The following is a 220,727-nucleotide window of genomic DNA, read 5'->3' as shown; positions in this document are numbered from 1 at the left end:
CCTGAAGTGACGCACTCACCGCCTCCCACGCCGACCAGTCCGGCGCCGATCGAAATGCCGATGGTGTCTGGCCAAGCCGCGCGCGGAACGCCCGCGCAAATGCCTCGGGCGCCTCGTATCCGGCATCCAGCGCCGCGTCGATCACCCGGGTGCCGGGGCGGAATGCAAGTTGCATCGCGGCCCGGTGCAACCGGGAAAGCTGCACGAAACGCTGAAGCGGCATCCCGCACAGGGCCCGGAACTGGCGATGGAAGTGAAACGGCGAGAACCCCGCCCAAGCTGCGATCGTTTCGAGGTCGGCCGCGGCATCCGGCTCGGCCTCGATCCGCTCCACCACGCGCGCCATCCGCTCGAGATAGCGGCGCCTGGAATGCTCAGGTCTTTTCGAGGTTTGCGTCATGGTCACCACATTGCCCGCAATGACCCCGGCCATCCTGACCGATCTTGCGAAAATTGCCCCGGAGCACCTGTCCTACCACGCCGAATTCTGCCATCGCGGTGTCATGACCGATCGCCTGTTCTTCGTTGAAAGCGCGCAAATCCGCCCGTTCGGCAGCCAGCGCGCTTTCACTTCAGAACCGTGTCAACCGTGTCAACCGACCTGTCACCTTGTAGCCCGGACGAACCGCCCGAAATGACCAAGAACCTCACCCACATCGATTCGGACGGCACCGCCCGCATGGTGGACGTCGGCGCCAAGGCCGAAACCCAGCGCCTCGCGGTCGCCTCGGGCCGTATCACCATGACAGCCACGGCGCTGGAGGCGATCCGCGCCGGCAATGCCCCAAAGGGTGACGTACTGGGCACCGCCCGTATCGCCGGGATCATGGCAGGCAAGAAGACATCCGACCTGATCCCGATGTGCCACCCGCTGATGCTCGATGCCGTCAATGTCGATTTCAACTTCGAGGACAACGCCATCCGGGCCACGGCGACCGCTTCACTCACCGGCAAGACCGGAGTCGAAATGGAAGCAATTACAGCAACATCAATGGCACTCCTGACAATCTATGACATGGCCAAGGCGCTCGACAAGGGCATGGTCGTTGGCGAGATCCGCCTGATCGAGAAGCGGGGCGGAAAGTCCGGCCACTGGATCGCGGAGGACCTTGCCTGATGACCCCAGGTCGAATGCTGACGCTCGAGCAGGCACAGGAAAGGCTGCTGAAACTGGTCACCCCGCTGTCGATCGAGCGGGTCGACATGGAAGGCGCACTCGGGCGCTATCTCGCCGAGCCGCTGTTCGCGCGGCGCACCCAACCTGCCGCCGATGTCTCGGCCATGGACGGTTATGCCGTCGCCTCCAGCGATCTGGCCGGTCCGTGGCACGTCATCGGCGAAAGCGCAGCCGGCCATCCTTATGCCGAGACGGTCGCCCCGGGGCAGGCCGTGCGCATTTCCACCGGCGCACTCCTTCCTGCAGGCGCCGATGCGGTGATCGTACAGGAAGACCTTGCCCGCGATGATCATCATATCACGCTGACCGGCGACGGCCCCTCTCCTGCCGGCAAGCACATCCGCTGCCGAGGCATGGACTTTCCGGAGGGCCGCGAAATCCTGCCGGCGGGCATCCGGATTGGCCCCGCGCAGGCGGCCCTGGCAATTGCCGCCGGTCACAAGCACCTCCCCGTCTGCCGCATGCCGCGCATCGCGGTGATCGACAGCGGCGACGAACTCGCGCCCGATCCGGAAACCTGCGAAACACATCAGGTCCCCGCCAGCAATGGCGTGATGCTCGCGGCCCTCGCACGGACCCTTCCGGTGGAAATCACGCGGATCGGACCGGTCGCCGACCATCTCGACGCCCTGCTTGCCGCCTTCGAATCCGCCAAAAACGTGGACCTTGTCATCACCAGCGGCGGGGCATCCGTCGGCGATCATGACCTGATCCGTCCCGCCCTCGAAGCGTGGGGCGCCCGGATCGACTTCTGGCGCGTGGCCATCAAGCCGGGCAAGCCGCTGCTGGTTGCCGTCAAGACTGCAAGCGCGCGCCAACAGATCGTGCTCGGCCTGCCCGGCAATCCCGTGTCCAGTCTGGTCACCGCCTATCATTTCCTGCTGCCGGTATTACGCGCGATGCTGGGCGCGCGCAGCCCGCTCCCGCTGTCATTCGAGGCACGCCTTGCCGCACCGCTTCCCGCCAGTTCGGATCGCCGGGTATTCCTGCGGGGGCTCTGGGACGGCGCGACGGTCACCTCTCATGTGCTCCAGGATAGCGGCGCACTGGGCGCCCTGGCGGCCAGCAATGTGCTCATCGATCGACCGGCAGGCATGCCAGCCGCCGAAGCCGGAGATCCGGTACGGGTCTACTTGCTCCAGAATGGCGGTATCGCTTGACGATGCACATTTCGTTGCTTAGTTGTTCTCGCATTGTTCGCGAACAGAACTCGAAGTGTTCTACGCGAGAGGAACAAGGCCGCATCGCGCGGCCCATCAGGCGAGGCAGGCCACATGTTGACGCGCAAGCAGCACGAATTGCTCCGGTTCATCCAGCTCAGGCTTGAGGACAGCGGCGTCTCGCCCAGCTTCGAAGAGATGAAGGACGCGCTGGACCTCAAGTCGAAGTCCGGGGTGCACCGCCTGATTTCCGCGCTCGAGGAACGCGGCTTCATCCGGCGCCTGCCGAACCGCGCGCGCGCTCTGGAAGTGCTCCGCCAGCCCGAAGACATCACCAGCAAACCGATTGCCACGCCAAAGGCTCTCGAAGTGCCGCAATCCGCGCCTGTCGCGGCAAGCAGCGCTCCGGCAAACGACGTGATCGAAATTCCGCTCCACGGGCGCATTGCCGCGGGCGTTCCGATCGAGGCACTCGAAGGCCAGTCTACATTGCCTGTGCCGGCCGCCCTGCTTGGAGCGGGAGAACACTACGCTCTTGAAGTATCCGGCGACTCGATGATCGAAGCCGGCATTCTCGATGGCGATCTCGCCTTGGTGAAGCGCACCGACATCGCCCGTGACGGCGAGATCGTAGTGGCGCTCGTGCGCGGCGAGGAAGCGACGCTCAAGTACTTGCGCCGCGAGGGCGGCAAGGTTCGCCTCGATCCGGCGAATGCCGCGTACGAACCACAGATCTACGGCGCCGATGAAGTTCAGGTGCAAGGCAAGCTGACCGGCATTCTTCGCCAGTATCACTGACGAGAGGTAGCCGCCTGCCGGAACCCCGGACTTCGGCTGCCCCAGCCACTGCGCTTGCTGCACGAAGATGCATGGTTTTTCCCTTCGCCAACCACGTATGGAACAGGCGCAAATCGCCAGGCATAGGCGGCGCAAAACGGTATCCGGGCGACATGAACCCGCCGTTTTTCAGCCGCCTTGTGCCGTACGCCACCAACCGTGCTGGCCCTGTTCCTGAGCAACGCTCTGAAAAGTCGCATTCCCAAGGTCAACCGTTACACCGCCGGTCCGCGCAAGCGCCTGTCGATCGAATTTCAGCCATCTCGGGCTGCACGCTGGTGGCAGGTAACGATCGGCGATGACGATGTCGCTGGCAGCACAGGCCCGAGCGAGTGAAGCCAGAGGCACATGCGCACGGTTGCGCGAAAGCAGGATCCGCCAGATCCGTCCGGTTTTCTCGACCGTCACCAGGCAAAACTCAGCGTTGCAACGCGCGCCCGACCAATCCTGCAAGGCCACCGTTCCCGACCGGAGCCCCGCAGTCTCGACGAGACTGTCTCTTGCATAGTCCCCCACACCGTCGCGCAGCACGGCCAACTTCGAGCCGTTGTCGACCACCAGAGCGACATGGCGGCCATCGCCGGAAACCATGATGTCCGGCGGTTGCACCATCAGCAGCCCGCCTAGCCCCAGGACAGCGGGAACAACACCCCAGAAACGGACCCGGTGGCTCCACAGCGCGAACCACAGCCCGCCGATGACAAAAAGGAGGAAATGGCCGCCGCCCATCCTGGGCATGGCGCTGACCGCACCCGGGAAATGCGCGACGTTCCTGGCAAGCGCAAGGAGCATCGAGATCGCCTCCCCGGACAGCCACCAGACCGGCTCACCGACACCCGCAAGGTCGAGCAGCAGGCTGAATGCAACCAGCGGCATGATGACAAATGTCGTAAGCGGTATGGCTACCAGATTGGCAAGTGCGCCGTACACCCCGGCGCGGTGGAAGTGATAAAGCCCGATCGGCATCAGGACACATTCGATCGCCACGCCCGTCACCAGCATCAGCGTCAGCGCGCGCGCCAGCTTCATCGGCCAAGCATCGTCGCGCGGACTCAGCATTCGCTGAATCGGCCCCGCATTGCCAACAACGATCAGGGCAAGAACTGCCGCAAAACTCATCTGGAAGCTCGGCCCGACAATGCTCTCCGGCCAGAACAGCATCACCGCGAACGCAGCTGCCGCAAGCAGGCGGACCGACAGGGCCTCTCGCCCCAGCGCCAGCGCAGTCAGTACCAGCAGGGCCCCTGCACAGGAGCGGACCGTGGGTACCTGAGAACCTGTAAGCACCGTGTAGCCTATTCCGGCGAGCGCCCCGACGGCCGCAGCCGCTACAGGTAGCCGGACCCGCAGCGCAACGGCGGGGAAAAGCGCCAGGAGCCGCAGGATGACGACATATACCGCCCCGATCACGGCGCTGACATGCAGGCCACTGATCGAAAGCAGATGCGCCAGCCCGGAATCGCGCATCGCCTGGGCATCGCTTTCGCCGATGCTGCCCATATCGCCAGTCACAAGCGCAACCGCGATTCCGGCTTCCGCGGGAGCGAGCCGTGACCGGACATGGCCGGCAAGTTCGGAACGCCATCGTGCCAACCGATCTCCACTCTCGCTCGCGCCCGGCGCAAGCACCACGATCGGCGCGGTGACGCTTCCCGTCGCGGACAGGCCGGAGAACCACGCCGCCCGGGCGAAATCGTAGCCTCCCGGAAACATCGGCGGTGCAGGCGCAATCAGCCTGCCATGGAATCGGATCAATGCGCCCGGCGCAATCAAGAGCCCCTGTGAGTTGCGTGCAAAGCGTGTCGAAACGTTGACCCTGACCTTGATCGCACGCCCGGTGCCCGGTTCCCGCATTGCCAGCACCAGCCTGTCACGCGAGAATGCCGGTTGCTCCTCCACCGACAGCACCCGCCCCACCAGACTGCCCGAAATCGGACGCGAAATCGCGGCCGTGCCGACCAGCGCGGACTTCCCCCAGATCACCAGAAAACCCGCAAGAATCAGCACCGCCAGCGACCAGGCGGCACGGCGCAGGAACGGATAACGGGACCTTCCCTCCCGCCACGCCGCGCCCCCTGCTCCAATGACGACACAAATGGCGCTGAATGCGATCCAGTACGCCGGCCCCGGCAAGGTAAACCAGCACAGGATTCCGGTTCCGAAAGCTGCAACTAACCATGGCCCTCTATCGAAACCGCAGTTCGAAAGAAAACACTCGACTTCGTCCAATCTGCTCGACATGTGGCTCTGGCTGATCCATGGGCGATGCTGCAATGCAGCGCCTCCGACGCACGTCGGAAGCTCGGGATCATCGGTCGTGGCGGCTTGGCTGGCCATGGCCGACATTAGGACGGAAGGTAATAACAATGGCAAGCGGCAGTGCATCGAGCGGACAGACGGAAAAGAAAGCCGTCGTCACTCGTTTTGCCCCCTCGCCCACGGGTTTCCTGCATATCGGCGGGGCCCGTACCGCGCTTTTCAACTGGCTTTACGCCCGTCACCACGGTGGCAAATATCTGCTCCGCATCGAGGACACCGACCGCGCCCGCTCGACGGAGCCCGCAATCGAGGCCATTTTCGACGGACTGACCTGGCTCGGCCTTGAAGGCGATGAGCCCGCCGTGTTCCAGTTCGCCCGCTCGGACCGTCATGCCGAAGTCGCGGCCGAACTCATGGCGCGCGGCCACGCCTATCGTTGCTACCTGACGCCAGAAGAACTGGCAGAGCGTCGCCAGAAAGCACAGGAAGAACGTCGCCCGTTCCGAATCGACAGCGAATGGCGCGATGCCGATCCGTCGACCTGGCCGGCCGACAAGTCCTACGTCGTGCGTATCAAGGCACCGCGCGAAGGCGAGACCACGATCGCCGACCTCGTGCAGGGCGAAGTCACCGTCAAGAACGAGGAAATCGACGACTTCGTCATCCTGCGTTCGGACGGCACGCCCACCTACATGCTCGCGGTCGTGGTCGACGACAACGATATGGGCGTCACCCATGTCCTGCGCGGCGACGATCATCTCAACAACGCGTTCCGCCAGCTGGTCATCATTCACGGCATGGACTGGGACGTGCCCGTCTATGGCCACGTGCCGCTGATCCATGGTTCGGACGGCGCCAAGCTTTCCAAGCGCCACGGCGCGCTGGGCGTCGATGCCTACCGCGACGAGATGGGCGTGCTGCCCGAAGCCCTCTTCAATTACCTGCTGCGCCTCGGCTGGGGTCACGGCGATGAAGAATTCATCGGCCGCGACCAGGCCGTGGAATGGTTCGACATGGCGGACGTGGGCAAGTCGCCCTCGCGCTTCGACTTTGCCAAGCTGCAGAATCTCAACGGCCATTACCTGCGCGAGGCGGACGACACCCGCCTTGCCGATCTGGTCGCACCGCGCCTCGCCAGGGCCGGTTACGAAAATCCCGACATGGCCCTGCTCGCGCAGGCCATGCCCGTGCTGAAGGTCCGGGCCAAGGACCTCAACGAACTTGCAGAAGGCGCGGCCTTCCTGTTCGCCAAGCGCCCCCTCGCATTCAGCGAGAAGGCGCAGGCGCTCCTGACCGACGAGGCGCGCTCGCGTCTTGCCGACATTCACGGGCGTCTTTCCGGGGTTTCCGATTGGAACCTCGAGGCATTGGAAGCCTGCCTGAAGGCAATGGCCGAGGAGCTGGGATTAGGCCTCGGCAAACTCGCGCAGCCGCTGCGCGCTGCCCTGACGGGTCAGACGACCTCTCCGGGCATTTTCGACGTACTGGTACTGCTCGGCCGGGACGAAAGCCTTGCTCGCATTGGCGAGCAGGCAGACGCCACGACCGGGTCGCACATATAAGGAGTAATAACTGGTGGGTGATCAGGTCAAACTGAATGCTGGTGGCACGGAATTCGATTATCCCGTGCTCAAGGGCAGCGTCGGTCCGGACGTAATCGATATCCGGAAGCTCTACGCCCAGACGGGCAAGTTCACGTACGACCCCGGCTTCACGTCGACGGCCAGCTGCGAGAGCGCGCTCACCTATATCGACGGTGACGAGGGCGTCCTTCTGCACCGCGGCTATCCGATCGGCCAGCTGGCCGAGAATTCGTCGTTCATGGAAACCAGCTACCTGCTGCTCAACGGCGAACTGCCGAACGCAGACGAACTGGCGACTTTCAAGAACACCATCACCCGCCACACCATGCTCCACGAGCAGCTGGCGAACTTCTACCGCGGTTTCCGCCGTGACGCCCACCCGATGGCGATCATGTGCGGCGTGGTCGGCGCCCTTTCGGCGTTCTACCACGACTCGACCGACATTTCGGATCCCGAGCACCGCAAGATCAGCTCGCACCGTCTCATCGCCAAGATGCCGACGATCGCCGCTGCCGCTTACAAGTACTCGGTCGGCCAGCCCTTCGTCTATCCCGACAACAAGCTGAGCTACACCGGCAACTTCCTGCGCATGACCTTCGGCGTGCCGGCGGAAGAATATGAAGTGATCCCCGCCGTCGAAAAGGCGATGGACCGCATCTTCATCCTCCACGCCGACCACGAGCAGAACGCCTCGACCTCGACCGTGCGCCTCGCCGGTTCGTCGGGCGCCAATCCCTTTGCCTGCATCGCTGCCGGTATCGCCTGCCTCTGGGGCCCTGCCCACGGCGGCGCGAACGAAGCCGCGCTCAACATGCTGAAGGAAATCGGCACTCCCGACCGCATCCAGCACTACATCGACCGCGCCAAGGACAAGAACGATCCGTTCCGCCTGATGGGCTTCGGTCACCGCGTCTACAAGAACTACGACCCGCGCGCCACGGTCATGCAGAAGACCGTCCGCGAAGTGTTCGAAGCGCTCAAGGTCACCGATCCGCTGTTCGAAACCGCCCTTCGCCTCGAAGAAATCGCCCTCAGCGATCCGTACTTCGCAGAAAAGAAGCTGTTCCCGAACGTCGACTTCTACTCGGGCATCATCCTCTCGGCCATCGGCTTCCCGACCACGATGTTCACCGCGCTCTTCGCCCTTGCCCGCACCGTGGGCTGGGTCGCGCAGTGGAACGAAATGATCTCGGATCCAGGCCAGAAGATCGGCCGTCCGCGTCAGCTCTACACCGGCCCGACGCAGCGCGACTACGTGCCGATCGCCCAGCGCTGATCGCACGATACCGCGAGCAATCCCGGTACCCGATCAAGGCCCTCGCGCAAGCGGGGGCCTTTTTCGTTGCGCATCAACCACTCCGATTTGCAGTGGCCACAAATTTGCCGCAACATTGTCGCAAAGCACCGTCGAACCACTGCGAGTCGCGACTATGCTGTTTCTCAAGATCCTTGCTTACGCTTTCGGCGCGCTGGCCGTGGCATGCGGTTTGCTGTGGGTATGCCAGGGCACCGGGCTGCTGCTCTGGCCGGCCAACAGCTTCATGCTCGACGATCGCGGATGGGCCATTCGCGGCGCCGTCATGGTCAGCGTGGGCCTGATCCTGGTCTGGCTGGCCTATCGCGCCGACGGGCGCAGCAGGAACGGACTGTGACAGCCCATCCTTTTCGGGTTCGTTCAAGAATTTCAACTGGCCCGGCGGGCACCTGCCGCCCGTAGCGGCGCCGACCAGCAAGTACTCAGCCGGCCGGACGGTCCAGCGGCAACTCCAGGGTAAAGCGGGCCCCCTGCCCTGGCGCACTCTCGACCGAGAGATCACCGCCCATCGCCCGTGCCAGTCGCTGTGAAATATACAGGCCCAGCCCCGATCCACCGTCGCCGTTACGGCCAAGCCGTTCAAACTTCTCAAAGACGCGGCTCTGGTCTTCAGCCGCCAGCCCCGGCCCCTGGTCCGCCACCGTCACCCGGGCGCGGCCGCCTTCGGATGCCAGGCGGATCCAGATCTGCGAACGCTCGGGAGAGTAGCGGATGGCGTTGCCGATCAGGTTCAGGAGGATCTGCAAGACCCGACGGAACTCGGCAATCGTGGGCAGCTCTTCCGCGGGGTGCGGCGCCTCGACACAAATGCCCTTTTCCTGCGCCCGCACGTTGAGGATCCCGGCAGCCTGCCGCGCGACCTCGGACAAGTCGATCCGGTCCGGCGCCGTCGAGAAACTATCCGCCTCGACGGCTTCAAGATCGGCAAGGTCTTCCAGCAGCCCGAGCAGCAACTTGCCGGCCCCGGCGATCTCGCCTGCATATTCCGCATAAGCGTCGGGCAAGGGCCCGGCGAGGCGCGTGCGGATCGTCTCCGCATTGGCGATGATCCGGGCGATCGGCTGACGCAGGACCGGCGCCAGATCCTGCCCGACCAGGCTGCGGCGGGAAAAATGCTCCGCCACCGGGACGGCGCCGACGGCTTCGGATGCCGGAACATCGGAAACCAGCAGCAATTCGAAACCGCCCGGCTCGAACCCTGGTTGCAACTGCGGCACCAGGCTCACTCGCCAGGGACGCTCCGACCCGGCAACGACGACACGGGTGCCATCCAGCAGGCGCCAATGCAGCGGCTGCTTGTGGGTGACACTTTCAGGAGGGAGAAACTCCGTCCATGGGCGCCCCAGTCCTGCCGCCATCGCCTGCGCGGCGGCAGACAGTTCGGCGCTTTCACAATCGACTGCCAGAACACGCTGGGCACTGTCGAGCCTTGCCGTCAATTCAGCCAGATGCCGGTCGATGGCCATGCGCCGCAGGTCTGCCACCGAAGCATCTTCGGTGACCAGCGGGATCGCCTGCCAGTGACGAACAAGGATCTCGCACTGGCCGTTTTCCTGCGGCTCGACCTCGACCCAGGCGGTCACCGCCTCGACACCGTCCTGCGCGGCGATCGCACGGGCCAGACGGAAACCGTAGCTGCGGGCCTTGCGCACAAGTTCGAGCAATTCGGGTATGGCGATGACGCCGGGAATATCGCCGCCGCAACGCTGCTGCAGCCCGGCCAGCGGCTCGTCCACGCGCATCAGGACATCCTGCGCGTCGCATTCGGCTCGTGCCAAGATGCTTCCCGGTGCCAACATCAGCCGCCGTATCGCCCCGTCGCCAGGATGGCGCCGGCCAGATCGGAGCCGATCTGTGCTAATCCGCCGGGCAGAACGATGCCGGGCTGAAGTGTCAGCATCTGACGCGAGACGTCATCCGCGGTCAGGCCTGCCGCCCGCAAGGCCAGCACGAAACGGGCGATCTGCGGCTCATGCGTGGAAAGCGCGAGCACGTCGCGCGGCTGCCCCGAAGCCAACGAAAGCGCTGTCAGAAACAGCCCGAGTCCAGCCCTGTCGAGCGCCAGGGCCACGCCGGCATCCCGGCCAAGGCCCATGATCAGCCTTGCTCCAAGGCCAAGGCGGCTGCTTCCCTCGTCATAACGCGCGCGGATGGCGGCCTCCGCCGCGTTAGCGCGCTGCGCACTTCCCGCCAGCACCGAGCGCAAGGCAAGGCGGGCACCATGCAGGAGTTCGCCGGGAAGTTCGGTAAACGGCAAGCCCATGCGCCGCTGCGCCTGGCTCCACCGCGCCTGCGCTGCCAGCCATGTCATCGCCAAGGCTTGCGCAGCCTCGTCATCGCCCGAGACAAGGGACTGGACAAGCGGCGACACCACCGGGTCCAGCGCCGCGCGTGCCTGCAGCCGATCAGTCAGGAGCCACTCGATGGCCAGGGCGTGAACGTGCAAAAGCAGCTCCCGCCTGTCCATCAGGGCCCGCACCAGCAGTTCATGCTCTGTCACGCCAGGATCCCGGACGCCCGCGCCCGGCGACGCCTCATCCGCGGCCGTCAGAAGATTGCGTGCGAGATCGGCAAACATGCCGCGCACCCGCGCCAGCACCTCATCGCTGAACAAGGGGGCATCGTGCGCCGACAGCAGATGGCGCAGGACCGGCTGAACATTGCCCGCCAAGGCATCCCCGCGTGCGAGCTCGGCTCGCATCACGGCCTCGGCGTCTTCGACGCCGGCGGGATGGACAGCATTGTCTAACATCCGTCCCGTCTACCTTGCCCCTGGTTAAGCTCCGGTTATCCTTGCCGACGCAGCGGCAGCGCCATTCCGACAATGACCAGGGCAACCGCCATGATTTCAACAACCGGTTCAACCTGCCCGAAAGCAGCGGCAAACGCCAGTACCAGCGCGATCAGCACACGATCTCCCGCAAGCCGCACCGGACCACCCGCCACCACACGAGGAACCAGGGTCATAAGCAGGATCAGCATCACCGGTGGAAACAGCCACGACAACAGGGTTTCCCCGAACAGCCGCGGCACGCTCGCCAGCATGAGGCCGCCCAAGGCCACGTCGACAAGCCACCCCAAGGCATCGGCACGCGGAATGGCCGGCGGCATTTGTCCAAGGGACTGGCGTTCCGCCGCGCGCAGCAACCGGCTGCTTTCCACCAGCACCCCCGCCAGCGCTACCAGCAGGAACCCGAAGAGACTGGCCCCGAACCACGCGAGCCCGCCGGAAATCGACAATGCGACCAGAACGGCAGCGCTCAGCACATTGCTCGCGTTGCCGGCATGAAGCAACGAGGAACCGAACGTCAGCACCCCGTGCCGTGCGATGGCCGCGCCGGTTCCTCCGCCCTGCACTTGCGAGAAGCGCGCCCTCAGCCATTCGATCTCGACACCATGCGCTTCGGTATCGTCGTGAACCATGCGCCAATTCGCCGCGGTCCTGGCGGGCGCGGGAATTTCGCGCATCGCCACGCCCGATTGCAGGGCAATCCGCATCAAGCCCGAGGGCACATCGCAGTCGGAGGGCAATTCGTGCAGATTTTCCACCAGCCTGCCCGGGATCTGCATGATGCCGGCACCCGCGCGGTTGAGGTCGATCCGCTCAAACCCTTCGGCAAGCGCACCTTCCACAGGCTGCACCAGAACCGCAGGCGTAGTGCCGTCGAAACAGGGAACCACGCTGGCCGGATCGACAAACAGCCCCTCGCTGACGACAACAAGCTCGTCCTGCGCGGTCACCAGACCCGAAAGCGAGCGCGAACCGGTGGATATGTAGAACTGGAGCCCGGCGTTCTCCGCCGCATGCTGAAGCGCGATCAGTTCGGGCGAAGTACCGCGTGCAACGCAGATCACCCGCTGGCAATCGAGCGCAAGCGCCAGGCCAAGCTGATGCTGCGCAAGCGTCGCGCCGCCGACACGCAGGAACGCGCGCGGGCGCGGTTGCCCGGCAAGTGCAGGCTCCGTGATGGCGAGCAAGGCGATACGCAGCTTGAAAAACCTCCAGCAACCCGACAACGTTCAAGCGCCCCCATGTAAGCACAGGGGACGTGGGTGCCAAGCGCGCCGACGATCAGCCGGCGGAAAACTCTTCCAGATAAGTCCGCAACTGCCGGATCACGACCGGCTCGCCGGGAGCCGCATCCAGAGCCTGTTCGGCAAGCTCCAGCAAGGCATTGGAATGGAAACTGGCGGCCAGCCCCTTCAGCCGCATCGCCGCGACATGCCAGTTGCCGTCGCACCGCGCCCGGGCGAGCAGATCGATCTGCCGCGCCACGCTCTCGGCATAGGAGGCGCGCAATTCCGCGAAAAGTTCGGGATCTCCGCCCGCCGCCGCCGCGATTGTCGCTTCCAGAGCTCCAGGTTCATAGGCCATTTCCCCAGTATAATGAGCAAGGGGTTAATCCGGGGTAAACTGGACATTAACTTAACTCCTTGTTTTACAACACTTCCCCAAAAGGTTTTCCAACCCGTTTTCCTGTACTCGTACTGTTCTCTAGCTTGAGAATGGCCGCTTGCCCGAGGCGCCGACGGTTCACTCGAGCCGCATATTTCTCCACGATCTGGAAGGTCTGCCCAGTGATTGCCGACACCTCAGCGATCGTGCAGCCTGCCTCCAGAAGCGCGATGACGGCATTCTTGCGCAAGCCATGTGGCACGCACTCTTGCCCCTGACCCTTGGTGAAAGCCTTAAGTTCGTCACGAATCACATCGGTGGAGACCGGCCCACCAAGGTCATTCGCCAGGATCGTCATGCCGCGCTTCGGCGTGCGTGCCAGTTCGGCTGCAAGCGCGCTGTGGATCGGGGGGGAGACTTCCTTCTTCGTCTTCTTCTGGGTCACGAAGACCTCACCATCGCAGATGTCCGACCACCGCATTTTCACGACGTCGCTGATCCTCTGCCCTGTGAAGTAGAGCAAATGGACCGCGAGCCGGGTCCGGTCGTGTTTGGCATTAAGGCCGGCGTGCAGGATCGGCTCAGGCCAAGGCTCATGCTCGCCTCCTTTCCGCTTCTTCATGTCCTTCGTAGGTTCGAGAGCTGTCTTCTTGTTGAGCCTTCCCCAAGTGTAGAGGATGCCAACAAGTGAGAGGAATATGTTATAAGCACCTGTTCCAGATAGCTTATTGTCCAACACAAACTGCACGTCGTCGCGCTGCAGATCGTTGACGGGAAAATCGCCGAGGAATTTCACGACCTGGCGGTTGGTCTTGCGGTACAGGTCCTTGCTGCTGTCTGCCAAGTCGGTCCGCTTCTCCATGGCCACCTCATATTCGCGCACGAGATCCGCGATCGTGTAACCGGTCGCTTGGCGCTTCGTACGACCACCCAAGAGCGACGCATAACTGTCGTAAAATCCAACAGAACTCGGATGCGGAAGCCTGGCATAGATAGGCTTGTCATCGCCCGTTCTCTTGCCGGTGTTGAAGTAGGCGTAGAGCTTGCCCTTGGCCTTCACATACTTGACGTGATCGAGCTTAGGCAGCTTTGCCATATTCCCCTCTCAGCTTCCGGCGGTAGTCCGGAACGATTTCGCCGGACAGTCGGGCGAACGCCGCATCAAGCGCCTCCTTGCTCCAATGCTCACGTCCTCCGAATGTGATCCCGGCGGGCAGGCGCCCGGCGATGATCTCCCGCTCGAAGGCAGCCTCCGACATGTCGCAGTATTCAGCCGCGGTCTTGCGCTTCATCATGGCGGGCCAGCGAGCGATCGTCATGCCAATGCCCTCCCCACGGACGTCTCCCGCGCGCGCCGCGCCTCGCGTGCCTCGCGCACCTGATCGGGATGGACGATCTGCCCATTGTTTCCGTGCCAGGTCAGCCGGCCGCCATCAATCCACTCGCTCGGAAGCTCGCTCACGCCACCGTTCAGGAACGGCTCGATGTGCTCCGGCTTGAGGGCGAGATAGGAGATGATCGCCCCGGCCGTCTCCCGGCCGCCGACGCCCGCCTGCCGCGCCATGTCCTCGGACACCTTGGCGATGAACTCGATGAGGGCGGCCGGGGTCCAGTCCGCCAAGCGTTCTTCCATGCTCATGCTACATCCTCCAAGCCGAGCAAGCCGAAGAGCGTAGGCACGGCCGCCTGCGCTTCCGCCTCCTGCAGGTATCGGATGCTGTGGGCGTAGTAGTCCGGGTTGAGCTCGCTGCCCGCCCCGCGCCGGCCCTTCAGAAGCGCCCGCATGGGTACGGTGCCCAGACCGCAGAAGGGATCGTAGACGAGATCGCCTTCCATGCTGAACCGATCGATCAGCCGGTCGACGATGTCGAACTGCAGTGGGCAGACGTGCTTCTCCCGGCCCTTCGCCACCTGTTCGGCATTTAGCGTGCGCATCCTCACGACATCGTCCCAGGTGTCAGGATCGTGCGCACCGGGCGCCAGGCTCATGAAGGTGCGCGGAAGGTGACCGCGGGTGTCGTTCTTCTCGCGCGCCTCGATGTGCTCCCCGATCGCAACGTGCGCGTCGAAGTCATAGATCATCCCGCGCGTGCCCTGCATGAACGCCTTGACCAGCGGTCCCACGCCCATCTCGCCGAAGTGCTCGGCAGCTTCCGCGAGCTCGGGCGGCATTGCCAGGCGTTCGCCGCTCGATCGCCAGAAGGCATGCGCGTCGATCTGCCACTTGGCGAGGCTGTAATCCTCCGCCGACTTGCGCACCGGACGGTCAGCATAGCCCCGGCTGCGGTCGCTCTGCGGTTTACGCATCAGCAGGACATACTCCGGGGAGCCGACGCCCATCTTCGTGCCGTCCTTCAGCATCTCGCTGTAGGACAGGCGATAGGTCTGGTTGTTCTCCCGGACCACGTCGGTGTTGACGTGGATCATGCCCATGTACTGGAAGCCGTGCCGCCGGTAATGCATGATGCAATCGGCGTGGAACGGGTTCACCGTCGGCACGCCCTCGCCGGTCACGTTCCCGAACAGGATCCGGTCCTTCACGTGGACGCAGGCGAGACGGCCGGGTGCAAGTGCGCGCAGCAGTTCCGGCGTCAGGAAGTCCATCTGCGCGAAAAAGTGCGCATCGTCGTCAGTGTGGCCGAAGTCGTTGTAGCTGGGCGTATACTCGTAGTGGTTGCTGAATGGGATCGACGTGACGATCAGGTCCAGCGATCCCTCTTCGAGCAACCGCGCCTCTTCGACGCAGTCGTTATGCGCCAGCGTCCAGCCGGCGCCGGTGGTTTCCGTCCGTTCCACTCCGATGCTCCTTTTCATGGCGTCTGCGGCAGCGGCGTGGTTGAGGCCATACTTGCGGATGATCTCCGACATGCGGGCCTTCATCTCTTCGTCGCGCTGCCACTTGGCGAGCAGTTCACGTCGGACCGCGTCTTCGGTTTCGGCATAGATGATGTCGATCACGACCTGCCCCGATTGCAGGAACCGGTAGATGCGGTGGATCGCCTGGATGAAGTCGTTGAACTTGAAGCCAACGCCCGCGAAGATGGCGCGGTGGCAATGGCGCTGCAGGTTCGCGCCGCTGCCCAGCATCACAGGCTTTGCAGCAAGGCGCGAAAGCTCGCCGTCGGCGAACCGGCGCACAATCTCCTCGCGATCATCGAGGTCCTGCGCTCCATAGACCGCCTCTACGCCGTCCAGCTTCTCCAGCGCGCGGCGCTCATCCTCGAGGTCGTGCCACAGCAGGTAATGGTCTGCAGGATCCTCGGCCATGATCTCGCCAACCTTGGCGATACGTGCATCGAGGGTGCGCCGCTTCTCGCGGCTGGCGCCCACAACGCCGACAGCCTTGTCGCGGAAGAGCGCCGCTTGGCCGAAGTTGTCGGTCTCCCCGCCGCCGGAGATGTCCGTCTTCACCTCGTGCCACCGCACGATCATCTCGGGCAGGTCGTAGCCGTCATCGCTGAAACCGAGGTCGCTTGGGCGCTGCAGGAAAACAGACCAGCTGTTCACCCACAGCCAGAACTCGTCTTCCTTATGCGGGTACAGGTTGAGGTCGTTCGCTTTCTCACTGTTGCGCTGGAAGAAGCGGGTCAGGGCCTGCCCGGTATCCATGATGCCGAGGAAGCCGGCATAGTGGATCAGTTCCTTGTAGCGGTTCGGGCTTGGGGTGGCCGTCGCTACGAAGCGGTACGGGACCGCTTCGAACAGCGGCAGGAACTCTTGGAAGGTCTTCGAGCCATAGGAGCGCAGCACGCTTGCCTCATCCAGGCTGACGGCCGTGAACCGGGATACGTCGATCTTGCCGTCGCGCACGCTCTCGTAGTTGGTCAGGTAAAGGCCGCAGCTGTCCCCGATCTCGTCGATCTCAGCGTCAGACTTCACGAAGTGCAACGGAATGCCGAGCTTCTTGGCGTCGGCGATGAACTCGCGGCGCACGCCGAGCGGGGCGACGATAAGGCCCATGATCGGCACGGCAGGGCCATCAGCCCCGCGCCGCGCGGCCTCGAGCTTGTCGAGGACGATGTCGAGGATCAGCAGCTGCTGGATCGACTTACCCAGGCCGAACGCCTCGAAAAGCGCGCGACGCCCGCCCTCGACCGCCCAGCGGATGATAGCGCGCTGGTGCGGCCTAATCTTCTCGCCCGTCTTCAGGTGCGTGGGGACATCATCCAGAGCGCACGGCAGCCCGGCCGGCTGAGCCAATGGCGCCTTCGCTTCGAGAAAGGCCCGATAGTCCTGCTGCATCATGCCATGGCGCTCCGCACAGCATCTCGAGCCCTGATGTTCTCGCAGATGTGATTGTACTTCTCTCGGGAGATGAGGCCGGAGTGCTCAGCGCCAGCACCCCACTTCACGCCGAGGCGCACCGTGGCGAGATCGGCAGCATAGCAATTGTCGCAGCCGGGTCCGACCTTGGTGCAGCCGATCCACGGGTTGAAGGTGTGGTGGGTCCACTCGATTGCGCTGTTCTCGGCCATGGTCAGTAATCGCCGACCGAGGTTACGACGTCGTCCTCGTCGAGGATGATCTTCGTCCCGCAGGCCACATAGGCGCGCAGCTTCTGCTCAAGTCCGTGAGCACGGCCAATCCAGCCCTTGCTGACATCGCGATCTGCGGTGCGCGCTGACGAAATCACGCCGTCTCTGCCGACCAAAATGCTGTGCTTGCACTTGTACTTGTCGCGGCGCTCGTGATGAGCTTCCTCGTCAAGGTACAGCCAGGCCGAGCCGTATTCGTTGTGTTCAACGATTACGGTGATGACAGGACCGTACCCTTCGCCCTCATGATGCTCTCGCATCAGGTCGGCGATCTCGGATAGCTTCACTTCCTTCGGCGCTAACCCCAGCAGTTCATCCATGTCCGCTGCAAGTCGGCCGGCAACCAGCGTCGCCACCCGCGCCTCGATTTGAGTTTTCAGCATCTGAGTGACGATCGCGCCGTATGAGGGCAGGTCCAGATGATCGACGCGCAGGGCGTCTTCGACAGCCTTTTCGATGAGCTTGCCGGTGTCGCTGTAGCTGCGCAGAGCGCGGTCGACGCTCTCCACGATCAGCTTTTCGACGCGGCTGTTCACCTCCTTCTCGATGAAGTCGGGCGTCATCTTGGCAGTGACGGCTGCGCTGATGAGGTTGGTCAGGGTGTCGATCACGCAGCTTTCCTTTCGATGGGATCAGTGAACTCGATGCCGTGCTCGGCAGCGAAGCAGTGGATTGCCTCGATCAGATCCGAGAACTCGGCCTTGTTGAGGCGGCTCGACTTGAAGCCGAGAGGGATCACGCCGCGCCCATCGAGCGTGGGCTCGAAGGTGCAGGTGAACCCGGCGGCATTCATGAAGAGCGATTTCCAAACTTCAGTGCTGAGCACACGACCCTGCGGCTTGGCGCGGGCAATGTCGGACAGCATTGCCCACATCTTCGCGTTGGCCTGGCTGCTGCGCGCCTCTGCCTTGATCGTGACGGTTGCCCGGTCGGGAGCTAAGTCGATCAGGCGGTGGGCGCGAGCGCGGGCCACCGGGTGCGCCAGAATGATGGTTTGTCCGCTCACAGCGTCATCCCCTTTGCTGTTCTGCCGTGCTTGAAATTCGGGTTTTTGGCGCCGAAGCGATTGGGGTTCCGGCCCTTCGCCACCATGTCCTGCATGTTGTCAGCGTTGGTGCCGGCAAAGAGATGGTCGGCCCGGACGCACACCGGGTTGTCGCAGTGATGGCACGCCATCATGTCGCCTGGGTCACGGCCATCGAGTTGCATGGCGGCCCGGTGCGCGCGATAAGTCTTACCGGCGTACGAGAAGATGCCGTAACCATCGCGATCGATGGCGCCGGTCCATTCCCAGCAGCCATCGCCCTGCAAAAACCAGCGCAGAAAATCCTGCTCGAAAGGCAGTCGGGTCTCGACCTTGCGACGAGCATCGAATGCGCCGAAGCACTCGCGCGAGCAGAACCTCGCCTTTTGCCAGTAGGCACGGGTGTTTCGCTTATCGCGATAGAATGGGTTGCCGCAGTTCTCGCACCGCTTCGAACACGACATGTCCTTGAATGCCATCGACACAGGCTTAGCCATTGCGGTGCTCCCTGATTTGCTGGCGGCGCGGCGATGCATTGCAGAGGCTCTCGATCAGCTGCTCTACGGACTGGCCGGATGCCGCCTGGTAGGCGCGCCAGAACGACTGCTCGCCGATCTGGTGCTGCTGCTGGTGGTGACCGATGAAGTCGAGGTCGCGGCCGCAAAGCGGCACCGCGCGCCAATCGTCCGGCTTCTGCGACATGCCTGCCCCGCTGCCGATGCGAACGTGCGCCGCTTCCACGGGTGCGCGCTGGCAACCCGGCCAAGCACAATGGAACGACCGGACGAACGACAGGTGAGCCTGCGACTTCCAGCGACCAGAGCGGCGCTCCTTCTTGGGCGCGGGATCTTTGAACTTGCGGGGTGGGAGTGCCATCGCGCGCCTCCTCAGAACTCGATGTCGTCGTCGAGGTCATTGCCCCAAGCGCCACCACCACGATCATCGGCCCATCCGCTACGGCCATTGTAGACGTTCTTGTCACCCGTGCTTCCGTCAGCCCAACGGCCGGTGCTGCGTTCTCCGCCGCGTCCGTCTCCGTCACGCTGGCCGTTGCCGCGATGCTGCTGGCGACCGCCCTGCCCGTCTCCATCCGGCTTGCTATCCAGCATGGTCAGGGTGCCGCCAAACGAGGTCAGCACGATCTCGGTCGAATACCTGTCGCTGCCATCCTGCGATTGCCATTTACGGGTGCGCTGCTCGCCGCTGATGGCGATGCGGCTGCCCTTGCGAAGGAAGCGCTCGGCCACGCCGATCAGGCCGTCGTTCTGGATGACGACAGATACCCATTCGGTACGTTCACGGCGTTCGCCCGATTCCCGGTCTTTCCACTGAGAACCGACGGCCATCCGCATGGTGCAGATGCGGCCTCCTGACTGGAAGCTCTTGACTTCCGGGTCAGCACCGAGGCGTCCGGTGAAGGTGCAGATGTTGATGTCGGACATGGATTAAACGACCTTCTCTTCGCGAATTTTGAAGCCAGGAATGCCGCGAACGCGGGTCGCCTCGACGCGGGCGTCACGGGTCGCCCACCGCTGGATCAGCCCATGGAATTCGGCCATGAACTCAGGGTTCTGCTTGTAGTGGCCGTAGGCGAGCGCGTAGCTATTCGGGGCATCGATCAGCTCGGCGTGGTAGATGGTGCGCAACGTCATCGCGCGCTGACCTTCGCCAGCTTCGACGCGGACCTTTTCCTTCGAGACCACCTCGGCCTCGCGCAGCAGGGCCTTGGCACCTGCAAGTGCGTCCTCCGCGCGGTCCATGACAGCCAGGTCGGTGGTTTCCTTCGCCTCGGTGCGAAGAGCCATAGCCTCTTGCGCGGCCGCGAATGCGGCATCTGCGGCGGCCTTCTCTCGCTGCTTCCGCTCATCGTCGAGCTTCTGGAGCCACGCAGCCGAGAGCCTGCCGGTTGCCGCAATGGCCTTGGTGAGCGAACCCGCAGGGATCGTCTTCATGCCAGCCTTGGCGGTGTAGCCGTTCTGCCACTTGGCGATCTCGTTGACCGCATCGTTCAGGGGGCGCTTTTCATCGTCGGCCTGCTTGTTGACCAGACCAGCGACTTCCTGAAGCGAGCGGTGCAGTGTGCCGACCTTGGCCGCCTGCCCTTCGTTCTCGATCGCGACACCGTCAGCCCAGTTCGCAGCCTCGGTCAGCAGATCGTCGGCGTGAGCTTCAATGGCCGCGCGGCCCTCAAGCTTCGGCGCCGGGGTTTCTTCGGGAGGGTTGTTCCCACCGATAACGGCGCGAGGGTTCGCGTCGTCGTTGCCTGCCAGCGCCTTCGCTTCGGCCTCGGCGGAAAGCTTATCGACATGCGCCTGCAGGGCGTCGATCTCCGCGATGCGGCCAGGCTCGGTGCGGATCAGCTTGTTCACCGCGTTTTTCGCATACGAGAGCGGCATATCGGCGATCAACTTTTCGCCGCTGCTCGACTTGTAGATGGTGGTGGTCATCAGGCGGCTTCCTTCTGGAACAGGGCCTTGAAGCGTTCGCCGTAGTGGCCGAAAGCTGCGCTCAGGACGGTGGCGAGCGGGAGTTCGTTGGCCTCCGGATCAAGGCCAGCCTCAGCCATGCCGTGGCGGGTTCCCTCTTCGCAGGCGCCGGTGATAAGGCGGAATTCCTCGATCATGACGGTGCCGCGAGCCTTGATCTCATCGACGAGTTCGCCCTCGTCGAAGTCGTGCTCCATCACCTTGAAGCGGAGATCGCGCATCGCCTGCTCGACGGTCGAACCGTGGGCGAAATGCTCGCCCTGGTGCGCGACGTAGCAGGCCTTGAGGTCGGCCAGTTCGCCACCGCCGAAGTATGCGGCGCTGTAGAGCGCGACCTCGCCGACCATCCGCTCGGAGCGGACCAGCATGGTGAAGCCGTCAACGCGCTTCAGACGGATACGCTGGCCGCGATACGTCTGGTATTCGTCGGTCAGGCTGCCCAGGTCGACGTTGCCGCCGTTCGAGAACGTGGTGCCCTCGGGAAGCGTGGTCAGGCTGCCCAGGTCGACGTTGCCGCCGTTCGAGAACGTGGTGCCCTCGGGAAGCGTGGTCAGGCTGCTCAGGTCGACGTTGCCGCCGTTCGAGAACGTGGTGCCCTCGGGAAGCGTGGTCAGGCTGCCCAGGTAGACGTTGCCGCCGTTCGAGAACGTGGTGCCCTCGGGAAGCGTGGTCAGGCTGCCCAGGTAGACGTTGCCGCCGTTCGAGAACGTGGTGCCCTCGGGAAGCGTGGTCAGGCTGCTCAGGTCGACGTTGCCGCCGTTCGAGAACGTGGTGCCCTCGGGAAGCGTGGTCAGGCTGCCCAGGTCGACGTAGCCGCCGTTCGAGAACGTGGTGCCCTCGGGAAGCGTGGTCAGGCTGCCCAGGTCGACGTAGCCGCCGTTCGAGAACGTGGTGCCCTCGGGAAGCGTGGTCAGGCTGCTCAGGTCGACGTAGCCGCCGTTCGAGAACGTGGTGCCCTCGGGAAGCGTGGTCAGGCTGCTCAGGTCGACGTAGCCGCCGTTCGAGAACGTGGTGCCCTCGGGAAGCGTGGTCAGGCTGCTCAGGTAGACGTTATGAAAGCTCTTCACCTCCACACCGGTTTCGGTGACTTCGTAGACGTAGCCCTTGCGATCCAGCAGGGTGCAGAATTCGTCGCGGTTCATCGCAAGTCCTCTCAGTAAGGAATTTGGTCGTCGGTGAGGTCGCCGGACTGAGCGCCGGAGCGGTTGCTCTGCTGCTTCGCGGCGTTGGCCATCCGCTGTTCGAGGTCGTCGACCGCCTCACGGAACTTGGCTTCGGGGAGCTGGTGAAGCAGCGCGCCGCTTGGGGCGCCGAACGCGCGCAGCCACTCGACCTCAGTCAGCTTGAGCGCATCGAGCATGATCTTGAGCTTGGAGAGCTGCGCGGTGTTTACCGGCCGCACCTCCTGCTGCTGGCGAGGTGCCAGATCGTGCGTCGTCGCGTCCGCGTCGTTGTCGCCCTCGGTCGGGATCATGAAGACCTGCAGCGCAGCGTACTTCATGGCCGCCGACTGAGCCTTGTTGCTGCTCTTGTCGGCGCTATCCATGGCCTCGCCGACCATGCGGACGGTGTCCTTGGAGCCGTCCAGCGCCGAGACCAGTTTGAAGTCGACAGTCAGGATCGTGTAGTTGAGGACGCCGCCCTTCGCGGACTGGCGCTCTTCCCGCTTCTGATCGACAACGAAGGGCAGCATCAGCAGCCGGTTGGACGCCAGCACGCCGCAGAGCGCGTTGTACACGTCATCGATGCCGCGGAAGTTGTAGCCCTGCTGGGTGTTGCGACGATCCTTGCCGATGCCCTCCTTGGCCATCTGCTCCATGACGTTGGAAATCGCCATGTAGACAGCGGGGACATCAGCGCCGGTCGTAGCTTCAATGGGGGTCACAGCGTTCATTGCTGGAATCCTTGCCCGAGGCAGCGACGATGCCTGGGGACTGTTGCCGCTTCCGGTGGGGGCACCGTCGGCGCAGCGGTTGGGAGGTCAGAAGCCGAGCAAGGCCCAAGCAGCGCCAAGCACGAAACCAGCGGCGAGCATGGAGGCGATGCGGCACAGATCGCCGAGGGTCAGGGTGGAGCTGGAAGTCACTTTTCGTGATCCTCCAGCTCCGGGCGACCCGACGGGCGGGGAAACAGGATGAGGGCCAGCCCACCGAACGTGACCATGGAAAGCGCCAAGCCACCAAGGATGGTGACGGCAGTTCCAAAGGCGTCCGACATTGCGAACTCGCGCGCGGCGGGATGGTGATCGATGTAGCCAGCGGACCAGCTATCGAAGCCAAAGAGCGCGGCGGCGCCGAGAACCAGGGCGATGGAGGCAACGCGGATCATGCCGCGATGCTCCGCACCTGCTCACCCGCGGTATCGGCAAGAACCAATTCAGCCTTGGCGAGCATGAAGTTGATGTAGGCCGTGCGGGTCGGGTTGGTTTCTGGCTCACGCATGGCGCCGACAAGGCATTCCAGCGTGGCGCGCACCTTGGCGTTACGTTCGATCTCGGGATCGATGCGGACGGGCATCTTGATCATGCCGCCACCTGCGCGGTGCCGATCGAGGCAAGCGTGGTACGAACACGCTCGATGCGCTCGAAGATGAAGCCCTTGGCGTCGACCGTGTAAGCATCGGTCAGCGCCTCAATGCGGGTGCCGAAAATCGGACCGTCGCTGGTAGGCGAGCCGTTGCGCAGGTTCCGCGAGATGACGCGAAAGCCGAAGCACTCACCGGCCTCAAGATAGCCACGGCGGCGCGCAGAGCGTTCGAACTCCGCATCGTCCGACGCCATGATGGAAAGCGCATTGTCGGAAAATCCCAGCGGGTTTGCGCTGGTCAGCTCCGGTGCTGCGGGAATACGGGTGAAGACGTTCATCATGCCGCCTCGCCAACGAAATCGTTGATGCTCTCAGCCTTGTCGCCACGGCAAAGGCCGTCGTCACCGAGCAGCCAGACAGTGAACTGCGTCTGCTTCGGATCGGCATGCTTGGGGTGCACGAAGAGCCCGTTGTGCAGGTTCTTGTAAGTGCTGACGCGGTGCCGGCCAGTGATCTGGCAGCGACCATGGTAGCGACCAATCTGACCGCCGCGCATCGCGACAAGGCCGTTTGGCGTAATTTCCGAGATGGTGGACACGGATTGACCTCCAACTAGCTCCCGGCGGGTCCGTCTCGGTGGAGGCGGTTGCTGGGCTTGTTGGAATTCTTAAATCACAATTTGTGATGTTCGGTCAAGCGCTGATTTTCACAGTTTGTGATTTTTCTTTTCGAGCACGCGAATCAGTCGCCCCAGCATGACAGGCGCCAGCAATGTAGGAAAACGGCAAGCGTCGTCCGCGCAGGCAACAAAAAAGCCCCGGTGGTCGCCGGGGCTGGGATGCGATTAGTGAATGTCGGACAGCGCCGATCTAGGGCTTACTGGAAGGCTTCGAATTTTCAACCAGCACATCAAGCTTGACGTCAATAGCATCCATCTTCCGCTCCACAGCGGTTAGGCGATCAGACACCTTTTCGAACTTCTCGTTGAAGTAGATGTAGAGGCCGCCGATCATCAGCGCGAGTGCGACCACAGCAGCCACGCCACGGTTAAGGAGCGCCCGCACATCACTGTGCAGCTGTCCCAACTGGCGATCTACGCTCTCTCTCCAGTCGTCACTCATACCGCCAGATATGCCATCCCCGCCGCCACCTTTCAATAGTTGGCGCGCAGCATCCAATTCCACTTGGCTCTTCTCGTATTGGATTTGCAGATGTCTCAACGAAAGCACAGAATCATCAGAGGTACTCATCCGCCGCTTTCCCCATGTTCTGCGCATAGACTTCCCAAATCTCGTTGGTTAGCGCGTCTATTTTTTCAATCTGATCCAGTACTGCGTATTTATCGCCAGCAGCCAAATGAGCCAATGCGGTATTGATTGATTTCAGCGCCAGCGCAGTTTTGATAGATACTTTTGCGACATCAAGACGCATCTCAATTAAATGCGGCGCGTTGGCGGGGTTTTCGTCGTCATCCATGATTTTCTATCTTTCAAGTATAATCAGGTAACCCGCCGCCGTGGACGAACAGTTGGGCGACTATCATCGGTGAGTGCTTAGCCCTCGGTGCCGGTGCGGGTGGTCTCACTCAAAACCCAGTTCATCCATAAGCCCAATCCACGATTGCCAACGGCATCCACACTGATCAGGATGGTCGCACTGTTTCGGCGGGAGTGGTTCAGCCGCCTTGATGGGGACGCACTTGCCGTCCATTTCGGATGAAAACGAGCAATGGCCGGCAGCCATGTGACCGAACCGGAACTTCATTGTTTCGATCCCGGCCTGCTTGGCTCGCTTGATTGCATCACGCGAAGATTTCCGCGCCGCAGGTACGTCAACCATCAGTACCAGTGCGGACGATCGCTTGCGCAAGGTTCACCAGTTGGCGGCGCTCGGTCTCGCTCGCGTTTATCCAGATTTCCACGATGTCGGTCGGAAGATCGAATGGATTATGCTCCAGGATGAAGCCGGGCTGCGTCCTTAGCGCCGGGGCTAGGCGGCGCAGCCACTTCGCAGAAAGCCCGCGTTCACCAGCCTCAAGGTAGCCAATCATATTCTGATTGGTGCCAACGGCGGCGGCCAGCTCAGCCTGCGTCATTTTGCGGAACTCCCGCCATGCCTGCAGGTAGTTCGGTCCACCATTTTTGTCAGCGTCTTCGGTCATCCTGTGATTATCGCAGAATGTGAAGTCAGACGCGCCGCACAGATTGTGATCTTTTGCTCTTGCATTAGAAATCACAATCTGTGATGTTTGCCGCATGGACAAACCATCGCCCCGAGAGCTGCGTGAAGCTACTGGCATCAGTCAGTCCTACGCCAGCATGATCGCAAGCGGCGTGCGGCCACCGTCGCGCCCACTCGCCATCCACATCTTCCGCCGCACTGGATGGAAGCCCGAGATCATTTCCGATCTGACGGATGAGCAGATCGCAATGCTCGAACAGGTCGAGCCGTGGACGCCCCGGCAGGACGCTGCAGCATGAGCTGGTTCTACCGTCATATCGCGCCCTCGTTCTGCGAGCCGATCACTTGGGGTGATCTCGTGGTGCTCGTGATCGTCATCAAGGCGATAGAGGCATTCGCATGAGCGCGCCTACTGCAACGACGCTGACTCAGCTCGCAAACGGCGGGCGATTTCGCATAAGCCCCGACCAATTTCATCGGCTTGATCCGCAGTCAGTGCGAAGTTCACTGCAAGCGGATTGCCGCCATCTGTCTCCGGCTCCGCGCCTATCCGAAGAAGGCACGACCGAAGCACAGCAGCCATCTGCCAGCCTTGAACCTGATGCGCTCGGATGTTGCCATCCTCGCTCGGTCCCCACGACTGCGCGTCGCCAGGCCGTTGTGATCTTTCCGTCATCCGCTTTCCTTTCAACCGCAGGATTCACGCTGGCGAGCGGAGAGTCCAGCCACTCCACCGGAGAAGCTGCATGAGCGCGTGGCCAATTTCCGTCATCGACGCGATCTCGCGTGAAGAGCGTGGCACTCGTGTTGTCAGCGTTCCACGCACTTCGCGCCCGCTCTGCGCAGTCTGTCATCAAGAGCACTGCAGCCACTCCGACCTCGAATATGCCGGGATCGTCCCGGTTCGGGAGCGGGTCGCATGAGCGCGCCCGTTAACCCGCGCTACGCTGCCTTCGTGTCGTCGTTCGGCCGCGATCCATCGCTTTCCGGAGTGCAGGCATGGCAGCGCGAGCAAGGCAATGTTCCGTTCATGACATGGATCGGGAAATGCCGCCGCACCGCGTCGGCGCCTGCAGTTGTCAATGGCAACGTTGCGGATCACGACGCCTTCACGGCCCATTGCTGGCAGGTCGCTCGCGATGACGCGATGGCGAGGTTCGCCGCATGATCGGCCTCACCACACAACAGAGCCGCCTGCTCTCCTACCTTAAGAGCTATCTTGCGAGCACGGGCGGAGTAGCCCCCAGCGTCCGTGAGATTGTGCAGGCCCTCGGGCTCGGGTCCAAGAGCGCCGCCCACCGCCTTCTGACCAAGTTGGAAGAGCGCGGTCATTTGCGCCGCATCCCGTACCGAGCGCGCGCGATCGAGGTCGTAGACATTGGCTCCCTGCACGGCGTGGCCACTACCGATCTCGTCGCCGAACTGGCGCGCCGGGGCATCGCCGTCCTCCAGTCCGATCAGGAAGTCTCGCAGGCTCTCCTCGTTGACGGGCGGCCATAACCCATGGTCCGCGCTGTCCTGATCCGCTGCGTCTGGCGCACCGCCGCTCTGGCCCACTGGCGCCACCACTGCGTGCGCTTCTCGGCACCGGCTAACGATTTCCATCATTTCCAACATGGGAGCGTGTAATGACGCACCGCAGCAATCATGTCCGTCCCGTCCGCGTCAACGACAAGTCGGATGTGTCCAAAGCAATTTCAGCCGGATGGGCCCGCATTCTGCGGTCTGTCGGCAAGGGGACCTTCGCCGATTCCATCGACATCGGCACGAAGACCATCGACCGCGCCCTGACTGGCGAAAGCGTTCCGGAGCTTCACACCGCGCTGAACAGCTTGTCGGTAGACATCACTGCGCTGGACGAGGTCTTCGCCCTCTACGGCCTGCGCGTGAAGCCGATGCGCAGCGAGCCCGCCAACGACCTCGCAACGATCTCGCGCCTGTCGAACCTCGCAGGCCAGTTCGCCGAGGCTCTGGCTGACGGACACCGCGACCACCGCGAAACCTGCCAGCTCGCCGACACCATCCGCCCGCTCATGGCCGCGCTGACGGCCATCTGCCTCGAAGCGGACCAGATCAAAGGCGCGGCTTGATGCTGAAACCCAGCGAGAAAACCCCCGTAGAGCGGGCTGCCGACATGCTCGAGCAAGGCCTGGGGTTCCAGACCATCAGCCTTTGTCTTGGCGTGAGCGAGACGCACGGTCGCCGACTGGTGGCCCTGGCAAAACGCGAGATCAAGTCCCGGCAGAAGAGCCGCTCCGCTTACTATCAGCGCTACCACTTGCCCCATCAGCTTGAAGCAGCGCGCGCAAAGGTCGCAGTGCTGGAGCGAAAGGCGATTCGCCTTGGCATGTCCGAGTTGGTCGAAGGGCGCCCCACATGAACGCGGGTTCGCTCGATCGCATCCGCGCCGGCATGGTTGCCGCCCCCGCCAGCCTCGACCGCTGCGAGCTTGCGGTGACCGGCGCGGAAAAGCGCCTCCGCCGTGCACGGGAGAAAGCCGACGCCGCGGAGGCTGAACTGGACGCCGCCGTTCAGTGGCTGGAGCGGATGAAGGCTGAGCGGCAGGACTTCATCGACCGGCAGGGGATGCTGCTGTGAAGCCCCGCAACAAGTTCGGCGCCCGCAAGACGCCCTGCCAACTCGGCCACAAGCACGCCAGCGCCAAGGAAGCGCGGCGCTGCAACGACCTCCACTTGCTCCAGCGCGCCGGGCAGATTGTCGGCTTGGAAGTCGAGCCTACCTTCACCTTCGCCATTGAAGGCAAACCGGTGGTCCACCTGAACGGCCGCCGCGCCGTCTACACCCCCGATTTCTCATACATCGAGAACGGCCAGAAGGTCTGTGAAGACGTGAAGGGCGGATCCGCGACCAACACGGAAGCCTCCACCCTGCGCCTCGCCTTCGCGCGCGCCATGTGGCCCTCGATCGACTGGAGGACCGTTTGAGCGTCCCCGCCCCCTTCGAGGTTGTGCCGGTTGCCGGTGGCTTCTCGTGGCGCCTGATCGCTGCCTGTGGCCGCCCTCTGGTCTACCCTCAGGAAACCTACCCCAGTGACTTCGCTGCTGCTGACGCGGCCAAGGCAGCCCGTGCTGACCTGCACGCGCGCGCCCAGCTGATCGACGGGGAGGCTGCACACCCGTGAACCTTGAGACGATGCGCCTTCTGGTCGCGAAGGGCCTTTCTGCCGAGGACATCCTTGAGATTGCCGAGACGATGTCGAGCGCCCCGGAAAAGCGTTCGTCCGGTGCTGAGCGGCAGGCCCGTTATCGCGCCCGCAAAGCTCAGGCGAATGACGCCTGTGACGTAACGAGTGACGTAACGCGTGACGGTGACAGTGACGCAACGGAAGTGACGGAACCCTCTCTTTCCCTCCTCCCCAATGAAAATAATTCTAACCCCTCCACCCATACTCACCCGGATAGGGATACCCCGCCCGCACGTGAGGACGGCGAGCCTGCTGAGCCTGCCACTGGCAAGGCTCCGAAAGGCAAGCCTGTCGTCCCCGACTGGATCCCTGCCAAGCCCTGGAACGGATACCTCGAGATGCGGAGGCGCATCGGGAAGCCTCCGACCGACCGCGCCATCGAACTGATGATCGGCAAGCTCGAGCGCTGGCGCGCCGAGGGCCACGACCCAGGCGCCATCCTCGACGACGCAACCGAACGCAACTGGACTGGCCTCTACCCGCCAAAGGAACCCCGCAATGGAACATACCGAGCCCAAGACCTTCCGAGCGGCAATGGACGCGGCTCTGACCGCCGCACAGCCTTCGACCGAGCAATCGACGAAGGATTCGCGCGCCTCGGAGGGTGAGCGCAAGCGGCACTTCCTGACGATCATGAAGCGCTGGGGCTCGGTCTTCAAGCGCGCCGACAGCGCCGACATCGAGAAGGAAATGTGGCTGATTGCCGAGTACTTCAAAGCGCTCGGCCACCTGTCTCCGGCCGGACTGGAGGCGCTGACCGAGCAACTGCTGCGCAAGTGCACGTTCTTCCCCTCGATCCGCGAGTGCCTCGAGATCGTGAACGTGCCGCAGCTTTCCGGCCAATGGGGCAACCCGTTCATCAACCGCCCGGCCGCCCTCTACCACGATCAGCGCGCAGCGCTCGCCGCACCGCGCCCGGTCGGGATGATCGGCGATTACCGGAGTGGCGCCGATGTATAACTTCCCCGGCTACTCCGACCCGCAGGCTTGGTGCGACTGGCGGAACGCCGAACTTGCCGCCCAGACCAACTATCGCGGCCAGTTCTGGAAGGTTGGGCAAGGCGGCGTCCCGTTCCTCACCGAGGACGAAGGCTGGTCGCATCGGCAGCGCGAGAAGGAAGCCGCCGCTCGTGAGGAGGAACGCAAGCGCTTCAACTGGCGCCAGCAGCACCCCGTCACCGAGGAGCGCGCGGCATGATCCGGGTCACCTTTCACGCGATCAGCCGCGCCATGGAGCGGATCCCCGGCTGCCTCACTGAGGACCAAGCCCGTGCGCTGCTCTCCACGAGGGCAATCGCTGCTGCCGCCAAGTTCGGCGCGAAGTACGTCCGCCTCGGCACCGGGCACCGTGTCGTGATCGAGGTAGGCAGCGTCATCACGGTTCTGCCTGCTGACACCCAGGTTTGGAAGATGGGCCAGACCGGCGACCGCATCCGCCAGCACGCCCGAGGCTGGGCAATCTTCGAACAGCAGGGGGTACACTGAGCATGAACGCGATCGCCACGATCATTCCGACGGGCGCCCCGGCCACCTCTCAGGACGAGTGGATCGCGCGCGGGCGCACCCTCGCCGACCAGCGCCGCGAAGTGGACTGGCAGCTCGCTGACTGGATGGTTGAAGGCCGTGATGCCGGATACCTGAGCCAGTCTGGTTTCGAGTTCCTGAGCGAGAACCTCGGCCTGGCCCCGAAGCGCCTGAAGGACGCGCTCAAGGCCGCGACCACCTTCCCGCCCGCGCTTCGCGACCGCACCCTATCGGTGGACCACTACGCCGCGGTCGCCTCGCTGCCGCAGGATGAGGCCCTGCCCCTGCTCAAGCGCGCAAGCACCGACCACCTGCCGGTCAACGCCCTTCGCGAGCACGTGACCCAGCGCCGGTACGAGACCGGCCAGAACTTCGCGGACGAGGACACGGACAGCACCCTCTGCACGCTGATCGTCCGCGCCTGGAACCGCGCCACCCCTGAGGCCCGCGAAGGCGCATTCGAGCACTTCAAACTCGCCGCCACTCAGGGGTTCGCAATCGTAGATGAAGACGAGGCCACCGATGTCGAAGAGTAAGCTCCTGCCCACCTCCGCACCGAAGCCCATCCCCCCCGAGTTCATGGAGAAGTTCAAGAAGCACGGATGGCGCCGGGTCGAACAGATCTGGGGCAAGTCCACTGTGCTCGCCTGGCGCAAGGCGCTGGGTGCCAAGCACATGGCAGCCGAGCGACGGCGGTACCTGAAGGAGGAGGCAAGCCGATGAGCCGTCCCTACCCGCCCCACGACCTCGCCACCCTCTCTGATCTGGAGATGCTGGACCGGTTCGTCCCCGCGCCGGACCTGCTGGAGTGGATCCGCGCCACGTTCCTGGAAGAGGCGAGCCCGCTCTTCAACATCGAGCACGCCCACCTCCGCGATGCCGCCCTCGGCGTGCTCTGGACCAACTGCGACAACAGCAAGCAGATGCGCGCCGTGATCGGCCAGGCCGAGCTGATGCCACCGATGGCGATGGGCAAGTGGCAGCGCGCCCGTGCGATCCAGCAAATCGAAGAGTGGTTCGATGGGATGCCCGACTTCCTGCTGACGTTCAGCGCGCCGGCTGCTGCCGGGATGGACGATCCCTCGTTCTGCGCCCTGGTAGAACACGAACTCTACCACTGCGCCCAGAAGCTCGACGAGTTCGGGATGCCCAAGTTCAAGCAGGACGGGACGCCATCGTTCGCTCTCAGAGGCCACGACGTCGAAGAGTTCGTTGGTGTCGTCGCTCGGTACGGCGCGGAGGCCGCTGGCGTCTCCGCCATGGTCGATGCGGCGAAGGCTGGCCCAACAATCGGACGTGCATCGATCGCCGGCATCTGTGGCACCTGCTCATTGAAGGTTGCTTGAAAATGGCCGCCCGAAACAAACAGATGACCGACGAAGTGAAGGCCTACGTAATTCAGGCGCTGGCGTCGTTCGACACGCCGTCCCAGGTAGCTACCGCGCTCAAGGACGAATTCGGCATCGAGCTGACCCCGCAGGCGATCCAGACCTACGACCCTACCAAGCACGCCGGACGCAACCTGTCCCAGAAATGGCGGGTGATGTTCGATGCGGCTCGCAAGGCGTTCACCGAGGACTCTTCGCACATCCCGATCGCGCATCGGTCCACCCGGTTGCGGGCGCTTCAGCGCATGGCCACCGCCGCCGAGCGTAAGGGCAACTTCCCCCTGGCCGCCCAGCTCCACAAGCAGGCCGCCGAAGAGATGGGCAACGCCTACACCAACAAGCGCGAGATCACCGGCAAGGACGGCAAGGACCTGCCCGCTGCGGCGCCGGCCGTCGCGATCTTCGCTCTCCCCGATAATGGAAGGGACAACCCAGCATGAACGAGATTGTCCTCACGCAAGAAGAGTTCTGCCGCCGCTTCAAGGCCCACATGCTTGATCGCGCTGGCCCGGTATTCGACGATGGCGAAAGCATCGCTGATTACGCGGACGAGACGGCCCCCTTGTATTTCGAGTGCGATTGGCAGCGCGCCGACGGTCCTGAGGCCTGCGCTGATGCCGACATGAGCTATTGGGGCGAAGACTGATGCAGATCGTCCCACACGAAGGCCCCAGGATCGAAACGGGCGTCGTCCAGATCGGTGACGACTGGCCGGGAGTCTTCATCCGCGGCGATAACGCGTTCGCCTATGCCATGGCACTTCAGTCCGTTCTCGACGGGCGGAAGGATGTCTTTGCCGAGGCGTCGGTGCGTGGCCTGCTGAACTTGCTCCAATCAAGCGATGCTCGCTCCCTCTCTCGCAGCGGGGGTGAGTGATGGCCGACCTGCTCGCGTTCGCCGCGCCGGAAGATGAAGAATGGCGCGGCACCAAGCGACAGCGGGATGCCCTGCGCGCCAAGTTCGACGGTAAGTGTGCCTATTGCGGTTGTGACCTGGGCAAGACGATGCATGCGGACCACATAGAGCCGGTGATCCGGATCACAACCGACGCTTGGGGCAAGCCACTACCCGCCGATGAGAAGCGGATGATCAAGCCGGAGCGCAACCGGGTGGGCAACATGATGCCCGCCTGCGCGCCCTGCAACATCCACAAGGGCGGGTACCCGTTGGAGGCATGGCGCGCCTACATCCAGCGCTCGGCCGAGATCGTGCGCAAGCAGACTTCAACCTTTCGGACTGGCGAGCGGTTCGGGATCATTACCGTTAGCGCTGAGCCGGTGATATTCTACTTCGAGCGTGTTGCAGCGAGGTTGACCGCCGCCGCATGAGCCCCGCAGTCGGAATCCTCTCAGAGCCTAACGATCATCCGGTAGCGGGCATCGGCCACAACGGCGGGCCGCAAATCACCGCCGAGACGATCAAGCCACAACCCGGCCCGCAGACCGCGTTCCTTTCTAGCGCGGCCGACATCGCCATTTACGGCGGCGGCGCCGGCGGCGGCAAGACGTGGGGCCTACTCATGGAGCCGCTGCGGCACATCGCCAATCCCGGCTTTGGCGCGGTGTTCTTCCGCCGCTCCACCGTCCAGATCCGCAACGAAGGCGGCCTGTGGGACGAAAGCGCCGTCCTTTACCCGCAAGTCGGCGGCGATCCGAAGGAACACACGCTTTCCTGGTCGTTCCCCACCGGCGCCAGCGTCAGCTTCGCCCACCTCGAACACGACAAGACCCGCTTCAACTGGCAGGGCTCGCAGATCCCGCTGATCTGCTTCGACGAGCTGACGCACTTCACCGCGGTCCAGTTCTGGTACATGGTCAGCCGCAACCGCTCGATGTGCGGCGTCCGGCCCTACATCCGCGCCACGTGCAATCCTGACGCGGATAGCTGGGTTGCCGACCTCATCGCATGGTGGATCGACCGGGACACCGGCCTTCCTATCCCCGAGCGCGCAGGCAAGCTGCGGTGGTTCGTCCGTGTAGGCGAAGACCTGAAGTGGGCAGACAGTCCCGAAGACCTCGCCTGCTACACCATGATCAACGACGCGGGCGAGCAGGTCCCGATCCCCGCGAAGTCGCTAACGTTCATTCCGGCCAAGCTGACCGACAACAAGGCGCTGATGGCCGCCGATCCGGGTTACATGGCGTCACTGCTGGCGCTGCCGCTGGTCGAGCGCGAGCGCTTGCTGGGCGGCAACTGGAAAATCCGGCCCGCCGCCGGCCTTTACTTCCAGCGCGCCTGGTGCCGGGTTGTCGATGCGATCCCGGCCGGGACCGTCTTCGCTCGCGGCTATGACCTCGCTGCCACGCCGCGCACAGCCGAGAACCCCGACCCGGACGCGACGGCGTCGACCAAGATCGGCCGCACGCCCGATGGCCGGTTCATCGTGGTCGACAGCGGAGCCGACTGCCTCAGCCCGAACGGCGTCGAGAACCTGATCATCAACACAGCTTCGCAGGACGGCAAGGCGTGCCTGATCTACCTGCCGCAGGACCCCGGCCAAGCCGGCAAGGCCCAGGTGCAGAACCTCAAGCTCAAGCTGGCGGGATACAACGTGCGATCGTCACCGGAATCGGGCGACAAGGTCACGCGCTTCGGGCCGTTCTCGGCACAGGCGGAAGCGGGCAATGTCGATGTGCTGCGCGGCCCTTGGAACGAGGCATGGTTCTCGGCCAACGAGAACTTCCCCAGCGCCAAGCACGATGACACACCAGACAGCACCTCTCGGGCGTTCGGGGCCATCGCGCTTGGCGCGCGCTACAACATCAGGAACGCCTAAGGCTTTTGCTTATCCCTTGCAGCAATCCCAGCGAGTTTTCCGGCAGGCAGGGACTGATAGATGGCATCAATTTCCTTTGGCTCGGTGATGGCCTTTTGCACAATGAAATTAATCAACATGAAAAGCGAGTGAACAGTTATAGAATCATCTTTCAAATCAAGTTCGCCAGGATGAACTGCTTCGTTTCCAATAACCCGGACTGAATCCAACGCTTGCTGCAAAGCGCCTGTAATAACACCTTTTTCTACAAGCTCGCCAATTGCCCCGTTAATATCCTTCTTTTCGGAACCGAGAATTGGGCAGAGCTTTTGGACAACCAAACGCAACAACGCTGCCGCCCCGCGTGGGGATTGCATATGAATTTTCCGAGCTTCTTCGAAATCTGCCATAAGATCTTGGGGCAGATCCGACGAAGGTGCAGGGGCAGTAATATCAGCCGGCAAAGCCAGCTTCCCGTTAGCAAAAACTGTTTCCTGGCTACACGCAGAGCATGCAGCTAAATGCATCATCGGCTCGCTGACAGGACGAAATTTCTGCCCCCACATCACGACGCCTTGGACGATCCCCCAAGTATGTAGCGCATATGTTCCGCAATGCGCACAAATGTGCGACGTATCTGAAGGATACGGAATACCCTCACCTACATTGAGAGTAGCAAAGGCCTCCGCCGCATTCATGTGGTGCTTCATTAACGCCCTCGAATCGCACAGCAATCTCAAGCCGCTTTAATAGCGGTAACCTTGAGCAATTTCAGAACATATTTCGGTCAATATGTCAGGTGGCCGCATCCGATCCATTCGCTTCAAGGACGGATTCACCGTCGATAGCCTGACCAACGCGGTCTCGGGCTTTGGCACTCATGCCGACCCGCGCACCTACAACCGCTACCTGCCGCGCAACCTCGATCAGTTCCACATCGCCGCTGCCTACGACGGCTCCGGCATGATGGCGAAGGTCATCGACATTCCCGCGCTCGACATGGTGCGGGAGTGGCGAAACTGGCAGGCTGACGCGAAACAGATCAAGGCGCTTGAGGCCGAGGAACGCCGGCTTGGTCTGCGCGAGAAGGTCCGCATGGCGGAGACCTATCGCGGACTTGGCGGCGGCGCCCTCGTCATCATCACCGCCGGCGACCACGCCTCCGAGCTGAAGCCGGAGCAGATCGCCAAGGGCGGTATCGTCGCGATCAACGTCGTGACCCGCTGGCAGATCACCGGCGTCGACTACATCGACGAGATCGCCGACCCGAATTACGGCAAGCCCACATACTGGCGCATGGGCAACAGCCAGGCGAACATTCACCCTTCCCGGGTGATCTGCTTCCGTGGCGACCCTGTGCCGCCGATCCTGCCGGTATCGGCGGATGAACGCTTCTGGGGCCGGGCCCGCGTTCAGCGCGTGCTCGATGCGGTCCAGAACGTCGACACCGCCCAGGGCTCGTTCGCTTCGCTGATCACCAAGGTTCGGAACGTCATCATTGGCATTCCGGGCCTGATGGATCTCGTCTCGGATGCTGACGGCGAGGCAGCGCTGCGCCGCCGGCTGTCGGCCATGATCCTCGGCGAGAGCATGTACAATGCCATGCTCCGCGACGCGGGCGATGGCACGCCGGGCGCGGGCGAGACGATCGATCACCGCCAGGTGAACTGGGCGGGCATTCCCGATGTCATGATGGCCTTCGCCACGTTCCTGTCGGCGGTCTCGGATATTCCGGCTACGCGCCTCATGGGAAAGTCGCCCGACGGCCAGAACGCCACAGGAGACAGCGACACCGCGAACTGGAACCGCATGGTGAAGGCCAAGCAGACGCTTGAGCTTCAGCCCTGCATGGACCAGCTCGACCCGCTGCTGATGGCTTCCGCTGGCGTGATGGCAACTGATGATGCCGAAGTCTGGGCAGACTGGGCACCACTCGACACGCCCAGCGAGAAGGAAGAGGCCGACACCTTCAATGTCACCATGGACGCCGTGGCAAAATTGCAGGCCACCGGGGCAATCCCGGATGAGGCATTTGCCAAAGGCTTGCAGAACCTCATGACCGAACGCGGGTGGATACCAGGCCTCGAAGGCGCCCTCGCCGAGATCCCCGAAAACGAGAGGTTCGGGTTGAACCCGGACGACGACGGGACTGACCCGTCTGCCATTCAGGCCGAAGGAGGTGATCCTAATCTAGCCGGCGGCGGGAGTTCCGCGCCCGCCCGCCGTGCCGCCGTCAACGATGCGGCAGCTTTCTTCGTCGATGCCGCACCTCGCCCGCTCTACGTCCAGCGCAAGCTGCTCAACGGCGCTGCGCTGATTGCCTGGGCAAAGGCGAACGGCTTCAAGTCCACGCTGGCCGCCGACGACCTCCACGTGACGGTGCTGTACTCGAAGACCGCCGTCGATCCCATGAAAATGGGCGAAAGCTGGTCGGGCGACGAGAACGGCAACATCCGCGTCAAGCCGGGCGGTCCGCGCGCGATCGAGCGCTTTGGCGAAAACGCCGTGGTGCTGCTATTTGCCTCGTGGGAACTGGAGAGTCGGCACCGGTCCATGGTCGATGCGGGCGGCAGCCACGATTTCGACGAGTACCACCCACACGTCACGATCTCGTTTGACGTTCCGGACGCCTTCGACCTGGCCGCGCTCAAGCCTTACGCGGGCGCGCTGGAGTTCGGGCCGGAGCTTTTCGAGCCCCTGAACCTCGACTGGAAGCGGAAGGTCACCGAAGAATGACGCCGGTCATGATACTCATCGCTCTGCTGGCCGCCCACGCGCTGGCCGACTACCCGCTTCAGGGCGACTTCCTATCGAAGGCGAAGAACCGGACTGCGCCTATCCCCGGTGTCCCATGGCAGCAGGCCCTTGGTGCGCACGTCGTCATCCATGGCGCGGCTGTCGCGCTGATTACCGGCCTGTGGTGGCTGTTCTTCGCCGAAGCGGCCATTCACTGGCTCACCGACGATGCCAAGTGCCGTGGCAAGATCGATTTCAACGCTGATCAATCGATCCACATCGTCTGCAAGATCGTCTGGTGGTGCCTCGCCGTAACGCTGGCCTGACATGCCCCGCTACGACCTCGCAGCGATGACACGTCGGGCCAAGCCGGGCATGCGCAAGCGCTCCATCGTCCTGCGCGACATCGATCCTCCGGGAACGCTTGCGACGAACCTGTTCCGGGCTGTGTATAACCCTGTGGTTCAAGCGTGGGCATCCAGCGCAGAACACATCATCGCCGCCTATTCCGCCACCGTCTCCGAGATGACGACGGACGCCCCCGCCGACGTGCGAGCAGAGATCGACGGCGCTGCCGAGCAGATCAACCGGCTTGTGCTGCTGCTGACGCCTGATCTCAGGAGGTGGGCGCTTTCGGTTGAGGGCTACGTGCGCGGGCGCTGGCGCGGTGCGGTACTCAGCGCGACCGGCGTCGACCTATCTACCGTCATCGGGCCGGAAGATGCCCGGCAGACCCTCGCCAACTATGTCGAGTGGAATGCGAACCTTGTCGCCGATGTCAGCGCTCAGGCGAAGCAGCGGATCGGCAATGCGGTGTTCTCGGGCCTTAGCCAGCGCAAGCCCGCGCGTGAGGTGGCGAAAGAGATCCGCGAGGCCGTCAGCATGTCGCGCGCCCGGTCGGTCAGGATCGCCAGCCACCAGCTTTCTAGCCTGTCGGGGGAATCGGCCCGTGAACGCCGCCGTGAGGCCGGGCTGGAGGTTTTTGCCTGGCATCATTCAAGGAAACTTCACCCGAGGCACGATCACGTCATCAGGGACGGAAATCTCTATTCCGAGAACCCGGCTGTCGTCGGCAAGAAGGTGGATGGCGTCACGGTTCGCGCTGCTCCGGCTGCCGACGACCGGGCGGGCGTAAAACCCGGATGCGGCTGCCGCGAACGCGGAATTCTCGTGTTCGAATTCGATGGCGAGGACTAGCCACGACTCGGCGGAAATGGTAAGAATTTCGGGCTGAAACGGGAGGTCTAGGCCCGCTCCAGCCCTGAGCAAAACGGTCATTGGAGGACCATCATGCCTGCACGCGGAATATCGCGAGTTGCGCCCATCGGAAAGCGATTTGGGCGCGTCACCGTAATTTCACTTTCTCGCCCCGCCCCAAGCAATGGGTCTCAGCTCGTTGACTGCCGGTGTGACTGTGGTGATGAACGCCCCTACTACATATCGAATTTGCGGGCCCAATCAGAACCGATGTGTCCGCCTTGCCGCGAGAAATCACGGCCAGCCAAGGGCGCATCCGGTAAGCACCCGCTATTCAACATCTGGAAAGCGATGATCCAGCGATGCGAGAATCCTAAGCATACCTGGTACAGCCGGTATGGCGGACGGGGTATACGCATCTGTGAGCGCTGGCGTGCCGACTTCGAAGCATTCGCAGCAGATGTCGGAGAGCGGCCATCACCCACCCACACCTTGGACCGAAAGAACGGCGACGGCGACTATGAGCCGGGCAATGTTCGGTGGGCCACCCCTACGGTCCAGCAGCGCAATCGATCCGACACGCTACGAGTGGAGTGGCAAGGTCGAACCATGTCTGGCAAAGAGGCGGCCGATATTGCAGGGCTGGAAATCGCTACGTTCTATCACCGCCTAAAGGCGGGTTGGGATATCGAGCGCATAATGACAACCCCATCGACTATGTCGGCGAACAAGGGGCATGCGAAACAGCGGCGCGGCATCACATTTGAAGGAGAGCACCGTTCTATCGTGGAATGGGCGAAATTGCGCGGGCTAACGCCTGCCGCTATTCAAGCCCGGTTGAATAGGGGCTGGGGCATTGAGCGGGCATTGACGACCCCTCTGCGCACCTAGCCAACGGCGGTAAAACCATGCCTCGCGCGCGAATACCGTGCGGGGCATGCAATTTCGGGACAGCCTCACCCTTGACGCCCCCCGCCGCATCGAAGGCGGCGCCATGGCCGTTCGCGCACGCGCGGCCCGCACCGGCGTCTATCAGTACGGCGGCTCCGAGGTAGATCCCGACAACAAGCACGGCCTGCGCGATACGGCGCTGGTCAATGTGCTCCGCGACGACGGCACCGTCTTTGACGAGAAGTCCGTCCGCAGCTTCATCGGCAAGCCGGTCACCGACGACCATCCCGCCGATCCCGTCACCACGGCCAACTGGCGCGACCACGCGCGCGGCACGATCATGGGCGCGATGCGCGACGGCGATTACCTCGCCTTCGACCTGCTGCTGACCGATGCCGAGGCCATCGCCAAGGTGGAAGCCGGCAAGCGCGAGCTGAGCAACGGCTACAGGAGCGACCTCGAATTCGGCGACTTCACCGCCGCCGATGGCACCAAGTGTCAGGCCCGGCAGAAATCCATCACCGGCAACCATGTAGCGCTCGTCGATCGCGGCCGCGCAGGTTCCGAGTGCGCCATCAAGGACGGGTTCGCCGTCTGCGACGCCCTTCCCTCCAACCTTCTCGATTCACTCACTCAGGAGAGCCCTGTGCCGAAGATCGTTCTCATCGACGGGCTTTCCGTCGACGTGTCGAACGCGGACATCGCCGCGACGACCATCACCACCCTCATGACTGCCCGTGACGCCGCCAATAACAAGGTCGCAGGCCTCGAAACCCAGGTCGCCACCCTCACCGCCGAAAGCCAGACCAAGGACGCGAAGATCACCACGCTTGAGCAGCAGGTGAAGGACGCCAAGCCGACCCCGGCCCAGCTGCGCGACGCGGGCAAGGCGCTGATCATCGTTGCCGACAAGGCCAAGACCCTCGGAATCACCGTCACCGACGAGATGGACGAGGCCGCCATCATGAAGGCCACCGTCGCCAAGCAGATGGGCGACGCGGCCAAGGATTGGACCGCCGACCAGATCGCCGCCTCCTTTGCCGTGCTGACCAAGGACGCCAAGCCGCAGGGCAACGGCGTGCAGCCCCTCGGCGCACCGAAGGTGATCAGCGACAACGCTGCCGCCACCCAGACTGCACGGGCCGCCTGGCTCGCCGACAAGCAGACCGCCTATCGCGGTCAGGCCGCCTAAGGAGCGACGCCCATGTCCGCACTTCAGAGCACCTTCAACGAGGACATTCCCTACGGCTATCCGGGTATGGAAGCCGATGGTGAGCTGTCCAACATCGTCTCGCGCATTCTTGAAGGTTCGACCGCCTGCCCCTTCGGCCGGTTCGTCTTCAAGGGTACCGCCGACCGTGGCGCAAGCCTGACCCCATCGGCCAACGTGATTGGCGTCGCCATCGCCCACAAGGGCAACGTGGTGACTTCGAGCCGCGCAGCCGACACCTACGCTCCCGGCGATGTCTTCCCGGTCAAGGAGCGTGGGAAGATCTGGGTCGCCTCGACCACCGCCGCCGCCAAGGACGACCAGGTCTACGTGACCGCCGCCGGCGCCATCACCAATGTCGCCACGAGCAACACGGCCGCCACTGGCTGGAAGTTCGACGACACCATCACCGCCGCGGGCAATGTCCGCGTCGTGCGTCGCTAACGGGGGACCCCATGACCAAGCCCATCTTCTTCGACAGCGTCGCTTCTGCGGTCGCTCACCTTGCTGCTCAGGACACCTCGGTCGCGGCCTTCATCGATGCCATCCGCGGCATCGACCTGAACGACGCTCAGCAGGTCAATGCCTTCTTGGTCCCGCAACTGCTCCGCGTCGAGCAGGGCGTGTACATGATCAAGTACCCGGCAGCCGACTATGCCGAGTTCATGCCGGTCGATACCCAGGGTACGATCTGGTCGGCGGGCTCGCTTTACTACTCGGGCGACATCGCCGGTAAGCCGGAATGGTTCGACGTGGCTGCGGACGACATGCCCTATGCCGACGCAAGCCGTACCCAGTTCCTGCAGGAGAACTGGATGGCCGCCATCGGCTACAAGTGGAACCGGCTCGATCTCGAGCGCGGCCAGCAGCTGGGCATTAACATCCTTGCCGACAAGGCAGACGCTGCCAGCAAGTCGGCCGAGCGCTTCATCCACAAGACCGCCCTTCGCGGTGACGGGGTGAAGTTCGCGACCGGCTTTGTGAACAACCCTCTGGCGACCACCGTCACCGGCGCCGCGGCCATCACTGCCGCCTCCGACGCCGACGACGATCTCGCGATCATCGAAGACGCCATCAGCTCGGTCGAGCAGAACACGGGCGAGACCTATCAGGCCGACACCATCGCCCTGCCCTCGACCACGTTCAACATCCTGCGCAAGAAGCGCCTGGCCGGCACGACCATGAGCGCGCTGCAGTACCTGCGGGAAAGCACCGACCGTGGCCCTCTGACCATCAAGAAGACGCGGCACCTCGAAACGGCGGGCGCCGGCGGTACCAAGCGCATCGCGGCCTACGCCAATACGCCGGAAGTCCACCGCTTCCACCTGCCCGGCGGTGGCCACCAGCTGTTCAACAGCCAGCCCTACCAGAAGGGGCCCTTCTCGTGGGAAGTCCCCGGCCTCATGGCCATCGGCGGCTACGAGAACCGCATCCCGAAGGCCATCACCTTCGTTGACGGAGTCTGATCGATGAAGACCTACACCAACCATGCGCCTGGCGCGCGCGGCATCCGCACCAAGGACGGCGTTGTCTTCCTCGACCCGGGCCAGAGCGTCGACCTCGATCCCAAATCGATCGTCGGTGAACTGCCGGACCTGGGCAAGAAGCCCGACGCCGAAAGCGGCGACACTTCGGAAATCGACGATCTGAAGTCGTGGGTAGCCGACCTCACCAAGCAGGTCGAAACCCTGACGTCCGAGCGTGATGGCCTCGCGAAGGACAAGGCCGACCTCACCAAGCAGGTCGAAACCCTGACGTCCGAGCGTGATGGCCTCGCGAAGGACAAGGCCGACCTCACCAAGCAGGTCGAAACCCTGACGTCCGAGCGTGATGGCCTCGCGAAGGACAAGGCCGACCTCACCAAGCAGGTCGAAACCCTGACGAAGCCCACCAAGTAAATCGCCGCGTCAGCGACACACAGGGGCCGCCTCGCATCGTCGCGGCGGCCCTTTTCGTGAGGACGATATGCCCTACACCCGCCTTCCCCTTGCCACCTTCAAGGCCAAGTACACCGCATTCTCGACCCTCACCGAGGAATCGTATGCCATCTGGGCTGCTGAAGCCGAGGGCCGCGTCGGTGAGAACTATGGCGAGCAGCAGCAGAGCGCGACCGAGCTGCTCACCGCGCACCTGCTCGCCTTGAACGGCGTGGGCTTGGCCGCAGGCGTCGGCACGCTCGCGGCGACCGGCGCGACCAGCTTCAAGAGTGGAACCTTCAGCGCAACCCTTTCGGATAGCGTCGTCGCCCAGCGCGCGAAGGGCGGGTATCAGTCCACCGTCTGGGGTCAGCAGTTCGCCGAGATCCAGCGCCGCCTGTTCAGCGGCCCGCGCCTCGTGGGCTTCACTGGGACGCCCTGCTGATGGACCTGCCTGCGGCTTTCGCCGAGATCGGCCTTGGCTTCTCGTCGATCTTTGGTGGGCCGTACTGGCCTGCCCGCGTGATCGAGCAGATCGCCCCGGTCTACGATGACGGCGGCTCGATCGTCACGCCCGGCGGTGTCGCCTATCGCCCGTGCGAAGCGCAGATCGACACGGCCACCCAGCGCATGCGCGAGGCCGAGGGCTACGTGGACACCGATATCGCCTTCATCGTCCTGGCCGACACGCTGGAAGGCACCTTGGACACCCAGGCGCGCATCCAGATCACCGACGGCCCGCATGCAGGCGTCTGGTCTGTCGAGCTGATCGAGCGCGACACTGCCGCCGCCGGATGGGTCGGGCGTGGTCGCCGTGCCTAAGTCTAGGCTCATAGGGGCCAAGGCTCATGCGAACCGCCTCAAGAAGCTGTCCGGCGAGAAGATGGTCCGCGAGGTCGGCAAGGCCTTGTTCGCTGCAGGCGAAATGATCCAGGTCGAGGCGCAGATCAGCATCACGGCCGGTGCTGTCAGCGGCAAGAAGCATGTCGTCTCCGCGCCAGGCCAGCCACCTAACAACGACACCGGGACCTTGGCTGGGAATATCGAGACAAACCAAACAGCCCCGCTTGTCGTCGAGGTCAGCAGCAACGCCCCCTACGCGGGCGCGCTGGAGTTCGGCACATCGAAAATGGCCGCCCGCCCGTACATGGCACCGGCTCGCGACGCTAAAAGGAAAGTGGCCGAACAGCTCGTGCGCCGTGCTGTCGACAAGGTTGTGCGCGAGAGCAAATCAGGAGATTCGTAATGCAGACGGTGACCTTCGCCCGCGAGTTCCGATACCCGCTGGGGGACAACCGCGAGGCCCGCTATCCGCCCAACGTCGAGATCGAGGTGACAGATGCCGTTGCCACCGCCGCCAAGAAGGCCGGCGCACTGAAGAAGGAGGCGAAACTGCGTGCCAAGCGACCTGCTGCGACCGACTGAGCGCGCCGCCGTCATCAGCCTCAAGGCGAATGCCGCGCTACTGGACATCGTGGCGAAATCCTCGATCGATCCCGTCACCGAGGCGCCAGACTGGCCCTTCATCCGCATTGACGGAACCCAGTCCATCCCGGGCGGGCGCGGCTGCACTGCCCGCGCCGAGGTCAGCTTCCTGCTGCACAGCTTCGCAAAGCCGCGGTATGTCGATGACGATCCGGCCGGGGCCATGGAAGAGACGGCCAAGGATCACGCTGGCCGCCTGAACAGCGCAGTGGTGGAGGCGATCCATAATCACGCCTTCACCGTGGAGGGGCGGCGCTATCGCTTTGTTGTCCGCTCGTCTCGGCTGATGCGCGACGGCGCGGAGGCAGACGCATGGCACGGCATCGCATCTGTGGTGGCGCGCGCCTTCCAAGGCTGATACGCTGGCCGGAATGGACCAGCCACTTGCCGAGCGCATGCTGCGCGCCTTCCTCACTCAGATGATCCGCAGCGAGGCTGTCGACCCTGACGACATCATTGAGGCGGCCGATCGTCTGTCACGAGACGGCGACGAGGAAGCGGCCCACGCGCTCAAGGCGTTGATCGTCGAAGCAGCCACGCCGGAACTGTCGGACTGGAACGCAGACCGTGCCCGCGCCCGGTTCCACGCCATAGAGGGCGGTAAGGCCGAAGACTGATCCGCGCCATGCTCCAGCAAACCACGCTGGAGATTTGCCGTGTCCGAGCCGAATAGCGCCGACTTCGCCCTCATCAAGATTCAGACCGATGCCGGGCCGCCGGCTGTCTTCACGCTGCTCTGCGGTATCGAAGGCGTCAACATCAACCGGACTGCCCAAACCAGCGAGCGCTATCGCCGCGACTGCGCAAAGCCGAACCGCCCCGGCACCCGCAAGCTGCGTGTCACCGGCTCCTCGTGGCAAATCACCGGCTCCGGCAACGACAATGTCGACCTCGAAACCGAATGGACCGACGCTTTCGGCGTGCGGAAGATCTACAACGTCGAGCTCTACAAGGACGATGGCACCGACGCGGGCGAGCTGATGGGGTCCTACGCGGGCACCGCGATCCTGACGACCCGCAACCAGGCCTATACGCAGGACGGCGACAGCGGCACGACCGAGGTCACGCTTGAAGGCGAAGGCCTGCTCGTCTGGACCGTCGCTCCGTAATGCCGGACACACGGGTCGAACTCGACTTCGCCGACGGTCGCTATTCGTTCTGGCTCGCCCTGCCCCATGTGGTCGAACTGGAGCGCAAGTGTGGCGGCAAGTCGGTGTTCGCCATGTACGATGCGATGGGCGCCGGGCTCGGCACGGTCGGCGATGATCCTGTCTACATGGGCGGCGGTACCGCGATGGTCACCGAGATCCGCGAGACGATCCGCCTCGGACTGATTGGCGGCAATTCGGGCCTCGTCGATGGGGTGGAGATCGAGGTGGGCCCCAACGGCGCCCGCAACCTCGTCGATACCTACACCTTCCCGGCGCGCCCGCTGGTCGAAGGCCTCCACATCGCCTGGACTATCCTCCATGCGGCGATCGTCGGCATTGACCTAAAAAAAGAGGGCGGCGCGGGGGAGGAGCCGCTGGCCCCCAACCTCTCCGAAAAGGACAACTGATCGCCAACTGCGGCGGGATGCACCTCAATTGGGAGCGACTGTCCCTCTCAGGATACTTCGAGGCGCTGGAGGCTCATAACGAGGCGCATGCGGCGCCGGGAGCAGAAGGCCGCGCAGTTGCTGATCCCGAAAGGCTGCGGCGGTTCGTGGATGCCCACCGGGCTGCATAGGATCGTGGTCCAGCGTGATTTCGATCACGGCGAATAAAGCGTTTCCACGTAACCGTCGATTTGGGCGAATCATCCGAAACGGGGGTAATATGAACCGAGCCACGCGCATCGTTGCGCCGCTGGTCGCATTGGCGATCAGTACGCAGGCAATTGCTGCACCGAAGATTGTTATTCAGCCGATCCAGCAGGCTGACGAACACATCCGATATGACCACGGCTCCGCAACCGTCGACATCTTCTCAGAATCCGGCTCAGTGCAGGTCAGGCCCGCGCCAATGGATCACGGTAGCCTAGCGTTCAATGTGGCGGTCTATAACGACGCGAGCCAGAGCGCCAATGTGGATGTCAGCAGTTTCTCGCTCACATCCGAAAGCGTAACCGTCGCCGCGCTGTCCGTTGACGAATTGGAGCGCAAAGCAAAGAATCGCGCGACCTGGGCAACCGTTGGTCTCGCGCTTGCTGGCGGTCTTACCGCCGCCGCGGCGGCGTCACAACGCGACCACTATCGAAGCACCCTTTACACACCACACGGAGCCTATCGCTACACTTATAGCGCCCCGAGTACAGCCGGTCAGATACAGGCAGCGGCAATTGCAGGTGGAACCGCCTACGGAATCGTATCGATCCAGCGGCAGTTAGACCAAACTTTGGATGACCTGGGCGACCAGATCATCCAAATGAGCACCGTGAACCCTCATGAAAGCTACGCGGGGAAGATCGTCTTCAACAAGGTGAAGTTGCCCAAGCTGCCGGCGCAGGTCACCATGATCGTGGACTGGAACGGCCAGAAGTACCCGTTCACCTTCCAGATTGCCAAGGCAGGCACCCCGGCGCCCCCGTTCAGGCCATCGACGATTGAGCCTGAGCCGAAGCCGCCTATCATCATTCAGGTACCTCAGCCTGTTGAAGCTAAGCCATCCCCACTGGCTGCAACCGAAAAGCCTGCGGACTGATCACACATCACGCTCTTCCAGGCGGCCATTCGTGGTCGCCAGCATCAAAAATAACTCAGCATGCCAGCGCGCCGATTATTTAACGCAATCAGCTGCGGCTTCCGGTGTTTTTGCGAGTTCGATGCACTGCTGCGTAACTGATGCACTCAACTCATCCGTGCTTGGCATAGCCGGAGATTGCCCAAGAAAGCTCGCACCTTGCGCCGCCAGCCATAGAGCGAAACCAATAGCTCCCATCCATGCCAAAAGGCATGCCGCGACAGCGTATCCTTTAAGTACTCCGCTATCGTCACGATAGGCCGGGTTGGCGGCCATCTCCAGGGCCTTGACAATCAAGTAAAGGCACCCGAGCCAGCCAATAATTTGCAGCATTCCATTCTCCCAGGGCGGTAATTCCCAATAGGTGAGCCCGATAGCCTGCCGCAATGGCCGAAATCGACCCCGTAATTCTCCAACTTCGCGCCGATGTCGCGAAATACCGTGTCGACGTCGAGAACGTAACCCGAAGGGTCAACAACCAGCTCGACAGCCAGGGCAAGTCAGTCGTCCGACTGGAGAACCAGATCAGGCAATCGACTGGCGCCATTTCCACATCGTTTAAGTCGATGGCAGCAGGCCTCGCGGCAGGGTTCTCCGCACGTGAAGTCGCCAGCATGGCCGACAGCTACACGCGCTTCACCAACCAACTGAAGGTCGCGGGTCTTGAGGGTGGCAATCTTGCCAGCACGCAGGAACGGCTATTTCAGGTCGCGCAGCGCAATGGCGTCGAGCTTGAGGCCGTGGGCACGCTCTACAGCCGCGCCGCGCAGAACCAAAAGGAACTCGGCGCCAGTACCAGCGATCTCGTCGACCTGACGCGGGCAGTATCCGCATCGCTGCGCATCAGCGGCACCAGCACCAATGAGGCTTCCGGCGCGCTGCTCCAACTCGGCCAGGCGCTCGGCAGCCCGCGCGTCCAGGCAGAAGAGTTCAACAGCCTTCTCGACACGATGCAGCCCCTCCTGCGCCAGGCGTCGCAGTACATCGATGGCACCGGTGGCTCGCTTGCTGGCCTGACGCAGAAAATCAAGGACACCAAGGGGCCGGGCGTTTCCAACGTCGAGCTATTCCGCGCGATCATCCGCGCGATGTCCGATCTGGAAAAGCAGGCGGCCAGCACCACCCTCACCATCAGTGGCGCGTTCACCAATCTCACCAACGCGATCACGAAGTTCGTAGGCGAGGCAGACAGCGCCAATGGCGCAACAACCGCGATCACTGGAGCGCTCAATCTGCTGGCAGAAAATCTCGATACCGTCACCGAGGCCATCGCTGTCCTCAGCGCGATCATGCTGGGGCGCTTTGTGGCGGGAATAGTGGGAGGGGCTGCCGCCACCGGCGTTGCCTCTGCGGCCATCTTTGCGCTTCAAGCCCGTGCCGCAGGTGCTGCCACCACAATGGAGGCGCTCTCGTTTGCTGGTGCAGCCGCAGGCCGATCGCTCCTTGCAGCGTTTGGCGGTCCCGTTGGTCTTGCCGTCACCGCATTGACGCTGGGCATCGGCTACCTAGCCAATTCCAGCGCCGACGCGGAAGCTGCTAGTGCAAAACTAGCATCCGCTGTCGAGCAACAATCGGCTCAGTTTGCTGGCCTCCGAGCCAATCAGGCGCAAGCCGCTGCCGAAACCAACAATCTGACCGATAAGCAGCGTGCCGCTTTGACCGCTACTGCAAACCTAACGGGTGAAGCTCACCTGCTCGCTGATGCATGGGCAAGGGTTGCTGCGCAAGCCAAGGCGGCAAACGTCGAGCAGGCCCGCGCCACGCTCGATCAGGCCCGTAGACTGACCAATCAAACCAGAGCGGCGTATCAGCAGCGAAAGCAGGATGCACTGGACAATCCAGCCAACCGGCCGTTCGCAGAGCGCGGTCTCAGCAAGGGTGTTCTGAACGATCCTGCCCAAGCCCTTGCCAATGCAGAAAAGGCCGCTGCGGGCGAACGCAAGGTTTACGAAGACCAGGTCCGCAATGTGCAAGACGCGCGTCGCGAATATGATCGGATTGTTGGCACGCCTCTGGCGGCCTTCAAAGTCACCCCTACGGCAACAGCATCGGCTGCCGGTGGTAGCAAGAAAGATCGCCCGAAAGGTCGTACCGGTCCTGATCCCGACGAGCTCGCGCGCCGCTTTGCCGATGACCTCGCCCAGGGCGAGCAAGCCATCAAACAGGCCCAGGCCGATGCTCTCGGCACCGCCGAGGCCCGCCGCGCGCTTCAAGCCGACCAGATCGAGTACGAACGCCAGCGCAACGCCCGGCAGATCGCTGCCGACAAAGACCTGACCGAAGCCCAGCGCGAACAGCTTCTCCAGCAGAACGAGCGCATTGCAGAGGCGCAGAGGCAGGCCGTCGGCGCAGAAGCATTACGGGAAGCGCAGGAGCGCCAAAAGCAGGCCGCCGAGAACCAGGCGCAATACGCCGAGGACGCCCTGCGCGCCGACGCCAGCCTTGCGACCACGCGACAGGCCAGCCTCGACGCGAACCTTCGCATTCTCGATAGCCTTGAAGCGCAGGAAAAATCCCACCTCGAGGCGCAGATCCTGGCGGGCGAAATCGTCGATGCGGAAAAGGCCAGGGCTGACCTCGCCAGGTCGCAAGCCGCGCGCCGCACCACGACCCAACAGGACCACGAAAGCCCTCTCGCCCGCCTTCGCCGTCAGACCTCCGAAACCGCAGAAAACATGGGCGATGCGATCGAGAATGTGCAGGTCAATGCGATTGACCGCCTCACCGACGGACTTGGTAGGGCATCCGCCGAATACGTGAAGCTTGGAGGAATCGCAGGTGATGTGATCAACGGCATCATCAGCGATCTCGTGAGGCTGGCAGCGAAGCAGGCGATTATGAGCCTCATCCCCGGCGGGAACGGCGGTGCCGGTAGCGGCGGCAGCCTCCTCACGAGCATAGGCAACTTCCTCGGCATTTCCGGAGCCCGGGCGAATGGCGGACCTGTATCCGGCGGCCGAACATACTTGGTCGGCGAGCGCGGACCCGAACTGTTCACGGCCCCATCGTCCGGCAAGATCGTCCCGAACAACATGCTCAACGCCCGCGCGGCGGCTTCCATGTCCGGCGTTACTGCCGCAGGCGTCGCCGGGCGCGCCGTGCAGCAGCCGGTGATCGTGAAGGTCGAGGCCAGCGAATACTTTGACGCGCGCGTTGACGGGCGCGCGGCCAAGGTCGCCACGCCGATCGCGAGCAGGCATTCCAAAAACGCGGCCGGCGCATCTTACGCTGCCGGCCAGCAGTCCGCGCCCGGCACCATCAACAAGTTCAATCAGCTGAAGAACTGACATGCAGCTTCGCGAGAGTTTCGCCCTGCGCATTGAAACGGATGATCCGTTCCGCATGTGGAGCGGGCACGGCGACTTGGACGTTCCGGCCGACATCGTGGAGGCCGAGCCTGCACGCTACATCGGCGCAGGCGAACTCCTGAATGCCCCCGACTTCGATCAGGGGATCAACTACACCGCCGAGCGGATAGAGATCCAACTCTCAGGCGCGTCCACGCCGATGATCCAAATGGCGCTCGAAGAAGCCGCCAGCGTCACGAACGCCCGCGTCCACTTCGTCACGATTCGCTTCGATACAGACTGGCAACTCGTGGAGGTCGAATACGAGGCCGTCTTCCGCGCCGACAAGATCACGGTTGCAAGCCAGGACGGCGACGACGGCCGAACCCGCACGATCACACTTTCGATCGGGACCGAGGACACGAACCGCAACCGCGCGCCGATGGCCTATTTCACCGATCAGGACCAGCGACGCCGGTCACCTGACGATGCGATCTTCAGCAATGTTTCCGGCATCAACCAGGGCACGTCCCGCACCTTCGGACCCCGCTAATGCTCGGCGACTTCCTTCGTTCCGCTCAACCCGCATGGGACTACCGCCAGCACGACTGCAGCCGGTGGCTGGACCGCTACCTCTGCATGCTTGGCTACGCCTCGCCTATGGAGGCGACCGGCATCCAATATGATGGCGAGCGCGAGGCCAAAGTTGTCATCGGGCGCGGCGGCGGGCTGCTGGCCCTCTGGGCCGCCGGGCTGGAAGCGATCGGGCTGGAGGAGGTCGAAACGCCGGCTTTTGGCGACATCGCCATCCTGTCCGTCCCCACCGACGACGGCGAGGACCAAACCTGCGGCATCTGGACTGGAAAGCGCTGGGCTTCGGTCCATCGCACTGGAACCACGTTCGGGATCGGCGAACCTCTCAAGGTCTGGAGGGTCTGATGGGCGCAGTTGCTCGCGCGATCGTCTCCCCGCTCAGTATCATAGACCGGAACCTGGGCCGCATGGTGCTGCAGGTCGTGGCGGTCGTGGCCGCGTTCATTCCCGGCGGCCAGCCCGTCGCCGCCGCCGCGGCGCTGGCGCTTGCCACCCTGTTCAAGCCCAAGGGCCCGAAGCCAGAACAGCAAGAGCGGGCAATTAAGACCGCCCTGCCCCCGCGCGTGTCCGCCTACGGCACCGTTCGGCTCTATGGGGCGTACATCCTCTACGACACCAACGAGGACGGCTATGCCTGCGACGCCTGGGCATTCCATGACGGCCGGGTCAATGCGATCCTGCGGCGTTACCTCCGCGACGTGCGGGTCACGCTCAACGGCAGCGGCTACGTCCAGAAGAAGAACGGCGAGTTCGGCGATGGCGACACCATCAGGATCGGAACCCGCCTCGGCTTGGCTACGGAAACGGCATTCTCCGAGCTGATCGCCCGCATCCCCGAGGTTTGGTCAACCAACCACCGCGGCGACGGCGTTGTCACCGGCTGCATGATCTCGAAGCCGGTGAAGTCGAAGCACTTCAACGACGTCTACCCGTCAGGCGGGCCGGATTCCAACGTGCTCTCGCTTGTGGTTGAGGCCCAACGGGTTTTCGATTGGCGCGATCCGGCGCAGGACCCTGACGATCCCAGCACCTGGGCGTTCAGCGATAACGCTGCCCTCTGCACTGCCCACTACTACATGACCCGGGCCTACAAGGACTGGTCCACGCACTTCCTGCCGACGGTCGATTCGTGGACCGCTGCGGCCGATGACTGCGACGCCGCCATGCCGCTTTTCTACGGCTCGTCGATCACGATGGCCGATGCCGATGACGGCGATCACACAGTCACGCTGGAGAACGTGCGCGGCCTGGCCGCTGGCAAGGTGGTCACGATCTCAACCTCGGAAACCAACACGGTCCAATCGATCTCCGGTAACTCGGTGACCTTCGTCAACGGGTTCGCCGACGACTATCCCGAGGGCACGTACATGCAGTGGGAAGGCGGCGGCACCGAGGCTCGCTATCGCGTCGCCCTCGCCCACAAGCACACCGACGCCCACAAGGTGACGATCGGCAACCTGCTGGCATGCTGGGATGGCTTCGTCGCCCCTCGCGCTGACGGTGCTCTGGTGGCCTGGTCGGGCCGATACGTCGCCCCCGATCCTGACGACCTGATTGGTCCCGATGAGATCGTGTCCTACTCTTGGGACTATGGCGTCGTCGATGAGGACCAGTTCAACGAGGTCGCGATCTCTTACCTTTCGGCGAACCACGGCTACACCACCGTCGACGCTTCCGCCTGGCAGGATCTCGATGCGATCAGCGCGGCCGGCGAAACCAAGAGCACGACGCTGGAAAACTCGGTGCCCAGCCATGCGCAGGCGCGCCGGCTCGCAAAGCGCCTGATGGCGAAGACGATGGCTGCCAACCGGGGCTCGATCACAACGAACTCGCGCGGCCGCAAGATTCGGGGCAAGCGCTTCATCCCACTGCACATCGAAGAGGCCGGCGCAGTCTTCTTCTCGGGCACCGCTGAAATCGTCCGCCTGCGCCGCAACCTCTCCACAGGCGGCGTAACGTTCGACTGGATCAAGGCCGACCCGAACGTCGACGAATGGAACCCCGCAACCGAAGAAGGCGAGCCCGCCCCCGTGGGAAATCGCGTCGCTCCCCAATCCCTCGGAACGCCTGTCATCACCTCGGCCACTGCCGAACTTGACGCATCCGGCACCGGCGCCCGCGTGCGCATCATCGCCGAAGGCTACGACCGCGACGATATCACCTGGTTTACCCGCTGGCGCTCCACCACCGATGCCTCCTGGAACGAGCAGGAGTACACCGATATTGAACCCGGAACAGAAGCGCTACTGGTGACCAGCGTTGTGCCTGTCGACATCGCCGTGGACGTCGCGGTGGCTTATTCGATCGGTGACGGCCGCGTGTCGACCTGGTCCGCTTCGTCCACCGTGAGCACCAGCACTGCAAATCTCGCACCGGCGCCGAACACGGCGTTTACCGCCACCGGTGACGTCGGCCACGCGACCGGCGGGTGGTCGAACAGCACGTCATCGAACTTCGGCCACTCCGAGCTCTGGATCGGGACATCGCCAGCCTTCGGCGGCGCATCACAGATCGGGGCCGACTACACCGGCGGTGCAGGCGTCGCAGAGACGTTCGACGAGGCGCTCTCCGCAGGAACATATTACCTCTGGTCGATCGCCTTCAACGCCAGCGATACGGCATCCGCACGCACCGGCCCGATAGAGGTGACCGTGACCTAACGGCGGTAAGCCGGACGCCGCACGTGATCCATGCTCGCGCCCATGAAGGTTTTCCCCACCTGTTTGTTCGCGCCCAATGGCACCGAAGCTTACATCGAGCGTCGGACCATCAGTGGCGGCACCGCCCTGAGCGGCAACGAGACGCTCATCGGGACGGACGGCGGCGGCAGGATCGCGGCAGAGTTCGAAGACTTCGACCTGGATGATCCCGAGATCGCCATCGCATGGGATGCGATTGACGCGTTCATGGACGGCGGCCTTCGCGCGATGATCATTCCGCTCTGCGACGCGGTTCACCAGCCTGCTTTCAGCTACGCCGGAACCCCGCACAGCGACGGCACACCCTTCTCCGACGAAACGCTTTACCAGACGCCCGGCACCGACGTGACCCTAGCGGCTGACGCGGCGCTGCGGGCGACCGTGATCCAGATCGACATCGTGGCCCTAAATGGCAACCCACTGGGCTGGTTCAGCATTGACCACGAGAACTGGCGCCACCGCTGCTACAAGGTTGCAGAGATCCTTGCCCAGACCGAAACGACGGCAACGATCTCCATCCGCCCGCCCCTGCGCGAGGCGACGGTCGCTGGCACCCCTCTCGATTTTGCCTCTCCTCGCTGTGTCATGCGGATCGACGGGGAAATGCGCGCGCCTCGCAACATGGGTTTCGCTGAAGGCCAGCCCATCCGCTTCGTCGAAGACATGACCGGGAGCTATACCTGATGGGTACGATCGGCGACGCCTTCAAAGCCGCCTGGCGAGACTTCGTCACCGACGGCATCCCCGCAACTGGTGAGAACGACCCCGACAAGGCGGAGATCCGCCCCATTGGCAACCTGATCGATCAGCTTGTCAACGGCATTGCTGCGGGCATCCAGATCGTCGCTACCACCGCTGCGCGCGACGCCTTCTACGCGACTGCCGAGAACCAGTCCAAGCTGGTCTACGTCAACAACAACAACGGATCAGATACCGACCCGGCAAACGGGGTGTACGAGTACGTCAGCGGCGCGGCGCGACTGGCGCAGGGCTTCTATGCCGGGGTTGCTTCGGTCGTGCAGCCACTGGTTGATGAAGCTGAGGGGTATAAAGAGCAGACTGAAGCGATAGCCGCTCAATTCACCGGCACGAACGGCGCGGCTGCGGTCACCTATGGCTCGATCAACGTCAAGCAGATGCTCGACCTGAGCGTCATGACGTTCGATGCGACATACAGCGAGGCCTTGCGTGACTTCACCAACGTCCTGGGCGGAGGCGTGAACGCGCTCTATCTCCCGCGCACGCTGTATTTCAAACGGTCGAACGGCACGCAGTACAACATCACGGTTGCCAATTCGGCAGCGACCGAGATCTCCGGCGGCGCATACTGCAAGATCCAGCTGCCCTCGGCGAACGTGGCCTATGTCTACTTCGATACGGTCGATCAGACCTACAAGATTGAAAGCTACGCATCCGCCCTCGACCTGCATCCGGAACGAAATGGCGAGATCATCAAGCTTTTCGATGTGCGCGGGAAGGCACTCTCTGGCCGCATGCCCTTCCGAGAAATCGACGATATGCCCGGCCGGTCAGACATCGTGTTCACGGAAGACCTGATCCTTGAAGCCGGTGGCAAGCTGCTGGTGCCGTCTTTCTATGTCCGGGGTAGTGGCGCCGCAAGCTGGACGCTGCGCAACCCGGCGGCAAACGGCGAGCGCTATTTCGAGATCGACGGTGCCGACTCTGGCCACGTTGCCCATATCTTCAATGATGGGTTCGCATCGACCGGATTCGTGAAGCGCGCCTATGACGGCGCTGCCGGAAGCCAGTCCGGGTTTAACCGGTCCACCATAGCGACGATCTCCAACCGCAAGGTGAGTTCACCGCATTCGATGGCTGGTAATGTCCCTGGCGGGGCCGTGGCCAATCAGTGCCCGTTCGGCAAAGCCTCGATCGACGCGATGCCGCGCAATTTCGCACCGACCAACATTGCTGCCACGACGATCACCGATGCCAACCTCACTGCCCTTGGCTTTACGCGCGGTTTCACGCGGCTGACGGGGGCGGGCGATATCTTCGTGGGCATGGATCTTCCGGACGCCAGGCGTGGCGGTTCGATCTTTATCCGCGAATATATCTACACCGATGTCGCCGGCTCCTTCGGCATCCCCCGCGCCTATCTCTGGTCAGCAACCGCAACCAGTCCGATCACGACGTTCAATCTGACGCTGGAGAAGAAGATCAGCGATAACGTCGCGGTCTACTCAGGCATCTTTGACTTCCCGGACGTCGAGGGCGCGCTTTACCTCTACATGGGCACCACGGTAACGGCTGGCACGACGCCGATCGTCACCGGGTTCCAGTTCCACCATTCTGGCGCCCGGGCGCGCTGGATCATGCGCGACGACTACCCAAGTGCCCTCGTCGATGCGGACCTCCTGCCGATCATCGGCAAGGATCTGTTCGTGGTGTCCGACCGCAATACGATAATCTATCCGCGCCAGATGCTCGGTGATCGTACCGACAACGTCGCTGACTGGTTCCTTGAGAGCAGGCAGGGCGCGCCTATACAGCCATTGCAGATCGGGCCCTCGCAGGGTCAACCTATGGTGATTGACCATGCGCGCGTAGGCAGCGCCGCATACCTGCGGATGTACCCCCGAAACCGCCGCGACCGCATGTTCCAGAAGGTCTTGACGGTCAACAAGAAGACGGTCCCGGTTTCAGGCTCTCCCGCTCCTAAAATCCTGATGATTGGCGACAGTCTGACCAATCGGCAGATGGCGTATTTCATCAACCTCTACCTGACCGCGATGGGCTTTGCTCCTGTGTTTGTCGGGACGATGAATGGCAACGGTGCGGGTAATGCGGCCGGGACTGGCCCTCTTGGTGAAGGGCGAGAAGGCTGGGCGCTTACCGATTTCTTCCTGACCCGACAGGATGCCGACGTGACCAGCGTCGTCGCTGCGGGAGGCGAGGCCGCATATCTCGCGCTTTCCAATGCGGCCAAGCTGGCTGCCAATCCATTCATGCAGATCGCGGCATCCAGCAGCAGCGCCGCCCCGACGATCACCTATGGCGGGACCGACTACAAGTTCGATCTCGCTTACTATCTCTCGCGCTTTTCGCTGGCCACGCCTGATATCGTTGTCCTCAACCTGTCCAAGAACGATCAGCTTGAACAGAACGCCGCAACAGCCCTGAGCGATGTCACTACCCTCTATCCGGCTATGCTGGCGGAAATCCGGCGTGCGATGCCCAGCGCGAAAATCCTGTGCTGGGGCACGACCATGCCCGACAGCTATGCCAGCAACGCTGAGTGGATTGCCAAGGGTGCGCCGATCCTGCGGGCCATCAGGGACGCCATCGAGGCAAAGCGCGTGGCAGGGGACAACAATATCAAGTTCGTCCCGACGCACGCGATGCACAGCATCAGCGACTTCAACACACCGACCACGACTGACACTGCATCAGGGACGCAGATCGGCACCGTGGGCGCCACCAATACCGACATCATCCATTCTCCTGTTCCGACCACGATCACGTCTGGCGTTGGCCGCGAGCAGATCGCCGAGGCGCTGGCCGTCGCCATCGCGTGCGAGGCCTGAACATGTCTGAAGCCGACAACTCAATGGCGCTGATGCTGGGCGAAATCCGGGGGGAAGTACGTCAAGTCGTGGATCATGTTGCAACGCTCGCGGGCAAGATCGACGCACTGACTGCCTCCCTCCATCAGATGGCCCACCTGCCGGCCGAACTGCAGGCCCTGAAGGATCGCGTCGCTACGCTCGAGGCCGCCGAGCAGCAGCGTCGCGGCGCGATGGGGCTCGGCTCCATCATCATCAAGGCATTGCCGTGGCTCCCGCCTGCGATCGTCGCCGGCGGCGCGGCTGCCGTTGCCATGAAAGGACTTGGCCAGTGACCAAGATCATCGCAGCTATCCGCTCCCGGCTGATCGCCGACTGGCGCCTGTTCTTCCGCTTCTGGTCGGTACGCCTCAATGGCCTTGGCCTGCTCCTGCTGACCGGCTGCCAGGTCGCGACCGACGCCTGGAACTCCATGCCGGCCGACCTGCGCCACGCCATTCCCTACGCCCAGGGCATCTCGATCGCGCTGCTCGTCGGTGGGCTGGTCGCGCGGCTCTTTGTCCAGCCCAAGCTTGAGGAGAAGCGCAGTGGCAGCCAGTGACAAGAATTCCGCCCGCAAGCCCCTCGCTGCGCTGATCGGCACCGGCGCCGCGGCGGCGCTGGTCGCGCTGGTCGGTGCGTGGGAGGGCAAGAGCAACGACCCGTACCGCGACATCGTGGGCGTCTGGACGGTCTGCTACGGCGAGACGCAGGCGCCCATGCGACGCTATACCGACAAGGAATGCTCGGACATGCTCGCCACCCGGCTGGCTGACTATGCCGGGCCGGTCCTGCAGCGAAACCCCGAACTGGCCGGCCATGACAACCAGGTCATCGCCGCCAGTTCGCTCGCCTACAACATCGGCGCGGCCAACTATGCGAAGTCCACGGTCGCCCGGCGCTTCTCCGCGCGCGACTGGCGCGGCGCCTGCGACGCCTTCCTGATGTGGAACCGTGCCGGCGGGCGGGTGGTCAAGGGCCTCGACAATCGCCGCCGCGCCGAGCGCGCGGTCTGCCTCAAGGGGCTGTGAGATGAACCCGATCCCGATCGGCTGGTGCCTCACCGGTGCCGGCGCCGCGGCGCTGCTCGGCGCGTGGGGCGGTTGGACCGTCAACGACTGGCGCCACGACAGCAAGGCGCTGGCCGCCGTGGAGACGGCCGCCAAGCAGCTGGACGCGGCCCGCGCCACGGTCGACCGCGCCGCTACCGCCTACGAACAGGAGAAGCCCATTGCAGCCGCTCAATCCTCCGTGCGCGAAAGCACGCTCCGCGAGATCTACAAGGATCGCCCTGTGCCTGCTGACTGCGCCGTGCCTGATGCTGCTCGCAGCGTGCTCGACAACGCAGTCGACGCCGCCAACGCCCGAGCTGCAGGCCAACCTGCGGCAGGCGTGCCCGCCGCTTCCGAAGCCGCCGGCGCCGCTCACTGATCCCGAGCGCGCAGCCTGGGAAAACACGATGATCGCGATGTATGGGGATTGCGCGGCACGGCACCTGCGGAGCGTGGAGGCGCGCGAAGCTTCCGGAAATTGAGATATGGGCTTGCCTAGGCAACTATTTTCCAAATTGGTAGTTTCGTGGGCAACTGCCACAGAAGCAGGCGATCCTATGGCCTCGGTCCCCCCCCGACCGAGGATCACCTTTTCAGGCCGCCCCTCGTGGGCGGCCTTTGCATTTGCCGTAAGTATCCCACGATAGATCGCTCTTTGGCGGTTTTCGCGCGCGAATCGTGTTATCTCTGTAACCGGCTGACGTCTCCGAATGGGTTTTAGCCAGAGGGCGCTGTTGTCACCTGACGGCAGCGCCCTTTTCAATTTGCGGCCTAAATTGCGACCCAATCGAGTTCGGCCTCGTCCAACGCGGCGAACATGTCGCCGTCAGCACCGCACTCGCGCAGCCGCGCCCGCACTGCCTCGGGGGCGCCCTCAAGCGGGAACTGCGGATCCGCTTTGGCCGCTTTGACCAGGCGGCCGAGTAGGCCGGTGCCCGGCTGGCGCACAAGCCATCGACCGAACGGGCCCCGCTCGGCCGGGCTCTCAACCCTTCCCATATCCCGCAGCCGGGTGTCCTGCGGCGCGGCCGCATAGGCCCGGTAGTCCTTGAACTGGGTCATGTCCTGCCAATCGCCCTTGCCGTCGCAGATCCGGCCGCACTCGCGGCGCAGATCGGCCAGCACCCGGGCCTTGTCGCTATCCATCGTCGTCTCCATCATCTCACTCGCCTGACTGCCGCCTTCCACGTCCACTCATCGGGCCATGGCAGCTCGAAGTCGCCCTCCGCCCATGGCACCGGCTCCAACTTCACCGGCCTCACCTTCACGCCCTTCGGAGAACGGCACACCCGGCACCAGAAGCGCTCGCGCGCCGGGCCGAACTGATCGCTCCAGCGCCGCCGCTCAAAGTGCCACCAGAGGCAGTGCGCTTCGAACCGCGAACTGTGCCCGCACCGGCAGACCACCAGCACCGACTTGTGCAGCGTGGCGGCTTCGAAGATGCACGTCGGCGCCATCAGGCCATCGTTTGACCATCGCATCGCCACACCGAATCATCATCCCATGATTAGAACATATAGCGAACAATCGTTGAGATCGAGTCTGATTGACTCCGTCCGCCGCAGAGCCATCATGCCGGCATGTGCAACCTCTACCGGATGACGGCGCCGGCCGACGCGGTCGCCAAGCTGCTCTCGGCGGTGCCCTCGGCTGGCGCGAACTTCGCCGCCAAGGTCTACCCCAAATACACCGGGCTCGTTGTTGCCCAGGGCGCCGTGCGCACGATGACATGGGGCTTCCCCCGGCACGCGGTCAGCAAGAGGACCGGCAAGCCCCTGAAGCCCACTGCGACGAACAACGCCAGGGACGACAAGCTGCGCGGCAATCCGATGTGGCGGGACAGCTTCCGCGATCGCCGCTGCCTGATCCCCGTCACCGCCTGGGCCGAGGCCGAGGGGCCGGACAGGCACATGACCCGCACCTGGTACTCACTACCGGGACGGGAGCTGTTCGCTGTCGCCGGCATCTGGCGGCCGTCGGGTGAGTGGGGCGAGGTCTACTCGATGGTGATGGTGCCGGGCAGCGAGCAAATGTCGGACGTCCACGACCGCATGCCGACCATCCTCAGCGCGGACAATTGGACGTGCTGGACCGATGGGGCACCCGATGAGGCGTTCTCGCTGCTGCGGACATGGGACGGACCGCTGGCGGTCGATCGCACTCCGGAACCGTGGTTCAAGCGCTCAAATCCGGCCTGACCACAGATAATGCCGCCCGCCCAATCAAGCTCGGCAGTTACGCATCCCAGAACTTTCGCCATTTCGACGGGGCTTCCCGCCTGATCGGAGCACCGCACCTCTTGCAAGATCCATGGAAATGCGTGCCATTCCACTCCGCCTTACGGCGCGCCGGAAGATGGCGATTCAGCATGCATCGGATCGTTTGAGGAAGAATAGCCATAACATCACCTCCATAGGTTAATATCATCGACCGGCTATTCTGCACCGCACCCATATCGCATGCGAAACCGGGAAGAATCAATAAATAACAATGCCCGTTATGATATTGCAATACGAAAGAATCTGACTTTTACGAATCATACAAACGTAGTAAAAGCACATACAATCAATACACCCTCGACGGTCGCGCGGTCGGATCTGAAAGTCATCCGATCGTTCCGCAAGAAACGGTGAAAGCGCAAGCATTCACCGTCACGGTAGGCCGGCGAATGAGCTCCCCTTAACGCAAACGCGCCGGCCTATCGTCCATTACAATGGAGCTGTTGATGCCGATGACTGTTGATGATTTGATCAAGATGAGGCGCATGGCGTTACATCGCCTTCACTTGCTTGAATCTGGAGATATGGCCTTTCGCTTCCCCAAAACAGCAAAACTGGATAACGCCTGCGCGATAGCCGCGACACGCAGCCAGATCGCCGACATTGACGCTGCCCTCGCAGAGCGCGGACACAGGCATGCGAGTAGGAGTCATGCCGCGCTGCGATCAGCTTCCGCCTGAATTTCGGCATTCTGGCCGAGTTCAGCCGTAGGGCGGCGTGTCGCATTATCCACACTCACAAACGCCAAACGCCTCGAGTTCCAGGAGCATGCATGGACAAGGATGAGCCGGAAGCACTGCGCATTGCGCGAGCGGTTGCCATCTACTTGGACGATGAACTCGACCGCAATCTAGAGAATTTCATTCCGGTGCATCGCGAGATCGCAGTATGTGCGCTTGGCATCGTCAAGGCCGCCATCGGCAGCCTGGAGGATGAGCTTAAAATCCGTCACTGATGCGGTGCACGGCAGCCGAAGCTCTGCGCATTTCCTGGGCAAATGAACGAATTATAACCCGCGCCTTGCCCGTCACCATTCCCTGTCCTCCTGGCACTGCTCGCAGGGGTGGTTAGGCTGGTCACAGCCTTCGTTGTCATAGGGGCAGGCGTTGAGCCAAGCCCACAGGCGGCGGAAGAGGTTGAGGAGGCGATCAAGCATGGTCAGCAATCCTCGCATGTGCCGGCGCGGGGCAAGGTGTCCTCGCCGCAATAGAAGCACCAATGGTCAAAGGGGCAGTGGCGCCCGGTCGCGGCAGGCTCGTTGTCACGAAGCTGCGGGCAGTCGGCGGCGTTGCATTCACCGTCCATGCTGCCCCGGCAGCCCTTCTCGCGCTCGCCTTCGCGGAAGACATAGCCGGTCATGGCGCGATACTCCGGCCCCAGTCGCGTGCATTGCGAGCCTCGCGGTGGGTGTTTCGGATGGCGATCACATGCGGCGGCAGTTCCTCGCGCGGCATGTCGTCGAAAAGTTGGCCGTAGCAGGGAGCGCAGTCCCAGCTGGTGAGCTGCTGCATGTTCCAGTCCCGAACCTGAACGCACTCGATGCAGGTGCGGACCTGGCCCCACTGATGATCCCAGACGGCACGGATATGCTGGTAGCGGGTTCCTGCCGGGATAACGCCGCTGCATTCCTCGCAGCGATGCGGCTTTCGGGCGCGCTTCCATTCCTCGACATGGACCGAGGCGACTTCGCAATCACACATGCGCCGCCTCCGAAACATCGATCGCGAACACGTCGACCGGATCGGAGCCGAAGTGCTCATGCTGGATGGCGCGCAGGTCGTAGCCGCGCCACACCCGCGTCAGCCGGGTCACGCCCTCCACGCCGCCGCCCTTGGGGTAGCCGCGCAGCATCACGACATGGCGATAGGTCCTGCCCGCAAGCTTCTTGGCCCAGCTCGGCTTGCGCTCGCGGAACTCGTGCAACTTCGTGCCGTCGCGAATCTCGTCGAAATAGATGCCCTTCACCGGGATGAAGAGGTCTCGTTCAATGGTGCACGCCTCACCCACGAGCGCCTCCCATCCGCCTCTTTTCGGTTTTCCACCGATTGGCTAAGCCATTGAAGGTGTTTGAGCGGGTTTTCCCGGCAGGTGGTCGGAATACCGTGGAAACCTGCTGGCCTGCATTAATCCGGGGTTTATTGCCGCATCGCACATGCTATCCTGCGCCCATGGCTGGGGAAAACAGGATCATCGCGTTCGACGCGAACCACGGCGAAGACGGTCGCATGGAAAACGAAAGCTCCGAAGGCGCGGACACGCCGCCCTCGGATCCCGCTCCGGCCTCCTCCCCCACCAGGGAAGACCGGCATTCGGCGCGGGAAAGCAGGGCCATCGTCCCCTACCGGCAGCGCAAGGACTGGCTCGCCCCGGTGCTCGCAGGGCTCGCTTCGGCGGCATGGACCGGCGTCTATATCTGGTCCCAGTGGCCTGCCTTCGGTTTCCTGCCGTTCTCCGCCTTGCCATCCGCCCTTACCACTTGGGCGGTTCCGCTGCTTCTGATCGGCCTCGTCTGGCTGCTGGTCATGCGCCACAGCGCCCGCGAAAGCCGCCGTTTCGCCGATGTCGCGGCAACGCTCTCGCGCGAATCCGCCGACCTCGAACGGCGCCTCACGGCGGTGAACCGCGAGCTCAGCCTGGCCCGCGAATTCGTGGCGGCACAGTCCCGCGACCTCGAAGCCCTGGGGCGCATCGCCGCCGACCGGCTCTCCAAGAATGCCGGTCAGCTGCAGGACCTGATCCGCGATAACGGGAGCCGCATCGAAACGATCAGCGACGTCAGCGTCTCGGCTCTCGACAACATGGAGAAGCTGCGCAGCCAGTTGCCGGTGATCGCCAGCTCCGCCAAGGACGTCACCAACAACATCGGCAACGCGGGCCGCGCCGCCCATGTCCAGCTTGAGGACATGATCAACGGCTTCAACCGCCTCAACGAGTTCGGTTCCGCCAGCGAACGACAGGTCTCGCGCCTGCGGGAGGCGATCGCCACCGCCATCGACGAATTCACCACGCAATCGGAACGCATGGGTACGCTCGCGGACGAGCGCTTCGGCACCCTGGCCGAGCGTGGCCTCGCCTTCCGCACGGAACTCGAGCGCCACGAGGTCGAAGCACTTGCCGGCATCCGCACGCGCGCCGATGCGCTTGAGGCCGAGATTTCCGACACCCGCGCCCAGCTTGACCGCCACGAGGAAGAAAGCCTGACTTCGCTCCGCGCGCGCCTCGTCGCCCTGCGCGAGGAAAGCGATGTCGTATCGCGCGCGCTGCGTGACGGCGAAGGCCGTGCCGCCGAAGCCTGGCGCAAGGCGCTCGAAGAACTCGAGGACGAACAACGCGAAGTCGCACGCGGCATCGGCCAGACCCAGGAAGCCACCATCGGCGCCCTGCGCAGCGCGCTCGAAGCCGTATCGAAGGAGAGCGAAAAGCTTGACGCATCGCTTGCGGCGCGCAGCGAGCGGCTCAGCGCAGAATCCGCGCAGCGCCTCGACCGGCAAGTCGAGCAGGAACGCGCCGCCATCAGCCGCCTTGAAGCCATGCTGGGCGAACTGGACGGCGAGATTTCCCAACGGCTCGAGCGCCACCGCCTGCAATCGGCCACCGTCTCGGAACGCGCCAACGCGATCACCGCGGAACTGGACCGCTACACCGAGCGCCTCGCCGGCGTGGCGACGAGCAGCGAAGCCATCGAAGGCCGCCTGGCGGCAAGTCTTTCCGCTCTGACAGAGCGTCTGACGGCCGCCCGTGCCACGCTGAGCGCAACCGATGGCGACGTCGACAAGCTCACCGAATCCAGCGTTCGCCTGCTCGAACTGATCCAGGGCAGCGCCCGCTATGCCCACAACGACCTGCCCGAAGCACTGGCCGTGTCGGAGGATCGCCTGAACCGCCTGCAAACGGGGGTCGCCTCGGTGCTCGAAGGCCTGCAGGCATCCACGGCCAACGGCAGCGCCCTGGCGCAAGACATCGAGGGTGCTGGCAAGCACCTGACCGCACTCGCAGCCGAACTGTCCCTGGCACAGAACGACCTTGGCCGCAGCGGCAAGGCCCACGGTGTCCTGCTGGACGAATTGCGGCAGGCTATCGCCGCGCTGGAAATCGCCACCGGCGAGGCCGCAGGCAAGGCCGATGGCGAACTGCGCCGTTCGATCACGGCCTTGGAAACGGCAATCACCGATGCCATCGGCACGATCGAAACCGACAGTGCGGAACGGATCGCCAGGGTCGCGAACGATCTTGGTGAGCAAAGCGCTCTCGCCATCGACAAGGCGATGCGTCAACGCGTCGCGGAAGTGACCGGGCAACTCGATCAGGCCGTCGCCCACGCCTCCGGCGCCACGCGCGAGGCAACGATCCAACTGCGCGATCAGCTAGCCAAGGTCGACGAACTGGTCGGCAACCTGGAAAACCGGGTGACGCACGCACGCGAGCGGGCAGCGGAACAAGTCGATAACGACTTTGCGCGCCGGGTGGCTCTCATCACCGAATCGCTCAATTCCAATTCGATCGACATCGCCGCATCGCTGTCTTCCGACGTCGCCGACACCGCCTGGGCCGCGTATTTGCGCGGTGACCGCGGCATCTTCACCCGCCGCGCCGTCACCCTGCTCGATGCCGGCGAAGTCAAATCGATCCAGCAACTGTTCGAACGCGACGAAGCCTTCCGCGAACATGTCAGCCGCTACATCCACGATTTCGAGGCGATCCTGCGCCAAGTGCTCTCCACCCGCGACGGCAATGCACTGGGCGTCACCCTGCTCTCCTCCGACATGGGCAAGCTCTACGTGGCGCTGGCACAGGGCATCGAACGCCTGCGCAGCTGACACTTTCACGAAAAAGGGCCCCGTTTCCGGGGCCCTTTTTTCTTTCATTCAGTATCCCAGATCCTCGACTGGCGGCCGTCCCAGCAGATTGAGCTGGTCCACCGTGATCCACTGCTCGGCATAATTGGCGTAATAGAGCCCGAAGAGGACCACCGCCAGAACCGTCGCGCGCTTGGCGATGCGTTTCGGACGGAAATTGACCGGGGCGCTGGTAGCATGGCCTTTCGCAACCCGGTAACCGTCCACTTCGTCAGGCGTACGAAGGCCAAATGGCATGACGAGGAACGCACTGAGAACCCAGAACAGGCCGTAGATCGCCACCATCGAAGTCCATTGCATGGCCATCGCTCAATCCTCCAGCAGCAGGACCTGCACTTGCGGCTTCTTGCCCGACCAACGGGTCGCCGCCCGCCGCGCTGCGAGGCGCGCGGCTTCCACACGCACGTCGCGGTCCGATTTCCTCGCGCGCGACAGCGCCTCCGCCACATCCCGCTGTGCTTCCTCGACAAACTTGGGATAATCCTCGTCGAGAGGAAGCCCGATGGCGGCCACTTGCACATGGCCCTTACGATCCGCCGCGACGGAAACCACGCCGTTGAAGGAGATCCGGCGGCGCATCACCATCGCATCGCCATCGGCGGGCGCGATGATGTCACCATCGAGCACCAGACGGCCGGAACGCACTTCCCCGAACTTGCCGGGATGGCTCGGCGCCAGGCGAACAAGGTCACCGTTCTTCTGGAAGATCGCCTTGGGAATTCCGCTGGCAAGGCCCAGACGGGCCTGTTCGCGCATATGGCGCACCTCGCCGTGAACGGGCACGAGGATGTCCGGCCGCAGCCAACCATAAAGCGCTTCGAGTTCCGGCCGCCCCGGATGTCCGGAAACGTGGATCATGCTCTGACGGTCGGTGACGATGACGATGCCCGCGTCCGACAGGCGGTTCTGGATCCGGCCGATCGGGATCTCGTTGCCCGGGATCTGGCGGCTGGAGAACAGCACGACATCGCCCGCTTCCAGCTTGATCGGATGGTTGCCCTCGGAGATCCGCGCCAAGGCCGCGCGCGGTTCGCCCTGCCCGCCCGTCGCCACGATCAGCACCTCACCGCGCGGCAAGTCCATCGCCGTGTCGAGATCGACCAGTTCGGGCAACTTTGCGAGATAACCGCTGGCCTTGGCCGTTTCGATGATACGGTCGAGCGAGCGCCCGGCCACACATAGCTTGCGGTTGGTCTTGCGGGCAACGTCGCCCAGCGTCTGCAGCCGCGCGACGTTAGAGGCAAAGGTCGTGACCAGCACACGCCTGCCGCGATGCTTCTTCACTTCCTCCAGCAGGCCGCGATAAACTTCGCCTTCAGAGCCCGACGCCTTGGAATTGAACACGTTGGTCGAATCGCAGACCAGTGCCAGCACGCCCTCGTCACCGATGGCCCTCAGTTCCTGCGAGGTCGCCGGCGTGCCGACTTGCGGCTCGTCGTCGAGCTTCCAGTCACCGGTGTGGAAAATCTTGCCGTAAGGCGTGTCGATGAGCAGCGCGTTGCCTTCGGCAATCGAATGCGCCAGCGGAACATAGCGGATACCGAAGGGACCCAGTTCGAACCGTTCGAGGTCTTCGACCACGATCAGCTCGACCTCGCCCAGAATGCCCGCTTCTTCCAGCTTCGCCGCGACAAGGCGCGCGGTGAAGGGCGTCGCATAGATCGGCACGCCCAGTTCCTCGGCGAAATAGGGCACTGCGCCGATGTGGTCTTCATGGGCATGGGTGAGCACGATGCCGAGCAGGTTCTCCCGCTCGTCCTCGATGAATTCGAGGTCGGCAAACACCAGATCGACACCCGGGTATTCGTTCATGCCGAAGGTCATGCCTAGATCGACCATCAGCCACTTGCCCTGGCAGCCATAGAGATTGACGTTCATGCCAATCTCGCCGGACCCACCCAGCGCACAAAACAGCAGTTCGTTACCCGGAATCACTTCTTCGCAGCCCTTTCGGCGAGAATAACAAGGCCTTCCAACGTCAGATCGGCGTCGACGGCGTCAAAAATATCGGTCGCCTTGTCGAACAGCACGGCAAGGCCGCCCGTTGCAATGACTTTGGCGGGGCGGCCGATTTCGGCCCGCATGCGCGCGATCAGCCCTTCCATCATCGCCACGTAGCCCCAGAATACCCCGATCAGCATCTGGTCTTCGGTATTGCGGCCGATCACCGACTTGCCTTCCGGCACGGCAATCGCGATGCGCGGCAGCTTGGCGGTATTGCCCACCAGTGCGTCGAGCGAAAGGTTGATGCCGGGCGCGATGATACCGCCCTTGTAGGCGCCGTGATAGTCCACCACGTCGAATGTCGTTGCCGTGCCGAAATCGACCACGATCAGGTCACCGCCATGGCGCTCATGCGCGGCGATGGCGTTGACGGCGCGGTCGGCGCCCAGCGAACTGGGCTGATCGACATCGATGTCGATACCGTATTCCGCCTTGCCGCGCCCCGCGATCAGCGGTTCGACGTCAAAGTAATGGCGGCAGAGAATCTCGAGATTGTGCAGCGCGCGCGGCACCACGGTCGAGATGATGATCGTCTCGACGCCCTTGGGGTCTACCCCACGGATCGAGAGGAGTTGCATCAGCCAGACCGCATATTCGTCGCCCGTCCGGCGCGGATCGGTGGCGATACGCCAGCGGCCGCGCAGCGTGCGCCCTTCGAACAGCGCGAAAACGACATTGGTATTGCCGGCATCGATCGCGAGCAGCATGGAAATTCCTTCAGACCAGCGAGACGTCGCCCGCATGGATGACACGTAGGCTCGCATCCGCGAGACGCAAGCGCAGAGCACCGTCCGGGTCAAGCCCCGCAAAGGTGCCGGTCACCTCCCCTTCCCCGTCCAGCATGACTTTCAGCGCCGTTCCCTGCGGATAGGCCCCCTGCTGCCAGGCATTGAGCGTGGCAGATAGCCCTTCGCTGCGCCACTGCACAAGACGCTCGGCAAACGCATCTGCCAGGATTTCCAGCACGCCGTGAGCGTCTGCAGCGCGCCCTTGGGCAGCCTGAATGGAAGTGGTCGCGCGGTCCGCCAGTTCGGGGGCGGAGACGACATTGATGCCGATCCCGACGATCACATCATCGCTGCGGCGTTCGAGCAGGATGCCGCTGATCTTGGCGCCTTCGACAAGAACGTCGTTCGGCCATTTGAGCTGGATCGTTGTCCCGGCAGGTAAAAGCGAGACGATGAGATCACGAACGGCGATCGCCGCGACAAAGGCCAGCGTGTGGACGGGCGGATCACCGGCGCGGAGCGCGACTACGGTGCTGGCGTATAGATTGCCCTCGGGGGAGGACCATGCCTTGCCCCGGCGGCCGCGCCCGGCGCTCTGTCGCACCGCGCGCAGCCAGAAACCTTCGTCAATGCTCTCGCCGGCGCCGAGGCGCCGGACGAGATCCGCATTGGTCGAAGCCGTCTCTTCAACGACCTCGATCAAAGGGCGGTGAAGAGGGCCGCAGCGGCCGTGTCGGCCAGATGGCCCAGCCACTTGGTGAGGAAGAAGCCGAGCGGCGAGATGACCAGGCACGAGCCGAACAGGATCAGCTTGTGCCAGATATCGCTCTCGCCCTTCACGACGTCAGCGGGTTCGTCGAAGTACATGACCTTGACGACCTTGAGGTAGTAGAACGCACCGATCACCGAGGCCGCGAAGCCCAGCGCCGCGAGCGCGATCATGCCGCCGTCGACGGCTGCCTTGAAGACCAGGAACTTGCCCCAGAAGCCGAACATCGGCGGGATACCGGCAAGGCTGAACATGATCATGGCAAGGCCCAGCGCCAGACCCGGACGGGTGCGCGACAGACCGGCCATCTTGCTCAGGTCCTCGACCTGGTTGCCGTTCTCGTCGGTGAGCATCAGGATCATCGCGAAGCCGCCGACCGACATCGCGACGTAGATCGCGAGGTAGAACAGCATGGCCGAGATACCCTGAGGCGTGGCGACGGCAAGGCCGACCAGCATGAAGCCGACGTTGTTGATCGAGGAGTACGCCATCAGTCGCTTGATGTTCGACTGGCGGATGGCACCAAGAGCACCGACAATGATCGAGGCCAGTGCCGCGAAGACGATGATCTGCTGCCAGGCGTGGGCCTGGTCGCCGAACGCCTCGATGGCGACACGCATGGTGAGTGCCATCGCCGCGACCTTGGGGGCCGTGGCGAAGAGCGTGGTCACCGGGGTCGGTGCGCCTTCGTAGACGTCGGGGGTCCACATGTGGAACGGCACGGCACTGATCTTGAAGGCAAGACCGGCAAAGACGAAGACCAGGCCGAACAGCGCGCCATTCGAAAGGCCGTGCGCCATCGAGGCGCTGATACCGTCGAACGAAGTGGTGCCGGCAAAGCCGTACGTCAGGCTCATGCCGTAAAGCAGGATGCCCGAGGCCAGCGCGCCGAGCACGAAGTACTTGAGGCCCGCTTCGGCCGAACGGCCATCGGTACGCAGGAAGGCTGCCAGCACATAGGCGGCGAGCGAGTTCATTTCGAGGCCGATGTAGAGCGTGATGAGGTTCGTTGCCGAAACCATCATGCTCATGCCGATCGTCGCCAGCAGAACGAGCACCGGATATTCGGCGCGCATCGCGTTGAAGCGATCAAAGAACTTCGGCGCGACCACCAGTGAAACGGCGGCCGAAATGTAGATCAGGACCTTGGCGAAGGACGCAAAGGCGTCAGCCTTGAACTGACCGTAGAAGGCGAAAGTCTCGGTACCCATGGCACCACCGCACAGGGCGGGGGCGACCAGGACACCGGCGGCGACAAGCGCCGCCACGGCGAGAACGGAGATCAGCTTGGAGGCCTTGTCACCGCCCCAGGCGGCGACAAGGAGCAAGACCAGGCTTGCGATGCTAAGCGTTTCTTCCGGCGCGATCAGGCGCAGCGACTGTGACCAGTCCATCAGTGTGCCCCCTCATGCGCAGCTGCTTCTTCGTGCGCAGGCTTTTGCTTGCCCATGGCCAACTTGGCGTCTCCTTCCGGCTTTGCGCGAGCGAGCCGGGCGTCGAGCGCGGCGATGTCCGCGCGCATCGGAGCAATGAAGCTCTCAGGATAAACGCCCATCCACAGCACCGCGAGACCGAGCGCACCGACCATGATCAGTTCGCGGGCGTCGAGGTCCACCATGGCGGCGGCATCGGCATTCTTCTGGTCGCCAAAGACGACACGGCGATAGAGGTAGAGCATGTAGGCAGCGCCCAGGATGATACCGGTGGTGCAGATCAGCGCCGTCCAGCTCGATGCCTGGTAGATACCGCCAAGGCTCAGGAATTCGCCGACGAAACCGCTGGTGCCCGGAAGGCCGATCGAGGCCATCGTGAAGAGCAGAAAGAACAGCGCGTAACGCGGCATGTTGATGGCGAGGCCGCCGTAACGGGCGATCTCACGGGTGTGCAGGCGGTCGTAGATGATGCCGACGCAGAGGAACAGCGCGCCCGAAACGAGACCGTGGCTGAGCATGACCAGCATCGAGCCTTCGAGGCCCTGCGGATTGAAGGCGAAGAGACCGATGGTCACGATCGCCATATGGGCGACCGACGAATAGGCGATCAGCTTCTTCATGTCGTCCTGCACCAGCGCGATGAGCGAGGTGATGACGACAGCGGCCATCGACAGGCCCCACACCAGCGGCGCGAAATAGGCCGAGGCTTCGGGGAACATCGGCAGCGAGAAGCGGATGAAGCCGTAGCCACCCATCTTCAGCAGCACGCCGGCGAGGATCACCGAGCCTGCGGTCGGCGCCTGAACGTGCGCCGCCGGAAGCCAGGTGTGGACCGGCCACATCGGCATCTTCACCGCGAAGCTGGCGAAGAAGGCGAGCCAGAGCCAGGTCTGGACCTTCGGATCGAAGTCGTAGTTCATCAGTTCGGGGACCGAGGTCGTGCCGGCGGTGTGGACCATCCACAGCATCGCCACGAGCATCAGCACCGAGCCGAGCAGCGTATAGAGGAAGAACTTGTACGAGGCGTAGATACGGTCCACGCCGCCCCAGATGCCGATGATCAGGTACATCGGGATCAGGCCTGCTTCGAAGAACATGTAGAACAGGAAGATGTCCTGAGCCACGAACACGCCGATCATCAGCGTTTCAACGAGCAGGAAGGCAGCCATATATTCGCCGACGCGCTTCTCGACCGAATTCCAGCTCGCGCCGATGCAGATCGGCATGAGGAACACGGAAAGCATGATCAGAAGCAAGGCGATACCGTCGATACCGAGGGCGTAGGAGAAGCCCGAGAACAGCTCATGCCGCTCCTGGAACTGCCACTGCGCGCCGCCGATATCGAAGTTCATCCAGAGGACGATGCCAAGTGCAAGGTCCACGAGCGTGGCGACAAGCGCCACGACACGGGCCGATTTGGCATCAAGGTAGAGGCAAGCCAGTGCCGCCGCGAGCGGCACTAACAGCATCAGACTGAGGATCGGAAAACCACTCATCATCTTATCCCGCGATCACCCAGCTGATGGCGGCTACGACGCCGATCAGCATGACAAGAGCGTAGCTGTACAGATAGCCCGACTGGACCTTCTGCGCGTAAGTCGAACCCTTCGCGACCACCCAGGCCGCACCGTCGGGACCGAACTTGTCGATCACGCCGATATCCAGGACCTTCCAGAACACGTTGCCGAACCAGAAGGCGGGACGGACAAAGATCGTGTTGTAGAGTTCGTCGAACATCCACTTGCGGTACACGAAGGTGTAGACCGGCCCGAGCTGTGCGGCGACTGCCTTGGGGAACGAAAGGTTCTTCATGTAGCCGTACCATGCGGTCAGCAGGCCCAGCGCCATCACCGTGAACGGCGCCCACTTCACCCAGGTCGGGACGCCGTGCATGGCGTGGATCAGGTGTTCGTGGAAGACCAGTGCGCCCTTCCAGAACTCGCCCTCACCTTCCGAGACGAAGGCGTGCTGGAACACGTAACCGGCAAAGATCGCACCCATCGAGAGAATGATCAGCGGCAGCAGCATCACCAGCGGGCTTTCGTGCGGGTGGTAGCCACCCGTACCGTCGCCGTGCTGCGAATAGTCCGGACCGCGCGAACCGAGTTCGGGAGCGGCATGGGCATGCGCATCGTCTGCATGGTCGTCGTGCGCATGGGCATCATGGGCATGATCGTCGTGACCGTGTGCGTCATGAACGGCGTGCTGAATGTGCTCCGACTGGATCCAGCGCGGCTTGCCGAAGAAGGTCAGGAAGACCAGGCGCCACGAATAGAAGCTCGTCATGAGCGCGGCAGCGATGCCCATCCAGAAGGCGAAACCGCCAACCTGCGAGCCCGAACCGAAGGCCGCTTCGAGGATTGCGTCCTTCGAGTGGAAGCCTGCGAAACCGGCGAAACCAGCAACACCGACGCCGGTGATGGCCAGCGTACCCGCCGTCATCGCCCAGAAGGTGATCGGGATGTGCTTACGCAGACCGCCGTAGAAACGCATGTCCTGTTCGTGGTGCATCGAGTGGATGACCGAACCGGCACCGAGGAACAGCAGCGCCTTGAAGAAAGCGTGCGTGAACAGGTGGAACATGGCCGCGCCATAAGCGCCGACGCCAGCGGCGAAGAACATGTAGCCGAGCTGCGAGCAGGTCGAATACGCGATCACGCGCTTGATGTCCCACTGGGTGCAACCCACGGTGGCAGCAAAGAAGCAGGTGCAGGCGCCGACGAAAGCGACGATGTGCATCGCGGTTTCGCTGGTTTCGAACATCGGCGAGAGACGGCAGACCATGAAGACGCCGGCGGTGACCATGGTGGCCGCGTGGATCAGCGCCGACACCGGGGTCGGGCCTTCCATCGCGTCCGGAAGCCAGGTGTGCAGACCGAGCTGCGCCGACTTACCCATCGCGCCGATGAACAGCAGGATGCAGATCACCGTCATGGTGTCGAAACGGGCACCGAGGAAGCCGATGGTCGAACCGGCCATGCCGGGCGCGGCATGCAGGATCTCGGGGATCGAGACCGTGCCGAACACCAGATACGTACCGAAGATGCCGAGCATGAAGCCAAGGTCACCGACGCGGTTGACCACAAAGGCCTTGATCGCGGCAGCGCCGGCCGAAGGCTTGCGGAACCAGAAGCCGATCAGAAGGTACGAGGCCAGGCCCACGCCTTCCCAACCGAAGAACATCTGCACCAGGTTGTCCGCGGTCACCAGCATGAGCATGGCGAACGTGAACAGCGACAGGTACGCGAAGAAGCGCGGCTGATCCGGCTCCTCGCTCATGTAGCCCCACGAATAGAGATGCACGAGCGCGGAAACCGAGGTGATGACCACCAGCATGACGGCGGTCAGCGTGTCGACACGCAGTGCCCAGTCGAAGGTCATGGCGCCGGACTGGACCCACTTGAGGACCGGAACGACGCTGGCTTCGGCGTGACCGCCGAGGAACTGGAGGAAGATCGGCCACGACAGGGCGCACGACACGAAGAGTGCGCCCGTCGTGAGAGACTTCGCGGCGACGTTGCCGAGCTGCTTGTTACCCAGCCCGGCGATGATCGCTGCCAATAATGGCAGGAAGACGATGATCAGGATCGACTGCAAGGCCTTATCCCTTCATCCGGTTGACGTCGTCGACGGCAATGGTGCCGCGGCCACGGAAGTAGATCACGAGGATTGCAAGCCCCACTGCGGCCTCGCCGGCGGCAACCGTAAGCACGAACATCGCGAAGATCTGACCCGTGAGGTCGTGCAGGGCGGCGCTGAACGCGACGAGGTTAAGGTTGACCGCAAGCAGGATCAGTTCGATCGCCATGAGCAGAACGATGACGTTCTTGCGGTTGAGGAAGATGCCGAGGACGCCGAGCACGAAGAGGATCGAGCTCACGACCACGTAATGTTCGACGCCGATCACAGCTGAACCCCCTTGCCCACTTCGGGCTTGACGTTGACGGTCGCTTCGTCGGGACGACGGGCGATCTGCTTGCTGATCTTCTGGCCGCGCGTGTCCCCACGCTGACGATGGGTCAGCACGATGGCGCCGATCATCGCGACGAGCAGGATCAGGCCGGCGGCTTCGAACAGGAACAGGTAGCGGCTGTACATCAGCGCACCGATGGCTTCGATGTTCGTGGTGCCGGCAGGCGCGGCGCTGGTGCCGTCAGGCGTGCCGAGGATAAGGCTACCGGACTTGTAAGCACCGATACCCAGCACCATCTCGGCGAGAAGGACAACCGCGACCAGCAGGCCGAGCGGGAAGTTCTTGACGAACCCGGCCCGCAGTTCGGCGAAGTCGATGTCGAGCATCATGACGACGAAGAGGAACAGGACCGCAACGGCACCGACATAGACGATGACGAGCAGCATGGCGATGAACTCGGCGCCGGTGAGCACCATCAGCCCGGCCGCGTTGAAGAACGCCAGGATCAGGAACAGCACGGCGTGAACCGGGTTGCGCGAGAGGATCGTCGCGGCGGCCGACGCGATGGTCAGCACAGCGAACAGATAGAAGGCGATGGTCTGGATCATGTCCGCGGGCCCCTATCGATACGGCGCATCGGCTTCAAGGTTCGCGGCGATCGCACGCTCCCACTTGTCCCCGTTCGCCAGTAGCTTGGCCTTGTCATAGAGCAGTTCCTCACGCGTTTCGGTCGCGTATTCGAAGTTCGGCCCCTCGACGATGGCGTCCACCGGGCAGGCTTCCTGGCAGAAGCCGCAGTAGATGCACTTCGTCATGTCGATGTCGTAGCGCGTGGTGCGGCGCGAACCGTCTTCACGCGGTGCGGCTTCGATCGTGATCGCCTGCGCCGGGCAGATCGCCTCGCACAGCTTGCAGGCGATGCAGCGTTCCTCGCCGTTGGGATAACGGCGCAGGGCATGCTCACCACGGAAGCGCGGCGAAAGCGGGTTCTTCTCGAAGGGGTAGTTGATCGTCGCCTTGGGCTTGAAGAAGTACTTCAAGGTCAGCCAGTGCGCCTTCACGAACTCCCAGAGCGTGAAGCTCTTTATGAGTTGTCCGACGGTCATTGGAAGTGTCCGGTAGCCATGAGGTAGCCGCTGACGAGAACAACGAACAGCAGCGATACGGGCAGGAAGACCTTCCAGCCCAGGCGCATCAACTGGTCATAGCGGTACCGGGGAACGGTGGCCTTGATCCAGCTGAACACGAAGAAGAAGCCGAAAACCTTGATCAGGAACCAGATGAAGCCCGGAACGAGGTACAGCACGGGGATGTCGAGCGGCGGCAGCCAGCCACCCCAGAACAGCGTCGCGTTGAGCGCGCACATCAGGAGCACGTTGGCATATTCGCCCAGCCAGTAGGCGGCGAAGGCCATCGACGAGTATTCGGTCTGATAACCGGCGACGAGTTCCGATTCCGCTTCGGCAAGGTCGAAGGGAGCACGCTGCGTTTCCGCAAGGCTAGAAATCAGGAACATCACCCACATCGGGAACAGCAGCGGGTTCGCGGCGAAACCGTTGATGATGCCCAGCACGTGGCCCTTCTGCGCCCAGACGATGTCGTTCATGTTGAACGTACCCGCCCAGAGCACGACGGTGATCAGGATGAAGCCGATCGAGACTTCATACGAGATCATCTGCGCCGATGCGCGCATCGCGGAGAAGAACGGGTACTTCGAGTTCGAAGCCCAGCCCGCCATGATCGTGCCGTATACACCCAGCGAGCTGATCGCGAGGATGTAGAGCAGACCGATGTTGATGTTGGAAACGAAGGCGCCCGAATTGAACGGGATCACCGCCCAGGACAGCAGCGCCAGCGTGAAGGTCACCACCGGGGCGATCAGGAACAGGCCCTTGTTCGCCGCCGAAGGAATGATGGTTTCCTGAAGGAAGACCTTCAGACCGTCCGCGAAGGACTGGAGCAGACCGAACGGGCCGACCACGTTGGGACCACGGCGCAGCGCCATGGCGGCCCAGATCTTGCGGTCGACATAGATGATCATGGCCACGGCCAGCATCAGCGGCAGCGCGATGAGCAGGATGCCGCAGACGGTGGCGACAAACCACGCCCACTCGTAGCTCATCCCGAGAGTTTGGAAGAAAGCGGTCATTCCGCGGCCTCCGCCAGTTCTTCCCCGTGGAGGATTTCGGCCGAGCAGCGCTGCATGACGGCGCTCGCACGGGCGATCGGGTTGGTCATGTAGAAGTCCTTGATCGGATAGGCGATCTGACCGGCAGCGGAACCGCCGCCGAGGGGCAGAACGCTGCCGTAGTCGGCCAGACCTTCGCTGCCAAGTGCAGGAACTTCCGCGATCATTGCGTTTCGCAGTTGATCGAAGGTGTCGAAGCCGACGGTCACGCCGAAAGCATCGGCGAGCGCACGCAGGATCGTCCAGTCCTCACGGGCATCGCCCGGCGCGAACACGGCCTTGTCGGACCACTGCACGCGGCCTTCGGTGTTGACGTAAGTGCCTGCCTTTTCGGTGTAGGCCGAAGCCGGCAGGATCACGTCCGCCGCATGGGCGCCCTTGTCGCCGTGGTGACCGATGTAGACGATCATCGAACCGGCGAACTGGGTGAAGTCCACTTCATCGGCGCCGAGCGCGAGCAGGACCTTGGGCTTGGCGGCGACGAGGTCGGCAATGCCGCCCTTCTGCGCGTAGCCCAGCATCAGGCCGCCCATGCGGCTTGCCGCCATGTGGAGGACGTTGAAGCCGTTCCACTGGGTGCCGTCTTCAAGATCGCGAACGAGGTTGAAGCGGGCCGCGAGCGCGAGGCCCGCTTCCAGACCGCCACGGCCGAGCGCCGCGCCGCCGAGGATCACCGCCGGACGCTTCGCGTTCGACAGCGCGTCGGCGACGTGCTGCGGCAGATTGCCAAGGACCGACAGGTCTTCGCCAAGGAACTCGCCCCCGAAAGTGGTTTCCCACTCAGGGCCGACGAGGAACACCTTGGCGCCGCGCTTCACCGCCTTGCGCAGGCGGACGTTGAGCAGCGGGGCTTCCCAGCGCACGTGGCTGCCCGCGATCAGGATCGCGTCAGCGGTCTCGATGCCCGAGAACGTGGTGTTGAAGTTGACCGCGGCCAGGCTGCCCGTCGCATAGTCCATCCCGGTCTGACGACCTTCGATGAGCGTCGAACCGAGCGCGCCGACCAGCTTCTTGGCCGCGAACATCGTTTCGCAATCGACCATGTCGCCAGCGACGGCGGCGATCGAGTTGCCCGGGTTCAGCGTGGCGATGGCGGCAAAGGCCTCGTTCCAGCTGACCGCGACGAGCTTGCCGTCACGGCGCAGGTACGGCTTGTCGAGACGGCGCTTGGTAAGCCCGTCGACCATGTAGCGCGCCTTGTCGCTGATCCATTCCTCGTTCACGTCATCGTTGTTACGAGGAAGCACGCGCAGCACTTCGCGGCCGCGCGCATCGATGCGGATGTTGGCGCCGGTGGCGTCCGACACGTCGATGCCCAGCGTCTTCTTGAGTTCCCAGGGACGGGCCTCGAAGGCGTAGGGACGCGAGGTGAGCGCGCCGACCGGGCACAAGTCGATCACGTTGGCCGACATCTCGTGCTTGGCAGCGTGTTCGAGATAGGTCGTGATCTGCATGTTCTCGCCGCGATAGAGCGCGCCGATCTCGTCCACGCCGGCGATCTCTTCCGAGAAACGCACGCAGCGGGTGCAGTGGATGCAGCGCGTCATCGTCGTCTTGATGAGCGGGCCCATGTACTTTTCAGTGACCGCGCGCTTGTTCTCGTCGTAGCGCGAAGCGCCGCGACCGTAAGCGACCGACTGGTCCTGAAGGTCGCACTCGCCGCCCTGATCGCAGATCGGGCAGTCGAGCGGGTGGTTGATGAGGAGAAACTCCATCACCCCTTCCCGCGCCTTCTTGACCATTTCGGAATCCGTGCGGATTTCCTGGCCTTCGGCAGCCGGAAGCGCGCACGAAGCCTGGGGCTTGGGCGGTCCGGGCTTCACTTCGACCAGGCACATGCGGCAGTTGCCGGCGATGCTCAGGCGTTCATGGTAGCAAAAGCGCGGGATTTCCTTGCCGGCAAGCTCACAGGCCTGCAGCACGGTTGCGCCGGTGGGGACGTCGATCTCGACGCCGTCGACTTTGACCTTGGGCATTACTCGGCAGCCTCGCGGACGTTTTCGGCGATCCGGCGCTCAAGCTCCGGACGGAAATGACGGATCAGGCCCTGGATCGGCCACGCCGCAGCGTCGCCCAGAGCGCAGATGGTGTGGCCTTCGACCTGCTTGGTCACCTGCTGCAGCATGTCGATTTCCTCGACTTGCGCATCACCGGTGCGCAGGCGCTCCATCACGCGCCACATCCAGCCCGTGCCCTCGCGGCAGGGGGTGCACTGACCGCAGGACTCGTGCTTGTAGAAGTACGAGATGCGGCTGATGGCGCGGACGATGTCGGTGGACTTGTCCATGACGATGACGGCCGCGGTACCGAGGCCCGAACCGACAGCGCGCAGGCCGTCGAAGTCCATCGGCGCGTCCCAGATCTCGGCAGCCGGCACCAACGGAACCGAGGAACCGCCGGGGATGACCGCCAGCAGGTTGTCCTTGCCGCCGCGAATGCCGCCGCAGTGCCGCTCGATCAACTCGCTGAACGGGATCGACATCTCTTCCTCGACCACGCAGGGACGGTTCACGTGCCCGCTGATCTGGAAGAGCTTGGTGCCCTTGTTGTTCTCGCGGCCGAAGCTGGAGAACCATGCGGCGCCGCGACGCAGGATCGTCGGCGCGACGGCGATCGATTCCACGTTGTTGACCGTCGTCGGGCAGCCGTAGAGGCCCGCGCCGGCCGGGAACGGCGGCTTCAGGCGGGGCTGGCCCTTCTTGCCTTCGAGGCTTTCGATCATCGCGGTTTCTTCGCCGCAGATGTAGGCACCGGCGCCGCGGTGGACAAAGACGTCGAAATCGTAACCCGAACCGCAGGCGTTCTTGCCCAGCAGGCCGGCTGCGTAAGCCTCTTCACGCGCCGCGAACAGCGTCTCTGCCTCGCGGATGTATTCGCCGCGAATGTAGATGTAGGCCGCGCGCGCACCCATTGCGAAGCCCGCGACCAGCGCGCCTTCGAACAGCAGGTGCGGGTCGTGGCGCATGATCTCGCGATCCTTGCACGAACCCGGTTCGGATTCGTCCGCGTTGATCACGAGGAAGCTGGGCTTGGGATTGCCGTTCTGGTCGAGCGGCGGCTGCTTGGGCATGAAGGACCACTTCATGCCGGTCGGGAAGCCCGCACCGCCGCGGCCACGCAGACCCGAAGCCTTCATCTCGTCGATGATGGCCTCGCGGCCGCGCTCGATCAGCGCCTTGGTGTTGTCCCAGGCGCCGCGCGCCTGCGCTTCCTTCAGGTTCCACGGCTGATAGCCGTAGAGGTTGGTGAAGATGCGATCCTTATCGAGGAGAGCCATTACCACTCACTCCGATAGTCATGGTTTTCGGTGATCATGGCCGCAAGGCTGGTCGGCTCGCCCACCGGTTCGACGGTGTGACGGGCAGGATCCTGCGTGCCGGCCTTGGGCGTTTCACCACGCGCCAGCGCGTCGAGCACCGCGTTGAGGCGCTCCGACGTGAGGTCTTCGTAGTTGTCGTCGTTAATCTGGACCATCGGCGCCGAGGCGCAGTTGCCCATGCACTCGACCTCGGTGAACGACCACAAGCCGTCCTCCGAGATGTGGCCCTTCTTCATGCCGCGCGACTTGCAGGTCGCCAGCAGATCGTCGGACCCGCGCAGCATGCACGGCGTGGTGCCGCAGACCTGCACGTGAAAGCGGCCGATCGGCGCGATGTTGTACATCGTGTAGAAGGTCGCGACCTCGACAACGCGGATGATCGGCATGTCGAGATAGGCGGCGATGTATTCCATCACCGGGATCGGCAGCCAGCCCTGCGTGTTCTCTTCCGCGCCAACCTGACGCTGGGCGAGATCGAGCAGCGGCATCACGGCCGAGCGCTGGCGCCCTTCCGGATAACGCGCGACGACTTCCTTCGCCTTCTCGGCGTTTTCGGAAGTCCAGGCGAAATTGCCCCAACGGGCCCGAAGTTCGGGCGTGTCGGGTTCGATATAGCGGTCAGCCATGCTTACCCCTGCGCTTCAGCCACTGGTCCTGGCCGAAAAGAAACAATTCGAAACCGCCGATCGCGGTCACCAGCATCGGCAGGGCGCCGGTGGGCTGGAGATCGAGATAGACGGCGGCAAAATACCACACCGCAAGGGCCACACCGGTGACGGCGGCCCAGATGCGGATCAGTTCGAGCGTGTTGAATTTCATCGGATGAACTCAACCCGCGAGCACTTGTCGCCCTCGAAGCTGTACACCGACATGACTTCGAAGGGCTCCGCGCTCGCCGAACGGAACACACGCTCGTGCAGGACGACATATTCGCCCAGTTCGTAGGACGAGAGGATGTCCGCGCGGTTCTCGGGGAACTCGGCGAACATCTTCTTCAGCCCCTCGCGGGTGCCTTCCTTGCCTTCGCGAACGACCGCGCCGCGATAGCCCGCCTCGCATGCGTCGTCGGTCATGAGAGCGACGTAAGCATCGGCGTCCTGCGCGTTATAGTGCGCGATCATCAGCTCGGCGGTAGCGAGGCGGCTCAACGGTCGCACTCCCCGAACACCACGTCGATGGCGCCCAGAATGGCGGTCGCGTCGGAGAGCATGTGCCCCTTCGACATGAAGTCCATCGCCTGGAGGTGCGAGAAGGCGGTCGGGCGGATCTTGCAGCGGTACGGCTTGTTCGAGCCGTCCGACACCAGATAGACGCCGAATTCGCCCTTCGGGCTTTCCGTGGCGACGTAGACTTCACCGGCCGGGACGTGGAAGCCTTCGGTGTAGAGCTTGAAGTGATGGATCAGCGATTCCATCGACTGCTTCATCTCGCCGCGCTTGGGGGGAACCACCTTGCGGTCGGACGAAGCCACCGGGCCCTCGGGCATCTGCGCCAGGCACTGCTTCATGATCCTGGCCGACTGGCGCACTTCCTCGACGCGGACCATGAAGCGGTCGTAGCAGTCCGAGTTGGTGCCGACGGGGATCTCGAAGTCCATGCGGTCATAGACGTCGTAGGGCTGCGACTTGCGGATATCCCAGGGGATGCCCGCGCCGCGGATCATCGGGCCCGAGAAGCCCCAGGCCAGCGCATCTTCCTTGCTGACCAGCGCGATGTCGACATTGCGCTGCTTGAAGATGCGGTTGTCGACCACGAGGCTCATCGCGTCCTCGAACAGCTCCGGCAGGCGGGTGTCGAGCCAGTCGGCGATGTCGGTCAGCAGCTTGAGCGGCACGTCCTGGTGGACACCGCCGGGGCGGAACCAGGCCGAGTGCATGCGCGCGCCCGAAGCGCGTTCGAAGAAGTTGAGGCAGTCCTCGCGGATTTCGAACAGCCACAGGTTCGGGGTCATCGCGCCCACGTCCATGACGTGCGAGCCGATGTTGAGCATGTGGTTGCAGATGCGGGTCAACTCGGCGAACAGCACGCGCAGGTACTGCGCGCGGATCGGAACCTCGAGGTTGAGCAGCTTCTCGACCGCCAGGACGTAGGAATGCTCCATGCCCAGCGGCGAACAGTAGTCCAGACGGTCGAAATAGGGCAGCGCCTGGAGGTACGTCTTGTGCTCGATCAGCTTCTCGGTGCCGCGATGCAGCAGGCCGACGTGCGGGTCGATGCGCTCGATGATCTCGCCATCGAGTTCCATGACCATGCGCAGAACGCCGTGAGCCGCAGGGTGCTGCGGTCCGAAGTTGATCGTGTAGTTGGTGATGACTTCGTCGCCGGTGGTGGGCGACTGCTCAAGCAACATGCTCACTTCGCCTCTCCTTCGGCCTTTTCATCGCCCGGGAGCACGTATTCGGCGCCTTCCCATGGGCTCATGAAGTCGAACTGGCGCAGATCCTGCGCAAGCTTGACCGGCTCGTAGACCACGCGCTGTTCCTCTTCCGAGTAACGCAGCTCGACATGGCCGGTGAGCGGGAAGTCCTTGCGGAACGGGTGCCCTTCGAAGCCATAGTCGGTCAGGATGCGGCGCAGGTCCGGGTTGCCGGCGAAGATCACGCCGTACATGTCGAACACTTCGCGCTCCAGCCAGCCCGCGTTGGGCCAAAGCGTGGTCACGGTCGGCACCGGGGTGTTCTCGGCGGCGTTCACCTTCACCATCAGGCGATGGTTCTTCGTCACCGAAAGCAGCATGTAGACGACTTCGAAACGCTCCGGACGCGACGGGAAGTCGACACCGGCCATTTCCATCATCTGCTGGTATTCGTGATGGTCACGCAGCAGGCGAAGGGTGTTTTCGATCTGGTCGCGCACAACGGTGAGCACGACTTCGCCGTGTTCTTCCTTGGCCGCGACGACCATGTCGCCAAGTGCGGCCGAGAGCGTCTCGATCACACCTTCATTCGAAGCGAACTTCGGGGCGGAATGCAGAACGGTCATCGTCGTCCTTACCTATCGAGCGCGCCGACGCGGCGGATCTTGCGCTGCAACTGCATCACGCCATAGAGCAGCGCTTCTGCGGTCGGCGGGCAGCCCGGCACATAGATGTCGACCGGGACGATCCGGTCGCAACCGCGCACGACGCTGTAGCTGTAGTGATAGTAACCGCCGCCGTTGGCGCACGAGCCCATCGAGATGACGTACTTCGGGTCCGACATCTGGTCGTAGACCTTGCGGAGCGCCGGAGCCATCTTGTTGCACAGCGTGCCGGCCACGATCATCACGTCCGACTGGCGCGGGGACGCGCGCGGCGCGGCGCCGAAGCGCTCCATGTCGTAACGCGGCATGTTCACGTGGATCATCTCGACCGCGCAGCAGGCGAGGCCGAAGGTCATCCACCACAGCGAGCCGGTACGGGCCCACTGGAACAGCTCCTCGGTCGAGGTGACAAGGAAGCCCTTGTCGGACACTTCCTGATTGAGGTCCTTGAAGAAGGACTGATCGGGCGGCGTGATCGCACCGCCCTGGCTTGCGGCCGGCGCCAGGGGCTGGCCGGCAGAGTTCACGAGAGTGCTCATTCCCAGTCCAGAGCTCCCTTCTTCCATGCATAGGCGAGGCCGATGGCCAGTTCACCGAGGAACACCATCATCGTCAGCCAGCCGGCCCAGCCGGTCAGCTTGAGCGACACGGCCCAGGGGAACAGGAATGCGGCTTCAAGGTCGAAGACGATGAAAAGGATCGCCACGAGATAGAAGCGCACGTCGAACTGGCTGCGCGGGTCTTCGAATGCGGGGAAGCCGCATTCATACTCGCTGTTCTTGTCGGCACTCGGGTTGTGGGTGCCGGTCAGGCGCGAGACGGCCAGCGGCAGGAGCACGATCACCGACGAGAGCGCGAGCGCGATCACGAGGAAGATCAGAATCGGCAGGTATTGTGACAGATCAGTCAATGGTTCTGGCCTCATACCGGATTACGGCAGCCGGACTCATGCCAATGGCAACGCCCGGTCGTTGCGGGCGTCCTTAGGACAGCCCTCCCCCTATCGCAAGGTGTCCGAGCGGAATAATCGGCCCAAGTTCGTTGCATTGCAACGCATTCGCAACAAGCCACTCTCCAGACATCTATCGCCATGATCCGGCATCATCCGGAAACCCAAGGAGCGCCGCGGGATAGGCCCCTGCTTCACCCGGCAAGCCCTATCGCCTTACAGATGCAAGATTTCGCAGCCAGATTGCATAAAAAGGTGCCCGGAACAGTGGCCCAACGCCGTGGGGATGGAGCATCCTCGCCACCGTTAACGCCAGAGTCGCCAATTGCAATTGATGCAGCGCAACACTAGTTCACTTGCCAAGGATACCTGTTTCCCAGCGTGAAAGGCATAATAATGGCCCAAATCTCGGCTTCGGACCCAATTGTCATTCTCTCTTACGCGCGCACCCCGATGGGCGGCCTGCAAGGCTCGCTCGCGGAGGTCTCGGCAACCGATCTTGGTGCAACCGCGGTAAAGGCCGCGGTCGAGCGCGCCGGCGTTGCCGGTGACGACATCGAACGCATCTACATGGGCTGCGTGCTGCCGGCAGGTCTCGGCCAGGCCCCTGCCCGCCAGGCTGCGCTGAAGGCCGGCCTGCCGAAGTCGGTCCAGGCCACCACCGTCAACAAGGTCTGCGGCTCGGGCATGCAGACGGTGATCATGGGGGCCGAGGCGCTCGCCTCCGGCTCGCTCGACGTGATCATCGCCGGCGGCATGGAATCGATGACCAATGCGCCGTACCTGTCGAAGAAGCACCGCTCGGGCGCCCGCGCCGGCCACGACACCCTTTACGATCACATGTTCCTCGACGGCCTCGAAGACGCCTACGAAGGCGGCTCGATGGGGTCGTTCGCCCAGGTGACCGCCGACGAGTACCAGCTGACCCGCGAAAACCAGGACGACTACTCGATCGAATCCCTGCGCCGCGCGCAGGAAGCCATCGCCAACGGTTCGTTCAACGGCGAAGTCGTCCCCGTCACCGTCAAGACCCGCAAGGGCGACCTGGTGATCGACACCGACGAGCAGCCGCCCAAGGGCAACCCGGACAAGATCCGTACGCTGCGCGCCGCCTTCGCCAAGGACGGCACGATCACCGCCGCCACCTCCAGCTCGATCTCGGACGGCGCCGCCGCCGTGGTCATGACCCGCAAGAGCGTGGCCGAGGCCAAGGGCCTTGCCCCGGTCGCCACCGTCGTCGGTGTCGCCGCCCACGCGCAGGAACCGGCAAAGTTCACCACCGCCCCGGTCGGCGCCATCACCAAGCTGATGGACAAGGTGGGCTGGCAGCTTTCGGACGTCGACCTGTTCGAAGTCAACGAGGCCTTCGCCTGCGTCGCCATGTTCGCGATGCACGACCTCGGCATTCCGCACGACAAGGTGAACGTCCACGGCGGCGCCACCGCGCTCGGCCACCCGATCGGCGCCTCGGGGACCCGCATCATCGTCACCCTCATCAATGCCCTGAAGGAAAAGGGCCTGAAGAAGGGTGTCGCCTCGCTGTGCATCGGCGGCGGCGAAGCCACGGCGATCGCGGTCGAACTGGCCTGATCGCCAACGACCCGATCCCAAAAAAGAAAACCTCGCCGGAAACGGCGAGGTTATCTTTTTCAGGCCATGCGGTTCCGCCGGAACGCTCAGGGTGCGCCGGTGCCCCAGAGCTGCTCCTGTTCGACAAACCCCTTGTGCCCGGCAACATCGAACGGACACCAGCCGTTCTTGCAATCCCCCAGCACGCCGACGACCCCGGACTCGATGCGCCAGAGCATCGGCGATGTGCGACTGGGCTCGGCATGCATCTCCACCGGTGCCTTGGAGCGCACCATCGCCGCGCGCTGACGCGACAGCAGCAGGTCGCGCATCCAGCCCTGCGTTCCGTCCGGATCCTCGACAAAACGCCATGGCCCTTCGCGGCGGATCACTTTCACCGGCAGATGCGGCCGCCGGTAGACCCAGTCGATCCGGTACGATTCGCCCGGCCCCACCCGCAAGTTGGCAAGGTCGGCATCGATCGAGGCCCAGTACGGCACCTTGTCATCCTCCGCCCCGGCCGGTGCGGCCGCGAATGCGGCAAGCGCGCCCGCAAGAACTGCCACGGTAAAGGCGCGTGCGCCCTTGCGGGCACGGAAAGCGGTTGGGATAGTCATGGCGCTTTCATACCTTGCTCCCCCGCGCCGCTTCAAGGCCGCTTGACCGGGAGCCTGTGGAAGGCATAGCCCGTCAGGGCGATGACTCTGGTGACCGAAACCGATCTTGCCCACCGCCATGGCGACCGCCCCCGCGTGATCCTGACGCGGCGCCTTCTGCCCGAGGTGGAAGCGCGCATGGCCGAACTGTTCGAACTCGTCGCCAATCCGGGCGATCTCGCGATGTCACGCGAGCAACTCGCAGCCGCGATGAGCGACTGCGACGTGCTGGTTCCCACGGTAACCGATCGCATCGACGCCGAACTGATCGCCGCAGCCGGAACGCGACTCGGGCTGATCGCCAACTTCGGCGCCGGCACCGAACATATCGACATAGACGCTGCGCGGGCGCGCGGGATCGTCGTCACCAACACTCCCAGCGTCTTCACCGACGACACCGCCGACCTGACGATGGCGCTGATCCTCTTCGTAATGCGGCGTTTCGGCGAAAATGCACAGGTCCTGCGGCGCGGCGCGTGGTCGGGCTGGGGGCCCTCGGCGATGCTGGGAAGCGCGCTGTCCGGCAAACGGCTCGGCATCGTCGGCATGGGGCGGATCGGCCAGGCCGTCGCCCACCGCGCCCGTGCTTTCGGGCTGGAGGTGACCTATCACAACCGCCGCCGCCTGCCGACCGCACTCGAAACGATGTTCGGCGCCCGTTACGAAGCCGACCTCGACCGCCTGATCGCCGAAAGCGACATCCTCACCCTGCATTGCCCGGCCCTGCCCGGCGGCGCGGCGCTGATGGATGCCCGCCGCCTCGCCGCGATGAAGCCCACCGCATGCCTGATCAACACCGGGCGCGGGCAACTGGTCGACGAACCGGCGCTGATCGACGCGCTTGCAAACGGCCGCATCGCCGGCGCGGGTCTCGACGTGTTTGCCAACGAGCCGCGGGTCGATCCGCGGCTGCTCGCACTGCCCAACCTCGTCGCCCTGCCCCATCTCGGCAGCGCCACCCACGAGGGGCGCGGCGCCGCTGGCGAAAGGATCATCGCCAACATCCGCTTCTGGGTCGACGGCCACCGCCCGCCGGACCAGGTCCTCCCGCAACTGTCCTGATCGGGCTTTTACCTAACCTGCTTGCGCCCTGCATGCGCTTGTCTATGCACGACTTCCTGCACTAGACTGGCCCCTGGGGGCCGGTTCGTGGGACCGGTGCGTTTCAGGGGAATGTTGATGATCAAGCGCAGCACCTTGGCCCTTGCGGCCATGCTCGGCGCGCTGCCCGTGCCGGCCTGGGCTCAGGCCGGTTTGCCTGACCGCGCGGACAGCGGCGACACGGCCGCCCTGCTCGCGGCGGCCGCGCTGGTGCTGCTGGCGGGCCTGTCCGGGATCGCACTCCAGCATTGCGGCCGGCTGCGGCCGGGCAACCGGATGTCCGTCCTCCTGCAATCGCTCTCGATCACCGCCGTGGTGACGCTTGTCTGGACCGTTGCCGGCTACACCATCGCCTTCGGGGACGTTTCCGGCGGCTGGATCGGCGCAGGCAATGCCTGGATGCTGATCCACCTTTCCGACCTTCGCCCCGGTACGGCGGTTCCCGAGAGTGCCTTCGTGCTGTTCCAGCTTGCCGTGGCGACCATCGCCCCGGTGCTGATGACCGGCGCCTGGGCCGAGCGGGCCCGCTTCGGCTGGGTCATGCTGTTCTCGGCGCTCTGGACCGCAATGGTCGCCGCGCCTCTCGCCCATTGGATCTGGGGTGGCGGCTGGCTGGCCCGATCGCTCGGCGCGCTCGACTGGGCCGGCGGGCTGGGGCTGTTCCTGCCTGCGGGCATATCGGCGCTGGTCGTGGCGCTCATGATGGGCCGACGCCTTGACCCCTGCCCCGCCAGCCTCGCTGACCCCGCCGTGCAGGCAAATGCCCTGTCGCTGACCGGCAGCGGCCTTGTCTGGATCGGCGGAATTGCGCTCTGCGCGGGATGGGCCTTCTCGGCGGGCGACGCCGCGGCAGCCGCTGCCATCAACGGCCACATTGCCATGGCGGCCAGCGTGGTGAGCTGGATCGGCCTTGCCCGCCTGTCGGCAAGCAAGGACGGCAAGGCCGGGCTGGCCGAACCGGGACCGGCGGTACTGGCAGGCCTTGCCGCCGTCGCCACCGGCGCGGGCTTTGTCTCTCCGGGCGGCGCCATGCTGACCGGTGTGGTCGGAGCGCTGGCGGCCTGGTACGGCAAACGCCTGCTCGCCCGCCTCGCCATCGACGATACCAATGCGGTCTTTGCCACCGCCGGCCTGGCCGCCATCGCCGGAAGCCTGCTCTGCGCGCTGTTCCAGAGCGTGGATTTCGGCGGGACCGGCTATGCTGGCGGCCAGACCATGATCCGACAGATCGCCGCGCAGGCCATCGCCATCGGCGTCATCACCATTTGGTCGGCAGTGGTCAGCGCGATCGCCGCGCTCATGGCCTCGATCCTGTTCCCGATGCGCGTGTCGGAGCCCGCCGAGCGCGCCGGGCTTGACGCCAGCAGCCACGGAATTGCCCGTAGCGTATGAAAGACAAGATCCGATCCTGGCTGCACCTGGCCCTGCAGACGCTGCAGGGCACGTTCAGCCTGCAAGGCCGCTCGGCACGCAGTGAAGTCATCGGCTGGTTTGTGCTGGCAACGCTGCTCAACGCGGTTCTGCTGGCCATTTCCTCGCTGCTGCTGTCAGGCGCGGCGCTGGCATGGACACAGTTCGCAATTCCCGCGGCGACCACGCTTCCGGCTTTGGCCCTGTTCGTGCGGCGCATGCACGACATAGGCCTGCGCGGCTGGTGGAGCCTTCCACTGGTCATCGTCGGCTTCAAGAATCTTGCCCTCGATGCGATTTCGCATACCGCGGGCTGGGGCCTGCGCGGCAACATCGAGGCCGTCACCCGCTATCTCGACTGGGCGCTGCTGCCGGCCTTCGCCTTTGCCTACCTTCTGGTCCTGGTCGCACCGGGGACATCTGGCGGCAACCGGTTCGGCCCCAATCCGCGGCTCGCAAGCACGGACGCAGCACCTCCGACCAGCCCCCCGACCAGCCCTCCGACCAGCCCTCCCTCCGCCGTCCCCGGCACGTGATCGCGCTCAGCCCGGCTTCCTGGGCAGCGCGATCTCGGCCAGGCCGGCGCACATCAGCGTGCCCTTCTGGTTCGTCATCTTGTGCTTCACCTGCACCAGATGACGGCCTTCATCGTCCACCAGCTTGTCGACCACCTCGGCAGTCTGGATCGTGACGTCGCCCGAAAGCGCCGGCCCGCGATAATTGGCGGTCGAGTGGACAACCATGCCCCATTCCCCGGCCCAACCGGACAGGTAGTCCGTCACCCACGCCCCCATCGACGCGCCGTAACCATACGCGCGCGGCATGCCGATCTTGCGGGCGTATTTCGGGAACAGATGCCCGCGCGAAGGCCCGAAATAGGCGCCATCCGTCAGCTCCGGATTGATCCGTTCCATATGGGGATCGTTTTCGTGACCGGCCATTTCCGGCGTGAAGCCCAGTGCGGCAAGATCCAGTTCGCGGCGATCCAGCGTGCCCCAGGTGGTGAACAGATAGGCGCGCCACTCGGTGGTGAAGCTGGCCACGGTATGCGGACCGAACACCCGCTCCGGCAGCTGGTCGCCGATGGTCACGTCATCCCACCAGCGTTCCTTGTGCCCCAGTTCATGGAGCATCCGGATCCAGGCAAACTTGCGCTCTTCCAGCGTCTCCAGCTCCTCGTCGGTCCATTCCGGCTCCTCGAACTCGGCGGTGTTGACGGTGTCCCCACCGGCATGGGCGAGGTAGCGGATCGCGGTGGAGCGCTGCTTGGCGATCAGTTCGCCGTGCTGGTTACGATAGAAATTGTCACCGCGCTGGAAGCAGGTCGGGCCGAAACCGGTGTTCTTGACGACGTAGTCGAAGGGAATACGCTCGTTGGTGACGGTATCGCCGCCAAACACGCGCGGGCCATAGTGCCAGAACTCGTCGCCGCCGAACAGCAGGTGCGAATTGGGAATGCAGCCCACGCAGGACGGCGCGGTGCCGTGGCCGTCGTCCATGACGATCGGGAAGCTCTGCGGCGCCACCAGCTTGCCGTAACGGCTGGCAGCCGCATAGGCGGGGTCGAAGTGCAGCAGGTTGGGATAATGCATCGCCTGGACCCAGCGGCGAATGTCGTTGTTGCCCAGCACTTCGCGGATCGGCGCGGAATCGATGACCTTGCCGAGATACTGGTCGATATCCGAACAATCGAACGTGGCGGTTGCAGCCTCTGACATCGCGTAGTCCTCTCCTTGCCGGGCCATGGACAGGCCTCGTGCGTGATCCGGCGCCCTGCTCGGCCCCTCATGATCGACAATGCTGTTCATTACAGAAGCAGGACGCCACGTCACGCCCGCACCGCTCCGCCACGAACAGTAACGCCGTGGCGCTACGCCGCTCTCGACAGGCGCGCGCGCGCCAATTATGCCGGAAGTTAATCGATCAATTAAACGGAGTGGACATGCCTCTTCCTGTGCCTTTCGATACTTTGCGCCTTCCCGTCATCGCGGCGCCGATGTTCATCGTCTCGAACCCGGAACTGGTCATTGCCCAGGTCCGCTCGGGGATCGTCGGCAGCTTCCCTGCGCTGAACGCCCGTCCGGCCAGCCAGCTCGACGAATGGCTTTGCAAGATCGAAGAGGAAACGGAAGGTTGCGCCGCGCCCTTCGCCGTCAACCTGATCGTCCACAAGAGCAACAACCGCCTCCAGGACGACCTTGCCGTGCTCGAGAAGCACAAGGTGCCGCTGGTCATCACCTCGCTTGGCGCCATCCCCGAGGTAAACGCGGCCGTGCACGGCTGGGGCGGATCGGTGTTCCATGACGTGATCGACAACCGCTTTGCCCGCAAGGCCGTCGAAAAGGGTGCGGACGGCCTGATCGCGGTCGCCGCCGGTGCCGGCGGTCATGCCGGCACGCAGTCCCCCTTCGCACTGGTCCAGGAAATCCGCAGCTGGTTCGACGGGCCGCTGGCGCTCTCCGGCGCGATTTCCTGCGGCCGTTCGATCCTCGCTGCCCAGGCGATGGGCGCCGACTTCGCCTATATCGGCAGCTCCTGGATCGCCACCAGCGAAGCCAATGCTGCCGACGGCTACAAGCAGGCGATCGTCGACAGCCATGCCTCCGACATCGTCTATTCCAGCCTGTTCACCGGGGTCCACGGCAATTACCTGCGCTCATCGATCCTCGCATCGGGCCTCGATCCCGACAACCTGCCGGAGGGGGACAAGAGCGCGATGGACTTCGGTTCGGGCGGCAATACCGCAGCCAAGGCGTGGAAGGACATCTGGGGCGCCGGTCAGGGCGTAGGCGCGGTGGAGCGGATCGAATCCGTGGCCGACCGCGTCGCCGCGCTCGAAGCTGAATATCGGTCGGCCGTCGCCAGCCTGCGTGGCCGCACGGGCATCGATTGAGGGAACGGCGGCAGGAACGCTGCGCCCGGCGGCATGACTGTCGCCGGCGCTGCCGAAACCGCGCCGTCCGTCCCCTGCCACAGCAGTTCAGCCATCGCGTCGAGTTCGGCAAAGTCGATGCCCTGCCCGAGCGGATCGCGACGGTTGAGCAGGGGGCGACGGGCGCTCGGTGTCAGCAGCAGGCGCCGCAAGGCCTTGCGCAGCAGATCCAGGCGCATCTGCGCGGCCATGGCCGCGCCCCGCGGATCGCGCCGGTCCGCCGTGCACCAATCCGCCTCGATCTGGCCGACCCGCTCCACCACCAGCTGCGTATAGCCGTGGTGCGGGCCGCGGTGGAGCGGCAGGCCCATGCGCAGCGCCGCCTCCTCGCGGCATGGCAGCAGCAGGCCATTATCGCGAAAATCCTCGAAACGACGCCGCTCCGGCCCGATGGCGGCGAACATGCGGACGAACGACTTGCGCACGAGCACGGCGCGCGGCAGCAAGTGGTGGCGCTGAAGCCCCGGATCAAAATCGGGCTGACCCCTGCGGTTGACCGCTCGGAAAGACAGGAACTGCCGCAGAGGTAGATCGGCTCCCTCAACCCTGGCGCCAGATCCACACGAGGTTGCCGACTTGCGAAGGTTCGGCAAACAGCCCGTTCCCGCCCTCGATCGGTTCGGGCCGGGTCATCGCGCCGTGCCGCACCAGAAAATCGGCCACGCGGATGGCAAGCTTGATGGTCTCGGCCCGCGCCTCGCCCTGGGCAGCTTCGAGCTGGAATTCCTGTCCGGTGAACGCGGCAAGCCCCTGGCTGGCCACGCTGCCGTCCGGCGCAGGCACCAATGCGGCAAGACCGAGCGCGGGGAATGCCCCGCCGCCCAGCCAGTTCATCACGATTCGCGCGAAATAGGCAGGAGCCATCGCCGTTCCCGCGCTGTGCCAGACCACCGCTACCACCGGTGCCTGCAGTGCAAGCCCGGCCGCCAGCCCCGCCAGCGTACGCACCACCGGCAGCATCGCCCGTCCTGCCGCGATATGTCTCCCCGGCGCGATCTCCACCGCCTCCAGAGCCTGGAAGCGGGGCATCGACTGCTCGAACCCATAGACATGCTGCGGTGCCGGCACCGGCGAACCTGCGCCCGGCTTCAGGCCGGACATGTCGAACGTCAGGCCGCTCGACAGCAGTTCCAGCCAACCCTCATCCTGCCGGGGACGGTGACTGATCCGTGCGGTCGTCCCGCCGCCATCGAACAACCGGGCCATGTCATCCGCCGAGGGACGACAGCCCGCTTCGAACAGCAGCGAAACACCGCCCTCCGAATGGCGCACGGGCCCTTCGCAAGTCAGAACATCAAGGCTCACCGGCTCATCCGTTTCCACCGTCACAATTGGCATCAATTCGCCTCTGGCGTCGAGTCCGTTCTGCCCTTCGTACCAAGCATGAACGCACCCCCGAGGGTGGCGTTAAAATATTGAAATGCCGGGCTGCAAGCGGCGTCAGAAAATACCCAGCGCCAGCCCCTCGGCAAAGGCCATGCCGAGTTCGCAGCAGGCCCCCAGATCCTCGCGCGAAACGGTCTTTTCGGCGAGGATCTCGCGCGGCGTCTGCGCGTCGAGATGCACGACCAGCGGCTGTGCGACACGGCGCAGACGCCATCCGGTGACGATGCGGTCGATCTGCGCCTGTGCCCCGCTGCCATCGCTTCCGGCGGCAATGGCGGTGGCATAAGGCCGCCCCTCGATCCGGCCGAGCAGCGGGTAATAGCACCGGTCGAACATCTCCTTCATCATGCCCGACATGGTGCCGAGGTTTTCCGGGCAGACAAAGACATAACCCTGCGCGCCCAGCAGGATCGCGGGCATCGCCTCCGCCGCCGGAAGCAGATAGGCCGCTTCTCCGGCCCCGTCGGAAATGGCGATGGACATGGCGCGCGCGGCGCCGGTTCGGCTGTGCCAGACCACTGCGATCATCGATCGCCTCCTCTTCCATCCATGCACACGGCTTTTCGCCGCGATCATACGCCCATTATCGCCCCGCCCATAGGCATGATTGCGCCGTTCCGCCCCCTCCATTTCGCGATCATCGCGCCAACCGTATCGCTGCGCACTGGCCGTTCGCCGCCGGGTGGTATAACCGACCGCCATGGCATCCCGACCCGCAGCCGTTTTCGGCATCGACCGCTCGCTCTCCGGCAAATCCTGGCGCTGGCGCGGCGGCAACATGGACCTTTCAGAGCCCGACGGCATCTTCGGCGGCGGCATGACCGACGATATCGTCACGCAGCTCCTGCTCTCGCGCGGGGTTCCGCGTGAAGACCTCGACCGGCACCGCAATCCCTCGCTGCGCGCGTTCCTGCCCGACCCTTCGGAATTCCGCGACATGGACGCCGCGGCGGAGCGACTGGCGCAGGCCGTGCTCACCAACGAGACGGTCACGATCTACGGCGACTACGACGTCGACGGCGCCACCAGCGCCGCCCTGCTGATCCTGCTGCTGCGCGAACTCGGCCACGAGGCCCGCTACTACATCCCCGATCGCCTGCTCGAAGGCTACGGCCCGAGCGGCGAGGCGCTGGTGCGAATCGCCGGAGAAGGATCAAGCCTGATCGTCACCGTCGATTGCGGCGCCATGGCCTACGAAGCGCTGGAAATGGCAAGCAACGCCGGCGTCGACGTGGTCGTGGTCGACCACCACAAGTGCGCCGCCGTGCTGCCGCGCGCGATGGCGCTGGTCAATCCCAACCGCCTCGACGAGAACGAGCTTGCCGCCTCTCATGGCCATCTGGCCGCCGTCGGCGTCGCCTTTCTGCTGGCGGTGGCGACGGTGCGTGTCCTGCGCCGCCGCGGCTTCTTCGCGAACCGGCGCGAGCCCGATCTCTTTGCCCTGCTCGATCTTGTCGCCCTGGGTACGGTGGCGGACGTCGCCGCGCTCCACGGCCTCAACCGGGCCCTCGTGGCGCAAGGCCTCCGGATCATGGCCCGGCGCGACAACATCGGCATGTCCGCCCTCATCGATGCGAGCCGCCTCAGCCGCGCCCCGACGTGCTCCGACCTCGGTTTCGCGCTCGGCCCGCGCATCAACGCAGGCGGCCGTGTCGGCGAATCGACGCTCGGGGTCCGGCTTCTCACCACCACCGACGCCGACGAAGCCCGCGACATCGCCGCCCAGCTCTCGCGTCTCAACGACGAGCGCCGCGCCATCGAGCAGGCCGTGCAGGAAGCGGCAGAGGCACAGCTCCACGCCCAGCACAACCGCGCGGTCATCGTTGTCGCGGGGGCTGGCTGGCATCCGGGCGTGATCGGCATCGTCGCGGGCCGGATCAAGGAAAAGACCGGCAAGCCCACCCTCGTCATCGCCCTGGACGCCGACGAGAACGGCAACGGCAAGGGGTCCGGCCGCTCGATCTCCGGCGTCGACCTCGGCGCCGCGATCATTGCCGCGCGCGAGGCCGGCCTGCTGGTCGCGGGCGGCGGCCACGCCATGGCAGCGGGCCTCACCATCGCTCCCGACAAGCTGGAGGCGCTGTCCGAATGGCTCGATTCCCGCCTCGCCAACGACGTTGCCCATGCCAGCGCCCACCAGTCGATGCTGCTGGACCTTGCGCTCGCCCCCGGAGGCCTGACGCCTGACCTCGTGGAAACCCTCGAGAGTGCCGGCCCATACGGCATGGGCTGGCCCGGCCCTCGCGTCGCGGTGGGCCCGGTGCGCATCCTCAAGGCGGACACGGTGGGCGCCGATCACGTGCGCCTGATCGTTGGGGGCAACGACGGCGGCCGCTTCAAGGCGATGGCATTCCGCGCCGCCGAAAGCGACCTCGGGCAGGCCCTGCTCCACGCCTCGCAGGGACGCCGCCTGTGGCTCGCCGGACGGGCCAAGATCGACGATTGGGGCAGCCGTCCGCAGGCCGAACTCCACGTCGACGATGCCGCGTTCCTCGACTGAACAAAAAATCCGGGGCACCCAATGCCCGGTAAATCGGGCCGAAATCGAGTTTTCAACAACTGCCTGCGGCAAACCGACACAGAGAGTTCATTTAATTCGCAATGTGGGGGTTGACCCCCCGGGGGACCACCGCTAGAGGGCCGGTCCTGCCTCCGGCGCAACTCGGATGGCCCCTTCGTCTAGCGGTTAGGACGCGGCCCTTTCACGGCTGAAACACGGGTTCGATTCCCGTAGGGGTCACCATTCCGGTGCTTTGAGTGTAGAGCAAAATGCCTTTGCTGGCCCCTTCGTCTAGCGGTTAGGACGCGGCCCTTTCACGGCTGAAACACGGGTTCGATTCCCGTAGGGGTCACCATTCCGGTGCTTTGATCGGCAGACCAAAATGCCCTTGTTGGCCCCTTCGTCTAGCGGTCAGGACGCGGCCCTCTCACGGCTGAAACACGGGTTCGATTCCCGTAGGGGTCACCAGTCTCGCTGACGAGACCATCCTCCTCCCATATAGACACCTCCCGCAAGAACCTTGCGAAGAACTGCTGCATGGACAGCGGCCTACAGCAACATTTGCGCACAACACGCTCCCCCAATCCCTGACGCCTCCAAGCCTCTCTGCGGGCCCGCCTGGAAGCGCCTGGAAGGCGCCCAGCGCGCTCAGAAGGCAAATGAGAGCTGATCGGGATGCGCCATGCGCGGCCGCGAGCCTCGCTCGCGCACGTTGTCCTTGTCGACCGTTCCGAAAATCACCTTGATCATCGTCAGCGCCCGGGAATTGACCGCGCTCGACGCCTCGAGACGGCGCACCGCACGCGCGGGATCGCGATAGCCGATCGCCTTGCCCAGTTCTGCTTCGGTCAACCCGCGATTCTTGCGGGCGAGAGCCAGTTCGGCCCCGGTCATGAGGATCTCCATCGATAGGGTTTCGGGCAGCACCAGCTTGATCGAAATGGCTTTTCGATTGCGGTGCAGGCCCCCTCCTAGTCGCGGCGAATCCTCCGTTCCAGCACGGACTTTGCTTTTCCACATGCTTCCCACAGCCTGTTTACAGCTTGCCCACAGAACTGTCCCGGCAACCGATTCGACCTCTTGGACTCGCGGAATCGCCCTTCGTCGCCTCCCGATTCCACGCCGGGATTCGCACCGGATCAGGGCGCTGCAGCGCCCGCGATGCGATCAGCGGCACACGCTCCACGACGCCGGGCGGCGCATCTGGTCGAGATGAAGATGGTCGGCGTGAGCGGCGTTGTAGTCCGGCGACAGCACGGTCGAAAAAGCCCCGCAGGCATGGTCGCGCACGGCATGCAGGAATGCGGCATCACGGCCGCCACCCTTCCAGTCGCGGCGCACCTCGATGCGGCGGCCATTGGCCAGCACAAAAGCGGCAATGTCGATGCCGTTGCCGGTGGCGTGCTCGCTCCAGGCCCCCGTGTCGCCGCCTCCAATGCGGCGGCAGTTCACCGTTCCGAGATGCTCCAGTTCCACGACCGGGCTGCCATAGATCGCCTCTGCGCGTGACTGGACACCGTGCCGCAGCCACCAGGCCAGCCCCGCCTCGACCGCGCAGGTCGCCTCGGCCCGCTGCGGCGAAAGCTGCGCTTCGGCGAGCAGCACCGTCCGACGATCCTCGCGGCGACAGGCTCCGTCCCCCTGCGGCGGCAAGGGATTGTCGGCAAGGCCGCTGTGCTGGAGAAAGGCCCTACATGTCCCCGCATCCGCGCGCAGGGCGTCCAGCTTGCGCGCGGTGGCCCAGCCGGGCCGTTCGGCCAGCACCAGCGGCGCCCAGGGATTGGAACCGGGATGGTCGTGCAGCCAGTTCAGCACCGCGAGGCCCAGGCATGCCAGCAGCAGCGCGGCCAGCGCTGCCCGATCGAACAGGGACGTCATACCGGATGAACGTCCTTCTCGGCGATCCGCTCCCCCGGCAGCGCCAGGGACTTATTCGAGCAGGGAGAAGATGGCCCATGCCAGGCCGGTCGCTCCGAGGAACAGGGGCCAGGACCAGTAGAGTTCATGCCCCTGGTAATAGGTATGGGTGATGACCAGCATGCCTCCGCGCGACCCTTGCGAGCCGATCACGAGCGAAACGACCCAGGTAAGCAGAAATCCCGGGACCAGTGCCTTGATGACAGCCATTTCATTAACCTGGTTAGGTGAGCCTGCCCTGCACCGTGGCAGGAATTGGTAAATTTGATCTTACCAAAACGCCCGGGAACCACCTTTGCCAGGCTGTGGATAATTCCGGCAAATGCAGTGAGCATCCGGTGCACGAGCGTGCGCACGGCCACGTGCCAGCTAACAAAAAAGGGGAGCCGAAGCTCCCCTTTCCCGAACCAGTTTGCGAACGCAACGCTCAGACCGGCGGAACCGGCTGCGGCGGCGCGTCGGCATCCGCTTCGTGCACTTCGACCAGACCGCGGCCGATGTGGCTCTTGCGGTAGCCGTAGGCAAAATAGACGATGAGGCCGAGGCCGCCCCAGACGGGGAGCACCAGCATCGCCTCGACCGGCAGGTTGAAGTAAAGCACGAGGCAGCCGACGATCGCGATCGGCGCGACCACCCAGACCAGCGGCGTGCGGAACGGGCGATGGCGCTGGGGATCGCGCACGCGCAGGATCAGCACCGCGATCGACACCATCAGGAACGCGAACAGCGTGCCCGAGTTCGAGATGTCGGCCAGCTGGCCCACCGGCAGCAGCGCGGCAGCAACGGCCACGAACACGCCGGTGATCATCGTCACGATGTGCGGCGTCTTCCACTTGGGGTGGACGGTCGCCAGCTTCTCGGGAAGCAGACCGTCACGCGCCATCACGAAGAAGATGCGGGTCTGGCCATAGAGCATCATCAGGATGACCGACGGCAGCGCGAGGTTCGCGGCCAGGCCGATGAGGTCACCGGCAACCGAGAAGTTGACCGCGCGCAGGACGTGGGCGAGCGCCTCGTTCGAGCAGACCAGCGGAACCTGGCCCTGCTTGGCGAGCGCGGCGCACTGCATGGCGAACTCGGTCGAACCGGGCTGAACACCCGTTGCCGTCGGCTGGGCGCCAACAGCGCCGATGGCACCGGCAGCGACGAGCAGGTAGAACACGGTGCACAGCGCCAGGCTGCCGATCAGGCCGATCGGCACGTTGCGCTGCGGGTTCTTGGTTTCCTCGGCCGCGGTCGAAACCGCGTCGAAGCCGACGTAGGCAAAAAAGATCGACGCCGCCGCACCAACGATGCCGAGGCCGCTGCTACCCGCCGGACCGAACCAGCCATTGGGCGCGAACGGCATGAAATGCTCGCCCTTCATCAGCGGCAGGGTGAAGACGATGAACATCGTCAGCGCCGCAACCTTGATGGCGACGAGGATCGCGTTGAAGGTCGCGCTTTCCTTGGTGCCGATCACCAGCAGCGAGGTCACCGCCAGCGCCACGAAGATGGCGGGAACGTTGATGATGCCGTGGCTGAAATCGACGCCCGAAAGCGACCATGCCGGCCCCGAGGAGAGTAATTCGGGTAACTCGAACCCCGTCAAACTCTTGAGAAGCCCCATGAAATAGCCCGACCAGCCGACCGAAACGGCCGAGGCAGCCACCGCATATTCGAGGATCAGCGCCCAGCCGACCATCCAGGCCAGCAGTTCGCCGACAACGGCATAGCTATAGGTGTAGGCGGAGCCGGAAACCGGCACCATCGAGGCCAGTTCCGAGTAGCACAGGGCCGCCACCGCGCAGATCGCGCCGGCGATGACAAAGCTCCACATCATGCCGGGGCCAGCCTTCTGGGCCGCAGCGGCGGTAAGAACAAAAATGCCGGTACCGATGATGGCGCCGACGCCCAGCAGCGTCAGCTGGACAGGTCCAAGCGACCGGTGAAGAGATTTCTTTTCCGCTGTCGCCAAAATGGCGTCGAGCGGTTTTACGCGTCCGAACATTAGGACCCCCGAGTTCTTGTATGGGCGCGACGCTAGCGTGATGCGTGCTCAGCGCAAGCGGTTTACGCATCGGTAACCCCACGTTTGCTGCATCTCGATGACAAAATTGGGCAAACACGCCGCCAAGGGCATACCTCAAGTACTTTCAGGGCACTCTCCGGGCCGCTCAAGGACATGTTCGCATGCGTCTTTGCGGGTTTGCCGCGAGGGGACGAGGCGCTAGAAGCACGCCCATGTCCACGACCTTCCAGCTCGACACCGCGACCAGCCGCGCCAATCCCACCCCGGCTCCGATGAAGCGCCTGACGGTACCGGCCATCCAGCGCCGCAAGGCCGGCGGCATCACGGCCGAGCCGCTGGTCATGCTCACCGCCTATACCGCGCGCCAGGCGCAGCTTCTCGATGAGCATTGCGACATCCTGCTGGTGGGAGATTCGCTGGCCCAGGTGATCTATGGCCTGCCCTCCACCCTGCCCGTCACGCTCGACATGATGATCGCGCACGGCGCCGCGGTGGTGCGCGGCAGCTATCATTCGCTGGTCGTCGTCGACATGCCGTTCGGCTCCTATGAAGAGAGCCCGCAACAGGCCTTTGCCTCCGCCGCGCGGATCATGGCCGAGACCGGCTGCGCCGCCGTGAAGCTCGAAGGCGGCACCGCCATGGCCGAAACCATCGCTTTCCTGACCCGCCGCGGCATCCCGGTGATGGCCCATATCGGCCTGACCCCGCAGGCGGTGAACGCGCTGGGCGGCTACGGTGCGCGCGGCCGCAGCCAGGAAGAGCATGCCAAGATCATCTCCGACGGCAAGGCCGTGGCCGAGGCCGGTGCTTTCTCGGTCGTGGTCGAGGGGGTGATCGAGCCCATCGCCATCGCGCTGACGCAAAGCCTCGAAATCCCGGTGATCGGCATCGGTGCCTCGGCCCAGTGCGACGGCCAGGTGCTGGTGGCCGAAGACATGCTCGGCATGTTCGAGCGGGTTCCGCGTTTCGTGAAGCGCTATGCCGACATGGCCGCACTCGTCTCCGAAGCCGCCGCGACATATGCCCGGGAAGTCCGTTCGCGCGCCTTCCCCGGTGCCGAACAGACCTACCAGCCCAAGTAATCGGGCGTGACGGCGCCGGACATCAGGGTCGACGATCCGGCGGCGGCGCATGTCGCACCGCTGCTGGAGCACCACTTGCGCGAACTCGCCGCGGTCATGGGTGAACACGCCTTCGCGCTCGATGCGAGCGGGCTTTCGGCTCCCGGCGTGACCTTCTGGACCGCCTGGCGCGGCGGTGCGCTGGCCGGGTTCGCGGCACTGAAGGAACTGGACAAACACGCCGCTGAAGTGAAGTCGATGCGTGCAGCGCCCGATGCGCGCGGCACCGGCGTCGGGCGCGCCCTGCTCGATCATGTCGTTGCCGAGGCGCGGGCGCGTGGCCATGCCCGGCTCTACCTCGAAACCGGCACCGCCCCATTGCACCAGCCCGCGATCGGCCTCTATCGCAGCCGGGGCTTCACCTCATGCCCGCCCTTTGCCGACTATGAGGCGAGCCCGCACAACCAGTTCATGATGCTGGCGCTCAGCCCTGCAGGTCGTACTGCTTGAGCAGATCGTAAAGCGTCGGGCGGCTGATGCCCAGCATCTTGGCCGTGCTGGAAATGTTGCCCTCGCTACGCGCCAGCGCATGACGGATGACCTTGCGGTCCGCCTGCTCGCGCGCGGTCTTGAGATTGAGGGCATTGGCGATCTGCTGGTCGGGTTCGGCCAGATCGAGGTCGACGGCACCGACCAGCTTCTCGTCCGCCATGATGACCGCGCGTTTCACCCGGTTTTCCAGTTCGCGCACATTGCCCGGCCAGTGCCAGGCATCGATCGCCGCCAGCGCATCGGCCGAGAAGCCGCGCACCCGCGGGTTCATTTCCTTGGCATAGCGATTGAGGAACACTTTCGCGAGCAGCGTGGCATCCCCCGGCCGCTCGGCAAGGCTCGGGATCTTCACGACGATCTCGGCGAGACGGTAGAACAGGTCTTCGCGGAAACGCCCGTCGGCGATCATCGCCTCGAGATCCTGATGGGTCGCGCAGACGATGCGGGTGTCGACCGGGATCGACTCGCGCGAGCCTACCCGCTCGATCACGCGTTCCTGCAGGAAGCGCAGCAGCTTGACCTGCAGCTGGAGCGGGATGTCGCCCACTTCGTCGAGGAACAGGGTGCCGCCGCCGGCCTGCTCGATCTTGCCCGGCGTGGTCTTGACGGCGCCGGTGAAGGCCCCCTTCTCGTGGCCGAACAGCTCGCTTTCAAGGAGGTTCTCGGGGATCGCGGCGCAGTTGATCGCAACGAACTCGCCCTTGGCACGCCCGCTCGCCTCGTGCAGCCCGCGCGCCAGCAGTTCCTTGCCGGTCCCCGAAGCGCCCAGCAGCATGACCGAGACATTGGTATTGGCCACACGCTCGATCGTGCGGGCGACCCGCACCATTTCCGGTGCCGCCGTGATCATCCGGCCAAGCACCTTGTCGTCCTTGTCGACCTTGGAAGCCAGACGGCGGTTCTCGTCCTCGAGGCGGTGCAACTGGTATGCGCGGCGCACGATGAGGCCCAGCGCATCGATGTCCACCGGCTTCTGGTAGAAGTCGTAAGCCCCGCGCGCGATCGCCTGAAGCGCGGATTCGCGCGCGCCGTGCCCGGAGGCAACGATGACCTTGGTATCGGGCTTGAGCGCCATGATCTCGTCCAGCACCGCGAATCCCTCGGTCACGCCATCGGGATCGGGCGGCAGTCCGAGATCGAGCGTGACCACGTCGGGCATTTCCGAACGCAGCAGGGCCATCGCCTGAGGCCGGTCACCGGCGATCAGGACCTCGAAATCCTCGTAAGCCCACTTGAGCTGCGCCTGAAGCCCGGCATCGTCCTCGACGATCAGCAATTTGGGAAGAGCCTTCGCAGGCGCCTTTGCGGCAGTCTCGGTCATCTCAGGCTACCTTCTGATCCTTGGCGGCAAGCGTCTGGTAGAAATCGGTGGCGGCAGCCAGCGGCACCCGCACCACAAAGCGCGAACCCAGCCCTTCGCGCGATTCGACGTCGAGGCGGCCCCGCATCGCCCGCACCAGTTCCCGCGCCTCGAATGCGCCGATGCCGAAACCACCGCTCTTGGTGGAAACGAACGGCTTGAACAGGCGATTGCGCACGAATTCGGCGGACATGCCGCAACCGGAATCGAGCACCTCGAAACGGGCATTCAGCCCATCGCTGAGCAGCGAGAGGAACACCGGGCTGTCAGGCTGGCTGGCGTCCAGCGCATTTTGCAGCAGATGCAGCAACACCTGTTCAAGCGAATGGCGGTTGGCCGTCACCATCACCTCGATGGTTTCCGCCAGAACCACTTGCGGATTGCCCCGGAACCGCTCGATCACCGTGCGGGCGACCTCTCCGGCGGGCACCGGCTCCAGCTTATCGACCGCGCCGTTGCCGTAGCGCGACAGGCGCGCCAGCAAGGCATTGAGCTTGTCCGAGGAATTGCGCAGCGTCACCAGCATGTCGGCCCGGAACTCGGGCTTGTCGGCATGGAGTTCGGCATTGCGCGCCAGCAGGCTGAACTGGCTCGCGAGGTTCTTGATGTCGTGCATCACGAAGGCGATGCGGCGGTGGAAGTCCTCGAACCGGCTCGATTCCGCCAGCGCTTCCTGGCTCGCGTTCTCGGCCAGATAGCTGGCGAGCTGCTGTCCGATGACACGCAGGAGGTCAAAGTCCTCCCAGTCGAACTTGCGGGCCAGTTGCGGCCGGACGAGCACGACCATGCCGACCAGCCTTTCGTAATGAACCAGCGGCACCAGCGCCCAGGCGCGCGGCTCGGCCAGCAGCCATGCCGGTACTTCCACCTCATAACCGGTCGCCGTGAAGCCGGTGCGCTGATCGTCGAGATCGGCGATGAACGCGTTCTGCTCGAAGGGAGCCAGCGCCCGGGCGGGATAGGCAACCGCCGGGACCTCGATATCGCGCCAGTTCCAGCGCGCGGCGAGCGTGAGATCACCCTGATCGCCCGGGGTGAGCAGCAGCCCGGCAGGACTTGCAGTGACGTCCGCCACCGCCTGAACGACCCGCTCGGCCAGCGGCAGGGCCTGTTCGCCGCCGCTGCCGATCGTGCGGGTGAAGCGCAGCCATTCCTCGCGGTAATCGTAGCGGTGCTGGAAGAAGTGCTTGGCCGTCGTCACCTTGAGCCAGCCGCGCACCCGCCGCGAGGGCAGCACCACAAGCGCAAAGGCACTCGCCAGGGTGAGGAACGCCAGCTCGATGATACGCGCGAAGTCGCCGCCGACATAGGCAAGCCACTGGGCCACCGCGACCATGGCGACAAGATAGCCCCCGATCACCAGCAGCGAGAAGGTCTGGAACGTCACCGCCCGCGAAGGGCGCAGGCGCAGTTCGTCGCTGTTGCGGGCACCGCCAATGGCAAGGCAGGCCGCGAGAACCAGCGTGGCGATGCCGCGCAGCGCGCCCAGTTCCACCGGCCATTTGCTGCCGAGGTAGGCTACCGTGTAAAGATTGAGGTCGAAGGCCCAGAGCACCGCCAGTCCGGTAGCAGGCCAGCGCAGCGCCGCCCGGCCATCGCGCGGCGCCCCGGCATAGAGATTGTGGACCAACACCAGTCCGCCTACCGCGACCAGCAGGCGGAACATCACGGTAAAGTCGAACGCGACTTCCAGCACCCGCGAATCGAACGCCAGCCGGGACAGGCCGATGTCGGTGCCCAGGTGCATCAGTTCCACAAAGACCAGGGCGTAGATCACCGGCCGGATCGGCCCCAGGCTGTCATGGCGCCCGTCACTGGCAAACAGCGCATAGACCGCCGCCAGCCACGCGAGGTTGCGCGCGGTCTCGGCAAAGGAACGCACCAGCACATCGCCGCTGGCGACCGAGGCCACCCCCCAGATCGCCGTCACGAACAGCGCACAGACCACCGGCACGCCGGCACGGGCAAACCGGCTGCGGCGCGGCCAGAGCCAGAAGGCAAGGCTCGCCACCGCGATCGTGCCGGCCAGATGCAGCACGCTGCCCAGACCGGACCAGATCAGGGCTGCCGGAGCATCGATCATCGCGCTCCCTCGCTCCACAGCACCACCCGCAAGGTCTGCAGGATGATCAGGAAATCGAGGAACGGCGTGTAATTCTTGGCGTAGTAGAGATCGTATTCGAGCTTGTGCCGGGAATCCTCGATCGAGGCGCCATAGGGGTAGTTGATCTGCGCCCAGCCGGTGATGCCCGGCTTCACCATGTGCCGTTCGGCATAATAGCGCAGCTGCCCTTCGAGATCGGCAACGAACTGGGGCCGTTCGGGCCGCGGGCCGACAAAGCTCATCTCGCCCTTGAGCACGCTCCAGGCCTGCGGCAGTTCATCGATCCGCACCTTGCGGATGAAGCGGCCCACCCGGGTGACGCGGGGATCGTCCTTCTCGGCCCACTGGGCGCCGTTCGCCTCGGCATCGGTGCGCATCGAGCGCAGCTTGATGACGTCGAACGGCTCGCCGAACAGGCCGACCCGCGGCTGGCGGTAGAATGCCGGGCCGCGGCTGTCGATCTTCACGATCAGTGCGAACAGCAGGATTACAGGGCCCGTCAGAGCCAGCAGGAGCGCCGAGGCACAGACGTCGAAGACACGCTTGGCGGCGCTCGAAAACATGCGGCCGGATGAGAACCCGTCGGAAAAGATCAGCCAGCTGGGATTGACGGTATCGAGATCGACCCGCCCGGTCTCACGCTCCAGGAAGCTGGAGAATTCGTTGACGTGGACGCCGGTGGTCTTGATCCGCAGCAGATCCTTGAGCGGCAGCGCGTTGCGCCGTTCTTCCAGCGCCAGCACCACTTCGCTGACGCCGAGGTTGCCGACAAAACGGGTGAGATCGTGGATCGCGCTGCGGGCGATCGCTTCCTCCACGACCGGCGGCGCCTCGCTCATGGCAATGTAGCCGACGATGGCAAAGCCGCTCTCCGGCCGTTCGGCAAGCTGATAGAGGCGCTGCGCGCGGTCCCCGGCGCCCAGCACCAGGACCCGGCGGCGGAACGCCGAAGTGCCGAGCAGGCCGCTCAGCAGCAGGCGGTTGGCGATCAGCAGGAAGATCGCGAAGGCCATCGAATAGGCCAGCGTCGAGCGCCAGAAATGCTGCCCGGCGAACAGGAAATCGACAAACGAAAGCGCGATGATGCCCAGCGATACCGCCACCAGCAGCCGCGCCGCGGCAAACCGCATCGATCGCAGCGCATCCGCGCCGTAGACGCCGACCGCCACCATCGCCATGACAATCACCCCGGCAAAGGCAGCGTGAACCCCGAAACGCTGCACGACATCGCCCGGATCCATGCCGATCTGCTCGGCCCGCAGCCGCCAGGACACTTCGTTGGCAAGCATCAGCAGAATGAGGTCGACGAAGCACAGCAGCACGACGGCGTGAGGGATATAGTGTTTGAAAAGACGAATCATCGTCGCGCGTTTCGCCAGTCAACGGGCCGGTCGCGGCCCTTCCCTACAGCTACCGATAATGGGTAAACTGTCGGTAAATCTGACAGGGCGCAACCGTTAAACGCGCGATATTTCCCGCCAGAAACGGTATTTAGCGAAAAAGCGTCGGCCCGATTTACAGCAAGCCCCGACGAAAAAGGGGGACGATGCCCCCTTCCCCGCACTCATCGGCGCGGCATCAGCCGCAGCGCCGTGAGCGTGATCGCCTCGCTGCCCGAGGCGATGACCTTGTCCGCCACCGGTGCCCAGAACGGGCTGTGCAGCGATGGCAAGGGCGCGCCGCCCGACTTCGCCGCCGCCAGCTTGGCGGGGTCGACCCCGCCGACCCAGAAGATGACCGACTGGATGTGGTCCTCGTCCGCGCGGCGGAACTCGCCGAAGTCCTCGCCGCCCATGACGGACGGGGTGACGACGACATTGGCCTCGCCCATCTGCGCCTTGAGATCGGCAACGACGGTCTGCGTGAATTCCGGCGAATTCCAGGTCGCCCGGGTATGCGGCTCCTTGACGGTGACGACCGGCATCAGCGGATCCGGCAGGCCCGAGGCGATCGCCTCGCCGCGCGCGATGCGGCGGATGCCGTCGAGCAGGCGGTTGCGCGTCTCGTCGGAGTAGCTGCGCACCGTCAGCTGCAGCTTGGCATCGTCGGAAATCACGTTGTGCTTGGCACCCGCATGGAACGAGCCGACCGTGACCACCACCGGATCGAGCGGGTTGGTCTCGCGGCTGGCGAGCGTCTGCAACTTCATGACGATCGCACTGGCCAGGACGATGGGATCCTTGGTCGCCTGCGGATAGGCACCGTGGCCGCCGATGCCCTTCACGTCGATGTCGACACTGTCCACGTTGGCCAGCGCCCAGCCCACCGCAGCCCCCACCTGCCCGGCCGGAAGATCCGCCGAATCGTGAAACGCCAGCGTGTAGTCCGGCTTGGGGAAACGGCTGTAGAGCCCGTCCTTGAGCATCGCCAAGGCACCCTCCCCGGTTTCCTCGGCCGGTTGCCCGACCATGACCAGGGTGCCCGACCACTGCGACTTGCGCGCGGCCATCAGCCGCGCCGTCTCGATCCACGCGGTCATGTGGGTGTCGTGCCCGCAAGCGTGCATGATGCCGCTTTCGACACCCGCGGTCGACGTTCCGCGCTGGACCGAGGCAAACGGCACCCCCGTCTGCTCGATCACCGGCAGCCCATCCATGTCCGCCCGGATCAGGACGGTCGGCCCCTCTCCGTTCCTGAGCACCGCGACGACGCCCGTGCCGCCCACTTTCTCTGTAACCGTGAAACCGGCCTCGCGCGCCGCCTTGGCGAGGACGGCCGCGCTGCGCACTTCCTGATTGCTCAATTCAGGGTGCGAATGAAGGTCGCGGTAGGTCGTCATCAACCCGGGCAGATCCCGCGCGATCGCCGTCGCCACGTCCGGCGCCGTCGAGGCAGCCTGCGCTGAAGCGGGGAACAGGGCGCAGACGGACAGCGCAGCGGCGGAATGGAGCAGGGTTTTCATGCCCGCAGCCTATGGCTCCTGCTCGCTCCCTGCAAGCGCCTACCGCCATGCCATTATCGCATGCAATCAACCGGATCGGACAGGATGCTCAGCCTCCCAAGAGGCCCTGCGCCTCAAGCGGTCCGCTGATGAATTCGGGCATGTGCATTTCCCGGATCAACTCGCGCCGGTCCCGTGCGACCTTGGGAAAATCCTTAGCCGCCTGCACCAGCACCGATTCCGCCTGCTTCGGCTGCTGGTTGAGCGCCAGCGCCGAGGCCAGCAGGTAGCGCGGGATAAGCCCGTAATCGTCCGCGCCGAGCCGCGCGTAACGCACCGCCTTCTGTCCATCGCGGCGATAGAGCGCATCGATCGTCAGCCCCGACCAATACCATGCCGGGTGACCGGGATTGAGGCTTATGGCCTTCTCGGCCAGGGCCGGCGCATTGTCATGCTCGCCCAGCACGCCGAGAAGCCGGCTCGCCTCGGCAAGGATTTCGGCGTTGTTCGGGCTGATCGCCAGAGCCTTGCCGATAGCCTCGCGCGCGGCGACAAAATCACCGTTATGGAACCGCGCTATCGCCAGATACTGATAGGCCTGCGCATTGGTGGCGTTGGCAGCCACCGCCCTTTCCGCCGCATCGAGCGCCTCGCGCGATGCCCCGGCGCCGCTGCTGACCGCCTGGTGCGTATGGATCCATGATAACAGCGCCCAGGCATTCGAATAGTTCGGCTGGCGCGCCACGGCCCGGATCAGGCACTCCTTGACCGGCGGCAAGGTTTCCGGGCGCTTTTCGCGCATGAACTGGAACGCTTCCAGTTCGCAGAAATAGTCGTCCATCGACAGGCTGCGGTGATTTTCGAGGTCATGCCGCATGGTCTCATGGATCACCCCGTAGGGCTGGCCGAGACGGGAGGCGACACCGAGCGCTATGTCCGCCTGCATCTGCAGGATACGACTGGGCTCGACCGTCATGAGGTCACTGCTTTCCGACCAGACGACCACACCGCCGGGAACCCGCACCAGGCTGGAGTTGACGCGGAACTTGTCGCCGGAAATCAGGATCGCGCCCTGAAGCACAAAAGTGCTGCCACGCGGCGCGGTCCGCGCCCGGCGCTCCATGGTCGGAGAAAGTCCGCGCGGATCGAGCCCGATCACCGCGAGATTGGGCAGCTGGGACAGATAGTTCACCAGATCGTACTGGAACCCGTCTCGCACATGAACGGCCTGCGCGGTTCCCCCCGTCAGCGAATAGGGCGCAACATAGACGGTCGGCCCGCGCGGCATCTCGCCGGCGCGGGATACCACCGTATCGCGCAGTTCGCCGGGCCAATAGATGATCACCAGCGCCGACACCAAGGCGAGCACCGCCAGCAGTATCCATGCCCTGCGCTTGCCCGGGGACGCTGTGGATGGAAGGAGAGCCTCAGTGCCGCCGGCCGAGGGCGATGGCTCGGGCGACGCATCCTCCACGTCACCGGCTTCGAGGGCGGCGCTACCGGTGCGTTCCGCCGCCTCGAGCGGCAATTGCGCCCCTGCGGCGACTTCCGGCTCGGCCGCAGCGGCATCGTCACCATCGCTCGCCGGCTGCTGGAGAGCCGCTGCCAGTTCGAGCGACGGCACATAGGAACCGCGCGAGAGAACGATCCGCGCCGGGTCGCGCCCCCCCTCCCCCCCATAATACTCGGCAAGGGCCTTGCGCAGGCGCGCTATCTGCACGCGCACGATCGAATCGGAGGATGCGTCAAAACCCTCGTCCCGCCCGAAGACATCAAGGGCGATCGCATACCCCTTCAGACGATCGGCGTGACCGGCGAGGGTCTGTTCGACAAGATGGACAAGAAGTTCGGAAAGACGCGGCGACGAGCGGAAGGTTGATGACCCGATGACGCGCAATAAGGCGTCGTGAAAATCGGCGGCGCTAGGTTCCATATCGTCCCCTTCACCGACAAAATACTAGAGAGTGAAGGACTTGGCAAACACACTGATCGCCCGCGACTTGGCTTTCAGCGCAGTTTTTGAAGGGAAAGGAGCGTTTCGCGCCAATTGTGTGGCCACCGCACGCGGCAATGCGCGCCGGCCCGCTCCCCCCGGAACGGACCGGCGCGACGGGGCGAAGCTGTGCTTCTGCCCGCTTTGCGACCCGAAGCGACCTCGACCGCCTATGGGGACGGCAAGGCGAACTTGCGGGAAGTGCCGGAACCCCTTGCGCGGCAGTAGGGGCAACCGCGCAATGCTATCCTGTCCAGACTCGGCACTCACTGGACGGATCGGTTTCCGGCAATCCTCGATACGGACGTCCATCGCGATCATGAGGAACACGGCCAGGGCCGGCAGAACCGCAATTGGCAGACATCGACGCATCAAGTGCGAAACCGCCAATGACCGATTCTTGCGCGGCTGGGCAGTGATTCACCGTTAAATGCGACAAGTCGTTGAAACGACTGGCCAGGCAGACGCAGAAGGAGCCCGAAATCCGGGCCGGAAACGATTTCGGCGCGAAACCGGAGTTTCGCGCCGAAGATCGATTGCATGGTGCCCCTGGCCCGACTCGAACGGGCACGCCTTGCGACAAACGATTTTGAGTCGTTCGCGTCTACCATTCCGCCACAGGGGCACGCTTGCCGCGTGCAGGCCGCCCGCCCTGGAAAACCGAGGGCAAGCGGCGCCGGCGCTGCACGCTTAGCGGCGCCGGCGCTCGCACTCAAGTCACTTGAGTGCAGTTACCAGCAACTTGTGCAGACGGGAGTGGAGAACATCGTTGCCGGCAAGGATTTCGGTATCGCAGATCACCTGCGAACGGCCCTTCCAGTCCGACACGAAACCACCTGCCTCACGCACGAGGAGGCAGCCCGCGGCCGTATCCCAGGGCTTGAGGTCGGCTTCCCAGAAACCTTCGTAACGACCGGCCGCAACCCACGCGAGGTCAAGCGCCGCCGAACCGAACCGGCGGATGCCCGCAACCTGCGGCGCCAGCGCGTGGTAGATCTTGGTCCACTTGCCCGCGTCGCCATGACCGGCGAAGGGAATGCCGGTGGCGATCACGCTCTCGTCCATGTGACGACGCGAGGAAACGCGCAGGCGCTTGTCGTGCAGCCAGGCGCCGCGCGACTTTTCGGCCCAGTACGATTCGTCGGTGACCGGGTTGTAGATGAGGCCGGCGGTGACTTCGCCCCAGCCCTTGCCGTCGAGACGCGGCTCCTGCACCGCGATCGAGATCGCGAAGTGCGGAATGCCGTGCAGGAAGTTGGTCGTGCCGTCGAGCGGGTCGACGATGAAACGCGGCTTGTCGGGATCGCCCTCGATCTCGCCGGCTTCCTCGAACAGGAAGCCCCAATCGGGACGCGCGGCGCGCAGTTCGTCCCAGATCGTGCGTTCGGAAGCCTGGTCGGCCTTCGAGACGAAGTCCGCCGGTCCCTTGCGCGAGACCTGCAGGTGCTCGATTTCGCCGAAGTCGCGGCGGAGGCGGTTGCCCGCCTTGCGAGCCGCCTTTTCCATCACGCGCATGAGACCGGAGATGGCCATAATACCTTTAGTCCTTCGAGGGCCGGATGAACCGGCCGGTTATGCTTGGAGGGCAAGTCCGTGAAAAGCGGAACCGCCGTGAATATCGATGCGATTATCGGCCCTTGGCGGGCTGGGACGCACCGCCTTGGGCCGGATGATTGCAGATCGCGACCATGGCGGTCAGAACTTCGTTGGGCTTGTCGCGATGAACCTTTGCAGGGTTCTCCGCGATCACCTTGTCCATCGCCGTGCTGATGCGCGACAGCGAATTGTTGTACAGACAGCCCACCAGCACGCCCTTCACGGGCTGCTCGACCTGGTCCGACTGCAGGCCGGAAATCAGCACCTTGAGGTAGAACATCGCATGTTCGACCTCGGGCGGCGGTGCGGTGTGTGCGCCCGCGGCAGGGGCCGCCGGCCTGGCGGCGGGGGCAGTCGCCTTCGCGACAGGCCTGGCAGCCGCCAGCACCGGCGAAGCGCCAAACGCCAGCGACGCGCCGGCCAGCGCGAAAAGGACCGCCCGGCGCATCAGTCGGCCTTCTTCACGTAGGTCTTCTCGTACACGTCGACGATGATGCGCGTGCCGCTTTCGATGTGCGGCGGCACCATCACGCGCACGCCGTTGTCGAGCACGGCAGGCTTGTAGCTGGACGAGGCGGTCTGGCCCTTCACCACGGCATCGGCTTCGACGATGGTGGCTTCGACCTGTTCGGGCAGCTGCACCGAGATCGGGCGCTCTTCCCACATTTCGAGCAGAACCTGCATGCCGTCCTGAAGGAAGGCCGCGGCATCGCCCAGAAGGTCGGCCGGGAGCATGATCTGTTCGTAGGTCTCGATGTCCATGAACACCAGGTCTTCGCCCTCGGCGTAGAGGAACTGGAAGTCCTTGGTGTCGAGACGGACGCGCTCGACGGTGTCGGCGCTGCGGAAGCGCACGTTGGTCTTGCGGCCGTCGATGAGGTTCTTCATCTCGACCTGCATGAAGGCGCCACCCTTGCCAGGCTGGGTGTGCTGCGTCTTGGCGACTTTCCAGATACCCTTTTCGTATTCGAGAATATTGCCGGGACGAATGTCGACGCCGCTGATCTTCATGAGTGAGCCTTCGATGGGAAAGAGCCGCTGAGCGGCGAAGCAGCCGCCCTTAGCGGAGGACGCGGACTGTGGCAATTCCTTCGCGTCAATGCTAGCGCAGCAGTCATGAATCGCGCACCGTTCATCCCCCCCATCGCCCGCGCCCCCGCTTTTCTGGCCTGCGGCCTGGCGCTTGCCGCAGTGTCGGCAGGGCTCGCCCCGGCAATGGCGAAGCCGGCTCCGCCGCCGGTGCCGGGCGGAACCATCAGCACCCTGCCGCTCGGCCACTATACCTGCGAGAAGGACGGCGATGCCGGCGGCGCGGTCGGCAATCCGGTGCCGGCGCTCGACTTCCAGGTGGTCAACTTCTCCAGCTACAAGGGCACGGACGGGGTTCGCGGCAGCTACCTGATGACCGGCGACAGCGTGACCATGACCGGCGGCAAGCTCAAGGGTGAAAAACTCCATCGCACCGCCCCGGCCTTCCTGCGCGTGGTCGGCGCCGACGGCCAGGACAGCGAAATCCGCTGCGTGCTCACCTCGCGCAAGCGCCAGTCGGATGGCGGCTTCAACGAAAACAGCCCGGCCGACAGCGGCGGCGACTATTCGCAGGGCTGATCGCGCCTTGAGCCGCTGATCGCAGGGGCGGTTTGCCCCGCCTGCCGATCCATCCCATCCTCGCTTCGACAATGACCCGGCCTGTCCGGGCAGGAGGAGCGCGGAATGGACCTGGGCCTTGCCGGGAAACTGGCAATCGTGACCGGCGCGACGGCAAACATCGGCCGCGCCATCGCCCTTGAACTGGCCCGGGAAGGCGCAACAACCGTTCTGGTCGGGCGGGATCACGAGGCGGGCGAACGCCTGGCCGATCACTGCGTTCAGCAAGGCGCTCCTCAAGCGCGTTTTGTCGCTGCCGACCTTGCCGACGTCACCGCGCCCGGGCGCATCCTTGCCGCCGCCGAGGCGCTTGGCCCCGTCGATGTGCTGGTCAACAACGTCGGCGGCAACGTCGCGCAAGGCTTTTTCGCCGATTCCGATCCGGCAACCTGGATGGCCGACATCGACCTCAATTTCGGCACCGTGCTGCGCATGACCCACGCCGTGTTGCCGGGCATGATCGCCCGCAAGGGCGGCGCCCTGGTCAATGTCGGCTCGACCGCGGCCCTGGTGGGAGACTATCAGCTTCCCGTCTATTCCGCCGCCAAAGGCGCTGTGCACAGCTTCACCGCGGTTCTGGCGAAGGAACTCGGCCAGCACGGCATCCGCGTCAACGCGGTCGCCCCTTATGCAACGATCGCGCAAGATCCCGCCGCCTTCAGCACCGGCAGTCGCTTTCACCCGGATTCCGGCCTGTTCAGTCACGGCGCCGCCAGCGTGGCGGAAGAAGACCGGGCCATCCGCCAGCGCCGCACGTACGTCGGCCGCCCTTTCGCGAACCCCGACGAGATGGCGGGCATGGTTGCCTTCCTCGCCGGCGACCGGGCCAGCTTCATCACCGGGCAGATCTACCCGATCGACGGCGGCGCATTGCTATGAGGGAGGGACCATGAACACCGCCGACCCGGCGCTGGCCGCGCTGCTCGACAAGGAAGCCATCCGCGAGCTTGTCCTGCTCTACGCCCGCGCGATCGACCGCCAGGACATCGCCCTGCTGCGCGACCTCTACACCGACGATGCGACCGATACTCACGGCGACAGTTTCGATGGACCGGCCGAGGACTACTGCCAGTTCATCGCCGCCTCGTTCCCCTACATGCCCTATTCCGGGCACCACCTGTGCAAACACCTGATCGCGCTGGACGGCGACGCGGCAAGCGGCGAAGTCTACGCCCTGGCCTGGTACCTGATCCCCAGCCCCGAGGGAGGACAGGCGGGAGGACAGGAGGAAGACTTCATGGCCGTGCGCTACATCGACAACTATCGGCGCTGCGGCGACGGCAAGTGGCGCTTCTCGAAACGAGTGGTCACCTACGATTTCAAACTGCGCCGCCCGTTCGGCGGCGGCGGCCTGCTCGGGCAGGGTGCGCTGGACCCGAGCTATACGCTCTGCCCGCAAGCCCTGTTCGCACGAGGCGCGAGGGCCTGACGGCCCTCGCTCTCCCGCTCGTCACATCGCCAATCGTGACGTTACATCGAGGGCGCATAGCCCCCGTTGAGCGGGTAAGTCTGGCCGGTGATCCATTCGGCCGCATCCGAGCACAGGAACGTCACCAGCGCCGCCACGTCGGTCGACTTGCCGCAGCGGCGGATGGAATAGCGGCCCATCAAGCCCTTCATGTGATCGCCCTGCATGATCTCGGCCCGCTGTTCGTCCGGCATGTCAGGAAGCAGCGCCGAGAGCGACACGCAATTGGCCGTCACGTTGTAACGCCCCAGTTCCTTGGCGATCGAGCGCATGAACCCCTGCGCCCCCGCCTTGGACGAGGCATAGACCGCCATCCTGGCCTCGCCCACCCGGCCCGAATCCGACACGATGGTGACGATCCGCCCGCGCTTTGCCGCGACCATGTCGGGAATGAACGCAAAGCAGCAGTTGTAGACGCCGTAGAGGTTGGTGCCGAGGTAGCGCTGCCAGTTCGCCGGATCTTCCTCCCAGAAATTTTGCGCCGGCCGGATCGAAGCGCCGGGCCCTGCCATGCCCGCGTTGTTCACCAGCACCGTGGCGGGCCCGAGTTCGGCCGTGATCGCGGCTCTGGCCGCCTGCGCCGCGGCAAGGTCGGTCACGTCGAACGGCACCGCCAGGGCAGGCACGCCCATGGCGCGAATTTCGCCGGCCACCGCCTCGGCCCGCTCCGGTACGAAATCGTTGACGGCAATGCCGCCCGCATTGTGGCGCGCCAGTTCCAGCGCCGTGGCCCGCCCCGCGTTCTGGCCCGCACCGGTGACCAGAGCCACCTGCCCGCCCAGATCGATCAGATCGCTTCCTTGCATCCTTGCCCTCTTGTCTTCTTGCCCTCTTGTCTTCTTGTCCGTGACGGCAAGTCTTGCATGCCCCGTCCTGCCCGGCGACAGGACCGCACCCGATATCGCGCGCGCTGCGGCTATCGCGGCGATGCCGCATGAAAACGGCCTACCCCCAGAGCGCCTCCGCCGCGGCCAGCCCCTGCCCGCCGCGTCCGCCCAGTTCCGCCGTCAGCAGTTTGAGCCGATAGGTCCACAAGTGCAGGGGATGCTCCAGCGTCACGCCCATGCCGCCAAGGAACTGGTGGTAGTCGTAGCAGACCCGCCTCGCTGCCTCCTGCGCATGGAGCAGCGCCAGCGCGGCGTCCGCCTGTGTCCCGCTCGCCGCCGCCCGCATGGCGAGCCAGTAGGCGGTGTTGGTCACCACCTGGGCCTCGGCCAGCCGGTGGCGCATTGCCTGGAACGTCGCGAGTGGACGCCCGAACTGCCTGCGCTCGGATACATAAGTCACCACGCTCGCCAGCGCCGCGCCGAGCAGGCCCGCCGCTTCAGCCGCCATCGCCACGCGCCAGGCCCGGGTGACTTCGGCCGGATCGACATCGTGCATCGTCACCGCGCCGGGCACGCCGGTGAGGAACGCGACCGGATAGGCATAGAGCGTATCCTCCTGCGCCGGGGCAATCATGTCCTCGCTCGCGGCAAAGCTGCTGACGCCGCCCGGACCGACAACAACCACCGTCGCGCCGGGCCGCAGGAAACGCAGCGGCGCCGCAAGACGGCCTTCCTCGACCAGGCAGAGCGGGCGCGGCAAATCCGGATCGATCAGCGGGCGCACCAGCGCCGAGGCCGCCGCTTCCACCGCAAACGGCAGCCGTGCGAGCTTCTCCACCACCAATGCGGCGGTGACCGGCCCCAGTTCCTCGACCGCCATGACATCGAGGAAGCCGTTCTCCACCAGCGCCGCGTCGAGTTCCCCGCTTTCCAGCGCCAGTCCGGCATCGTGGAGCGGAGCGGAAGCAAAAGGCCGCGCCAGCGCGTCGACAAAATCGAGGACCTGGGTCTGGTCGTCATTGAGGGCAAGCTGCATCAGCGCGGCTCCCGGGGCAGTTCCAGCACGTCGCTGGCGATGATGTTGAGCTGGATCTCGGCCGAACCGGCGGCGACCCCGGCGACGATGCCGCGCTGGTGGTGCATCTTGAGATAGGGCGAGGCCCCCGCGAGCGCTTCGGGCAGGAACTCCACCACGAATTCGCACACGGCCCGCTCGGCCATCACGGTGGCGTAGCGGGCGGAACTGGACTCCGCACCGATCGCCAGCCCGTCGACCCGTTTCTGCACGACGGCATAGTTGGCCGTCCCCGCCCCCTCACACAGCGCCGCGCAGCGCGCGGCCTCGATGCGCACATGCTCGCGAACGAAGTCGCCGCGCGCCTTCAGCATCGCCACCGCCCGGTCGAGCGCGGCGCGGGCCAGCGTGAAACGCGGGATACCCAGCCGCTCGTTGCGCAGCGAATAGGCGACGATCTCCCAGGCCTGCCCCTCCTCACCAAAACGCGCGGTTTCGGGCACGGTCACATCGTCGAAGAAGACCTCGTGAATGTCGCCCTCACCGATCAGCGAGGGGATCTGGCGCACGGTGATGCCCGGCGTGTCCATCGGCACGAGGACGATGGTGATGCCCTTCTTGCGATCGTCGCTGGTGCGGGTCAGCAGGAAGCAGGTGTCGGCAAGGCCTGCATAGGAGGTCCAGATTTTCTGGCCATTGATGACGTAGTGACCGTCCTTCAGCACTGCACGGGTGCGCAGGCTGGCAAGGTCCGATCCGGCGTCAGGTTCGGAAAAACCCTGGCACCACAGCGATTCCCCGCGCGTGATCGGTTCCAGATAGCGCGCCTTCTGTTCAGGCGTGCCGTACTTCTCGAGCGTCGGGCCGATCCAGTTGACGTTCATATACTGGCCGCCGCGCGGCTCGCCGGCGATCCACATCTCTTCCGAGAGGATCTGCTGCTCCCACGGCCCCAGCCCCTCCCCGCCCATGTCCTTCGGCCAGTGGGGGAACAGCAGGCCGGCTTCGGCAAGCTTGACGCAGAAGCCGCGGGCAAATGCCGTCAGCGCGGGCGAGGCGGGGCCGTGTTCGGAGAACGTTTCCCAGTCATCCGGCAGGTTGGCGTGCAGGAAGTCCCGGATCTTGTGGCGGAACGCGTCCTGGTCCTCGGTCCATTCGAACTGCATGGCATCCTTCGTCTCTGCTTTCCTCCGGCGTTACCCAGCGGGCCACGCCCTCACAAGCAAAGGGCCAACGCCCCGGCGAAAACCGCCGAGGGCGTTGCCGGACAGCCTTACTGCCGCACCGCTGCGATCGCCGCCGGCGAGACGTAGCGCGTGGTCGAGATACCGCCGTCCACCGCGATGGTCTGTCCGTTGACGAACCCCGCCTCGTCCGAAGCGAGAAAGGCCACCATGTTGCCGATGTCCGCCGCGGTGCAATCGCGCTGGAGCGGCGTCAGTTCGTGGTTGGTGCGGCGGAAGAAATCCAGTTCCCAGAACGCCGTGGTCATCTCGGTGCGCACCACGGTCGGCGCGATATAGTTGGAGCGGATGCCGCGCGGGCCATATTCGGCGGCCATCGTCTGCATCAGGCCGATCTGCCCGGCCTTCACGGCGGAATAGGCCCCGCCGCCCGGCGTGCCGTAAAGCCCCCAGGTCGAGCCGATGAACAGGATCGAACTCCCCTCCCCCATCACCCGCAAAGCCTCACGGCAGAGCCGGAACGGTGCGCGCAGGGATATGCCCAGCACTTCGTCCAGCATGGCGTCGGTGGTCTGGTCCACCGGGCCGAAGTTGAACGATCCGGCATTGTTCACCAGCACGTCCAGCCGCCCGAACGTCTCCACCGCGACATCGACGATGGCGCGCGGGGCTTCATCGGCCGTGGCGTCAATGGCGATAAAGTCGAACTCTACCGCACCCGCCAGCGCGTCCTTGAGCGCCTGAAGCTTCTCCGCATTGCGCCCGGTGCCGAGGACCTTGACGCCCTTCGCCCCCAGCGCACGCACGATGGCCTCCCCGATACCGCCTGCCGCTCCGGTGACGACTGCTACCTTGCCTTGCATCTGTCCTGCTCCGCTTATGCCGCCACCGCTTGAAGAAGAAGCGGGATCCCCGCCTTCGCGGGGCTGACGGGAGTACCTTGTCGGCACATCTGATTTTCAGCTCGCTTGTCGAAGTTTCGCCAAATCCAAACTACTTCGTCATCCCGGCGAAGGCGGGGATCCCGCTTTGTTCAAGCCCCGAACCCACCCGCGCGTTTCCGGCTCGTTCGGCAATGTCATTGGCGGCGACAAACCCGAAGGTCATGGCCGGTCCGATCGTCGCCCCCGCCCCCGGGTAGGTGTCGCCAAACGGGGTCCCCGAATTGTTACCCGCGGCATAGAGCCCGGCAATCGGCCTGCCCTCCCCATCGAGCACCCGCGCCCGTGCGTCGCAGCGCAGGCCGCCCTTGGTGCCGAGATCGCCGTTGTTGATCGGCACCGCATAGAACGGCGCCTTGTCGATCGGACCGATGTTCGGATTGGGCCTGGAAGAGGGATCGCCAAACATTTGGTCATAGGGGTTCATGCCCCGTCCGAACTCGGGATCGACGCCGGTCTTCGCATAGGCGTTCATGTTGGCGATGGTCTGACGCACGGCGTCTGCCGGCAGGTGCGTCTTGGCGCAGAGTTCCTCGATGGTACTGGCCCGGAACACGTAGTGATCCCACCAGTCATCCGGCACTTTATGCTCGGGCGTATGGACCGTGGGCATCAGGCCGCCGGCGCTGAATTTCCGGCGGAACTTGGCATCGAAGATCAGCCAGCAGGGACAGTTCGCGCCGGTTTCCAGCTGGTCGCGCACCATGGCCTGCCCGAACTGGTCGTACCCGCAGGCCTCATCCACAAAGCGCACACCCTTGCGGTTGACCACCACGCTCCACGGACGCCCCACGTCGAACGCGGCCTGATGGATCTCATGGAAGTTCGACGCCCCCTTCATCGGTAGCGTCATCGTCGGGATCCACCAGCCCTGCTCGGTGTGTTCGGTCGAGGCTCCGACCGCTTCCGCCGCGACCAGCGCCTCGCCCCGGTTGCCGTCCTCGGGCGTGGAGGAATGCCGTGTCAGCCCGGGCACCGGATAGAAGCGGTCCCGCAGCGCCTGGTTCCACTCGAACCCGCCCGCCGCCAGCACCACCCCGTGCCGCGCCGCCACGCTGTATCTGCGCCCGAAGCGGGACACCTCGACCCCGGTGACACGGCCTCCCTCGTCCACCGCCAGCCCTTCCAGCGCCGTCTCCAGCCGAAGCTCGACCCCGCGCGCAAACACCTGCTCATACGTCGCCCCCATCAGCGCGGCGCCCTGGGTGAAGCGCTTGTCACGGTGCGAGACCTTGCGTGCCGGACGGTCCAGCCAGTAGCGCCCGATCATCCGGCCCGCGACCATCCGCCAGCCCTTCGACTGCATCATCAGGGCAAAGGTCTCGGTAAGGTCCATCGCGTAGCGGCCGAACAGCTTGAAGCGGTTGTACTGCTCGCGCATCAGGGCATAGCGCCCATCACCAAGCCGCCGCCCGTCGAACGTCGGCACGATCACGGAGCGATCCGCCCGCGCGCCCACCCGGTCGGGAAAGTAGTCCGGCCAGGCCGCCGCCGCGACCTGCACGCCGGTGGATTTCAGAAAGCGCAGCATCTTCGGCGCTTCATCGACGAAGGCTTCCAGCCGCTCCCGGTTCACCGCCACGCCGATAGTGGCATCGAGATAGGCAAGGGCCGCCTCGCGGCTGTCACCCTGGTCCCCGTCCAGGCGGTGGTTGGGGATCCACATGACCCCGCCCGAAGTGGCCGAAGTGCCGCCGAACTTGTGCGCCTTCTCGACGATCAGCACTTTCAGGCCAAGATCGGCACTGCGCAGCGCCGCCATTGCCCCCGCCGAGCCCGATCCCACCACCACGACATCGAAGCTCTCGCCATTTTCGCAATTTCCGAGCGCGGACACCTGAACTCTCCCGAAACATATTTTCGGATCACGTTATCGCGTCGGCGGCTTGCCCACGAAATGACCGCCACGGTACAGCGGCTTGCTTGGTCCTGCTTGTGCCCGCCTCATGCTTGCGCGGAGGCTGCGACACCGGACAGTCCCAGAGCCAAGATTCGCGAGAAGCCGGGAAGATGATGACCGAGAAAACCTTCGTTGCCGCCGCCAGACTGGAAGATGTGCCGCCGGGCGCCAAGCTTGTCGTGGAGGTGAACGGGATCGGCATGATCCTGTGCAACACCAGGGACCGCATCTTCGCGGTGCGCAACTTGTGCAGCCACGCCTTCGAGACGCTGGAATGCGGCCGCATGCGCAGCGGCTGGATTTCCTGCCCCGTGCACGGCGCCCGCTTCGACCTGGAAACCGGCGCACCGCTCAACCCGCCGGCAACGATGCCGATCGAGACCTATGCGGTGCGGGTTGAAGACGGCATGATCGAAGTGGAAGTGTAAAAGCCCTGCCGCGGTCGTGCCCCGATATCGCCGCAGCGACCTGCCGCCATCTGGACGCCCCGGCACCCCATCGGCACAGACAAGGGCATGACCCACGATCTAGAAGCCCTGCGGCGCGATGTCCGCAGCTTCCTCAAGGCGCAGGCACCTGCCGACTGGCGCGCTTCCAGCCGCACCCAGGACGACTTTGTCCGCACCCAGCGAGACTGGTTCGGCAAGCTCGTGCACGCCGGCTATGCCATCCCGCACTGGCCTGCGGAGTATCCCGGCGGCGGCCGCAGCCTGGCCGAGCAGAAGGTGATCTACGAGGAACTGGCGCGCGCCGATTGCCCGCGCCTGCTGCTCTCGTTCGTCTCCACCTACCACGCCTTCGCCACGCTCCACGAATGCGGCAATGCCGCGCAGAAGGCCCGCTATCTCCCCAGGATCCTCGAAGGTGAGACCTGGTGCCAGGGCTTTTCCGAGCCCGGTGCCGGATCGGACCTTGCCGCCATCAAGACGCGGGCGGAACGGAAAGGCGATGTCTACGTCATCAATGGCCAGAAAGTCTGGTCGACGATGGCCCAGTTCGCGGACAAGTGCCTGCTGCTGGCGCGCACCGCGTCGGACGGTCCCAAGCAGGCGGGCATCACCTACCTGCTGATGGACATGAAGGCTCCCGGCGTCGCCGTGCGCCCGATCCACCAGATCCAGGGGGACGAGGAATTCGCCGAAATCTTCCTCGACAACGTGGAGATCCCGGTCTGCGAGCGGGTGGGCGAAGAAGGCATGGGCTGGGCCGTGGCACAGGCGACGCTGGCCTCCGAACGCGGGCTGACGCTGATGGAACTGTCCTACCGCATGCGCGGCGCGCTCGGCCGCGTCGCCGGACTGATCCGCAAGCACGGGCATGAAGACGACCGCGGCGTCTTGCGCGATTTCGGCGTGCTGGTCACCCAAGTCGACGCCGTCTGCGCGCTTGCCGACCAGTTCCTCGACAACCGCATCAACGGGATCGAGCGCATCGGTGACGCCTCCATCGTCAAGAATGCCTACAGCCGCGCGCTGAGGGCCTATTCGGCGCTCGGCCTGCGGCTGGGCGGCATGGACGAACAATACGTCGCGCCGATCACGTTCGGCGATCTCAATACCGGCAACTGGATGGCCGATTTCATGAACTCCTACGCCTGGACCATCGCCGGCGGCAGCGAGGAAGTGCAGCGCAATATCATCGCCGAGCGCATGCTGGAGATGCCGCGCGAGCCGAAGGGGTGGGTGCTGTGATCGAACTGAACGAACTCACCGACGCCGCGCAGAAGGCATTTCCGGCGGGCTCGCTCTCGCCCGCGCGCGACGAAAGCTGGCGGCTTGCCGCCGAGATGGGCTGGCTGATGGTACGCCTACCCGAAGCGGACGGCGGCCTTGGCTTCACGCGGGAAGCCTCGACCGCGCTGCACCTCGAAATGGGCCGCATCCTTTCCGCCATGCCCCTGATCCCGGCCCAGCTGGGCCTTCAGGCCATGGCCGCGAGCCACGACTTTGCCGAACGCGCGGAGTGGCTGGAAAGACTGGCCGCAGGGGAATATGCGCCGCTGCCGATGCTCGGCGCCGCACTGACGCCAAGCCCGGACGGCACCGTTTCCGGGACGATTTCCGGCGTGTTCGAGGCGGACATGGCCGCCGCCATCATTGCCCAGCTGCCAAACGGCTATGCGCTGGTGCCGCTGGATGCGCCCGGCGTCTCGATCGTCGAGCGCGCGATCTGGGACCCCAGCCGCCGCCTGTTCGACGTGATACTGGACGGATACACGCCCACGCTGATGCTTACCGACGCGGCCGGCGCCAAGGCCTTGCACGACCAGCTGTCGGGCGAGGCGCAACTAGCGCTTGCGGCAGACTGTATCGGCGCGGCGGGTGCCGCGCTCGACATGACGATCGAGTACATGAAGGTCCGCCGCCAGTTCGACCGTCCGATCGCGCTGTTCCAGGCCCTCAAGCACCGCGCCGCCGACATGAAGACAAAGATCACCGTCGCCGAAGCCCTGTTGTGGAAGCGCGTGCGGGATGAAAGCGCCAGCCTCACCGATCTCGCCGCCACCAAAGTGCTGGCCGCCGAGGCCTTCCGCTTCGTGACCGAGGAAATGGTGCAACTCCATGGCGGCATCGGCCTCACCGACGAGCATCCCTGCCACCTGTTCCTCAAGCGTGCCCTGCTGAACCTCCAGCTTTGCGGCAATGCCGACCTGTGGAACGAGCGCGTCGGCCGCGAGGCTCTTTCGGCAACGGGCTAGGCGTTTAAGGCACTTGCGAAAACGGACCGGGCCGGTGACAGTCGCAGGCTGAATTTCAGTCTCTACCGAGGAACCCGGCCCGCCGATGGACCAGCCCGACAGCGTCGCCGCGCACTTCAAGGCCAATATCGTCCTCTACGGCGCGCTGGCGGCCAACCTCGGCATTGCCGTGGCCAAGTTCGTGGCCGCCGCGATCAGCGGTTCCTCCTCGATGCTGACCGAGGGCGTCCACTCGCTGGTGGACAGCGGCAACCAGATCCTCCTGCTCTACGGCCAGAAGCGCGCGGGTCGCAAGCCGGACCCGACCCACCCCTTCGGTTATGGCCGCGAACTCTATTTCTGGGCCTTTGTGGTCGCCATCCTGATCTTTGCGGTGGGCGCGGGCGTGTCGATCTACGAGGGCATCGTCCATATCGCCGACCCGCACCCGATCGCCGACCCGACACTCAACTACATCGTGCTCGCCATCGCGTTCGTCATGGAAGGCGCATCCTGGTCGCTCGCCGTGCGCGAGTTCAACACCGGGCGCGGCGAGCAGACCTGGTGGCAGGCGATCCACCGCAGCAAGGACCCGCCCGGCTTCATCGTCCTGTTCGAGGACAGCGCCGCGCTGATCGGCCTCGTCATCGCCGCCCTCGGCGTCTGGGCCTCGATCCACTTCGCCGACCCGCGCATCGACGGCGTCGCCTCGGTGCTGATCGGCGGCGTGCTGGCCGGCGTCGCGATATTGCTCGCCCGCGAATCCAAGGAATTGCTGATCGGCGAGGCGGCCGATCCGGTACTGATCGCCAAGATCCGCGACGTGCTCGACGGCCACCCGCGCATCGACGCGGTCAACCACATCCGCACTATCCACACGAGCCCGCAGGCGATCTTTGTCGCCATCAGCGCCGACTTCGCCGACGACCTCAGGATGGGCGATGCCGAAACGCTGATCGAGGAACTGGAGCGCCGGATGAAGGCGCTCTCGCCGTGGATCACCTCGATCTACATCCGCCCGGAAAAACGCAGCGATGCGATGGTGTGGTGAGCTATTTCAACGTCATCAGATAATCGATCACGTCCTTGCGCTTGGCAGGATCCGGGATACCGGCGAAGGGCATTTTCGTGCCCGGCACTTTCTTCTGCGGCGAGGTCAGCCAGGCGTCGAGCGTGGTGCGGTCCCAGGTGAGACCCGATGCCTTGAGCGCGGGGCTATAGGCATAGGCGGGAAGGCTCGCTGCCTTGCGCCCCGCTACGCCGCGCAGGTTGGGGCCGTAGGACGTCTTGCCCGCCTCTGTGGCGTGGCAGGCAGCGCAAGTGGCAAAGATGGCGGGGCGCGGGGCAGCGTTTTGCGCAGAGCCGGTGGAGGCCAATGCAATGGCCAGAACCGCGACCGGGGCGGCGGCGAGGAAACAGGTCTTCACAAGAAAGCAATCCGATGAATGGGGGGTGTGAGGTGGGTTGGCGCCTCTAACGCCCGATGCCGATCCAAACCACCCCGTCATCCCCGCGAAGGCGGGGATCCCGCCTTCTTCTCGACCGCCGCGAAGAAGCGGGGCCCCCGTCTTCACGGGGGCGACGAAGAGTTTTTGGAGAAGGTGGCGGCGACACTGGCAATCCAGCGCCGCCGTCCAACATCAGAAACCGGACATCAGAACCGGTCGAGGTTCATGACCTTGCCCCAGGCCGCCACGAAGTCGGTCACGAACATCTGCTTTGCATCGTCGGAAGCATAGGCTTCCGAAACCGCGCGCAGTTCCGAGTTCGAACCGAACACGAGGTCGACCGGGCTCGCCGTCCACCTGAGCTTGCCGCTGACGCGGTCGTAGCCCTCGTAGACGCCGGGCGCCTTGTCCGACTTCTGCCACTTGGTCCCCATGTCGAGCAGGTTGACGAAGAAGTCGTTCGACAGCGTGCCCGGATTGGCGGTGAGGACACCCTGCGCGGAATGGCCGGTATTGGCATCGAGCGCGCGCATGCCACCCACCAGCACCGCCATCTGCGGCACCGTCAGTTCCAGCTGGTTGGCCTTGTCCACCAGCATCTCGGCGGGCGAATGGTCGCTGTCCGCGCCGTAGTAGTTGCGGAAACCATCGGCGCGCGGGCGCAGGTAGTCGTAGGACTTGGGGTCGGTCTCGGCCTGGGCGGCATCGACACGGCCCGGAGTGAACGGCACGGAGACGGTGTAGCCCGCCTTCGCCGCCGCCTGTTCCACCGCCGCGTTGCCGCCCAGCACGATCAGGTCCGCCAGCGAGACCTGCTTGCCGGCGGGAGCCGAGGCGTTGAAGGCCTTGCGCACGCCGTCCAGCTTCGCCAGCACCTTGGCCAGTTCGGCAGGATCGTTGATCGCCCAGCCCTTGGCCGGATCGAGCCGCAGCCGCGCGCCGTTGACGCCGCCGCGCATGTCGGTGCCCCGGAAGGTGGCCGCCGCCGCCCACGCCGTCTTCACCAGTTCACGCGGCGCAATGCCGGTGGCGAGGATCTTCGCCTTCAGCGCGGCCGCGTCGGCCTGATCGATCGCGGCGTAGGTGGCCTTGGGCAGCGGGTCCTGCCAGACGAAGCTGACCTTGGGCACATCCGCGCCGAGGTAGCGCGCCGACGGCCCCATGTCGCGGTGGGTGAGCTTGAACCACGCCCGCGCAAAGGCCTGCGCAAAGAGTTCGGGATTCTCGCGCCACCGGGTGGTGATCGCCCGGAAGCCGGGGTCTTCCTTCATCGCGATGTCGGTGGTGAACATGATCGGCGCGTGACGGACGTCGGGACGGTGCGCGTCGGGAACGAGCTGCCCGGCGGCCGGGTCCTTGGGAATCCACTGCGTGGCGCCGGCCGGGCTCTTGGTCTTCACCCAGTCGAAACCGTAGAGGTTGTCGAGATACTGCGTGGTGAAGTGGATCGGGTCCGCCGACCATGCGCCTTCAAGGCCGCTGGTGATCGTGTCCTCGGCATTGCCCTTGCCGCACTTGTTGGCCCAGCCAAGACCCTGCTGCTCGACCGGCGCGGCCGAGGGATCGCCGCCAAGGCACTCTTCCGGCTTGTGGGCGCCATGCGCCTTGCCGAACGTGTGGCCACCCGCGATCAGCGCAGCGGTTTCCTCGTCGTCCATCGCCATGCGGCCGAAGGCGAGGCGGATGTCGGCAGCGGCTGCCAGCGGGTCGGGATTGCCGTTGGGGCCTTCGGGGTTGACGTAGATGAGGCCCATCTGCGTGGCGGCCAGCGGGCCCTTCAGGCCGGTCTTGGGATCGCGGCGCTCATCGCCCAGCCACTTCTTCTCAGGCCCCCAGAATACCGTGTCCGGCTCCCAGCTGTCGATGCGGCCGCCCGCAAAGCCCAGAGTCTTGAAGCCCATGTCCTCCAGCGCGACGTTGCCCGTCAGCACCATCAGGTCGCCCCACGAGATCTTGCGGCCGTACTTCTGCTTGATCGGCCAGACGAGGCGGCGCGCCTTGTCCAAACTGACGTTGTCCGGCCAGGAGTTGAGCGGATCGAAGCGCTGCTCGCCGCCCGCACCGCCGCCGCGGCCGTCGACCACGCGGTAGGTGCCTGCCGAGTGCCAGGCCATGCGGATGAAGAACGGGCCGTAATGGCCATAGTCCGCCGGCCACCAGGGCTGCGAGGTCGTCAGCACCTTGCGGATATCCGCCTTCACCGCCGCGAGGTCGAGCGAGGCGAACTCCTTGGCGTAATCGAAGTCCGCACCATAGGGGTTGGACGCGGGATCGTTCTGGCGCAGCGGCGAAAGGTCGAGCCGGTCCGGCCACCAGTCCTTGTTCGTATTGGCGGTCTCGGCCGCGGGCGCCGCCTCGGCATGAGCGGGCGTGGCGGCGAGCGGCAGCAGCACGGCAGCCATCAGCGCGCAAAGCGAAGTCGATGTTCTGGACATTGGGTCCTCCTCCTGTTGGAACGAACGCTTGTTGGAGGTCCCGGATAGCGGGGCAGGGAATTTCTAAAAAACTGATCGATTTAATGATTGTGATCGCCTGTCACGATTACACAACATTTTGCCACATTCGCGCGGACGTCGGAAAACGCATTTCCCCCCGTCCTTGCGCCAGAACGCCGCCACCCACACGGCAGTTCGCCATGCAAAAGGCCCCCGCATCGCTGCGGAGGCCCTGCCCTTACAGTCAATCCGGCTTGCCGCTTCAGCCCATCGCGACGAGGCGCTGCGCCTCGGCAATGATCTCGGGTGGCTGCACCAGGAAAGCATCTTCCAGCTTCTTGGCAAACGGAACCGAGCAGTAGGGCGCGCCAAGGCGGCCGACCGGAGCCTTCAGCTTGCCGAACAGGGCTTCCTGCACGGTCGCGGCGATTTCCGCGCCAGGGCCGAAATTGCGGCCGGCTTCGTGGACCACCAGCAGGCGACCGGTCTTCCCGGCCGAGGCCAGCACGGTTTCCTTGTCCCACGGCGAAATCGTGCGCAGGTCCACCACTTCGACCGAGACGCCCGCCTTGGTCAGTTCCTCATAGGCCTGCATGACGGTGAACATCATCTGGCCATAGGAAACGATGGTGATATCGCTGCCCGGCGCGACCACGTTGGCCTTGCCCAGCGGGATCGGGCCCTGACCCACCGGCACGTCCATCGGCACGAACAGCGTCTTGCCGCTTTCGACGATGATGACCGGATCCGGATCCTGAATGGCCGAGAGGTAAAGGCCCTTGAAGTCCGCCGGGGTCCAGGGGATCACCACCTTGATGCCGGCGGTGTGGCAGAACCATGCCTCGTAGAAGTCGGCGTGCTGGCCGGCGGTCTGGTTGCCCGCGCCGGTCAGGGTGCGGATCACCATCGGCACCTGGCTCTGGCCGCCAGACATGAAGCGCAGCTTGGCCGCGTGGTTCACGATCATGTCCATGGCGACAGTCGTGAAGTTCATCAGCATGATTTCAGCCACGGGCTTGTAACCGCCCATGGCTGCGCCGATAGCCGCACCGATGATCGCCTGCTCCGAGATCGGCGTCGAGCGCACGCGCATCGTGCCGAACTTGGTGGAAAGGCCGCGGGTCACGCCAACGACGCCGCCGCCTTCGTTGTCCGCAATGTCCTCGCCCAGCACGAGGACCTTGGGATCGGCCTCCATCGCCTCCATCAGCGCGGCGTTGATCGCCTGAAGGCCGTTCATCTTCACGGTTTCGACGACCGGAGCGTCAAGGGTATCGGTGCTCATGCCGGAATCTCCTCGGCAAAGACGTCGCGGCGCAGTTCGTCGTCGGACGGATATTCGCAGGCCATCGCGAATTCGATGGCGTCGTTCACTTCGGCCTCGATCTTCGCGGTCAGCGCATCGAGTTCCTCGGCCGTGGCGATGCCATCGTCGATCAGCTTCTGGCGGTAGATCGGCAACGGATCCTTCGCCATCGCCTCGGCCTTTTCTTCCTTGGTCATATAGCCATCGGCATCGCCGAAGACATGGCCCATGAAGCGGAAGGTCTTGCATTCCAGCAGCGTCGGCCCCTCGCCCGCACGGGCACGCGCGATGGCGGCGTGGGCGTGGGCATAGACGTCGACCGGATCGTTGCCGTCGACCGTGTAGCCCGGCATGCCGTAGCCGATCGCGCGCTTGGAGATCTGGTCCACCGAAGTGCCGTTCTCGTAACGGGTGTGTTCGGCAAAACCGTTGTTCTGGCACACGAAGATCACCGGCAGCTTCCACACGGAGGCCAGGTTCAGCGCTTCGTGAAAGGCGCCGATGTTGCTGGCGCCGTCACCAAAATAGGCCACGGTGACCTGCTTGGTGCCGTCCAGCAGCGCCGCCCAGCCGAAGCCGTTGGCGATCGGCATGGACGAACCGACGATGCCCGTCGTCACCATCACGCCGGTTTCCGGGTGGGTGAGGTGCATCGGCCCGCCCTTGCCCTTGCAAGTGCCGTCGACGCGGCCGCAGATCTCTGCCCAGAGCGGGCGCAGCGGCATGTCCTTGGCGACCATGTCGTGGATGCCGCGATAGATCGTGCAGATCTTGTCATCGTTATTCAGCAGCACCGAGATGGCCGAGGGAATGCATTCCTGCCCGCGCGCCGAGTAGTACGGCGCGGTGATGCGGCCGCGACGGATCTGGGTGCGGGTGGCGTCGTCGTTGCGCTCGATCCGGATCATCCGGCGATAGATGTCGAGCTGGGTCTTGGCGTCCGGGGTGGCCCGGTTCTCCAGTATTTCGCTCATAGGTCCTCTCTCGATCAGCCCGGTTGTTCGGGGCTGGCTGAACCCCAGTTCAGTACGCCAAGGGGAACCTCACGCAATACCGGGCCGAACCGCCTCGGCGTTATCCGCTTCCAGCCGCGCCCGGGCGAGCTTGCGAACTTCGCTTGACTTCACCTTTTCGCTTCCGGTGAAGGCAAAATCCTCGTCGCGAAAGAACAGCACGCGCCGCGGCACCTTGAAGCTGGCGATGTGGTCCTTGCAGGCGGCGATCACCGCCGCCTCATCCAGTTCCGCCCCATGCGACGGGACAATGCAGGCGACCACCATTTCGCCCAGAAGATCGTCCGCCACCCCCACCGTCTGGCTGCGTTTCACCCCCGGAATCCGGGCGATCACCTCGTCGACCTCGATCGGCGCGACATTGGCGCCGCCGGTCTTGATCATCTCCGTCATGCGCCCTTCCCAGAAGAAGCGTCCTGCCTCGTCGACCCGCCCGGCATCCCCGGTGCGGAAAAAACCTTCCGCATCGAAGCACTCCTCCGGCGCTTTCCCGAGGTAGCCGGACATCAGCGTCGGCCCCTTGATGCACATCTCTCCCACCGTACCCACGGGCACGAGACGGCCCGATATCGGCTCTACGATCTTTAGGATGTTCCCCGGCAATGGCGCCCCGAACGAGCCTTCCACCCGGCCTTCAGCATCGTCGGCGACGAAGGAGGTGCAGATCGTCATCGTCTCCGTGCAGCCGAACGACATCGGCACTTCCCACTGGGTGGAGACGGTCGGGTGCTGCCAGATCCGTTCGCCGCGCGGCACGTATTTCACGCTGGACAGATCCGCCCCTGCCCACTTCGGCGAAGCCTCCAGCCGGGCCCACTGGTGCGGACGGCCGTTGAGGAACGTCACCCGCTCGCGCTCGGCAAGTTCCAGCGCCTCGTCGGCCTCGAACGTGCGCTGGAGCACGACCGTCCCGCCCGTCGACAGCGCGGTGCCGACCACCATCGAGACATTGCCCGACCAGAAAAAGCCGTTGCCGGTCCAGCTGCGCACCGGCTCGTGCATCGCGAAGATCCTCGGCCAGCGCCACCACTGCACCGTGAAGGCCCGCTGCGAATGGACGACGCCCTTGGGCTGGCTGGTCGTGCCCGAAGAAAAGAACACGCCGCCCGCGTCCGCCGGGTGCACCGCGTCGGCCCGCGCCAGCACGAGTTCGTCCGGCACCTCCCCGCCGTGCGCCAGAAACTCGTCCCAGGTCTCCACCGCGCCGCCCGCCTCGACCGCGAACGGTTCGGCCTCTCCCGGCGCCCCCCCGAGGGCAACCAGCCGCCGAAGGTAGTGAAAGCAGAGCGAGGACAAGGCCCCGCGCCGGGCAGACGCGATCCCCGGCTCGAGTTCACGCAGCATCGCGCCGAAGTCCTTCTTCAGCACCCGCGCCTCGTAGAGCAGCAGCGAGATTTGCGAGGCTCGCAACAAGTGTGCCAGTTCCTGCGGCGTCGAGAACGTGCTGAGCGCCACCGGCACCGCCCCGGCCAGCGCCGCCCCGAACAGGCTTGAAAGAAACTCCGGCCGGTTGGTCATCAGGATGCCGATCGGCTCGCCCTTGCCGATGCCGCAGGCAACCAGAGCCCGCGCCACTTCCATCGAGCGGGCCAGCAAATCCTCGTAAGTCCACGCGGTCCGCTGCTCGCCCTTGCGCAGCACCACCGCCTCGCGCGGTCCGTAACGCCCTGCAACCTCGCGCAAGTAGCCGCCGATGGTGTGCACCCCCTGTCCCGGTTCCTGTGCAAGCGGCGGCCCTTCCACCCACGACAGCCCAGCCTGCTCCATGCGTCACATCCTCCCGATCCGCCCGCCGGGGCGCTTGTCCGCAGGCGTAGCAGCGGCATGGGGCAAGGTGAAAGCGATCAGTCACCGCAAGGTCGCGGCAGTCACTTCGCTGCGCCTGTGGAGGCAATCCGGCGCGGCGATCGGAACACCGAAACGCAAATTCGGCAACCAAATCAACTGCCGTCCGTTCAGCCGAGGTGATGCACGACCGGCCAGAAACGCATTGTTCCCCAATTCCGGCTCGGCTTGGAGCATCTCGGGGCGTTCGACAACATAAGTATACAGGAGCTGAAACGATGTCGCCTTACCTCACCAAACTTGCCCCCCTCGCCGTGGTCCTGGTCGGATCGGTCGGTCTCGGCGGCTGTGCGACCAAGGGCTTCGTCCGCGATCAGATCGCCACCGTGAACCAGCGTATCGACGGGCTGGATTCCCGCCTGCAGCAGACCGACGCCACCGCCAAGCAAGCGCTTGCCGAAGGCCAGGCCGCTTCGGGCCAGGCCCAGCAGAACGCACAGCGCATCGACCAGCTCAACGGCCGTGTCGACAGTGTGGAACAGCAGCAGGCCGCCGCCCAGCGCAAGCGCGCCCGCAACTGACGATTTCCCGGCGTTCGTCGCCAGGACAAGGGGTCGGCGTCGTCACGGGCGCCGGCCATTTCCCGCGAGTAACTTCCGACGATGACCAGCGTTCCCCTGGCCCTTGCCGCGATGGCCCTGGCAAGCGCCGCGCCCGCCAAAGGGCCGCACGTACCGGCGCACGGCGCCCAGCCGAAACCTGCAGCCGAGGCCGCCGCCGCCCCATCCACCCGTCAACGCTCAGCCGGTGCCGAACGGGTCGCCGCCTGGATCGCCTCCTCGGCCGACAACCGCAACCTGCCCTACATCATCGTCGACAAGCCCGCCGCCCGGGCCTACCTCTTTGACGCCAAGGGCAAGCCGCTGGCCGACGCGCCGGTGCTGCTGGGCAAGATGCGCGGCGACGAAGCCACGCCCGGGATCGGCGCCAAGTCGCTCTCCGAGATCGGCCCCGCCGAAAAGACCACGCCCGCAGGCCGGTTCCTGGCAAGGTTCGGCATCGCCGCCGGCAACCAGAAGGTGCTCTGGGTCGACTACGCGACGTCGGTCGCGCTCCACACGATCCCGGTGGGGAACAAGGAAAACCGCAAGGCCCGCATGCTGTCGCCCTCCATCGAGGACAACCGGATCACCTTCGGCTGCATCAACGTGCCCAAGGCCTTCTACGGCAAGGGCGTGGCACCGCTGTTCCGGAAGAAGGGCGGCTACGTCTACGTGCTGCCCGACGTCAAACCGCTCGAAGAGGTGTTCCCGCGCCTTCGCGTGCAAGCCGCATCGCAATAGCGGGCGGCGAGCCGGCGCCCTTGGTGCGTTTTCCAATCCGGTGGAAACACCTCATGATTCGGAATCGGCTCTAGGCCGTAAACTCATAAACGACACCATCGAGGCGCCCAAATGGCGAACAGCTCGGGCCGAAGTTGCCGCCGGGCGGGCTGGTTGCCCGTCCAAGGCAGCTTCGGTTCGAGATGGAAGCCATTTGGGCCTCCCTGCGGGATTTGACCAAAATGGCCCAGCGCTGCGTCGGGAAGTCTTGAAATATCGACATATTCCAGCGCCTTCCCTCCTGCCGCTGAGCCATTTTGCCTCAAACCTCGATGGTGCCGTTTATGAGTTTACGGCCTAGCCTCCCGAGCTTGCGGCGGCGGCTGAAGCATCCTCGTGCCCGTCCCACTTCGGATCGGCCTCGATATGCGCGATCAGGCCGCGCGCCTTCTCGCTGAGCGCGCCGCCATGCGGATCGTTCGCGACCAGCGTCAGCGCATCGCGCGCCTCCTCCGATCGCCCCAGTCGCAAAAAGGCATACCCAAGGTCCATGCGCAGCCCCTGGTCGAACGGCGCCAGTTCGACGGCCCGGATCAGGCCCTGCACCGCCAGAGCCGGCGGTTTCATCCCCTGCTCGAGAAAGCTGCGGTAATAGTAGACAAGCGGCAGCGGGTGATCGTTTTCGAGGTGATTGAGCGCCACGAACGGCACCCTTGCGGCCTTGAAGGCCGCCGGCCTGTCCTGTGCGCCCTGTACGCCCTGTGCGATGCGGAACAGCGCATAGCCTTTCTGGACGTAAGCGTTGACCTGCCTGGGATCGAGGGCGATCGCCGCGTCGGCCGCCGCGATCGCCGCCTTGTCGTCTCCGGCATCATACGCGGCTTCGGCGAGCGCCGACAGCACCGCCGGGTCACCGGGGAACCGCGCCGCGATCGCCTTGGCGTCGGTCAGCAGGGCCGGTGCATCCTCGGTGCCGACCCCGCGCTTCGAGCGGATCTGCACCGGCAGGATGGCGGCTTCACCCGCGCCCAGCGCCCGCACCGTTATCGTCCCGACGTGCAAGGAATCCGCAGGGAACTGCAATGCGGTCATCCGGCCTTTCTTGAGATAGAGATCCATGTCCCGGTCCAGCTTTTGCAGGCCGCCGAAGGCCTCCTCGGCGGCTTCGCGCTGTCCCGCTCCAGCCCGCAACAGGTCTAGGTAGCGAGAGAGCTGTCCCCGGCGGGCGGGATCGAACGAAAGGTAATGGTAAAGCAGCCAGCTCCTGCCGTAAAAGGCATCATAGCCACCATGCTTTCTCCTCTCGTATTGCTCCGGGTCGAGAAGATCGCTGGCGGTGACATCCGCGGCGAAGAACAGTTCTCCGGCGCGATGCTGCGCCGCCCTGCCGAGCCATAGCGACCCGTCCTTGTCGAACCGGCTTGTCGCGAAGAATTCGGCAGCCCCTTCGCTCAGCCACCGCGGCATCGCGGTCGAACTGGTGGAGATGAGGAAATGGTGGGCATATTCGTGCAGGAGCGGGATCATCGTGATCGTCGCGTCGCCGGTCGAACTGTGCACCGGCGGGATGATCGCCAGCGAACCACCAGCCCGTGGCACATAAAAACCGCCGACGTAGCGGCTACCTTCGCCGTAGATGGTCCGCACCTCGCGCTCGCTGTTCACAACATAGATCGTGACCCGGTTCGAGGGACTGGGCACCGGCAACTGCGATCCCAATGCCCGCGCCATGCCGGAATGGTAGCGTTCCAGCTGTTCGGCAAACTGCGTGATGTCCTTCTCGCTATCGTCCGCATAAATGACGAAGTGTTCGCTGGACGCCTCGAACCATGCCGCCTGTGCGGCACCCGGCCAGAACGAGGCCGCCACGATGGCGACCCAGACTTTCCACTGCATGCTTGCCCCCACACCGCGTGCGCCGACGGACCGCTTCCGCACAGTACACAACTAGGTCGTAAACTCGCGGACACAGACGCGATTGGCAAGTAATTTCCGATTGTTAATAGGAAAATCACGATCTCTGCAAAGTTTGTGCAGGAACCGGCGCCATGCAGCATTCGTCAGGCCGGGACTTTTTCGTCCCACCGCAAGGTCAGTACTTCCACCCCGGTCTTGGTGACCGCCACGGTATGTTCGAACTGGGCCGAGAGCTTGCCGTCGTCGGTCACCACCGTCCAGCCGTCGTCCTCGGTCGAGACCTTGCGGCTGCCCTGGTTGACCATCGGCTCGATCGTGAAGACCATGCCCTCGCGCAGCTTCAGCCCCTTGCCGCGCCGGCCGAAGTTGAGCACCTGCGGCTCCTCGTGCATCTCGCGGCCGATGCCGTGGCCGCAATATTCCCGCACGACCGAATAGCCGTTGCGCATGGCATGTTGCTCGATGGCGAAACCGACGTCTCCCAGCGTTGCGCCGGGGCGGACCTGGCGAATGCCCTGCCACATCGCTTCCTGCGCCACTTTCACCAGCTTCTGTGTCGCGGGCGGCACCGTGCCGACAATGTAGGTCTTGCTGGAATCGGCAATGAAACCGTTCTTTTCCAGCGTGATGTCGAGATTGATGATGTCGCCGCCGCGAATGATCTCGTCATCGCTGGGCACGCCGTGGCAGACCACGTGATTGATCGAGCAGTTGAGCACGTACTTGAACCCGTACTGCCCCTTGCTGGCCGGGCGCGAGGCAAGGTCGACGGTGATGAAGCGCTCGACCATGTCGTTGACCGCCATCGTCGAAAGCCCGGCCAGGTCCTGCCCGTCAAGCATCTCGAACACGCGGGCCAGCAACTGGCCGGAAATGCGCATCAGCGCGAGTTCGTCCGGGGTCTTGACCATGTCAGGCCGCCGCCGCCTCGGTGTCGGCGTCGTAGCCGCCAACGGGCAGATGGACCTGCGCGGCGGCAAGTTCGCGCTGGACGATCTCGGTGAAGGAGAGCGTGGGATTGGCTTCGGCCAGCATGCCGACCTTCATCCAGAATTCGGCCTGTGCGTTGATCGAACGGCACATCACGGCGCTGGCACGGCGGACTTCCTCGTGAAGGTCGTCGGCAATTTTGACGATGCCCATTATCGGGCCTCAAGCATAAAGAACATACGCTTCGTATATGAACCGTATACAGACAGGTCAAGCAGCGGTTGCGGTCACCCGGCCGGCAGGTTCACGCGCGAAGCGTTTTCCTACCGGGCGCAACCCGTTGTAACTTGCAGGAATGGCCCAGTTCCAAGCTCACCCCGCATTTCGCGCAAGTTTACACCTTCACCGCCAAGGTGACAGTGTGCGCCCCAAGGTGACGGTTTTTGTTCTGGACCGTGTCAACAGTGTCAACCGGCCTGTCACCTTGCGGGAGAGATCAGAGCTGATTGCCCAGCCCGGCGGCATGCCTGGCGGCAATCCAGCCGAACGTCATCGACGGCCCCACGCTCGCGCCCGCCCCCGGATAGACACGCCCCATCGGCGAGGCGGTGGACACCCCGCAGGCATAGAGCCCCTCGATCGGCGTGCCATCGGCCCTGAGCACACGGGAATCGCAGTCACACACCACGCCGCCGTAGGTGCCGACATCGCCCGGAACGATCGGAATGGCGTAGAACGGCCCCTTCTCGATCGTGCCCATGCAGGCGTTGGGCCCCTCCTTGAAGTAAGGATCGCCGAGCCAGTTGTCATAGGCCCGTTCGCCGCGATGAAAGTCCTCGTCCCGGCCGCCGCGCACGAAGCCGTTCCATCGCTCCACCGTGGCCTTGAGGGCAACGGACGGTACGCCGATCTGCTGGCCCAGCGCCTCGATCGTGTCGGCCTGCCGCATCCAGCCGGACGCCAGCCAGCTCGCCATGTTCTTCTTCGCCATGCCTTTGCCCGCCACGGCATATTCGTCCATGTATTGCTGGTCCATGATCGCCCAGCTCGGGATCGCGGGAACGGTGCGGTTGCGAACCAGCATGTTCTCGCAGAATTCCTCGTAGGACCCGCCTTCGTTGAGATAACGGACGCCGGTCTGGTCGACCTGGATGGCATGCGGCTTGCCGGTCGTGCTCTGGGTGCCGGGCTTGACATAGTCACTGTCCCAGCCGGGCGCCTCGCTCATCTGGAAGCCAACCATCTGGTCCATCTGCGCAAGGACCGCCCCCTTGCGCTCCAGTTCGGCATGCATATCCCCGGTGTCGCTCTCGATCCCGTTGGACCATGCCGCGCGGGTTCCCGGCATGTAGCGGTCCCGCATCGGCTGGTTCTGCGAGAAGCCGCCCGCATTGATCAGCACGCCCAGCCGGGCGCCGATGCGCCAGGGCTTGCCGTCCTTGACGGTGACCACGCCGAGCGCCTTGCCTGCTTCCATGAGCACTTCGGAAACCGGCGCCTCCAGACGGATGTCCGCAGCCTCTTTTCCCAGCACCGCCTTGAGCATGCGCCCCTGCAAGGCGGCCCCCGCAGTGACCCAGTGCTTGCCGGTAAGCTTGCCGGCGATGATCTTGAGGCCGATGCGCACGAGCAGCATCCTGATCGCCCAGGAATGCCTGGCGAACGGCAGCTTCATGCCGTCATCCAGCTTCACAGGAACCTCGGCAAACCCCTGACGCAGCCGAGCCGCCCACAGCTTGCCCAGTTCGTTCTTGTCGAACGGCACGGCGGTGACGGTGCGGCTCGTCTTCACCCCGCCGGGAAGTTCATCGTAATAGTCTGGCCAGAACGACGACCCACGCTCCATCGCGACGCCCTGCGAGACGATGAAGTCCAGCATCTTCGGCGCTTCGCGCGCATACGTGCGGCGGCGTTCCGGGCTGGTTCCGGGGCTGTCCTCGCCGTCCGGCACCACGGCATCGAGATATTCGCAGGCCCGCTCGAAGCTGTCCTCGCCGGGAGCCATGAAGCGATTGTTGGGAATCCACATCACGCCGCCCGACTTGGCGGTGGTGCCTCCGACCCAGGGCGCCTTCTCGAGGATGACGACCGACTTGCCCGCCTGCTTCATCAGCAGTGCCGAGGCCATCGAGCCCGCGCCGCTGCCCACGACCACCCAGTCGAACGTCTCGTCGAATTCGGCCATCTTGTTCTCTCACCCTCGCCCTTCGCTCCAATGGCGCGGGCTTTGGCCGAGGTAGAACGGACTTGCCCGGCCTTGGCAAGCGAAGCAGGCGGCCAAGCCGCTGGCGGCACGAAGGTTTCGCCGGGGCGAAGCCTTTGCCTCACGAGCGATTGCAGGGTAGCCGAATGAACCGCTGCGCTTATGAGCGAAAGAAACGAGGGAGAGATCGCGATGAGCCAGAACGCGCTGCCGGAATTCGGAACCATCCTGCTCGCGCGCGAAGGACGCCTGCTGCGCCTGACGCTGAGCCGCCCGGAGGCGATGAACGCGGTCAACCTCCAGCTTCACGACGAACTGGCCGAAGCCCTGTGGTTTGCCCAGGGCGATCCCGGCTCCGATGTGATCGTCATCACCGGGGCCGGCCGCGCCTTTTCCGCGGGGGGCGACCTCGACCACATCGAAAATTCCGCCCGCAATCCGCACCTGTTCGATCATGAGGCCCGGATTGCCAAGCGGATCGTGCTGACCCTGCTGGATATCGACAAGCCCGTGATCTGCCGCCTCAACGGCCATGCAATCGGCCTCGGTGCAACGCTGGCGCTGCTCTGCGACGTCATCTTCGCGGCGGAAGGGGCCAAGATCGGTGATCCCCATGTCGGCATCGGCCTTGTCGCGGGAGACGGTGGCGCGGTGATCTGGGCCCAGCGCATCGGCCTCACCCGCGCCAAGGAATACCTCCTGACCGGAGAACTGATCACCGCCGGCAAGGCCGCCGAAATCGGCCTCGTCAATCACTGCCTGCCCGCCGCTGAACTGGACTCAGCCGTCGATGCCTTCTGCGCACGACTGCTTGGCGGCGCGATGATGGCGATCCGCGCGACCAAGGTCCTCACCAACCTCGAACTCAAGCGCCTCGCCGCAGCAGTGATGGACGCAGGCATCGCCTACGAAAGCGTCAGCGTGCGCAGCGCCGATCATCTGGAAGCGGTCCTCGCGCTCAAGGAAAAGCGCGCGCCGAAGTTCGTCGGGCGATAGCGCCGAAGGCCCCTCACGCTTCGGCATGAGGGGCCTTCGAGGTCAGGCGGGAACCACGCGCTCGCCCAGTTCGGAAAACAGCGCAGTGTAGCAGGTTGCCATGTCGGAGGCGTCACTCTGAGTCAGTTCGCCGGCTGCCGTCGCCTTGCCGATCGCACCTAGCAGCACCATCGGATCGTCGCACTCGATATCGTAGATGGCGAGGTACGGGTTGGTGTCGTTGCCGATCAGCTTGGCGACCAGTTCGTAGCGCTGCGCGCCGTGCATGCCGAACTTGTTGACCAGTTCCGGCAAGTGCCTCGTATTGTACCACTCGTGATAGTCGCCCTCGCGGCCGGGCAGCGGCGTGGTCAGCGCGACAAGTTTGTATCGGGGCATCTGCATCCTCCTCTTATACGGGTTGATGCCGAGCATCACCCTGCGCCTCACCGGCTTGCAAGCGCGGCAACCGGGTAGCGTCAGGCATCGCCCGGGCGACGCCGACACTACTGGAGCAAGCCGGAGCCTACTGCAAAATCACCGAAGGCATCGGCAATCATGGGAAGTCCGGCCAGGCCCTCGCCGCGATACTCGCGAGGATTGGCCCCGAACACGCGCTTGAACATGCGGCTGAAATGCGCAGGGCTCTTGAAGCCGACACCATAGGCGATCTCGCTGATCGAGATATCGCGCGGATCCGAACTGGAGAGCCAGTCGCGCGCCTTGGCGAGCCGCTGCTCCCAGACGAGCTCGGAAAATGAGGTCTCACGCAGCCGCAGCAGGAACGAGAGGTAGCGCGGGGAAATCCTGCAGCCTTTCGCGACCATCGCCGTCGACAGCTGCGGATCCGACAAGTGCACCTCGATGAAGCGCAGCACTTCCTCCAGCCGGCGCTCCGCGATCGACCGTCGTGCCGGGCGCGGCTCCTCCAGCAACCGGACGGCCTGCCCGATCAGGCCGAATGCCGTGTCGACCAGTAACCGTGCCGAACGGTCGCAGAGACGACCATCATCGGCAAAGACATCTCCCAGCAGCTTTTCCGCGATGGCCAGTTCAGGAACTCCGCGTGCCCGCAGGTCGGAAACGACGAGCGCTCCGCTGCAATCCTGCGTGACGTGACCGCGCAGCACGTGCGTGGGCACCGTGACGTGCAGCACTTCACTGAACCCGGCCGGGCCTGTCCGGCACTCGATCAGGAACGGCTCCGTCGAGCGGGTGATGACAAAGTCCCCCTCTCCCACGATCTTTGCGCCGCACTGGTTGGAAAACGCGAATTCACCGCGCCGCACGAACCAGAGGATCGAGAGATCGGTCGCATCCTCGCGGATATGCTGGCGCGAACGGCGGAAGAACAGGTTGCTGGAGGACCGCTGCCGGATGATCGACACCGCACCGACCGCGCGTCGTTCCGAACGCACCTCCACCGTCGGCGCATCCTCGACCCAGAAGTCTCCTCGATAATACTCTTGCGCGCGCTCCCCGCGGAACACGTTCTGGCCTTCGTGTACGTTGCGCCTGTCGAGCGCGAACAAGGTTTCCGCCATGACCCTCTCCCCGGGTGCTGAAGGCCTTGCGATTGTCCGCAAGGCCCGTATTGGCGAGGCTGTGGCCGACTGACGACAATCTCACAGGCTCACCAGCGAGAATACCAGCCGGCGCCTCCCCCACTCTACATATGATGCATCTTGATCTGCACTGGACGCAGATTTCATCCGAAGCTGCAGATGGGCTGCGGTTTCAGCCCTGCCGCCCCTTCATCGAAAGGCGCCATTCGGGCGGATAATTAAGGTCATGGTTCTTCACGACCGTTCCAATCCCCTGCTGGAAGGTGCCGCCTTTCCCGAGATTGACGTCATCGGTGCCGTCGTCCTTCATCAGCGGCAGCATACCTTCGAGCCAGCCGGTCAGCAGGCTGCCCATGTATTCGCCGCGGTACTGTTTGTAGGCCTCGATAAAGGTCTTCTGAGCCACCACCACATCGGTCGGCCGGGTGATCGAGCAAGCATGTGCATACTTGGCGGTTTCCGCCTCCAGGCTGTCCCGCGGCACGACCGAATTCACGAAATTGCAGTTGGCCATCTCATCCGCTGTGAAGGGGCGGCCGGTAAACAGCATTTCGGAGAACCGGCGCAGCCCGACCATCTCCAGCCACTGCCACATGCGCGGCCCCCAACCGGCGTAGCGAAACGACGGATGTCCGAACAATGCGTCGTCAGACGAGACGATGATGTCGGCATCGGCACACTGGTAGAAGTGCCAGCCATAGCAATAGCCCTTGGCCTCGATGATCGCGATCTTCTTGAATTCCTGCAGTGGGCGGTTCCCGGAGCGCGCCTTGGCGTAATAGTCGGTCAGACCGTGCAAATAGCGGAAGGATCCTGGAGGCGGATATTTCACGTCGGGATCGTCGATTTCCATGTCGACCAGGAAGCCGTCGCCGGGCTTGGGATTGAGATAGAGATCGCCATGTTCGTCGAGGTCGCCGCCACTGCCGAGGTGATCACCCATGCCGCGGATGACCAGCACCTTTACGTCGTCGTCGATATTAGCCTTGAACACGAGTTCAGCGAAACGCGCGCGCATGCCGATGGTCGCGGTATTGTGCTTGTCCAGCCGGTTGAAGGTGATCGTGGCGATCTTTGTAGCCAGGTCCTTTTCGTAGAGGACGTGGCTTTCGGCGACCTGCTTGTGGTCGGCTATTGTCTTCATCGCGCTCTCCCGTGCCCTTGTCGGAGTCTTGACCGCCGGTCCTGCCCCTAGGGCTTGTCAGAGTGCTGCCACAGGCAAGCCAAGGGGGATTGGCATTAGACGCGGCACTGTCGATATTGGGCGCGCAGTACGAGAGGCGACCGATCGCCCGCATCATGGTGAAAGAGGACAACTATGGTTCACGGCAACAGCTTCTTCAGCCTCGACGGCCCGCTCGACGTCGCACCGAGCGGCGGCCAGGTACGTGCTGCCAATTTCGCCGGACTTGCCAGGCTGGCGCGCAGTCAAGGTCGGGACGCCCGCGGCATCGTCGAGCGACACGGGATGGAAGCGCGCGTATTGATCGACCCGGAAAGCCTGGTCGCCCCGCAGCAGGTGGCGGATACGCTGGAATATTGCAGCACCCTGTTCGACGATCCGTTGTTCGGCCTTCACTTCGCCTCGACGCAGGACCCCGAAGTGTTCGGCTGCGTCACCGCACTGTGCCGGTCGGCCCCTACCGTGCGCGCCGGCATCCGCTGCCTGATCGAGTTCCTGCCGGTCGTCCACGCGCCGGACTGCGAGGTCGTGCTGATCGAAGGACGCGAAACCGCAGAACTCACCTGGCTGGTGAACACCGACATCGGGGTCAACGATCAGGCCAATTATCAGGCGGCAATGCTCAACCTCAAACTGCTGCAATCGATCGGCGGCCCTGCCTTCAGGCCAAGCTGGGTGAGCCTGTCCGCCGACCCTCGAAACAGCGACCTGCCGGAAATCGAAAAGCTGCTGGGCTGCAAGGTACGCGGGCAATCCCAGCGCAATTCGGTGGCCTTTCCAGTTTCCGCACTTGAACAACCCGTGCCGAGTGCCAACCGGTTGCTCTACAAGCTGCTGGGTTCCTATCTCCAGCAGGTGAAGTCGGCGCACAGCCCCTCGATCGTCGACAAGGTGGAAAGCTATATTCGCGGCTCGCTCGCCTATGGACGTTGCTCCATCGAACGCTGTGCCGAGAAAACAGGCATATCGGTGCGCACGCTGCAATCGCGGCTTGCCGAGCAGGATGTGCGCTTCTCGGAACTGGTCGAGAAGCAGCGCGAGACGCTGGCCCGCGCACACCTTGCCGACGGACGGCTATCACTTGACGAAATCGCCGACCGTCTCGGCTATGGAGAGCAGACCAGCTTCGGGCGTGCCTTCAAGCGGTGGACCGGAATGACCCCGCAGCAGTACCGGGCAGGCTGCTGAACCCGCCCGGATCGTCTGGCGTCACTTCCTCTCGATTTCCGCCAGCATGGTCTTTGCCAGCAGCAGGAAATTATCGGTGTCCTGCTGCGCCGAAGGGATGGCCTTCCTGAACGTGGCAAAGCCATGGACCAGCCCCTTGCCCTCGTAATAGGCAGTCGGCACACCGCTTTCGATGAGCTTTGCCGCATAGGCACGCCCCTGGTCGCGCAGCGGATCAAGCCCTGCCGTTACCAGAACGGTCGGCGGCAGCCCCTTGAGGTTGCCCCACAAGGGGGAGGTGCGCAGACTTTTCGGATCGGCCGCGTAGTGCTTCTGGAACAACGCAGTGGCGCTGTCATCCAGCCCATAGCCTTTGCCGAACGCCTGTTGCGACGGATAGCGGCCGACAAAATCGGTCGCAGGATAGATGGGGATCTGCAGGATCACCGGCACGGCCGCCGGCATTTCGCGCAGCGCGGCGGCCACGACCAGTGTCAGGTTGCCGCCCGCACTGTCCCCGCCGAGCACCAATCCGGTAGCCTGCCGGCCCAGCGCCTTGGCGTTTGCGGCCACCCAGCGCGCTGCGGCTTCACCATCATCCGGCGCGGCCGGCCAGGGATGCTCCGGCGCCAGACGATATTCGACCGAGACCACCGGAAGGTCGAGCGTTCTGGCAATCTCCGCCGCAAGTGCAGCGTGGGTATCGATGCTGCCCAGCACGTAACCGCCGCCATGGTAGAACACCAGTACCGGTCCCGGTCCGCGCTCGGCACGTGCGTCATACAGGCGCAGCGCGATCGGACCACCAGGGCCCGGCATCGTCAGATCCTTCGCCACAGCGATCTCGCCCACCGGCAAATCGCGGGACGGCATGGCGCCGGGTGGCAATTTGCGGATCTGTGCCAGCACGTCCGCGGTTAGCGGCGGGATCGGATGCGCGGCGTCTGCCTTGAGATAGGCCGCGACGTCCGGCCGAACATAGGGCACCTCGGCAGCATCGCCGCCGCGCGCTGCCGGAGCATCGGCCAGAAGCGGCGGCGCCAACGCCCCCACCGCGAGAACGGCCAGCACGCCTGCCAAAGCGCTGGAACGTCGGGCCCGATAAAAACTCGTCATAGGTAACCTCTCCCCCTTGTTATGGGGAGAGGTTACGTCGTCCCGCCGGCTCTGGCGAGAGGCCGCAACACGGTCAGTAGACCCCGCCTTGCTCCTCGACGAAGTTGGTCATGTCCCCGGTGTCCTGCGCAGCGGCGGCCGAGCGTGCCTCGCGGGCACGGCGAATTTCGGAAACCAATGCATCGCGCCGCCGAGTGAATTCATCCTCGGCCGTGTACTGGCGCGGCTCGGTATCCGGCTTGAACGCCTCCCAGATCACCGCAGCCTTGGGATCGTCGCTGGGCTCCACGCCCATGACCTGCTTTCCAGTCACGCGGTCGATCCGGACCATGCGAATACCGGCAGGGGCGATGAACGGCTGCATGGACCAACGCGGCCGCGTGGACTCGACGACCTGCTTGAAGATCGGCGCCGCGATCCGACCGCCCTGTGCATAGCCGCCCAGCGAGCGGGGATTGTCGTATCCGATATAGACGCCGCCGACATAGTCCTGCGTACCGCCGACAAACCAAACGTCGGTCGGACCGTTGGTGGTGCCGGTCTTACCGAACATCGGCATGTTCAGTTCACGCAGGCGCACCGCGGTGCCGCGCGTCACGACGCCTTCCAGCATGTGGACGACCTGATAAGCCGTCGGCGCATCGAGCACCTGCTTGCCCCGGCGATCGACGCGCGGCATCGGCTTGCCGTCCCATTCGGGCATGTTGCAGCTATCACAGCGCCGGTTGTCGGACTTCCAGATGACCTTGCCGCTGCGGTCCTGGATATAGTCGATCGGCGAGGACTGGAACTGCACGCCGTTGTTGGCGAGCGCGGAATAGGCGTTGACCATCCGCGCCACGGTCGTCTCGCCAGCACCCAGCGCGAACGAGAGGTAGGCCTTGTAATCGCCGATGCCGACGTTGTGGAACGTCTTGATGACGCGCGGCATGCCGGTGTCGTTGGCAATGCGGACCGTCATCAGGTTGCGCGACTGCTCAAGACCCCAGCGCATGGTGTGGCTGCCCGCCCCACCCTCGCCGCCGAAGTTGCGGAAGCATTTGTCGCCCAGAGCCGCGCCTTGATAGACGCAGAAGGTACCGTCGAGCACCTGGGTTGCCGGGGTCATGCCGTACTGCAGCGCGGTGGCATAGACGAACGGCTTGATCGTCGAACCGGGCTGACGCTCGGCCTGCACGGCACGGTTGAAGGAATCGAGTCCCGCATCGAAGCCGCCCTGCATGGCGACGATCCGCCCGCTGCCCGGCTGCTCCATCATCATGCCGCCCGAGACATCGGGGATCGTGCGCACCGCATAAGTGCCCGCAGAAACCGGCGCTGCGGCGATGAGATCGCCGGCCTTGGCGGCATCGGGCACATTGGTGAGCGCGGACACGTTGCCATCGGCAAAACCGATCCGTCCGGTGCCGCCCGAACGGTCGAGAATGACGCCGACACGCCAGTCCTTGTAATCGATCGTCTTGTTGGCGACGATCAACTCGGTCTGCCAGTTCTCGAGATCGTTGATGTGCGCGATCGGATGCGCCCAGGCACGGCCGCCCTGATAGTTCAGCAGTCCGGCGCGCAGTGCATCGCGCACGGCCTTCTGCATCTCGGTATCAAGCGAAGTGCGCACCCAAAGGCCGCCCGCGTATACGCTGTTGGGGCCGTCCTCGGCCTTTTCGCCATACTGGTCGATCAACCGGCGGCGGACTTCCTCGATGAAATAGGCATTGCTCGTGTCGTAAGTCTCGACACGGCGGGGAATGAGGCCGAGCGGCTTGGCCTTGGCAGCCTCCGCCTCGGCGCGGGTCGCCCAACCGTTGCTGACCATCTGGTCAAGCACCCAGTTGCGACGGGTGATCGCCATTTCCTCGTATTGCTTGCGCCCGTAACGCTCCGGCGCCTTGGGAAGGATCGCGAGGAACGCGGCCTCGTGCAGATCGAGTTGGTCGACATCCTTGCCAAAATAGGCACGCGCCGCCGCCTGCACCCCGAAACTCTGGCGCCCGAGCGGGATCTCGTTGAGGTAGAGTTCGAGGATCTGCTGCTTGTTGAGCACGCCCTCGATCCGGCGAGCGACGATCATCTCCTTGAGCTTGCGCGTCACGGAGTATTCGTCGCCGATCAGGATGTTCTTGGCGACCTGCTGGGTTATCGTCGAGCCGCCCCTGGCGCGACCTCCGGTACCGAACTTGGCCGCGTAATCGACCACGGCGCCGGCCAGGCCGCCAAAATCGACGCCGCCATGCGTCCAGAAGGTCTTGTCTTCGGCCGAGAGAAAAGCGTCGATCAGCTTGGGCGGAAAGTCGACGAACCGCAATTGCACGCGGCGCTCTCGCGCATAGCTGTAGACGATGGCGCCATCGCCGCCGCGCACCATGGTTGGCAGCGGCGGTTGATACTCGAGCAGCTTGTTCGCATCAGGCAAATCATGGGCGACAACTACGTAGAGCCCGCCGAACGCGATCAGCCCCGCACCCGTGACATAACCGAAGCGGCGCAGCCACTTACGCTCACGCCACGCTTTGCGCAGGCCTGCAAAGCGACCGGAAATGGCGGCACGGGCGCCGCGACGCAGGCGGAAGTGGGCATCCTCGGGGGTCTGCTCGGCGCCGTTTTCGCTGATATCGTCAGTCATTACGACCGCCCTCTAGCATGGGGATTTTGCGCTAGGCCAGACTGGAGACGACCCGCCGCGCGCTTTTCACGTTCGACGATGCCCATCCGTCACGCCTTTATCACGCCCCGACGCGCCGCGCGAACCAGGCGCGAACGGCATTGGCAGCCACCTGGGCCAGTTGATCCTGCCCCTGTTTCGACGTCAGGAAACGGGCATCGTCAGCGTTGTTGATATAACCGGTCTCGAACAGCACCGAGGGAATATCGGGCGCCTTGAGCACGGCGAGCGCCGCCGTCTCGATCTGGTCGCGGTGCAACCCGACACCGGCGTCGCGCATCTCGCGCAGCAACAGGTTCGCGAACTGGCTAGAACCGGCTTGAGAACCGCGCTGCGAAAGGTCGAGCAGGATCGCACCGACATCCTCACTGGTTTTTGCCAAGACCACGCCGTTGACCTTGCCTGCCTGATTCTCGCGCGCAGCAAAACGCTCCGCCGCCTCGCTGGACCCTCTTTCCGACAGGACGTAGACACTGGCCCCGCGCGCAGTATCACCCTCAGCGCTATCGGCATGGATCGACAGGAACAGGTCCGCGTTCAAGCGCCTGGCAATGTCGGGACGGTCACCCAAGGCGATGAAGCGATCAGCATCGCGCGTCAGGGCGACGCGCACACCGCCGCCCGCCAGCAGTTTCCGGCGGATCGCCTGCGCGATCTGAAGCGCCACCGTCTTTTCCCGAACGCCGCCATTTTCCGCCCCTGCCCCCGGATCGAAACCACCGTGCCCGGCATCGATGACCACCAGCGGGCGGCTCGCATCGGCAGGACCGTCGACGCGCGGCAGATCGACCGGCGCATCGACGGCAGGCAAGTCGAAACGAACGACGTAATCGAGATCGCGCGCCGAGATCACCAGCCGCGGATAAAACACCGGCAACGCCGCCAGCAGCGCCATCGGCGCTGAAAGGAGCATGATCCACTGCATACGGCGCGACATGGAACAAATGACTAAGTGCGACGCAACCGCCGGGCAATCCTGCATGCATATGCTTTTCCCCGGATATTGCCCCCGCAGGGCGAGGAATGAAAGCATCGCCGATCAACCAAGCTGGGCCAAGCTCGTCCTCCGGCGCTCGGCCGCCTATCCAAGACCCCGGCAGCCGCCGGCGGGACTCGGCAGGGAGCCTAGCCGCAAGCGCAAGGAAAGCACGGCAACACGCTTGCCGTGCAAGGTCATGAATGCTAGGCCCTTCAGTTCCGGGGCAATAACGCTTCCGGTTCTCGTAATCCCGTCGATGCATGCCTACATGCCGCCGGCACAGGACCGGAAAAGCCACAAGCCCGGGCGCCAGAACCGGAAGAATTTCGTCCGGCACGAACAGGTTGACGCGAGAGATGAGAAGCCAATTGCCGCCCTGCCAGCCGACGCCCGAACGGGCGCGCATGGCGTGGCCGCAATTTTCCGCGTGTCTCATATCGCCACGCGAACTCGCTCTCGCAGACACGCTCACGTCCCGAGGGACGACAGACAAGAGAGTCGCAATCGGAGCGGCACTCCGCTCCGACTTCATCTTTATCCCGCTCCGCAACGAGGCGAGCCCTGCCGCATCCGGCAGTTTCGCATCCGGCAGGCATCACGCCATCCTTGCGGACACCACTGAACAGGATCGCGCCGTCACCGCCCCAGAGGCCGGGACCGAGCGCGCATGGAGAATACACAATGGCAACGCGCATGCTCATCGATGCGCGCCACCCGGAAGAAACGCGGGTGGCGGTACTCAAGGGAAATCGCATTGAAGAGTTCGATTTCGAATCGGCCGACAAGAAGCAGATAAAGGGCAACATCTACCTGGCGAAGGTCACTCGCGTGGAACCTTCGCTCCAGGCGGCGTTCGTTGACTTCGGCGGCAACCGCCACGGCTTCCTGGCCTTCAGCGAAATCCACCCCGACTACTACCAGATCCCCAAGGAGGACCGCGAGGCCCTGCTGGCGGAAGAAGCCGCCCACGCCGAGGAAGAAGCCGCGCTGCGTGCATCGGAAGGTGATGACGAAGACGAGGACGGCGGCGAAGGCTACGACAGCGAAGGCTATTCCGACGGCGGCCTGACCGAAGTCGACACTTCCGAAAAGGATCACGTTGCCACCATCGAGGACGGCAACGTCGAGAACGGCTTCGAAGCCGCCGAAGAAGAAGCCGCCGAGGAAGACAGCTCGGGCCGCGGTCGCCGCGGTCGTGGACGCCGTCAGGGTGGCCGCAGTGGTGGCCGTTCGAAGGAAGCGGACGAACTGCGCGCCAAGCGCATGGCCCTGCGCCGCCGTTACAAGATCCAGGACGTGATCCACCGCCGCCAGGTGCTGCTGGTCCAGGTCGTCAAGGAAGAGCGCGGCAACAAGGGCGCCGCCCTCACCACCTACCTCAGCCTGGCGGGCCGCTACTGCGTGCTCATGCCGAATTCGAGCCATGGCGGCGGCATCAGCCGCAAGATCAGCTCGGCTTCGGACCGCAAGCGCCTGAAGTCGATCATCGCCGAGCTGGAACTCCCGCGCTCGATGGGCTGCATCGTGCGCACCGCCGGCCTCCAGCGCACCAAGACCGAGATCAAGCGCGACTTCGACTATCTCGCCCGCCTCTGGGACGAACTGCGCGAACAGACGATGCGCTCCGCCGCACCGGCGCTGATCCATTCGGACAGCGACCTGATCAAGCGTGCCATCCGCGACATCTACAACCGCGACATCGAGGAAGTGATCGTCGAGGGCGAGGAAGGCTACCGCGCGGCCAAGGACTTCATGAAGCTCCTGATGCCGAGCCACGGACGCAAGGTGAAGCCTTACGCCGATCCGGTTCCGCTGTTCCAGCGCTTCGGCGCTGAAGACCAGCTGACGGCGATGTATGACCCTGTCGTGCAGCTGCGTTCGGGCGGCTACATCGTCATCAATCCGACCGAGGCGCTCGTCTCGATCGACATCAACTCGGGCCGCGCCACCAAGGAGCACGGCATCGAGCAGACCGCCGTCGCCACCAACCTCGAAGCCGCGCAGGAAATCGCCCGCCAGCTTCGCCTGCGCGACATGGCCGGCCTTGTCGTCATCGACTTCATCGACATGGAGTACGGCTCCAACGTCCGCAAGGTCGAGAAGGCGATGAAGGAAGCGCTCAAGAACGACCGCGCACGCATCCAGGTCGGCCGTATTTCCAGCTTCGGCCTGATGGAAATGAGCCGCCAGCGCCTGCGCACCGGCGTTCTGGAAGCAACCACCCGCTCCTGCCCGCATTGCGATGGCACCGGCCTCGTCCGCACCGCCAGCTCGGCCGGCCTTTCCGCGCTTCGCCTCATCGAAGACGAAGCAGCCAAGGGCAAGGGCATCGTGGTGTCGCTCTTCGCCTCGACCGAAGCGGCGATCTACCTGCTCAACGCCAAGCGCACAGACCTTGCCGACATCGAGGAACGCTACGGCGTTGCGGTGGAAGTGATCCCCGAAGGCGAGAACGAAGGCGCAAAGATGCGTGTCGTCTCTTCAGGTCCGCGCAACGAGTTCGTGCCCCGCTTCGAGCCGATCGCCGAAGACGTCGAGGATGATTTCATCGACGACGAGGAAGAGATCGAGGAAGAAGAGCGCGAGGAAGCGCGCAGCCGCGACGAGGACGGTGATGGCGGTTCGCGCCGCAAGCGCCGCAAGCGCCGCCGTGGCCGCAACCGCCGCGACGAGCAGACCTCGGAAGACACTGAAATCGAAGCCGAAGGCGACGAGGAAGCAAGCGAAGCCGAAGACGAGGTCGAATCCGACGACGACGCGGGCCCTGCCAGCGAAGGCAACGGTGACGACGACGAATCCGAAGCGCCGCGCAAGCGCCGCCGCCGTGGTGGTCGCCGCCGTCGCAATCGCCGCAATGGTGAGAACGGCGAAGGCGAAAACGCCGGCGATTCGGCCGAAGGTGACGATGGTGACGAAGCACCGGAGGTTGAAGCTGCACCTGCGGCAAACGCCCCGGCTGTCGAAGCCTCCGTTGCAGAAGCCGCAGTGGAAACCGTTGCGGAAGTCGTGGCCGAAGTGACAGCACCCGAAGCGGAAGAAGCCCCGAAGCCGAAGAAGCGCGCTCCACGCCGCAAGAAGGCAGAGACTGCAGAAGTCGAAGCACCTGCCGTGACCGAAGCGGTTGCGGAAGAAGCACCGGCTCCGGTCGCCGAAAAGCCGAAGCGCACGCGTCGCAAGAAGGCCGAGCCCGCCGAAGCGGTTGCCGAAGTCGCAGCCGAAGAAGCTCCGGTTGCCGAAAAGCCAAAGCGCACGCGTCGCAAGAAGGCCGAGCCCGCCGAAGCGATTGCCGAAGTCGCAGCCGAAGAAGCTCCGGTTGCCGAAAAGCCGAAGCGCACGCGTCGCAAGAAGGCTGACCCGGTTGAGCCCGTTGCCGAAGCCGTGGCGGAACCCGCCGCCGAACCGGCTACAGTGGAAGTTGCAGAAACCGCCGACGAACCCGCCGCACCGCGTCGTGGTTGGTGGCAGCGCACCTTCGGCGAATAATGCCGTTGGATCTGCTACCGGCAGATCCAACACCTGAACAAAGCCCCGCATGGCAACATGCGGGGCTTTTTCATTATGCTATGGGCCTTTGATCCGCCCCCGTCAGGCCAGTGAACAACGCTCCGTGGTCGGGTCGATCACGCTTGCGACCTCGGTGATGCGTGTCGCCGGGAAGCCGGACAGTTCGGCATGCCTGCGAATCTGCCCCTCGTTCTCGGCCAGATAGATGCAGAATGTCTTGTCGGCAGCGACGTAGGAGTGTTCCCACTGCCCACCCGCCACCTTCGCGAGCGCTTCATTCGAAGTCCGGGCCGCGCCGCCCAGTTCCGACTCGCTCATGCCGCCAACCCCCGGGAGATCACGTTCAATTACAAATCGCTTCATCATGGCCTGAACCTCTCCCATGCCAAACCCCGCCCTTTCCTGTGGGCGGAGCCATCACCCCACTGGCATTCTACCCTCAAACAACAGCGTTTCCGTGCAAGAATTTGGTCAAGTCCGTGACATTTGCGCCCGCCCGGGCGCTTGCAATTGTCGTCACGGCACTTGCAATCCGCCATGGCGTGCACACTTGCCCTTGCTACGCGCCGCACAATCGCTAGAGGGAGGTCAACTGTCGCGGCTCATGCCGCAGTGCAAGATCACGGGGATTCTTTCATGGCGACCTTCACCCTCCCGGCCAACAGCAAGATCAAGAAGCAGGGCAACGTCCACAAGGCCGAAGGTGCGACGCACGCCAAGAAGTTCACCGTCTACCGCTACGACCCGGATTCGGGCGAGAATCCGCGCTACGACACGTTCGAGATCGATCTCGACAAGTGCGGCCCGATGGTTCTCGACGCGCTCATCAAGATGAAGAGCGAACAGGATCCCTCACTGACCTTCCGCCGCTCGTGCCGTGAAGGCATCTGCGGCTCCTGCGCAATGAACATCAACGGCAAGAACGGCCTCGCCTGCACCACCGCGATCGAGGACCTCAAGGGTGACATCCGCATCACCCCGCTGCCGCACATGGAAGTGATCAAGGACCTCGTTCCCGATTTCACGCACTTCTACGCGCAGTACGCCTCGATCCGTCCCTGGCTGCAAACCGTCTCGACCACGCCTTCGGGCAAGGAACGTCTTCAGAGCCCCGAACAGCGCGAAAAGCTCGACGGCCTCTACGAGTGCATCCTGTGCGCCTGCTGCTCCACTTCGTGCCCGAGCTACTGGTGGAACTCCGACAAGTTCCTCGGCCCGGCCATCCTTCTCCAGGCCTACCGCTGGCTGGCCGACAGCCGCGATGAAATGACCGGCGAACGTCTCGACGAGCTGGAAGATCCCTTCCGTCTCTACCGCTGCCACACCATCATGAACTGCGCCAACGTGTGCCCCAAGGGTCTTTCGCCCGCACGCGCCATCGCCGAAATCAAGAAGATGCAGGCCGAACGTCAGGTCTGATCGACCTGACTGCCGGCCCCGGATCTCTCGTGATTCGCATTGACCCAGCGCGACGCCGGCCCGATTTTCTGGTGGGCGAGCGCCGCGTCGTCGCCGTCGCGACTATCCGCAAGCACGCCCTGCCATGACTGCCATGCTTGAACGCTACGAAACGCTGGTTGCGACCGGCGAGCTTCGCTCCGACCCGGAGCAGGCTGCTGCCGCGCAGCGTCTGGATCGCCTCCAGCGCGAGCTCTACAAGGCCAACGCGGCCTCCGGGCTATTCGGCAAGCTTCTGGGCAAGAAGGCAGCCCCGCCCCGCGGCCTCTACATGTGGGGCGGCGTCGGACGCGGCAAGTCGATGTTGATGGACCTGTTCCACAACACGCTCGACATGCCTGAAAAGCGCCGCATCCATTTCCACGCCTTCATGCTCGAAGTTCACGCGCGTCTGCGTGAAGAACGCAAGAAGGAAACCGGCGACCCCATCCCACCGGTTGCCGCCGCGATCGCACGCGATGTGCGTTGCCTCGCGTTCGACGAGATGGTCGTCAACAACTCTGCCGACGCCATGATCATGAGCCGGTTGTTCACGCACATGATCGTAAACGAGGGCGTGACCATCGTCACCACCTCGAACCGAGCACCGAAGGACCTCTACAAGAACGGCCTCAATCGCGAGCATTTCCTGCCCTTCATCGATCTGATCGAGAAGGAACTGGACGTGCTGACGCTCAACGGCCCGACAGACTATCGCCTGCACCGCCTCGGCGGCATGGCCACCTGGCATTGCCCGCTTGGTGAGGAAGCCACGAACCAGACCCGCGAAGCCTTCTACCGCCTGACCGACTATCCTCCAGAGGATAGCGAGCACGTGCCGTCGGCCGAGTTGGATGTCGGCGGCGGCCGCTTGCTACACGTCCCCAAGAGCCTCAAGGGCGTAGGCGTTTTCAGCTTCAAGCGCCTTTGCGGCGAGGCCCGGGGTGCGGCCGACTATCTGGCGGTTGCCCGCGCCTACCACACGGTGATCGTCGTCGGCATCCCCAAGATGGGGCCCGATCGCCGCAACGAAGCCGCGCGCTTCGTGACGCTGATCGACGCTCTGTACGAGCACAAGGTCAAGTTGATCGCTGCAGCCGACGCCGTTCCTGAGGATCTCTATGCCGCAGGCGACGGACGCTTCGAGTTCGAGCGCACTGTCAGCCGCCTCAACGAGATGCAGAGCGCGGAATATCTCGCCAAGGGGCACGGGGAAGACTGACCGCCGGCGGGACGACAGTCCATGCGTCCTGCAATCCACCACCGATCGCCGAGCCGGATTGAGGGCATTGTGCTGGCGTAGTGCCAGCAAGGTAGCAGCACCTCGATGATGCTGCGTTACGCCCACCCAGAACACATATAGGCAAGATAGTCGGACAGGCGGTTAACCACGCTTTCCAGTTTGCGCCAGAAGCGTAATCGCCCCGCATGCCGAGAGGCAATGGCGTGATTTTCCGTCAGACTGCGGAAGTCTCTCTCGGGCCAAGAACAGGTCTAATCCTACACGCAATCGGTGCGCGGCCTTTGAGGCTAGCAGTTCGGCAACCATCCTGACGGCGTCATTGGCCCTTGCCCGCAATATCGCAGCCTGGTGTTTCCTGCGACAATCGCCAGTTTCATGTCGCGTAAACACGCTACCGATTGGCCGCCGAGAGGCATCGCGCCAATCAGCGCATTCCTCTCAACCGATTCGTTAAAATATTGAAACGCCCCTCCCGATCCGGCCTTTGGGAAGCGTCTCCGCGCTTCAATGGGGTTAACGCTGCCCCCCCGGTTAACGATTCTCCGCCCCCAGACCAATTACGCGCAAGTCGGGAAAACGCTTGTCGGACGCATTCATCACCTCAGGCCCAAGCAAAATTAAAGCGCCCAATCCGTTTAGGAGGGCGCTGCCTGAAGGTGGTATTCATGAGATAGGATGGAGGACAACGCCTCGAAATTTCCCAGAATTCCGTCAATTTTTATTGATTTAGTTACGGCGTTCCACGGTTATTACCGTGAAACGCCGCAAAGTACTTAAAGGATTAACGGCCGCCGAGGCCGCCCCAGTACCAGCTGTAAAGACCCTTGGTCATTGTAGTTACCCCATGTGAACCACCGCTGTTTCGCGGCTGACACAATGGATAACAATAGGTTAAAGGGTCATCAAGACTTTTTTAACCAGTTCGCCTCGCTTCCCGCTCCTTGATTTCAGCCAGCAAATCCCGGAATGGGACGGGACGACAGACGTAGTATCCCTGAATGGTGTCGCAGTTCATGCCCTTGAGAATCTCGAGAGCGGCAAGGGTTTCCACGCCTTCAGCGACAACAGTGCGGTCCTGCGAGTGCGCCATCTCGACGATCGACTGCACCAGCAGGAGATCCTCCTTGTTCGCCTCCATCGCCTGGACGAAGACCTTGTCGATCTTGACTTCCGTGGCCGGCAGATAGCGCAGGTAGTCAATCGTCGCGTTGCCGGTTCCGAAATCGTCGATCGAGAGCCGCAGCCCTGCCTGGACAAGCTTCTGCAACATCTGAAAAGTCCGCGAGCTGCGATCGAGACGATCAGTCTCCGTGATCTCCAGCGTAAGCTTCTCCGGCTCAAGCCCATGGACGGCAAGAATCTCGAGAATCGTGCCCGGCAAGCCCGGATTGCGCAGCAGCTGCGCCGAAATATTAACCGACATCGAGAGTTCAAGGCCCTGACGACGAAGCTCGACAGCGGCACGAACGGCATCGTTGACAACAAAGCGCGTGATACGCTCGATCCGGTGGAATTCCTCGGCGATGCGAATGAACTTGTCCGGGCTGATCGGCCCGCGTTCGGGATGCGTCCAGCGCACCAGTGCCTCGGCACCGGTCACGCGATTGGACGCGACGTCCAGCTTGGGCTGATACGCGACCCATACCTCGCCATTGTCGATGGCGCGGTCGAGTTGGGTCAACAACGAAATTTCCCAACGGGCCTCATGCTTGTGGCTGTCGTACTTGTAGACGAGTTCATCGTTGCGAACCGCCTCCTCGGCCGACTGCATGGCACTGGCGACACGGCTCGACACCGGGCGGTCGAATTCGGAATCAATGCCGCAGTTGAACGACAGGTCGATGTCGAGCCCGCCGACCTGAATGCCGTTCTGAACGATGCGGTGGAGGCCCTCGAGATTCTCGAACAGGTCGAAGGTACTGCGGATGGTCGACAGCCAGAGGAACATTCCGCCTTCGTGATAGACCACCACCTGGCTGTCGCTGATGCGGATGCGCCGGACGATTTCGTGCGCGATCTGGGCCTCGACCTCGCCTGCGAAACTCCCAATAATCGCCGAATAGTTGCGAATCTTGAGCGCCACCAGGATGCGGCTCGAAACGGCGTCATACTTGCGCAGTACCTGCACGCTCGGCAGGCCGGACCCTGCATTGGTTTCTCCCGCGACTTCCACCTTGTCGAGATGCCGCATCCGGAAGACCGCCACTGCCGCCATCGCGATGGCAGGAACGATGTCGATCTGAATGCGTAGCCCGTCGAGCGCCAGCGGCGCGGCCACAAGAATGGCCACAAGCCCGGTAAAGCGATAGATATCCAGCGAACGCCCGCGGCCGACGCCGGTAATGATCACGACCAGCACTAGCAGAAACGCAGGAAGCCATCCCAATTCCAGCGGGACACCTTGCTTCAGCGTCTCCGCCGCAATCGCATGGAAAAAAGCCCCCGGCGTATAGCCCTGCGTGGGCAGCGGATGAATGTCATGATAGACGTCCGCGCTTGGCGCGATAATGATATCCTTGCCGCGCACGATCCGCGGATCGGCACGCCCCTTCATGACATCGACGTAGCTTACCGTGGGTATCGTCGTATGATCGATCGAATAGTCGGGGCGGAACACGCGATCGATCGAACCGGACACACCGGCAATCCTGGCCGCCAATCCCGGGATCTTGCCGATCGGGCTGTCCGACGCGAAGGGAAGGCTCATGCTGAGATTGAACGGGTGGTTGAGCGCCAGCAGGGACACGACGTCGACGTTCGCCCGGAAAGCCGCTGCCGGGACCATGCCGGCATAATTGCCATGGGCACCATCACTGCTGGGCAAGGCACCCAGAAAGATCCTGCCCTGATTGGCCTTGAGAGTGTCGATAAAGGCGTTCGTGCCCTTATCCTCATTGATGTAGGCCAGCGTCCGATCGAAAAACACGCGCTTGGCACCGCTCGCAAAGAGGTTGCGTACGGTCGCCGCATCCTGTCCGCGGGTGATGTCGTAAGTGCCCAGTTCCTGGAGCGTCCTCTCGTCCTGCAGGACGATCACGATCTGGCCATCGGATGGATGCCTGCGCAACATCGTTCGTCCGTTGACGGCGACGTCCTCCAACGGCAACCCGACTTCTGTGACGCCAAACAGCACTCCGGTGAACGCCGCCCAGAAAACGATCCTGAACCGAGGGCTTTTCCAGATCTTGGCTAGGCGCGCGAGCAAGTCAGCCATCGGTGTTCTCACCCATGGCAGCATCGCGCACGGTTTCGCGAGGCGCGAGATATACGCGCTGTTGCGTCCGACATTGGCGACCTACTGTCTTCATGCACGTCCCGTGATGAGGCCTGGACACTCGACCTAAGCCGAAGATCCTAAGAATAGGTTAGGTTAATCCACGTTCACGATGATTGGTGACGATGCATGATCGCGCCCACCACGCAACTGCCCGCAGGGTGAACATCCCCATGGAACTGCTCGGCAGGCGCATGTTCTAGGCGATTCCCAGACCTGCAAGGGACTTATCCAGCATCAGAAGTTGCCACAGGAGTCTCGAATGGTCCGAAACTCCACCGATATGCGCTTCGGCAAGTTCAGAAATACGCCGCGAATCGAACCACCCTGTGCGGGTGAGTGTCGCACTGGCGGCAATATCGCGGGCCGCTCCCGCCAAAGGTCCGCGCAGCCATTGCGCGATCGGCGTTACGAACCCCTGTTTGGGACGATAAAGAATAGGATCGGGAAGCACGCGGCGCATCGTCCGCTTCATCAGCCACTTGCCCTGCCCCCCTTGCACGCGCATCGCTTCGGGCAGGCTCGCGGCAAATTCGATGAGACGGTGGTCCAGCAACGGCTCGCGCGCTTCCAGTCCGACTGCCATGCTCGTGCGGTCGACCTTGGTCAGGATATCGCCGGGCAGCCAGTGCTTGAGATCCGCATACTGCGCGCGGTCCAGCCCGGACCGCGCAGGTGCATCTCGCATGAGCTGCGTCACCCCGTCCTCGGCACGATAGTCGCCCCGCAAGCGCTGAAACGTCTCGGAATAGAGCGATTCTCGCAGTTCCGGCGACATGACACCGATCGAGCGCGCGTATCCGGTAGCGCTGTCCGCTGCGAGCGAGAGCAGCGTCGCCTTGGCCCGCAACGGCCGCGGCGCCCAATCCGCCTTCGGCCAAGCCCGTCCGAGCGCGCCGAACACGGGACCGCGCAGTCCCTGCGGAAGCAGCGCCCGCACCCGATCCTCGCCATGCTGGAACACGTGCCGACGGTAGCCGGCAAAAGCCTCGTCCGCCCCATCTCCCGAGAGGGCAACGGTCACCGATTCGCGCGCAAGCTGGCAGACCCGCCAGGTCGGCAAGGCCGATGCGTCGGCGAAAGGCTCGTCGAACATCGCGGCAAGGCGGTCGATCGCCGTGAAGTCATCCGGCGAGACCCGCCGCGACACATGATCGGTGGCGAACCTGCGGGCCACTTCGTCGGCATAGGAACTCTCGTCCAGCGCCGCGACATCAAAACCGATCGAGCAGGTTTTCACCGGACGGGCACTGACTTCCGCCATCAGCGCCACCACGCTGGAACTGTCCACCCCGCCCGAAAGGAATGCGCCCAGCGGTACATCCGCCACCATGCGCGATGTGACGGCCTCGCGCATCAGGTAGAGCAATTCGGCCTCCAGGTCTGCGACCTTGCCCTTGCGGCGCTCGGCAAACGAAACGTCCCACCACTGCACGGGCTTCGGCACCGGGCCGCCATGGCGCAGCAGCAGCGAGTGCCCGGCCGGCAACTTCGAGACGCCCTTGAGGATCGCGCGCGTGTCGGGCACGTGGCCCCAGGCAAGGTAGTCCTCGACCGCCAGCGGATCGACCTCGCGCCGCAGCAGCGGATGCGCCAACAGGGCCTTCAGCTCCGAACCGAAGACCAGGCTCCCATCGCTCAGCGATGCGTAGTGGAGCGGCTTCACGCCCAGCCGGTCGCGCGCCAGGAACAGCGTGCGAGCGTCCAGATCGTAAATGGCGAAGGCGAACATGCCGTGGAGGCGTGTCACGCACTCGGGGCCCCAGCGCTGCCACGCCGCAAGAATGACCTCGCTGTCCCCTTCGGTACGGAAGTGCACCCCATGGCCTGCCAATTCGCGGCGCAATTCCCGGAAATTGTAGATCTCGCCGTTGAACACCAGCATCGCCCGGCCGTCGAGCGAGGCCATCGGCTGGGGAGATCCTTCAAGGTCGATGATCGACAGCCGGCGATGGCCAAGCGCCACGCCGGGTGCGGTCCATATCCCCTGCCCGTCCGGCCCGCGATGGGCTATCGCGTCGCACATGGCCTCGACCCGCGCCGGATCAACCGGCTTGGGCGTTTCGAGATGGTAGATACCGGCTATCCCGCACATAGGCGCCGTGCCTAGCGGAGCTTGGCGGTGCGGTCCATCCAGGGACCGGGGGAACCCGTCGCCGCAAGGAACCGGCCAATCGCGTCCGCAGCACGAGGACCATGATGGCCTTCTTCGGCGGAAACGATGAGCATGGCAGTCGGACGCGCCCGCAGCAGGAGATGGTCGGCGATTACCGCCAGCTTGAGGCGCGAGTTGCTTCCGGTCGTCACCGGGCCGGAGCGATACCACGTCACCGCCAATCGCTCGACCTCGCCATGTCCCAGCAGGCGCTCGCTGCGCGCATCCGCGAAGTCCGGCCCTTTGCCCTGCCAGGCCCAGGGACTGGATGGCATGAGCGCCCCTTCCCCGAAACCGCCAGCCTCCCGCCCCTCGCCCTGCCCGGCATAGAGTGCATAGAAGACGTCCACGGCATGCCCCCTGTCATCGGCATAACGTCCCAACAGGCGGTGGCCTGCGCCGCCCGCACGCGGCTCCCACCAGATCGTCGGGGCATAATCGACGCGGTGCCATCCCGGAACTTCGGGCAAGTCTATGGCCGCAGGCAGCGGCGCCGCCAACCGCTCTGCCATTACCGCCCACCACAGGACTGCACCGACCAGAGCAGCCAGACCAAGCAACGCGCCTGTCGCGGCAATGGTTGCGGTCGCCATGCGGGACAGGAACGGACTTGCCCCGATGCGCGCGGCATCGATCATCGGCACGTCAAGCGGCCGATCGAAGAAACGCCAGCCTCCGGCGATCACCGCCGCAAGCACCAGTGCGAAGAATATCCAGCCATAGACGATATGGTCAAAACCCGCGGCTTTCTGGGCGCCCACGAACTGCGCCGCATAGATCGTTCCCCATGCCCGCGCGCCGTTAGCAAGGATCGGCACGACAATACAAGCGCCCATGAACACCAGACGCCGGCGCCAGCGAACGAAGCACACATTCGCGGCCAGCGCACCAAAAGCAAACATCGCGATCAGGAACTTCACGCCCGAGCAGGCCTCGGCCACTTCGAACAGGCCTGCCGGAGTATCGATGAAAACGCCGTCGATCCGGGCCGGAATGCCCGAAAAATGGGTAAGTGCAACGGTGATCTTGGCTGTCACCGTTTGCAGCACTTCGACCAGTTCCTCGCCGAAAGGAACCAGGAGAGCCATGTAACAGAGTGGAAACAGCAGCCCCGCCGTCACTTGCGGCCCCAACAGCAGGGGAACGACCGCCCCCAAAAGCGCTACCGCCCCCGCCTGCCGCGCCAGGTCGAGCCCCGAAATGCCGCCCAGCAACCACACGAAGGCAGCGCCTGCCACGACAAGCAGGCCGGGCCACCAGCACGAAGGCGTCAACCGCGCGAGTTCGCCGCGCCGCTGCCAGACCAGCCAGCCAATGATCGGCGGGATCAGCAGAACATGATTGTAGGTCGATATGTCCCACCACTGACGGGCCATCGCGGTCCAATCGGCGTGAAAAACCGCCAGCAGCGCCAGCCATGACGCGGCCAACCGCAGGAGCGCCTTGCGCCATGGGGCGGGTATTGCCTGCAGGAATGAAAGATTTTCGAGCGGCATCGTCTCAGGCGGCATCGCTGATGCCCGGCTTGCTCAAGCCCAGTAGTGCGGGAAGCCCTGCAAGCGCGGCGGGCCATCCGGCGTGGGCCTCGACCCACCCTCGCGCCGCAAGGCCGATGCTGCGCGCCCGCGACGGCGCACCGGCCAGCGCGCAGATCGCTTCTGCAAGGGCAGCATCGTCGGTTCCAACCAGAAATTCCCGGCCATCCTGCGCCCCGATACCCGTGGCTGCCCCCGGCGACAGCACCACCGGCAAGCCCATGCTCATCGCCTCGAGCACCTTGTTCTGCACGCCGCGCGCGATTTCGAGCGGCACCAGCGCCATGTCGGCGGCTGCCAGGAAAGGCCGCACGTCGGCGACACGCCCCCAGATGCGGATGCCGTCCTGCCCGTCATGGCGGGTCAGAGACGGCGGGGGATTGCGCCCTACGACATGGAAGCTTGCGCCAGGAAAGCGCTTACGAACCAATGGCATGATCCGATTGATCGCCCGCTCTGCGGCGGCGATGTTGGGCGCGTAGTCCATCTGTCCGGTAAACACGAGGCGCGGCGCGGGCCAACCCGCCATCGCCGGTTCCGGTATGACCGCGGCGGGATGGTAGACCGCGCTGTCGATCCCGTTGCCCAGTGCAGCGACCGCGCATCGCGGATCATCAAGGCGCTGACGGAACAGGGCAGCCTCGGCTTCGCTGACCAGTAGCGTGGTGTGGGAGCGGCGGGCGATCCGGCTTTCCTCGGCACGCAGCAGGCGGCCTTCACGGCGCTCCATCCAGGCCCGGAAACCTCGTCCCGCAGCGCCATAGGCCTCGAACTTGGCCGAATCGACATCGACCAGATCGGCGATCACGCGGCCGGAAAAACCATCGGGTACATATTGCCCCATCTGCCCGGAAAACAGATAGATAGCACCGATCGGACGCGCCTGGAGGTTCTTTTCCACCCAGCGTGCCATGCGGCGGTCGCGAAACGCGGTGACGCTGATCGGCAGCCCGCCGGCCAACGCCTCAAGCCCCGCGACCGGCAGGGATTTGCGGCGTTCGAGCAGCAGGTGGCTGGTCGCCATGGCCGCCAGATCGCCTTCGCAGGCGCGGTCTTCGGGGTCATCCGCAAAGCAACCTAGATGCACCTGAGCCATGGCTGAAAGGCACCTAAGCACGTGATGGGAGCGGATCTTGTCACCGCGATCGGGCGGAAACGGGATACGGTGGGCGAGGAACAGGATTTCCATCATCCGATCCCTCGGGCGACCAGCGGCCCCAGCCGATTGGCCACCGCAAGCGGCAATTTTTGCCACAGCCTGATCTGCAACGAGAGCCCGGCACTGGTTGGATCGGCATCGCGCTTTTTCGCGCCCGGGGCCGTCCAGTTGGCGTAGCTCAACGGCTCGGGTTCGAAGCCCCAGTTGCGCTTGAAATGATAGGCCCCGCTGCCGGTTTTCGAGCGGCCGAAATCGAAATGGCTGCAGCCGCGCGCGCGGGCGTGTCGCATGAGTTCGAAATACATGCGGTCGTTGGCGCGCAGCCCTCGTGCGGCATGGGTGCCGCCGCCCCAGTAGGGCATTGCAGCGCCGCGGTGATAGAGCGTGATAACGCTGGCCACCGGTTCTCCGCCATGGCGCACGGTGAGGATGTCGGCATCGTCTCCAAAACCGTCGATCACCGAATCGAGCAGCGCGCGCGGGAATACCGGAGTGCCGAGATTGCGATAGCTTTCAGCAAAAACGGCATAGTGCGCCGCCCGGTCCCGCTCGCCGCATCCGGTCTCGATTTGCAGATCGCCCGCCAGGCCCTTGCGCACTTCCGCCCGCTGCTTGCGGGGAATGGCGAGCAATTCGGCCTCGTCGTCCGCCGCCAGCGCGCGCGCGAAGTTGCAGTGGCTTTCGCGCTTGTGTGACCAGCCGCCGAAGGCTTCGGGCAGCACGCCGCCGCGCAGTTCGATCGACGGGCACGCGAGGCGCAGCGCCAGTTCCTCCAGCGCCGCAAAGACCGCCCCCTCGTCCGCGTCCGGGGTGGTCAGCAGGCCGCCGCCGACGGCAAAGCCGCTGGAGGCAAGCAGGCGTCCGAAGACCGGCGAATGGATGGCATCGAGCGGCAGGAAAGCAACGATCTCGCCCCCGCGTTCCTGCACCAGAGCCAGCGCGCGATTGCCGGTGGCGCGGGCCACCGAGACGAACCAGCAGGGCCGGTGGAACGCGGACGCACCATGATGCCGGGCGAGAAAGCCCTCGATCCGCGCCAGTTCGCCGGGATCGTCGAGATCGAGCAGGCGCATGCTGCCTGGCAGCACGAAGGGCGCATTCATGCGGCCAGCGCCGTCGCCCGCAGGGCTTCACGCGCGGCCAGTTCGTCCATCCGGCCCCAGCGGAATTCCCCCACCAGCCGCCGCAGCTTGTCGGCCATCACGCCGAGATTGGTATAGTGGCGCAGCCGCGAGCGCAGCGGCGCCTTGTCGACACGCGGCTGGCCGGGATCGATTTCCCAGGGGTGAAAATAGAAGATCGCCGGGCGCCCCTCGCCGTTCACCTGCCGGATCGCCCAGCGCGAGAAACCATAGGGAAGCACCCGGAAGAAACCACCGCCGCCCGCCGCCAGCCGGCGCCCGGCGAACAGTGCCGTGGTCACCGGGATTTCGACAAAATCGCGGCCGGGGAGCGGATGGAACGCAAACCGCGGCGCCTCGCGCCAGCCGTAATGATCGTGCACGACCGGCGCGACGCTGGAGGAATAGCGGTAGCCCTGCTCGGCCAGCACATCGAAGGCCCAGGGCGTGCGCGCGTCGATCGAAAAGCTCGGCGCGCGGTAGCCGGTGACCGCCGCGCCCGCCACATCCTCGATGGTGCGCCGCGCGCGCGACAGGTCTTCCCCGAAGCGGCGCGCGTCCATGCGGAACACGCGCTCATGATCCCAGCCATGGCTGGCGATCTCGTGCCCCGCCTCGACGATGCGCCGCACGACCGCGGGATGGCGCTCGGCGATCCAGCCCAGCGTGAAGAACGTGCCGACAACGCCCGCCTCGGCAAAGAGCGCCAGGATCTCCTCGCAGTTACGCTCCACGCGGCAGGGCAGCGAAGGCCAGTCCGCGCGGTCGATCACGGTCTCGAAGGCACCGACCTGAAACCAGTCCTCGACATCGACCGTAAGCGCATTGACCGGCCGCGTGTCCGTCATGTCTCGCACTCCGTGTGCTCTGTTCTCGGGTGCCGTCAGGCGGCGGCGCGTTGCTCGCCGCCCTCGAACCATTCGATCAGCATCGTCAGCATGTGGCGCAGCGTGGCCTCCTGCTCCTCGATCCGCGCTTCAAGGCGGGCGATGTGCGCCCGGGCATCGGCAAGCTGCTCCTGCAACGCGGCGGCCGGCGCGGCGTCGTGCGCCGAAGCGCCGCTTTCGGATGCAACCCGACGCGCATGTTCGGCAGAAGCGGCGACTTCCAGCACGGCCTGCTGCAGTTCGTCGATCTGGGCATCGCGGTGCGCCAGCGCCGCTTCGATCATCGCCGCCGCCGCCGCCGCGTCGAGGCCGGCCCCGGCCGGCGCCTGTGCGACCTGTTCGGCTACGGTAGCGGCCGGCGCCGCCTGAAGCGGTTGCGCCGCCCTGGCCTGGGGAGCGACCAGCGCGATCGCGCCGTCGTCATCCAGTTCGCCCAGCACTTCCTCCAGCATCGCCACCTCGATCCGCGAACGCTGTTCGACGGCGCCGAGCAGCAGCAGGCGGTTGAGCACCTGGTTGATCCGGCGCGGGATGCCGCCGGTGGCGGCATGGATGCGGGCGTGGACCGCCTCGTCGAAGCTCGGGCTGCCCTGCCATCCGGCACAGGCAAGACGATGCTCGATATAACCGCGCACTTCCTCGGCGGTCATCGCGGTCAGGTGATGGGTCGCGATCACGCGCTGGCGCAGCTGTTCGAGCTGGTCGCTTTCAAGCAGCAGCTGGCGGAACTCCGGCTGGCCCAGCAGCAGGGTCTGCAGCAGCGGATGCGCGCCAAGCTGGAAGTTGGACAGCATGCGCAGTTCCTCGATCGCCGCGACCGAGAGGTTCTGTGCCTCGTCGACGATCAGCAGGCAGCGCCGTCCGGCCCGTGCCTCGGCGTGGAGGAAACTCTCGATCGCGCCGAGCGCCGAGGCCTTGTCATGGCCTTCGACCGCCAGCCCGAAGGCCTGTGCGACGACATGAACGATCTGCTCGCCGTCGAGCGCGCTGGTCACGACCAGCGCGGCGGTGAGCCGCGCGGGATCGATGGTCGCCATCAGGTGCGCGACCAGTGTCGACTTGCCCGCACCGACTTCGCCGGTGATGACCACGAAGCCCTCACCCTGCGCCAGCCCGTAGCCCAGGTAGGACAGCGCCTTGCGGTGCGTCGCGCTCTCGAAATAGAACGCCGGATCGGGGGTGAGTTGGAAAGGCCTCGCCCTGAGCCCGTAGAAGTCTTCGAACATTTCGCTGTTCTCCCGCGAAATTCTTAAAAACTGTACCGCAGCCCGGCGAGAGCCGATGCGGTCCAGTAATCGTCGATCAAGGCGTCATCGCGGCTCGATCCGTCGATGCTCACGGCCAGAGTAGCGCGCAATCGCCGCGCAAGCATCCGATAATACGAGATGCTGCCGCCATAGCCCATGCTGTCTCCGGTCAGCGGATCGTTGCTGGACAGCAGGTTGGCATAGACACTTGTCGACCAGCCCGCCTCGCGGCCGAGGCGGCCGGACAGGTAGGCGCTCAGCCACCAGTTCTCGTCGACCACGCCGTTGGCGGCGGCGAGGATGGAATCTTCCCGCGCAATATAGCTGCGCCGGTCGTAACCGAGACCGATCCCGGCATCGAGACGGCCGATCCGGGTGGCATAGCTCGCCGCGAACCCACGCGAACGGAACACCGCCGAACGCACCGAGCCCAGCGCGCCCGAAAGGCAGTTGCCGCCATCGATCGAGGACACGCAGCCGCGCAAGTCACCCGTCACCGGATTGGTCACCACCGTGAAATCGTCCGGCAGCGAATCGAGCGTCCGGTTGAGCTGGCCGCCGAAGGCCGAAAGGTTGTTGTAGACCGCCAGGCTCAGGCTGCTGCGGTCGTTGGGCGCCCAGGCCAGCGTGCCGCCATAGGCCGTGCCGCCGTACCGCCTCCCGAAATGGGCCGAAAGCGACGTGCGCGGGCTCGGCCGCCACATCACCGCCGCATCCCACAGCAGGCCGCTGACGTCGTAGGCCAGTTCGCGCGGCGCGCTCTTGTTGGTCTTGTAGCGGCCGTTGCTGCCGATCTCCGGGTTGCCGTCGGCATCGCGCTGGACGTCGCGGCTGGAGACCTCGACATCCTCGTAACCCAGCGCACCGACCACCTGCACGGTGCGGCTGACCGGCACCGTGACCATGGCCCGCCCCTGCAGGTCGCGCACGCGCTGGTCGAGGTTGGAGACGTCCTCCTGATAGAAGCTGCCGCCGACGCCGAGCCCGACCGGGGCCACCACATGCGGCTTCACCCCGGCCTCGACATTGGCCATCTGCGACACGCTGTGATCGAAGATGTCGGCGGCATCGCTACCCGGCGCGACCACGTAAGCATTGGGCTGCTCCACCTGCGTATAGCCGAGCAGGTAGTTCGCCTTGAGATCGATGTCGCCCGCGCGCGTCTGGTACGACGGGCCGCCGTAGACCGAATAGATGTTGGTGCGCGAGGAGCCCGGCACGAGGCCGCCGGACAGGGCCGAACCGTCGTTCCCGACACGCGCCTGGGTGGCGAGCGCGCCTGCCTCCAGCGTCAGGCCGGGCAGCAGCGTGGTGTAGCCGCGCGCGACGCCGCTGATGATGTCCCCGTCCCGCGCCCTGCCCCAGCCGATCTGCTTCTGGTAGCGGACCGAGGCCGACAGCGCGTTGTTGCGCCCCGATATGCTGGCATCGGCGCCGACCGAAAGCTGCGTCCAGGTCAGCACGTCATTGCCCGGCGAAAGTTCGGCGGTGACGACCTGGTCGACTTCGATGTAGGGCGTGACTTCCAGGCGGCGCGCGCCCTTCTGGCCGTTCCCGCTGCGGCGGGATGCCTTGTCGGACACGGCATCGCCCTCAGCGCTTGCGCCACCGCTCGGAGTGGTCGCATCGTAACCGATCGTCTGCGCCGCGCCGCCCGAGGGAGCCAGCAGCGCCGCCCCCAGCACACCGGCCAGGCTGGAGAGAAAATGGACAGGCTTCATCCGCTATACCCATAGTAGGCACCGAAGCGCCGTCCGCTCGGGCTGAACTGTGCCCCGTTGAGCAGCAGTTGCACGTTGGGACAGGCCGCCAGCAGCGACACCGCATCGTCGATGGCGCCCTGCCCGGTGCGGTCCGCCCGCACGATCACGACCGCCTGGCCGACATGCTTGGCCAATTCGGCGGCGGGCGATGCGGCCAGCGCAGGCGGGGAATCGAAGATGACGATGCGGCGCGTGGTGCCCTCGGTCAGCCGGTTCAGCACTTCCGCCGCGCGCGAGGAGGACAGATATTCGCTGTCGTTGACGGTGGTATCGCCCGCGGGCAGCACCCAGAGACCGGGCACGTCGGTGCCCAGCACGCAGTCGGCGACGTCGATGCGCTCGTCCATCAGTGCGTCCATCAGGCCCGGGCCGCCCGGCAGCCCCAGCGCCGAGAGGATCGAGGGCTTGGCGAAGTCGGCATCGACCAGCAGCACCTCGCTTTCCTTCTCCGCCGCGATCGCGAGTGCGAGATTGAGCGCGCAGTAGGTCTTGCCCTCGCCCGGATGCGGCGAGCCGATCAGGATGCGCTGGGCGGCGGGACCGGCGTTCTGGCGGCGCAGGTCGGCGGCCTGGACCAGCAACCGGCGCTTGACGATACGGAACTCTTCGAGGAGCGCGCTTACCGCACCTTCCGGCTCGATCAGCCCCTGCTCGCGCAAATGCTCACGGTCCACCGGGTGGCGGGGACCGGAAAAGACCACCGGAAGCAATCTGGCATCGGCAAGCGGACGGGCGAACGGGGCAGCCTCCGGCGGCGTCGCCATGAGCGGCGCTGCCGGCTCTGCCGGGGCGGCTTCAGGAATTGGAGCGGCTTCGGGAATGTCAGCGGCAGGCACTTCCACCATCGGCTGAACTGCCGGCGCAAGGGCGGCGCGAGGCTCTGGGCGAGGCTCTGGGCGAGGCACCGGGCCAGCGACCGGCGGCGCCACTGGAGGAACCACCGGCGGCGTCACGCGCGCAAAATCGAAGCGGCCTGCCGCCCGCTCGAGCAAGGACTCGCGGGGGCGGGGCTTGGGTTCGGTGTCGTCGGGCATGATGGGGGTGCTCCGGGCAACGCTGCTCTGATCCGTCATCGTCACGTCCCTTACGTCACCGTGCCGCGCTGGATGAACTCCACCGCGAGCAGGACAACAAAAAGACCGCAAAGCGCCGCGCCGGCACCGCAGAACAGCTTGATCCCGCGCCAGCGCAAGGCGCGCGCGCTATCGGTCATGTGCTGCGAGATCGCGCCGAGCACCGGCAGCCCGGTCGCCTTTTCGAGGCCCGCGCTGGTGGCGAACACCGAACGCACCTTGCCGAGCGCGAAGGCCGCCACGCAGCCGCCGCCAATACCGGCGATCAGCACGCCCAGCAGCAGCAGCGGGCGGTTGGGTGCCACCGGCTTGCGCGGGCTCGTCGGCGGATCGACGACCTGGAACTTCACCGCCTCGCGCCCGGTCTTCACTTCGCCGCGCAGGCGCAGTTCCTCGCGGTCCTGCAGGAGCTTGTCGTACTGGTCCTTGAGCACGTCGTAGTCACGGTTGATGCGCTGGGCCTGGGTCGCCAGTTCCGGGTCCTGGATCGCCGATGCCGTCAGCGAGGCGATGTCGGACTGGAGCCCGGCCTTGCGGGCAAGCAGCGCCTGCACCGATGCCTGGCGCTCCGCCCGGATCGACTGCAGCGAGCTGTAGGCCGGGTTCGGCGTGCCGCTGCCGCTGGCCGCCTCCTGCGCGGCCGGTCCCCTGAGCGCGGCGATCTGGTTGCGTGCGGCGATCACGTCGGGGTGATTGTCGGTCAGGCCCCGCGCGCGCATCGAGGCGAGGTCCGCCTGTGCACGGGATAGCGCCGCCCCCGCCCCGCCGCCGCCCGCCCCCGGGATCGTGCGCGGGATGCTGGAGAGCTGGCCGTCCATGGCCGCCAGCGCGCTCTGCGCGGCGATGAGATCGGCCTCGACGTCGCGCAGCTGGGTGCGCGAGGCATCGAGCCGCTGCACCACCGCCACGCCGCCTTGCGCCAGTTCGGGATGCTGCGCCTCGAAGGCGGTGCGGCGCTGTTCGGCGCTTTCCAGTTCCTTCTCACGCTGGCGCAGCTGCTGGTTCACGAAACTGATCGTCTCGACCATGTCGCCCTTGTCGCCCGAAAGGTTTTCCTCGCGGAAGATGTCGATCATCTTCTGGGCGATCTCGCGCGAGAGCGTGGCGTTTTCGGCATCCGAGAACGAGCGGTAGTCGGCCGTGGCGCTGATCTCGAAAAGATTGTCCTCCTGGCTGACGACCTTCACCTTGTTGCCCAGCTGGAGCACGGCCTGCTCCATCTGGCTGGGCGAGGCGATGGTGTTGCCAAGGCGGGTGCCGCGCACGACCTTTTCCAGATTGACCGCACTGGTCAGGGTCTGGCGGATACGTTCGATGTCGCGTTTCTTGTCGGCCACGCCGATGCCGACCTGCTCGGCCAGGGCATCGTCCAGCTGGATGAAGATACGCGCCTGCGATTCGTAGGCGTTGGGGATCAGGGCCACCGCCAGCCAACCGGCAAGACAGACCGCCCAGGCAACGGCCAGCGCGATCCAGCGCCGGTGCCAGACGCTGTAGATCGCCCCCATCAGTTCTTCGTACAGGCCGTTCATCTCCCCCGCGCCTTCCTCAGAACATGCTCTCGGGAATGATGATCACATCGCCCGGGCTCAGCATCACGTTGGCCTTGCTGTCGCCCTTCTTGAGCAAGTCGCCGAGCCGCAGGGCATATTCCTTCTGGGTGCCGCTGGACTTGTCGAAACGGATCAGCTTGGCGCGGTTTCCGGCAGCGTATTCCGACAGACCGCCCACCGCGATCATCGCGTCGAGCACGGTCATGTTGGCGCGATAGGGGATCGAGGCGGGTTTTTCGGTAGCGCCGACCACGCGGATCTGCTGGCTGAACGTGCCCGCGAAACCATCGACGATCACCGAGACGAGCGGATCCTGGATGTACTGCGAGAGCTGGAGGCGGATATCCTCGGCCAGCATCGCCGGCGTCTTGCCGACGGCGGGCATGTCGGTGATCAGCGGGGTGGTGATGCGCCCGTCGGGCCGCACCTGCACTTTCGCCCCGAGTTCCGGATTGCGCCAGACAAAGATCGTGAGCTGATCGAGCGGGCCGATCACGTATTCCTCGCCGGGGCCTTCCTGCATCGCCACGAACTGCGCGGGCGGCAATTCGGGATGCGAGGCCCCGCCCGCGCACCCGGCGAGCACCGTGCTGGCCAGCGCGGCGCCTCCGAGAAGTCGGGCAAAACGGGGGTACGACATAGGTTCTTCCCTCCAGCACCAGCTCCCGACCGGATGCTTCCCGATCGCGGATATGGCAGAATTCAGCCTCCGCTATCGGTTAAAAGGGTGAACATTGCGTTAGCCAAATTACCACGCATCCGCGAAAGTCCCAAAATGAGACAGGTCATTCATTTGTGTTAACGCGCTTTCAAACCAGCATTTCCCGGGCCGGCCCCTGCCCCAGAAACGCGGCCGGACTGGCGCTGGCTCCGTAAGCTCCCGCACAGAACACCGCGATCAGGTCTCCCACTTCGGCGCGCGGGAAACCGCCCTTGTCCGCCAGCTTGTCGAGCGGGGTACACAGGCAACCGACGATCGAGGCCTCCTCCTCCACCGGAGCACCAAAGCGCGTGGCGATGGCGGATGGATAATTGCGCCGCACCACGGTGCCGAAATTGCCGGAAGCCGCCAGTTGGTGATGCAGCCCGCCATCGGTGACGAGGAAGATCTCGCCATGGCTTTCCTTCCGGTCGACCACGCGGGCGATGTAGACGCCCGCCTCGCCCACCAGATAGCGGCCGAGTTCGATGCAGAAATCGGTCTGGGCGAGGCTGTCGGGCAGGGTTTCGAAACGTGCGCCCAGACGCCCGCCCACCAGCGCGAGATCGAGCGGGACGTCGCCCGGGAAATAGGGAATTCCCAGCCCGCCGCCGAGATTGCAGTGCGGCAGCGCCACACCGCTTTCCTCCGCCAGCCGCGCGGCAAGGTCGAGTGCCTGGCCCTGGGTTTCGGCAATCGCGGCCCCGTCGAGCGCCTGCGACCCCGCAAAGATATGGAAGCCGCGCCACTCGGCCCCGCTGGCAGCGACCTCGCGTACCAGTGCCGGCACCCGCGCCGCATCGATGCCGAATGGCTTGGCACCGCCGCCCATCTTCATGCCCGACCCCTTGAGGTCGAAATCCGGGTTCACGCGAATGGCCAGACGCGGCGCGCGGCCAAGTTTCTCGCCGATCGCAAATACCCGCCGTGCTTCGGCTTCGGATTCCAGATTGAGCGTCACGCCTGCTGAAATGGCCGCTTCCAGTTCGCGGTCGCGCTTGCCCGGCCCGGCAAAGCTGACTTTGCCGGGCTCGATTCCCGCGCCGCGCAGAATCTCCAGTTCGCCGCCCGAGGCGATATCGAACCCGTCGACCAGCCCGCTCATCAAGCCCAGCAGCGGCGCGAAGGGATTGGCCTTCACCGCGTAATGCAGCGCCAGCCGCGCCGGCATCGCCGCGCGCAACTGCGCCACCCGCTGGCGGACCAGATCGGCGCTGTAGAGGAACAAGGGCGTATCGCCGGCCTGTTCCGCCCAATCGGTCACCGGCCTGCCGCCGACCGCCAGCACGCCGCCAATCGCATCATAGCCTGCCGGGATCGGCCCCAGCGGCTTCACGAAACCGCTCCCGCCACTTGGGCCGCCAATTCGGCCGCCAGCCCGGTGCGGTCGATCTTGCCATTGGGGCCGATCGGCATCGCCTTGCGCCAGTGGATGGCCTTGGGGATCATGAAATTCGGCAAATCTTCCTTGAGCTTGCGCAGCAATTCTGGTTCCCGTTCCGAACTTTCCGAAGCCCCCCGGACAACAAGGTGGACCGCCTGACCCAGCCTGGGATCGGGCACCCCCAGCGCCGCGGCTTCGAGCACCAGCCCGGTCGCCAGCGCGGCCTCCTCGACTTCCTGCGGGCTGATGCGATTGCCCGCCGACTTGATCATGGCGTCACGACGCCCAACAAAATAGAGCAGCCCCTGGGCATCGCGCCGAACCCGGTCGCCCGACCACACGGCCATGCCGCCATAACGCGACGCCGCCGGAGCAGGCTTGAAGCGTTCCGCCGTGCGCTCCGGGTCCTGCCAGTAGCCTTGCGCCACGAGCGGCCCGGAATGGACCAGCTCGCCTTCCTCATCATCCTGAGAAATTTCACCCAAATCATTGATTACAAGGACTTCAGCGTGGGGAATTTCCTTGCCCATCGAGGTCGGATGGCTGTCGATCAGGGCGGGATCGAGATAGGTCGAGCGGAACGCTTCGGTCAGGCCGTACATCGCAAAAAGGCGCGCGTCCGGGAACAGGCTGCGCATGCGGCGGACGAGGTCCACCGTCAGCGCACCGCCGGTATTGGTGAGACGCCGCAGTTTCGCGGCGGTCCCGGCAGGCCAGTCCACTTCGGTGATCTGCACCCAGAGCGGCGGCACGGCGCCGAGCGTCGTGATGTCATGGCGTTCCACCGCCTTCACGACGTCGCGCGGCATCAGGTAGTCGAGCGGCACCACGCAGCCCCCGGCATGCCAGGTCGAGAGCAACTGGTTCTGCCCATAATCGAAAGACAGCGGCATCACCGCCAGCGTCCGGTCGTCCGCCGCCAGCCCCAGATAGTCATGGACCGCATCGGCCCCCAGCCAGAGGTTCGCATGGCTGAGCATCACGCCCTTGGGCCGCCCGGTGGAACCGCTGGTGTAGAGGATCGCGACAAGGTCATCGGGGTCGGCCGCGGACGGCGGCAGGTTGCCGCCCAGCGCTTCGGCGGCGACGAGTGCGGCACCTTCCTCGAAACGCTGGCAAGTATCGGGCACATCCCCTTCGCCCAGCGTCGCCAGCCGGGCGGGCGTAGCGATCAGCATCACCGCGCCGCTATCGGCCAGGATATGGGCAACCTGCGCATGCTTGAGCAGGGGATTGATCGGAACGTGGACCAGTCCCGCCCGCGCGGCCGCCAGCGGCATCAGGCAAGTCAGTTCCCCCTTGGCCGCCCAGGTCGCGACACGCGCGCCTTTTTCGGGAATTTCCTGCGCCAGCCATGCGGCAAGACGCGAGACACGCGATCTTAAGGCCTTGTAGTCCAGCGTCTCGCCGCGCAACACCAGTGCGGGGGCATCGTCGCTCCCGCGCAGCGCCAGATGGTCGAGCGGCAGGATCGGGTTTTCGGCAATGCCGCTCATGTCGAGGGAAGGCTCCGCAAGAGGTTCATGGCTACGTGGTAAAGATCGATTATCACCGCGATCTTAAGCAAGTGCAATCGGACGGCCAGCTAGCGCTGTGGCTTTCCGAGAGCAACCAGCACGCACCTTTCGACCGGCTGGAGTGGTTCACGATGCTGGCCGAGCACTGCGACCTTGCTCCGCTGATCGCCACGGCGCGCACCGTCAGCGACATCGCGGTGCTGCCACTAACCTCGAATCATTCTGAGATCAGAGGTCTATCAAATTGGTACACCTTTCGTTTTCGGCCGATGCTATCCGACGAACGGTTGCTGACCGCGCTGGCACGAGACCTCGCCCGGTCCACGCACCGCGTCTCACTGCAAGGCGTTCCTGACGAGGACGACAGTGCCAGCGTGCTTTCCCGCGCCTTCCGCAAGGCGGGATGGGTCGTCTTGCGTGAAGTCTGCGATTCCAATCATGTACTGCCGGTTGGTGGGCGCGATTATGAGGACTATCTCGCCTCGCGCCCCGGCCCGCTGCGCACGACGCTGAAGCGCAAGTCGGGCAAAGTCGCGACGACGATCTTCGATCACTTCGATGCCGGGGCATGGTCGGCCTACGAAGAGATCTATGCCGAAAGCTGGAAAGACGCCGAGGGCAGCCCCGCTTTCCTGCGCGCCTTTGCGGTTGCCGAGGGCAAGGCCGGGCGTCTGCGTCTTGGCGTTGCCCATGCAGGCGGTGAGGCGGTGGCGGCGCAGATGTGGACCGTGGAAGGAGGCACCGCGTGGATCCACAAGCTCGCCCACCGCGAAAGCGCCAAGGCGCTCTCGCCCGGATCGGTGCTGAGCGCGGCGCTGTTCCGTCATGTCATCGACATCGACAAGGTCGACCTCGTGGACTTCGGCACCGGCGACGATCCCTACAAGCGCGACTGGATGGAAATTGTGCGGCCGCGGTACAGGTTGGACATCTACCGCCCGCTCGATCCCAGAAACTGGCCCAGAATCTGGCGGGCAATCGCCAAACACGGCGCGCGGCGCCTTGCCGCAGCCGCGAAGCGCGGCTAGAGGCGCGAAAGGTTAAGACAATGCCCGAAGAGAGGGGCCATGCAAGACGATACCGACCTGCTGCTGCGCCGCATCCTGACCGATGTGCTGGGTCTGAAGCAGGGACAAGCCGAGACTTTCCAAGCCGATACCGGCCTGTTCGGACACCTGCCCGAACTCGATTCGATGGCCGTCGCGGGTCTCCTGACCGAGTTGGAAGACCGGCTGGACATCATCATCGAGGACGACGAGATCGACGGCGAGATGCTGGAGACGTTCGGCGGCCTGCTGGACTTTGCCAAGGCCAAGCGCACCGCCGCCTGAGCGGTCTTCATGGGGGGATCGACCGATGACCCCGCACCTCTGGCCCTGCCCTTTGCCTCATGGGGGAACCGGCGAGGAATACGCCCTCGCCTGCGATTCCGGCCGCGCCTTGCGCCTGCTGATCGTCCCGGCCCTGTTCGAGGAGGCAAACCGCTTGCGGCGGTTCTGCGCGGAGGTGATGCGCCGGCTCGACAGGGGCGGTATCGATAGCTTCGTGCCCGACTTTCCCGGCACCAACGAAAGCCTGCGCCCGCTTGGCGATCAGGACGCCGAAACATGGCGCGCTTCGATGACGGCGGCGGCCGGTCATTTCCGCGCAACGCATGTGCTGGCGCTGCGCGGCGGCTGCCTGTTCACGCCCGCAGGGCTACCCGCATGGCATTATGCACCCGTCAAAGGCGCCAATATCCTGCGCGCGATGATCCGGGCCCGCATCCTGGCGAGCCGGGAGGCAGGCCTGGATGAGAAGCGCGAGGCGCTGACCGAGACGGCGCAGGACCATGGCATCGTGCTGGCCGGTCATGCGCTGGGCCCGGCGCTGTTCCGCGACCTGGAAGCCTTTGCGCCCGATCCCGCCGTCCCGATCATCACCCAGGAGCAACTGGGCGGCAGCGGCCTGTGGCTGCGGGCCGAGCCGGACGAGGACGGCGCGCAAGCCGATGCCCTCGCCGCGCTGCTGGTCGAAGGGATGCGCGGATGACCCGGCGGCATTTGACCTTTGCCTGCGAGGGGGCGCAGCTTGTGGCAACCCTCGACGAAGCGCCGGGCACCACGGCCCTGCTGATCGTTTCCGGCGGCAACGAGACGCGGGCCGGGGCATGGAACGGACAGGCCCTTCTCGCCGCCCGGATCGCTGCCGAGGGCTATCCGGTGCTGCGCTTCGACCGGCGCGGCGTGGGGGACAGTGAGGGTGACAACCGGGGCTTCCGCTCCAGCGCGCCGGACATGGCCGCGGCGCTGGCCGCCCTTCGCGCGCAGTGCCCACACGTCTCGCGCGTGGTCGCATTCGGCAATTGCGATGCGGCGAGTGCGCTGATGCTCGCCGGTGGGGCCGGTCTGGACGGGCTGGTGCTGTCCAACCCCTGGACGTTCGACGAGGATGCCGCCGACGAGGCGCCCGCCGAAGTCGTGCGCGATCACTATCGGCGCAGGCTTACCGATCCGGCAGCCTTGAAGCGGCTGCTTACCGGAAAAGTCGCGGTTGGGCCGCTGCTGCGTAGCTTGCTAGCGGCAGCCCGCCCAGCTCCAGCCGTGCCGAAGGGCCTAGCTGCGGAAATCGCAGCAGGGATTGCCGATTTCAAAGGAAGCGTGCGTTTCTTGATCGCCGGAAGAGACCGTACGGGCCTCGCATTCATCGCGAACTGGAGCAAGGCCGACACCCGCCTGCAAACCCGCCCCGACGCCACCCATAGCTATGTCGAGCCGCAGGCTCAGGAATGGCTCGTGGAGCAAACCCTGCAAGTGCTGCGCGGCGCGTAGCGCAGGGTAAAACAAAGACGGTAATGGGGGTGCAGGGGGTATTAACCCCCTGCTTTTTCCCTTTTTACCTACTTATGCCTCGACCTTCGCCGCTTCGGCGAAGTCGCGGTGGGCGAGGTAGCGCTCGGCATCGAGCGCGGCCATGCAGCCCGTACCGGCGGCGGTGATCGCCTGGCGGTAGGTGTGGTCCATCACGTCGCCGCAGGCGAAGACGCCCGGGATTTCGGTCTTGGGCGTGCCGGGTTCGACCAGCAGGTAGCCGGTTTCGTCCATCGGCAGCTTGCCCTTGAACAGTTCGGTCGCCGGGGCGTGGCCGATGGCGACAAAAGCGCCGTCTGTGAGGATCTCGCTCTGCTCGCCGGTCTGGGTGTCGATCAGGGCCAGCGCGCGCAGTTCGCCGTTCTCACCGTCCAGGAAACGCTCGACGCGCTGGTTCCACACGACCTTGATCTTCGGGTTGGCGAAGAGGCGGTCCTGCAGGATCTTTTCGGCGCGCAGCGTGTCGCGGCGGTGGATCAGGGTCACTTCGTCGGAGTGGTTGGTGAGGTAGAGCGCTTCCTCGACCGCGGTGTTGCCGCCGCCGATGACCACGACCTTCTTGCCGCGATAGAAGAAGCCGTCGCACGTGGCGCAGGCCGAAACGCCCTTGCCCGACAGTTCCTGCTCACCCGGAACGCCCAGCCACTGCGCCTGCGCGCCGGTGGCGATGACGAGGGTTTCGCCTTCGTAGACATCGCCCGAATCGCCGATCGCCTTGAAGGTCGGGCCTTCGAGATCGACCGAGGTGATCACGTCGTACATCATGCGGGTGCCGACATGGACGGCCTGCACCTCCATTTCCTGCATCAGCCAGGGGCCCTGGATCACTTCACGGAAGCCGGGATAGTTCTCGACATCGGTGGTGATGGTCAGCTGGCCGCCGGGCTGGAGACCCTGCACCACGATCGGCTGCATGCCCGCGCGGGCGCCGTAGATCGCGGCGGACAGACCGCCGGGGCCGGAGCCGATGATGAGCATGCGGGTCTTGTGCGTGGTCGCCATTTACGAAGCCTCCGGCCTTGATCTCAAAGAATGCGATGCGTGAAAATCGTCGGGGCGCGAGATAGGGGCAAGACCCCCGGTTTGCCAAGCGTTTCGGGCTTCATGGAAATACTTGATCCCCGCAAATCATCGCTTCGCCGTGGTTGACGGGCCCCACGCGGCGGCTCACGCTGGGGCATGGACTATCAACTCGGGCCTACTTCCAACCACTTCGTCTCGCAGCGCCTGCGGCTCAACTATGTCGACTGGGGCAATGCCGAAGCGCCGCCGCTGATCCTCCAGCACGGCGGGCGCGACCATTGCCGCAGCTGGGACTGGGTAGCCGAGGAATTGCGGCGCGACTGGCACGTGATCTGCCCGGACCTGCGCGGCCATGGCGATTCCGAATGGTCGCCCGAAGGCCATTACAGCATGGACGCGATGGTCTATGATTTCGCGCAGCTGGTGCACACGCTGGGGCACGAGAAAGTCACGATCGTCGCCCATTCTCTGGGCGGCAATGTCGCCACCCGCTTCACCGGCCTCTTTCCCGAGAAGGTGGACAAGCTGGTCAATATCGAGGGGCTCGGTCCGCCCAGGCACATCCGCCAGCAGATGGAGGAACGCGGGGTGGTCGTGCGCATGCGCCAATGGATCGACGACAAGCGCAAGGCCGCCGGTCGCTCCCCGCGCAAGTACGCCACCCGGCGCGACGCCTATGAGCGCATGAAGGAGGAAAATTCCTTCCTCACCGACGATCAGGCCCGCCACCTCACCATCCATGGCACCAACCGCAACGAGGACGGCACCTGGAGCTGGAAGTTCGACAACTACGTCAACGTCTGGTCGGTGGCCGACATGCCCACCAGCGACGTGATCGACCTGTGGCAGGCGATCACCTGCCCGATCCTGATGCTCTGGGGAAAGAACAGCTTTGCGCAGAGCCCCTCGACCGATGGCCGGATAGAGCACTTCCCGACCGCCCGCCTGATCGAGTACGAGGATGCCGGACACTGGCTGCACCATGACCAGTTCGACCGCTTCATGGCCGACGTGAAGGCGTTCCTCGCAAGCGGATGAGCGCTGCGCGTCAGTTCAGCAGGAAATATCCAAGGCCGAGCCAGCACACACCGCACATCGCAACCGCGATGATCAGCGAACGGGCATCGTGCCCGCCGGACAAGCCTTCACGCGCTTGGCCGTCCAGCACTGCGCCAAAGCCCGCGCCTGCCGGATCGGAGCGTTCGAAACGGATAATTCTCTCGTCAGCGACCTTCATCCACGCATCCTCTTTCGTGCGTGGGGCGATTGGAGCCGTCGCTTTTGGCGATTTTCCCGCCTCGTGCATGATTGCACGAACGAGGCCCAGATCACTCCCACCAGTCCCCATCCGCTCGCCTTTTTGACGTAGCGGCCAGAAGCCAAGGGGCTTCCTGAGGGCATGATAACAGATCGTTTCGTCCGCACAATCATGTCGTTGCGCCTTTCGAAAGCGGTCCTTTCGAAAGGCCTAGGCAGCGTGGACACATTCCGCATTGCCTAGGCAAGGCCGGTACGACCATATACAGCCCGATATAGCTTGATGCGGAGATCCCAGAACGTGCGCCGGTCCCTTGCCCTTGTTCTTTCCATGCTGCTGGCCCTCACCGCGATCGGCCGCCCGGCCATGGCCCAGAGCGAAGGCCCGCTCGTCCTTGCCGCCGCCAGCCTTCAGGAAGCGATGACCGCCGCCGCGGACGGGTGGGCCGCCAAGGGCCACCCGCGCCCGCGCATCTCCTTTGCCGCCTCTTCCGCGCTTGCCCGCCAGATCGAGGCGGGCGCCCCGGCCGACATGTTCGTCTCGGCGGACGAGCCATGGATGGACGAAGTCCAGACCAGGGGCCTGCTGCGCAAGGGCACGCGGGTCTCGTTCCTGACCAACAGCCTCGTGCTGGTCGCCCCGCGCAGCCGCACGCAGGCCATCACCGTCAAGCCCGGTTTCCCGCTCGCCCGTGCGCTGGGCAATGGCCGCCTCGCGGTCGGCGATCCCGCTGCCGTCCCTGCCGGGATCTACGCCAGGCAGGCGCTGACCCGCCTTGGGGTGTGGGATTCGGTGAAGGACCGCCTCGCCCCGGCCGAGAACGTGCGCGCCGCGCTGGCACTGGTGACGCGCGGCGTGGCACCGCTCGGCGTGGTCTACGGCACCGATGCCCGCGCCGATCCGGGCGTCCGGGTGGCGGGCACTTTCCCGGCGAGTTCGCATGCCCCGATCAGTTATCCGGTCGCGCTGCTGGCCGCCTCGCGCCACCGCGACGCCGAAGGCTTCCGCCGCTACCTGCTCTCCGCCGAAGGCAAGGCCGTGTTCCGCCGCTTCGGCTTCGGAACCCGGTAAGCCGCCAGCCCCATGAGCGCACTGACCCCGGAGGAATGGGAAGTCCTGCTGCTGTCGCTCAAGGTCAGCGGCGCGGCGATGGCCTGCGTGCTGCCGGTGGCCTTCGCGCTCGCCTGGGCGCTTGCCCGCTGGCGTTTCCCGGGACTGATCCTGCTCGACGCGCTGGTTCACCTGCCACTGGTGCTGCCGCCGGTGGTGACCGGCTGGCTGCTGCTGATCGCGCTGGCCCCCAATGCCCCGCTCGGCCGGTTCTTCGCCGATGCGCTGGGCATGACCTTCCTGTTTCGCTGGACCGGCGCCGCGCTGGCCGCCGGGGTCATGGCGCTGCCGCTAATGGTTCGCGCCATGCGGCTGTCGCTGGAAGCGGTTGACCGCAAGCTCGAGCAAGCCGCGCGCACGTTGGGGGCCGGGCCGGTCCGGACGTTCGTCAGCGTCACCCTCCCGCTCGCCATGCCGGGGGTCCTCGCCGCGCTGGTGCTGGGCTTCGCCCGCTCGATCGGCGAGTTCGGGGCGACGATCACGTTCGCCTCGAACATTCCCGGCGAGACCCGCACGCTGCCGCTGGCGATCTACAATGCACTGCAGATCCCCGGCTCGGAATGGCAGGTCACGCGCCTTGCCGGGCTGTCGGTGCTGCTGTCGCTGATTGCGCTCGTGCTGTCGGAATGGCTGGCCCGCCGGGGCCGCGCCGAGGGGATGCACCATGTCCTTTGACGTTGCCGTGACGCTCCGGCGCGGCGGGCGTCGTTTCGATTACCGGTTCAAGACCGAAAAGGGCGGCCTCACCGCCCTGTTCGGCCCGTCCGGAGCGGGCAAGACGACATTGCTCGACATGATCGCCGGACTGGCGCGCCCGGCCTCAGGCCACATCACGGTGGCAGGCGAGCCCTTGTTCGACAGTGCCGCCGGGATCGATCTGCCTCCCGAACGTCGCCGCTGCGGCTATGTCTTTCAGGACCTGCGCCTGTTCCCGCACCGCAATGTGCGCGAAAACCTGCTCTACGGCTGGAAGCGCGCCCGCCCCGAGCACCGCTGGCTCGATGTGCCCACCACGCTCGACGTGCTGGGCATCGGCCATCTGCTGACGCGCGCGCCGCGCTCGCTTTCGGGCGGCGAGGCGCAGCGTGTGGCCATCGGTCGCGCGCTGCTCTCGGGGCCGCGTTTCCTGCTGATGGACGAACCGCTGGCCTCCGTCGACGCCGAAAGACGCGAGGAAATCCTGCGCGTGATCGAGCGTGTGCGCGACGAGCTGCGCATGCCGATCCTCTACGTCAGCCACGACCGCGGCGAGGTGGACCGGCTGGCCGACCGGATCGTCCCGATCGGCACCGCCGAGGCTACTTCGCCGCCAGCACCGCAGGTCTGGGGCCGAACAACCGGGTAGCCGCCGCGACCAGTGCGGTCCGGCCCGGCGTATGCGCAAGATCGCGCGTCACCTGCCGCAGTTCCGAACAGCTCGCCCAAGGGTGCCCGGCGCCGTACTGGTTGGCCATGATCACGCTCATCTTGTCGAGCGCCAGACGCGCGTTGCGTTCCCCGACCTGCTCGGCAAGATCGGCCTGCATGACCCGCGCGGCCTCGTTGAGTTCGGCAAGGTGGCTGCTGGTGAAATCGCCGTAGTCGGCCTGGAAATCGTCCACCGTGGTGCGGCAGCGCAGACCGGTCACCATCAGCATGATGTCGAGCCGGCGAAGCTGCTCGGCCGTGGAGTCGGCTGGCGGCCGGTCGGCCTCGGCAGCGATCTCCTGGCCATGGGCGGGATCGGCCATCCCGATCGCCACGGCTGCCCCCAGCCCGACCAGCGAGGCCAGCAGCAAGCGGAATTCCGACTTGCGATGTGTCATGCCGGCGCGCTTCGTCGCGCGCGGCTCATGAAGGCAGGTGCTTTGCATGGTGCTCCTCCGATCCCCGGGCGCTTTCCGCCCTGTGGATAAGATTCGCAGACGATGGTTGCGAGCCGTTTGCGCAGTACGGTGAAGGCATCTTAACGAACGGGACATTGCCCCGCTCGCCGACAGGCCTATATCTCGCCTCCGCGATTCATTTGCAGACAAAGGACATTCCCATGACCATCGCCGTTGGTGACAAGCTGCCCGACGTGAAGCTCATCAAGGCCGGCGAAAGCGGCCCCGAGCCCGTGCAGACCGCCGATTTCTTCGCCGGCAAGAAAGTCGCGCTGTTCTCGGTTCCCGGCGCCTTCACGCCGACCTGCTCGGCCAAGCACCTTCCCGGCTTTGTCGACAAGGCCGCCGAACTGAAGGCCAAGGGCATCGACGCGATTGCCTGCACCGCCGTCAACGACGCCTTTGTCATGGGTGCCTGGGGCAAGGCCTCGGGCTCGGACGAGGTGGCGATGCTGGCCGACGGCAACGGCGACTTCGTGAAGGCCATCGACCTCGTCATGGACGGCACCGGCTTCGGCATGGGTGAGCGCGGCAAGCGCTTCTCGATGGTCGTCAACGACGGCGTCGTCGAGCAGCTCAACGTCGAGGCACCCGGCGCGTTCGAAGTCAGCTCGGCCGACTACATGCTCGGCCAGCTCTGATTTCAGGCTGACGGTTTGAAAGGCGGCGCTTCCCGCGGGAGGCGCCGCCTTTTTTCATGCCCTCGGCATCGGCGGGGCGCTTCCTTGCGGATGAACGCCCGGCCCTGCTTGTTCCTCTCTTCGCCGCGCTATAGCCTTGCAGCAAAGAGAGGAGTTTCCATGTCCCGTTCGGTTATCGTCACTGGAGGTTTCGGCGTGCTCGGCCATGCCGTGGCCTCGGCTTTTGCCGCCAAGGGCGACCGCGTGACGCGGATCGACTTTGCGCCTTCGGCCAGGGAGGCGCTCGAAGGCGCGCTCGACATCGGCGGCGTCGACCTTACCGACGAGGCCGCGACCCGCGCGGCGCTCGACCAGGTTGTCGCGGCGCACGGCGGCATCGACGTGCTGGTGAATGTCGCGGGCGGTTTCACCTGGGAAACGCTCGAAGGCGGATCGCTTGCCTCCTGGGCCAGGATGCAGGCGATGAACCTGACCACCGCGGCCACGATCACCCAGCTGGCGCTGCCCATGCTCAAGGCCTCAGCTGCCGGGCGCGTGGTCAACATCGGCGCGGGCGCGGCGATCAAGGCGGGCATGGGCATGGGCGCCTACGCCGCCTCCAAGTCCGGCGTCCACCGGCTGACCGAAGCGCTGGCCGAGGAACTGGCGGGCACCGGCGTCACCGTCAACGCCGTCCTGCCCAGCATCATCGACACCCCCACCAACCGGGCCGACATGCCCGATGCCGATTTCTCCGCCTGGGTGCAGCCGCAAGCGATTGCCGAGGTGATCGAGTTCCTGGCTTCAGACGCGGCGCGAGCGGTAACGGGGGCACTGGTGCCGGTCACGCGCGGCAGATAAGCGCGCCCGCTACGTCCTGCGTATATAGACCACCACGCCGTCCGAACTGCGGAATATCCGCTTCCAGCGCCGTGAATGCGCCAGTTCGCCCGCAAGCGGCGCATTGTGGTCTTCCTGGATGACAAAGGCCGCCGGGTTCCACTTGGCGATCACGTCGACCAGCGGAACATAGCCGTTCTCGATACCGCCGTTGTACTGCCATTCCTCATGGCTGTAGCGATAGTAACGCCCGTCGTAGGCCACCCGCCAGTCGGGCCAGCCGGCGTCGATGACCGGCCCGCCGAACGGGAAATCGGCATAGACGGTTCCGCGCAGATGCTCCTGCCGAAGCCGGTCGATCGCATCCAGCGGCAGGCTGGGCGCAAAGCGCGTAGGCGCGAGAAACGGCAGCGCCAGCGCGGCAAGCACCACGGCAACGGCAGGAAGCCAGCGCGGCACAGGCTCTTGCCGCGACGGCCCGGTCGCCTTCCCTGTCGCAGCGCGCGCGATCACCGGCACCATCGCCAGCGCCCAGAACAGCACGAAACGATAGGCCAGCACCGTCATCGCCAGCAGGGCCAGCGCGGCCAGCACTTCGGCGATGTCGAACCGGCGCGTGCGCGCCGCGATGCCCAGCGTCAGCAGCAAGACCGCCAGCACCGGCACGGCATTGGTCCAGTTCGCCTCGATCCACAGCGGCCGCCACTCGCTGGCACCGATGGCAAGGCTCATCTCGGTATTGGTGGCCGATATGTCGAGGATCGAGACCCCGTCCGGCGTCGCGAACATCGCCGCGACGGCGACCAGCGTCAGCACCGCCGCCGCTATCGGCAAGGGCCGGCCGCGATCCCGCAGCCATGCGAACAGGCCGCTCGCGGCATGGATGCCCAGGGTCAGCACGCCGATGCTCACCGAAGGGTGGAAATTCTGCCAGAGCACCAGCAGCGGCGCGCCCAGTGCAACCGTCGCCAGCGGCCGCAGCCGCAAGTGCATGAGCGCCAGTAAGAGCCCGAAGTTCAATGCGGCAAAACTCTGCGGGCGTATGCTGGCGCTCGGCAGCGCCGCACAGAACGAGAGCGCGAGTGCCAGAGCCACCGCCGTCGCGCTCGCACCGCGGCGGCGGCAGGCGGCGGCGATCACCCAGAAGCCGCCGAGCCAGACCAGCGAATCGAACACCCGCAAGGCGCCCCATCCGCCCAGCGAGCGCACCCAGGCCATGCTCGCCTGTGCCAGCCAGCCCACCGCCGGAAGCGGCTCGCCGAGATGGAGCGCGGCGAACGGTTCCCGCGCAACCGGGCCGCCGCGGGTGAGAATGATCTCGCCCAGCTTGAGCTGCCAGAAGATATCGACGTCCCAGACGGCGCGCAGCAACAGTACGCAGAGCATCGCTGCCGGAACCAGCGCGGCTCCATATCGCAGCAGGCGCCCGCCCTGCCCTTCGACGCTAACGTTCCGACCGCTCACGTTTCCCCCGGCGCGGCGCAAATGGTGCCGCCACGCCTCCATCGCCGCAGGCCGGGGGGCGTTTCAAGCCCCCCGGCCTCGCGGAAACGGGGATAAGAGAGTGTTTTCAGATCCGCTGCGCGCGGATTTCCCAACGGCCTCTCAGTACCCCATCAGGCTCAGCACTTCCTTGCGGCTGCGCTCGTCCTCGAGGAACGTGCCCATCATGCGGCTGGTGATCATGCTGACGCCCGGCGTGCGCACGCCGCGCGCGGACATGCAGGCATGGCTTGCCTCGATCACCACCGCCACGCCGTGCGGCTTCAAGTGGGTCCAGATGCATTCGGCCACTTCGGCGGTCAGGCGCTCCTGGATCTGCAGGCGGCGCGCATAGCCCTGCAGCACGCGCGCCAGCTTGGAGATACCGACCACATGATCGCGCGGCAGATAGGCGATCGCCGCCTTGCCGATGATCGGCGCCATGTGGTGTTCGCAGTGCGACTGGAACGGGATGTCCTTGAGCAGCACGACTTCGTCATAGCCGCCCACTTCCTCGAACACGCGGCTGAGGTGAATGGCCGGATCCTCGCCGTACCCCTGGCAATATTCCTTCCACGCCCGTGCCACCCGCTTGGGCGTGTCGAGCAGGCCCTCGCGCTCCGGATCGTCGCCCGACCAGCGGATCAGGGTGCGGATCGCCTCTTGAACTTCGTCCGGAACCGCAGGCTTCTTTTCGAAAGGGCTGTCCTCGTCGGGACCGACCAGGCTGCTCATCCCTTGATACTCCTTCGCAATCTTTCCTGTAGGTGCAGCCGCATGAGCTGCCCCTTGCGGCGGAACAGACCGCGCCGCTCGATCGGCTCGAACATCTCCCCGGGTCGTTCCGGATCGAGCAGAGCGCTTTCGCCAAGCGCTCTTTCAGCATCGGAGAGATGTTTCAAGGGCAAGCGTTCGAGATGTTTGCCCGCAGGCACAAGAGTTTCGATCATTTCGGCCATGCGGCCATGGCGATCCAGCGCCGCGGCGATCACGGCTTCCTCCTCGCCGCAATGTTCGGCGAGCAGGCGAAGGCGCAGCGCGCGGATCGCCGGAACCACATGGCCGTTCGCCGGCCGCGCCGCATCGATGAACACGTCGCACTCCGAATCGAGCCCCATCGACCGGTTGTTCATGTTGGCCGAGCCGACCCGCAGGATCTCGTCGTCGACGATCATCAGCTTGGCATGGACATAGATCGGCGTGCCGTCGGAGGCGACCGGGTGGAAGATGTGGAAACGCCCCAGCCGGTCGGCATTGCGCAGGGTCTGCACCAGTTCCACGCGCGCGGTGTCCATCGCCACCTGCTCCAGCCAGCCATTGGCGGTAAGCGGATTGATGATGAGGAATTCGGGCGGGTCCTCTTCCAGCAGGCGTTCGGCGATCGCCTCGGCCACCGCGCGCGAGGCGAAGTACTGGGTCTCGGCGTAGACAAAGCGCCGGGCCCGGCGGATCTGCTCGACAAACAGCGCCTCGATCTCGGCAACCTGCGAACAGGCTCCATACTCCGCGCGCGTGCGCGCGATGCCGATCTCGACATCGTGGAATTCGGCCCGCAGGCTCCCCGGCCAGGGGCTGAAGTCCTGCGGCGCACAAGGGACGATGTCCTGCCCGCCGGCAACCTTCCAGCGTTCGCGGCCGAGTTGGCCGAGCGCCTTGGCGACATCGCCTTCCATGACCATCGTCACGTCGTGCCAGGGCCCGTAGAGCCGCCCGCTCGGCTTGCGGCGGCGCGGATCGCCGGGACGGTGGTCGGGCGTATCCCAGCGGTCGGAGGTCATGTCGATGCCGCCGCAGGCCGCAAAGACATCGTCGATGACCACGATCTTCTGGTGATGGCTGCACCCGATCGGGTGCGCGCCGTCGAACTTGAAATGGATGCGCTTGCGCGCCGCCCAGCGGATCAGGTCGAACACCATGGTGCCGCGGAACAGCGACTTCACCAGCGAGAAATTCCACTTGAGCAGCCGGATCTCGAGACCGGGCTGGGTACGCACCAGCCAGACGATGAACGAACCCAGTCGCGCCGGAAACCGCGCCTTGCGCCCGCCCTGCCACCAGCGCCGCCCGGACGAGAGCAGGATGCGCGAATCGAAATCCCAGCCGATCATGAAAATGCGCTGGCGCGCCTCGTCCATCGCCTCGCGGATCACCCCGAAGTAGGCGGCGGCGTCGATGACCACATGGGCACGCCGAGCCATCGCATAGCGCCACACCGAAGGAGACACGCCCCGATCCGTTTCGTGCCCCTTGTCCTGTTCGTCCACCCGCCCGACCCCTGATCCGCGATTACGCAATCGTGTGCAAAGCGAACAAGAGCGCAACATGTTCCACAGGGCAAGTGCGCGGGCCAATGCGTGGGACAATGGATAGGCCGCCTGGGGGTGAATCCGCAGTTCACCGCAGCTAGCGACCGTAACGGCGGATTAGCGGCGGTTCACCGCAAACTCGGCTCATCCGAACGGTTGATCCGGCACCGTTCAGCCGCCAGACCGTTACGCACATGCAACATAGCATGTCTTCGCCCCGCTCCTTCCCACGCGCCTCGGCGCGCGGAGCGGGTCTCCGGCCAAATGGCCGGGCCAAGCCGTCCGGGTCGTGAATATTTCCGGACCTGTTTTTCAAGCCCTCTCGCGTTGGAGGGCAGCGAGTCGGTCGCCGTTGGGGCGGTGGCCGCGTCGAGAAGGAGTACGCCATGAAGAAATCCATCATCGCCGCCGCACTGGCCGCCGCCACGCTCGTGCCCGCCGCCGCCATGGCCCAGGCTGCACCGGCCGCCGCTCCTGCAACCGCAAGCGCCAGCCCGACGGCGGGCGCCAAGGTCTACGACACCGATGGCAATGAAGTGGGTACGATCGAGGCCGTCCAGGGTGACGTCGTGACCGTCAACACCGGCACCGCTCGCGCGGGCCTGCCCAAGTCGGCGTTCGCGACGCGCGAGAAGGGCCTGACGATCGGCATGACCAAGGTCCAGCTCGAAGCCGCCGTCCAGGGCGCCCAGGCAAAGACGGGTGAGGCCCTTGCCGCCGCGCTGGTCCCCGACGCTCCGGTGAAGAGCAGCGACGGCGTCGTCATCGGCACCGTCAGCAAGGTCGAAGGCGACAACGTGACCATCGCACTGCAGGGCGGCACGCCCGTGGCATTGCAGAAGGCCGCGATCGGCCTTGCCGCCGACGGCGGCCTGGCGATCGGCGTGACCGCCGCGCAGTTCACCGCCTCGGTCCAGGGCGCGACCGGCGGCAACAGCGGCAAGTAACTTTGCCCGACCTTCGGACGGCTCCCAACCGGTGAGACCTGCCCGAAGGAAAGGCCGAAAGGAAAGGCCGGGATCGCAGTGCGGCCCCGGCCTTTTCCATGCCCCTCGCCGATCTCTGCATTTTTCCGGTAAAATGCTTGCGGGCAGGAGGAGGACGGCTCAATAGGGCGCCAAGCCCGTCGCACGGCTCGGTGCGGCGCCTCCCTGCCCTCCAGCGATTGGCCCCTGCTTTGACTCCTCTGGAGCATATCCGGACCTTCCAGAAGTCCGTCCCCGGTCTCGATGCCTCTATCGACATGGCCCGCCGCCGCGCCGCCACCATCGCCGGGGCCGTCGCCCTCGGCCTGGTCGCGATCGTCTTTGCCCGCATGGGCGACCTTGCACAGAAGGTCTTCACCGAGTTTCAGGCGCAGCATCGCTACGCCCCGCTGATCCTCACCCCCTTGGTGTTCGCCGCAACCGTCGCCGTTACCCTGCGCTGGGCACCGGCCGCCAAGGGCTCCGGCATTCCGCAGGTCATGGCCGCCGGTCATGACATCCAGCTTGCCTCCTCGCGCCTGCTCGCCCTGCCCACCGCCATCGCGAAGCTGCTGCTCACCACCTTCATGCTGCTGGCAGGCGGCTCGGTCGGCCGCGAAGGGCCTACCGTGCAGGTGGCTGCGGCCATCATGGTCACCTGCCACCGCATCCTGCGCGTGCCGATCTCCGCAGGCGTGCTGATCGCCGGCGGCGCGGCGGGCGTCGCCGCGGCCTTCAACACCCCGCTGGCCGGCGTCGTTTTCGCGATCGAGGAACTGGCCGCCGCGTTCGAGCAGAAAGTCGCCGTGCTGGTCATGGGCGCGGTCGTCATTTCCGGCCTCGTCAGCCTCGCGGTGGCGGGCGACTACGTCTATTTCGGCGCGATGCGCCAGACGCTCGACGTCCGCTCGGTGCTGATGGTGACCCCCGTGGCGGGGATCGCCGGCGGCATCCTGGGCGGCCTGTTCGCCCGCATGATGCTGGCCTTCGCCCGCAGCGCCCATCCCGCTTTCCTGGCGGTGCGCGCCCGCCCCGTCACGCTGGCCTTCGCCTGCGGCCTGGTCGTTGCCGTGGTCGGCATCGTCACCCACGGCTCGACCTGGGGCACCGGTTACGAAACCACCCGCCACATGATCGAGGGGCAGGATGATACCTCGCTGTGGTTCGGCCCTGCCAAGTTCCTGGCGACCGCCGCCACCGCCGTCTCAGGAGCGCCCGGCGGCATCTTTGCGCCCTCGCTTTCGGTCGGCGCCGGGTTTGGCCAGTTGCTCGCCCTGTGCTTCCCGGACGACCCGATGCCCGCCGTGATCCTGCTCGGCATGGTCGGCTATTTTGTGGGCGTCGTACGCGCGCCGCTGACGGCGGTCATCATCCTTATGGAAACCACCGCAAGCCGCGGCATGATCGTGCCGCTGTTCCTGACCGCGATCATCGCCGACGCCGCCAGCACGCTGGTCTGCAAGGAAAAGCTCTACCACGGCCTGTCGCGAGGATTTGCCCGCGCCGCAGCCCACCCGACTTCGGGGCCTAACCCGGAGCCGGAACCCGCGCGAAGCTGATTCGCGCGGGGCAACCGCCCGGATGCCACCGGGCGGTTCGCACCAGACACGAAAAACCCCGCCGAGGTGATCCTCGCGGGGTTTTTCGTGTCTTGTGGCAAGTGGCGCGCCCGGAACGATTCGAACGTCCGACCCTCAGATTCGTAGTCTGATGCTCTATCCAGCTGAGCTACGGGCGCGCATGATGCCCTATGTAAGGCTCGAAAGGCCTGGGACCTTTCGACGGGAAAATGGCGCGCCCGGAACGATTCGAACGTCCGACCCTCAGATTCGTAGTCTGATGCTCTATCCAGCTGAGCTACGGGCGCGTGCCAATTTTCTTTCCAACCAAGGCCACATTTTCCCCGAGAGGAAAGTGGCGCGCCCGGAACGATTCGAACGTCCGACCCTCAGATTCGTAGTCTGATGCTCTATCCAGCTGAGCTACGGGCGCGTTGGAGTGGCGCCAATAGAAAGGGATCCGCCCCCCGTCAACGCCTATATCGAACTTTCTTCCAGGAATTTGCACAAGGCCCTCGCCAGCGGGTAATCCAGAGGCGGCATTGCAAGGGTTTCGATCGCCCCGGGGGCAAGCCAGTCGATGGCCTCGGCCTCATGCGGATGCGGCTCGCCCTGCCATTGGCGGCACGCGTAAAGAAGAATGACAAGCGAGCGGCGCTTCGCCTCGCGCTTCGCCTCGCCCTCCGCTCCGGTCCATCCGCTCGCGAAACCGACCGCCTCCAGCAAATCCGCATCCAGCGTCAGCCCCAGTTCCTCCTGGAGCTCCCGGACGGCGGCATGCTCGGGGCTTTCTCCCGGATCAACCTTGCCCCCGGGGAATTCCCATAGGCCGCCATGCGTATTCGCAAACGGTCGCTGCTGCATCAATACGGAGCCGTCCGCGCGCACCAGCGCAACGGCGACCACCAGGAGCGGTGTAAAGGAACTTTCCAGCTTCGACGCCCTTCTTAGGAACTCGTTAACGCCCCCATGGCACTCCCCGGAGTGTTCTGGAGAACTGTGGGTTTACGCATGAGCATCCGATCGATCAGCCTTCAAGTCTTCAAGGAACAGGCCGCGGCCACCACCGTGGAATACGGTCTCATCCTGGCAATGATCGTGCTGGTCGTCGTGGTCGCCATCAGCGGCGCCGCCGACGAGACCGTGGCGATGTGGAACAGCATCTACTCCAAATCGGACGCCGCAATTTCCGCAAGTTGAAGCAAACTCCAACTTAAGCAATTTTCAACACTTCCCCCCTAGAACCAAGATTGTCCGAAGCGCTGAAGCGAGACGCCAGGCGGGAAGGACCGGGTACAGAAGACTGCTATTTTTCAGGAGACATACCATGAAGTTTCTCGCCAAGCTGCGTCGCAATGAAGAAGGCGCCACCGCAATCGAATACGGCCTCATCGCCGCTCTGATCGCCGTCGCCGCCATTGCCGCCATGCAGGGCATGGGCTCGCAGCTCACCTCGACCTTCTCGAAGACCTCGTCGGCTATCGGCACGACGAACGCCTGATAGGCTTTCGAGCTAAACGGTTTGGGGGCGGCAGGTATCCACCTGCCGCCCCTTTCCGTTTCCGGCCCCTGAGGCCCTGGCAAAACCCGCGGGAAACCGCGGGTTTTTCAGTATGTAACGATCTTCACCTTCTGCCCCGGCACCAGCTTGTCCGCCGCCTGGAGGCCGTTCAGCACCAGGAAGCGATCGAGCTGTGCATCGCCATAGGCCATACGCCGGGCGAGCGACTGCGAAGTGTCGCCAGTCTTTACAACCACGACGCGCAGCATACGCGGGCGCACTTGCCCGGCTTCGGCGGCCGAGATCCGGCGGAAGCTCCTGAACATCGGATTGAACACCGCGGCGCCTCCCGAACGGGTAATGGTGACGAAGTGGTAGGCATTGCCGCCGCCAAGGTCATAGGCGAAGACCGCGACCTCGTTCGCGCCGCTGGAAGTCTGCACCCGGGCAACGCCATAAGCGGCGGAAAGGCCGTTCACGGTCGCCCGCTCCACGCTCTCGGGCCTGATTCGCGCCTGCCCCTTGTCGGTCAGCCCGGCAAACACGCCATCGATGTACGAATCGAGGCCGGTTCCCAGCTTTCCGCCGGAAAACTGCGCCTTGCCCGATGCACCGCTGATCGACACCGCCTTCGTGCCGTTGACCAGATAGAACCCGTCCGGCGCCTGGAACGTGAAGCGCAAGTCGGCATGGGTGAACCGGCTGCCCTCGATCACGCCCTGATGCGGGTCGTCGCCGTAGACCAGCCCGTCGATTCGCGAGAGGAAAACGTCGCGATTCGTCGCGCCCGACGCCGCCTTGCCCGCCAAACTCTGCGCATCGCGCACGCGCGAGGCGGGATCCGGGTGCGTCGAGGCCCATTCCGGCACGCGGTTCGAGGTTCCCTGAAGCTGCGCCTCAAGGGCATTCTGCCGCGCCAGGCTCTCCAGCACGCTCGCCATCGCGCGCGGATCGTAACCCGCGCGCTTCAGGTAGGTGATGCCAAGCCGGTCGGCCTCGAGTTCCTGCGTGCGCGAATACTGCAGCGTCAGCATCTGCGAGCCTTGCGAGGCGATCCGCTGGCCAAGCTGGCCCAGTGCCGAATCGCCCAGCAGGACGCCGGAAAGCAGCGAGCCAAGCACGCCGATGATCTGGTTGCGATTCGCCGCTTTCTGGCGCTTGGCCGAATGACGCGCGGCGACGTGGCCCACTTCGTGCCCCAGCACACCGGCCAGTTCCGCCTCGTTGTTCATCAGCGCGGTCAACTGCCGCGTCACGTAGATGTACCCGCCGGGTATCGCGAAGGCGTTGTTCACCGAGGAATTGAGCAGGGTGACGGTAAAGTCCCCGCGCGCGTTCGACAGGCCGGACTGCACCGCGATGGTCTTGCCGACCTGCTCGACATAAGCCGCCTGCGGACCGGAGACGGCCCCGCCGAATTCGGCCAGCAGATCGGGATGGGCCTTGGCGCCTTGCGCCTTGTCCGACTGGCTGATCGCGCTTGCCGCCGGAACGGCGGCCGCCGCCGTCGCCTCACTCACGCTGGCCGGCGCCAGCGCCAGGACCAGCGCCGCCGCGCTCCCTCCGGTCACGGCCGCACGCCGATAGCCCCCACGCACCTTCTTCATCGCTTGTCCTTTACCGATCCGCCAAGTTCGGCTTCTTCTTCCGCGCGATAACGCACGGGGCAAGCCCCCTGTTCCGCAAATCCGCAAGCGTCATCAGGCCGATCGGGCGAGTGGGTGCCGCGCGTTGACCAGCGCCACCAGCCTGGCGCTATCGACATGGGTGTAGATCTGCGTGGTCGCGATGTCGGCATGGCCGAGCAGGGTCTGCAGCACCCGCAAGTCGGCCCCGCCTTCGAGCAGGTGGGTGGCAAAGGCATGGCGCAGCACATGCGGAGACACCCGCTGCGGGTCGAGATCGGCGCGCACGGCCAGATCGCGCAAGAGCTGGAACAGCCGCACCCGCGTCAGATGACCGCTCTCCCCGCGCGAGGGGAACAGATGACGCGAGCCGTCCGGCCGCAAGGCCAGCCAGCGCGACAGCACCGCGCGGGCACGCGAACTGACCGGCACCATGCGCTGCTGGCCGCCCTTGCCGGTGACATGCAGGAACGGCGCATCACGCGGCACCGCCGCCACCGGCAGCGACACCAGTTCGCTGGCCCTGAGGCCCGAGCCGTAAAGCAGTTCCAGCAGCGCAAGCAAGCGCACCGCTTCCGGGCGGTCGCCCTCAGCCTCCTCCTCCGCCCGCGCCAGGAACCGCGTGACCTCCTCGCGCGACAGCAGGCGCGGCAAGGGCCGGCGGGTGACCGGACGCGGGAGCGAGGGCGAAGGATCGTCCTCGCGCAGCCCTTCGTCGACAAGGAAACCGTAGAATTGCCGCAAGGCCGAACAGCGCCGCGCCAGCGTTGCCGGGGCGACATCGCTCCACGCCGCGCCCAGCCCGGCCAGTGCCGCGCCGCTGGCGCCGACGAGATCCCCCAGTTCGTCCATCGCCGCTTCGAGATCGCGGCGATAGGCGGCCAGGGTATTGGCCGCCGCACCGCGTTCGGCAGCCAGCATCGTCAGGAACCGTTCGGGCGCGCTACCAGTTGACGAACGGCCGGTTGACGAACCGCGCCCTCGCACGCCGTCAGGCCCGCGCGACCGCCTCGGCCGCGATCATCCGCGCCTCGGCGTCGAGCCCCACGCTGCGCAGTGCCGAAACGATATGGTAGAGATAGCGCGGCGTCATCCGGTGCCAGTCGCTGCCCTGCATGCCGAGCCCGGCCAGCAGCGCGACACTGGCCGCATCCCCATTGCCCGCCGCCCGGTCGAGCGCGGTGAGAAAACGCGAACTGCTGTCGAGGCCGAGGCCCAGCTGCCCGGAAAAGCTGCGCGCATCGCCGTCGTCGATACGGCCGAGCGCCGCCAGGCCTGCCACCAGAAACGCACTGCGGCGCTTGTCCTGGCTGTCATCGCCATCGACAAATGTCGAAACCGCGCTCGATCCCACCGTCTTTATCCGTCCGGGGGCCGCCAGCACCAGCAGCGCCCAGCCCTGGCTGCCCGAGGCGACGACCGGTGACCAGGCGAGCGCATTGGCATCGAAGCCCGCTGCCAGCATCGAGGTCAGCAGTGCCGGAGCGTCGCCCTCCAGATCCTTGCTGGGCGCGATGCGTGCGGCGGCGGCGGCGGTGAGAACCTGGCGGGCATAAACGGCATTGGCGCCGCTTGCCCCGTTCCACAGGCTCTGCATCGCCGCGAAGCGGGCCGCCGGATCGTCGAGCACATAGGCATTGCGCAGGGTTTCCGCGCGCTGCTGCCACTCGCCCTGCACTTCGGGATCCGAATAGAGCTGGCTGTAGAGATCGACCATCGCCGCATTCGAGAGCACGCCGGTGCCGCCCGCGTAATCGGCCGCGGCGGCGCGGCGGGCAAGGCCGACCATCGGCGCCAGCGCGGTCATGTCATCATAGATCGGCGCCGCGCCGCTCATCGCGCTGTCCGGCGGGGTGAGGCCCACCGCATTGGCAAGGCCGAAGCGCCACGGCGTCACCGTCGTCACGCCGTCCCACTCGATGGTGACGGCCTTGCGTGAACGACCGGCGGCACCGGCGTACTTCTGCGCCAGCAGCACGTCGATGCGGTCCATCGAACCACGCACGCGCGCCTTGTCGAGTTTGGCCATGGCCGAAGTGCCGCTACCGCGAAACGCCTCGCAGATCGCCTTGGCAGCGTTCCACTGGGGATCGTCGCGCAGCGAGCCGAGCGACGAGAAGACCGGGCACAGGCCGGTGAAATCGGCGGTATTCTGATACGTGTCGAACGCCGCATTGCCGAGTTCCGGCGTGTAATTGGCGATGTCGATATCCTGCAGCACCGCACGCGCCGCATCGCTTTCGCCCATGCGCAGCAGGAGCGCCACGCGCAGCGCCAGGAAACGCTGCGCGCTCATGCCCGCAGGCGGCGCCAATCGCGAGATCAGCGCACGGCGCAGGAGAATGTGCCCCCAGCGCGAAACCAGCTGCCCCCGGTTCGCGGCCAGCGCGGCCTCGACCACCGAGGCATGTTGCGAGCCCAGCGAATCCGCCGACAGGCCGCCCTCGGTATCATCGATCAGGCCAACCTGCTCCATCGAGCGGCGCGCCTGCGGCGGCATGTCGAGATCGATCTTGTTGCCCAGCAGATCCTCGAAGTCCTCGGGCGACATGCGCTCCAGTTCCTCGAGGGTCGGCACGCGCGTCAGCCCGCCGGGGCCGGTGAGCGCGGGCACCGCCAGCGCGCCGTCCAGCACCATCGGCGCGGCCTTCGGCACCGGCTGGACGACCGGGGTGGAGACCGAAGCGGGATTGGGACGGGAGGCGGAAGCGGCCGGCGCACTTGCCGCAGGGGCCGCGGCGGACGGCGGCGGTGCCGGCTCGTCGAACCCCTTGGGAAGAAGCGATTCGGGGCCCGACTGCGCCACGGCCCAAACCGAAGTAAGCGCCAGCGCCGTGCCGACCATCACATGCCAGGTGCGGATACGGACCTTCATTGCGGCGCCTTCTCGCTCGTCTGGTCCGGCACTTTCACCGTCTCCACGATGTCGCGAACCTCCCGGTGACCGCCGTTGACCCATGCCCAGCTGCCCACGACCACCACAATCGCGAGGACCGCAGCCACGGTTACGCCCGGAAGCTTCCGCCTGCGCCTTGGTATCGTCACTCGTCTTCCTTCACCGATGCTTGCGCTGCGACCTAGCGCAACTATAGGCGATGGAGCAATGGACGTTCAACAGACCCGGTTTTCGACACAGGAAATTGCCGCGCTTGCCCGGCGGATCGATCGCCCCATCGTGCTGGTCGGCATGATGGGCGTCGGGAAATCGAGCGTGGGCAAACGCCTCGCCGCCCTGCTCGACGTGCCATTCGTCGACGCCGACGACGAGATCGAGCGCTCCGCGCAGATGACCATTCCGGAAATCTTCGCCACTTACGGCGAATCCTATTTCCGCGACGGCGAGCGCCGCGTGATCTCGCGGCTGCTGGCCGCCGGCGCCCAGCGCTCGGTGATCGCGACCGGCGGCGGCGCCTTCTGCAATGCCGAGACGCGCGACCTGATCCTCGGCAACGCCATCACCGTGTGGCTCGACAGCGAAGTCGAGACACTGGTTGACCGCACCGCACGCAAGGACAACCGCCCGCTGCTGCAGGGCGGCGACCCGCGCGAGATCCTCGGCCGCCTGCGGGACGAACGCCGCCCGCACTACCAGCAGGCCCCCATCCACGTGCTGTCCTCCCCCGGGCCGCATGTGCAGACCATCAACAAGGTACTTCAAGGACTCTCGCAATGGCTGTGATTTGCGTCGACATCGCCGGGCGCCCCTATGAAGTGCGCGTCGGCGCCGGGCTGCTGGCCGAACTCGTTCCCAATTGCCGCGGCCTGCTGCGCAAGCGGGGCGTGCCGATCGTGACCGACACCCATGTCCATGCGGCATGGGGCGAAGTGGTCGAACGGTCGCTGCGCGACAACGGACACGAACCGCACTGGCGCATCCTGCCGGCGGGCGAGGCGACCAAGTCGTGGGACGAACTGGCCGCGACGGTGAACTGGCTGCTCGAACTCGGCGTCGAGCGGGGCGACAGCGTGATCGCCCTTGGCGGCGGCGTGATCGGCGATCTCACCGGTTTCTGCGCCTCGGTGCTGAAGCGCGGCTGCAAGTTCATCCAGGTGCCGACGACCCTGCTCGCGCAGGTCGATTCGAGCGTCGGCGGCAAGACCGCGATCAACACGCCCGCCGGCAAGAACCTGGTCGGCGCCTTCCACCAGCCCTCGCTGGTGCTGGCCGACCTTTCCGCGCTCGACACCCTGCCCCGCCGCGACCTCCTGGCGGGCTATGCCGAAGTGGTGAAGTACGGCCTGATCGACGATGCCGACTTCTTCGCCTGGTGCGATGCCAATGCCGCCGCCATGATCGACGGCGATGCGGCCCTGCGCGAATATGCCGTCGCCCATTCGGTGGCAAGCAAGGCGCGCATCGTGGCCGAGGACGAGTTCGAAACCACTGGCAAGCGCGCGCTGCTGAACCTCGGCCATACATTCGGCCATGCGCTGGAGGCCGAAACCGGCTTCTCCGCCCGCCTGCTCCACGGCGAAGGCGTGGCGCTGGGCATGGTGCTGGCCGCGCGCTACTCCGCCCGCAAGGGCCTGATGCCGCAGGCGAGCGCCGAGCACGTCGCCCGCCACATCGGCGAGATCGGCCTGCCCGCCAGCCTCTCCGCGCTCGGCCTCGAATGCGATGGCCGCGCGCTGGTGGAACACATGCTCCACGACAAGAAGATGGATGCCGGCACCCTGCCCTTCCTGCTGATGAAAGGCGTCGGCCAGACCTACCTCGACCGCGAGGTCTCGCTGGACGATGTCGCAGTCTTCCTCGATGAGGAACTGGCCCGCAGCCCGGCGTAAAACTGGGCCGCTTCGGCGGCTTGCGGGAACTTTCATCACGCGCTTCGTGTCATCCCTTGCATCACCGCAAGGGAGCAAAAGCCATGCCCGCAAAGTCCAGAGCCCAGCAGAAAGCCGCAGGCGCGGCGCTCTCCGCCAAACGCGGGGAAACGAAGAAGAGCACCCTCAAAGGCGCCTCGCGCGAGATGGTGGAGAGCATGACGGAAAAGCAATTGGAGGACCTTGCCTCCACCAGCCATAAGGGCAAGCCGGAGCACGTCCCGCATTGAGGCACTCCGCTGACAGCATGACGTCATTGGCGTGACATTTCCCGGACGCGCCATTATAGGCGCACAACAAGAACATAACCATCCTTCAAATATAACAATATTTCCGGGATCGCCATGACCGTTGCCGAAGCCACCCCCGAGCTCGACTTCCCCGAAGAAGCCTCGCGAGACGATCGCGCCTTCCTCGGCCACCCCAAGGGCCTTGGCTATCTCTCCTTCGTGGAAGGCTGCGAGCGCTTTTCGTACTATGCCATGCAGACGCTGCTCGTGCTCTACATGGTCAAGTACCTGCTCCTGCCCGAAAACGTCGGCAAAGTGCTGGGCCTGTCCTGGCTGCGCGGCTGGCACTATGCCGGGCTCGACGGTCAGCCGCTCGCCTCCGCGATCTTCGGCGACTACACCTCGCTCGTCTACCTGACACCCATTCTCGGGGGCGTCATCGCCGACCGCTGGCTGGGCCGCAAGGCGACGCTGATCGCCGGCGCCGTCATCATGTCGATCGGCCACTTCCTGATGGCGTTCGAGGGCCTGTTCCTCTTCGCGCTGATCTCGCTCGTTGTCGGCGTCGGCCTGTTCAAGGGCAATATCGCCAGCCAGGTGGGCGAACTCTACAAGCCCAATGACCTGCGCCGCGCGATGGCCTTCCAGATCTTCTACATCGCCATCAACGTCTCGGTAATCGCGGCCCCGCTGATCTCCGGCACGCTGGGCGAGAAGGTGGGCTGGCATTACGGCTTCGGCTCGGCCGGGGTCGTCATGGTCATCAGCCTGCTTGCTTATCTGAAAGCGCAGCCCTGGCTTCCCGCCGACAATCGCGCGGCAAAAGACGGCACCAAGGCACCCCGCCCCCCCCTCACCAAGTCCGACTGGCCGCGCCTTGGTGCGCTGGCCGTGCTGGTACCTGTGCTGGCCATCGCGATGATGACCAATCAGGAGATCTTCAACGCCTACCTCGTCTGGGCGGACGACAAGTTCCAACTGACTTTCTTCGGCGACACCCTGCCCACAAGCTGGATGATCACCGTGGACGCTACCCTCAGCTTCTCGATGCTGGTCGGCGTGGCGGCGTTCTGGAAGTGGTACTCCGCCCGCACCGGCCGCGAACCCGATGAACTGGGCAAGATGATCATCGGTTCGGTCTTCTCGATCTGCGGCGGCATGTGCCTGGTGATCGCGGCAGCCACCGCAGGCGGCGGCAAGATCGGCCTGTTCTGGCCGGTGATGTTCCACCTGTTCAACTCGATCGGCTTTGCCCACATCATGCCGGTGAGCCTCGCGCTCTTCACCAAGATCGCGCCGCGTTCACTCAATGCGACGGTAGTGGGCATCTACTATCTGGCCTTCTTCGGCGCGAACAAGATCGTCGGCGTGGTCGGCGGCTGGTATTCGACGATGGACACCGTGTCGTTCTGGCTGACCCACGTGAGCGCTGCCGCATTCGGCCTGATCGCCTTCGCCGCGTTCAAGATCGTGCTGGGCAAGACGCTGGCGGGCGAGCCCGGCCCCGCCTGATCGCAATAACGGCGCCCCTGCTCAGGCAAGGGCGCCGTTATTGCTTCAAGCGTCAGGACTTCTCAGCCGAACACCGCGACCGACTGCATCCCGGCAATCACCGGCCTGCCCGCCGCATTCCACTGCAGGATATGCTCGCTCGCCCCGCCGTCGCGGGCGAATTCGCTGGTCGAGCGCAGCAGCCACCAGCCGTCCTCGGTCACGGGCATGGGTTCCAGCAGGTTGACGTGCCAGTGCATCGAACTGATCGGCACACGGAAATTCAGTAGCGGCAGAACCGCCGTCGGCAGCGCATCGCCGATCAGTACGGCTTCCAGCGCCGGATCGAGCCCGTCACGCTCCTTGAGGCGCACCCACCAGCACAGGTCCGCTTCCCCCAGCGCCGATTTCGGCAAGGCAAAGCGCGCATCGAAATTCTCGCGCAGGAAAGCGGGCGCATGGTCCATCGGCACCGGCTTCGCGTCTTGGGCCGGGTTCACGTTTTCCGGCATAAGATAACCGGCAATATCCGCCGCGCTTTCGATCTGGCGCATGAACACGAAGCTGGCGCTGAAACCGACGCCCTTCTCGTTCGACAGTTCCGCTGAAACCCAGGTGGCATTGCGCCCCTTGCGCACGATCTGCGCCCGCGCCTCCACGCGGCCCGCCAGCGGCGCGATCATCGCGAACTGGCCGGAGCGCAGCGGCGGCAATTCGGCATCGACCCGCTGCGCTGCCGCCAGCGACAGCGCCGACGTCAGCCCGCCGTAAGCGGTGCGCCCTTGAAGCCACTCCTCGGTAATGTCGAAGGCGAAACCACCGTCGATCTCTTCCGCTGCGGCAAGACGCGCGGCAAAACCCGTCATCAGAATATACCTTGAAGCGTTGGGCTTGAAGTACTGGGAATGCGGCTCTCCGACGGATCGGAGAGCCGCCAGGCATCATTCCATTTCGAGGATCACGGCATCCACGGCAAGGCTTTCGCCCGCCTTGGCATTGACCGCCTTCACCACGCCCGACTTCTCGGCGCGCAGGATGTTCTCCATCTTCATGGCCTCGACGACGGCAAGCGGCTGCCCCGCCTCCACCTTGTCGCCCTCGCCCACATGGAGCGCGACGAGCAGGCCCGGCATCGGGCAGATCAGGAACTTCGAAAGATCCGGCGGGATCTTTTCGATCATGTGCTTGTTGAGCGGCGCCACGCGGCTCGGCAGGATCAGCACATCGTGGATGCAGCCGCGCGTGGTCATCTTCAGGCCCGTGCGCGTGGGCGCAACGCGGATGCCGATGAGCTCGCCGTCGATCTCCGCTTCGATCAGGCGATCGCCCGGCGTGTATTCCATCGCCAGTTCGACCGAAACGCCGTTCACGGTGACGTCCTCATCGTCGATGACGACTTCGTACGGCGCCTTGTCGATGGTAACGGTCCATTCCGACGGCGGCATCAGGCGGCGCGGTGCCAGCTGGCCATCGACGCGGCGCGCACGGTCGGCCCGCGCGGTGGCGACGAAGGCAGCAACGGCGGCCAGCTTGCCCTTCAATTCTTCGGGCGCAGGCGCGCCGGTGAAGCCTTCGGGATATTCCTCGGCAATGAAGCCGGTGGTCAGTTCGCCCGAGCGGAAGCGCGGGTGCTGCATGATGGCCGAGACGAAATCGATGTTATGGCCAAGGCCCTCGATCTCGAACAGGTCGAGCGCGGCAACCTGCTTGTCGGCCGCCTCGTCGCGGGTCTCGCCCCAGGTGATCAGCTTGGCGATCATCGGGTCGTAGAACATCGAGACTTCGCCGCCTTCGTAGACGCCGTCATCGACACGAATGCCGTCCACACCGCGACGGCCGTTCTCCGAACCGTCGTCGGTCCAGCCGTCAACCGGCGGGTTGTAGCGCACAAGACGGCCGGTCGAGGGCAGGAAGCCGCGATAGGGGTCTTCGGCATAGACGCGGTTTTCGATGGCCCAGCCGTCGATCTTCACGTCGTCCTGCGTCATCTCCAGCTTCTCGCCTGCAGCGACGCGGATCATCTGCTCGACGAGGTCAACGCCGGTGATCGCCTCGGTAACCGGGTGCTCGACCTGAAGGCGGGTGTTCATTTCCAGGAAGTAGAAGCTCTCGCCCGTCGGATCCGCGCCCGAGACGATCAGTTCCACCGTACCGGCCGAATAGTAGCCCACTGCGCGCGACAGGGCGACGCACTGCTCGCCCATGGCCTTGCGCATCTTTTCGGTGACGAAGGGCGACGGCGCTTCCTCCACCACCTTCTGGTGGCGACGCTGGATCGAGCATTCGCGCTCGTTCAGGTAGAGGATGTTGCCGTGCTTGTCGCCGAGGATCTGGATTTCGATGTGGCGCGGGTTGAGGATGAACTTCTCGATGAAGACGCGGTCGTCGCCGAAGGAATTCAGGCCTTCGCGCTTCACGCTCTCGAAGCCCTCGCGCACGTCCTGCTCGTTATAGGCAAGGCGCATGCCCTTGCCGCCGCCGCCGGCCGATGCCTTCATCATCACCGGATAGCCGATCTCGTTCGAGATGCGCACCGCGTGCTCGGTATCCTCGATCTCGCCTACGAAGCCGGGGACGACGTTGACGCCGGCCTGCTTGGCAAGCTTCTTGGACTCGATCTTGTCACCCATCGCGGCAATCGCGCCGACGGGGGGGCCGATGAACTCGATACCCTCTGCGGCCAGAGCCTCTGCGAAGGAGGTACGTTCGGACAGGAAGCCGTAGCCCGGATGGACGGCCTCGGCGCCGGTCTGCTTGCAGGCCTGGATGATCTTGTCGGCAATCAGGTACGACTGCGCGGCGGGTGCGGGGCCGATGTGGACGGCCTCATCGGCCATCTGCACGAACGGCGCGCGGGCATCGGCGTCCGAATAGACGGCCACTGTCTGGATGCCCATGCGGCGCGCGGTCTTGATCACACGGCAGGCAATCTCGCCCCGGTTTGCGATGAGGATTTTCTTGAACATCTCAATCCCTGTCTTTTGTCCTACGCCAAGCGGCGAAAAGTCCCACCAAGATCAGAACGATCAGGCTCCCCGGAAACATGAGGAACTTGATCAGCCCATCGTTCTTGCATGCCGTACTGCCAGGGCGACCGCAGTCTCCCATCGCCGCGCCGCCCAGCAACGTCGCCACAAAGGCAGTGCCGAGCAGCCCCAGCGCAATGCAGCCCAGATGCTGTTTCAGGCTTGCGCCGGAATCGCTGAAGCTCACCCGTCACCGCCCCTCTCGTCGTCATCCCCGCGAAGGCGGGGATCCCGCTCGTTCGCGAGGCTCCGCAAGGAAGCGGGATCCCCGCCTCCGCGGGGATGACGAGAAAGGCCGAACGTCACCGCTCGCCCGTCTCAACAACGGCGCGCAGCTGTTTTGTGCGCGCTTCGGTCAATTCCGTGAGGCAGCCGTTCTGCTGGAGCGGCCAAATCGTGCCGCTTTCCTCACGCGGGCCGTTCTCTGCGAAACACTGGGCGTCGCGGTAGGCGAGCCACTTGCGCTGCGCGTCGAGCAGCCGATTGAAATTTCCGCCGGGGCCCTGCCTGTCGGCGGCCTTCGCCGCCGCTGCCGCCTTCCCCCAGGCCTCGTTCATCGCCCGGTCGGCCGACTGGAAGTCGCGGTACGAACAGATGTTCATGTCCGTCTGCGTCATCGCGTTGGCGCAATCGATCGCGGGCTCCGAGGCCAGGAGAAGGATCGGCAGGATCATGCGTGGATCACTCCGCCGCTTCCAGCTTCGCGCAGCCCTTGGGCATACGCTGGGCTTCGACCTGAGCCGGGGTCAGCTCGATGGCCATCGGCTTGATGCCGAGGCGGGCGAACATCGCCGCGTCATTGTCGTCGCCGGAGTTCGGCGCGGTCAGCAGCTTGTCGCCGGTGAAGATCGAGTTGGCGCCGGCCATGAAGCACATGGCCTGGGTCATTTCGGACATGCTCTCGCGGCCTGCCGAGAGGCGCACCATCGACAGCGGCATGGTGATGCGCGCAACCGCCACGGTGCGCACGAATTCGACGTCGTCGATCTTGGCGAGCGGGGTATCGGCCAGCATGTCGCCCAGCACGGTGCCCTTGACCGGCACCAGCGCGTTGACCGGCACCGACTGCGGGTGATCGGGCAGCGTCGCCAGCGTGTGGATGAAGCCCACGCGGTCGGCGCGCGTCTCGCCCATGCCGACGATGCCGCCGGAGCAGACGTTGATGCCCGCCATGCGCACGTTCGACAGCGTATCGAGACGGTCGTCCATAGTGCGCGTGGTGATCACCTGGTCATAGCGTTCGGGCGAGGTGTCGATGTTGTGGTTGTAGTAATCGAGGCCCGCTTCGGAGAGCATGTCCGCCTGATCGGGGGTCAGCATGCCCAGCGTCATGCAGGTTTCCATGCCCATCGCACGCACGCCCTTCACCATCTCGATGATGGCGGGCATGTCGCGGTCCTTGGGGTTGCGCCAGGCGGCGCCCATGCAGAAACGGGTCGAGCCCTGATCCGCCGCCTGCGCCGCGCGCTGGAGCACCTGCTGCACTTCCATCAGCTTGGTCGCCTTGACGCCGCTGCTCGCAGAAACCGACTGCGAGCAATAGCCGCAGTCTTCCACGCAGCCGCCGGTCTTGATCGAAAGCAGCGTGGAGAGCTGCACTTCGTTGTGCGGATGGCTGGCCCGGTGCACTTCGGCCGCGCGGAACACCAGTTCGGTGAACGGCAGGTCGAACAGGCCTGCGATTTCCTCGCGGGTCCAGTCGGTACGGGGGGTGATGGCGGTGGTCTCGGTCATGATCATTCCTCAGGCGGCCGGAACGCGCGCGGGATAACGCACGGGATTGCTGGGGGCCAAAGCTCCGCCATAATCACAAGCGCGGCGCCGATCCAGCATCGCCGTCCTTATTCCGCCGCTTCCAGCGCCGAACCAAGCGGCGGCATGTTGTGGCCGAGCAGGCGCAGCACGTCGGCGGCGCATTCCACCACGTTCGTACCGGGGCCATAAATGCCCTGAACGCCCGCATTGCGGAGGAATTCATAGTCCTGCGGCGGGATCACGCCGCCGGCGATCACCTTGATGTCGCTGCGGCCGGCTTCGCGCAGTTTCTGGATCAGTTCGGGGATCAGCGTCTTGTGCCCCGCCGCCAGCGACGATGCGCCGACCACGTCCACGCCGCTTTCCAGCGCCAGCACCACGGTTTCCTCCGGGGTCTGGAACAGCGGACCGGAAATGACCTCGAAGCCCATGTCCCCGAAGGCCGAGGCGATCACGTTGGCACCGCGATCGTGGCCATCCTGGCCCATCTTGGCAACCAGCAACCTGGGCTTGCGGCCGAGACGACGCTCGACCGCCGAGACGCCGTCCAGCACTTGCTGCCAGCGGCTATCGCCTTCGTACGGCGCGGCATAGACGCCCTTCACCGGGGTCGGCTGGGTGCCATAACGCTGGAAGCTGTCTTCCATGGCCGAGCTGATCTCGCCCAGCGTCGCGCGGGCACGGGCGCACTCGACGGCGAGCGCGAGCAGGTTGTTCTCGATGCTGGCGGGCGCGGCGGCACCATCGCGCAGAGCCTGGAGTGCGGCCTGACAAGCCGCCTCGTCACGATCCGCCTTCATCTTGTTGATGCGGGCGATCTGGCCTTCGCGGACCTTGGCGTTGTCCACTTCCAGCGTTTCCAGCAAGTCTTCGCTGGCAAGACGGTACTTGTTGACGCCGACGATCACGTCGTCGCCCCGGTCCACGCGGGCCTGACGGGCGGCGGCGGCAGTCTCGATCATCGCCTTGGGCCAGCCGGCAGCAACCGCCTTGGCCATGCCGCCTTCGGCCTGCACGCGCTCGATGATCTCCCAGGCCTGGTCGACCAGCTGCTGCGTCAGCGATTCAATGTAGTAGGACCCACCCAGCGGATCGACGACATTGCACATGCCGGTCTCTTCCTGGATGATGATCTGCGTGTTGCGGGCGATGCGGGCCGAGAAATCGGTCGGCAGCGCGATCGCCTCGTCCAGCGCGTTGGTGTGCAGCGACTGGGTGCCGCCGAGCATCGCCGCCATCGCCTCGATCGTGGTGCGGATGACGTTGTTGTAGGGGTCCTGCTCCTGCAGCGACACGCCCGAAGTCTGGCAGTGGGTGCGCAGCATCTTCGAGCGTTCGTCCTTGGCACCAAGCTGCGTCATCACCCGGTGCCACAGCACGCGTGCGGCGCGCAGCTTGGCCACTTCCATGAAGAAATTCATGCCGATGGCGAAGAAGAACGACAGGCGGCCGGCGAACTTGTCGATATCGAGGCCCGAGGCCACACCGTACTTCACGTATTCCGCGCCGTCGGCGATGGTGAAGGCCAGTTCCTGCACCTGTGTCGCGCCGGCTTCCTGCATGTGATAGCCGGAAATCGAGATCGAGTTGAACTTCGGCATCTCGCGGCTGGTGTAGCCGAAGATGTCCGAGATGATCCGCATCGAAGGCTCTGGCGGGTAGATATAGGTGTTGCGGACCATGAACTCCTTGAGGATGTCGTTCTGGATGGTCCCGTCGAGCAGCTTGCGGTCGACGCCCTGCTCTTCACCGGCAACGATGAAGAAGGCCAGGATCGGGATCACCGCGCCGTTCATCGTCATCGAGACCGACATCTTGTCGAGCGGAATGCCGTCGAACAGGATCTTCATGTCCTCGACGGAATCGATGGCGACCCCGGCCTTGCCCACGTCCCCCACGACGCGCGGATGATCGCTGTCATAGCCACGATGGGTGGCAAGGTCGAAGGCGACCGAAAGCCCCTTCTGCCCCGCCGCAAGGTTGCGGCGATAGAAGGCGTTCGATTCCTCGGCAGTAGAGAAGCCCGCGTACTGGCGGATGGTCCAGGGGCGGCCGGCATACATCGAGGCACGCACGCCGCGCGTGAAGGGGGCAAAGCCGGGAAGGCCGGGATCGCCCACCTTGTCCGGGGTCACGTCCTCGGCAGTGTAGAGCGGCTTCACCGCAATACCCTCGGGCGTGTTCCAGGTCAGGTCCTTACCCTTGACCTCCTTGTCGGCGGCTGCCTTCCAGTCGTTGATGTCTGCCATGTTCCGCATCCCTTCCGGCCCGCTCGCATTGCCGCGGACCGTAAATCCTATCAGTGAGCGCCCTTGGGCGTTTCCATGATCTCGGTGAGCTGACCGCCCATGTCCCGGGGGTGGACGAAGAAGATCAGCGTCCCGTGCGCGCCGATGCGCGGCTCACCCAGCACGCGCTTGCCGAGGCTCTCGAACCAGGCCTTGGCGGCGTAAATATCCGGCACTTCGTAACAGATGTGGTGCTGTCCCCCGAGCGGGTTCTTCTCCAGCCACTTGCCCACCGCCGAGTCCGGCGCGGTCGGCTGGAGCAGCTCGATCTGCGTGCCCGCCGTGCCATTTTCACCGGGCGTGTTGACGAAGCAGACGCGCACCTGCTGGCTTTCGAGCACGAACGGCTCGGTGATGTCGGTCGCGCCCATGACGTCGCGGTAGAACGCGATAGAAGCGTCGAGATCCGGCGTCGCGACGCCGATGTGGTTGAGACGGCCAAGCTTCACAGTCTTACTCCGCATTCTCGATGATGAGGGCGATGCCCTGCCCGCCGCCGATGCACATGGTGACGAGGCCGTACCTGCCGCCCGAACGCTTCAGTTCGTAGGCAGCCTTGATCGTCAGCATGCAACCCGTCGCGCCGACCGGGTGGCCGATCGAGACGCCAGAGCCGTTGATGTTGGTCTTGGCAGGATCGAAGCCGAGCACCTTGGCGCAGGCCGCAGCCTGGGCGGCAAAGGCCTCGTTGCTCTCGATCACGTCGATCTCATCAAGCGTGAGCCCGGCGCGTTCGAGCGCGATGGGAGCAGCCTTGATCGGCCCCTCGCCCATGTATTCGGGCTCGACCCCGGCGTGGCCCCAGGCGACGATCTTCGCCAGCGGCTTGAGCCCGCGCTTTGCGACTTCGCTGCCGGTCGCCAGCACGACCATCGCCGCGCCGTCGTTGATACCCGAAGCGTTGCCCGCGGTGACGGTGCCGTCCTTCTTGAAGGCCGCGCGCATCGCGCCCAGCACTTCCATCGTAGTGTCGCCCTTCACATGCTCGTCGGTGTCGAACACGGTCACGCCCTTGCGGGTCTTGATCTCGATGGGGAGGATCTGCTCCTTGAAGCGTCCTTCCGCGATCGCCGCCGCCGCGCGCTGGTGGCTGGTGACGGCCAGCCGGTCCATGTCCTCGCGGGTGATCTGGTGGCGCTCGGCCACGTTCTCCGCCGTGATGCCCATGTGATAGCCGCCGATGGCGTCCGACAGACCCAGCGTGAGCGCGTCTTCCTGCGTATTGGCGCCCATCTTGCGCCCCCAGCGCACGCCGTGGTCATGGTAGGGCACGTTCGACATCGATTCCGCGCCGCCCGCGAGCGTGACCGAGGCCTCGCCCAGCTTCATCGCGCGCGCCGCGTTGACGATCGCCTCGACGCCCGAGCCGCACAGGCGGTTGAGCGTGAGCGCGGGCACCGAGAGCGGCACGCCGGCATTGATGCCGATCACCCGGCTGAGCATCTCGTCTCGCGCGCTGGTCGGCATGACCTGCCCGACAACGACATGGCCCACGGCCTCGGGCTCGATCCCGGCGCGCTTGAGCGCTTCGGCGGCGACAAGGCCGCCGAGGTCCGAGGGCATGAACGACTTCAGCGAACCGCCGAAGTCGCCGACTGCCGTGCGCACGCCACTGACGATGTAGATGTCTTCAAGATCAGCCATCACCCGGTTCCCAATTTCAACCAGATCAGCCCGGCAAGCACGCCAAGGCCGCCCAGAAAGTTCATTGTCACGGCGAGGCCGAACATCGTCGTGCCTCGCGCGAATTCATCGTCGTTCAGGAACTGCAACGGAATACGCACAGTCCCTTCACGCAATCCTCTAACCCCGTTCCACAGGAACGCGCTGGCGATGCCGGTAAAAACAAAGATCTGCCAGACATCGAGGAATTCCAGCGTCACAGCGGAATGTTGTCGTGCTTCTTCCAGGGGTTTTCGAGGCTCTTGGTCCGCAGCTTGCGCAGGCCCAGCGCGATGCGCCGACGGGTCGAGTGCGGGTAGATGACCTCATCGATGTACCCCCGGCTCGCCGCCACGAAGGGATTGGCGAAGCGGTCCTCGTATTCCTTGGTCTTCTCGGCGATGCCCTCGGGCGAGAGACCCCGGAAGATGATCTCCACCGCGCCCTTGGCACCCATCACCGCGATTTCGGCGGTCGGCCAGGCATAGTTGAGATCACCGCGCAGGTGCTTGGACGCCATGACGTCGTAGGCGCCGCCATAGGCCTTGCGGGTGATCACGGTGATCTTGGGCACGGTCGCCTCGGCATAGGCGAACAGCAGCTTGGCGCCGTGCTTAATGATGCCGTTGTGCTCCTGATCGGTGCCCGGCAGGAAGCCCGGAACGTCGACGAAGGTGATGATCGGGATGTTGAAGGCATCGCAGAAGCGCACGAAACGCGCGGCCTTCTTCGACGAATTGATGTCCAGCACGCCCGCCAGCACCATCGGCTGGTTGGCGACGACGCCCACGGTCTTGCCCTCGATACGGCCGAAACCGACGATGATGTTGCCTGCATGCAGCGGCTGGACCTCGAAGAAGTCACCCTCGTCGAGCGTCTTCTTGATGACTTCGTGCATGTCGTAAGGCTGGTTGGCCGAGGGCGGGATCACGGTGTCGAGGCTTTCCTCGGCGCGGTCCCACGGATCGGCGCAAGGACGCTCGGGCACTTCCTCGCGGTTGTTCAGCGGCAGGAAATCGAAGAAATCGCGCGCCGCCAGCAGCGCCTCGATATCGTTCTCCAGCGCAAGGTCGGACACCGAAGTCTTGCTGGAGTGCGTGACCGCACCGCCCAGTTCTTCCTGCGTGACGACTTCGTTGGTCACGGTCTTCACCACGTCCGGCCCGGTGACGAACATGTAGGAGCTGTCCTTCACCATGAAGATGAAGTCCGTCATCGCCGGCGAGTAGACCGCGCCGCCCGCGCAGGGGCCCATGATCAGCGAGAGCTGCGGCACCACGCCCGAGGCAAGCACGTTGCGCTGGAACACTTCGGCATAACCGCCAAGCGAGGCCACGCCTTCCTGGATGCGCGCGCCGCCGGAATCGTTGAGACCGATGACGGGGGCGCCGACCTTCATCGCGTTGTCCATCAGCTTGCAGATCTTCTGCGCGTGACGGTGCGACAGAGAGCCACCGAACACGGTGAAATCCTGACTGAACACATACACAAGGCGGCCATTGATGGTGCCCGAACCGGTAACGACACCGTCGCCGGGGATGCGCTGGCTTTCCATGCCGAAGTCGGTGCAGTCATGCTCGACGTAGAGATCGAACTCTTCGAAGCTGCCTTCGTCCAGCAGGATGTCGAGACGTTCGCGCGCGGTCAGCTTGCCCTTGGCGTGCTGCGCGGCGATGCGCTTTTCACCACCACCCAGCTTCGCTGCGGCGCGGCGCTTCTCCATTTCGGCGATATTCGCTGACATCCGTTATCCCTTGCAGTGACCTTGCAGTACCTGGGGCCTTTGGCTGGCCGCTCGGCGCAAATTTGCTGTGACTGCTAAGGCAGGTCGGAACGCTCAGGTCAATAGTTTTAATCGCGCGGTTAAATGGTCGGAGTAATGATCTGGCGCCAAATCCGCCCCACCGATGGCTATCCAACGCCCCGCCGATAAAATGGCGCAATTTCGCGATATCAAAGCCGTGCAGCACCCTGAAAACACGAAGCCCGGGAGCCACACACGACGGTGACCCCCGGGCTATCTTCACTCCCGCGCGGAGGCGGTTGCGACATTTGCATGCAACTGAGCGGAGGCAGGCGCCCCCGCTCGGCGTCACTTCATCAGCACCAGTTCTTCCGACATCGTCGGGTGGACGGCAACGGTGGCGTCGAAATCGGCCTTGGTCAGCCCCGCCTTCACCGCAATGGCGGCAGCCTGGATGATCTCGGGCGCTTCCGGCCCGATCATGTGCAGCCCCAGCACGCGCCCCGTGCCCGCCTCGCAGATCATCTTGTAGAGCGAGCGTTCGTTACGGTGGGCAACAACGTTCTTCATAGGCCGGAAGTCGCTGGTATAGACTTCCACCTCACCGTACTGCTGGCGCGCCTGCGCTTCGGTCAGGCCCACCGCGCCGATCGGCGGATGGCTGAACACGGCCGAGGGAATGCAACCATAGTCCACCGTCGCCGGCTTGCCGCCGAACACGGTATCCGCAAAGGCATGGCCCTCGCGGATGGCCACCGGGGTCAGCTGTACACGATTGGTCACGTCGCCCACGGCGTAGATGTGGTCGACGCTGGTCTTCGAATACTGGTCGACCAGAATCGCGTTCTTGTCGTCCACTGCGACACCGACGTTCTCCAGCCCCAGCCCCTCGACATTGGGCACGCGGCCGGTGGCGAACATCACGCAGTCGACTTCAATCGGATCGTGATTGGTCATCGAAACCGTCAGTGAACCATCGGCATTCTGCTCGATGCCGCGGAAGTCGGCGTTGAAGCGGAAGTCGATGCCCTTGGCGATCGAGATCTGCAGCAGACGGTCGCGCAGCTGTTCGTCGTAGCCGCGCAGGAGCTGATCGGAGCGGTTGATCAGCGTCACCTTGGCACCGAACTCGTGGAAGATGCCCGCGAACTCGTTGGCGATGTAACCGGCCCCGGCGATCAGCATGCGCTTCGGGATCGCGTCGAGGTGGAACGCCTCGTTGGAGGTGATGCCCAGTTCATGTCCCGGGCAGTTCGGCACCTGCGGACGCGCGCCGGTGGCGATCAGGATCACTCTGGCCGTCTTCTTCTCGCCGCTCGACAGCGTGATCTCGTGCGGACCGGTGATGACCGCACGCTCGTGGAAGATCTCGACCTTGTTGTTCGAAAGTGTCTGCGTGTAGAGCCCGTTGAGCCGGTCGACGTCGCCCAGCACGTTGTCCCGCAGCTTCAGCCAGTCGAACTTCGCCTCGGGAATGTCCCAGCCGAAATGCTTGGCGTCTTCGAGATCCTCGGCAAAATGCGCGCCGTAGACCAGCATCTTCTTGGGCACGCAGCCACGGATCACGCACGTCCCGCCGACCCGGAACTCCTCCGCCACCGCCACGCGCGCCCCGTGCGATGCGGCAATGCGGCTGGCACGCACGCCGCCCGATCCGGCGCCGATGGTGAAGAGGTCGTAGTCGAATTCGGACATGCGGCTTGCTCCTATGCCCCCCATCCGGGGGCGTACTCTCTTGCGGCGCGCATATGGGGCATCGGCGCATGGATTGCCAACGGGTCATTTGCGCCTGACCGCCGCAGGCCTTTCGGAACGGACCGGCATTCGGGTCGTCGAAAACCTCAAACCACTGGACGCAGACTCATTGTCAACTTTTTTGGTTGAGTTATAAGGAGTCGCATCGCCCACCGCACCTTGTCTATCCCCGGGGTTCGGTGGGCACCCTTACGGGAGACGATGAATGGCACAGACGCACACGCCGCAGGCGCCTGCCGAAAAGCCCCTGGTCCTGCTGATCCCGGGCCTTGATGGCAGCGGGCCGGGCCATTGGCAGCGCCGCTGGTCGGAAGAGATGGACAATGCCCAGATGGTCGACCTCGGCCTCTGGGAAAAGCCGCACCGCAACACCTGGATCAACCGCCTGAACCTCGCCGTGCAGCGGGCCGGACGGCCGGTGGTGCTGGTCGCGCACAGCCTCGGCTGCCTGCTGACCGCATGGTGGGCGAAGTTCGAGCAACCCGGCTGGTCGAGCCCGGTAGTCGGCGCGCTGCTGGTGGCGCCGCCGGAAGTGGACTTTTTCCCGCGCGATGACCGCCTCAACGGCTTTGCACCGACGCCCGCCGATGCCCTGCCCTTCCCCTCGATCCTCGTCGCCAGCCGCAACGATCCATGGATCGGTTTCCCGACCGCAAAGCTGCTCGCCAAGCAATGGGGCAGCGAGTTCGAGGATGCCGGCGAGGCCGGGCACATCAATGCCGATTCGAAGATCGGCAGCTGGGAAGACGGCAAGCTCCTGCTGCACCGCCTGCTGAACACGCGGCCCGTCGCCTCGGCCCCGCATATCCCGACCCATGGAGACTGGTCCGAGGGCCTCGAATACCGCTCCTGACAGTCCGTCAGAAAATGCGCCGCAGGCGAATTTTGCGGCACCGGCCCACTCCCCCACCCGACCACCCACCAGGGTATAATCGTTGGGTGGTCGGGTGGGGGAGTGGGCCGGTGCCGCCATTCAACTTGAGGAGGATCGGGCCGGGGATGCACCTGCATCCCCGGCCCGTTCTTTTTACTTGATGCCGGCGAGTTCCAGTAGCGCCTCGGTGGAGGGATCGAACGAGGTGCCGCCGGTCTCGATCTGCTTGGCAATTTCTTTGCCCAGTTCGACGCCGAACTGGTCGAAGGGATTGATGCCCATCAGCACGGCATTGGCGAACGTGCGATGTTCGTGGAACGCGATCAGCGCGCCGAAAGTGGCGGGGCTGACTTCGTCGAGCAGGATCGTCGCCGAGGGACGGTCGCCCGGATAGGCGCGCGCCGGGTCCTCGCTGGCCTTGCCCGCCATCAGCGCGGCGCCCTGCGCGAAGCAGTTCGACAGCAGGATGCGGTGATGCGCGGGATTGAGATCGTCGCCCGGCCCGATTGCGGCAATGAAGTCCACCGGCACGATGTTGGTGCCCTGATGGAGCAACTGGAACACCGCGTGCTGCGCATCGGTACCGACACCGCCCCAGGTGATCGGCGCGGTCGGCCCATCGACGGGCGAGCCATCCACCTTCACGCTCTTGCCGTTCGATTCCATCTCCAGCTGCTGGAGATAGTCCGGCAGCAGCTTCAGGCGCTCGTCATAGGCAAAGACGCCGCGCGTCTGGCAGCCGCGCAGGCGGGTGTAGTACTGGTCCGCAAAGGCGGCGCGCAGCGGCAGGTTGGCAAGGCCGTCGGTATCGCGGAAATGCGCGTCCATTGCCGCCGCCCCGTCGAGCAACTCGGCAAAGTCCGGCCAGCCGAGCGCCATCGCGACCGGAAAACCGATCGACGACCACAGCGAATACCGGCCGCCGACGCTTTCCGAGAACGGCAGGATGCGGGTCTCGTCCACGCCCCATTCGATCGCCTTGTCGGGCGCCGCGGTCAGCGCGACGACGCGGCCATAAGGGTCCTCCACGCCGTTCTCGCGCAGCCAGGCGATGGCGCTTTCGGCGTTGGTCATCGTCTCGATGGTGGTGAAGGTCTTGGAAGCGACCGCCAGCATCGTGGTCGCCGGATCGCACTTGGCAAAAGCGGCTTCGAGCGCGCAGCCGTCGATGTTCGAGACGACCTGCACGTTCACCATCGCGCCGTCGCGCGCCAGCGCGTCGATCGCGAGCGCCGGGCCAAGCGCGGAGCCACCGATGCCGATGTGGATGAGGTGCTTCACCTCACCCATGGCACCGCGGTGGATGGCCTCGACGATGGCGGCCATCCGGCCGTGGAATTCAGCGGCGAGTGCGACGCTCTCTTCCTTGCCGACGCCGCGCTGGGCGGTGTGCTCGGCAGCGCGGCCTTCGGTGATGTTGACGATCTCGCCGTCGAACAGCGCCTTGCGGCGGGCATCGAAGTCCATCGCGGCGGCCAGTTCCTCGAAGGCGGCGACGTGCGCGGCATCGAGGTGGGTCTTCGACCAGTCGAACCGCATGCCGCAGTCGGTCTCGATGTCACTGGCCTCGAAATGGGTCGCAAACGTGTCGAGGCGGGCGGGATCGGCGGCAAAAAGCTCCTTCAGGGTCGGCTTGGGAAGGCCCTCCAGCTTGGTCCACACCGCTTTGCTCATGCCTCGTATCCCTTCATTCGAATATATCGCCAGTCTTGGGGGCAAGCTGGCGGCTAAAAACGCGGGCCGCGTTATGCATGGCAGGCAGGGCAAGGCCAAGTGCCATTGTTGGAGCCTCACCGTTAGAGGGCCAATCCAGCGAAAAGATGACGATTTTGGTCGACCTGAAACGGGTCTCCATCGGGATTGCGCTTGACGGCAGCGCGCGGGCGCAACAAGGGTCGCCACATGAGCGAAACCGACACTGCCACTCAGGCCCCGTCATCCGCAAGCCCCGCGCAGGCCGACAAGGCACAGCGCGACAAGCGATCAGAACAGCCCAAGAAGGACGACAGCTTCATCGCTTTCCTGTTCTGGCTGGTTCTGGGCGTGGTCGTGCTGCGCAGCTTCATCATCTCGCCCTTCAACATTCCCAGCGAATCGATGCTGCCGCGCCTGCTGAACGGCGACTATCTGTTCGCCACCAAGTGGTCCTACGGCTACTCGAAGTACTCGCTGCCCTTCAGCCTGCCGCTGATCCCGGGCCGCGTGTTCGCCAGCCAGCCCGAGCGCGGCGACGTCGCCATCTTCAAGGCGCCCCCGGGCAACGACGTCGACTACATCAAGCGCGTCATCGGCCTTCCGGGCGACGAAGTGCAGGTCAAGGGCGGGCAGGTCTGGCTCAACGGCAAGCCGGTGCCCCGCGTGAAGCAGCCCGATTTCGTGCTGCCCGTCACCCCCAACACCCATTGCTACGCGCCCGAATTCGAAGGCACCGACGCCAAGGGCGGCCCGGTCTGCAACTATCCGCAGTACCGCGAGACCCTGCCCAACGGCAAAAGCTACAACGTGCTCGACCTCGGCCAGACGCCGCAGGACGACACCGGCGTCTATGTCGTGCCCGAAGGCCAGATGTTCATGATGGGCGACAATCGCGACAACTCGCTCGACAGCCGCTTCCCCGCCGTGGAAGGCCAGGGCATCGGCATCGTTCCGCAGGAAAACCTCGTCGGCAAGGCCTCGGTCATGATGTTCTCGACCGATGGCTCGGCCAACTGGTTCCTGCCCTGGACCTGGTTCACAGCCGCGCGCTGGAGCCGCATCGGGAGCGTGATCTGAGTGCTTGACGCGCAGGACCGCGCCTTCATCGCCAGGATTTCCGGGGCGGAGCCCGTCGACGAAGCCCTCTGGCTCGCCGCGCTCACCCACGGCAGCACCGGCGAAAAGCGCAATTACGAACGTCTCGAATTCCTCGGCGACCGGGTGCTTGGGCTCTCGGTCGCCGAATGGCTCTTCGAGAACAGCGAGGAAGCCGAAGGACGGCTTTCGCAACGCCTCAACGCGCTGGTCGCCCGCGCGACCTGCGCGCAAGTGGCGCGCGGCATCGACCTCGGGCCGCGCATGCGTCTGGGCAAGCAGGCCCGCGACGACGGCGGCCAGGACAGCGACAACATCCTGGGCGACGTGATGGAGGCGCTGATCGGCGCCTGCTTCATCGAACGCGGCTTCGATGCCGGCAAGGCCATGGTCCGCGGCCTCTGGGCAGGCGAGATGCAGGGCAAGGCCGGCAAGCGCAAGCACCCCAAGTCCGCATTGCAGGAATGGGCGGCCGGCAATCGCCGCCGCATGCCCGAATACAAACTGGTCGACCGCTCCGGCCCCGACCACGCCTCGAAATTCACTGTCGAGGTTTCGATTCATAACGTAGGCTCGGCGCGCGCGGTCGCGAACTCCAAGCAGGATGCGGAAACGCAGGCCGCCGAGGAATTCATGAGGAAATTCGGATGACCCAGCATTGCGGTCTCGTCGCCGTCATCGGCGCCCCCAACGCGGGCAAGTCAACGCTCGTCAACGCGCTGGTCGGCCAGAAGGTGGCGATCACTTCGGCCAAGGCCCAGACCACCCGCGCGCGGCTGATGGGCATTGCCCTGCTCGATGAAACCCAGATCATCCTGGCGGACACGCCCGGCATCTTCGAGCCCAAGCGCCGCCTCGACCGCGCGATGGTCGCAGCGGCCTGGGAAGGCGCGCAGGAAGCCGATGCCGTGCTGCTGGTGGTCGACCCCATCAAGAAGCGCCGCCATGAGCTGGAACCGCTGCTCGAAGCCCTTGCCGCGCGCCCGGAACGCAAGATCCTGGTGCTCAACAAGGTCGATGCCGGTGCCAAGGAGCCGCTGCTGGTGCTGGCCCAGGAACTGACCGGCAAGGTCCAGTTCGACGAGGTGTTCTTTGTCTCGGCGCTGACCGGCGACGGTGTGCCCGAACTCAAGACGCACCTGGCCGGGCTCATGCCCGAAGGTCCCTGGCACTATCCCGAGGATCAGGTCTCCGACGCCAGCGAACGCCTGCTCGCCTGCGAAATCACGCGTGAACAGCTCTATCGGCAGCTTCACGAGGAACTGCCCTACGACGCCGCCGTCCGCCCCGAGGCCTACGAGCAGCGCAAGGACGGATCGGTGGAGATCCGCCAGCAGATCGTCGTCACCCGCGACAACCAGCGCGCCATCGTGCTGGGCAAGGGCGGCGCCAAGATCAAGGCGATCGGCGAGGCCGCGCGCAAGGAACTGGCCGAAGTGCTGGGCCAGAAGGTCCACCTCTTCCTCCACGTGAAGGTCGAGGAAAACTGGGCCGACGCACGCGACATCTACGAAGAGATCGGGCTGGACTGGGTCAAGTGATGGCACGCGTCTCGCTGACGGGACTTGCCGTCACCGCGCTGCTGCTCGGCGGCTGCGCGACCCCTTACATGAAAGCCCGTGCGGCCGAGGCCGATGTCGCCGCCCAGGTCGAGGAAAGCTTGGCCGGGCAGCGCTATGTCGCCATCGGCTCGTCCTTCGCCGCAGGCCCGCAGCTGCCTCCCCCAAAGACCGGTGCGCCGGTGCGCTGCGGGCAGAGCCTCAGCAACTATCCCACGCTGCTGGCCGAACGTTTCGGCATGGTGCTGACCGACCGTTCCTGTTCGGGCGCCAAGACCGACAATGTGCTGGGTCCATGGTCCGAGATCCCGCCGCAGATCAACGCGGTGACCCCGCAGACCCGGCTGGTCACGCTGACCATCGGCGGCAACGACCTCAACTACGTCGGCAACCTGTTCAATGCCGCCTGCGCCTATCGTTCGAAGCAGGCTGTGGCGGCGGGCGGCAAGCCGCATGCCTGCGGCCCGGTCAAGGTCCCGACCGACTACGACTACGCGCGCGACGAGATGCAGATGATGGAGATCGCCCGGCGCGTGCGCACGCAGGCGCCCCATGCCCGCATCGTCTTTGTCCAGTACCTGACGCCGCTGCCGGAACCCGGCAAGCTCTGCGCGAATACGCCGATCAGCGAAGAGCACGCCGCCATCGTGCGCAAGATCGGCGTGCGCCTTGCCGAGATCACCAACCGCGTCGCCCAGGCCAACGGCGCGCTGCTGGTGGAGATGAACCAGGCCTCGGCAACCCACACCCCGTGCGACGCGGTGCCATGGCTGATCGGCTCGCCCGACGGCTATGACGGCAAGCAGGGCCTGCAGTGGCACCTCAACTCCGCCGGCATGGAAGCCACCGCAAACGACATCGCCTGGTGGCTCACCCGTTCGGGCGTCAAACAGGTGAAGCCGAACTTCCCGCAGACGGTGACCCCGCCCCCTGCCCCCGGCGCCACCCCGGTCCCCCTGCCCGTACCGGCCCCGCAGGTGACGCCTCCCAAGAGCGGCACTGGAAGCGGCACCGCACCTCGCCGCCGGTGAATACCGTTTCGGCCAGCCTTTGCTGCCACCTCGATGGCGGCAAGGTTGGCCGATAGGGCTAACCGCCCCGGCACGGCACGGCTCGATCCGGCCACCCTTTTTCCGACCCGGCATAAATCCCGCGCGGCACGCTGCGGATCCCGTGCGCCGGCGGCGTCTCGGTACCGCAATCTTCATGCGCCATAGCGCGCCCGAAGCCGCTGCGCGCAATCACTGCCCGGACACGCTGCGGGCCCACGGGACAAAAAGGGTCAGCCATGATCGCAGCTGCCGGGCGTCTTCTCGCCCGCACCGGAACCTCACTCCGCGCCGGATTGTCCGCGCGGGCCGGTCTCTCCGCGCGCACCGGGATGGCGTCGCCGGTGCTGTACCTGCCAGTGGCACTGGCGGTCCGCCTGCTCATGCTCGGCAAGCCCGCGTTCCAGTCCGACGAGCAATTCTACTTGCTGGTCGGCCAGCGCATGGCCGAGGGCGCCGTGCCCTTTGTCGACATCTGGGACCGCAAGCCCTGGGGGCTCTTCGCGATCTTCCGCAGCGTCTACCTGCTGCCTTTCGACCCCGTGCTGAGCTATCAGTTGCTCGGCCTCGCCTGCTCGGTGCTGACCGCGCTGGCGATCGAACGCATGGCCCGCTGGATCGCCCCGCCCCGCGCCGCACAGGCGGCGGGCCTTGTCTATCTCCTCTGGCAAGTCGTGTTCAACGCCGCGCTGGGACAGGCACCGGTGTTCTACAACCTGCCCGTGGCGCTGGCCGCGATGGTGGTGATCGAGGCCTGCCAGCGCCGCGACGATCCGCTGCTCCGGCGCCGCGCACTGGTACCGATGCTGCTGCTCGGCATCGCCATGCAGATCAAGTACACGGTGCTGTTCGAAGGGATCGGCTTCGGCCTCATGCTGCTTGCGCGGGGGCGGGCTGACGGCTGGAGCTGGCCCCGCCTTGCCGGGGCAGGTGCGTCATGGCTGCTGGCCGCGCTGGCGCCAACCGCAGCGGTCATGGCAGGCTATGCCCTCACCGGCCATCTCGATGCCTTCGTGCAGACCAACTTCCTCTCGATCTTCGGCCGCGCGACCGACCATGCCGATGCCTATGCCCAGCTTGCCAAGGAGACGCTGGCGATGACGCCCTTCGCGCTGGCCATCCTGCTGGCGCCGCATCGCCTTTCATCCGTGCGCGCAGGCTCGCCTGCCGCACTGCCGGCCCTGCGCATCTGGGCCATCTTCGCCATTGCCGGATTTTTGATTTTCGGGACGTGGTACGACCACTACCTCGGCCCGGTGCTGGTGCCGCTTTCGATCCTCGCCGCCCCGGCACTCGCCCGCACCCGCAAGGGCGAGCGCTGGTATGGCCAGTTGCTGATCGGTCTGGGCCTGATCGGCGCAGTACTGGTCCCCGCCTTTCAGGTGCGCGAAAAAGGCGATGCGGAGGATTTTGCAATCGCCAGCGATCAGGTCGCCCGCGAACTTCACGGGCGCTGCCTCTACGTCTACGAGGGTGACAGCGCGCTTTATCGCACAACGAACGCCTGCATCCCGACGCGCTACGCCTACCCCAGCCATCTCAATGCGATGAACGAAGCGGGCGCGCTGGGCGTGGACCCAGCCGCGGAAGTATCGCGCGTGTTTGCGAGCAAGCCGGGCGTGGTCGTGGTGGCCGAATCCGGCCGCCCCAACCTGCCCAACCTGGCAACGCGGGCGCTCGTCCGACGGCAGCTGGCCGAGAGTTACCAGCGCTATGCTGGCGTCACTCTCGGCACCCGCAAATACGGGCTCTATCGCCTCAGGCGGTGATCAGCGCGCCTTGGCGATGGCAAAGCCGTGCTGGCGCGCGGCGTCCTTGGTCGATTCCTCGGTGCGGTTGAGAGCCTTGGCGATCTCCTTCAGGCCCTTGCCCTTTCCGGCAAGGACCTGGAGCTTCTGAAGCTCTTCCGGCTTCCAGGGCTGCTTGTGCTTGGCGATCTTGTCGCTCATTCGGCCGCTTCCTTCTTCACCGCCTTCTTGGCCGGAGCCTTCTTGGCAGCGGGTTTCTTGGCGGCAGGCTTCTTTTCAGCCGCCGGCTTCTCCGCCGCATTCTTGGGGGCCGCTTTCTTGGGGGCCGCCTTCTTGGCCGGGGCCTTCTTGGCGGGCGCCTTCTTCTTGCCCTTTGCCGGGCCCTTGGCCGCCTTGGCATCGATCAGCGCGATGGCCTGCTCTGGGGTCAGGTCCTCCGGCTTCTGGTCGCGCGGGAGCGTGGCATTGGTGGTGCCGTCGGTCACGTAAGGACCGAAGCGGCCGGCCATGACCTTCATCTCGCCTTCCGAAGTCGGATGCGCGCCCAGCACCTTGATCGGCTCGGCCTTGGCGCGGGCGCCGCCGCCGCGATTGGCGGCATCGGCCAGCATCGAGACGGCGGCATTCATGCCGGTCTCGAACACTTCGGCGGTGTTGCGCAGGCGGGCATACTTGCCATCATGGGCCAGATAGGGCCCATAACGGCCGATGCTGGCGGTGATGTCCTTGCCGCTTTCCGGGTGCGGACCGATCGTGCGCGGCAGGCTGAGCAGCTTGATGCCCCATTCCAGGGTCAACTCGTCGATGTCCTTGGGGATCGACGCACGCTTGGCTTCCTTGCCCTCACCCAGCTGGATGTAGGGACCGAAGCGACCGACGCGGCGGACGATCTCCAGCCCGGTTTCGGGATCCTTGCCCAGCGCCTCGTCCTCACCCTCGCCATCGGCGCTGCCGCCGGGCTGCGCGAACTTGCGCGTGAACTTGCACTCCGGATAGTTCGAGCAGGCGACAAAGGCGCCATAGCGACCGCCGCGCAGCGAGAGACGGCCCTCCCCGCACTTGGGGCAGACACGCGGATCGCTTCCATCAGCCTTGGGCGGGAACAGGTAGTCGGACAGGAACTCGTCCAGCGCCTCGGTCACTTCCGAGGGCTTCTTTTCCATCACTTCGTCCGACTTCGGCTTGAAGTCGCGCCAGAAGGCTTCAAGCAGCGCCTTCCATTCCTGACGGCCACCCGAAACGTCGTCGAGTTCGTCTTCCATGCCCGCCGTGAATTCGTAGGCGACGTAGCGCTGGAAGAAGCGTTCGAGGAACGAGGTCAGCAGACGGCCCGATTCCTCGGCGAAGAAGCGGTTCTTCTCGGTGCGGACGTAGTTGCGGTCCTTGATGACCTGGATCGTCGCGGCATAGGTCGACGGGCGGCCGATGCCGAGTTCTTCCAGGCGCTTCACCAGGCTTGCTTCCGAATAGCGCGGCGGCGGCTGGGTGAAGTGCTGTTCGGCGCTGACGTCCTTCTTCGCGGGCATGTCGCCCGACTTCATGAACGGCAGCAGGCCCGAATCGTCGTCGTCCGACTTGTTGTCCTGGCCTTCCTCGTAAACTGCGAGGAAGCCGGGGAACTTCACCACCTGGCCGGTGGCGCGCAGCTCGTGCTGGCCGGTGCCGTCGCGCAGGGTGACGGTGGTGCGTTCCAGCGCGGCGGAAGCCATCTGACTGGCCATCGCGCGCTTGAAAATCAGGTCGTAGAGGCGCGCCTCGTCACCCGAGCCATAGCGGTCCTTGGTGAAGTCGGTCGGGCGGATCGCCTCGTGCGCTTCCTGCGCGTTCTTCGCCTTGGTTTCGTAGTGACGCGGTTTTTCGGGCAGGTAGTGACCCGAGAAACGCTCGGTGATCGCCGCGCGTGCCGCCGAAATGGCGCTGGGGTCCATCTGCACACCGTCGGTACGCATGTAGGTGATCGCGCCCGCTTCATAGAGCGTCTGCGCCACGCGCATCGTCTGGCTGGCCGAGAAGCCCAGCTTGCGCGAGGCTTCCTGCTGCAAGGTCGAGGTGGTGAACGGCGGCTGCGGATTGCGGCGGTGGGGCTTGGTCTCGACCGTCTCGACGCGGAAGGCGCCGTTCTCGACAGCGGCCTTGGCGCGCAGGGCAGTGCCTTCGTCGCCGATGCTCAGACGCTCCAGCTTCTGGCCCTCGAACGTCACCAGACGGGTGGTGAAGTCGGTGCCGTCATGCGCCATCTGCGCGGTGACCGACCAGTATTCCTGCGGCGTGAACGCCTCGATCTCACGCTCGCGGTCGACGATCAGGCGCAGCGCCACCGACTGCACGCGGCCGGCCGACTTGGCGCCCGGCAGCTTGCGCCAGAGCACCGGCGAAAGCGTGAAGCCGAACAGATAGTCCAGCGCGCGGCGGGCAAGGTAGGCGTCGATCAGGTCCTGATCCAGCTCGCGCGGCTGGGTCATCGCCTTGGTGACGGTTTCCTTGGTGATGGCGTTGAAGGTAACGCGCTGCACGTCCTTGGGCAGCGCTCGGCGCTTGGCCAGGAGTTCCTTAACGTGCCACGAAATCGCCTCACCCTCGCGATCAGGGTCAGTCGCGAGGATCAGTCGGTCGGCTTCCTTGGCAGCATCGGTGATGGCCTTCACCTGGCGCTGCTTGTCGCCATAGAGTTCCCAATCCATCTCGAAACCCTCGTCCGGGCGGACCGAGCCGTCCTTCGGCGGCAGGTCGCGGACGTGGCCGTAGCTGGCCAGAACCTTGTAGTCCTTGCCCAGGTACTTCTCGATGGTCTTCGCCTTGGCCGGCGATTCTACGATGACTAGCTGCATGCGATACTCTTATAGCCCCTACGCGCGCGCTCCCACGCGTGCGCATGTGTGTACACGCATAGGGTGGGAAGCTTTGAGGCGCCTCGTCAAGCACCCCGATGGGCCCAAGCACCCCGATATGGCAAGGTCATTTCAGGCTGCAACAATAGTGATACCCCGCAACCCTGCGGAAAACCGCTCTTTTATCCCAGACTGACACGCCCGCCGGCGTGGCGCACCAGCCTTCCGGCAATCTCCAGTTCAAGCAGTTCCAACTGCACCGCAGCCGTACCCGCACCCGATTGCCGGATCAGCTCGTCGACCGCGACTGGCGCCGTCGTGAGCAGCCCGGCGATGCCCGCCGCCTGCACTTCGACACCGGCATCGCCCGCCCACGCCCAGTCCTGCGCCTCCTCGCGAAAACGGGAGCGCGGCGTACCGTCAAAGCCGGTCAGGAGTTCGATCACATCGGCCACCGACTGGACCAGAACCGCCCCGTCGCGGATCAGGTTGTTGCATCCGCGGGAGCGCGGATCGAGCGGCGACCCCGGCACGGCCATGACCTCGCGTCCCATCTCGCCTGCCAGCCTTGCGGTGATGAGCGAGCCCGACTTGGGCGCCGCCTCCACCACCACGGTACCGGCAGCGAGCCCGGCGATGATGCGGTTGCGCGTCGGGAAATGACGGGCGAGCGGTTCGGTACCGGGCGGCTGTTCC

233 protein-coding genes, 7 tRNA genes and 1 pseudogene (2 of these 241 cut by a window edge) are annotated in these 220,727 nt (G+C 64.8%); 107 read left to right on the top strand and 134 right to left on the bottom strand.

All coding sequences use genetic code 11. The features are described 5' to 3' along the window. Positions 1–433: the 5' portion of a GyrI-like domain-containing protein gene (locus CA833_RS15145; RefSeq protein ID WP_242526127.1), read on the bottom strand. 497 nt of this gene lie to the left of the window's left edge; 433 of the gene's 930 nt are visible here — the first part of the coding sequence; it begins with the start codon at positions 431–433; its stop codon lies beyond the left edge, outside the window. On the opposite strand from CA833_RS15145, the gene CA833_RS15140 reads away from it, so the two are divergent. From CA833_RS15140 to lexA, 4 genes are all read left to right on the top strand, one after another. Next, on the top strand, positions 420–638 hold the full coding sequence (locus CA833_RS15140; protein ID WP_207078523.1) for a hypothetical protein: 219 nt from the start codon (positions 420–422) through the stop codon (positions 636–638). The genes CA833_RS15145 and CA833_RS15140 overlap by 14 nt on opposite strands. Then, on the top strand, positions 635–1,117 hold the full coding sequence (gene moaC / locus CA833_RS15135) for a cyclic pyranopterin monophosphate synthase MoaC (RefSeq protein ID WP_207078522.1): 483 nt from the start codon (positions 635–637) through the stop codon (positions 1,115–1,117). Before CA833_RS15140 ends, moaC begins: the two co-directional genes overlap by 4 nt. Continuing rightward, on the top strand, positions 1,117–2,337 hold the full coding sequence (locus CA833_RS15130; RefSeq protein ID WP_207078521.1) for a molybdopterin molybdotransferase MoeA: 1,221 nt from the start codon (positions 1,117–1,119) through the stop codon (positions 2,335–2,337). Before moaC ends, CA833_RS15130 begins: the two co-directional genes overlap by 1 nt. 114 nt (positions 2,338–2,451) lie before the next feature. Further along, entirely contained in the window at positions 2,452–3,135 is a 684-nt protein-coding gene (lexA, locus tag CA833_RS15125) for a transcriptional repressor LexA (RefSeq protein ID WP_207078520.1), read from the top strand. A 168-nt stretch (positions 3,136–3,303) separates the two neighbouring features. Here the strand turns inward: lexA and CA833_RS15120 are convergent, their stop codons facing one another. Next, positions 3,304–5,511, bottom strand: a complete 2,208-nt coding sequence (locus CA833_RS15120; RefSeq protein ID WP_207078519.1) for a ComEC/Rec2 family competence protein — start codon at positions 5,509–5,511, stop codon at positions 3,304–3,306. A 29-nt stretch (positions 5,512–5,540) separates the two neighbouring features. On the opposite strand from CA833_RS15120, the gene gltX reads away from it, so the two are divergent. The 3 genes from gltX to CA833_RS15105 all read left to right on the top strand — a co-directional run bounded on the left by gltX (position 5,541) and on the right by CA833_RS15105 (position 8,668). Further along, on the top strand, positions 5,541–6,995 hold the full coding sequence (gene gltX, locus CA833_RS15115) for a glutamate--tRNA ligase (RefSeq protein ID WP_207078518.1): 1,455 nt from the start codon (positions 5,541–5,543) through the stop codon (positions 6,993–6,995). 13 nt (positions 6,996–7,008) lie between these two features. After that, positions 7,009–8,292, top strand: a complete 1,284-nt coding sequence (locus CA833_RS15110) for a citrate synthase (protein WP_207078517.1) — start codon at positions 7,009–7,011, stop codon at positions 8,290–8,292. A gap of 154 nt (positions 8,293–8,446) precedes the next feature. After that, on the top strand, positions 8,447–8,668 hold the full coding sequence (locus CA833_RS15105) for a hypothetical protein (protein ID WP_142633968.1): 222 nt from the start codon (positions 8,447–8,449) through the stop codon (positions 8,666–8,668). A gap of 85 nt (positions 8,669–8,753) precedes the next feature. Here CA833_RS15105 and CA833_RS15100 read toward each other — a convergent pair whose 3' ends face one another. From CA833_RS15100 to CA833_RS14980, 24 genes are all read right to left on the bottom strand, one after another. Further along, positions 8,754–10,130: a sensor histidine kinase KdpD gene (locus CA833_RS15100; protein ID WP_207078516.1), complete on the bottom strand. Its 1,377-nt coding sequence runs from the start codon at positions 10,128–10,130 to the stop codon at positions 8,754–8,756. Continuing rightward, entirely contained in the window at positions 10,130–11,002 is an 873-nt protein-coding gene (locus CA833_RS15095; protein WP_242526126.1) for a hypothetical protein, read from the bottom strand. The genes CA833_RS15100 and CA833_RS15095 overlap by 1 nt, the downstream gene beginning before the upstream one ends. 116 nt (positions 11,003–11,118) lie before the next feature. Continuing rightward, positions 11,119–12,309 carry a hypothetical protein gene (locus CA833_RS15090; protein ID WP_207078514.1) on the bottom strand — a complete coding sequence of 397 codons (1,191 nt, stop codon included), beginning with the start codon at positions 12,307–12,309 and terminating at the stop codon, positions 11,119–11,121. 94 nt (positions 12,310–12,403) lie between these two features. Beyond that, on the bottom strand, positions 12,404–12,706 hold the full coding sequence (locus CA833_RS15085; RefSeq protein ID WP_207078513.1) for an Hpt domain-containing protein: 303 nt from the start codon (positions 12,704–12,706) through the stop codon (positions 12,404–12,406). A 64-nt stretch (positions 12,707–12,770) separates the two neighbouring features. Continuing rightward, positions 12,771–13,823, bottom strand: coding sequence for a site-specific integrase (locus tag CA833_RS15080; protein ID WP_207078512.1), 1,053 nt, complete (start codon positions 13,821–13,823; stop codon positions 12,771–12,773). After that, the gene (locus tag CA833_RS15075) at positions 13,807–14,046 is read right to left on the bottom strand and encodes a hypothetical protein (protein ID WP_207078511.1); all 240 of its coding nucleotides are present in this window, start codon (positions 14,044–14,046) and stop codon (positions 13,807–13,809) included. The genes CA833_RS15080 and CA833_RS15075 overlap by 17 nt, the downstream gene beginning before the upstream one ends. Continuing rightward, positions 14,043–14,366, bottom strand: a complete 324-nt coding sequence (locus CA833_RS15070) for a hypothetical protein (RefSeq protein ID WP_207078510.1) — start codon at positions 14,364–14,366, stop codon at positions 14,043–14,045. The genes CA833_RS15075 and CA833_RS15070 overlap by 4 nt, the downstream gene beginning before the upstream one ends. Beyond that, positions 14,363–16,972 (bottom strand): DNA methyltransferase, encoded by a 2,610-nt coding sequence (locus tag CA833_RS15065; protein ID WP_207078509.1) that lies wholly within the window; start codon positions 16,970–16,972, stop codon positions 14,363–14,365. The genes CA833_RS15070 and CA833_RS15065 overlap by 4 nt, the downstream gene beginning before the upstream one ends. Beyond that, a complete protein-coding gene (locus tag CA833_RS15060; protein ID WP_207078508.1) occupies positions 16,969–17,202 on the bottom strand; it encodes a DUF5131 family protein in 234 nt (77 codons plus the stop codon). Before CA833_RS15060 ends, CA833_RS15065 begins: the two co-directional genes overlap by 4 nt. Before the next feature lie 2 nt (positions 17,203–17,204). Beyond that, entirely contained in the window at positions 17,205–17,873 is a 669-nt protein-coding gene (locus tag CA833_RS15055) for a hypothetical protein (protein ID WP_207078507.1), read from the bottom strand. After that, entirely contained in the window at positions 17,870–18,268 is a 399-nt protein-coding gene (locus CA833_RS15050) for a recombination protein NinB (RefSeq protein ID WP_207078506.1), read from the bottom strand. The genes CA833_RS15055 and CA833_RS15050 overlap by 4 nt, the downstream gene beginning before the upstream one ends. After that, positions 18,265–18,783 carry an HNH endonuclease gene (locus CA833_RS15045; RefSeq protein WP_207078505.1) on the bottom strand — a complete coding sequence of 173 codons (519 nt, stop codon included), beginning with the start codon at positions 18,781–18,783 and terminating at the stop codon, positions 18,265–18,267. The genes CA833_RS15050 and CA833_RS15045 overlap by 4 nt, the downstream gene beginning before the upstream one ends. Beyond that, the gene (locus CA833_RS15040; protein WP_207078504.1) at positions 18,776–19,162 is read right to left on the bottom strand and encodes a hypothetical protein; all 387 of its coding nucleotides are present in this window, start codon (positions 19,160–19,162) and stop codon (positions 18,776–18,778) included. The genes CA833_RS15045 and CA833_RS15040 overlap by 8 nt, the downstream gene beginning before the upstream one ends. An 11-nt stretch (positions 19,163–19,173) precedes the next feature. Beyond that, positions 19,174–19,728: a single-stranded DNA-binding protein gene (gene ssb / locus CA833_RS15035; RefSeq protein ID WP_207078503.1), complete on the bottom strand. Its 555-nt coding sequence runs from the start codon at positions 19,726–19,728 to the stop codon at positions 19,174–19,176. A 3-nt stretch (positions 19,729–19,731) separates the two neighbouring features. Further along, on the bottom strand, positions 19,732–20,733 hold the full coding sequence (locus CA833_RS15030) for a hypothetical protein (RefSeq protein ID WP_207078502.1): 1,002 nt from the start codon (positions 20,731–20,733) through the stop codon (positions 19,732–19,734). Beyond that, on the bottom strand, positions 20,733–21,914 hold the full coding sequence (locus CA833_RS15025) for a hypothetical protein (RefSeq protein ID WP_207078501.1): 1,182 nt from the start codon (positions 21,912–21,914) through the stop codon (positions 20,733–20,735). Before CA833_RS15025 ends, CA833_RS15030 begins: the two co-directional genes overlap by 1 nt. 11 nt (positions 21,915–21,925) lie before the next feature. Next, positions 21,926–22,666, bottom strand: coding sequence for an ERF family protein (locus CA833_RS15020; protein WP_207078500.1), 741 nt, complete (start codon positions 22,664–22,666; stop codon positions 21,926–21,928). A 188-nt stretch (positions 22,667–22,854) separates the two neighbouring features. Continuing rightward, entirely contained in the window at positions 22,855–23,100 is a 246-nt protein-coding gene (locus tag CA833_RS15015; RefSeq protein ID WP_207078499.1) for a hypothetical protein, read from the bottom strand. Beyond that, positions 23,097–23,297, bottom strand: coding sequence for a hypothetical protein (locus tag CA833_RS15010; RefSeq protein ID WP_207078498.1), 201 nt, complete (start codon positions 23,295–23,297; stop codon positions 23,097–23,099). The genes CA833_RS15015 and CA833_RS15010 overlap by 4 nt, the downstream gene beginning before the upstream one ends. Next, positions 23,294–23,638, bottom strand: coding sequence for a hypothetical protein (locus CA833_RS15005; RefSeq protein ID WP_242526125.1), 345 nt, complete (start codon positions 23,636–23,638; stop codon positions 23,294–23,296). Before CA833_RS15005 ends, CA833_RS15010 begins: the two co-directional genes overlap by 4 nt. After that, positions 23,635–23,895, bottom strand: a complete 261-nt coding sequence (locus tag CA833_RS14995) for a hypothetical protein (RefSeq protein ID WP_207078495.1) — start codon at positions 23,893–23,895, stop codon at positions 23,635–23,637. Before CA833_RS14995 ends, CA833_RS15005 begins: the two co-directional genes overlap by 4 nt. A 271-nt stretch (positions 23,896–24,166) precedes the next feature. After that, positions 24,167–24,547 (bottom strand): hypothetical protein, encoded by a 381-nt coding sequence (locus tag CA833_RS14990; protein WP_207078494.1) that lies wholly within the window; start codon positions 24,545–24,547, stop codon positions 24,167–24,169. After that, positions 24,534–24,773, bottom strand: a complete 240-nt coding sequence (locus tag CA833_RS14985; protein ID WP_207078493.1) for a hypothetical protein — start codon at positions 24,771–24,773, stop codon at positions 24,534–24,536. The genes CA833_RS14990 and CA833_RS14985 overlap by 14 nt, the downstream gene beginning before the upstream one ends. A gap of 355 nt (positions 24,774–25,128) precedes the next feature. Beyond that, positions 25,129–25,458 carry a helix-turn-helix domain-containing protein gene (locus CA833_RS14980; protein ID WP_207078492.1) on the bottom strand — a complete coding sequence of 110 codons (330 nt, stop codon included), beginning with the start codon at positions 25,456–25,458 and terminating at the stop codon, positions 25,129–25,131. 94 nt (positions 25,459–25,552) lie between these two features. On the opposite strand from CA833_RS14980, the gene CA833_RS14975 reads away from it, so the two are divergent. The 20 genes from CA833_RS14975 to terL all read left to right on the top strand — a co-directional run bounded on the left by CA833_RS14975 (position 25,553) and on the right by terL (position 34,371). Beyond that, positions 25,553–25,777, top strand: coding sequence for a helix-turn-helix transcriptional regulator (locus CA833_RS14975; RefSeq protein ID WP_207078491.1), 225 nt, complete (start codon positions 25,553–25,555; stop codon positions 25,775–25,777). A gap of 620 nt (positions 25,778–26,397) precedes the next feature. Next, complete coding sequence (locus CA833_RS14970; protein WP_207078490.1) at positions 26,398–26,646, top strand: hypothetical protein; 249 nt, start codon at positions 26,398–26,400, stop codon at positions 26,644–26,646. Further along, complete coding sequence (locus CA833_RS14965; RefSeq protein WP_207078489.1) at positions 26,643–26,978, top strand: LexA family transcriptional regulator; 336 nt, start codon at positions 26,643–26,645, stop codon at positions 26,976–26,978. Before CA833_RS14970 ends, CA833_RS14965 begins: the two co-directional genes overlap by 4 nt. Positions 26,979–26,981: 3 nt before the next feature. Next, complete coding sequence (locus CA833_RS27175; RefSeq protein ID WP_255535833.1) at positions 26,982–27,107, top strand: hypothetical protein; 126 nt, start codon at positions 26,982–26,984, stop codon at positions 27,105–27,107. Beyond that, positions 27,107–27,568 carry a hypothetical protein gene (locus CA833_RS14960; RefSeq protein WP_207078488.1) on the top strand — a complete coding sequence of 154 codons (462 nt, stop codon included), beginning with the start codon at positions 27,107–27,109 and terminating at the stop codon, positions 27,566–27,568. Before CA833_RS27175 ends, CA833_RS14960 begins: the two co-directional genes overlap by 1 nt. Beyond that, positions 27,568–27,858 carry a hypothetical protein gene (locus CA833_RS14955; protein ID WP_207078487.1) on the top strand — a complete coding sequence of 97 codons (291 nt, stop codon included), beginning with the start codon at positions 27,568–27,570 and terminating at the stop codon, positions 27,856–27,858. Before CA833_RS14960 ends, CA833_RS14955 begins: the two co-directional genes overlap by 1 nt. Then, on the top strand, positions 27,855–28,076 hold the full coding sequence (locus tag CA833_RS14950) for a hypothetical protein (protein ID WP_207078486.1): 222 nt from the start codon (positions 27,855–27,857) through the stop codon (positions 28,074–28,076). The genes CA833_RS14955 and CA833_RS14950 overlap by 4 nt, the downstream gene beginning before the upstream one ends. Continuing rightward, entirely contained in the window at positions 28,073–28,423 is a 351-nt protein-coding gene (locus tag CA833_RS14945) for a DUF1064 domain-containing protein (RefSeq protein ID WP_207078485.1), read from the top strand. Before CA833_RS14950 ends, CA833_RS14945 begins: the two co-directional genes overlap by 4 nt. Positions 28,424–28,616: 193 nt before the next feature. After that, positions 28,617–29,291 carry a hypothetical protein gene (locus tag CA833_RS14940; RefSeq protein ID WP_207078484.1) on the top strand — a complete coding sequence of 225 codons (675 nt, stop codon included), beginning with the start codon at positions 28,617–28,619 and terminating at the stop codon, positions 29,289–29,291. Continuing rightward, on the top strand, positions 29,218–29,643 hold the full coding sequence (locus tag CA833_RS14935) for a hypothetical protein (RefSeq protein WP_207078483.1): 426 nt from the start codon (positions 29,218–29,220) through the stop codon (positions 29,641–29,643). Before CA833_RS14940 ends, CA833_RS14935 begins: the two co-directional genes overlap by 74 nt. After that, positions 29,636–29,881, top strand: coding sequence for a hypothetical protein (locus CA833_RS14930; RefSeq protein ID WP_207078482.1), 246 nt, complete (start codon positions 29,636–29,638; stop codon positions 29,879–29,881). The genes CA833_RS14935 and CA833_RS14930 overlap by 8 nt, the downstream gene beginning before the upstream one ends. After that, positions 29,878–30,168 (top strand): hypothetical protein, encoded by a 291-nt coding sequence (locus tag CA833_RS14925; RefSeq protein WP_207078481.1) that lies wholly within the window; start codon positions 29,878–29,880, stop codon positions 30,166–30,168. The genes CA833_RS14930 and CA833_RS14925 overlap by 4 nt, the downstream gene beginning before the upstream one ends. A 2-nt stretch (positions 30,169–30,170) precedes the next feature. After that, entirely contained in the window at positions 30,171–30,743 is a 573-nt protein-coding gene (locus CA833_RS14920; protein ID WP_207078480.1) for a hypothetical protein, read from the top strand. Then, positions 30,730–30,930 carry a hypothetical protein gene (locus CA833_RS14915; protein ID WP_207078479.1) on the top strand — a complete coding sequence of 67 codons (201 nt, stop codon included), beginning with the start codon at positions 30,730–30,732 and terminating at the stop codon, positions 30,928–30,930. The genes CA833_RS14920 and CA833_RS14915 overlap by 14 nt, the downstream gene beginning before the upstream one ends. Then, entirely contained in the window at positions 30,927–31,553 is a 627-nt protein-coding gene (locus tag CA833_RS14910) for a putative metallopeptidase (RefSeq protein WP_207078478.1), read from the top strand. The genes CA833_RS14915 and CA833_RS14910 overlap by 4 nt, the downstream gene beginning before the upstream one ends. 23 nt (positions 31,554–31,576) lie before the next feature. Next, positions 31,577–32,035, top strand: a complete 459-nt coding sequence (locus CA833_RS14905; RefSeq protein WP_207078477.1) for a DUF2280 domain-containing protein — start codon at positions 31,577–31,579, stop codon at positions 32,033–32,035. After that, positions 32,032–32,241: a hypothetical protein gene (locus CA833_RS14900; RefSeq protein WP_207078476.1), complete on the top strand. Its 210-nt coding sequence runs from the start codon at positions 32,032–32,034 to the stop codon at positions 32,239–32,241. Before CA833_RS14905 ends, CA833_RS14900 begins: the two co-directional genes overlap by 4 nt. After that, positions 32,241–32,471 (top strand): hypothetical protein, encoded by a 231-nt coding sequence (locus tag CA833_RS14895; protein ID WP_207078475.1) that lies wholly within the window; start codon positions 32,241–32,243, stop codon positions 32,469–32,471. The genes CA833_RS14900 and CA833_RS14895 overlap by 1 nt, the downstream gene beginning before the upstream one ends. Next, positions 32,471–32,923 (top strand): HNH endonuclease, encoded by a 453-nt coding sequence (locus tag CA833_RS14890; RefSeq protein WP_207078474.1) that lies wholly within the window; start codon positions 32,471–32,473, stop codon positions 32,921–32,923. The genes CA833_RS14895 and CA833_RS14890 overlap by 1 nt, the downstream gene beginning before the upstream one ends. Beyond that, positions 32,920–34,371: a phage terminase large subunit gene (terL, locus tag CA833_RS14885; protein WP_207078473.1), complete on the top strand. Its 1,452-nt coding sequence runs from the start codon at positions 32,920–32,922 to the stop codon at positions 34,369–34,371. The genes CA833_RS14890 and terL overlap by 4 nt, the downstream gene beginning before the upstream one ends. Here the strand turns inward: terL and CA833_RS14880 are convergent. Then, on the bottom strand, positions 34,368–35,060 hold the full coding sequence (locus CA833_RS14880) for a DUF4145 domain-containing protein (protein ID WP_207078472.1): 693 nt from the start codon (positions 35,058–35,060) through the stop codon (positions 34,368–34,370). The genes terL and CA833_RS14880 overlap by 4 nt on opposite strands. Positions 35,061–35,142: 82 nt before the next feature. Between CA833_RS14880 and CA833_RS14875 the strand changes: the two genes are divergently transcribed. From CA833_RS14875 to CA833_RS14795, 17 genes are all read left to right on the top strand, one after another. After that, entirely contained in the window at positions 35,143–37,086 is a 1,944-nt protein-coding gene (locus CA833_RS14875; protein ID WP_207078471.1) for an anti-CBASS protein Acb1 family protein, read from the top strand. Between the two features lie 8 nt (positions 37,087–37,094). After that, positions 37,095–37,412, top strand: a complete 318-nt coding sequence (locus CA833_RS14870; protein ID WP_207078470.1) for a DUF3307 domain-containing protein — start codon at positions 37,095–37,097, stop codon at positions 37,410–37,412. A 1-nt stretch (position 37,413) separates the two neighbouring features. Next, entirely contained in the window at positions 37,414–38,283 is an 870-nt protein-coding gene (locus tag CA833_RS14865; RefSeq protein WP_207078469.1) for a hypothetical protein, read from the top strand. A gap of 609 nt (positions 38,284–38,892) precedes the next feature. Further along, positions 38,893–39,174 (top strand): hypothetical protein, encoded by a 282-nt coding sequence (locus CA833_RS14860; RefSeq protein ID WP_207078468.1) that lies wholly within the window; start codon positions 38,893–38,895, stop codon positions 39,172–39,174. Positions 39,175–39,277: 103 nt separating this feature from the next. After that, positions 39,278–40,366, top strand: coding sequence for a DUF2213 domain-containing protein (locus CA833_RS14855; RefSeq protein ID WP_207078467.1), 1,089 nt, complete (start codon positions 39,278–39,280; stop codon positions 40,364–40,366). Between the two features lie 12 nt (positions 40,367–40,378). Then, positions 40,379–40,828 (top strand): DUF2190 family protein, encoded by a 450-nt coding sequence (locus tag CA833_RS14850; protein ID WP_207078466.1) that lies wholly within the window; start codon positions 40,379–40,381, stop codon positions 40,826–40,828. An 11-nt stretch (positions 40,829–40,839) separates the two neighbouring features. After that, positions 40,840–41,850 (top strand): major capsid family protein, encoded by a 1,011-nt coding sequence (locus CA833_RS14845; protein WP_207078465.1) that lies wholly within the window; start codon positions 40,840–40,842, stop codon positions 41,848–41,850. Positions 41,851–41,853: 3 nt separating this feature from the next. Then, a complete protein-coding gene (locus CA833_RS14840) occupies positions 41,854–42,282 on the top strand; it encodes a hypothetical protein (RefSeq protein ID WP_207078464.1) in 429 nt (142 codons plus the stop codon). A 67-nt stretch (positions 42,283–42,349) separates the two neighbouring features. Further along, positions 42,350–42,745, top strand: a complete 396-nt coding sequence (locus CA833_RS14835) for a DUF4054 domain-containing protein (RefSeq protein ID WP_207078463.1) — start codon at positions 42,350–42,352, stop codon at positions 42,743–42,745. Beyond that, positions 42,745–43,122, top strand: coding sequence for a hypothetical protein (locus tag CA833_RS14830; protein WP_207078462.1), 378 nt, complete (start codon positions 42,745–42,747; stop codon positions 43,120–43,122). The genes CA833_RS14835 and CA833_RS14830 overlap by 1 nt, the downstream gene beginning before the upstream one ends. Next, positions 43,106–43,546 carry an HK97-gp10 family putative phage morphogenesis protein gene (locus CA833_RS14825; protein ID WP_370584520.1) on the top strand — a complete coding sequence of 147 codons (441 nt, stop codon included), beginning with the start codon at positions 43,106–43,108 and terminating at the stop codon, positions 43,544–43,546. The genes CA833_RS14830 and CA833_RS14825 overlap by 17 nt, the downstream gene beginning before the upstream one ends. Further along, positions 43,546–43,725, top strand: coding sequence for a hypothetical protein (locus tag CA833_RS14820; protein ID WP_207078461.1), 180 nt, complete (start codon positions 43,546–43,548; stop codon positions 43,723–43,725). The genes CA833_RS14825 and CA833_RS14820 overlap by 1 nt, the downstream gene beginning before the upstream one ends. Further along, complete coding sequence (locus tag CA833_RS14815) at positions 43,697–44,143, top strand: DUF3168 domain-containing protein (protein ID WP_207078460.1); 447 nt, start codon at positions 43,697–43,699, stop codon at positions 44,141–44,143. The genes CA833_RS14820 and CA833_RS14815 overlap by 29 nt, the downstream gene beginning before the upstream one ends. Before the next feature lie 13 nt (positions 44,144–44,156). Continuing rightward, the gene (locus CA833_RS14810; RefSeq protein ID WP_207078459.1) at positions 44,157–44,402 is read left to right on the top strand and encodes a hypothetical protein; all 246 of its coding nucleotides are present in this window, start codon (positions 44,157–44,159) and stop codon (positions 44,400–44,402) included. A 39-nt stretch (positions 44,403–44,441) separates the two neighbouring features. Next, positions 44,442–44,894 carry a hypothetical protein gene (locus CA833_RS14805; protein ID WP_207078458.1) on the top strand — a complete coding sequence of 151 codons (453 nt, stop codon included), beginning with the start codon at positions 44,442–44,444 and terminating at the stop codon, positions 44,892–44,894. Next, the gene (locus CA833_RS14800) at positions 44,894–45,343 is read left to right on the top strand and encodes a GTA-gp10 family protein (protein ID WP_207078457.1); all 450 of its coding nucleotides are present in this window, start codon (positions 44,894–44,896) and stop codon (positions 45,341–45,343) included. The genes CA833_RS14805 and CA833_RS14800 overlap by 1 nt, the downstream gene beginning before the upstream one ends. Positions 45,344–45,527: 184 nt before the next feature. Further along, positions 45,528–46,466, top strand: coding sequence for a hypothetical protein (locus CA833_RS14795; protein ID WP_207078456.1), 939 nt, complete (start codon positions 45,528–45,530; stop codon positions 46,464–46,466). 75 nt (positions 46,467–46,541) lie between these two features. Here CA833_RS14795 and CA833_RS14790 read toward each other — a convergent pair whose 3' ends face one another. Further along, complete coding sequence (locus CA833_RS14790; protein WP_207078455.1) at positions 46,542–46,838, bottom strand: hypothetical protein; 297 nt, start codon at positions 46,836–46,838, stop codon at positions 46,542–46,544. Positions 46,839–46,891: 53 nt separating this feature from the next. Here CA833_RS14790 and CA833_RS14785 point away from each other — a divergent pair, with 53 nt between their 5' ends. From CA833_RS14785 to CA833_RS14740, 10 genes are read left to right on the top strand one after another with little or no spacing between them, the layout of a single operon-like run. Next, complete coding sequence (locus tag CA833_RS14785; RefSeq protein WP_207078454.1) at positions 46,892–49,792, top strand: tape measure protein; 2,901 nt, start codon at positions 46,892–46,894, stop codon at positions 49,790–49,792. Between the two features lies 1 nt (position 49,793). Next, positions 49,794–50,345 carry a hypothetical protein gene (locus tag CA833_RS14780; RefSeq protein ID WP_207078453.1) on the top strand — a complete coding sequence of 184 codons (552 nt, stop codon included), beginning with the start codon at positions 49,794–49,796 and terminating at the stop codon, positions 50,343–50,345. Beyond that, positions 50,345–50,731 (top strand): hypothetical protein, encoded by a 387-nt coding sequence (locus CA833_RS14775; RefSeq protein WP_207078452.1) that lies wholly within the window; start codon positions 50,345–50,347, stop codon positions 50,729–50,731. Before CA833_RS14780 ends, CA833_RS14775 begins: the two co-directional genes overlap by 1 nt. Next, entirely contained in the window at positions 50,731–53,046 is a 2,316-nt protein-coding gene (locus CA833_RS14770) for a hypothetical protein (RefSeq protein ID WP_207078451.1), read from the top strand. The genes CA833_RS14775 and CA833_RS14770 overlap by 1 nt, the downstream gene beginning before the upstream one ends. A 42-nt stretch (positions 53,047–53,088) precedes the next feature. Continuing rightward, positions 53,089–53,769 carry a hypothetical protein gene (locus tag CA833_RS14765; protein WP_207078450.1) on the top strand — a complete coding sequence of 227 codons (681 nt, stop codon included), beginning with the start codon at positions 53,089–53,091 and terminating at the stop codon, positions 53,767–53,769. After that, positions 53,769–56,633 carry an SGNH/GDSL hydrolase family protein gene (locus tag CA833_RS14760; RefSeq protein ID WP_207078449.1) on the top strand — a complete coding sequence of 955 codons (2,865 nt, stop codon included), beginning with the start codon at positions 53,769–53,771 and terminating at the stop codon, positions 56,631–56,633. Before CA833_RS14765 ends, CA833_RS14760 begins: the two co-directional genes overlap by 1 nt. A gap of 2 nt (positions 56,634–56,635) precedes the next feature. After that, positions 56,636–56,947, top strand: a complete 312-nt coding sequence (locus tag CA833_RS14755; protein WP_207078448.1) for a hypothetical protein — start codon at positions 56,636–56,638, stop codon at positions 56,945–56,947. Continuing rightward, positions 56,944–57,213, top strand: coding sequence for a hypothetical protein (locus tag CA833_RS14750; RefSeq protein WP_207078447.1), 270 nt, complete (start codon positions 56,944–56,946; stop codon positions 57,211–57,213). The genes CA833_RS14755 and CA833_RS14750 overlap by 4 nt, the downstream gene beginning before the upstream one ends. Next, positions 57,200–57,682 (top strand): lysozyme, encoded by a 483-nt coding sequence (locus CA833_RS14745; protein WP_207078446.1) that lies wholly within the window; start codon positions 57,200–57,202, stop codon positions 57,680–57,682. Before CA833_RS14750 ends, CA833_RS14745 begins: the two co-directional genes overlap by 14 nt. Position 57,683: 1 nt before the next feature. Further along, positions 57,684–58,082 carry a hypothetical protein gene (locus CA833_RS14740; RefSeq protein ID WP_207078445.1) on the top strand — a complete coding sequence of 133 codons (399 nt, stop codon included), beginning with the start codon at positions 57,684–57,686 and terminating at the stop codon, positions 58,080–58,082. A gap of 392 nt (positions 58,083–58,474) precedes the next feature. On the opposite strand, the gene CA833_RS26970 is transcribed toward CA833_RS14740, so the two are convergent. Then, positions 58,475–58,849 carry a hypothetical protein gene (locus CA833_RS26970; RefSeq protein WP_242526123.1) on the bottom strand — a complete coding sequence of 125 codons (375 nt, stop codon included), beginning with the start codon at positions 58,847–58,849 and terminating at the stop codon, positions 58,475–58,477. Positions 58,850–58,860: 11 nt separating this feature from the next. Further along, complete coding sequence (locus CA833_RS14730; protein WP_207078444.1) at positions 58,861–59,184, bottom strand: hypothetical protein; 324 nt, start codon at positions 59,182–59,184, stop codon at positions 58,861–58,863. A gap of 99 nt (positions 59,185–59,283) precedes the next feature. Here CA833_RS14730 and CA833_RS14725 point away from each other — a divergent pair, with 99 nt between their 5' ends. The 3 genes from CA833_RS14725 to CA833_RS14715 all read left to right on the top strand — a co-directional run bounded on the left by CA833_RS14725 (position 59,284) and on the right by CA833_RS14715 (position 60,937). Beyond that, positions 59,284–59,901, top strand: coding sequence for an SOS response-associated peptidase (locus CA833_RS14725; RefSeq protein ID WP_207078443.1), 618 nt, complete (start codon positions 59,284–59,286; stop codon positions 59,899–59,901). 527 nt (positions 59,902–60,428) lie between these two features. Continuing rightward, positions 60,429–60,662 (top strand): hypothetical protein, encoded by a 234-nt coding sequence (locus CA833_RS14720; RefSeq protein ID WP_207078442.1) that lies wholly within the window; start codon positions 60,429–60,431, stop codon positions 60,660–60,662. A gap of 92 nt (positions 60,663–60,754) precedes the next feature. Continuing rightward, a complete protein-coding gene (locus CA833_RS14715) occupies positions 60,755–60,937 on the top strand; it encodes a hypothetical protein (RefSeq protein ID WP_207078441.1) in 183 nt (60 codons plus the stop codon). A 203-nt stretch (positions 60,938–61,140) separates the two neighbouring features. Here the strand turns inward: CA833_RS14715 and CA833_RS14710 are convergent, their stop codons facing one another. The 3 genes from CA833_RS14710 to CA833_RS14700 are packed head-to-tail and all read right to left on the bottom strand — an operon-like array spanning position 61,141 to position 61,989. Beyond that, positions 61,141–61,341 carry a hypothetical protein gene (locus CA833_RS14710; RefSeq protein WP_207078440.1) on the bottom strand — a complete coding sequence of 67 codons (201 nt, stop codon included), beginning with the start codon at positions 61,339–61,341 and terminating at the stop codon, positions 61,141–61,143. Further along, positions 61,338–61,682: a hypothetical protein gene (locus CA833_RS14705; protein ID WP_207078439.1), complete on the bottom strand. Its 345-nt coding sequence runs from the start codon at positions 61,680–61,682 to the stop codon at positions 61,338–61,340. The genes CA833_RS14710 and CA833_RS14705 overlap by 4 nt, the downstream gene beginning before the upstream one ends. Beyond that, positions 61,675–61,989 carry a hypothetical protein gene (locus CA833_RS14700; RefSeq protein ID WP_207078438.1) on the bottom strand — a complete coding sequence of 105 codons (315 nt, stop codon included), beginning with the start codon at positions 61,987–61,989 and terminating at the stop codon, positions 61,675–61,677. The genes CA833_RS14705 and CA833_RS14700 overlap by 8 nt, the downstream gene beginning before the upstream one ends. Before the next feature lie 161 nt (positions 61,990–62,150). Between CA833_RS14700 and CA833_RS14695 the strand changes: the two genes are divergently transcribed. After that, positions 62,151–64,799: an ATPase gene (locus CA833_RS14695; protein ID WP_207078437.1), complete on the top strand. Its 2,649-nt coding sequence runs from the start codon at positions 62,151–62,153 to the stop codon at positions 64,797–64,799. Between the two features lie 48 nt (positions 64,800–64,847). Here CA833_RS14695 and CA833_RS14690 read toward each other — a convergent pair whose 3' ends face one another. The 20 genes and pseudogenes from CA833_RS14690 to CA833_RS14595 form a co-directional block, all read right to left on the bottom strand. Beyond that, positions 64,848–65,138 (bottom strand): DUF1467 family protein, encoded by a 291-nt coding sequence (locus CA833_RS14690; protein ID WP_207078436.1) that lies wholly within the window; start codon positions 65,136–65,138, stop codon positions 64,848–64,850. A gap of 9 nt (positions 65,139–65,147) precedes the next feature. Then, positions 65,148–66,773 (bottom strand): ribonuclease J, encoded by a 1,626-nt coding sequence (locus tag CA833_RS14685; RefSeq protein WP_207078435.1) that lies wholly within the window; start codon positions 66,771–66,773, stop codon positions 65,148–65,150. Then, complete coding sequence (locus tag CA833_RS14680) at positions 66,770–67,549, bottom strand: type III pantothenate kinase (RefSeq protein WP_207078434.1); 780 nt, start codon at positions 67,547–67,549, stop codon at positions 66,770–66,772. The genes CA833_RS14685 and CA833_RS14680 overlap by 4 nt, the downstream gene beginning before the upstream one ends. A gap of 10 nt (positions 67,550–67,559) precedes the next feature. Next, on the bottom strand, positions 67,560–68,273 hold the full coding sequence (locus CA833_RS14675; protein ID WP_142633982.1) for a biotin--[acetyl-CoA-carboxylase] ligase: 714 nt from the start codon (positions 68,271–68,273) through the stop codon (positions 67,560–67,562). Continuing rightward, entirely contained in the window at positions 68,270–69,733 is a 1,464-nt protein-coding gene (gene nuoN, locus CA833_RS14670) for an NADH-quinone oxidoreductase subunit NuoN (protein WP_207078433.1), read from the bottom strand. The genes CA833_RS14675 and nuoN overlap by 4 nt, the downstream gene beginning before the upstream one ends. Continuing rightward, positions 69,733–71,268 (bottom strand): NADH-quinone oxidoreductase subunit M, encoded by a 1,536-nt coding sequence (locus tag CA833_RS14665; protein ID WP_142633986.1) that lies wholly within the window; start codon positions 71,266–71,268, stop codon positions 69,733–69,735. The genes nuoN and CA833_RS14665 overlap by 1 nt, the downstream gene beginning before the upstream one ends. A gap of 4 nt (positions 71,269–71,272) precedes the next feature. Continuing rightward, the gene (gene nuoL / locus CA833_RS14660) at positions 71,273–73,369 is read right to left on the bottom strand and encodes an NADH-quinone oxidoreductase subunit L (protein WP_207078432.1); all 2,097 of its coding nucleotides are present in this window, start codon (positions 73,367–73,369) and stop codon (positions 71,273–71,275) included. 4 nt (positions 73,370–73,373) lie between these two features. Beyond that, complete coding sequence (nuoK, locus tag CA833_RS14655) at positions 73,374–73,679, bottom strand: NADH-quinone oxidoreductase subunit NuoK (protein ID WP_142633990.1); 306 nt, start codon at positions 73,677–73,679, stop codon at positions 73,374–73,376. After that, a complete protein-coding gene (locus CA833_RS14650; RefSeq protein ID WP_142633992.1) occupies positions 73,676–74,293 on the bottom strand; it encodes an NADH-quinone oxidoreductase subunit J in 618 nt (205 codons plus the stop codon). Before CA833_RS14650 ends, nuoK begins: the two co-directional genes overlap by 4 nt. A 12-nt stretch (positions 74,294–74,305) precedes the next feature. After that, positions 74,306–74,791: an NADH-quinone oxidoreductase subunit NuoI gene (gene nuoI / locus CA833_RS14645; RefSeq protein ID WP_142633994.1), complete on the bottom strand. Its 486-nt coding sequence runs from the start codon at positions 74,789–74,791 to the stop codon at positions 74,306–74,308. Continuing rightward, positions 74,788–75,834 (bottom strand): NADH-quinone oxidoreductase subunit NuoH, encoded by a 1,047-nt coding sequence (gene nuoH, locus CA833_RS14640; RefSeq protein ID WP_142633996.1) that lies wholly within the window; start codon positions 75,832–75,834, stop codon positions 74,788–74,790. The genes nuoI and nuoH overlap by 4 nt, the downstream gene beginning before the upstream one ends. Beyond that, positions 75,831–77,849, bottom strand: a complete 2,019-nt coding sequence (gene nuoG, locus CA833_RS14635; RefSeq protein ID WP_207078431.1) for an NADH-quinone oxidoreductase subunit NuoG — start codon at positions 77,847–77,849, stop codon at positions 75,831–75,833. The genes nuoH and nuoG overlap by 4 nt, the downstream gene beginning before the upstream one ends. After that, entirely contained in the window at positions 77,849–79,150 is a 1,302-nt protein-coding gene (gene nuoF, locus CA833_RS14630) for an NADH-quinone oxidoreductase subunit NuoF (RefSeq protein WP_142634000.1), read from the bottom strand. The genes nuoG and nuoF overlap by 1 nt, the downstream gene beginning before the upstream one ends. Then, positions 79,150–79,818 carry an NAD(P)H-dependent oxidoreductase subunit E gene (locus tag CA833_RS14625; RefSeq protein WP_142634002.1) on the bottom strand — a complete coding sequence of 223 codons (669 nt, stop codon included), beginning with the start codon at positions 79,816–79,818 and terminating at the stop codon, positions 79,150–79,152. The genes nuoF and CA833_RS14625 overlap by 1 nt, the downstream gene beginning before the upstream one ends. After that, the gene (locus CA833_RS14620) at positions 79,811–80,011 is read right to left on the bottom strand and encodes a hypothetical protein (RefSeq protein WP_142634004.1); all 201 of its coding nucleotides are present in this window, start codon (positions 80,009–80,011) and stop codon (positions 79,811–79,813) included. The genes CA833_RS14625 and CA833_RS14620 overlap by 8 nt, the downstream gene beginning before the upstream one ends. Then, the gene (locus CA833_RS14615) at positions 80,008–80,313 is read right to left on the bottom strand and encodes a nuclear transport factor 2 family protein (RefSeq protein WP_142637654.1); all 306 of its coding nucleotides are present in this window, start codon (positions 80,311–80,313) and stop codon (positions 80,008–80,010) included. The genes CA833_RS14620 and CA833_RS14615 overlap by 4 nt, the downstream gene beginning before the upstream one ends. A 23-nt stretch (positions 80,314–80,336) precedes the next feature. After that, on the bottom strand, positions 80,337–81,542 hold the full coding sequence (locus CA833_RS14610; RefSeq protein ID WP_207080115.1) for an NADH-quinone oxidoreductase subunit D: 1,206 nt from the start codon (positions 81,540–81,542) through the stop codon (positions 80,337–80,339). Between the two features lie 20 nt (positions 81,543–81,562). Next, positions 81,563–82,174 (bottom strand): annotated as a pseudogene (locus CA833_RS14605) (NADH-quinone oxidoreductase subunit C); the annotation flags it as partial. Positions 82,175–82,182: 8 nt separating this feature from the next. Beyond that, a complete protein-coding gene (locus CA833_RS14600; protein ID WP_207078429.1) occupies positions 82,183–82,752 on the bottom strand; it encodes an NADH-quinone oxidoreductase subunit B family protein in 570 nt (189 codons plus the stop codon). Next, positions 82,749–83,123: an NADH-quinone oxidoreductase subunit A gene (locus CA833_RS14595; protein ID WP_142634012.1), complete on the bottom strand. Its 375-nt coding sequence runs from the start codon at positions 83,121–83,123 to the stop codon at positions 82,749–82,751. The genes CA833_RS14600 and CA833_RS14595 overlap by 4 nt, the downstream gene beginning before the upstream one ends. Before the next feature lie 435 nt (positions 83,124–83,558). Between CA833_RS14595 and CA833_RS14590 the strand changes: the two genes are divergently transcribed. Then, complete coding sequence (locus CA833_RS14590) at positions 83,559–84,752, top strand: acetyl-CoA C-acyltransferase (RefSeq protein WP_142634014.1); 1,194 nt, start codon at positions 83,559–83,561, stop codon at positions 84,750–84,752. Positions 84,753–84,838: 86 nt separating this feature from the next. On the opposite strand, the gene CA833_RS14585 is transcribed toward CA833_RS14590, so the two are convergent. Then, positions 84,839–85,348, bottom strand: a complete 510-nt coding sequence (locus CA833_RS14585) for an SH3 domain-containing protein (RefSeq protein WP_142634016.1) — start codon at positions 85,346–85,348, stop codon at positions 84,839–84,841. 81 nt (positions 85,349–85,429) lie between these two features. Here CA833_RS14585 and CA833_RS14580 point away from each other — a divergent pair, with 81 nt between their 5' ends. The 3 genes from CA833_RS14580 (at position 85,430) to CA833_RS14570 (ending at position 88,434) form a co-directional block, all read left to right on the top strand. Continuing rightward, positions 85,430–86,449, top strand: coding sequence for a D-glycerate dehydrogenase (locus tag CA833_RS14580; RefSeq protein ID WP_207078428.1), 1,020 nt, complete (start codon positions 85,430–85,432; stop codon positions 86,447–86,449). Positions 86,450–86,566: 117 nt separating this feature from the next. Continuing rightward, entirely contained in the window at positions 86,567–87,880 is a 1,314-nt protein-coding gene (locus tag CA833_RS14575) for an ammonium transporter (RefSeq protein WP_207078427.1), read from the top strand. Next, the gene (locus CA833_RS14570; RefSeq protein ID WP_207078426.1) at positions 87,877–88,434 is read left to right on the top strand and encodes a DUF805 domain-containing protein; all 558 of its coding nucleotides are present in this window, start codon (positions 87,877–87,879) and stop codon (positions 88,432–88,434) included. The genes CA833_RS14575 and CA833_RS14570 overlap by 4 nt, the downstream gene beginning before the upstream one ends. A gap of 6 nt (positions 88,435–88,440) precedes the next feature. Here CA833_RS14570 and CA833_RS14565 read toward each other — a convergent pair whose 3' ends face one another. After that, positions 88,441–89,616 (bottom strand): MaoC family dehydratase N-terminal domain-containing protein, encoded by a 1,176-nt coding sequence (locus tag CA833_RS14565; RefSeq protein ID WP_142634022.1) that lies wholly within the window; start codon positions 89,614–89,616, stop codon positions 88,441–88,443. Positions 89,617–89,840: 224 nt separating this feature from the next. On the opposite strand from CA833_RS14565, the gene CA833_RS14560 reads away from it, so the two are divergent. After that, the gene (locus CA833_RS14560) at positions 89,841–90,791 is read left to right on the top strand and encodes a nitronate monooxygenase family protein (RefSeq protein ID WP_207078425.1); all 951 of its coding nucleotides are present in this window, start codon (positions 89,841–89,843) and stop codon (positions 90,789–90,791) included. Here CA833_RS14560 and CA833_RS14555 read toward each other — a convergent pair. From CA833_RS14555 to CA833_RS14545, 3 genes are all read right to left on the bottom strand, one after another. Then, positions 90,677–91,423, bottom strand: a complete 747-nt coding sequence (locus CA833_RS14555) for an AHH domain-containing protein (RefSeq protein WP_255535832.1) — start codon at positions 91,421–91,423, stop codon at positions 90,677–90,679. The two genes, CA833_RS14560 and CA833_RS14555, sit on opposite strands and share 115 nt — an antisense overlap. Further along, entirely contained in the window at positions 91,371–92,135 is a 765-nt protein-coding gene (locus CA833_RS14550; RefSeq protein WP_242526121.1) for a hypothetical protein, read from the bottom strand. The genes CA833_RS14555 and CA833_RS14550 overlap by 53 nt, the downstream gene beginning before the upstream one ends. A 135-nt stretch (positions 92,136–92,270) precedes the next feature. Then, the gene (locus CA833_RS14545) at positions 92,271–92,744 is read right to left on the bottom strand and encodes a flavodoxin family protein (protein WP_242526120.1); all 474 of its coding nucleotides are present in this window, start codon (positions 92,742–92,744) and stop codon (positions 92,271–92,273) included. A gap of 172 nt (positions 92,745–92,916) precedes the next feature. On the opposite strand from CA833_RS14545, the gene recJ reads away from it, so the two are divergent. The 4 genes from recJ (at position 92,917) to CA833_RS14525 (ending at position 95,184) form a co-directional block, all read left to right on the top strand. Continuing rightward, on the top strand, positions 92,917–94,716 hold the full coding sequence (recJ, locus tag CA833_RS14540; RefSeq protein WP_142634026.1) for a single-stranded-DNA-specific exonuclease RecJ: 1,800 nt from the start codon (positions 92,917–92,919) through the stop codon (positions 94,714–94,716). Between the two features lie 168 nt (positions 94,717–94,884). Next, a tRNA-Glu gene (locus CA833_RS14535) sits at positions 94,885–94,959 on the top strand. 37 nt (positions 94,960–94,996) lie between these two features. Then, positions 94,997–95,071 (top strand) — tRNA-Glu (locus tag CA833_RS14530). A gap of 38 nt (positions 95,072–95,109) precedes the next feature. Beyond that, a tRNA-Glu gene (locus CA833_RS14525) sits at positions 95,110–95,184 on the top strand. Between the two features lie 180 nt (positions 95,185–95,364). Here the strand turns inward: CA833_RS14525 and CA833_RS14520 are convergent. From CA833_RS14520 to CA833_RS14505, 4 genes are all read right to left on the bottom strand, one after another. Further along, the gene (locus CA833_RS14520) at positions 95,365–95,643 is read right to left on the bottom strand and encodes a hypothetical protein (RefSeq protein ID WP_207078424.1); all 279 of its coding nucleotides are present in this window, start codon (positions 95,641–95,643) and stop codon (positions 95,365–95,367) included. Between the two features lie 240 nt (positions 95,644–95,883). After that, positions 95,884–96,594 (bottom strand): extensin family protein, encoded by a 711-nt coding sequence (locus CA833_RS14515; protein WP_207078423.1) that lies wholly within the window; start codon positions 96,592–96,594, stop codon positions 95,884–95,886. Between the two features lie 51 nt (positions 96,595–96,645). Then, positions 96,646–96,843 carry a hypothetical protein gene (locus CA833_RS14510; RefSeq protein WP_142634140.1) on the bottom strand — a complete coding sequence of 66 codons (198 nt, stop codon included), beginning with the start codon at positions 96,841–96,843 and terminating at the stop codon, positions 96,646–96,648. 217 nt (positions 96,844–97,060) lie between these two features. Then, a complete protein-coding gene (locus CA833_RS14505; protein ID WP_207078422.1) occupies positions 97,061–98,623 on the bottom strand; it encodes an amino acid permease in 1,563 nt (520 codons plus the stop codon). 233 nt (positions 98,624–98,856) lie between these two features. Here CA833_RS14505 and panB point away from each other — a divergent pair, with 233 nt between their 5' ends. Further along, positions 98,857–99,726, top strand: coding sequence for a 3-methyl-2-oxobutanoate hydroxymethyltransferase (gene panB / locus CA833_RS14500; protein WP_142634144.1), 870 nt, complete (start codon positions 98,857–98,859; stop codon positions 99,724–99,726). A gap of 6 nt (positions 99,727–99,732) precedes the next feature. After that, positions 99,733–100,215, top strand: a complete 483-nt coding sequence (locus CA833_RS14495; protein WP_242526119.1) for a GNAT family N-acetyltransferase — start codon at positions 99,733–99,735, stop codon at positions 100,213–100,215. On the opposite strand, the gene prsR is transcribed toward CA833_RS14495, so the two are convergent. The 9 genes from prsR to efp form a co-directional block, all read right to left on the bottom strand. Next, positions 100,190–101,578: a PEP-CTERM-box response regulator transcription factor gene (gene prsR, locus CA833_RS14490; protein WP_207078421.1), complete on the bottom strand. Its 1,389-nt coding sequence runs from the start codon at positions 101,576–101,578 to the stop codon at positions 100,190–100,192. The two genes, CA833_RS14495 and prsR, sit on opposite strands and share 26 nt — an antisense overlap. A gap of 1 nt (position 101,579) precedes the next feature. Beyond that, complete coding sequence (gene prsK, locus CA833_RS14485; protein WP_207078420.1) at positions 101,580–103,700, bottom strand: XrtA/PEP-CTERM system histidine kinase PrsK; 2,121 nt, start codon at positions 103,698–103,700, stop codon at positions 101,580–101,582. Then, the gene (locus CA833_RS14480; RefSeq protein ID WP_207078419.1) at positions 103,697–105,082 is read right to left on the bottom strand and encodes a TIGR03013 family XrtA/PEP-CTERM system glycosyltransferase; all 1,386 of its coding nucleotides are present in this window, start codon (positions 105,080–105,082) and stop codon (positions 103,697–103,699) included. The genes prsK and CA833_RS14480 overlap by 4 nt, the downstream gene beginning before the upstream one ends. 203 nt (positions 105,083–105,285) lie before the next feature. Next, positions 105,286–106,623, bottom strand: coding sequence for an amidohydrolase (locus CA833_RS14475; RefSeq protein ID WP_207078418.1), 1,338 nt, complete (start codon positions 106,621–106,623; stop codon positions 105,286–105,288). 88 nt (positions 106,624–106,711) lie between these two features. Next, positions 106,712–108,535 carry a hypothetical protein gene (locus CA833_RS14470; RefSeq protein ID WP_207078417.1) on the bottom strand — a complete coding sequence of 608 codons (1,824 nt, stop codon included), beginning with the start codon at positions 108,533–108,535 and terminating at the stop codon, positions 106,712–106,714. Positions 108,536–109,136: 601 nt separating this feature from the next. Beyond that, positions 109,137–109,220: transfer RNA gene (locus tag CA833_RS14465), tRNA-Leu, on the bottom strand. Between the two features lie 92 nt (positions 109,221–109,312). Continuing rightward, positions 109,313–110,131 carry an inositol monophosphatase family protein gene (locus CA833_RS14460; protein ID WP_142634155.1) on the bottom strand — a complete coding sequence of 273 codons (819 nt, stop codon included), beginning with the start codon at positions 110,129–110,131 and terminating at the stop codon, positions 109,313–109,315. Positions 110,132–110,222: 91 nt separating this feature from the next. Continuing rightward, complete coding sequence (locus CA833_RS14455; protein ID WP_142634157.1) at positions 110,223–110,639, bottom strand: hypothetical protein; 417 nt, start codon at positions 110,637–110,639, stop codon at positions 110,223–110,225. Continuing rightward, complete coding sequence (efp, locus tag CA833_RS14450; RefSeq protein ID WP_142634159.1) at positions 110,639–111,202, bottom strand: elongation factor P; 564 nt, start codon at positions 111,200–111,202, stop codon at positions 110,639–110,641. Before efp ends, CA833_RS14455 begins: the two co-directional genes overlap by 1 nt. Before the next feature lie 105 nt (positions 111,203–111,307). Here efp and CA833_RS14445 point away from each other — a divergent pair, with 105 nt between their 5' ends. The 3 genes from CA833_RS14445 (at position 111,308) to CA833_RS14435 (ending at position 113,267) form a co-directional block, all read left to right on the top strand. Next, a complete protein-coding gene (locus CA833_RS14445; RefSeq protein ID WP_207078416.1) occupies positions 111,308–111,799 on the top strand; it encodes a hypothetical protein in 492 nt (163 codons plus the stop codon). A 105-nt stretch (positions 111,800–111,904) separates the two neighbouring features. Continuing rightward, positions 111,905–112,717, top strand: coding sequence for an SDR family NAD(P)-dependent oxidoreductase (locus tag CA833_RS14440; protein ID WP_207078415.1), 813 nt, complete (start codon positions 111,905–111,907; stop codon positions 112,715–112,717). Positions 112,718–112,727: 10 nt separating this feature from the next. Continuing rightward, the gene (locus CA833_RS14435; RefSeq protein ID WP_207078414.1) at positions 112,728–113,267 is read left to right on the top strand and encodes a nuclear transport factor 2 family protein; all 540 of its coding nucleotides are present in this window, start codon (positions 112,728–112,730) and stop codon (positions 113,265–113,267) included. A gap of 41 nt (positions 113,268–113,308) precedes the next feature. On the opposite strand, the gene CA833_RS14430 is transcribed toward CA833_RS14435, so the two are convergent. From CA833_RS14430 to CA833_RS14410, 5 genes are all read right to left on the bottom strand, one after another. After that, positions 113,309–114,112 (bottom strand): SDR family NAD(P)-dependent oxidoreductase, encoded by an 804-nt coding sequence (locus CA833_RS14430; protein ID WP_142634165.1) that lies wholly within the window; start codon positions 114,110–114,112, stop codon positions 113,309–113,311. Positions 114,113–114,251: 139 nt separating this feature from the next. After that, on the bottom strand, positions 114,252–115,169 hold the full coding sequence (locus CA833_RS14425; protein ID WP_207078413.1) for an acyl-CoA dehydrogenase family protein: 918 nt from the start codon (positions 115,167–115,169) through the stop codon (positions 114,252–114,254). Next, positions 115,169–116,314 carry an acyl-CoA dehydrogenase family protein gene (locus tag CA833_RS14420; RefSeq protein WP_142634169.1) on the bottom strand — a complete coding sequence of 382 codons (1,146 nt, stop codon included), beginning with the start codon at positions 116,312–116,314 and terminating at the stop codon, positions 115,169–115,171. The genes CA833_RS14425 and CA833_RS14420 overlap by 1 nt, the downstream gene beginning before the upstream one ends. 107 nt (positions 116,315–116,421) lie before the next feature. Continuing rightward, on the bottom strand, positions 116,422–117,195 hold the full coding sequence (locus CA833_RS14415; RefSeq protein WP_207078412.1) for an SDR family NAD(P)-dependent oxidoreductase: 774 nt from the start codon (positions 117,193–117,195) through the stop codon (positions 116,422–116,424). A 130-nt stretch (positions 117,196–117,325) separates the two neighbouring features. Beyond that, positions 117,326–119,110, bottom strand: coding sequence for an FAD-dependent oxidoreductase (locus CA833_RS14410; RefSeq protein ID WP_255535831.1), 1,785 nt, complete (start codon positions 119,108–119,110; stop codon positions 117,326–117,328). A 176-nt stretch (positions 119,111–119,286) separates the two neighbouring features. Between CA833_RS14410 and CA833_RS14405 the strand changes: the two genes are divergently transcribed. The 4 genes from CA833_RS14405 (at position 119,287) to CA833_RS14390 (ending at position 122,901) form a co-directional block, all read left to right on the top strand. After that, entirely contained in the window at positions 119,287–119,601 is a 315-nt protein-coding gene (locus tag CA833_RS14405) for a non-heme iron oxygenase ferredoxin subunit (protein ID WP_142637676.1), read from the top strand. Between the two features lie 87 nt (positions 119,602–119,688). Then, positions 119,689–120,864: an acyl-CoA dehydrogenase family protein gene (locus tag CA833_RS14400; protein ID WP_207078411.1), complete on the top strand. Its 1,176-nt coding sequence runs from the start codon at positions 119,689–119,691 to the stop codon at positions 120,862–120,864. Further along, the gene (locus tag CA833_RS14395; protein ID WP_207078410.1) at positions 120,861–121,871 is read left to right on the top strand and encodes an acyl-CoA dehydrogenase family protein; all 1,011 of its coding nucleotides are present in this window, start codon (positions 120,861–120,863) and stop codon (positions 121,869–121,871) included. Before CA833_RS14400 ends, CA833_RS14395 begins: the two co-directional genes overlap by 4 nt. A gap of 85 nt (positions 121,872–121,956) precedes the next feature. Continuing rightward, positions 121,957–122,901 (top strand): cation diffusion facilitator family transporter, encoded by a 945-nt coding sequence (locus CA833_RS14390; RefSeq protein WP_142634177.1) that lies wholly within the window; start codon positions 121,957–121,959, stop codon positions 122,899–122,901. Between the two features lies 1 nt (position 122,902). Here CA833_RS14390 and CA833_RS14385 read toward each other — a convergent pair whose 3' ends face one another. The 5 genes from CA833_RS14385 to CA833_RS14365 all read right to left on the bottom strand — a co-directional run bounded on the left by CA833_RS14385 (position 122,903) and on the right by CA833_RS14365 (position 129,819). Next, entirely contained in the window at positions 122,903–123,277 is a 375-nt protein-coding gene (locus CA833_RS14385; RefSeq protein WP_242526118.1) for a cytochrome c family protein, read from the bottom strand. A gap of 227 nt (positions 123,278–123,504) precedes the next feature. Beyond that, entirely contained in the window at positions 123,505–125,733 is a 2,229-nt protein-coding gene (gene katG / locus CA833_RS14380) for a catalase/peroxidase HPI (RefSeq protein ID WP_207078408.1), read from the bottom strand. Positions 125,734–125,995: 262 nt separating this feature from the next. Continuing rightward, entirely contained in the window at positions 125,996–127,018 is a 1,023-nt protein-coding gene (locus CA833_RS14375; protein WP_142634181.1) for an alpha-ketoacid dehydrogenase subunit beta, read from the bottom strand. Further along, the gene (locus CA833_RS14370; protein WP_207078407.1) at positions 127,015–128,013 is read right to left on the bottom strand and encodes a thiamine pyrophosphate-dependent dehydrogenase E1 component subunit alpha; all 999 of its coding nucleotides are present in this window, start codon (positions 128,011–128,013) and stop codon (positions 127,015–127,017) included. Before CA833_RS14370 ends, CA833_RS14375 begins: the two co-directional genes overlap by 4 nt. A gap of 69 nt (positions 128,014–128,082) precedes the next feature. Continuing rightward, positions 128,083–129,819, bottom strand: coding sequence for a class I adenylate-forming enzyme family protein (locus CA833_RS14365; protein ID WP_207078406.1), 1,737 nt, complete (start codon positions 129,817–129,819; stop codon positions 128,083–128,085). Between the two features lie 296 nt (positions 129,820–130,115). On the opposite strand from CA833_RS14365, the gene CA833_RS14360 reads away from it, so the two are divergent. Beyond that, positions 130,116–130,418, top strand: a complete 303-nt coding sequence (locus CA833_RS14360) for a hypothetical protein (protein WP_142634187.1) — start codon at positions 130,116–130,118, stop codon at positions 130,416–130,418. Between the two features lie 81 nt (positions 130,419–130,499). Beyond that, complete coding sequence (locus CA833_RS14355; protein ID WP_207078405.1) at positions 130,500–131,180, top strand: L,D-transpeptidase; 681 nt, start codon at positions 130,500–130,502, stop codon at positions 131,178–131,180. A 336-nt stretch (positions 131,181–131,516) separates the two neighbouring features. Here the strand turns inward: CA833_RS14355 and CA833_RS14350 are convergent, their stop codons facing one another. The 4 genes from CA833_RS14350 to CA833_RS14335 form a co-directional block, all read right to left on the bottom strand. Next, positions 131,517–133,055: a hypothetical protein gene (locus tag CA833_RS14350; RefSeq protein WP_207078404.1), complete on the bottom strand. Its 1,539-nt coding sequence runs from the start codon at positions 133,053–133,055 to the stop codon at positions 131,517–131,519. A gap of 164 nt (positions 133,056–133,219) precedes the next feature. After that, a complete protein-coding gene (gene map / locus CA833_RS14345; RefSeq protein ID WP_207078403.1) occupies positions 133,220–133,987 on the bottom strand; it encodes a type I methionyl aminopeptidase in 768 nt (255 codons plus the stop codon). 1 nt (position 133,988) lies between these two features. After that, on the bottom strand, positions 133,989–134,219 hold the full coding sequence (locus CA833_RS14340; RefSeq protein ID WP_207078402.1) for a ParD-like family protein: 231 nt from the start codon (positions 134,217–134,219) through the stop codon (positions 133,989–133,991). A gap of 283 nt (positions 134,220–134,502) precedes the next feature. Continuing rightward, positions 134,503–136,191 carry an FAD-binding protein gene (locus tag CA833_RS14335; protein WP_207078401.1) on the bottom strand — a complete coding sequence of 563 codons (1,689 nt, stop codon included), beginning with the start codon at positions 136,189–136,191 and terminating at the stop codon, positions 134,503–134,505. Between the two features lie 180 nt (positions 136,192–136,371). On the opposite strand from CA833_RS14335, the gene CA833_RS14330 reads away from it, so the two are divergent. Beyond that, entirely contained in the window at positions 136,372–137,205 is an 834-nt protein-coding gene (locus CA833_RS14330) for an enoyl-CoA hydratase/isomerase family protein (protein ID WP_370584519.1), read from the top strand. Positions 137,206–137,247: 42 nt separating this feature from the next. On the opposite strand, the gene CA833_RS14325 is transcribed toward CA833_RS14330, so the two are convergent. From CA833_RS14325 to CA833_RS14315, 3 genes are all read right to left on the bottom strand, one after another. Beyond that, positions 137,248–137,583, bottom strand: a complete 336-nt coding sequence (locus CA833_RS14325) for a hypothetical protein (RefSeq protein ID WP_207078400.1) — start codon at positions 137,581–137,583, stop codon at positions 137,248–137,250. 107 nt (positions 137,584–137,690) lie between these two features. Then, the gene (locus CA833_RS14320) at positions 137,691–138,728 is read right to left on the bottom strand and encodes an AraC family transcriptional regulator (RefSeq protein WP_142634200.1); all 1,038 of its coding nucleotides are present in this window, start codon (positions 138,726–138,728) and stop codon (positions 137,691–137,693) included. 193 nt (positions 138,729–138,921) lie between these two features. Further along, entirely contained in the window at positions 138,922–139,893 is a 972-nt protein-coding gene (locus tag CA833_RS14315) for an enoyl-CoA hydratase/isomerase family protein (RefSeq protein ID WP_142634202.1), read from the bottom strand. Between the two features lie 174 nt (positions 139,894–140,067). Between CA833_RS14315 and CA833_RS14310 the strand changes: the two genes are divergently transcribed. After that, positions 140,068–141,120, top strand: coding sequence for an AraC family transcriptional regulator (locus CA833_RS14310; RefSeq protein ID WP_207078399.1), 1,053 nt, complete (start codon positions 140,068–140,070; stop codon positions 141,118–141,120). A 21-nt stretch (positions 141,121–141,141) separates the two neighbouring features. On the opposite strand, the gene CA833_RS14305 is transcribed toward CA833_RS14310, so the two are convergent. The 3 genes from CA833_RS14305 to CA833_RS14295 form a co-directional block, all read right to left on the bottom strand. Beyond that, positions 141,142–142,215 (bottom strand): alpha/beta hydrolase, encoded by a 1,074-nt coding sequence (locus tag CA833_RS14305; protein ID WP_207078398.1) that lies wholly within the window; start codon positions 142,213–142,215, stop codon positions 141,142–141,144. A 73-nt stretch (positions 142,216–142,288) separates the two neighbouring features. Further along, a complete protein-coding gene (locus CA833_RS14300; protein ID WP_207078397.1) occupies positions 142,289–144,835 on the bottom strand; it encodes a penicillin-binding protein 1A in 2,547 nt (848 codons plus the stop codon). A 100-nt stretch (positions 144,836–144,935) separates the two neighbouring features. Next, positions 144,936–145,811, bottom strand: coding sequence for an N-acetylmuramoyl-L-alanine amidase (locus tag CA833_RS14295; protein ID WP_142637683.1), 876 nt, complete (start codon positions 145,809–145,811; stop codon positions 144,936–144,938). A gap of 723 nt (positions 145,812–146,534) precedes the next feature. Between CA833_RS14295 and CA833_RS14290 the strand changes: the two genes are divergently transcribed. Further along, positions 146,535–149,336, top strand: a complete 2,802-nt coding sequence (locus CA833_RS14290; RefSeq protein WP_207078396.1) for a ribonuclease E/G — start codon at positions 146,535–146,537, stop codon at positions 149,334–149,336. Between the two features lie 102 nt (positions 149,337–149,438). On the opposite strand, the gene CA833_RS14285 is transcribed toward CA833_RS14290, so the two are convergent. Further along, the gene (locus CA833_RS14285) at positions 149,439–149,720 is read right to left on the bottom strand and encodes a DUF4242 domain-containing protein (protein ID WP_207080111.1); all 282 of its coding nucleotides are present in this window, start codon (positions 149,718–149,720) and stop codon (positions 149,439–149,441) included. Between the two features lie 273 nt (positions 149,721–149,993). Between CA833_RS14285 and CA833_RS14280 the strand changes: the two genes are divergently transcribed. Next, positions 149,994–150,776, top strand: coding sequence for a succinate dehydrogenase iron-sulfur subunit (locus tag CA833_RS14280; protein WP_142634212.1), 783 nt, complete (start codon positions 149,994–149,996; stop codon positions 150,774–150,776). A 124-nt stretch (positions 150,777–150,900) separates the two neighbouring features. Then, on the top strand, positions 150,901–152,016 hold the full coding sequence (zapE, locus tag CA833_RS14275) for a cell division protein ZapE (RefSeq protein ID WP_142634214.1): 1,116 nt from the start codon (positions 150,901–150,903) through the stop codon (positions 152,014–152,016). Positions 152,017–152,950: 934 nt separating this feature from the next. Here zapE and CA833_RS14270 read toward each other — a convergent pair. From CA833_RS14270 to CA833_RS14210, 13 genes are all read right to left on the bottom strand, one after another. Continuing rightward, entirely contained in the window at positions 152,951–155,251 is a 2,301-nt protein-coding gene (locus CA833_RS14270; RefSeq protein WP_207078395.1) for an EAL domain-containing protein, read from the bottom strand. Between the two features lie 259 nt (positions 155,252–155,510). Next, entirely contained in the window at positions 155,511–157,406 is a 1,896-nt protein-coding gene (locus CA833_RS14265) for an XrtA/PEP-CTERM system amidotransferase (RefSeq protein ID WP_207078394.1), read from the bottom strand. A gap of 11 nt (positions 157,407–157,417) precedes the next feature. After that, positions 157,418–158,962, bottom strand: coding sequence for an exosortase A (xrtA, locus tag CA833_RS14260; protein ID WP_207078393.1), 1,545 nt, complete (start codon positions 158,960–158,962; stop codon positions 157,418–157,420). Positions 158,963–158,966: 4 nt separating this feature from the next. After that, the gene (locus CA833_RS14255) at positions 158,967–160,190 is read right to left on the bottom strand and encodes a TIGR03087 family PEP-CTERM/XrtA system glycosyltransferase (RefSeq protein WP_370584582.1); all 1,224 of its coding nucleotides are present in this window, start codon (positions 160,188–160,190) and stop codon (positions 158,967–158,969) included. After that, positions 160,190–161,263, bottom strand: a complete 1,074-nt coding sequence (locus tag CA833_RS14250; RefSeq protein WP_207078391.1) for a FemAB family XrtA/PEP-CTERM system-associated protein — start codon at positions 161,261–161,263, stop codon at positions 160,190–160,192. The genes CA833_RS14255 and CA833_RS14250 overlap by 1 nt, the downstream gene beginning before the upstream one ends. Further along, a complete protein-coding gene (locus tag CA833_RS14245; RefSeq protein ID WP_207078390.1) occupies positions 161,260–162,129 on the bottom strand; it encodes an XrtA system polysaccharide deacetylase in 870 nt (289 codons plus the stop codon). The genes CA833_RS14250 and CA833_RS14245 overlap by 4 nt, the downstream gene beginning before the upstream one ends. A 35-nt stretch (positions 162,130–162,164) precedes the next feature. Then, positions 162,165–163,394 carry an XrtA/PEP-CTERM system-associated ATPase gene (locus CA833_RS14240; RefSeq protein WP_207078389.1) on the bottom strand — a complete coding sequence of 410 codons (1,230 nt, stop codon included), beginning with the start codon at positions 163,392–163,394 and terminating at the stop codon, positions 162,165–162,167. A gap of 23 nt (positions 163,395–163,417) precedes the next feature. Further along, positions 163,418–165,136 (bottom strand): preprotein translocase subunit YajC, encoded by a 1,719-nt coding sequence (locus tag CA833_RS14235; RefSeq protein ID WP_207078388.1) that lies wholly within the window; start codon positions 165,134–165,136, stop codon positions 163,418–163,420. Further along, entirely contained in the window at positions 165,133–166,212 is a 1,080-nt protein-coding gene (locus CA833_RS14230; RefSeq protein WP_207078387.1) for a capsular biosynthesis protein, read from the bottom strand. Before CA833_RS14230 ends, CA833_RS14235 begins: the two co-directional genes overlap by 4 nt. Before the next feature lie 50 nt (positions 166,213–166,262). Further along, entirely contained in the window at positions 166,263–167,783 is a 1,521-nt protein-coding gene (locus CA833_RS14225; RefSeq protein WP_207078386.1) for an XrtA system polysaccharide chain length determinant, read from the bottom strand. Positions 167,784–167,799: 16 nt separating this feature from the next. Then, on the bottom strand, positions 167,800–168,444 hold the full coding sequence (locus CA833_RS14220) for an XrtA/PEP-CTERM system exopolysaccharide export protein (protein WP_142634230.1): 645 nt from the start codon (positions 168,442–168,444) through the stop codon (positions 167,800–167,802). 169 nt (positions 168,445–168,613) lie between these two features. After that, positions 168,614–169,840 carry a pyridoxal-dependent decarboxylase, exosortase A system-associated gene (locus CA833_RS14215; protein WP_207078385.1) on the bottom strand — a complete coding sequence of 409 codons (1,227 nt, stop codon included), beginning with the start codon at positions 169,838–169,840 and terminating at the stop codon, positions 168,614–168,616. Next, on the bottom strand, positions 169,837–171,384 hold the full coding sequence (locus tag CA833_RS14210) for an acyl-CoA ligase (AMP-forming), exosortase A system-associated (RefSeq protein WP_207078384.1): 1,548 nt from the start codon (positions 171,382–171,384) through the stop codon (positions 169,837–169,839). Before CA833_RS14210 ends, CA833_RS14215 begins: the two co-directional genes overlap by 4 nt. A gap of 35 nt (positions 171,385–171,419) precedes the next feature. Between CA833_RS14210 and CA833_RS14205 the strand changes: the two genes are divergently transcribed. The 4 genes from CA833_RS14205 to CA833_RS14190 are packed head-to-tail and all read left to right on the top strand — an operon-like array spanning position 171,420 to position 174,215. Then, positions 171,420–172,433, top strand: coding sequence for a GNAT family N-acetyltransferase (locus CA833_RS14205; RefSeq protein WP_207078383.1), 1,014 nt, complete (start codon positions 171,420–171,422; stop codon positions 172,431–172,433). A gap of 39 nt (positions 172,434–172,472) precedes the next feature. Next, positions 172,473–172,736, top strand: a complete 264-nt coding sequence (locus CA833_RS14200) for a phosphopantetheine-binding protein (protein WP_142634238.1) — start codon at positions 172,473–172,475, stop codon at positions 172,734–172,736. 25 nt (positions 172,737–172,761) lie between these two features. Further along, positions 172,762–173,436, top strand: coding sequence for a hypothetical protein (locus CA833_RS14195; RefSeq protein ID WP_207078382.1), 675 nt, complete (start codon positions 172,762–172,764; stop codon positions 173,434–173,436). Beyond that, positions 173,433–174,215, top strand: coding sequence for a hydrolase 1, exosortase A system-associated (locus CA833_RS14190; RefSeq protein ID WP_207078381.1), 783 nt, complete (start codon positions 173,433–173,435; stop codon positions 174,213–174,215). The genes CA833_RS14195 and CA833_RS14190 overlap by 4 nt, the downstream gene beginning before the upstream one ends. Before the next feature lie 72 nt (positions 174,216–174,287). Here the strand turns inward: CA833_RS14190 and trxB are convergent, their stop codons facing one another. After that, complete coding sequence (gene trxB, locus CA833_RS14185) at positions 174,288–175,256, bottom strand: thioredoxin-disulfide reductase (RefSeq protein ID WP_207078380.1); 969 nt, start codon at positions 175,254–175,256, stop codon at positions 174,288–174,290. Positions 175,257–175,433: 177 nt separating this feature from the next. Between trxB and CA833_RS14180 the strand changes: the two genes are divergently transcribed. Beyond that, positions 175,434–176,315: an alpha/beta fold hydrolase gene (locus CA833_RS14180; protein ID WP_207078379.1), complete on the top strand. Its 882-nt coding sequence runs from the start codon at positions 175,434–175,436 to the stop codon at positions 176,313–176,315. A gap of 10 nt (positions 176,316–176,325) precedes the next feature. On the opposite strand, the gene CA833_RS14175 is transcribed toward CA833_RS14180, so the two are convergent. Beyond that, positions 176,326–176,514 (bottom strand): hypothetical protein, encoded by a 189-nt coding sequence (locus CA833_RS14175; protein WP_142634248.1) that lies wholly within the window; start codon positions 176,512–176,514, stop codon positions 176,326–176,328. A gap of 351 nt (positions 176,515–176,865) precedes the next feature. Here CA833_RS14175 and modA point away from each other — a divergent pair, with 351 nt between their 5' ends. Genes modA through CA833_RS14160 form a run of 3 tightly spaced genes read left to right on the top strand, consistent with a single transcriptional unit; the run spans position 176,866 to position 178,990 of the window. Beyond that, on the top strand, positions 176,866–177,606 hold the full coding sequence (gene modA / locus CA833_RS14170) for a molybdate ABC transporter substrate-binding protein (RefSeq protein ID WP_142637692.1): 741 nt from the start codon (positions 176,866–176,868) through the stop codon (positions 177,604–177,606). A 12-nt stretch (positions 177,607–177,618) separates the two neighbouring features. After that, positions 177,619–178,320: a molybdate ABC transporter permease subunit gene (gene modB, locus CA833_RS14165; protein WP_142634250.1), complete on the top strand. Its 702-nt coding sequence runs from the start codon at positions 177,619–177,621 to the stop codon at positions 178,318–178,320. Further along, complete coding sequence (locus CA833_RS14160; RefSeq protein ID WP_142634252.1) at positions 178,310–178,990, top strand: molybdenum ABC transporter ATP-binding protein; 681 nt, start codon at positions 178,310–178,312, stop codon at positions 178,988–178,990. The genes modB and CA833_RS14160 overlap by 11 nt, the downstream gene beginning before the upstream one ends. Here the strand turns inward: CA833_RS14160 and CA833_RS14155 are convergent. Further along, positions 178,944–179,498, bottom strand: coding sequence for an S-adenosyl-L-homocysteine hydrolase (locus CA833_RS14155; protein ID WP_242526116.1), 555 nt, complete (start codon positions 179,496–179,498; stop codon positions 178,944–178,946). The two genes, CA833_RS14160 and CA833_RS14155, sit on opposite strands and share 47 nt — an antisense overlap. 173 nt (positions 179,499–179,671) lie before the next feature. Here CA833_RS14155 and CA833_RS14150 point away from each other — a divergent pair, with 173 nt between their 5' ends. Both CA833_RS14150 and CA833_RS14145 read left to right on the top strand, forming a co-directional pair. Beyond that, entirely contained in the window at positions 179,672–180,151 is a 480-nt protein-coding gene (locus tag CA833_RS14150) for a peroxiredoxin (RefSeq protein ID WP_142634254.1), read from the top strand. Between the two features lie 159 nt (positions 180,152–180,310). After that, positions 180,311–180,991 (top strand): SDR family NAD(P)-dependent oxidoreductase, encoded by a 681-nt coding sequence (locus tag CA833_RS14145; RefSeq protein WP_207078378.1) that lies wholly within the window; start codon positions 180,311–180,313, stop codon positions 180,989–180,991. A gap of 9 nt (positions 180,992–181,000) precedes the next feature. Here CA833_RS14145 and CA833_RS14140 read toward each other — a convergent pair whose 3' ends face one another. From CA833_RS14140 to CA833_RS14130, 3 genes are all read right to left on the bottom strand, one after another. After that, positions 181,001–182,434 carry a hypothetical protein gene (locus CA833_RS14140; RefSeq protein ID WP_207078377.1) on the bottom strand — a complete coding sequence of 478 codons (1,434 nt, stop codon included), beginning with the start codon at positions 182,432–182,434 and terminating at the stop codon, positions 181,001–181,003. A 141-nt stretch (positions 182,435–182,575) separates the two neighbouring features. Beyond that, positions 182,576–183,187, bottom strand: coding sequence for a GTP cyclohydrolase I FolE (folE, locus tag CA833_RS14135; protein ID WP_142634261.1), 612 nt, complete (start codon positions 183,185–183,187; stop codon positions 182,576–182,578). Then, complete coding sequence (locus tag CA833_RS14130; RefSeq protein WP_207078376.1) at positions 183,184–184,776, bottom strand: phospholipase D-like domain-containing protein; 1,593 nt, start codon at positions 184,774–184,776, stop codon at positions 183,184–183,186. The genes folE and CA833_RS14130 overlap by 4 nt, the downstream gene beginning before the upstream one ends. Before the next feature lie 368 nt (positions 184,777–185,144). Between CA833_RS14130 and CA833_RS14125 the strand changes: the two genes are divergently transcribed. Both CA833_RS14125 and CA833_RS14120 read left to right on the top strand, forming a co-directional pair. Beyond that, positions 185,145–185,705 carry a hypothetical protein gene (locus CA833_RS14125; RefSeq protein ID WP_142634263.1) on the top strand — a complete coding sequence of 187 codons (561 nt, stop codon included), beginning with the start codon at positions 185,145–185,147 and terminating at the stop codon, positions 185,703–185,705. A 296-nt stretch (positions 185,706–186,001) separates the two neighbouring features. Next, on the top strand, positions 186,002–187,282 hold the full coding sequence (locus CA833_RS14120) for a chloride channel protein (RefSeq protein ID WP_207080110.1): 1,281 nt from the start codon (positions 186,002–186,004) through the stop codon (positions 187,280–187,282). Between the two features lie 102 nt (positions 187,283–187,384). Here the strand turns inward: CA833_RS14120 and CA833_RS14115 are convergent. The 4 genes from CA833_RS14115 to CA833_RS14100 form a co-directional block, all read right to left on the bottom strand. Then, positions 187,385–187,461 (bottom strand) — tRNA-Arg (locus CA833_RS14115). Between the two features lie 52 nt (positions 187,462–187,513). Then, a tRNA-Arg gene (locus CA833_RS14110) sits at positions 187,514–187,590 on the bottom strand. A gap of 48 nt (positions 187,591–187,638) precedes the next feature. Further along, positions 187,639–187,715: transfer RNA gene (locus tag CA833_RS14105), tRNA-Arg, on the bottom strand. Positions 187,716–187,759: 44 nt separating this feature from the next. Continuing rightward, the gene (locus tag CA833_RS14100; RefSeq protein WP_255535828.1) at positions 187,760–188,188 is read right to left on the bottom strand and encodes a (deoxy)nucleoside triphosphate pyrophosphohydrolase; all 429 of its coding nucleotides are present in this window, start codon (positions 188,186–188,188) and stop codon (positions 187,760–187,762) included. A 105-nt stretch (positions 188,189–188,293) separates the two neighbouring features. Between CA833_RS14100 and CA833_RS14095 the strand changes: the two genes are divergently transcribed. After that, the gene (locus CA833_RS14095; protein ID WP_207078375.1) at positions 188,294–188,482 is read left to right on the top strand and encodes a Flp family type IVb pilin; all 189 of its coding nucleotides are present in this window, start codon (positions 188,294–188,296) and stop codon (positions 188,480–188,482) included. 127 nt (positions 188,483–188,609) lie between these two features. After that, on the top strand, positions 188,610–188,783 hold the full coding sequence (locus CA833_RS14090; protein WP_142634343.1) for a Flp family type IVb pilin: 174 nt from the start codon (positions 188,610–188,612) through the stop codon (positions 188,781–188,783). 107 nt (positions 188,784–188,890) lie between these two features. Here the strand turns inward: CA833_RS14090 and CA833_RS14085 are convergent, their stop codons facing one another. The 4 genes from CA833_RS14085 to CA833_RS27170 form a co-directional block, all read right to left on the bottom strand. Beyond that, positions 188,891–190,390, bottom strand: coding sequence for a M48 family metalloprotease (locus tag CA833_RS14085; protein ID WP_142634344.1), 1,500 nt, complete (start codon positions 190,388–190,390; stop codon positions 188,891–188,893). Between the two features lie 93 nt (positions 190,391–190,483). Beyond that, entirely contained in the window at positions 190,484–191,335 is an 852-nt protein-coding gene (locus tag CA833_RS14080; RefSeq protein WP_255535882.1) for a tyrosine recombinase, read from the bottom strand. Between the two features lie 64 nt (positions 191,336–191,399). Next, positions 191,400–193,283, bottom strand: coding sequence for a hypothetical protein (locus tag CA833_RS14075; RefSeq protein ID WP_242526115.1), 1,884 nt, complete (start codon positions 193,281–193,283; stop codon positions 191,400–191,402). Further along, the gene (locus CA833_RS27170; RefSeq protein ID WP_255535826.1) at positions 193,280–193,411 is read right to left on the bottom strand and encodes a hypothetical protein; all 132 of its coding nucleotides are present in this window, start codon (positions 193,409–193,411) and stop codon (positions 193,280–193,282) included. Before CA833_RS27170 ends, CA833_RS14075 begins: the two co-directional genes overlap by 4 nt. Before the next feature lie 100 nt (positions 193,412–193,511). Between CA833_RS27170 and CA833_RS14070 the strand changes: the two genes are divergently transcribed. The 4 genes from CA833_RS14070 to CA833_RS14055 all read left to right on the top strand — a co-directional run bounded on the left by CA833_RS14070 (position 193,512) and on the right by CA833_RS14055 (position 196,974). Continuing rightward, positions 193,512–194,087 carry a shikimate kinase gene (locus tag CA833_RS14070; RefSeq protein ID WP_142634348.1) on the top strand — a complete coding sequence of 192 codons (576 nt, stop codon included), beginning with the start codon at positions 193,512–193,514 and terminating at the stop codon, positions 194,085–194,087. Then, positions 194,078–195,193, top strand: a complete 1,116-nt coding sequence (gene aroB / locus CA833_RS14065) for a 3-dehydroquinate synthase (protein WP_207078374.1) — start codon at positions 194,078–194,080, stop codon at positions 195,191–195,193. The genes CA833_RS14070 and aroB overlap by 10 nt, the downstream gene beginning before the upstream one ends. A gap of 83 nt (positions 195,194–195,276) precedes the next feature. After that, entirely contained in the window at positions 195,277–195,462 is a 186-nt protein-coding gene (locus tag CA833_RS14060) for a DUF3008 family protein (protein ID WP_207078373.1), read from the top strand. A gap of 114 nt (positions 195,463–195,576) precedes the next feature. Further along, entirely contained in the window at positions 195,577–196,974 is a 1,398-nt protein-coding gene (locus CA833_RS14055; protein WP_207078372.1) for a peptide MFS transporter, read from the top strand. 62 nt (positions 196,975–197,036) lie between these two features. On the opposite strand, the gene CA833_RS14050 is transcribed toward CA833_RS14055, so the two are convergent. The 11 genes from CA833_RS14050 to gor all read right to left on the bottom strand — a co-directional run bounded on the left by CA833_RS14050 (position 197,037) and on the right by gor (position 209,123). Beyond that, a complete protein-coding gene (locus tag CA833_RS14050; RefSeq protein WP_207078371.1) occupies positions 197,037–197,819 on the bottom strand; it encodes a thioesterase family protein in 783 nt (260 codons plus the stop codon). A gap of 75 nt (positions 197,820–197,894) precedes the next feature. Further along, positions 197,895–199,919, bottom strand: coding sequence for an acetyl/propionyl/methylcrotonyl-CoA carboxylase subunit alpha (locus tag CA833_RS14045; protein ID WP_207078370.1), 2,025 nt, complete (start codon positions 199,917–199,919; stop codon positions 197,895–197,897). A gap of 1 nt (position 199,920) precedes the next feature. Beyond that, positions 199,921–200,166 (bottom strand): hypothetical protein, encoded by a 246-nt coding sequence (locus CA833_RS14040; RefSeq protein WP_207078369.1) that lies wholly within the window; start codon positions 200,164–200,166, stop codon positions 199,921–199,923. Between the two features lie 115 nt (positions 200,167–200,281). Next, on the bottom strand, positions 200,282–200,653 hold the full coding sequence (locus tag CA833_RS14035; protein ID WP_207078368.1) for a lysozyme inhibitor LprI family protein: 372 nt from the start codon (positions 200,651–200,653) through the stop codon (positions 200,282–200,284). Between the two features lie 7 nt (positions 200,654–200,660). Further along, positions 200,661–201,713 carry a biotin synthase BioB gene (gene bioB, locus CA833_RS14030; RefSeq protein ID WP_207078367.1) on the bottom strand — a complete coding sequence of 351 codons (1,053 nt, stop codon included), beginning with the start codon at positions 201,711–201,713 and terminating at the stop codon, positions 200,661–200,663. Positions 201,714–201,820: 107 nt separating this feature from the next. After that, a complete protein-coding gene (gene scpA / locus CA833_RS14025; protein ID WP_185928584.1) occupies positions 201,821–203,983 on the bottom strand; it encodes a methylmalonyl-CoA mutase in 2,163 nt (720 codons plus the stop codon). A 50-nt stretch (positions 203,984–204,033) separates the two neighbouring features. Next, a complete protein-coding gene (mce, locus tag CA833_RS14020; RefSeq protein WP_207078366.1) occupies positions 204,034–204,471 on the bottom strand; it encodes a methylmalonyl-CoA epimerase in 438 nt (145 codons plus the stop codon). Positions 204,472–204,475: 4 nt separating this feature from the next. Continuing rightward, positions 204,476–205,666, bottom strand: a complete 1,191-nt coding sequence (bktB, locus tag CA833_RS14015) for a beta-ketothiolase BktB (RefSeq protein ID WP_207078365.1) — start codon at positions 205,664–205,666, stop codon at positions 204,476–204,478. Beyond that, positions 205,666–205,905: a hypothetical protein gene (locus tag CA833_RS14010; protein WP_142634371.1), complete on the bottom strand. Its 240-nt coding sequence runs from the start codon at positions 205,903–205,905 to the stop codon at positions 205,666–205,668. Before CA833_RS14010 ends, bktB begins: the two co-directional genes overlap by 1 nt. Continuing rightward, positions 205,902–207,428 (bottom strand): acyl-CoA carboxylase subunit beta, encoded by a 1,527-nt coding sequence (locus CA833_RS14005; RefSeq protein WP_142634373.1) that lies wholly within the window; start codon positions 207,426–207,428, stop codon positions 205,902–205,904. The genes CA833_RS14010 and CA833_RS14005 overlap by 4 nt, the downstream gene beginning before the upstream one ends. 348 nt (positions 207,429–207,776) lie before the next feature. Beyond that, a complete protein-coding gene (gene gor, locus CA833_RS14000) occupies positions 207,777–209,123 on the bottom strand; it encodes a glutathione-disulfide reductase (protein ID WP_142634375.1) in 1,347 nt (448 codons plus the stop codon). A gap of 265 nt (positions 209,124–209,388) precedes the next feature. Between gor and CA833_RS13995 the strand changes: the two genes are divergently transcribed. Then, complete coding sequence (locus tag CA833_RS13995; RefSeq protein ID WP_207078364.1) at positions 209,389–210,036, top strand: alpha/beta hydrolase; 648 nt, start codon at positions 209,389–209,391, stop codon at positions 210,034–210,036. A gap of 174 nt (positions 210,037–210,210) precedes the next feature. Here CA833_RS13995 and pgi read toward each other — a convergent pair whose 3' ends face one another. Continuing rightward, positions 210,211–211,731 (bottom strand): glucose-6-phosphate isomerase, encoded by a 1,521-nt coding sequence (gene pgi, locus CA833_RS13990; RefSeq protein ID WP_207078363.1) that lies wholly within the window; start codon positions 211,729–211,731, stop codon positions 210,211–210,213. A gap of 228 nt (positions 211,732–211,959) precedes the next feature. Between pgi and lepB the strand changes: the two genes are divergently transcribed. The 5 genes from lepB to CA833_RS13965 all read left to right on the top strand — a co-directional run bounded on the left by lepB (position 211,960) and on the right by CA833_RS13965 (position 217,224). Continuing rightward, positions 211,960–212,829 (top strand): signal peptidase I, encoded by an 870-nt coding sequence (gene lepB, locus CA833_RS13985; RefSeq protein WP_142634381.1) that lies wholly within the window; start codon positions 211,960–211,962, stop codon positions 212,827–212,829. Continuing rightward, positions 212,830–213,498, top strand: a complete 669-nt coding sequence (gene rnc, locus CA833_RS13980; protein ID WP_142634383.1) for a ribonuclease III — start codon at positions 212,830–212,832, stop codon at positions 213,496–213,498. It begins immediately after the preceding gene. After that, the gene (era, locus tag CA833_RS13975) at positions 213,495–214,388 is read left to right on the top strand and encodes a GTPase Era (protein WP_142634385.1); all 894 of its coding nucleotides are present in this window, start codon (positions 213,495–213,497) and stop codon (positions 214,386–214,388) included. The genes rnc and era overlap by 4 nt, the downstream gene beginning before the upstream one ends. Continuing rightward, entirely contained in the window at positions 214,388–215,437 is a 1,050-nt protein-coding gene (locus tag CA833_RS13970) for an SGNH/GDSL hydrolase family protein (protein WP_142634387.1), read from the top strand. Before era ends, CA833_RS13970 begins: the two co-directional genes overlap by 1 nt. 257 nt (positions 215,438–215,694) lie before the next feature. Then, a complete protein-coding gene (locus CA833_RS13965; RefSeq protein ID WP_242526114.1) occupies positions 215,695–217,224 on the top strand; it encodes a hypothetical protein in 1,530 nt (509 codons plus the stop codon). Here CA833_RS13965 and CA833_RS13960 read toward each other — a convergent pair whose 3' ends face one another. The 3 genes from CA833_RS13960 to dprA form a co-directional block, all read right to left on the bottom strand. Beyond that, the gene (locus CA833_RS13960) at positions 217,225–217,404 is read right to left on the bottom strand and encodes a hypothetical protein (RefSeq protein WP_142634389.1); all 180 of its coding nucleotides are present in this window, start codon (positions 217,402–217,404) and stop codon (positions 217,225–217,227) included. It lies immediately after the preceding gene. After that, positions 217,401–220,031 carry a type I DNA topoisomerase gene (gene topA, locus CA833_RS13955; RefSeq protein ID WP_207078362.1) on the bottom strand — a complete coding sequence of 877 codons (2,631 nt, stop codon included), beginning with the start codon at positions 220,029–220,031 and terminating at the stop codon, positions 217,401–217,403. The genes CA833_RS13960 and topA overlap by 4 nt, the downstream gene beginning before the upstream one ends. Before the next feature lie 182 nt (positions 220,032–220,213). Then, a protein-coding gene (dprA, locus tag CA833_RS13950; protein ID WP_207078361.1) for a DNA-processing protein DprA crosses the window boundary here: on the bottom strand, positions 220,214–220,727 show its final stretch. Its footprint extends 605 nt past the window's final position; the window shows 514 of its 1,119 coding nt (coding positions 606–1,119); the start codon falls outside the window, past its right edge; it ends in the stop codon at positions 220,214–220,216.

This window comes from Novosphingobium sp. KA1, assembly GCF_017309955.1.
Classification (GTDB): Bacteria; Pseudomonadota; Alphaproteobacteria; order Sphingomonadales; family Sphingomonadaceae; genus Novosphingobium.
The sequence above is the reverse complement of the archived record's forward strand: the minus strand, read 5'-3'. Positions and strand labels throughout refer to the sequence as shown.

What these genes read in the sequence shown, in the direction of transcription:
- CA833_RS15140 (WP_207078523.1), top strand. Translation starts at nt 420, where the DNA reads ATGACCCCGGCCATCCTGACCGATCTTGCGAAAATTGCCCCGGAGCAC.
- moaC (WP_207078522.1), top strand. Translation starts at nt 635, where the DNA reads ATGACCAAGAACCTCACCCACATCGATTCGGACGGCACCGCCCGCATG.
- CA833_RS15130 (WP_207078521.1), top strand. Translation starts at nt 1,117, where the DNA reads ATGACCCCAGGTCGAATGCTGACGCTCGAGCAGGCACAGGAAAGGCTG.
- lexA (WP_207078520.1), top strand. Translation starts at nt 2,452, where the DNA reads ATGTTGACGCGCAAGCAGCACGAATTGCTCCGGTTCATCCAGCTCAGG.
- CA833_RS15120 (WP_207078519.1), bottom strand. Translation starts at nt 5,511, where the DNA reads ATGGCCAGCCAAGCCGCCACGACCGATGATCCCGAGCTTCCGACGTGC.
- gltX (WP_207078518.1), top strand. Translation starts at nt 5,541, where the DNA reads ATGGCAAGCGGCAGTGCATCGAGCGGACAGACGGAAAAGAAAGCCGTC.
- CA833_RS15105 (WP_142633968.1), top strand. Translation starts at nt 8,447, where the DNA reads ATGCTGTTTCTCAAGATCCTTGCTTACGCTTTCGGCGCGCTGGCCGTG.
- CA833_RS15100 (WP_207078516.1), bottom strand. Translation starts at nt 10,130, where the DNA reads ATGTTGGCACCGGGAAGCATCTTGGCACGAGCCGAATGCGACGCGCAG.
- CA833_RS15085 (WP_207078513.1), bottom strand. Translation starts at nt 12,706, where the DNA reads ATGGCCTATGAACCTGGAGCTCTGGAAGCGACAATCGCGGCGGCGGCG.
- CA833_RS15080 (WP_207078512.1), bottom strand. Translation starts at nt 13,823, where the DNA reads ATGGCAAAGCTGCCTAAGCTCGATCACGTCAAGTATGTGAAGGCCAAG.
- CA833_RS15075 (WP_207078511.1), bottom strand. Translation starts at nt 14,046, where the DNA reads ATGACGATCGCTCGCTGGCCCGCCATGATGAAGCGCAAGACCGCGGCT.
- CA833_RS15070 (WP_207078510.1), bottom strand. Translation starts at nt 14,366, where the DNA reads ATGAGCATGGAAGAACGCTTGGCGGACTGGACCCCGGCCGCCCTCATC.
- CA833_RS15065 (WP_207078509.1), bottom strand. Translation starts at nt 16,972, where the DNA reads ATGATGCAGCAGGACTATCGGGCCTTTCTCGAAGCGAAGGCGCCATTG.
- CA833_RS15060 (WP_207078508.1), bottom strand. Translation starts at nt 17,202, where the DNA reads ATGGCCGAGAACAGCGCAATCGAGTGGACCCACCACACCTTCAACCCG.
- CA833_RS15045 (WP_207078505.1), bottom strand. Translation starts at nt 18,783, where the DNA reads ATGGCTAAGCCTGTGTCGATGGCATTCAAGGACATGTCGTGTTCGAAG.
- CA833_RS15040 (WP_207078504.1), bottom strand. Translation starts at nt 19,162, where the DNA reads ATGGCACTCCCACCCCGCAAGTTCAAAGATCCCGCGCCCAAGAAGGAG.
- ssb (WP_207078503.1), bottom strand. Translation starts at nt 19,728, where the DNA reads ATGTCCGACATCAACATCTGCACCTTCACCGGACGCCTCGGTGCTGAC.
- CA833_RS15030 (WP_207078502.1), bottom strand. Translation starts at nt 20,733, where the DNA reads ATGACCACCACCATCTACAAGTCGAGCAGCGGCGAAAAGTTGATCGCC.
- CA833_RS15025 (WP_207078501.1), bottom strand. Translation starts at nt 21,914, where the DNA reads ATGAACCGCGACGAATTCTGCACCCTGCTGGATCGCAAGGGCTACGTC.
- CA833_RS15020 (WP_207078500.1), bottom strand. Translation starts at nt 22,666, where the DNA reads ATGAACGCTGTGACCCCCATTGAAGCTACGACCGGCGCTGATGTCCCC.
- CA833_RS15015 (WP_207078499.1), bottom strand. Translation starts at nt 23,100, where the DNA reads ATGATCCGCGTTGCCTCCATCGCCCTGGTTCTCGGCGCCGCCGCGCTC.
- CA833_RS15010 (WP_207078498.1), bottom strand. Translation starts at nt 23,297, where the DNA reads ATGATCAAGATGCCCGTCCGCATCGATCCCGAGATCGAACGTAACGCC.
- CA833_RS15005 (WP_242526125.1), bottom strand. Translation starts at nt 23,638, where the DNA reads ATGATGAACGTCTTCACCCGTATTCCCGCAGCACCGGAGCTGACCAGC.
- CA833_RS14990 (WP_207078494.1), bottom strand. Translation starts at nt 24,547, where the DNA reads ATGAGTACCTCTGATGATTCTGTGCTTTCGTTGAGACATCTGCAAATC.
- CA833_RS14985 (WP_207078493.1), bottom strand. Translation starts at nt 24,773, where the DNA reads ATGGATGACGACGAAAACCCCGCCAACGCGCCGCATTTAATTGAGATG.
- CA833_RS14980 (WP_207078492.1), bottom strand. Translation starts at nt 25,458, where the DNA reads ATGACCGAAGACGCTGACAAAAATGGTGGACCGAACTACCTGCAGGCA.
- CA833_RS14975 (WP_207078491.1), top strand. Translation starts at nt 25,553, where the DNA reads ATGGACAAACCATCGCCCCGAGAGCTGCGTGAAGCTACTGGCATCAGT.
- CA833_RS14970 (WP_207078490.1), top strand. Translation starts at nt 26,398, where the DNA reads ATGAGCGCGCCCGTTAACCCGCGCTACGCTGCCTTCGTGTCGTCGTTC.
- CA833_RS14965 (WP_207078489.1), top strand. Translation starts at nt 26,643, where the DNA reads ATGATCGGCCTCACCACACAACAGAGCCGCCTGCTCTCCTACCTTAAG.
- CA833_RS27175 (WP_255535833.1), top strand. Translation starts at nt 26,982, where the DNA reads ATGGTCCGCGCTGTCCTGATCCGCTGCGTCTGGCGCACCGCCGCTCTG.
- CA833_RS14960 (WP_207078488.1), top strand. Translation starts at nt 27,107, where the DNA reads ATGACGCACCGCAGCAATCATGTCCGTCCCGTCCGCGTCAACGACAAG.
- CA833_RS14955 (WP_207078487.1), top strand. Translation starts at nt 27,568, where the DNA reads ATGCTGAAACCCAGCGAGAAAACCCCCGTAGAGCGGGCTGCCGACATG.
- CA833_RS14950 (WP_207078486.1), top strand. Translation starts at nt 27,855, where the DNA reads ATGAACGCGGGTTCGCTCGATCGCATCCGCGCCGGCATGGTTGCCGCC.
- CA833_RS14935 (WP_207078483.1), top strand. Translation starts at nt 29,218, where the DNA reads ATGGACGCGGCTCTGACCGCCGCACAGCCTTCGACCGAGCAATCGACG.
- CA833_RS14930 (WP_207078482.1), top strand. Translation starts at nt 29,636, where the DNA reads ATGTATAACTTCCCCGGCTACTCCGACCCGCAGGCTTGGTGCGACTGG.
- CA833_RS14925 (WP_207078481.1), top strand. Translation starts at nt 29,878, where the DNA reads ATGATCCGGGTCACCTTTCACGCGATCAGCCGCGCCATGGAGCGGATC.
- CA833_RS14920 (WP_207078480.1), top strand. Translation starts at nt 30,171, where the DNA reads ATGAACGCGATCGCCACGATCATTCCGACGGGCGCCCCGGCCACCTCT.
- CA833_RS14915 (WP_207078479.1), top strand. Translation starts at nt 30,730, where the DNA reads ATGTCGAAGAGTAAGCTCCTGCCCACCTCCGCACCGAAGCCCATCCCC.
- CA833_RS14910 (WP_207078478.1), top strand. Translation starts at nt 30,927, where the DNA reads ATGAGCCGTCCCTACCCGCCCCACGACCTCGCCACCCTCTCTGATCTG.
- CA833_RS14905 (WP_207078477.1), top strand. Translation starts at nt 31,577, where the DNA reads ATGACCGACGAAGTGAAGGCCTACGTAATTCAGGCGCTGGCGTCGTTC.
- CA833_RS14900 (WP_207078476.1), top strand. Translation starts at nt 32,032, where the DNA reads ATGAACGAGATTGTCCTCACGCAAGAAGAGTTCTGCCGCCGCTTCAAG.
- CA833_RS14895 (WP_207078475.1), top strand. Translation starts at nt 32,241, where the DNA reads ATGCAGATCGTCCCACACGAAGGCCCCAGGATCGAAACGGGCGTCGTC.
- CA833_RS14890 (WP_207078474.1), top strand. Translation starts at nt 32,471, where the DNA reads ATGGCCGACCTGCTCGCGTTCGCCGCGCCGGAAGATGAAGAATGGCGC.
- terL (WP_207078473.1), top strand. Translation starts at nt 32,920, where the DNA reads ATGAGCCCCGCAGTCGGAATCCTCTCAGAGCCTAACGATCATCCGGTA.
- CA833_RS14880 (WP_207078472.1), bottom strand. Translation starts at nt 35,060, where the DNA reads ATGAAGCACCACATGAATGCGGCGGAGGCCTTTGCTACTCTCAATGTA.
- CA833_RS14875 (WP_207078471.1), top strand. Translation starts at nt 35,143, where the DNA reads ATGTCAGGTGGCCGCATCCGATCCATTCGCTTCAAGGACGGATTCACC.
- CA833_RS14870 (WP_207078470.1), top strand. Translation starts at nt 37,095, where the DNA reads ATGATACTCATCGCTCTGCTGGCCGCCCACGCGCTGGCCGACTACCCG.
- CA833_RS14865 (WP_207078469.1), top strand. Translation starts at nt 37,414, where the DNA reads ATGCCCCGCTACGACCTCGCAGCGATGACACGTCGGGCCAAGCCGGGC.
- CA833_RS14860 (WP_207078468.1), top strand. Translation starts at nt 38,893, where the DNA reads ATGTCTGGCAAAGAGGCGGCCGATATTGCAGGGCTGGAAATCGCTACG.
- CA833_RS14855 (WP_207078467.1), top strand. Translation starts at nt 39,278, where the DNA reads ATGGCCGTTCGCGCACGCGCGGCCCGCACCGGCGTCTATCAGTACGGC.
- CA833_RS14850 (WP_207078466.1), top strand. Translation starts at nt 40,379, where the DNA reads ATGTCCGCACTTCAGAGCACCTTCAACGAGGACATTCCCTACGGCTAT.
- CA833_RS14845 (WP_207078465.1), top strand. Translation starts at nt 40,840, where the DNA reads ATGACCAAGCCCATCTTCTTCGACAGCGTCGCTTCTGCGGTCGCTCAC.
- CA833_RS14840 (WP_207078464.1), top strand. Translation starts at nt 41,854, where the DNA reads ATGAAGACCTACACCAACCATGCGCCTGGCGCGCGCGGCATCCGCACC.
- CA833_RS14835 (WP_207078463.1), top strand. Translation starts at nt 42,350, where the DNA reads ATGCCCTACACCCGCCTTCCCCTTGCCACCTTCAAGGCCAAGTACACC.
- CA833_RS14830 (WP_207078462.1), top strand. Translation starts at nt 42,745, where the DNA reads ATGGACCTGCCTGCGGCTTTCGCCGAGATCGGCCTTGGCTTCTCGTCG.
- CA833_RS14820 (WP_207078461.1), top strand. Translation starts at nt 43,546, where the DNA reads ATGCAGACGGTGACCTTCGCCCGCGAGTTCCGATACCCGCTGGGGGAC.
- CA833_RS14810 (WP_207078459.1), top strand. Translation starts at nt 44,157, where the DNA reads ATGGACCAGCCACTTGCCGAGCGCATGCTGCGCGCCTTCCTCACTCAG.
- CA833_RS14800 (WP_207078457.1), top strand. Translation starts at nt 44,894, where the DNA reads ATGCCGGACACACGGGTCGAACTCGACTTCGCCGACGGTCGCTATTCG.
- CA833_RS14790 (WP_207078455.1), bottom strand. Translation starts at nt 46,838, where the DNA reads ATGCTGCAAATTATTGGCTGGCTCGGGTGCCTTTACTTGATTGTCAAG.
- CA833_RS14785 (WP_207078454.1), top strand. Translation starts at nt 46,892, where the DNA reads ATGGCCGAAATCGACCCCGTAATTCTCCAACTTCGCGCCGATGTCGCG.
- CA833_RS14780 (WP_207078453.1), top strand. Translation starts at nt 49,794, where the DNA reads ATGCAGCTTCGCGAGAGTTTCGCCCTGCGCATTGAAACGGATGATCCG.
- CA833_RS14775 (WP_207078452.1), top strand. Translation starts at nt 50,345, where the DNA reads ATGCTCGGCGACTTCCTTCGTTCCGCTCAACCCGCATGGGACTACCGC.
- CA833_RS14770 (WP_207078451.1), top strand. Translation starts at nt 50,731, where the DNA reads ATGGGCGCAGTTGCTCGCGCGATCGTCTCCCCGCTCAGTATCATAGAC.
- CA833_RS14765 (WP_207078450.1), top strand. Translation starts at nt 53,089, where the DNA reads ATGAAGGTTTTCCCCACCTGTTTGTTCGCGCCCAATGGCACCGAAGCT.
- CA833_RS14760 (WP_207078449.1), top strand. Translation starts at nt 53,769, where the DNA reads ATGGGTACGATCGGCGACGCCTTCAAAGCCGCCTGGCGAGACTTCGTC.
- CA833_RS14755 (WP_207078448.1), top strand. Translation starts at nt 56,636, where the DNA reads ATGTCTGAAGCCGACAACTCAATGGCGCTGATGCTGGGCGAAATCCGG.
- CA833_RS14740 (WP_207078445.1), top strand. Translation starts at nt 57,684, where the DNA reads ATGAACCCGATCCCGATCGGCTGGTGCCTCACCGGTGCCGGCGCCGCG.
- CA833_RS26970 (WP_242526123.1), bottom strand. Translation starts at nt 58,849, where the DNA reads ATGGATAGCGACAAGGCCCGGGTGCTGGCCGATCTGCGCCGCGAGTGC.
- CA833_RS14730 (WP_207078444.1), bottom strand. Translation starts at nt 59,184, where the DNA reads ATGCGATGGTCAAACGATGGCCTGATGGCGCCGACGTGCATCTTCGAA.
- CA833_RS14725 (WP_207078443.1), top strand. Translation starts at nt 59,284, where the DNA reads ATGTGCAACCTCTACCGGATGACGGCGCCGGCCGACGCGGTCGCCAAG.
- CA833_RS14720 (WP_207078442.1), top strand. Translation starts at nt 60,429, where the DNA reads ATGCCGATGACTGTTGATGATTTGATCAAGATGAGGCGCATGGCGTTA.
- CA833_RS14715 (WP_207078441.1), top strand. Translation starts at nt 60,755, where the DNA reads ATGGACAAGGATGAGCCGGAAGCACTGCGCATTGCGCGAGCGGTTGCC.
- CA833_RS14710 (WP_207078440.1), bottom strand. Translation starts at nt 61,341, where the DNA reads ATGACCGGCTATGTCTTCCGCGAAGGCGAGCGCGAGAAGGGCTGCCGG.
- CA833_RS14705 (WP_207078439.1), bottom strand. Translation starts at nt 61,682, where the DNA reads ATGTGTGATTGCGAAGTCGCCTCGGTCCATGTCGAGGAATGGAAGCGC.
- CA833_RS14695 (WP_207078437.1), top strand. Translation starts at nt 62,151, where the DNA reads ATGGCTGGGGAAAACAGGATCATCGCGTTCGACGCGAACCACGGCGAA.
- CA833_RS14690 (WP_207078436.1), bottom strand. Translation starts at nt 65,138, where the DNA reads ATGCAATGGACTTCGATGGTGGCGATCTACGGCCTGTTCTGGGTTCTC.
- CA833_RS14680 (WP_207078434.1), bottom strand. Translation starts at nt 67,549, where the DNA reads ATGCTGCTCGCGATCGATGCCGGCAATACCAATGTCGTTTTCGCGCTG.
- nuoN (WP_207078433.1), bottom strand. Translation starts at nt 69,733, where the DNA reads ATGGACTGGTCACAGTCGCTGCGCCTGATCGCGCCGGAAGAAACGCTT.
- CA833_RS14665 (WP_142633986.1), bottom strand. Translation starts at nt 71,268, where the DNA reads ATGAGTGGTTTTCCGATCCTCAGTCTGATGCTGTTAGTGCCGCTCGCG.
- CA833_RS14650 (WP_142633992.1), bottom strand. Translation starts at nt 74,293, where the DNA reads ATGATCCAGACCATCGCCTTCTATCTGTTCGCTGTGCTGACCATCGCG.
- nuoI (WP_142633994.1), bottom strand. Translation starts at nt 74,791, where the DNA reads ATGACCGTCGGACAACTCATAAAGAGCTTCACGCTCTGGGAGTTCGTG.
- nuoH (WP_142633996.1), bottom strand. Translation starts at nt 75,834, where the DNA reads ATGACCGCTTTCTTCCAAACTCTCGGGATGAGCTACGAGTGGGCGTGG.
- nuoG (WP_207078431.1), bottom strand. Translation starts at nt 77,849, where the DNA reads ATGCCCAAGGTCAAAGTCGACGGCGTCGAGATCGACGTCCCCACCGGC.
- nuoF (WP_142634000.1), bottom strand. Translation starts at nt 79,150, where the DNA reads ATGGCTCTCCTCGATAAGGATCGCATCTTCACCAACCTCTACGGCTAT.
- CA833_RS14625 (WP_142634002.1), bottom strand. Translation starts at nt 79,818, where the DNA reads ATGGCTGACCGCTATATCGAACCCGACACGCCCGAACTTCGGGCCCGT.
- CA833_RS14620 (WP_142634004.1), bottom strand. Translation starts at nt 80,011, where the DNA reads ATGAAATTCAACACGCTCGAACTGATCCGCATCTGGGCCGCCGTCACC.
- CA833_RS14615 (WP_142637654.1), bottom strand. Translation starts at nt 80,313, where the DNA reads ATGATCGCGCACTATAACGCGCAGGACGCCGATGCTTACGTCGCTCTC.
- CA833_RS14610 (WP_207080115.1), bottom strand. Translation starts at nt 81,542, where the DNA reads ATGTTGCTTGAGCAGTCGCCCACCACCGGCGACGAAGTCATCACCAAC.
- CA833_RS14600 (WP_207078429.1), bottom strand. Translation starts at nt 82,752, where the DNA reads ATGAGCACTCTCGTGAACTCTGCCGGCCAGCCCCTGGCGCCGGCCGCA.
- CA833_RS14590 (WP_142634014.1), top strand. Translation starts at nt 83,559, where the DNA reads ATGGCCCAAATCTCGGCTTCGGACCCAATTGTCATTCTCTCTTACGCG.
- CA833_RS14585 (WP_142634016.1), bottom strand. Translation starts at nt 85,348, where the DNA reads ATGACTATCCCAACCGCTTTCCGTGCCCGCAAGGGCGCACGCGCCTTT.
- CA833_RS14580 (WP_207078428.1), top strand. Translation starts at nt 85,430, where the DNA reads ATGACTCTGGTGACCGAAACCGATCTTGCCCACCGCCATGGCGACCGC.
- CA833_RS14575 (WP_207078427.1), top strand. Translation starts at nt 86,567, where the DNA reads ATGATCAAGCGCAGCACCTTGGCCCTTGCGGCCATGCTCGGCGCGCTG.
- CA833_RS14570 (WP_207078426.1), top strand. Translation starts at nt 87,877, where the DNA reads ATGAAAGACAAGATCCGATCCTGGCTGCACCTGGCCCTGCAGACGCTG.
- CA833_RS14565 (WP_142634022.1), bottom strand. Translation starts at nt 89,616, where the DNA reads ATGTCAGAGGCTGCAACCGCCACGTTCGATTGTTCGGATATCGACCAG.
- CA833_RS14560 (WP_207078425.1), top strand. Translation starts at nt 89,841, where the DNA reads ATGCCTCTTCCTGTGCCTTTCGATACTTTGCGCCTTCCCGTCATCGCG.
- CA833_RS14545 (WP_242526120.1), bottom strand. Translation starts at nt 92,744, where the DNA reads ATGATCGCAGTGGTCTGGCACAGCCGAACCGGCGCCGCGCGCGCCATG.
- recJ (WP_142634026.1), top strand. Translation starts at nt 92,917, where the DNA reads ATGGCATCCCGACCCGCAGCCGTTTTCGGCATCGACCGCTCGCTCTCC.
- CA833_RS14515 (WP_207078423.1), bottom strand. Translation starts at nt 96,594, where the DNA reads ATGACGTCCCTGTTCGATCGGGCAGCGCTGGCCGCGCTGCTGCTGGCA.
- CA833_RS14510 (WP_142634140.1), bottom strand. Translation starts at nt 96,843, where the DNA reads ATGGCTGTCATCAAGGCACTGGTCCCGGGATTTCTGCTTACCTGGGTC.
- CA833_RS14505 (WP_207078422.1), bottom strand. Translation starts at nt 98,623, where the DNA reads ATGTTCGGACGCGTAAAACCGCTCGACGCCATTTTGGCGACAGCGGAA.
- panB (WP_142634144.1), top strand. Translation starts at nt 98,857, where the DNA reads ATGTCCACGACCTTCCAGCTCGACACCGCGACCAGCCGCGCCAATCCC.
- prsR (WP_207078421.1), bottom strand. Translation starts at nt 101,578, where the DNA reads ATGACCGAGACTGCCGCAAAGGCGCCTGCGAAGGCTCTTCCCAAATTG.
- prsK (WP_207078420.1), bottom strand. Translation starts at nt 103,700, where the DNA reads ATGATCGATGCTCCGGCAGCCCTGATCTGGTCCGGTCTGGGCAGCGTG.
- CA833_RS14480 (WP_207078419.1), bottom strand. Translation starts at nt 105,082, where the DNA reads ATGATTCGTCTTTTCAAACACTATATCCCTCACGCCGTCGTGCTGCTG.
- CA833_RS14475 (WP_207078418.1), bottom strand. Translation starts at nt 106,623, where the DNA reads ATGAAAACCCTGCTCCATTCCGCCGCTGCGCTGTCCGTCTGCGCCCTG.
- CA833_RS14470 (WP_207078417.1), bottom strand. Translation starts at nt 108,535, where the DNA reads ATGGAACCTAGCGCCGCCGATTTTCACGACGCCTTATTGCGCGTCATC.
- CA833_RS14455 (WP_142634157.1), bottom strand. Translation starts at nt 110,639, where the DNA reads ATGCGCCGGGCGGTCCTTTTCGCGCTGGCCGGCGCGTCGCTGGCGTTT.
- efp (WP_142634159.1), bottom strand. Translation starts at nt 111,202, where the DNA reads ATGAAGATCAGCGGCGTCGACATTCGTCCCGGCAATATTCTCGAATAC.
- CA833_RS14445 (WP_207078416.1), top strand. Translation starts at nt 111,308, where the DNA reads ATGAATCGCGCACCGTTCATCCCCCCCATCGCCCGCGCCCCCGCTTTT.
- CA833_RS14440 (WP_207078415.1), top strand. Translation starts at nt 111,905, where the DNA reads ATGGACCTGGGCCTTGCCGGGAAACTGGCAATCGTGACCGGCGCGACG.
- CA833_RS14435 (WP_207078414.1), top strand. Translation starts at nt 112,728, where the DNA reads ATGAACACCGCCGACCCGGCGCTGGCCGCGCTGCTCGACAAGGAAGCC.
- CA833_RS14430 (WP_142634165.1), bottom strand. Translation starts at nt 114,112, where the DNA reads ATGCAAGGAAGCGATCTGATCGATCTGGGCGGGCAGGTGGCTCTGGTC.
- CA833_RS14425 (WP_207078413.1), bottom strand. Translation starts at nt 115,169, where the DNA reads ATGCAGCTTGCCCTCAATGACGACCAGACCCAGGTCCTCGATTTTGTC.
- CA833_RS14420 (WP_142634169.1), bottom strand. Translation starts at nt 116,314, where the DNA reads ATGCAGTTCGAATGGACCGAGGACCAGGACGCGTTCCGCCACAAGATC.
- CA833_RS14415 (WP_207078412.1), bottom strand. Translation starts at nt 117,195, where the DNA reads ATGCAAGGCAAGGTAGCAGTCGTCACCGGAGCGGCAGGCGGTATCGGG.
- CA833_RS14405 (WP_142637676.1), top strand. Translation starts at nt 119,287, where the DNA reads ATGACCGAGAAAACCTTCGTTGCCGCCGCCAGACTGGAAGATGTGCCG.
- CA833_RS14400 (WP_207078411.1), top strand. Translation starts at nt 119,689, where the DNA reads ATGACCCACGATCTAGAAGCCCTGCGGCGCGATGTCCGCAGCTTCCTC.
- CA833_RS14390 (WP_142634177.1), top strand. Translation starts at nt 121,957, where the DNA reads ATGGACCAGCCCGACAGCGTCGCCGCGCACTTCAAGGCCAATATCGTC.
- katG (WP_207078408.1), bottom strand. Translation starts at nt 125,733, where the DNA reads ATGTCCAGAACATCGACTTCGCTTTGCGCGCTGATGGCTGCCGTGCTG.
- CA833_RS14375 (WP_142634181.1), bottom strand. Translation starts at nt 127,018, where the DNA reads ATGAGCACCGATACCCTTGACGCTCCGGTCGTCGAAACCGTGAAGATG.
- CA833_RS14370 (WP_207078407.1), bottom strand. Translation starts at nt 128,013, where the DNA reads ATGAGCGAAATACTGGAGAACCGGGCCACCCCGGACGCCAAGACCCAG.
- CA833_RS14365 (WP_207078406.1), bottom strand. Translation starts at nt 129,819, where the DNA reads ATGGAGCAGGCTGGGCTGTCGTGGGTGGAAGGGCCGCCGCTTGCACAG.
- CA833_RS14360 (WP_142634187.1), top strand. Translation starts at nt 130,116, where the DNA reads ATGTCGCCTTACCTCACCAAACTTGCCCCCCTCGCCGTGGTCCTGGTC.
- CA833_RS14355 (WP_207078405.1), top strand. Translation starts at nt 130,500, where the DNA reads ATGACCAGCGTTCCCCTGGCCCTTGCCGCGATGGCCCTGGCAAGCGCC.
- CA833_RS14350 (WP_207078404.1), bottom strand. Translation starts at nt 133,055, where the DNA reads ATGCAGTGGAAAGTCTGGGTCGCCATCGTGGCGGCCTCGTTCTGGCCG.
- map (WP_207078403.1), bottom strand. Translation starts at nt 133,987, where the DNA reads ATGGTCAAGACCCCGGACGAACTCGCGCTGATGCGCATTTCCGGCCAG.
- CA833_RS14340 (WP_207078402.1), bottom strand. Translation starts at nt 134,219, where the DNA reads ATGGGCATCGTCAAAATTGCCGACGACCTTCACGAGGAAGTCCGCCGT.
- CA833_RS14335 (WP_207078401.1), bottom strand. Translation starts at nt 136,191, where the DNA reads ATGGCCGAATTCGACGAGACGTTCGACTGGGTGGTCGTGGGCAGCGGC.
- CA833_RS14330 (WP_370584519.1), top strand. Translation starts at nt 136,372, where the DNA reads ATGAGCGAAAGAAACGAGGGAGAGATCGCGATGAGCCAGAACGCGCTG.
- CA833_RS14325 (WP_207078400.1), bottom strand. Translation starts at nt 137,583, where the DNA reads ATGCCCCGATACAAACTTGTCGCGCTGACCACGCCGCTGCCCGGCCGC.
- CA833_RS14320 (WP_142634200.1), bottom strand. Translation starts at nt 138,728, where the DNA reads ATGGCGGAAACCTTGTTCGCGCTCGACAGGCGCAACGTACACGAAGGC.
- CA833_RS14315 (WP_142634202.1), bottom strand. Translation starts at nt 139,893, where the DNA reads ATGAAGACAATAGCCGACCACAAGCAGGTCGCCGAAAGCCACGTCCTC.
- CA833_RS14310 (WP_207078399.1), top strand. Translation starts at nt 140,068, where the DNA reads ATGGTTCACGGCAACAGCTTCTTCAGCCTCGACGGCCCGCTCGACGTC.
- CA833_RS14305 (WP_207078398.1), bottom strand. Translation starts at nt 142,215, where the DNA reads ATGACGAGTTTTTATCGGGCCCGACGTTCCAGCGCTTTGGCAGGCGTG.
- CA833_RS14300 (WP_207078397.1), bottom strand. Translation starts at nt 144,835, where the DNA reads ATGACTGACGATATCAGCGAAAACGGCGCCGAGCAGACCCCCGAGGAT.
- CA833_RS14295 (WP_142637683.1), bottom strand. Translation starts at nt 145,811, where the DNA reads ATGTCGCGCCGTATGCAGTGGATCATGCTCCTTTCAGCGCCGATGGCG.
- CA833_RS14290 (WP_207078396.1), top strand. Translation starts at nt 146,535, where the DNA reads ATGGCAACGCGCATGCTCATCGATGCGCGCCACCCGGAAGAAACGCGG.
- CA833_RS14285 (WP_207080111.1), bottom strand. Translation starts at nt 149,720, where the DNA reads ATGAAGCGATTTGTAATTGAACGTGATCTCCCGGGGGTTGGCGGCATG.
- CA833_RS14280 (WP_142634212.1), top strand. Translation starts at nt 149,994, where the DNA reads ATGGCGACCTTCACCCTCCCGGCCAACAGCAAGATCAAGAAGCAGGGC.
- zapE (WP_142634214.1), top strand. Translation starts at nt 150,901, where the DNA reads ATGACTGCCATGCTTGAACGCTACGAAACGCTGGTTGCGACCGGCGAG.
- CA833_RS14270 (WP_207078395.1), bottom strand. Translation starts at nt 155,251, where the DNA reads ATGGCTGACTTGCTCGCGCGCCTAGCCAAGATCTGGAAAAGCCCTCGG.
- CA833_RS14265 (WP_207078394.1), bottom strand. Translation starts at nt 157,406, where the DNA reads ATGTGCGGGATAGCCGGTATCTACCATCTCGAAACGCCCAAGCCGGTT.
- xrtA (WP_207078393.1), bottom strand. Translation starts at nt 158,962, where the DNA reads ATGCCGCTCGAAAATCTTTCATTCCTGCAGGCAATACCCGCCCCATGG.
- CA833_RS14255 (WP_370584582.1), bottom strand. Translation starts at nt 160,190, where the DNA reads ATGGAAATCCTGTTCCTCGCCCACCGTATCCCGTTTCCGCCCGATCGC.
- CA833_RS14250 (WP_207078391.1), bottom strand. Translation starts at nt 161,263, where the DNA reads ATGAATGCGCCCTTCGTGCTGCCAGGCAGCATGCGCCTGCTCGATCTC.
- CA833_RS14245 (WP_207078390.1), bottom strand. Translation starts at nt 162,129, where the DNA reads ATGACGGACACGCGGCCGGTCAATGCGCTTACGGTCGATGTCGAGGAC.
- CA833_RS14240 (WP_207078389.1), bottom strand. Translation starts at nt 163,394, where the DNA reads ATGTTCGAAGACTTCTACGGGCTCAGGGCGAGGCCTTTCCAACTCACC.
- CA833_RS14235 (WP_207078388.1), bottom strand. Translation starts at nt 165,136, where the DNA reads ATGAAGCCTGTCCATTTTCTCTCCAGCCTGGCCGGTGTGCTGGGGGCG.
- CA833_RS14230 (WP_207078387.1), bottom strand. Translation starts at nt 166,212, where the DNA reads ATGCCCGACGACACCGAACCCAAGCCCCGCCCCCGCGAGTCCTTGCTC.
- CA833_RS14225 (WP_207078386.1), bottom strand. Translation starts at nt 167,783, where the DNA reads ATGAACGGCCTGTACGAAGAACTGATGGGGGCGATCTACAGCGTCTGG.
- CA833_RS14220 (WP_142634230.1), bottom strand. Translation starts at nt 168,444, where the DNA reads ATGTCGTACCCCCGTTTTGCCCGACTTCTCGGAGGCGCCGCGCTGGCC.
- CA833_RS14210 (WP_207078384.1), bottom strand. Translation starts at nt 171,384, where the DNA reads ATGAGCGGCATTGCCGAAAACCCGATCCTGCCGCTCGACCATCTGGCG.
- CA833_RS14200 (WP_142634238.1), top strand. Translation starts at nt 172,473, where the DNA reads ATGCAAGACGATACCGACCTGCTGCTGCGCCGCATCCTGACCGATGTG.
- CA833_RS14195 (WP_207078382.1), top strand. Translation starts at nt 172,762, where the DNA reads ATGACCCCGCACCTCTGGCCCTGCCCTTTGCCTCATGGGGGAACCGGC.
- CA833_RS14190 (WP_207078381.1), top strand. Translation starts at nt 173,433, where the DNA reads ATGACCCGGCGGCATTTGACCTTTGCCTGCGAGGGGGCGCAGCTTGTG.
- trxB (WP_207078380.1), bottom strand. Translation starts at nt 175,256, where the DNA reads ATGGCGACCACGCACAAGACCCGCATGCTCATCATCGGCTCCGGCCCC.
- CA833_RS14180 (WP_207078379.1), top strand. Translation starts at nt 175,434, where the DNA reads ATGGACTATCAACTCGGGCCTACTTCCAACCACTTCGTCTCGCAGCGC.
- CA833_RS14175 (WP_142634248.1), bottom strand. Translation starts at nt 176,514, where the DNA reads ATGAAGGTCGCTGACGAGAGAATTATCCGTTTCGAACGCTCCGATCCG.
- modA (WP_142637692.1), top strand. Translation starts at nt 176,866, where the DNA reads ATGCTGCTGGCCCTCACCGCGATCGGCCGCCCGGCCATGGCCCAGAGC.
- modB (WP_142634250.1), top strand. Translation starts at nt 177,619, where the DNA reads ATGAGCGCACTGACCCCGGAGGAATGGGAAGTCCTGCTGCTGTCGCTC.
- CA833_RS14160 (WP_142634252.1), top strand. Translation starts at nt 178,310, where the DNA reads ATGTCCTTTGACGTTGCCGTGACGCTCCGGCGCGGCGGGCGTCGTTTC.
- CA833_RS14155 (WP_242526116.1), bottom strand. Translation starts at nt 179,498, where the DNA reads ATGCAAAGCACCTGCCTTCATGAGCCGCGCGCGACGAAGCGCGCCGGC.
- CA833_RS14150 (WP_142634254.1), top strand. Translation starts at nt 179,672, where the DNA reads ATGACCATCGCCGTTGGTGACAAGCTGCCCGACGTGAAGCTCATCAAG.
- CA833_RS14145 (WP_207078378.1), top strand. Translation starts at nt 180,311, where the DNA reads ATGTCCCGTTCGGTTATCGTCACTGGAGGTTTCGGCGTGCTCGGCCAT.
- folE (WP_142634261.1), bottom strand. Translation starts at nt 183,187, where the DNA reads ATGAGCAGCCTGGTCGGTCCCGACGAGGACAGCCCTTTCGAAAAGAAG.
- CA833_RS14130 (WP_207078376.1), bottom strand. Translation starts at nt 184,776, where the DNA reads ATGTTGCGCTCTTGTTCGCTTTGCACACGATTGCGTAATCGCGGATCA.
- CA833_RS14125 (WP_142634263.1), top strand. Translation starts at nt 185,145, where the DNA reads ATGAAGAAATCCATCATCGCCGCCGCACTGGCCGCCGCCACGCTCGTG.
- CA833_RS14120 (WP_207080110.1), top strand. Translation starts at nt 186,002, where the DNA reads ATGGCCCGCCGCCGCGCCGCCACCATCGCCGGGGCCGTCGCCCTCGGC.
- CA833_RS14095 (WP_207078375.1), top strand. Translation starts at nt 188,294, where the DNA reads ATGAGCATCCGATCGATCAGCCTTCAAGTCTTCAAGGAACAGGCCGCG.
- CA833_RS14090 (WP_142634343.1), top strand. Translation starts at nt 188,610, where the DNA reads ATGAAGTTTCTCGCCAAGCTGCGTCGCAATGAAGAAGGCGCCACCGCA.
- CA833_RS14085 (WP_142634344.1), bottom strand. Translation starts at nt 190,390, where the DNA reads ATGAAGAAGGTGCGTGGGGGCTATCGGCGTGCGGCCGTGACCGGAGGG.
- CA833_RS14075 (WP_242526115.1), bottom strand. Translation starts at nt 193,283, where the DNA reads ATGAAGGTCCGTATCCGCACCTGGCATGTGATGGTCGGCACGGCGCTG.
- CA833_RS14070 (WP_142634348.1), top strand. Translation starts at nt 193,512, where the DNA reads ATGGACGTTCAACAGACCCGGTTTTCGACACAGGAAATTGCCGCGCTT.
- aroB (WP_207078374.1), top strand. Translation starts at nt 194,078, where the DNA reads ATGGCTGTGATTTGCGTCGACATCGCCGGGCGCCCCTATGAAGTGCGC.
- CA833_RS14060 (WP_207078373.1), top strand. Translation starts at nt 195,277, where the DNA reads ATGCCCGCAAAGTCCAGAGCCCAGCAGAAAGCCGCAGGCGCGGCGCTC.
- CA833_RS14055 (WP_207078372.1), top strand. Translation starts at nt 195,577, where the DNA reads ATGACCGTTGCCGAAGCCACCCCCGAGCTCGACTTCCCCGAAGAAGCC.
- CA833_RS14050 (WP_207078371.1), bottom strand. Translation starts at nt 197,819, where the DNA reads ATGACGGGTTTTGCCGCGCGTCTTGCCGCAGCGGAAGAGATCGACGGT.
- CA833_RS14045 (WP_207078370.1), bottom strand. Translation starts at nt 199,919, where the DNA reads ATGTTCAAGAAAATCCTCATCGCAAACCGGGGCGAGATTGCCTGCCGT.
- CA833_RS14035 (WP_207078368.1), bottom strand. Translation starts at nt 200,653, where the DNA reads ATGATCCTGCCGATCCTTCTCCTGGCCTCGGAGCCCGCGATCGATTGC.
- bioB (WP_207078367.1), bottom strand. Translation starts at nt 201,713, where the DNA reads ATGACCGAGACCACCGCCATCACCCCCCGTACCGACTGGACCCGCGAG.
- scpA (WP_185928584.1), bottom strand. Translation starts at nt 203,983, where the DNA reads ATGGCAGACATCAACGACTGGAAGGCAGCCGCCGACAAGGAGGTCAAG.
- bktB (WP_207078365.1), bottom strand. Translation starts at nt 205,666, where the DNA reads ATGGCTGATCTTGAAGACATCTACATCGTCAGTGGCGTGCGCACGGCA.
- CA833_RS14005 (WP_142634373.1), bottom strand. Translation starts at nt 207,428, where the DNA reads ATGTCAGCGAATATCGCCGAAATGGAGAAGCGCCGCGCCGCAGCGAAG.
- gor (WP_142634375.1), bottom strand. Translation starts at nt 209,123, where the DNA reads ATGTCCGAATTCGACTACGACCTCTTCACCATCGGCGCCGGATCGGGC.
- CA833_RS13995 (WP_207078364.1), top strand. Translation starts at nt 209,389, where the DNA reads ATGGCACAGACGCACACGCCGCAGGCGCCTGCCGAAAAGCCCCTGGTC.
- pgi (WP_207078363.1), bottom strand. Translation starts at nt 211,731, where the DNA reads ATGAGCAAAGCGGTGTGGACCAAGCTGGAGGGCCTTCCCAAGCCGACC.
- lepB (WP_142634381.1), top strand. Translation starts at nt 211,960, where the DNA reads ATGAGCGAAACCGACACTGCCACTCAGGCCCCGTCATCCGCAAGCCCC.
- era (WP_142634385.1), top strand. Translation starts at nt 213,495, where the DNA reads ATGACCCAGCATTGCGGTCTCGTCGCCGTCATCGGCGCCCCCAACGCG.
- CA833_RS13970 (WP_142634387.1), top strand. Translation starts at nt 214,388, where the DNA reads ATGGCACGCGTCTCGCTGACGGGACTTGCCGTCACCGCGCTGCTGCTC.
- CA833_RS13965 (WP_242526114.1), top strand. Translation starts at nt 215,695, where the DNA reads ATGATCGCAGCTGCCGGGCGTCTTCTCGCCCGCACCGGAACCTCACTC.
- CA833_RS13960 (WP_142634389.1), bottom strand. Translation starts at nt 217,404, where the DNA reads ATGAGCGACAAGATCGCCAAGCACAAGCAGCCCTGGAAGCCGGAAGAG.
- topA (WP_207078362.1), bottom strand. Translation starts at nt 220,031, where the DNA reads ATGCAGCTAGTCATCGTAGAATCGCCGGCCAAGGCGAAGACCATCGAG.